This window comes from Paraburkholderia yinzeri (assembly GCF_046581065.1).
GTDB lineage: Bacteria > Pseudomonadota > Gammaproteobacteria > Burkholderiales > Burkholderiaceae > Paraburkholderia.
On record NZ_JBFOCJ010000001.1, the window covers coordinates 3,414,823 to 3,609,413 of the forward strand.

Consider the following 194,591-nt stretch of genomic DNA (forward strand, 5'->3'; position numbering starts at 1 on the left):
TTCACCACGCTCACCGCGTAGTCGAGGTACGCGCGCTCCGCGTAGTGGCCGAGCGTGAGCGTGTCGCCTTCGGCGCCGCCGGTCACTTCAGCAAAAAGATCGTCCATGTTCAATCAATCCGTATTCTTATCGGGGGGCGTCAGATGTCCGCTTCGACTTCGTTGCCCTTCTCTTCGAGCCACGAGCGACGCGACGCCGCTTCGCCCTTGCCCATCAGCATCGTCATGCGCGCGACGGTGGCCTCGTAGTCGAGGTCGCCGAGCGCAACGGGCGAGAGGCGTCGCGTGTCCGGGTTCATGGTCGTGTCCCAGAGCTGCTCGGCGCTCATTTCGCCCAAGCCCTTGAAGCGGCTGATCGACCATTGCGTCTCGCGCACGCCGTCCTTGCGCAGCTTGTCGAGGATCGCTTCGAGTTCGCCTTCGTCGAGCGCGTAGAGCTTCTGCGCAGGCTTCTTGCCGCGCGCGGGCGCATCCACACGGAACAGCGGCGGGCGCGCCACGCACACGTGGCCGCGCTCGATCAGCTGCGGGAAGTGCTTGAAGAAGAGCGTGAGCAGCAACACCTGGATATGCGAACCATCCACGTCTGCGTCCGAGAGAATGCAGATCTTGCCGTAACGCAGATTCGCGAGATCGACGGTCTCGTCGGGGCTGTGCGGATCGACGCCGATCGCCACCGAAATGTCGTGCACTTCGTTGTTGGCGAAGAGACGGTCGCGCTCGGTTTCCCACGTGTTCAGCACCTTGCCGCGCAACGGCAGGATGGCCTGATATTCCTTGTCGCGGCCCATCTTCGCGGAACCGCCCGCCGAATCGCCCTCCACGAGGAAGAGTTCGTTGCGCGCGATATCGGTCGATTCGCAGTCGGTAAGCTTGCCGGGCAGCACGGCCACGCCCGAACTCTTGCGCTTTTCCACCTTCTGGCCCGCGCGCGTGCGCGCCTGGGCCTGCTTGATGACGAGGTCGGCGAGCTTCTTGCCGTGCTCGACGTGCTGGTTGAGCCACAACTCCAGCGCGGGACGCGAGAACGACGAAACGAGCTTCACGGCGTCGCGGCTGTTCAGGCGCTCCTTGATCTGCCCCTGGAACTGCGGATCGAGCACCTTCGCGGAGAGCACGAACGAGACGCGCGCAAACACGTCTTCGGGCAGCAGCTTCACGCCTTTGGGCTGAAGATTGTGCAGTTCGACGAAGCTTTTCACAGCCTGAAACAAACCGTCGCGCAAGCCGCTTTCGTGCGTGCCGCCCGCCGGCGTGGGAATGAGGTTCACATACGACTCGCGCGTGAGCGGCCCTTCCTCGGTCCATGCGACGACCCAGGTAGCGCCCTCGCCTTCGGCGAAGGTGTCGTCGGCCGTGCGTGCGTCGGCGTACCGTTCGCCTTCGAAGAGCGGGATCAGCAGTTCGCTGCCGCCCATGCCTTCGAGCAGATAGCCGCGCAGGCCGTCTTCGTACTTCCAGCTCTGGCGCTCGCCCGTCTTCTCGTTGACGAGCTCGACCTCGACGCCGGGCAGCAGCACGGCCTTCGAGCGCAAGAGGCGCTGCAGTTCGCCGAACGGCAGATTGGGCGAGTCGAAGTACTTCGGATCGGGCGAGGCGGTGACGCGCGTGCCGGTCTTCTTCTCGTCGCGCGCGGCATTGCGCACGGCGAGCGGCCTGACGACGTCGCCGTTGGCGAAGCCGATCTCGGCGACCTTGCCGTCACGCCACACGGTCACGTCGAGGCGTGTGGAAAGCGCATTCGTGACCGAGACGCCCACGCCGTGCAGACCGCCCGAGAACGTGTAGGCGCCGCCGGCGGCCTTGTCGAACTTGCCGCCCGCATGCAGGCGGGTATAGACGATTTCGACGACCGGCACCTTCTCTTCGGGGTGCAGGCCGAACGGGATGCCGCGGCCGTCGTCTTCGACGGAGACGGACTGGTCCGCGTGCAGCGTCACCGTGATGCGGCGGCCGAAGCCGCCGAGGGCTTCGTCCGAGGCGTTGTCGATGACTTCCTGGATGATGTGCAGCGGATTTTCGGTGCGGGTGTACATGCCCGGCCGCTGCCGGACCGGCTCGAGGCCCTTGAGCACCTTGATCGACGCTTCGCTATAGGTAGCGTTTGACTTCTTCGTAGACATGGTGGTCCGTCGGGTTGCCGCGCGGTTGTCCACAGGTCCTGTGGACATCTGCGTGGACAACGCGTTGAGTTTTCAAAAAAAGCGAAACGAAACAACGGGATGAACTGGCATGCTCGCCGCGCGGGCAGCGGCGCGGCAAACGGGATTCGCGAGGTATTGTACTGATTTGGGGCGGCGCGGCAATTTGCACAGGGGTCGACCGTTCGGCCGAGGGGTTGGCGGACGCGGGACTCGCGTAGAATCGGTTGCTCGTGAAACGGGGCCAACCGCCGCCCGGGAAACGTGGAGCCACCATGAAACCGTCCGAAGCCTTGCGCGCGCATCGCGCCGAAATCCGGGAGATCGTCGCGAGCCATCACGCGACGAACGTGCGCGTGTTCGGCTCGTCGGCGCGTGACGAAGATGAGGAAGGCAGCGATCTCGATCTGCTCGTCGATCCCACGCCGGAGACTTCCCTGTTCGACCTCGCGCGCATCCAGTTGCGGCTGGAAGCGCTGCTGGGCGTGCCTGTCGATGTGCTCACGCCGAAGGGGCTGCCCGAAAAGATCCGCGCGCGCGCCATCGCAAAGGCAAAGCCGGTATGAAGAAACACGACCTGCGCACGCCGGATTACCTCGGGCACATCCTGGAAGCAATCAGGCGCATTCGCAGCTACACGGAAGGCCACTCGGCACAATCGCTCCAGGACACGCCGATGGCCCTCGACGCCGTCGTCCGTAATCTCAAAATTATCGGAGAAGCCGCTCACAACGTCGAACAAGGCGATCCCGCTTTTGCCGCAAGCCACCCCGAAATCCGATGGCGCACCCTGCACGCCATGCGCAATCAGATCTCACACGGCTATTTCGCGGTGGACGTCGAGATAATCTGGAGCACGCTGAAACAGCATCTCCCGGTACTCGAACGCGATCTGATACGGCTTATCGGCGAATGACCGAAGCGGCCCTCATCAGGCCGCCCTCTCTCGCATCACCTCACTTCCGCTTGCTCTCCAGCTCCTCCCACCGCTCCAGCGCCATGAGCAATTCCTCGTCGATCTGCCCATAGCGTTCGGTGAGCCGCATCCCCTCCTGCGCGTCCTTCGCGAAAATCGAGCCTTCCTCGATCTGCGCGCCGATGGCCTTTTGTTCCGTCTCCAGCGCCTCGATCCGCTTCGGCAACTCTTCCAGCTCGCGCTGCTCCTTGAACGAGAGCTTGACCGTGCGTTGCGCGTTGCGCCCCGCCGCGCTGTCCTTCGGCGCGGCGGCAACCGGCGCAGGCGCAGAAGGCGCGCGCGCCTCGGCCAGCTCCTGCGCACGCGCACTCTGCGTCTGCCAGTCCGTGAAGCCGCCCACGTACTCGCGCCACCGGCCGTTGCCCTCGGCCGCGATCACGGAAGTCACCACGTTGTCGAGAAACGCCCGGTCGTGGCTCACGAGCAGCACGGTGCCGTCGTAGTCGTCGAGCAGTTCTTCGAGCAGTTCGAGCGTCGGGATATCGAGGTCGTTGGTTGGCTCGTCGAGCACCAGCACGTTCGCGGGCCGCGCGAACAGACGCGCGAGCAGCAGGCGGTTGCGCTCGCCGCCCGAGAGCGACTTCACGGGCGAACGCGCACGTTCGGGCGCGAACAGAAAGTCGCCCAGATAGCTCATCACGTGCTTCTTCGCGCCGTTGATCTCGACCCAGTCGCTGCCGGGGCTGATCGTATCGGCAAGACTTTTCTCCAGGTCGAGCTGCGCGCGCATCTGGTCGAAGTACGCGACCTGGAGATTCGTGCCCACGCGCACCGTGCCCTCGTCCGGCTTCAGCTCGCCGAGAATGAGCTTGAGCAGCGTGGTCTTGCCCGCGCCGTTCGGACCCACGAAACCGATCTTGTCGCCGCGCATGACCGTGGCCGAAAAGCAGTCGACGATCGTGCGATCGCCATAGCGCTTCGTCACGTCCGTGAGTTCGGCGACGATCTTGCCGGACTTCTCGCCCTGCGCCACGTCGAGCTTCACGTTGCCCTGCACATTGCGGCGCTCGGCGCGTTCGCCGCGCATCTGCACGAGCCGCGCGATGCGGCCGACGCTGCGGGTGCGGCGTGCTTCGACGCCCTTGCGGATCCACACCTCTTCCTGCGCGAGCAGCTTGTCGAACTTCTCGTTCTCCACGCGCTCCACTTCCAGTTGCTGCGCCTTGCGCTCCTGGTAGTGCGAGAAGTTGCCCGGGTACGAGAGCAGCTTGCCGCGGTCGAGCTCGACGATGCGCGTGGCCACGCGGTCGAGGAACGCACGGTCGTGCGTGATGAAGAGCAGGCTCGAGCGTTGCGCGACGAGCAGTTCCTCGAGCCAGCGGATGCCGTCGAAGTCGAGGTGGTTGGTCGGTTCGTCGAGCAGCAGCACGTCGGGCTGCACGACGAGCGCGCGCGCCAGCGCCACGCGCTTTTGCATGCCGCCCGAAAGCGCGCCCACGCGCGCCTCGCCGTCCAGGCCGATCTGCGCGAGCGTGGTCGACACGCGCGTGCGCCAGTTCCAGGCATCGGCGGTATCGAGCGAGGACTGCAGCGTGTTCATGCGCGCGAGCAGCGCATCGTGTCCGGCGCCTTCGGGCGTGTCCGCCAGCTTGTGCGCGACGGTATCGTATTCGTCGAGCAGCGCGCGCACGCCTTCGAGCCCGGAGGCGACCGCGTCGAACACCGAAAGCTCCGCGTCGAACTCGGGCTCCTGCGGCACGTAGACGGTCGAGAGATGCTGCTGGCGCGTGATGAGACCGTCGTCGGGCTTCGCCAGTTCGGCAACGATCTTCAAGAGCGACGACTTGCCCGCGCCGTTGCGGCCGATCAGCCCGACGCGTTCGCCGGGTTCGAGCGAGAAGTCCGCATGATCGAGCAGCGCGACGTGGCCGAACGCGAGTTGCGCGCCGGTGAGGGTGTAAAGCGACATGACGGGGAAACGATGCCTGCGTTGGACCTGAAGCGCGCATTGTACCGGTCCGGCGCGGCGGCGCTTTCGGCGTCACCGCGCGCGGTAACGCCGGCCTTACTTCACGTGAACCGTAATGGTCTGGCTCCACTCGGGACCGTACGAATGGTGCGCGCCGTCCGCGAACTGCGCGGTGAGCGTGTGATCGCCGGGCGGCAGCGTGATATCCGTTTCGGTCTGCCCTTTGCCGTAATGGATCGATTTATCGCTGACCGGCACGACCTGGCCTTGCGGCAGCGGACCGCTGTCGATCAGCAGGTGGTGGTGGCCGGTGCCCGGCGTCATCGTGCCGGCGGGCGCGACCGTCATGCCGTCGGTGCCGAACACCACGTGCACCGGATTGGTGACCGTCGCACCGTCCTTCGGTTCGACGAAATAAACGCCTTCGGCACGCGCGACGCCCGTCACCGCCAGCAGGGCCGTGAGCGCCACGGCCGTGAGCAAGGTGTTTCTGACCATCGTTGTTCTCCTCGGGAATGGAAAATCCAGCCCGGCATGCCGCACGCCATGCCGCCTCCGCAGACGGCCGCAGAACGCCGGAGGCCCAGCATACAACGCATCCGTGAAGGCACACGATCTGCGCGTCGCTGCGTTCATCGCCGTTCGGTAAGCCTCCTGCGGCAAAGGCACTCGGCGGAAGCGGCGCAATTTTCCGGTAACATCGCGGATTGCCCGCCGCCCCAAAATGGGGCTGGAAAGCAGGCGACGCGTGGAACGGATGAAAGGTGTTGTGGTGAGCGAAGTGATCGAATACAAGAGCTGGGTCTGCCTGATCTGCGGCTGGATCTATAACGAGGAAGAGGGGCTGCCCGACGAAGGCATCGCGGCAGGCACGCGTTTCGCGGATATTCCCGCAGACTGGCGCTGCCCGCTGTGCGACGTGGGCAAGGCGGAATTCACGGTCGTCGAATTCTGAGTTCCGGACCGGGTCGGCGTTGCGCGCTACGCCCGCGCGGCGAAGGTCACGGCAGAGTCACGGCGGGTTCCCGCGTGGTCATTTTCGCGCCGGAAGGCGTTTGCTATACTCCACGTCCTGCATCGCGATTCGCCTCGAGTGCGAAATCCGCGAATCGCTTCGCGCCATGACGGGTGACTTGGGAAACATGGCGATCACGCGAAGCCCGCAGGCCTGCGTGCCGCATGCCTCCCTGTAGTTCAATGGATAGAACAAGTGCCTCCTAAGCGCTAGATGCAGGTTCGATTCCTGCCAGGGGGACCAGCCACCCAACTCCGGCGCGGGACATCCCGCGGCCCGCGCGCGATCCCAGGCCCCGATAGTTCCGGCTTGCGCCAAAGCGCGAGCGCCGCACGCCCAACCCTCCCAGGCAGAACATCCCCATGGACATCAACAAGCAGGTCGCCGCCCTCACCGCTTCCGAACTCCAGACGGCCGGCGCGAGCCAGGCCACCGCCATTGCATTGAGCGTGGTGCTGCGCCACCTGAATTCACCGGAACTCGCGAAGCTGCTCACCTCGGCTTTCGAGAACCATCAAGCCGTCATGCTGCAAACGCCCTGGCCCGAACAGATGCTGCAATCGTTCGAAGCCACGCGCCGGTTCCTCGAAGGCGCGGCGCAGCCTCCGGCCGGCGCCGCGCCGCAAGCCGAGTGAGCCGACGAGGGGACGCGGCATCGCCGCTCCCCGCTTGTCAATTGTTAACTTTCACGACGACGTCCATCGCCTACGATTCGATCTGTCAGAGCGGAGGGTGGACGGCATGACCTCTTCATACGTTTTTGCACTCATGGGTTTCCTCGCGACGGTCGTTTTCTCGTCGCTGGCGATGCTGGTCCTGCACTAGACGACGGGCACGCACCGCGGCCAGGGTCCGCATCGCGCCGCCGATCCGGGTAAACCGGGAGACGCGCAACCCTAAAGCCGCGGCTTCCCGTGCCGTTAAGTCCTTCATGGACTCCACTCGTCCCATCCCCGCCGGCTACCTCATGTCGAATCTCATCGACCAGGATATCGCGCACATTCGCCGCGTGATGCCCTTGTCGCTCTCGGGCGACCTGGCCGGCCCGATCCTGCCCACGCCCTACTGGCGCAAGCGCCTGCATCACCTGCTCGATACCGGCCACGTCAACAAGGGCCAACTGGGCGAGATCGATAGCCTCCTGCATCTGCTCGACGCACACGACACGCGCAGCAGCGCGGACACGTCGGCTCATCGTCGCAGCGCCGCCGGGTCCGTGCACCGCTAAAACACGCGGGCCGCCGCACCGGGCCACTCCGGGTTCACCGTCTCATCCCCCGTCCGCGCGACCGCGCCGGCAGGGCCCCACCTCGTCCCGCGCTACGGAAATCCTGGCGCCGCACCTGGCCTGTCGGTCATAATGTCCGCCAAAATACCCAGAGAGGACTCCGTGCCCACGGCTCATCCGCGAGACCTGCTCCAGCAGGCACGTCAGCGTTACACCCAGCAGCAGATCGCCGCCCATGTCGGCAAGGACGTCAAAACCGTGCGCCGCTGGGAAAAAGGCGAAACGCCCTGCCCGGCCACGCTCGAAACCGCCCTGCGCGAACTCCTGCTCGGCACCACCGATACCCCGGCGGCCGGCGCGCGGTTTCGCTTCGTCGATCTGTTCGCGGGCATCGGCGGCATTCGCATGGGCTTCGAGGCGCACGGCGGCGAATGCGTGTTCACGAGCGAGTGGAACCCGTTTTCGAAGAAAACCTATCTGGAGAACTACCCGCAGGACCAGGACGGGCATCACGCCTTCGTCGGCGACATCACGACCTGCGACGCCGCGGCCGTCCCCGATCACGACGTCCTGCTCGCCGGTTTTCCGTGCCAGCCGTTCTCGATCGCGGGCGTGAGCAAGAAGAATGCGCTCGGCCGGCCGCATGGCTTCGAGTGCACGACCCAGGGCACACTCTTCTTCGACGTCGCGCGCATTATCGCCGCCAGGCGCCCCGCCGCCTTCCTGCTCGAAAACGTCAAGAACCTGCTTTCGCACGACCGCGGCCGCACGTTCGACGTGATCCTCCAGGTGCTGCGCGACGAACTCGGCTACGACGTGCATTACCGCGTCGTCGACGGCCGCCATTTCACGCCGCAGCACCGCGAACGCATCATCATCGCGGGCTTTCGGGAGCCGGCGCCGTTTTCGTGGGACGCGCTCGCGCTGCCCGAAGAGGGGCCGCGCCTCGCTTCGATCCTGCATCGCACGGACGGCAGCGAACCCGTCCTGCCATGGGACGGCGAACGCTTCTTCGACCACGGCGCGCGCCGCGTGCAACCCCGATACACGCTCACGCCCGGACTCTGGCAATACCTCCAGCAATACGCGGAGAAGCACCGCGCCGCCGGCAACGGCTTCGGCTACGGCCTCGCATTTCCGGAAAGCGTGACGCGCACGCTCTCGGCGCGCTATCACAAGGACGGCAGCGAGATCCTCGTCCACCAGGGCGAAGGATTGCGTCCGCGCCGCCTCACGCCGCGCGAGTGCGCGCGGCTGATGGGCTTTCCCGACACCTTCCGCATTCCCGTGAGCGACACGCAGGCCTATCGCCAGTTCGGCAACAGCGTGGTGATGCCGGTGATGCGCGAAGTGGCGCGCACGATGATGCCGCATCTCGACGCACTGCTGGCCGGCTCCGGCGCCCAAGCGCTCGCGCAAGCCCCCGCCGCGCGCAGCCGAACGGCCAGGCCGGTGCGCACGCAACCGGCGGCCGAGGCGGCCTGACGGCGCGAGCGTAGACCCCCGACACGATAGCGGACGGCAACCATGGTCGATGTCGTCGATCCCGCCACCCGCAGCCGGATGATGTCCGGCATCCGCGGGCGCAACACCCGGCCCGAGCGCGTGATCCGCAGCCTGCTGCACCGGCGCGGCTTCCGCTTCCGGCTGGACGTGCGCGAACTGCCGGGGCGCCCGGACATCGTGCTGCCGCGCTATCGCGCCGCCGTGTTCGTGCACGGCTGCTTCTGGCACGGCCACGGCTGTGCGCTCTTCAAGTGGCCGCAGACGCGCCCCGAGTTCTGGCGCGAGAAGATCGCGCGCAACCGCACCAACGACGCGAAGGCGCTCGCCGCGCTTGCTGCGCAAGGCTGGCGCGTCGCGGTGATCTGGGAATGTGCGCTGCGCGGCGCCGACCACGACCCGCAGGCCGTGGTCGAGCGCCTCGACGCCTGGCTCCGGGACCCCGCCTCGACGTGGTTCGAAGCGCGCGCGTAACAGCTGCACGCGAGCTGCGCGCGGGCTATGCGCGGGTCGCGCCTGCGCGCGCGCAGCGGCGTGCCCGACAGCCCATGCACGGGCGCCGCGCGGTGATAAACTCGATCGGCAAGCCGTGCGCGGCCCCATGCGAGGCGCGCGCCGGCCAGAACGCACGAGAAGGAGACAACCCATGGCTGAATTCCGACTCTGGTCCGACGACTTCCCGAACAACGGCTTCATGCCGAAAGCACAGGAATTCGACGAACGGGCCTTCGGCGTGGACGGCGACAACGTTTCTCCCGCGCTGCAATGGGATGCGCCGCCCGACGACACACAGAGCTTCGCGCTGACCCTCTACGATCCCGACGCCCCTACGGGCAGCGGGTTCTGGCACTGGGTCGTCGTCAACATTCCCGTCGACGTGCGCGCGCTCGCCCGCAATGCCGGCAAGGCCGACGGCAGCCTGCTGCCGGGCGGGGCCTTGCAGTTGCGCAACGACTACGGCACGGTCGGCTTCGGCGGCGCCGCGCCGCCGCGCGGTGACAAGCCGCATCGCTACATCTTCCGCGTGCATGCACTGAAGGTGCCGGAACTCCCGGTCACGTCCGACACGACCAACGCGGTGGCGCGCTTCATGACGCACCTGAACGAAATCGATTCGACGACCTACGTCGGGCTCTACGAACTGAAATAACCGCGCACGCTCGAGCGTCGCCGGCAGCACACACGGCGCGGGCCACGCCTGCGCCGCCGGGCGCGATGCGTGCGCATCCGCGAGCCATGCCGACCGCCGTTGCGCGCGCCCGCCAATCGATGCCCACCACCACGTCCACGCTGTCCCAGCCGAACGCCGATCCCGCCGCCGAGGCGGAAGCCGGCCTGCCTTTCCCGCAGCGCTATCACGCCATCGTCGTGGTGGCGCTCGGCATCACGCTCGCGGTGCTCGACAGCGCGATCGCCAACGTCGCGCTGCCGACGATCGCGCGCCATCTCCAGGCGAGCGAAGCGAGCTCGATCTGGATCGTCAACGCCTACCAGCTCGCGGTGACGATGTCGCTGCTGCCGCTCGCCTCGCTCGGCGACCGCATCGGCTACCGGCGCGTTTATCTGTGGGGGCTCGGGCTCTTCACCGTCGCGTCGCTCGGTTGCGCGCTCGCCCCCTCGTTGCCCGTGCTCGCGGCCGCGCGCATGGTGCAGGGCCTGGGCGGCGCCGGCATCATGAGCGTCAACACCGCGCTCGTGCGCATGATTTACCCGCGCAACCAGCTCGGCCGCGGCGTTTCGATCAACGCGATGGTGGTGGCGATCGCCTCGGCGGTGGGACCGACCATCGCGTCGGGCGTGCTCGCGGTCGCCTCGTGGCCCTGGCTTTTCGCGATCAACGTGCCGATCGGCATCGCCGCGTACGCGCTCGGCCTGCGCGCGCTGCCCGTCAACCGGCCGCATCCGGCACCCTACGACTACGGGAGCGCCGTGCTCAACGCGCTCGTGTTCGGTCTCCTGATCTTCGCCGTCGACGGCCTCGGCCACGGCGAGCGCCGCGCGTGGATCGGCACCGAATTCGCCGCGGCGCTCGTGATCGGCTGGTTCTTCGTGCGCCGCCAGCTAACCCAGCCCGCGCCGCTCCTGCCCGTCGATCTGCTGAGCATTCCCGTGTTCGCGCTTTCGGTCGGCACCTCGATCTGCTCGTTCTGCGCACAGATGCTCGCGTTCGTCGCGCTGCCCTTTCTGCTGCAGGACGCCTTCGGCTTCACCCAGGTCGCGACCGGCCTGCTCATGACGCCCTGGCCGCTCGTGATCGTCGGCGCCGCGCCGCTCGCCGGCTGGCTCTCCGACCGCTACGCCGCGGGCATGCTCGGCGGCATCGGGCTCGCGCTGTTCGCGCTCGGGCTCCTGCTGCTCGCCACGCTCGGCGCGCACCCTTCGGCGTTCGACATCGGCTGGCGCATGGCGCTGTGCGGCGCGGGCTTCGGCACGTTCCAGTCGCCGAACAACCGGCAAATGCTTGCGTCGGCTCCGCGCGAACGCTCGGGCGGCGCGAGCGGCATGCTGGGCACGGCGCGCCTCACGGGCCAGACCCTCGGCGCGGCGCTCGTCGCGCTGATCTTCGGCGTGGCGCCGCAGCACGGGCCCACGATCGCGCTCTATGTGGCGACGGGGTTCGCCGCCGTCGCCGCCGTGGTCAGCATGCTGCGGCTCGTGCCGGGCAACGCGGCGCAAACGCCCGGATAAATTTCCTCGCGCAGTCCCACATTCTGCGCACACCTGACTACACTCAATACACGCCTCGCCGCACTCCGCCGCGCGGCCACCGTCCAGTCTCCTGGCGGCGCCGCGCCCAGCGCGCCTCGCCGGCCGCGCCTGATCCGCTGCACCGAGCAGCCTCATTTGAGCCGCCTCCCGGTTCGCGCACGCTCCGCGCCCTGCCGCGTCTTCCGTCCCTTCACGGCGCCTCGCGCGAGGTCAAAGGGGGATTTCCATGTCACTGATCGTCGCTGGACGGTTCACCACCTTCCCCGCCGCCGAGGCCGTCGCCGAAAAGCTGTTCGCGCGCGGCTTCGTCGAGGAAGACGTCAACCTTTTCTTCGTCAATCCGCGCGGGCAGCACGCCCGTCACGCGGCGCACGCCGCGGCGCCCCACGCTGCGCTTCCCATGTCGCCGCATCTCGCGCGCAACCTCACTGCCGGCGCGGTCGCCGGTGCCGTGGTCGGCGTCGTGATCTTCGGCGGGATGTCGGCGTCGTTTCCGATCGTCGTGATCGCGGCGGGCGTGGGCGCGTGGGTCGGCTCGCGCATCGGCATGAGCGCGAGCCGACCGCACGTCGACGCGCATCACGAACGCGTGCTGCGCGAAACGCGCAACTCGGGCGTGCTGCTCGCCGTGCACGTATGCGCCGAAAACCAGGCGATCGCCGCCGAGGTGCTCGGCGAAGCGGGCGCGTCCGATATCGAGCGCGCCTCCGGCCACTGGCAAGGCGGCCATTGGGCGGACTTCGATCCGACCCGCTCACCCGAGCCGTACGGCGAGGCGGGCGAGCAGCGGGCCTAGTCCGAGGGTCGCGCGGGGGACGCTGCAATGCAACGCGGCGGCTCGAAGGCCGCCGCGCAGGGGAATCGTGCGCGCCCGGCAAGACGCGCGGGAAGCGTCAGCTCGCCTTCGCCTTCTCGGGCGTCGGCGCCGGTGCCGCACCGCGCGCCTTCGCCGTCACGGAGGCGGCGGTCGCCACGCTGCGCAGGTCGGCGAGGAACGCGTCGCGCCACACCGAGAGATTGTTCAGGCGCAGCCCGGCCATCATGTCCTCGTAGCGCGAACGCCGTTCGGCGAGCGGCATCGAGAGCGCGCGTTCGAGCGCTTCCGCGGTCTGGTTCAGATCGTACGGATTCACGACGAGCGCGCCCGGCATCTGCTCGGCCGCGCCCGCGAACTGCGAGAGCACGAGCACGCCGGGGTCGTCCGGGTTCTGCGACGCTACGTACTCCTTCGCAACGAGATTCATGCCGTCGCGCAACGGCGCCACGAAGCCCACGTGCGCGAGCCGGAACAGCCCCATCAGCAGATTGCGCTCGTATTTGCGATTCAGGTACTGGATCGGCGTCCAGTCGAGTTGCGCGAAGCGGCCGTTGATGCGGCCCGCCTCGCCTTCGAGGTTGCGGCGGATCGTCTGATAGGTCTGCACGTCGGAGCGCGTCGGCGGCGCGATCTGCAGCAGCGAAACGCGGCCGTGCCAGCCCGGCCCGTTCTGCAGCAGGCGTTCGAAGGCCTGGAAACGCTCGGCGAGTCCCTTCGAATAGTCGAGCCGGTCCACGCTCATGATCAGCTTGCGGCCGCGCATGGCGTCGCGCAGGCTGCGCACGGACTTGCGGTCGGTGAACTGCCCGGCGGCCTCGGCAATCGCGTCGGGATAGATGCCGATCGGATAGGCGCCCACTTTCAGGAAGCGCGCCCACGCGTGCACCATGCCGTCCTCGCTCGCGCTGCCGTGGCCGCCGCGCTCGATGTAGTCGAGGAAGGCCTGGCGGTCCGCGTCGGTCTGGAAGCCCACCACGTCGTAGTGGCACATGAACTTCATCAGTTCTTCGTGCGGCGGCACCGAGCGCATCACCTCGGGCACCGGCAGCGGAATGTGCAGGAAGAAGCCGATCGGGTTCTTCACGCCGAGATCGCGCAGGCAGCGCGCGAACGGGATCAGGTGATAATCGTGGATCCAGATGATGTCGTCGGGTTCGATCATCGGCTGAAGCTGGCGCGCGAGCGTCACGTTCACGCGCAGATAGCCGGCGTACTCCTGGCGCTCGTAGCGCGCAAGGTCGTTGCGGTAGTGGAAGGTGGGCCAGAGCGTCGTGTTCGAGAAACCCTTGTAGTACTGGTCATAATCGCGCCGGGTGAGGCCGACCGTCGCGTAGGTGACGCTGCCCTGCTGTTCGATGACGGGAGACGACGGCTCCGCAACGGTCTCGCCGCTCCAGCCGAACCATACGCCGCCCGTTTCCTTGAGCGCATCCAGCACGCCCACGGCAAGGCCTCCTGCTGCGGGTCGTCCTTCCTGTGTCGGCGCGACGCGGTTCGATACCACGATCAGTCTGCCCATTGCGGCAATCCTCCTGTTTCGTTGATTCAGAGACTCTATATTTCAAACGTATGCAAATTTCGTGCCGCATAGGCGGCAACACCTGTTCGGCAAGACCCGACAAGGCGCGGCCCGGCGTACGGACGAGCCCGTTCCGCGCGATATTCGCGCCCGGCGAAACGTTCGATAGCGTGCGATGGAACTTGCTGCGGCAGGGGTGTTCAGGCGTCCTGTTCCGAGCCGAGATCGCGCTGGTACTCGAGACCCTCGGCGCGCGAACCGCCCTGATTGTGCTCACCGTCCGGCGGAATGCCGGGCGCGGGGCGGTTCTGGCCGGCCGGGTCGGGCGCGACCATCGGCGGCGGATTGCTGCCCTTCTGTTCTCCGTCCCGCGGGCCACGCTTGCCCGAGTAACGCGCGGAGCGACGCAATGCAGGGTGTCTCATCTCGAAGCCTCCAGCGGAAGGCCGCCATGTGGCGGTAGCGCTCTTACAGTCTAGGGGTCGTCGCGTGAAAATGCCGGTAAAAATGGTGCAGCGCTTGTAAGTCGTACATAAACGTCCGGGTGTGCCGCCGTGCAGCGGCTTGGTGGCGCCGCTCAGCCCGCGCGGGCGATCCAGCAGGCCCAGCGGGCCCAGCGCATCGAGGCCGCGCGGCCGGGCCAGACCAGCGGCGCCAGCCACCGGCCGGCCGAGCGCGGCGCTTCGTCGGGCTCCGGCGGCGGATCGCCGATGGGCGGCACGTCGGGACTGTCGGGCTCCCTCGGCGGAGGATCTTCGGGTTGCGGCGTGTGAGCCAGCGAAGGCTCGACACGAAAAGGACCGGCGGCTCGGCAAAACGGCATGGCTGACTCCTCGGAGGCACTGTCCCTGGCGTTTGCAAGAGACATACCGCGCACAGCACACCCGGCCGCCTGGCCCGGCTGCGAAGGCCGCCGCCTCAGACGCCCGCGCCGCCCGCCGCGCGCGCACGCGGCTCCGTTTCCACGCCGCCCTTGCCGGCCGGCTCGTTGCCGTACTCGACGAGGCGGTTATAGAGCGTCTTCAGGCTGATGCCCAGAATCTCGGCGGCGCGCGTCTTCACCCCGCCGCATTGCTCGAGCGTGGCGAGAATCAGTTGACGGTCGGCGTCGGCGAGCGACGTGCCGAACGGAATTGTCACCGCCGTGCCGGCCATCGGCTTCGACAGCGAGATCTGCAGCGGCACGGCGGCCGTCAGTTCGCCATCCGCGCCGGACATGATATGCGCGCGCTGCACATAGTTTTTGAGCTCGCGCACATTGCCCGGCCACGGGTAGGTCGCGAGCGTTTCGCGCACCGCCGGCGGAAACTGCTTCTTCGTGCCGTGCCGCTCGTTGAGTTCGTCGAGAAAGGACTGGGCGAGCAGCTCCACGTCCTTGCCGCGCTCCCGCAGCGGCGGCAGGCTGATCGGGAATACATTGAGCCGGTGATAGAGATCGAGCCGCAGCTTGCCTTCGGCCACGGCCTGCTCGGGATCGCGGTTCGTCGCGGCGATCAGGCGCACGTCGGTCTCGATCTCCTTCGTCGTGCCCACGCGCATGAACATGCCCGTCTCCAGCACGCGCAGCAGCTTCACCTGAAGCTCGATCGGCATTTCGGTGATTTCGTCGAGAAACAGCGTGCCGCCGTTCGCGCGCTCGAAGTAGCCCTTGTGCTGGCGATCCGCGCCCGTGAACGAGCCGCGCTCGTGGCCGAACATCTCCGACTCGATCAGGTTGGGCGAGATCGCGCCGCAGTTCACAGCGAGGAATTCGTGCTTGCGCCGCAGGCTTAGCTGATGAATGGTCTGCGCGGCGACCTCCTTGCCGGTGCCCGACTCGCCCACGAGCATCACCGAGGCGGGCGTAGGCGCGACGCGGCCGATCTGGTCGTAGACGTCCTGCATGACCGCCGAATTGCCGAGCATGAGGCCGAAGCGGCCCATGCGGCGCAGCTCGCCGCGCAAGGTGCCGATCTCGGCCTTGAGGTCGCCCGCGCGCGGCAGGCGGTTCAGGATCGCCTTCACGCGCTGCAGGTTGATCGGCTTGACGAGATAGTCGATCGCGCCCGCCTTGAGCGCGTCGACGGCGGTCTCGACCGTCGCGTGGCCCGTGATGACGACGAGCTCCACGCCCGAACGCGGATCGAGATCCTGAAAGAGGTCCGTGCCGCTGCCGTCGGGCAGCTTGAGGTCGGTGAAAACGACATCCGGCATCTGGCGCACGAGCTGGATACGGGCTTCGCGCAGATCGCCGGCCTGCGCCGTGGTCAGTCCGTCCGCCCCCACGACGACGGCGAGCGCCTCGCGGGTTTCTGCATCGTCGTCGACAATCAATACATGTGGCATCGCGTCTCGTCAGCCCTGAAAGGTGAATGGCCCCACTCGAGCTCCGCGGCCTACCCTCGGCCAGCACCCGGCACGCCGGGCGACGGCAACCGGCGCCTGACGGCGCCTACGGCAGTGCTGCACAGTGGAGTACGAAGCGGCGGAATACGCGCCGAAGAGGCCGCAGGCGCGATTTAGCCGCGTTGACGCAACAATCTCGCCGTCAATCGGCGATCCGGGAATCGATTGTTGTAGATATGACTATTATAGACATATTCGAGACAGGGGCGCACGTGGGGGTTCCAACGCGAGCACCCACGTGTCCTTCTGGTCCGGCGGTATGCCCCGTCAGGTGTTGCCGTGAGGGAACGGCCAGGGCGTACCCGCGGCGCCGTTCGCCGACGGTGCCGAAGCAGGGCCCGGGCTCGCTGCATCCGTCGACGCGCCGGTCTCGACCGTACCGCTCACAGCCGACGCAAGCGAACCGCCTTCGCCCTCCCAGCGATTCAGCTCGCGGTGATAGGTCAAACGCTGCGCGCGATGGCGCTGCGACCAGCGCCAGGCCAGCATTCCCGCCGTCGCGCCGATCGCCCCGACGGCAATCAGCGCGCTGGCCAGATTCGTCCTGTTCCTCGACATCTTGCGTCCTCCCAGTCTGGTCGGTCCAATTTCTTTGCACGGGATGCGCCGCCGCGGTTCGCGCCTCGCGCCAACGCAACAGCCCTCTCTAACGTTCTCGATTCTCGCGGACGCCACGAGTTCCGCAGCAGGATTCATGCCGTTTCGGCGGCGGCCGCCTGGCCGCTCCATTGCCGTGCAACATGCGACAGTGGTTAAATGTTTACGAGATAGAAACAAAGCGGCCGTCGGCGCGGCAGCGCACCGACCGAAACCCTTTGCAGGACGATTACCCTATGGCATCAATCGAACCGGGCTCACCCGCCACGAGGCGTGACACCCCCGGCGACAAGTCCGGCAACAGCGCCGGCAAAAACACCGGCAGCGAAACCGGAAGTGTCGGCGCGCGCGTCGCGGGACTGCAGTCCTACGGTCTGCTCTATGGATCGTCGGAGGTGATGCAGGATCTCTATGCGCAGATCGAACGCGTGGCCGTCACCGACGCCACGGCGCTGATCGTCGGCGAATCGGGCACCGGCAAGGAGCTCGTGGCGCGCACCATACACGAGCGCGGCGCGCGGCGCGATGGCCCGTTCATCGCCGTCAACTGCGGCGCGATCCCCGACGAGCTGATCGAAGCCGAACTCTTCGGCCACGAGAAAGGCAGCTTCACGGGCGCCGTGCAGGCACGCGACGGCCACTTCGAGCACGCGCGCGGCGGCACGCTGTTCCTCGACGAAATCACCGAGATGTCGCTCCTGCATCAGGTGAAGCTCCTGCGCGCGCTCGAAACCGGCGAATATCTTCCGGTGGGCGGCAGCGGCGCCATCCGCGGCGACGTGCGCATCATCGCGGCGACCAACCGCGACCCCATCGTCGCCGTGAAGGAAGGCTGCCTGCGCGAGGACCTGATGTATCGTCTCGCCGTGTTTCCGCTGCGCACGCCGCCGTTGCGCGAACGCGAGCGCGACCGCGAACTGCTCGCGCAGCATTTCCTCGCGGAACTCAACGAACAGGAACGCACGCAAAAGACCTTCAGCAAGCGCGCGCTCGACGCGGTGCGCAACTGGTCGTGGCCCGGTAACGTGCGCGAGCTGAAGAACGCGGTCTATCGCGCGTTCATCCTTGCGGAGAAGGTGGTGGAGATCACGCATCCGCAACTCGTGCCGCGCGTGAAGAAGCCCGTCACGCTGGGCGACGCAATGAGCGTGTGGATCGGCACGCCGCTCGCCGACGCGCAGAAACAGATCATCCTCGGCACGCTCAAATACTGCGGCGGAGACAAGCGGCTCGCCGCGCGCACGCTGGGCGTGAGCCTCAAGACGCTCTACAACCGGCTCGGCAGCTACGGCGCCGAAGACAGCAACGAAGGCGACGACACGAGCGAGCGCGAGCCCGGGTAAGCCGCGGAATCAAGCAGATCCTGGCTCGTGTCGCAGCATATTTTGCAAACTTTTGCACTTTCCCTATCCCCTTCCCCGGTAGCGTCCTGCACAATTCGCGACAGCACAAAAGCGCGCCGCATGCCGTCCGCAGGCCGTCCTGCAGGCCGCTGGCGCAAGGCAGGGATAGAACATGCAAGAACGACGTACCGCGCAACGGCTCACCTCCGCAGTTGAATCCGCTTCCCCCCCTTCTCGCCGCGACGCGCGGCCTCGCTCGCCCTGCTCGCCGCGTTGAGCCTTGCCTGCTCGGCGTGCAGTTCGCTCTATTCCGAAGGGGCGCAGACGGGGGCCGGTATCGGCGGCGCGGCAATCGCCTCGAAGGTCACGAACAACGCCGCAGTCGCAACGGGTATCGGCCTCGGCTTCGTGGCCGCCGCGAAGGCCGGCGTGCAGTACTCCGAACGGGTCGTCCACCGCAATACCCAGGACAGCATCGCGAAGGTCGCCGGGCCGCTCGACGTGGGCGGCGTCGCGCCGTGGTCCATCACGCACTCGTTCCCGATCGAGGACGACGAGCATGGCCGCGTCACCGTGAGCCGCGTGATCAGCAGCGGCGCGCTCGACTGCAAGGAGATCGTGTTCTCGGTCGATCACGACGCAACGAAGGACGCCGCCGCCACGAGCGCGTTCTACGTGGCCGCCGTCTGCCGCGACGGCGACGCATGGAAGTGGGCCTCCGCCGAGCCCGCTACCGACCGCTGGGGCGCGCTGCAATGACCACGCCCACCGCCGCATTCGCGCCCGGCGCGCCGCACGCGCGTCCGCCGGGGTCTCCGCTTGCGCGCCCGCTCGTGCGCTTTCTCGCGCTCGCCGCACTGTGCGCCGGCGCGGCGCTCGCCGCGAGCGGCTGCGCGTCGATCGGCGCCGCGAGCGGCGCGGCCGCGGCCGCCGCAACGGGCATCGTCACGGCCAACCCGGCCGTCGGCGTCGGCGTGGGCATCGCCGTGCAGGCCGCCACCGACGAGGCGGTGAACCGCTTCATGAAGAACATGCACGCCGACCAGCAGGACATGATTGCCCAGACCGCCGGCCGGCTGCCCGTGGGCGGCATGGACATCTGGCGCATCAAGCACCAGTTGCCGGTCGAGAACGGCCACGGGCAGGTGCGCGTGACGCGCGCCTTCTCGTCGGCGCTCGCGTTGTGCAAGGAGTTCGTGTTCTCGGTACAGGACGGCGAAGCCGCCGACGCCCCCGAGCAGTGGTACACCGCGAGCACCTGCCGCGACGCCGGCGGCTGGAAATGGGCGTCGGCCGAACCGGCGGTCGAGCGCTGGGGCACGCTCCAATAAGCGCAACGAAAAAAAACGGTCGCCCGAGGCGACCGTTTTTGCTGGTGCATCCGATCCGGCGGGATCCCGCCGGATGCCGCCAACACTCAGGACTCGACGTCTTCGAGGCTGAAGATTTCCGACTGGTCGTTGTACGAGAAGATCTCGCCGTAACGGCCCCAGTCGATCACCGTGTCGAGTGTCTCTTCGGCCGCGCCGTCGGAGAGGAAATCCTCCAGCTCCTGCTCGAAGCGCACGCGCGGCGCGCGGTGTCCCGGACGCTCGTTGAGCACCTTCTTGATCCGCGCCGCGAGCGGCACGTGACGCAGCAGGTGCTCCGCGAACATCATCTTGCGCTCCTGCGTACCGAACTCCGCGAACACGCGCCCCGGCGGCGTGAGCAGCACGTCGCCCTCGCGCACGTCGGCAAAGCCGAGGTTCTGCAGCATTTCGGCGATCGGGAACAGGTCGTCCACTTCCAGATGCAGCGTACGCGCGATTTCCGGCATGTCGGCGCGGCCGTGGTACGGCGCCATCGCCAGCGTCTCGATCAGACCCGCCATCAGGTTAGTGGACACGCGCGGCAGCCAGCTACCGAGATCCAGCCCCTTCTTCGTCGTCTCGCCGATCTGGCGCGCAGTCATCTTCGCGTAAATGTCGTCCACGAGCTTGCGGAACGCCGGGTCGAGACGGTTGCGCGGGTGCTTGAACGGCACTTCGATCTCGGCCACGACGCGGCCCGGGTTCGACGAGAGCACGAGAATGCGGTCGCACATGAACACCGCTTCCTCGATGTTGTGCGTGACGATCAGCACCGACTTGATCGGCAGGCGACCCTGGGTCCACAGGTCGAGCAGATCGGTACGCAGCGTTTCGGCGGTCAGCACGTCGAGCGCGGAGAACGGCTCGTCCATCAGCATCAGCATCGGGTCGACGACGAGCGCGCGCGCGAAGCCCACGCGCTGGCGCATGCCGCCCGAAAGCTCGCGCGGGTAGGCGTTCTCGAAGCCGTCCAGACCGATCAGGTCGATGGCGGCCAGCGCGCGCTCGCGGCGCTCCTGCGCGCCCACACCCTGCGCCTCGAGACCCGCTTCCACATTCTGCAGGACGGTCAGCCACGGGAACAGCGCGAAGGTCTGGAACACCATCGCAACACCTTCGGCCGGACCGTCGAGCGGCTTGCCGCGCCAGGTGACTTCACCGGAAGTCGGCGAGATCAGGCCGGCGATGATGCGCAGGAGCGTGGACTTGCCCGAGCCCGAACGGCCCAGCAGCCCGACAATTTCGCCTTCGCGCAGCGAGAGGTTCGCGTCGTCGAGCACGAGCAGCTCGCCCTGGGCCTTGCTGAAGCCCCGGCACACGTCCTGCACGCGCAGAATTTCCTCGCCGAGCCGCGGCGGAGCCGGCGTTTCGACATCGCTGTTTGCGGCACTCATAGTCTTGGGATTTTGCATCGCGTTTGCCTTCAGTTCTCAATCAGTCTCAGTCCAGCCGCAGCCTGGCTTCGGCGTGAGCGTACAACGGGCGCCAGAGCAGGCGGTTGAACAGCGTAACGAACAGGGACATCACGGCAATGCCCAGGATGATCTTCGGAAAGTCGCCGGCGGCCGTGGTCTGCGCGATATAGGCGCCCAGACCGTGCGCCTGCACCTTCGTGTCGCCCCACTGGACGAACTCCGAAACGATGCTCGCGTTCCAGGCGCCGCCCGACGCCGTGATCGCACCGGTGATGTAGTACGGGAAGATGCCCGGCAGCATGACCTTGCGCCACCACTGCCAGCCGCGGATGCGGAAGTTCGTCGCGGCTTCGCGATAGTCGTTCGGATAGGCGCTCGCGCCGGCAATCACGTTGAAAAGGATATACCACTGCGTGCCGAGCACGATCAGCGGCGAAAGCCAGATATCCGGGTTCAGGTGGAACTTCACGATCACGATCACGAACACCGGGAACAGCAGGTTCGCCGGGAAGGCGGCCAGAAACTGCGCGAGCGGCTGAACCTTCTCGGCTAGCGCCGGACGCAGGCCGATCAGCACGCCGATGGGCACCCAGATCACCGAGGCGATCACGATCAGCAGCAGGACGCGCACAAGCGTAATGAGACCGAGCACGAGCACATGGCCCACGTCGTCGAGCGTCACGCCGGTGCGCACGTAGGCCACCACGCGCCACACCACGTACACCGTGAGCGCGAGCACGAAGATCGCCCACACCGCGTCGCCGATGCGCGAACGCATCGAACCCGTGCCCGGCGCCGCCGGCGCGGCGCGCTCGATCACGGGGAACGACGGCATCCTGAGCGGCACGCGCGCGGCCGTCGTGAAGAACCAGCCCACCGGCATGAGCATCTGCTGGATCAGATGGGTACGGCGCCCGAGGTCGAGCAGCCAGGATTCCGGCGCGTCGCCCGAGCTCGTCGTTTCCATGCGGAACTTGTCGGCCCAGGAAACGAGCGGGCGGAACAGCAACTGGTCGTAGGCGACGATCACGACCGTCATCGCGAGAATCACCCAGCCCACCGCCCCCAGGTTCTTGTCCGAAATGGCCTGGGCCAGATACGCGCCGATGCCCGGCAGCGTGATCGTGTTGTTGCCCACCGTGATCGCTTCCGAAGCCACCACGAAGAACCAGCCACCCGACATCGACATCATCATGTTCCAGATGAGGCCCGGCATCGAGAACGGCACGTCGAGCTTCCAGAAGCGCTGCCAGCTCGTGAGGTGGAAACCCTTCGACACTTCGTCCAGATCGCGCGGCACCGTGCGCAACGACTGGTAGAAGCTGAACGTCATGTTCCACGCCTGGCTCGTCCAGATCGCGAAGATCGCGGCCAGCTCGGCGCCCAGCACGCGGCCCGGGAACAGCGAGAGGAAGAACGTCACCGTAAACGAGATGTAGCCGAGCACCGGCACCGACTGCAGGATGTCGAGAATCGGCACCAGCACCTGGCCCGCGCGGCGGCTCTTGGCGGCGAGCGTGCCGTAGATCAGCGTGAAGACCAGCGAGGCCACCATGGCCGCGAGCATGCGCAGGGTGGTACGCATGGCGTACTCGGGCAGCATGCGCGGGTCGGTCGAGATCACCTGGGTCTTGAGCGTCGACATCGGCGCAAGCGTCTGATGAAAGCCGATGGCCGCCATCGCGATCAGGCAGATGATGAGCGGAAAGGCGACGAAGTCCCAGCGATTGGGCAGCACGCGCCACGCCGAAGCGTTGGCCGTGCGGTTCAGGTTGAAGCCGAAGTCCATTCAGGCGTCTCCCTGGCGGAGCGTAGTGCAATTCGCATCGATACCGGGCTCACGGCCCGGCTGTGACAAATCGAGGAAGGCAAGGCGCATGGGCACAAATACTCGTTGGCGTTGATCAAGCGTGCGGCGTGGGCGCCGCCGCACACACTGTGCGCAGCTACCGGCGTCCCCCGGCACCTGCGCCCTGGCAGCAACCTTTGCAGGCTTGCCCTGATTTGAAGGGAACGACACTACACAACCTTTGTGACAGATACAACCTCGCCTTTCGTGAACAGCGACGCTTTGGCCGCCCTGCCTCGAACCGGCCGGCAAGCCGCCCGCCGTCCCGCGCCCGGGCTCGGGTCCGTCCCGCCGTCGCGTACGCGCCACAAGCGCACGGAGCCGGCTCGCGCGAAGTCCCGAGCGCAGACAGACCGCGGCACAACTACCGCAAAAGTGCAGCCGAAGTGCGGTCAGGCCCGCTCAACGAGGGGTCGCGGGCCCGATTCGAGCGGTAAAATCGCGGCGTGACGGCGGATGCGAGGCGACGGCAAAAAGCGACTGCAACCGCGCTGAAACCCGCCGCATCCGCTGGCCGCGCCGCCTGTCGCCGCCCCACGCCCATCCACGATTCCCAAGGCCGATGAACCGGAGACTCTTGCGTCAGACAGCCGGCCCCCTCGGGGTCATGGCAGTGGCGATTCTCTGCTGGATCGTGGCGAGTCTGCTTGCCGACCGCATGGTCCGCCAGGAGCTCGATACGGCGCTCGCCATGCAACGGCAGGTGTCGCGCTCGGTCGTGGACAGCATGGCCGAAGTGATCGCGAGCGACCTTTCGATGACGCGCGCGATTCCGGCCACGATGGCGCAGACGCAGGTGGTCGAGAAGGCGCTGGCCGAGTCTGCGCGCTACGCCGCGATGCCCCAGTCGACGGAACTCGCGCGGCGCACCGAACTGCAGAGCACGCCCGCGCTTCTCTCCGTGGACCGCTTTCTGCACGAAGCCCAGGGTTTCTCCGGCCTCGACGCCATCTGGCTCGTCAATGCCAACGGCATCTGCATCGCATCGAGCAATGCGCTCGACAAGCTCTCCTACGTGGGCGTGGACATGCACGCCCGCGCGTACCTGAGCGATACCCTGCTCGGCGCCTTCACGGAAACCTATGGCGTCGGCATGTCGAGCGGCGAGCCCGGCATCTTCGTCGCCGCGCCCGCTTACGACGATGGCTTGCTGGTCGGCGCCGTGGTGGCCAAGGTCAGCATCTCGCGGCTACGGCACTGGGTCACGCGTCCGGGCACGTTCGTTTCGGACAACAACGGCGTCGTCATCATGGCTCACGACAGCGCGCTGGAGGGCCTCGTGCTGCCAGGCTCCCACGTCGAGGAAATGAACGCCGTCGACCGGGTGAACACCTATCTGCGCGAGCGCTTCTCCGAGGTCGCGCTGCGCTCGGCCGAGCAGGACGTGCTCGGCGAGGCGCCCTGGATGCCGCGCGCCCAGGCCGCCGAGATGGTCGAGCTGCCCGGCCGGCCGGCGCCCGCCCTCTACGAATGGCGCGGCGGCCTCAATTCCGGGCTCTCGGCGCATCTCGTCGATCCGCTGAACGCCTGGCCCGAACTGCTCGCGAACCGCCGTCGCGACCAGATCCTGATCTTCCTGACGCTCGCGGGCACGGCGGCGCTCGCGGCCGTGATCTCGGTGTCGTGGGTGCGCGAGCGGCGGCTGCACCGCGCGAGCCGCGACCTCGCCGAGCAGTTGCAGTCGGCCAATGCGATGCTCGCGGCCGAGGCGCGCGTGGATGCGCTCACGGGTGCGCTTTCGCGCCGCTACTTCCTCGATCTGCTGCGCCGCGAAATCGAGCGCGCCTACGCGAGCGGCACGACCCTGTGCATGGCGATCGCCGACCTCGACTACTTCAAGCAGATCAACGACCGCTTCGGCCACCCGGCCGGCGACCGCGCGCTCAAGCATTTCGTGGAAACCTGCCGGACCGGACTGCGCTCCGACGACGCCGTGGGTCGCCTCGGCGGCGAAGAGTTCGGCATTCTGCTGCCCGCGACCTCGCTCTCGACCGGCCGCGAGGTGATCGAGCGGCTGCGCCAGAAGGTGAAGACAAGCGCCTGCCCGGAGCTGCCGGCCGATTCGAACCTGAGCGTGAGCATCGGCATCACGGAACTGGCGGTGACCCAGGATCTGCCGGAGCGGCTGATGAGCCGCGCCGACCTCGCGCTCTATATGGCGAAAGCGGGCGGCCGCGACCGCTGCGAGGCCATGCCCGCCGACGGCGCCACGCCGCCGCGCGCCACTGCCGAGACCTGGTAGCCGCCACTTCGAACCGGGCCTCGCTGCGGGGTCCGCCCGGGGGAAGGGAAACAACGCGGTATCATCGAATGAACGCCCGCGCCGCACCCGGCGGCGCGCCATGCGAGCCTGTTCGCCCCCCACGGCAGGCTCTGGCTCAGGAGCGCGCACAGCACCGCGCCGTTCCGCTCAATCTGGAGGTATCGCATGAAGGGAAATCTGGTCATCGTCTGCCGCGATCAGGATGCTCACGCATTCGACCAGTTAATGGTCGAGTACGGCGCGTTCCAGACGCGCCTGTCCTCGACCGCCTGGTATCTGAAACTCGACGCCGCGCCCGAGCTGATTCAGGAAGAAATACTCGCGCGCCTCGGAAGGTACACGACGCACTACATCTTCGAGGCTGGCACCGTCACCTACAACACCGTCGACAGCGAAGCGGCAGCGGCACTCGACACGCTCTTCTCCGCGTAATTTTCGCCAGCGCGCTTCACCGCAGCGCTTCACCGCAGCGCCTCGCCGCAGGCCGCCGCACCGGGCCGCGACACGTTCACCAGGCGTGCGCTGCCTCGGCAACGGTGCGCTGCACCACTTCCTCCGGAAACGTCATGCGCACGGCAAGGCCGCCGCCTTCGCCGTTGCCGATCTGCAATTCGCCGCCCGCGCGCCGCACGAGGCGCTCGACGATCGCAAGACCCAGGCCGCTATGCCCGTTGCCGCCCCGCGCGGGGTCGAGCCGCACGAACGGCCGGCTCGCGCGCGTCAGATCCGGGGCCGCGATGCCATTGCCGTGGTCGCGCACCGTCAGCGTATAGCCGTCCGGTCCGAACGAGGTTTCGATCACGACCGGCGGCGCGCCGTAGGCATGCCCGTTATCGAGCAGATTCGACACCACCCGGTCGAGCGTCGCGGCAGGCAGGCGGAAGTCGCTGCCGGCGGCAAGCCGCATCTGGATGGACGCGCTCTCGCCCGTCCCCGTCGTCCGGTAATTGCGCACGATGCGCTCGCACTGCGCGTCCACCTCGACCGGCTCGCTGCGGTCCGCGCCGTCGTGCGCGAACACCAGGAACTGGTCGACGATATGCGCCATCGACTCCACGTCGCGCACCACGCCGTCGCGCGCCTTGGCTTCGTCCATCATCTCGGCGCGCAGGCGCAGACGCGCGAGCGGCGTCTTCAGATCGTGCGCCACGCCGGCCAGCATCACGGCGCGGTCGTGCTCGGTGCGCTCCACCTCCTTCACCATCTGGTTGAAGCCGTGCGTGAGCAGGCGCAGTTCGCGCGGGCCCCGCTCGCGCAGCGGCGGCACCGGCTCGCCGCGCCCGAAGCGCGCCACGGCCTGCGCCAGCAGGCGCAACGGCTTTTGCAACGTCCAGGCCGCCACCAGCGCCGCGATCACGGCTGCCGAGAAAATAATGACCAGCCACGGAATCATGCGGTCGATCGCGGGCCGCATGATCCGCAGCGGCTGGACCGGCACGACGATCCAGCGCGCGTCCTGCGGGCCGCGCACCCAAAGCGTGGGCGGATGCCCCGGTGGACCGACGCGCACGTCGGTGCCCGACGGCATGCGGTCGCGCACTTCGTCGACGAAACGGCGCAGCGGTTCGGGAATATTGGCGTTGTCCGGCGGCACCACGGCGCTCGCCGGATCGACGAGCTGCACGCGCGAAGGCAGCGGCTGGTCAGGCTCGCGCGCGACGTGCTGGCGCACGGCATCCACGAGAAAAGCGGCCTCTTCCACGGCGTAACGCGTCTGCATCTGGTTGCGGTCGAGCCGCATCAGCGCGAACCACGCTACGTGAGAGAGCAGGAGAACGCCGACGAAAAGCAGCGCGAGCCGCCCGAACAGCGAATCAACCGGGCGTCGCATGGCTCGCCTGCTCGCCGTCCGGCACGAACACGTAACCGCGGCCGCGCACCGTCTGGATGAAGCGCGGCGTGGAAGGATCGGTTTCGAGAATACGCCGCAGGCGCCACACCTGAACGTCGATACCGCGGTCGGTGCCGTCGTATTCGGGACCGTGCAGCAGTTCGAGCAGGCGCTCGCGCGTGAGCGTGCGCATGGGGTGATTCACGAAAATCTTCAGGAGCGCGAATTCGCTGCCCGACAGCATGATGGGCTTGCCTTCCTGCTGCAGCGTGCGCGACTGGAAATCGAGCGTGAAGCGGCCGAACGTGAACGGTTCGCGCTGCTCCGGCGCCGCCGCCGACGGCACCGTGCGGCGCCGGCGCAGCACGGCCTGCACGCGCGCGAGCAGTTCGCGCGGATTGAACGGCTTGCCGAGATAGTCGTCGGCACCGAGTTCGAGGCCGACGATGCGGTCCACGTCGTCGGCGCGCGCCGTGAGCATGATGACCGGGATGTCGTCGCCCGACGCGCGCAGCTTGCGCAGCGCGGTCAGCCCGTCCACGCCCGGCATCATGAGGTCGAGCACGATCAGGTCGGGACGCTCGCGCTCGAGGCGCCGCTCCAGCGAGCCGGCGTCGTGCAGCACCGACACTTCCATTCCCTGGCGCGCCAGATAGTCGCGCAGCAGGTCGCGTAGTTCGAGGTCGTCGTCGACGACAAGGATTTGAGTAGCCATGGGATGAAGTTTAACGCGCACGCAGATGCCCTTTTCTTACGGCAGGGCACTTTGGGTTACGGGGTGTTACGGCGAAAGGCTCAAGTAATGTTGCGTAATGACATGGGGCCGCCAAGTAACACGCGAGGCAGAGGCGCCCGATACGCTAGGGTCACCGGATGCGGCAATAGCACTTTGCAGGGAGCGCCGCGCCTCACCGGATAAAACCCTTCACGGATTTGTCAGGAGCATCACCATGTACAAGAAGACCTCGCGCTTTCTCGCGATCGCCGCCGCTTCGCTCGCCCTCACCATGGGCGTCGCTCAGGCCCAGACGCCGCCCCCGGGCGGCCCCGATGGCCCCGGCATGCATCACATGCATGACGGCGGCTTCATGATGGGCCTCAAGAAGCTGCACGACAAGCTGAACCTGAACGCCGATCAGGAAAAGCAGTGGCAAGCCGCGCTCGACACGATGAAGCAGAACCACGAGCAGATGCGCAAGATTCACGAGCAGCTCAAGCAGCAGTTTGAGTCGATGAAGAATCAGCCGATCCTCGACATGAACGCGCTGCACGCCGCGCATCAGCAGGCCGAGCAGCAAAGCGCGCAACTGCGCGGACAGGGCGCCCAGGCCTGGCTCGCGTTCTATAACGGCCTGAACGACCAGCAGAAGACCACCGTCAGCACGGCACTCAAGGAGCACTTCGCGAAGATGGAGCAGTTCCGCGAGAAGATGCGCCAGCACTGGCAGCAGCACCACGGCGCAGCATCGGCGCCGGCTGGGCAGTAAGCGCCTGCGCCCGGGCGGCGGTTATGCCGCCCGGGGTCGATTTTGGGGTCGATCCGGTGTCGAAAGCCGGTCCGGAACCGGCTCCCGAGCGACCACCGGCCAGAACGCCAAAAAGCGAAGCGCCGCGGAGCCGATCCGCGGCGCTTTTTCTTTGCCTGTCAGGCGTGCGGCCGATACGGCCGGCGCACGCACCGCCCTATCAGGCCAGGTCGAACAGCAGGACTTCGGCCTTCTCGCCATTCGCGAGCGTCACGGCCTCCTCGGCCTCGATCATGGCCGCGTCGCCCGCGCCGAGACGCTCGCCGTTCACCTCCAGCGCGCCGCGTGCAACATGCACGTACACGCGCCGTCCGGCAGGCACGGCGTACTGCGCGCGCTCGGCGCCATCGATCAACCCCGCGTAGATCGAGGCGTCCGACTGCACCGTCACCGAGCCGTCGCGCCCGTCGGGAGACGCCACCACACGCAGGCGGCCGCGCTTGTCGTCGTCGGAGAAGCGCTTCTCCTCGTAGCCCGGCGCCCCGCCGCGCTCGCGGGGCAGCAGCCAGATCTGCAGCAGATGGACCTCGTCCTCGCGCGAGCCGTTGAACTCGCTGTGCATCACGCCGGTGCCCGTGCTCATGCGCTGCACGTCGCCCGGCCGGATCGTCGAGCCGTTGCCCATGCTGTCGCGGTGCGCGAGCGCGCCTTCGAGCACGTAGGTGACGATTTCCATGTCGCGGTGGCCGTGCGCGCCGAACCCCTGGCCGCCCGCGATGCGGTCGTCGTTGAGCACCCGGAGCGCGCCGTAGTGGACATGCTCCTCGTCATGGTAGTCCGCAAACGAAAAGCTGTGGAACGAGTCGAGCCAGCCGTGGTTGGCGTGGCCGCGTTCGTCGGCATGGCGGATAGTCAGCATGAAAATCTCCGTGTGGCGTTTCGATACCCAAATGTAAGGGTGACCCTCGCGCACGACAATCCACACCCGCGCACCGGATCGTTTCGCCGGCAACATCAATGGGACGCCGCGCTCGGCCTGACTCCCGCAGCCGGCCACCATCCCGCCTGTCTAGCCGGGTTTGACCGGTTTGGCTGACAGCCCCCCGGCTTCGGGTAAAATATCGCGCTTTTCGGCCGGTGCGTCGTCCGCCCAGCGGCCCACGCCGCACGGGCAGCCCGGTCGGCTTGCCCCGGGCGTCCCGCGCCACCCGCCCGACCCCGCATTTTTGGCCGCCTGAAATGGCGGCAACCGGCCACGAGCCGGCCGGCCGCGCGTCGGCGGCGCCTTGCAGGTCCACCCCGAGGTACAACCCCGAGAGGTCCGCCCCAAGGCACGCCCGCATCGTCCGTATCAGGAGAGAGATGAAGAAGTTCGCAGTGTGCGTCGCACTCGCACTCGTGGCGGGCAGCGCCGCCGCCAGGGATTGGAAGACCGTGCGCATCGGCGTGGACGCCAGTTACCCGCCGTTCGAGTCGAAGGCGCCCAACGGCCGGATCGTCGGCTTCGACGTGGACCTGACCCAGGCGCTGTGCGCGCGCATGAACGTCAAGTGCGTCTGGGTCGAAAACGATCTCGACAGCATCATCCCCGCGCTGAAGGCCCGCAAGTTCGACGCGATCGTGTCGTCGCTGAGCGTCACCGACCAGCGCCGCCAGCAGATCGACTACTCCGGCAAGATGTTCGACGCCCCCGCGCGCATGCTCGCGAAGGCCGGCTCGCCGCTCCTGCCCACGCCGGAATCGCTCAAGGGCAAGACCGTCGGCGTCGAGCAAGGCTCGACTCAGGAAGCCTATGCGAAAGCCCACTGGGCCGCCAAAGGCGTAAACGTGGTGTCGTACCAGAACCAGGACGAGGTCTATCAGGACCTGATATCAGGCCGCCTCGACGCGACGCTGCAAGACGAAGTCCAGGCGGACTTCGGGTTCCTGAAGACGCCGCGCGGCAAGGGTTACGCCTGGGCCGGGCCGGCAGTGGAAGACCCGAAAACGATAGGCGACGGCACCGCGATCGGCCTGCGCAAGGAAGACGCCGACCTGAAGGCGAAATTCAACGCGGCGCTGGCGTCGATCCACCAGGACGGCACGTTCGACCGGATTGCGAAGCAGTACTTCGATTTCGATATCTACCAAGGCAAGTAAGCACCAAACGCCGTTGAACGGCAGTGCCCGGGGCGGGACCCGATGGACCGGTTCCGGGCTTCGTATACAGTGACAGCCTTCGTGACGAGCCTCGTCAAGGACCCTTCTATGTTGCTTCAAGGCTACGGCCCGCTGATCCTCGCCGGCACCTGGCAGACCGTCAAACTCTCGGTGCTGTCGCTCGTGCTGTCGTTCCTGCTCGGGCTCCTCGGTGCGGCGGCGAAACTCTCGAAGAACCGCGTCGCCAGCGGCGCGGGCACCGTCTACACCACGCTGATCCGCGGCGTGCCCGATCTCGTGCTGATGCTGCTGCTCTTCTACAGCCTGCAGATCTGGCTGAACGACCTCACCGACGCGCTCGGCTGGGACCAGATCGACATCGATCCGTTCGTCGCCGGCGTGATCGTGCTGGGCTTCATCTACGGCGCGTACTTCACGGAGACTTTCCGCGGCGCCTTCCTCGCCGTGCCGCGCGGCCAGCTCGAAGCCGGCCACGCCTACGGCATGACGAACTGGCAGGTGTTCCGCCGCATCATGTTCCCGCAGATGATGCGCTTCGCGCTGCCGGGCATCGGCAACAACTGGCAGGTGCTCGTAAAGTCGACGGCGCTCGTTTCGATCATCGGTCTTGCCGACGTCGTCAAGGCGAGCCAGGACGCCGGTAAGGGCACCCTGCGCTTTTTCTTCTTCACGCTGCTCGCGGGCGCGATCTATCTCGTCATCACGACCGTCTCGAACTTCGTGCTGATGTATCTGGACCGCCGCTACTCCACGGGCGTGCGCAAGGCAGACCTCTGAGCGGATCCGGAACAACAAGGCCAAGAACATGCAAGACCTGATCCAGTTGATCCAGCAGTACTGGCGCAACTATCTCTATACCGACGGCTATCACTTCACGGGCGTCGCCATCACGCTGTGGCTGCTCGTGGTGTCGATCGGCCTCGGCTTCTGTCTTTCGGTGCCGCTCGCGGTCGCGCGCGTCTCGAAGAGGAAGTGGCTCTCGGGGCTCGTGTGGCTCTACACGTACATCTTCCGCGGCACGCCGCTCTACGTGCAGTTGCTGCTCTGCTACACCGGCCTCTACAGCCTCGACATCGTCCGTAACCACACACTCACGGCCGAATTCTTCCGTAGCGGCATGAACTGCACGCTGCTCGCGTTCACGCTCAACACCTGCGCGTACACCACCGAGATCTTCGCCGGTGCGATCAAGGCGACGCCCTATGGCGAGATCGAGGCCGCCCGCGCCTACGGCATGTCGCAGTTCACGCTGTACCGCCGCGTGATCCTGCCTTCGGCCCTGCGCCGCGCACTGCCCTATTACAGCAATGAAGTCATCCTGATGCTGCACGCGACCACCGTGGCGTTCACGGCCACGGTGCCGGACATCCTGAAGATCGCGCGCGACGTCAATTCGGCCACCTACCAGACGTTCACCGCGTTCGGCATCGCCGCCCTGCTGTACCTGACCATTTCGTTCACGCTCGTGTGGCTGTTCCGCCAGGCCGAGCGCCGCTGGCTCGCGTACCTGCGACCTCAAGGCAAGTGAGCCCGCATCGAGGATTTTGATGAATTCCCAGAAGCAAAAGCTGTTCGTCGATGCCCTGCACAAGCAGTACGGCGACCATGAAGTGCTCAAAGGCGTTTCGCTGCAGGCCAACGCCGGCGACGTGATCAGCGTGATCGGCTCGTCCGGCTCCGGCAAGAGCACGATGCTGCGCTGCATTAATTTTCTGGAGCAGCCCAATGCGGGCCGCATCGTCGTCGACGGCGAAGAAGTCCTCACACGCCAGAACGGGCGGACGGGCGCGCTGCAGGCGGCCGACCCGAAGCAGTTGCAGCGCGTGCGCACGAAGCTCGCAATGGTGTTCCAGCACTTCAATCTGTGGGCCCACATGACGGTGCTGGAAAACGTCGTGGAAGCGCCCGTGCACGTGCTGGGCATGCCGCGCCGCGAGGCCGAAGAGCGCGCGCGCGAATACCTCGAAAAAGTGGGTCTCGCGCCGCGCGTGGAAAAGCAGTATCCGTCGCATCTTTCGGGCGGCCAGCAGCAGCGCGTGGCGATTGCGCGCGCGCTCGCCATGCACCCGGACGTCATGCTGTTCGACGAGCCCACCTCGGCGCTCGATCCGGAGCTCGTGGGCGAAGTGCTGAAGGTGATGCAGAAGCTCGCCGAGGAGGGCCGCACGATGATCGTCGTCACGCACGAGATGGGTTTCGCGCGCAACGTCTCGAATCACGTGATGTTCCTGCACCAGGGGCGTGTCGAGGAAGAGGGCCACCCGTCCGAAGTGTTCGGCAATCCGAAAAGCGAACGCCTGCGGCAGTTCATTTCGGGCAGCCTCAAGTAGGCCGGAACCCGATGTAGTCAAACCCGTACTTCAAGGCGCTTTCGGCGCCTTTTCTTTTGCCCTTCCGCCGCGCCCGACGTCCCACATTTTCGACGTCTCAAGAACCGCTCCGCCGCTGTTTCGTCCTACTACCGGCGACGCGACGCGTCAATAGTGGCAATCCTGAGCGCCGCTTCGCGCGCGCCGCAAATCCCTTGTCTGACAAGGCACTACGCGTCGTTACCCCGGCGTTTCGCGTGCCGGGCACAATGACGCCGATAATTTCGGTCGCCACGGTCGTTCTTTTTTGCTAAATTAGTAACCAAAGTAGCAAAACAACACAGCTAAAAAGTAGTTTCACTTCAAAGAAGAACCAGCAACATCAGTCAGGAGACCAGCAAGACGCTTCGTTCAGATGCCTGGAGAATGCCCGGCAGCCGCCCGGCAAGCATCTGGATCCCCCTTGAGCGCCCTCTTTCCGCGAGTGCGACCTTTGCCCGCTGCGATCACGCGCGGACACTTTTCGCAGTGCTTAGGTAGAACGTTCGGGGGTGGACAACGGAAGGAATGGATAACGGCACGCGTTCCGATCGAACGGGTGCGCAAAGAACAGCGACATCAACGTTTTCACGCTGCTGCGAGAGGCGCGTATTGGTGCGGTATCCGAAAGGATCCGCACCATTTTTTTTGTGCCGGCGTATTTTGTACCAGCGTGTACCCGCGCCTGTCCTCGCGCGCGGCACACAAGAGCGCACGGGCCGCACAGGCGGCCCGGCGAGCCGAAGCTCAGACAGCCGCTTCGTTCTCTTCGCCCGTGCGGATGCGGATCACGCGCTCGACGTCGGTGACGAAGATCTTGCCGTCGCCGATCTTGCCCGTGCGCGCCGCGCCGATGATCGCGTCGATCACCTGGTCGGCCTGGTCGTTCGCGACCACCACTTCGATCTTCACCTTCGGCAGGAAATCGACCACGTATTCGGCACCGCGATACAGCTCGGTGTGGCCCTTCTGGCGGCCGAAGCCCTTGACCTCGGTGACGGTCAGGCCCGTCAGGCCGACTTCGGCGAGTGCCTCGCGCACTTCGTCGAGCTTGAACGGTTTGATGACGGCAGTAATGCGTTTCATGGCGGACCTCGTCTCGTATCGGGTTGTCGTGTCGGTAGAAAAATCGTAAGCGATGCCGGGAATTCTACGCTGCGCGCGCGGCACTCACGGCGCCGCCGCCGTGTCGGGCACGCGCTCGAGATCCGCCAGCCAGACCGCGGACTCGGAATCGCTCGGCGCGCGCCAGTCGCCGCGCGGCGAAAGCGAACCGCCCGACCCCACTTTCGGCGCGTTCGGGATGCAACTGCGCTTGAACTGGCTCTGGCGGAAGAAGCGGTCGAGGAAAATACGCAGATTGCGCTTGATAGCCGCCAGATCGTACTGATTGCGTACGACCTTCGCGTTCTCGGGCCACGCGCCCTGCTCTCGGTCGCCCCACGCGTGCTGCGCCAGAAACGCGACCTTCGCGGGCGTAAAGCCGAAGCGCAGCGTGTAGTAAAGATTGAAGTCCTGCAGCTCGTACGGCCCGATCACGCTCTCGGTTTTCTGCTCGGGCGCGCCGTTGGCCTTGCCGGGAATCAGCTCGGGGCTGATGTCGGTGTCGAGAATCGCTTCGAGCACGTCCGAGCCGCTTTCGCCTATCTGCCCGGTCTCCGCCACCCAGCGCACGAGGTGCGTGATCAGCGTCTTGGGTACGCTCGCGTTCACGTTGTAGTGCGACATATGATCGCCCACGCCATACGTGCACCAGCCGAGCGCCAGTTCGGACAGATCGCCCGTCCCGATCACGATGGCGTGATTGAAGTTCGCGAGCCGGAATAGATGATTCGTGCGCTCGCCGGCCTGCACGTTCTCGAAGGTGATGTCGTAGCTTTCCTTGCCTTCGGAATATGGATGGCCAAGGTCTTCGAGCATCTGCATGCAGCTCTTGCGGATGTCGATCTCCGCGGCGGTGGCACCCACCAGCTCCATCAGCTGGCGCGCCTGGCGCAGCGTGCGCTCGCTCGTCGCGAAGCCGGGCATCGTATACGCGAGGATGTTCGCGCGCGGCAGGCCGAGCCGGTCCATCGCCTTGGCGCAGACGAGCAGCGCGTGCGTCGAGTCGAGCCCGCCCGACACGCCGATCACCACCTTCTTGATGCCGCTCTGCGAAAGCCGCTGCACGAGCGCCTGCACCTGGATGTTGTAGACCTCGTTGCAACGTTCGTCGCGGCGCTTCGGGTCGGCCGGCACATACGGGAAGCGTTCGACGCGGCGCACGAGCGGCAGCGCCGGCGCCTCCCACGCGCCTTGTTGCGGCACCTCGCAGCGGATCACGCGAAACTTTCCGATCTCGTCGTAATGACGGCGAATCGAGTCGCCGAACGTGGTCTGGCGCATACGTTCCTGCGTAAGCCGTTCGAGATCGACATCGGCAACGATGAGGTGAGAATCGTCGAGAAAACGTTCCGACTGGGCGAGCAGCTCGCCGTTCTCGTAGACGAGCGCCTGGCCATCCCAGGCCATATCGGTCGTGGACTCGCCCTTGCCCGCCGAGGTGTAGAGATACGCGGCGAGGCAGCGGGCCGACTGCTGCGCAACGAGCTGATGCCGGTAGCCGGCCTTGCCGACCACCACGTTCGACGCCGAAAGATTCACGAGCACCGAGGCGCCGGCAAGCGCCGCGAACGACGACGGCGGGATCGGCACCCACACGTCCTCGCAGATCTCGACATGAAAGCGCAGGCCCGGCACGGCCGGCACGTCGAACAGCAGCGACGCGCCGAACGGCACGTCCTCGCCGGCGAGCCGCACCGTATCGGTGCGCGCGCAATCGGCGGCGCTGAACTGGCGCGGCTCGTAGAACTCGCCGTAGTTCGGCAGATAACTCTTCGGCACCACGCCCGCAACGCGGCCGCCGGCCACCACCACGGCGCAGTTGAAGAGCGTCTGGCCCGCGCGCACCGGCATGCCGACGATCATCGCGAGCGGCAGCGCGGCCGATGCCTCGACGAGCGTTTCGAGCGCGCGCTCGCACGCATCGAGCAGCGCCTTCTGGTGAAAGAGGTCGTCGCAGGTGTAAGCGGAAATACCCAGTTCGGGAAACGCCACGAGCGCGGCGCCCCTTTCGGCGGCCTCGCGCGCGAGCGCGAGCGTTTCGCCCGCGTTGAACGCCGGATCGGCCACGCGGCAGCGCGGCACGCCCACGGCCACGCGCGCGAAACCGTGCGTGTAGAGATTGAAGAAGCGCTCTTTCATTTCGATAACCCTGGAGGCACGCGCGGGCGGCCTGTGTCGATTGCGGGCCCGAGCGCCGACGCCAGCGCGACGGCCCTCACCCGTTCGGGACGTTTGCTTTACCATGACCGTTTGCCGCAGCGGCGCCTCTGGAGTCCCAGTGGAAGTCCTGGCGCCGCGCAAGCCTTATCGGACAGGCACGCACGTTGAACAAGGAACATCTCAATTATCGCACGGGCATCCTCGGCTCACCGGCCGAGGTGGATGCGGGCGAATGGAACGCGCTGCTCGCGCGCCAGGCGCAGCCAACGCCCTTTTTGCGCCACGAATTCCTCACGGCCCTGCACGCCACGCGCTGCGCGACGCCCGAGGCCGGCTGGGCGCCGCAGTTCGTCACGCTGACCGACGAGCGCACGGGCCGCCTCGCGGCGGCCGCACCCGTTTATCTGAAAGGTCACTCGTACGGCGAATACGTGTTCGACTGGGCCTGGGCCGACGCCTACAAGCGCAACGGGATCGAGTACTACCCGAAGCTGCTCTGCGCGGTGCCGTTCACGCCGGTACAAGGCACGCGCCTGATCGCCGCCGACGAAACCGCGCGCCGCCACCTCGCCGCGACGCTGCTGGCCTTTGCCGAGCAGGCGGACGTCTCGTCGTTGCACGTGCTCTTTCCCACCACGGAGGATGCCAATGCGCTGACCGATCTCGGCATGATGCAGCGCGAAGGCGTGCAGTTTCACTGGCTCAACCCGGGCTATCGCGACTTCGACGAATTCCTCGCGACGCTCGAACAAAAGAAGCGCAAGAACATTCGCGCGGAGCGGCGCAAGGTGCGCGACGCCGGCGTGACCCTGAGGCGCGTGCGCGGCGAAGACATCCGCGACGAGGACTGGCGCTTCTTCAGCCGGTGCTACCGGCAGACTTACCGCGAGCATTTCTCGACACCCTATCTGAACCTCGACTTCTTCCGCATGATCGGCGCGTCGATGCCGGAGAACCTCCTGCTCGTGATCGCCGAATACGACGGCAAGCCGATCGCAAGTTCGCTGGTGGTCTATCAGCGCGGAGAGAATGGCGACGGCGGCACCCTGTACGGCCGCTACTGGGGCGCGCTCGAACACGTGCCCTGCCTGCACTTCGAGACGGCCTACTATCAGCCGCTGGAATTCTGCATCGAGGAAGGGCTGGCGGTGTTCGAAGGCGGTGCGCAGGGCGAACACAAGATGGCGCGCGGATTCATGCCCACCGTCACGCGCTCCGCGCACTGGCTCGCGCATCCCGCCTTTGCCGACGCGGTCGCGCGCTTTCTGGCGAGCGAGACGAACCACATTCATGCTTACGTGCACGAGTTGAACGAGCACAATCCGTTTCGCTCATGACCCGCTCTCTCGCGACAACACGCTCAGCGCCGTGGTTCCTCTATCTGCTCGAATGCGCCGATGGCAGCGTCTACACCGGCATCGCCACCGATGTCGCCGCGCGGTTCGCGCAGCACGCGAGCGGCACGGGCGCGCGCTACACGCGCTCGCGCAAGCCGGTGCGGGTGCTGGCTTCGTTCGAGCTGGCCGGCCGCGCCGAGGCGTCGAGCGCCGAATACTGGGTGAAGCGGCTCACGCCGCGCGAGAAGCGCGCGCTCGCGGCGGGTGAGCGCACGCTTGAGTCGGTGTTGCCGGTGGCGGCGGAGCCTGCGGAAGACGAGGCCAAAACAGAGTCAGCCGTCAAATAATGGCCTGCAGCCCCTTGTCGGCAATGACGTTGAGCAGCTTGAGCGCCGGGCCGGCGGGCCGGGTTTCGCCTTGCTCCCACTTGCGCACGGTCGAAGCCGTGGTGTGCAGGTGGAGCGCGAACACCGGCTGACTAAACTTCAAGCCTTCGCGCAGACGCTTGATATCGGCGGCACTGAACTCCCGTACGGGTGGCGGGCAAATCGCGTCGAACTCGCGCATCGTTACCTTGCCGACCAAGCCTGCTTCATGGAGCTCGGCCAGGTCGCCACGCAGCGAATCAACAATCTTGCTCACATTGCACCTCCAATAACACGCCTGCCTGCAACGCCTTCTTCTCGTCCTGCGTGATGTTCGCGATTTCGCTTTTCGGGAACCCGTGCAGAAACACATAGCGACTGCCTATCCGGGCCGACAGCAAAGTCCGGTAGCCGGCCCGCTTGCCACCGCCGCCGGGGCGCGCCACCCGTTTCTTGTAGAGGAAGCCACCCAGGTTCGCGTCGACAAAACCGCATTCCATTTCCTTGACCGCCTTGCACAAGGCGGTATCGGACAGTTTCTCCTTCGCGTGCCACCGCGCAAAAACCCTCCGTTTGAGAAAGCGCGCCATATTCGTCCTCCGAAACTATACCCGTTACGGGCATAGTTTTCCGGTCCATGTTCAGCATTTCCCAGGGCACACCTTTAACTGACGAGTGCTGTTTCACTGCTCGTTCAGCGGTGTGCTCACCGGGTCGTGTGCGGTAGAAAGTAGCGGATGAACATCTCCGCGGACTTGTGCAGAGTCAACGCAATGAAAAAAGCCGCACTGCCTGAATGGCTAGTGCGGCTTTTCCTCAGCCCCACGCCCAGGCGCGAGGCGAACAAACAGGCTGCTTACTTCTTGAAGTTCGCGACGCCTTCGGTAATTTCCTTGTGCGCGGCGTCGATGCCGGCCCAGCCTTCCACCTTGACCCACTTGCCCTTCTCGAGCGACTTGTATTGCTCGAAGAAGTGCTTGATCTGGTCCATCAGGTATTGCGGCACGTCGTCGATCGACTTGATGTTGGCCGTCATCGGGCAGACCTTGTCGTGCGGCACGGCGATCAGCTTGGCGTCGACGCCCGACTCGTCGGTCATCTGCAGCATGCCGAGCGCGCGCGAGCGCACCACCGAACCCGCGAGCAGCGGGAACGGCGTGATCACGAGCACGTCGACGGGGTCGCCGTCGCCGGAAAGCGTTTGCGGAATGAAGCCGTAGTTCACCGGGTAGCGCATGCCCGTGCCGACAAAACGGTCGACGACGAGCAGGCCCAGATCCTTGTCGGCTTCGTACTTCACCGGGTCGCTTTGCGCGGGGATCTCGATGATCACGTTGAAGTCTTGCGGCAGATCCTTGCCGGCGGGGACGTTTGCGAAGCTCATGGGCACTCTCGGTTCAGAGGGAAAACCGGCGACTCCGCGCGCAAACTGGCTCGTGCGCGCCGTGCTGGCAAGGCGCGCCGGCGCGGAAACCGGACGTTAGAGGATGGCGTCATTATAGCCAATCGAGGGCGGCGGCCCCCTCAACGCCCCCGCGGCGCCCCCCGGCAAGGCCATGGACAAGGCGACGAGGAATACTATGAAGCGCGCTGCGAATAGCGCGATAATGGTCCGGCTGGCGCCGCCTGCGCTCCGACAGCTCAGCGACCGGGCCCAGCGACGTTTCCCGTTTTGCGTTTTCCTTTTCAGCGAGGCGCAGGCATGGACGAAGCGAAGCATTTCATCGACGGCGCGTGGCGCGCGCCGGCAGGCGGCGAAACGATCGCCGTGATCGATCCCTCCGACGGCGAGACGTTCGCGCGAATCGCGCGCGGCAATGCGGCCGACGTCGACACCGCCGTGAGCGCCGCCCGCCGCGCATTCGAAGGCGCATGGGGCGCCCTGAGCGCCGCCGAACGCGGCCGCGCGCTCGGCCGCCTCTCGGCGCTCGTCGCACAACATCAGGAGACGCTCGCGCAACTCGAATCGCGCGACACCGGCAAGCCGCTCAAGCAGGCGCGTGCCGACGCCGCCGCGCTCGCCCGCTATTTCGAGTTCTACGCGGGCGCCGCGGACAAGCTGCACGGCGAAACGCTGCCGTACCAGGCAGGCTACACGGTGCTGACCCTGCGCGAGCCGCACGGCGTAACGGGCCACATCGTCCCGTGGAACTACCCGATGCAGATCTTCGGCCGCAGCGTGGGTGCCGCGCTCGCGACCGGCAACGCGTGCGTCGTGAAGCCCGCCGAAGACGCTTGCCTCTCGGTCCTGCGCGTCGCCGCCCTCGCGCACGAGGCGGGCCTGCCGCCGGGCGCGCTCAACATCGTGACGGGCTACGGCCACGAAGCGGGCGCGGCGCTCGCGGCACATCCGGGCATCGACCACGTCTCGTTCACGGGCTCGCCGCAAACGGGCAAGCTCGTCGCGCAGATGGCGAACGAGAACCACGTGCCCGCCACGCTCGAACTGGGCGGCAAATCCCCGCAAATCGTTTTCGCCGACGCCGACTTCAATACGGCGCTGCCTTTTCTTGTCGGCGCGATCGTGCAAAACGCCGGGCAAACCTGCTCGGCAGGCAGCCGCGTGCTGATCGAGCGCGCGGCCTACGAGCCGCTGCTCGCGCGGCTCGCCTCGGCATTCGAAGCGCTGCGCGTGGGGCCCGCCTCGGCCGATCTTGAGTGCGGGCCGCTCATCAGCGAAAAGCAGCGCCGCCGCGTGCGCGCTTTCCTCGACGAAGCGGCGCACGAAGGCATCGCCACGGCGGCGCGCGGGCGCATCGTCGCCGAAGCGCCCGCGCAAGGCTTCTACGAAGCCCCCGCCCTGCTGCGCGACGTGCCGCCGCAAAGCCGGCTCGCCCAGGAAGAGGTCTTCGGCCCGGTCCTCGCCGCCATGCCGTTCGACGACGAAGCCCAGGCCATCGCGCTGGCCAACGGCACGCCCTACGGACTCGTGGCCGGCATCTGGACGCGCGACGGCGCGCGCCAGTTGCGCATCGCGCGCCGCGTGCGCGCGGGACAGGTGTTCGTCAACAACTACGGCGCGGGCGGCGGCGTGGAGTTGCCGTTCGGCGGCAGCGGGCAGTCGGGCCACGGCCGCGAAAAAGGCTTCGAGGCGCTCTACGGCTTCACGGTGCTCAAGACCATTGCCATCCGCCACGGCTGAACCCAAGCAGAACAGCGCTGCAAATCGATATCCATCGACAACAACACGGAGACACCATGCGACTCAAAGGCAAGACGGCCGTCGTCACGGGCGCCGGCTCGGGCTTCGGCGAAGGCATCGCGAAGACCTATGCGCGCGAAGGCGCGAACGTCGTCGTCAACGACCTGAATGCCGACGCGGCGCAGCGGGTGGCGAGCGAGATCGCCATCGCGGGCGGCAAGGCGATCGCCGTGGCGGGCGACGTGACGCGCGAAGCCGACTGGCGCGCCCTGCACGACGCGGCGCTGGAGGACTTCGGCAGCGTGCAGGTGGTCGTCAACAACGCCGGCACGACCCATCGCAACAAGCCCGTGCTCGAAGTGACCGAAGCCGAATTCGACCGTGTCTATGCCGTCAACGTGAAGGGGCTCTACTGGAGCGTACGCGCCTTCGTGCCGCACTTTCGCGCGCATGGCGCAGGCGTGTTCGTCAATATCGCGTCGACGGCCGGCGTGCGGCCGCGCCCCGGGCTCGTCTGGTACAACGGCAGCAAGGGCGCGATGATCGTCGCGAGCAAGGCGCTCGCAGCCGAGCTCGGCCCGGACGGAATCCGCGTGAACTGCGTGAATCCCGTGATCGGCAATACGGGCCTCACCGCCGAGTTCATGGGCGTCGCGGACACGCCGGAGAACCGCCAGCGCTTCATCACCAGCATTCCGCTCGGACGCTTCTCGACACCGCAGGACGTGGCGAACGCCTGCCTCTACCTCGCCTCCGACGAAGCCGCGTTCATCACCGGCACCTGTATCGAAGTGGACGGCGGCCGCTGCGTCTAGGCGAGGAGCGATCATGACCACTCCAGCGAATCACCTGCCGCAGGCGGGCGCCAGCGTGCCGCCCTCCGCTTTCGAGGAGGCCACCTACCGCAAGGTCGCGTGGCGCCTCATCCCGCTCCTGATGCTCTGCTACGTGGTCGCGTATCTGGACCGCGTGAACGTCGGCTTCGCCAAGCTGCAAATGAGCTCGGCGCTGAACCTCTCCGATGCAGTCTACGGCTTCGGCGCGGGCATCTTCTTCATCGGCTATTTTTTGTTCGAAGTGCCAAGCAACGTAATCTTGCATCGCGTGGGCGCGCGCGTCTGGATCGCGCGGATCATGATCACGTGGGGCATCGTCTCGATCCTGACCATGTTCATCACCACGCCGGCGATGTTCTACGTGATGCGCTTTCTGCTGGGCCTGTGCGAGGCGGGTTTCTTCCCGGGCATCATCCTGTACCTCACCTACTGGTATCCGGCGCAGCGGCGCGGCCGCATGACGACGTGGTTCATGACGGCCATCGCGATCTCGGGCGTGGTGGGCGGCCCGGTCTCAGGGTGGATACTCCGCTCCTTCGACGGACTGAACGGCTGGCAGGGCTGGCAATGGCTGTTCCTCCTCGAAGGAATACCGTCGATCCTCGTGGGCGTGCTGGTGTTTTTCGTGCTCGACGACCGCATCGGCAACGCAGCGTGGCTCACCGACGAAGAGCGCGCCCTGCTCGAACGCAATATCGCGGCCGAGGAGGCCACCAAGGAAGACCTGCCCCTCTCGACCGTGCTCACGAATCCGCGCGTGCTCGTGATGAGCCTCACCTACTTCTCGTTCGTGATGGGCCTCTACGGCGTGAGCTTCTGGCTGCCCACCCTCATCAAGGCGACGGGCGTCAAGGACGCGTTTGCCATCGGCCTCCTTTCCGCCATTCCGTTCGCGGCGGCCGTGGTCGGCATGGTGCTGGTGGCAAGGAGTGCCGACCGCACACGCGAGCGCCGCTGGCACATCGCGATTCCGGCGGCCGCGGGCGCGCTCGGCCTCGTGCTTTCGGTGACGTGGGCGCACGACACCACGCTCGCCATGGCCGCGCTCACGCTCGCGACGATCGGCATCCTCACCACGCTGCCGCTGTTCTGGAGCCTGCCCACGGCGTGGCTCGCGGGCACCGGCGCGGCGGCGGGCATCGCGCTCATCAACTCGATCGGCAATCTCGCGGGCTTCCTGAGCCCGTATGCCGTGGGCTGGCTGAAACAGGCCACCGCCGCCAACGACTCGGGCATGGTTATGCTCGCCGCCTTCATGATCCTCGGCGGCCTGCTCGCGCTCGCCGCGCCGGCGAAACTCGTGAACCGCTGATAGGCGGATTCCCCGCATGGTGCGCTTTCCGCCCGCCAAACAGAAATGGCCGCTATTGGCGGCCATTTCTGCTACGTGAATCCCGCAAGAAGCGCGCTTAGACGATATTCATCGACAGCGCACTCTCGCGATAGTGGCTCGCGGCCTTGCCGCTATCCCCAAGCTGCTCGTGCAAACGCGCGAGTGCGCGATGCGAGCGGATCTTGAGCGGCTCGTTGTCGGTGGCGTCGGCCGACTTGAGCGCCGCTTCGAGGAACGACTGCGCCTTGCCCCAAAGCTGCTGCTTCAGGCACAGGCGGCCGAGCGCGAACAGCAGGTCGCCGTCTTCGGGACGATCCTTGCGCCAGCCCTCCGCCTTCTGGATCAGCGGCAGCGCATCGGCGCCCGACGTGTCCGGATAACGGCGCAAGAGGCGCGCGTCCCAGTTCTGCGCGAGCGCCTCCTCGACGATCTTGCGCGCATCGTTCTGGCGATCCAGCGCGATCAGCAGTTCGGCCGCGCAGTCGGCAAGACGCGGCGAATGACGCTCGACGGGCGAGAGCGACTGCCACAGCTCGAGCAGCGCGTCGGCGTTGTGACGGCGATCGCGCAGCAGGTTCTCCGCCGCAAGCTGCCGCAGCCGCACGGCCACGGCCGGATGCAGCGCCTCGCGCTTTTCCAGCGTCTTCACGAGCTTGAGCACTTCGCTCCAGTTCTTCAACTGCTGCTGCGCGCGCAGCGCGATCTGCTGCGCGTGGATGCGGCGGCCGCCCTGCGAGCGCATTTCGGTCAACGCGGCGAGCGCGCCGTCGGCGTCGCGGCCGTCGGCGCGCATGTCGGCCGTCGCCATGAGGCGCGCTTCCTGCAGGTCGGCATCGTCGACCTGCGCGAGCCATTCGTCGCGGCGCGCGTATTCATGCAGCCGATGCGCGGCGAGCGCGGCAATAAGGCCGGCGGCGCCCTTGTTCTTCTCCTCGGAAAGCGAGTCGCGCGCGGCCTTCTCGGCGCGCGAGAAGCGGCCCGCATAGAGATTGCCGACGGCGTCGCGCAGCGCCGAATTCGCCTTCTCCGTGCGCATGCGCGCGCGATAGGCGGCAACGCGCCGCGGCATCGTCACGATGTTGCGCGCGAAGCGCAGGATCGCATAGAGCAGCAGGAAAGCCACGATCACGCCGACGATGAAGAGATTCAGCGAGACGTCCACGCGATACGGCGGATAGACGAACAGCACCTGCCCGGCGTCGAAGCGCCCCACCGTCGCGAGCGCGACGGCGATCACGAACAGGACGGCGAGCCAGAGGAGTCCACGGATGCCCATGCTTACCCCCGGCTCCGGTACTGCTCGACCGCCTGCAGGCTCGTGTCGATGTTCGGCACCGCCACCGCGGCCGAGCCCACGCTCACCGCCTTCACAAGATCGCGCACGGCCTGGGTCTCTTTCGACCCGCTGTCGAAGTAGCGCCCGAGCGCCGCGTCGGCGGCGGCGAGGTCGGACTTGAGCGTCGCCTCGTTGCGCGAGAGCAGCGAGAGGCGTGCCGAGAGCAGGCGCAGTTTCACGTTCTCGCGCACGAAGTAGCCCTGGTCGGGCGACACCAGCATGGCGTCGGCATTGTCGATGCGGCGCACCTGCACGAGACTCGCGATCTGCTGGCCGATGCCCGCGCCGAACGTCTGGAGCCACGCCTTCCAGCGCGGCTCGTTGTTGGCGGCGGCGGTCTGCGCGATATCGGCGGGCGCGGCGGCCTCCGGCTTCGTGTGCGCGACGATCGCCTCGCCCGCGAGCGGCAGCGTGTCGATCTGGGCGAGCGCCGTGTCGAGCTTGATCGCCAGCCCCGCGAGGTCGGTGGACGGCGCGGCCTTCAGCTTGTCGATGTCCTGCGCGATGGCCTTGCGCACCGCGAGCGCCTGCGGGCTGTCGGACGCGGCGAGGCGCGTGTCGGCGCTCTGCAGCGCGAAGAGCGCGAGCTGCGTGTTGCCGGTGAGCTGGAGCTGCTCGCTCGCGCTCGAGAGCATCTGGCCGACTTCGGCAAACGTCCAGTCGTCGCGGTTCTTCGCGAGGTCCGCATACTGCTGCGCGAGCGCCTGCTGCGAAGTCTGCGCGTCGGCGATCTTGCCTTCGAGCTGCGCGATCTGCTTGTCGAGCTGCTGCGCGCCCGCGATCGCCGCGTTGGCCTGCGCGCGCAGCGCGGCGGTCTGCTGATCGGCGGCCTGCTGGCGCTGCACGAGTTGCTGATCGACGCGGTCGAGCTTGCGGTTCAGCGCGTAGCCGCCCGCGCCCGCCCCGCCCGCCACCAGCACGAGGACGAGCCACAGCAGCGCGGAGCTGCCGCCGCGCCGCCCGCCGCTCGCCGCAACCGGTGCGGCGGACCAGACGGGCCGCGTGGGCGCGGATGACGCGCCCGCGGACGCGCTGTTCTGATGGGTCACGTTGCTGGAATCGTTCGAATCAGTCATGCGTGGTTGTGCCGGCGCCTGGGCCGGATTGTTCTGAACCGGTTGTACAACGGAAGAAGCGAGGCCTAGCAGCGTCTCGACGATGCGGTCGTCACCGGCGCCGGACACCGTAATCCTATCAAAACCCATTCCGCGGGCCGTGTCAGCGATGCGCGGATGCGGCGCGACGAGCGGCGCGTGGTACAGCTCGACGATCTCGCCCGCCGTGAGATGCTCGCGCGCGAGCTCGGCGAGGTTGCGCGCGCCCTCGGAACTCGTCACGAGCCAGGCATGCGGCACGCCCGCCAGCAGCGCGTGCACCTGCGCCCAGGCGGCGATGGACGGCTCGGGCACGACGCGCCGGTAGGCCGCGACAGCCTCCACCTCGGCGCCCGCTTCGCGCAGGCGCTCGGCCAGCCACTCGCGGCCGCCGTCGCCGCGCACGATCAGCACACGCCGGCCGGCGAGCGCGTCGGCGCCCAACTGCGCTTCGAGCGCCGCGTAGAGCGATTCGGAGTCGAAGCGCGCGGGCTCTTCGTCGCCGGTGCCCGTGGGGCTGATCACGCGATGCCCGGGCGCCGCGACGCCATGGCGCGCCAGCGCCGCGACGCTGGCCGGGCCGACCACGGCCACCGGCAAGGCATGCGGCCAGATCGACGAGATCGAGGCGTAGGCGGCGAACGCGCAATCGACGGCGTTCGGCGAGACGAACACGACGAGCGCGTAGCGGTCGAGGGCCGCGAGCGCCTCGCGCAGCGGGGCGTCGTCGCGGACCGGCTCGATCGAGATCAGCGGAAATTCGAGCGTGCGGAGGCCGCGTGCGACGAGTCGCGCCGCAAGCGCGGCGGACTGACCGGCCGGACGGGTAATGACGGCCGTGAACGACGCGAGTGGCGTGGACGGCGTGGGCGCGCCGCGATCGCTCGGGCTGCCCCATTCGTCGGGTTGGCGCGGGCGGCCGGCGCCGGGGTTCGCGGCGCCGGTCATTGCGGGTCTGCCGGGCCGGCGCCCGGCGGCGTGTTCGGGGCATCGGCCTGAGCCGCATCGGCGAGCGCGCGCACGATATCGAGCGCGCCCTGCGCGATCAGCGCATCGGCAACGTCGCGGCCCAGCGCGACGGCTTCGTCCACGCTCGCGGCCCGCGAGGCGCCCTCGGCGGCCAGCACGCGGCTCGCGTCGGGCGTGGCGATGGTGCCGCGCAACTGCAACGCGCCGTCGTGCCATTGCGCGTAGGCCGCGAGCGGCACCGAGCAACTGCCGCCCAGTGCGCGCGACACCATGCGCTCGGCCTCGACGGCCTTCGCAGTCGCCTCGTCGTGCAGCGGCGCGAGCCACGCGGCAATGTCGGCGCGATCGGCGCGGATCTCGATGCCGAGCGCCCCCTGGCCCGCCGCCGGCAGGCTGCTCTCGGGCTCGATGAGGGCGCGGATGCGCGCGCCGAGGCCAAGTCGCTTGAGGCCCGCCGCCGCGAGGATGATGGCCGCATAGTCGCCACGGTCGAGCTTGGCGAGACGCGTATCGAGGTTGCCGCGTAGCGGCTTCACGTCCAGATGCGGGTAATGCGCGCGGATCATCGCTTCGCGGCGCAGGCTTGACGTGCCCACCACGCTGCCGGGCGGCAGCTCGGCGAGGGAACCATGGTCGTTCGAAACGAACGCGTCGCGCGGATCCTCGCGCTCCATGACGGCCGTGAGCACGAAGCCTTCGGGCAGCTCCATCGGCACGTCCTTGAGCGAGTGCACGGCAAGATCGGCACGCCCTTCGGCCAGGGCCTGCTCGAGCTCCTTCACGAAGAGCCCCTTGCCGCCCACCTTCGAGAGCGTGCGGTCGAGAATTTGATCGCCGCGTGTCGTCATTCCAACGATTTTCACGTCGCAGGATGGATATAATTTGTGCAGCGCAGCTTGCACATGCTCGGCCTGCCACATCGCGAGGCGGCTCTCCCGCGAAGCGATCACCAGCGTGCGCGGTGTGGCCGACATGGGCGCGGATAAGATCTCGGAGTTCATGGCAAGGACATCGAATGACGGGATCGAAGAACAGAATCGGATAACAGGCAATGTTAGCACGCGCCCCTTTTCCGGCTGGCCCCATGGGGCTTTGCTGGCGTGGCGCCGGGTTATACCCACCCCCCGTTCCAGGTTGCACCCGCAGTAGCGAGCCCGGCGAGGCGCCGCGGCTCATGTATCAGGTAGTCTTTGGATCAACCGACTCATCCCCTGGCAAGCCTTAAGGAACCCATCGTGAAGTCTTCCGGATCGGCGCGAGCAGAGCGCCGCAACAACGCATCGCAGAACGCTTCTTCACCGGCCTCGAACACGACGGCCACGCAAACCGCCAGGCCGGCCAAAACCTCGAAAACCGCAAAGGCTGCGAAAGCGGCAACGGCCGGCACGGCGAGCACGACGAAGAAAGCGGTGAACGCGAAAGCGGCAGCGAAGACTCCGAAGACCCCGGCCCCGAAGACCGCCGGCGCCGGCGCGGCGAAGACTCCGGCGCGCAGCGCGCGCACGCGCGACGACAAGGACCAGCCGCTCTTCGACGACATCCGCTTCCTCGGCCGCCTGCTCGGCGGCGTGCTGCGCGAGCAGGAAGGCGACGCCGTGTTCGATGTCGTGGAAACGATCCGCCAGACCGCCGTGCGCTTTCGCCGCGAGGACGACAACGCGGCGGCGCTCGCGCTCGAAAAGCAGTTGCGCGCGCTCTCGCCCGAGCAGACCGTGAGCGTCGTGCGCGCGTTCAGTTATTTCTCGCATCTCGCGAACATCGCCGAAGACCGTCACCGCAACCGCCGCCACCGCATCCACGACCTCGCCGGCTCGGTGCCGCAGGCCGGCACCATCTCGCACTCGCTCGAACGCCTCGCGCAAGCCGGCGCGGCGGCAACGCCCGTGCTCCAGCAGTTCTTCAACGAGGCGCTGATCGTGCCGGTGCTCACGGCCCACCCCACCGAAGTGCAGCGCAAGAGCATTCTCGACGCGCAGCACGACATCGCGCGCCTGCTCGCCGAGCGCGACCAGCCGCTCACGCAGCGCGAGCGCGCGCAGAACGAAGCGCTGCTGGCCGCGCGCGTGACCTCGCTCTGGCAGACCCGCATGCTGCGCGACTCGCGCCTCACGGTCGCCGACGAAATCGAGAACGCGCTTTCGTACTACCACACGACCTTCCTCAGCGAGATCCCCGCGCTCTACGGCGAGATCGAAACGGTGCTCAAGGAGCACGGTCTCGCGGCGCGCCTGCCCGCGTTCCTGCAGATGGGCAGCTGGATCGGCGGCGACCGCGACGGCAACCCGAACGTCACCGCGGAAACGCTCGAAGCCGCGATCGAGCGCCAGGCCATCGTGATCTTCGAGCACTACCTCGAAGAAGTGCATAAGCTCGGCGCGGAGCTTTCGGTGTCGAACCTGCTCTCGGGCGGCAGCGAGGAGCTGAGGGCGCTGGCCGAGGCGTCGCCCGACACCTCGCCGCACCGCGTGGACGAGCCGTATCGCCGCGCGCTGATCGGCGTGTACACGCGCCTTGCCGCGAGCGCGCGCGTGCGTCTGGGCGAAGGCGTCGTCACCGTGCGCCGCGCGGGCCGCGCCGACCGCGGCGCGGCGCCGGTGCGTGCGCAGCCCTATGACGACGCCGCCGAATTCTCGCGCGACCTGCACGTCCTCATGGACTCGCTCGCCGAGCATCACGGCGCCTCGCTCGCCACGCCGCGCCTCGCGCCGCTCCTGCGCGCCGTGGAAGTGTTCGGCTTCCACCTCGCGAGCATCGACTTGCGCCAGAGCTCGGACATCCACGAGGCGGTGATCGCCGAACTGCTCGCGCGCGCGGGCGTCGAGGCCGATTACGCCGCGCTCTCCGAGGAAGACAAGCAGATCGTCCTGCTCGCCCAGCTCGCGGACCCGCGCATGCTGCGCACGCCGTATCTGGAGTACTCCGACCTCGTGAAGAGCGAGCTCGGCGTGCTGGAAATGGCGCGCGTGACGCGCGAAAAATTCGGCGCACGCTCGGTGCGCAACTACATCATCTCGCACACCGAAACGGTTTCCGACCTGCTCGAAGTGATGCTGCTGCAGAAGGAGACGGGACTCTTCAAGGGCCGCCTCGGCCACGCGGACGACCCGGCGAAGGCCGGCCTCATGGTGATCCCGCTCTTCGAGACGATCCCCGACCTGCGCAACGCGCCGAACATCATGCGCGACCTGCTCGCGCTGCCGGGCATCGACGGTATCGTCGAACACCAGGGCAACGAGCAGGAGATCATGCTCGGCTACTCGGACAGCAACAAGGACGGCGGCTTCCTCACCTCGAACTGGGAACTCTATCGCGCCGAGCTTGCGCTCGTGGCGCTGTGCCGCGAGCGCGGCATCACGCTGCGCCTCTTCCACGGCCGCGGCGGCACGGTGGGCCGCGGCGGCGGCCCGACCTACAACGCCATCCTCTCGCAGCCGCCCGGCACCGTGGAAGGACAGATCCGCCTCACCGAGCAGGGCGAGGTGATTGCGAGCAAGTTCGGCAACCCGGAGATCGGCCGGCGCAACCTGGAAACCGTGATCGCCGCGACGCTCGAAGCCACGCTCCTGCCGCAGGACCACGCGGGCAACTCGCCGCAGCAGTTGGCCGCCTACGAAGAGACGATGCAGGAGCTCTCGGACGCGGCGATGGCCGCGTACCGCTCGCTCGTCTACGAGACGCCGGGCTTCACCGACTACTTCTTCGCCTCGACGCCGATCACCGAGATCGCCGAGCTGAACATCGGCAGCCGCCCGGCCTCGCGCAAGCTGCAGGACCCGAAGAACCGCAAGATCGACGATCTGCGCGCGATTCCCTGGGGCTTCTCGTGGGGCCAGTGCCGCCTGCTGCTCACGGGCTGGTACGGCTTCGGCAGCGCGGTGGCCGCGTACCTCGACGAAGCGGGCAGCGAGGCCGAGCGCGCGCGGCGCCTCGCCCTCTTCAGGAAGATGTACAAGAGCTGGCCGTTCTTCTCGAACCTGCTCTCGAACATGGACATGACGCTCGCGAAGACCGACCTCGCAGTGGCCTCGCGCTACGCGCAGCTCGTCGCGGACAAGAAGCTGCGCAAGCACGTATTCGAGCGCATCGTGGCGGAATGGGAGCGCACGACGAAGGTGCTGGGCGAGATCACGGGCTCGGGCGAACGTCTCGCCGACAACCCGCTGCTCGCGCGTTCGATCAAGAACCGCTTCCCGTATCTCGATCCGCTCAATCACTTGCAGGTCGAGCTGATCAAGCGCTATCGCGCCGGCGACCCGAGCCCGCGCGTGCGGCGCGGTATTCATCTGACCATCAACGGGATTGCGGCGGGGTTGCGCAATACGGGTTGAGGCGGCGCGCTTCGCGCCATCTCGCTAAACACCAACGGCGTTGTGCTCTCAGGGGCACGACGCCGTTTTTTCATGGGGCTCAGCCGCGCCGCTTCGCCTCAATCATCAGCGCATCGAGCTTGAACGAGCCATCGCTCTGCACATCGAAATATTGCCGGACCTCGTCCGGCGCGCTCTCCCACATCGAACGGATGGCCGTGATTCGCCCGGCCGGCGTGCGCATGCGCGCCACCCACGAATCGAAGTCGATGCCGATGCGCCAGCGCTCGCTCACCTGCGCATCGAAGCCGGCGGCGTCGAGCATCGCGATCCATTCGTCGGCGCGATAGTCGCGGATATGCGAGGCATCGCGCAAAATTTCGATGGCCTGAATATGCGTGTCGTAAAGCGGATCGTCGATGCCCGCGATGTCGATGAACTTCAGGCGGCCGCCCGGCTTGAGCACGCGATGCACCTCGGCGAGCGCCTTCGGCACGTCGCGCCAATGGTGCGCGCTCATGCGGCTCACGGCCCAGTCGAACGAGCCGTCGGAAAACGGCAGCGTCTCGGCCGCGCCCTGCTGCGTGCGGATCGTGGTCAGGCCGCGCTCTTTCGCGGCGGCTTCGACCGTGGCGAGCATGGGCGGGGCAATGTCGTACGCCACCACCTCGCGCACATGCGGCGCCACTGCGAAGCTCGCATGCCCCGCGCCGCAGCCCATGTCCAGCACCGTCGCGTGGCCGCCGGTGGCCGCGAGCGTCGCAGCAAGGCTTTCCAGATCCGCCCCGCTCGCATGGACCTGGCTCGTGAGGTAGGCGGCGGCTGTCGAGCCGAAAGCGTCGGCCACCTGGTCGTGATGCTTCATCGAATGCTCCTTTTCCGGTTCGTCCTGCCGCTACAATAGAGCCCGTTTGGTACCAGTACAAGTTAAGCAGATATTCTGGTATCGCCAGCACCCGTCCCACGCCCATGAAGCCAGATACCCCCGCCGGCACGCCCGACTCCGGCGCCGCCCGCGTTCTCGACACCACGCCCGCGCAGGCGCTGGGCGATTTCATCCGCGCCCATCGCGAGCGGCTTTCCCCGCAGGCCGTGGGCCTGCCGCCCGGCCCGCGCCGCCGCACGCCCGGCTTGCGGCGCGAGGAAGTGGCCCAGCTCTGCGGCGTGAGCCCGACCTGGTACACGTGGATCGAGCAGGGGCGGCCCGTCTCGGCCTCGGCGGACGCGCTCGCGCGCATCGCCGTCGCGCTGCAGCTCTCGCGCGCCGAACGCGCCTATCTGTTCGAACTGGCCGCCCAGCGCGACCCTGCCGAGCCCGACGTGGCAGGCGCCGCCGACGCGCCCTCCACGCTGCTGCAAACGGTGCAGCTCGTGGATGCGCCCGCCTACGTGCTCGACCGCCAGTGGACGGCGCTCGCCTGGAACGCGCGCGCGACGGACCTGTTCACGGGCTGGCTGGACGGCGCGCACGACCGCAACCTGCTGCGCTTCACGTTCACGGAGCCGCTTGGGCGCGAGCTGATCGTCGACTGGGAAACGCGCGCGCGGCGCCTCGCCGCCGAGTTCCGCGCCGACTCGATCCGCCACCTGAACGACGCGCCGACCCGCGCGCTGATCGACTCGCTGATGGCGTCGAGCGACGCGTTCGCGCGCTTCTGGGCCTCGCAGGACGTGTTCGAGCGCGAGGGCGGCCGGCGCGAGTTCAATCACCCGCGGCACGGCCGCATCGCCTACGACCAGATCACGTTCAAACCCGCGCACCGCGAAGACTTGAAGCTGGTGGTGCTGGTGCGGCTCTGAGCAGCCCTGCGGCAGGGGCCGCGGTGTCCGTCGATGGTAAAATCGGGCTCTTTCGCGCCGCGCGCCGCCTTTACGCGAAGCGGCCACCGCGCGGGCAGCCTTCCCACCTCCTTCTCACGTCGTTTGCGCCCATCACCATGACGTCCCAACTGCACAAAAAAGGCGAAGCCTGGTCGGCTCGCTTCTCCGAACCCATGTCGGAGCTGGTCAAACGCTACACGTCGTCGGTCTTCTTCGACAAGCGCCTCGCGCTCGTGGACATCGAGGGCTCGCTCGCGCACGCGTCGATGCTGGCCGCGCAGAAGATCATCTCCGCCGACGACCTCGCCGCCATCCAGAAGGGCATGGCGCAGATCAAGGGCGAGATCGAGCGCGGCGAGTTCGAGTGGCTGCTCGATCTCGAAGACGTGCACCTGAACATCGAGGCGCGCCTGACCGCCCTGATCGGCGACGCCGGCAAGCGCCTGCACACGGGCCGCTCGCGCAACGACCAGGTCGCCACCGACATCCGCCTGTGGCTGCGCGGCGAAATCGACCGCATCGGCGGCCTGCTCGGCGACCTGCGCCGCGCGCTGCTCGACCTCGCGGACCAGCACGCCGGCACAATCATGCCGGGCTTCACCCACCTGCAGGTGGCGCAGCCCGTCACGTTCGGCCATCACCTGCTCGCCTACGTGGAAATGTTCACGCGCGACGCCGAGCGCATGGTGGACTGCCGCAAGCGCGTGAACCGCCTGCCGCTGGGCGCGGCAGCGCTCGCGGGCACGAGCTATCCGATCGACCGCCACGCCGTGGCGAAGACGCTCGGCTTCGACGGCATCTGCGCGAACTCGCTCGACGCCGTTTCCGACCGCGACTTCGCGATCGAATTCACGGCCGCCTCGGCGCTCGTCATGACGCACGTTTCGCGCTTCTCGGAAGAGCTCGTGCTGTGGATGAGCCCGCGCGTGGGCTTCATCGATCTGGCCGACCGCTTCTGCACGGGCTCGTCGATCATGCCGCAGAAGAAGAACCCGGACGTGCCCGAACTGGCGCGCGGCAAGACCGGCCGCGTGAACGGCCATCTGATGGGCCTCCTCACGCTGATGAAGGGCCAGCCGCTCGCCTATAACAAGGACAACCAGGAAGACAAGGAGCCGCTGTTCGACACGGTCGATACCGTCGCCGACACGCTGCGCATCTTCGCGGAGATGGTCGCGGGCATCACGGTCAAGGCCGAGGCGATGCGCGCGGCGGCGCTGCAAGGCTTCTCGACAGCCACCGACCTCGCCGACTACCTCGTGAAGAAGGGTCTGCCGTTCCGCGACGCGCACGAAGCCGTGGCGCACGCCGTGCGCATCTGCGTGGACCGCAACTGCGACCTCGCCGACCTCACGCTCGACGAAATGCGCCGGGATCTGCCGGCGGTCTCGCACCTGCTGGGCGAAGACGTGTTCGAGGTGCTGACGCTCGACGGCTCGGTTGCCTCGCGCAACCATCCAGGCGGCACCGCGCCCGAACAGGTGCGCGCAGCCATTGCGGCAGCACGCGCAGCGATCCAGTAACTCAAACCACGTTTCGGGGCGCGCCCGACCGCGCCCCGCCTCTCGTTCGCCGATGATCGTCCGCCCTCGCCTCAACTGGTTCTGGATGCTGCTCGCGTGGCGCGGCTCCGTACTGCCGCAACTGCTGCCGCGGCTCTTTATCGTGCTATGCCTGTCGATCATCGCCGTGGCGTCGCACGATCACATCCTCAAGGTCACCGTCAATCTGAGCACGGTGCCGTTCTCGCTGATCGGCATTGCGCTCGCGGTGTTCCTCGGCTTTCGCAACAACGCGAGCTACGACCGCTACTGGGAAGGACGTAAGCTCTGGGGGCAGTTGCTCAACGAAACGCGTTCGCTTACGCGCGAAGCGCTGACCCTGCCGAGCGGCAACGAAAGCGGCAACGGCGGCGCCGCGCGCGCACGCGAGCTTGTCGGCATCCTTTGTGCGCTGCCGCACGCGCTGCGCCACCAGTTGCGCCACACCGACCCGCAAGCCGACCTCGCGCAGCGGCTCTCGCCCGCGCTGCTCGAACGCGTGCTGGCCTCGCGCTTCAGGCCGATGACGCTGCTCCTCTGCGCTTCGGAGTGGGTGCGCAACGAGGCGCGCGAAGGCCGCCTCGACGGCTTCGCGGTGCTCGCGTTCGAGCACAATCTGAACGGGATTTCGGATGTGATAGGCGGCTGCGAACGCATCGCCTCGACGCCGCTGCCGTTCGCCTACACGGTGATGATCCACCGCACGGTCTACTTCTTCTGCGCGCTGCTGCCGTTCGGCCTCGTCGACAGCATCGGGGCGCTCACGCCGGTCTTCGCGGTGTTCGTCGCGTACACGTTCATGGCGCACGAGGCCATCGCCTCGCAAATCGAAGACCCGTTCGGCACCGAGGACAACGACCTCGCGCTCACGGCAATGTCCGTCTATATCGAGGCCGCGCTGCGCGACCTGCTCGGCGAGCCGACGACGCTGCCCACGCGCCTGCCCGAAGATTTCATCGTCGACTGACGCGCGCCGCGGCCGTCGTGGCGCGGCGCATGCCGCGTTCGGGCGTCAGCGGTTGCCCACCGTCTCCGAGAGCCGCTTGAGCGTGGCAAGACGCGCACCCAGCAGATCGAGCCGCGCGTGCTCGTCGACGAGCGGCAGGGTGGCGTCGCGGTACGCGCGCCATGCGGCCTGCGCGCGCGTAAGGACGGGCCGCGAATGCGCCGGCATGCGCGCATAGAGCTTGCGGTAATAGCGATTGAGGTCGTAGCTGACGTGCTCGCAGCTCGCATCCGCCGAACACACCCACGCGCCCGGCGCATCCTGCGGCCCGGCGGCCGCGGCCTGGCGCCGCAGCGAGAGCGCGCGGTCGCGCACGGGCTGCAGGCGCATGTCCGCGTCGTAGAGCTGATAGGACGAGCCGCTCGTGGTCGCGAACGCGGCCGCGAGCATCGTGTCCTCGGCGTCGCGCCACGCCGCCCAGCGCTGCTGGCTTAGTTGCCAGCCCTTTTGCTGCGCGGGCGGCACCTTCGCGATCAAGGCGTTGAGCGCGTTGTCGGCCGCGCTGCGCCAGGCGGTGCGCGCGTCGTCCATGCACTGCACCTGCCCGGCCGTCGACGACCGGTCCGCGCGCGCAAGACACGCGCGCATTCCCGCGTCGATCGGATCGGCCGCCGCCACTTCCGCATGCGCCGGCCCCGCCAGCAGCAGCCACGCCGCCAGCAGCGACGCGACGCCCGATTTCCGGCATGGCCAACGTGGCCAGGTGCGCATCGTGTTACCGCTCTTCATCGGACTCAGTCGCGCACGCAATCGACGAAGTACTCGATGCGCCCATTGATCATCTCGCCCACCAGACCGTGGATATCCGTATGGAAGCCCGGGAAACGCTCGTTGAATTCGCGCGCGAACTTCAGGTAGTTCACGATCGTCTTGTTGAAGCGCTCGCCCGGAATCAACAGCGGAATGCCCGGCGGGTACGGCGTGAGCAGGATCGACGTGACGCGGCCTTCGAGCTCGTCGATGGCCACGCGGTCCACCTCGCGGTGCGCGAGCTTCGCGAACGCGTCGGAAGGCTTCATGGCCGGCTCCATGTCCGAGAGGTACATCTCGGTCGTGAGGCGCGCGATGTCGTTGGCACGGTAGACGCTGTGGATCTGCTGGCACAGATCGCGCAGGCCCACGCGCTCGTACATCGGGTGCTGCGCCACGAACTCGGGCAGCACGCGCCAGAGCGGCTGGTTGTTGTCGTAGTCGTCCTTGAACTGCTGGAGTTCGGTGACCATCGAGTTCCAGCGGCCCTTCGTGATGCCGATGGTGAACATGATGAAGAACGAGTAGAGCCCCGTCTTCTCGACGATGATGCCGTGCTCGGCCAGGTACTTCGTCACGATGGCGGCCGGAATGCCGGCGTCGCCGAAGTCGCCGTCCACGTCCAGACCCGGCGTGACGATGGTCGCCTTGATCGGGTCGAGCATGTTGAAGCCTTCCGCCAGCGCGCCGAAGCCGTGCCAGTGGTCGTTCGGGCGCAGCATCCAGTCTTCGCGCGAGCCGATGCCTTCTTCCGCGAGCTCATCCGGGCCCCAGACCTGGAAGAACCAGTCGTCGCCGTATTCGGCGTCCACCTTGCGCATGGCGCGGCGGAAATCGAGCGCTTCCGCGATCGACTCTTCCACGAGCGCGGTGCCGCCCGGCGCCTCCATCATCGCGGCGGCCACGTCGCACGACGCGATGATCGCGTACTGCGGGCTCGTGGACGTGTGCATCAGATAGGCTTCATTGAAGCGATGGCGGTCGAACGTGCTGTTCTCCGAATCCTGCACGACGATCTGCGAAGCCTGCGAGATACCGGCGAGCAGCTTGTGCGTAGAGTGCGTGGCGAACACCAGCGCGCCCGTGCGCGGACGGCCCGCGCCGATCGCGTGCATGTCCTGGTAGAACTCGTGGAACTCGGCGTGCGGCAGCCACGCTTCGTCGAAGTGCAGCGTGTCGAGCAGGTCGCCCAGCAGATCCTTGATCATCTCGACGTTGTAGATCACGCCGTCGTAGGTGCTCTGCGTGATCGTGAGAATGCGCGGCTTCGCGTTCGGGTTCTTCGCGAGCGCTTCGCGTGCGAACGGGTTGGCCTCGATCTTCTTGCGGATGTTCTCCAGCTTGAACTCGTCGCGCGGAATCGGGCCGATGATGCCGAAGTTGTTGCGCGTCGGCGTGAGGAACACCGGAATCGCACCCGTCATCATGATCGAATGCAGGATCGACTTGTGACAGTTGCGGTCCACCAGCACGATGTCGCCCGGCGCCACGGTGGCGTGCCAGACGATCTTGTTCGAGGTCGACGTGCCGTTGGTCACGAAGAACACGTGGTCCGCGCTGAAGATGCGCGCCGCATTGCGCTCCGAGGCCGCGACCGGGCCCGTGTGATCCAGAAGCTGGCCGAGTTCTTCGACCGCATTGCAGACGTCGGCGCGCAGCATGTTCTCGCCGAAGAACTGGTGGAACATCTGGCCAAGCGGGTTCTTCAGGAACGCCACGCCGCCCGAGTGTCCCGGACAGTGCCACGAGTACGAGCCTTCGTCCGCGTACTTCACCAGTTCCTTGAAGAACGGCGGCGCGAGCGCGTCGAGGTACACCCGCGCTTCGCGAATGACGTGGCGCGCCACGAATTCCGGCGTGTCCTCGAACATGTGAATGAAGCCGTGCAGCTCGCGCAGGATGTCGTTGGGCAGATGGCGCGAGGTGCGCGTTTCGCCGTACAGGAAGATCGGGATGTCGGCGTTGCGCTTGCGCACCGCTTCCATGAACGCGCGCAGCGCGATGATCGCCGGTGCATGCTCGGGCGCCTCTTCGTCGCCGCCTTCGACATACGTGAGCAGTTCGTCGTCGTCGATCGAGAGAATGAAGCACGCGGCGCGGCTCGACTGCTGCGCGAACGACGTGAGGTCGCCGTAGCTCGTCAGCCCGAGGACTTCCGCCCCCTCCTTCTCGATGGCTTCGGCGAGCGCACGGATGCCGGAACCGGAGATGTTCTCGGAGCGAAAGTCTTCGTCGATGATGACGACGGGAAAGCGAAACTTCATGGGCGAATCTCCAAAAGAAACGACCGCTGCATGTGTTGCGCAGCGGTCCCCGCATATCGTTTGGGCGGTGAGCCTCGGTGAGTCTTATGGGCCCGCGCCGCCGGGAAGCCGGATCAGGTCTTCGGCAGCGTGACGCCGTGCTGCCCCTGGTACTTGCCGCCGCGGTCCGCGTAAGACACTTCGCAGACCTCGTCGCTTTCGAAGAAGAGCACCTGCGCGACGCCCTCGTTCGCGTAGATTTTCGCAGGCAAAGGTGTCGTATTTGAGAATTCGAGCGTCACGTAGCCCTCCCATTCCGGCTCGAACGGCGTGACGTTCACGATGATCCCGCAACGCGCATAAGTGGACTTGCCGAGGCACACGGTCAGCACGTTGCGCGGAATGCGGAAATACTCCACCGTGCGGGCGAGCGCGAACGAGTTCGGCGGGATGATGCAGACGTCGCCCTTGAAGTCCACGAACGACTTTTCGTCGAAGTTTTTCGGGTCGACGATGGTCGAGTTGATGTTCGTGAAGATCTTGAATTCGTCGGCGCACCGGATGTCGTAGCCGTAGCTCGAAGTGCCGTAGCTCACGATCTTGCGCCCGTCCTCCGACGTGCGGACCTGATCGCGCACGAACGGCTCGATCATCTTGTGCTCTTCGGCCATGCGCCGGATCCACTTGTCGGATTTGATTGCCATATAAGTCGCTGCGTGCCAGGTGTATGACGAAAAGGCGGGAAATACGCCCGGGCGCAGGCCGTGCCCGCGGGTGCCGAGTGCCGCCACGTACGAAAGGCGCTTATTTTACGCGATGTGGATCGACGTGCTGGAAAGCGCGTGCGAGACGCCTGGGGGACATCCGCGAGACGTATGTCGGGCGATGTGACGGGTGCAACCGGCAGGGTACGGCGCCGCGCATCATGAAAGCGATATGCAAGAAATTCGCAGAAACGCACGGGAAAACGCGTGCGCGCTTCGTCACTGGGAGTGGATCACGCCGCACGCGAGCGCCGGGCCGGTGCCGCGCTGCAGGTAGGCATAGGGGTCGATGGCGTCGCGGTGGAGCAGCACGGCGCGCTGGACCACCGATCGCACGCCGTCGAGCGACACGTCAGGCGCGACGATGAAGCCGGTGGCGACGCCGTTCGAATCGGCGTGGATGTTGCCGAGATCGCCTTCCACGCGTGCGCCGGCCTTGAGCCGGTCGGCGGCGGGCGCGAAGACGACGCCGGCGCTCGAGGCATCGGTGGCGTTGCAGTCGCCGCGCTCGTGAACCTGCAATGCATGATCGCTATCGGGTGGCAGACCCATGAGGTTGTAGGACACCTGGACGCCGTCCGCACGCTCGACGAACGACACGGAGCCGCGCACCTGATTGCCCATCGTGGGCAGCAACTGCGCAACCGCGCGCTTGTCCTGCTGCCCCATGAAACCCGTGCAGCCGCCGAGCAGCATGCACCCGGCAACTGCCAGTACGACGTAGCCATACGCTGCTTGCGTCTCGTTTCCTTTACCCATGCGATCCTCTAGGGCCGCGTGCTGCCCCTGCAGCCATCGAACCGGACCCGACCAAGCCCACATCATACCGCGCACCCATGCGTCTGCGCGCGTGCGGGGCCGCACCATGCGGACCGCGCCGCAGGGGCCCGGTCCCGGGCAAATTCATGCCGGCCGTTCAGGTGTTTTGCACGACGATGCTGGGAAACTTCGAGGTCATGTCGCGCGCACGTTCGGCGATCTGGATCGCAACGCGCCGGGCAATCGCACGGTACGCCTGTGCCACCTGGCCCGAGGGATCGGCGACCACGGTGGGGCGGCCCGAATCGGCCTGCTCGCGGATCGCGATGTCGAGCGGCAGGCTGCCGAGCACTTCCACGCCGTACTCCTGCGCCATGCGCTCGCCGCCGCCCGCGCCGAAAATGTGCTCGGCATGGCCGCAGTGCGAGCAGACGTGCACGGCCATGTTCTCGACGATGCCGAGGATCGGAATGCCCACCTTCTCGAACATCTTGAGGCCCTTCTTCGCGTCGATGAGCGCGATGTCCTGCGGCGTCGTGACGATCACGGCGCCCGTCACCGGCACGCGCTGCGCGAGCGTGAGCTGAATGTCGCCGGTGCCGGGCGGCATGTCGACCACGAGATAGTCGAGCTCGCGCCAGTTCGTCTGCCGCAGCAACTGCTCGAGCGCAGACGTGGCCATCGGGCCGCGCCAGACCATCGGATTGTCCTGCTCGACGAGAAAGCCGATCGAATTTGCCTGCAGGCCGTGGCCTTCGAGCGGATTCATCGACTGGCCGTCGGGCGACTCGGGCCGGCCCTGGATGCCGAGCATCATCGGCAGCGAGGGGCCGTAGATATCCGCGTCGAGCACGCCCACCGCGGCGCCTTCGGCGGCGAGCGCGAGCGCGAGGTTCACGGCCGTCGTGCTCTTGCCGACGCCGCCCTTGCCCGAAGCGACGGCGACGATGTTCTTCACGTTCGGCAGCAGCTTCACGCCGCGCTGGACGGTATGGGAAACGATCTCGCTCTTCACCGCGACACGGCCGGTACGCACGCCCGGCACCGCGGCGAGCGCCGCTTCGACCTGGGCGCGGACCGCGTCGAACTGGCTCTTCGCCGGATAGCCGAGCACGATCTCGACGCTCACCGCATCGCCCTCGACCGCCACGTTGCGCACGCCCTTGCCTGTCGCATACGGCCGGCCCGTATTCGGATCCGTGAGGGCCGCGAGCGCGGCGTCGACCAAAGCCCGATCTATGCTCATTGATACTCCGTGGGGAAACACCGGCGCCGGGCGCGAATCCGCTGATCGCTCTGGCGCCGGAAAAAGAAAGAAATTGTTAAGCTGGATTGCGAATTTCACGGCGGCGAGGCACGCTTCGCGGCAACAGGTATTGTTAGCGTTCGTGGGTCTCGCCCATTCAGCGGACCAAGCTCGCGATACCCGCCTTCAAGCCGTCATTGTAGTAGCTGACGCCATGGGCCGCCCGAAGACCCTGACCGCTGTCGGGGGCTGCGAGCGGCCCGCGGCAGCCATCCTGTTCCATTCCAACGAGGAAAGAAAATGAACACAAGAATCATGACCCGCCTGTCCGTCTTCGCCATTGCCGGCGCGCTCGTCGCCGGCTGCGCCACGCAGCAGGGCACCAACACGGCCGTCGGCACCGGTGTGGGCGCGGGCACGGGCGCGGCGATCGGCGCGATCTTCGGCGGCGGCAAGGGTGCGGCGATCGGCGCCGGCGCGGGCGCGCTGGTGGGCGGCGTGGTGGGCTACAACTGGACCAACATCCACAACAAGCTTTCGGGCGCGACCAAGGGCACGGGCACGCAGATCACCGAGCAGCCGGACGGCTCGCTCAAGCTCAACATTCCGAGCAACGTGACCTTCGACACGAACAGCTACGCGATCAAGCCGTCGTTCGCGCCGGTGCTCGACCAGGTCGCGCAGACGCTGCAGCAGAATCCGGAAGTGGTGGCCCAGGTGGTGGGTCACACGGACAACACGGGCCAGCCCGCGTATAACCAGACCCTCTCGGTCAACCGCGCGCAGAGCGTGGTCAACTACCTGGCGTCGCGCGGCATCCAGATGCAGCGCCTCTCGGCGGAAGGCCGCGGCGACACCCAGCCGATCGCGGACAACAGCACGGAAGCCGGCCGCGCCGCGAACCGCCGCGTGGAAATCTTCCTGCGCGCGACGGCGCAACATCAGGGCCAGTAAGGGGAAACGGGGGACCGGCGGGGCAGGCCGAAGCTTGCGGGGCGGCCGCGGGCGCACCTTTCAGGGCACCCATTAAAGTTTCGAAAATTTTTTCGAACTCTGCCCGAACCCCGCTGTCTCTCTTTACGGTACGCGACTGGCGTTGCCGCCGCGTCACCATTCTCCTCTTGTCGTTGTTGCTCCGGGGCCATTCTGCCCCGGTTTTTTTTGTCTGCGGATTGTGCGTCGCAACATAAACAAGCCGGGCCAGCGCGCCGCGCGCAGCCGGGGGCGTGATCGCTGCCCGGTCTGCAGCCCGCAGGCTGCACCGCCTCTGCGTGCCGCTTCCCGCCCCGACCGCGTACGCGGCCCGCCCTGCTAAAATCGCGGTTTCCCCCTCCCGCAACACCGGAACCTCCCCAATATGTCAGCACCCGCCACCGACCTCAGTGCCGCCGGCGCGCCTGCCACACCCAGCGGCCGCCGCCAGATTCTCGTCACGTCTGCCCTGCCCTATGCCAACGGGCAAATCCACATCGGCCATCTGGTCGAGTACATCCAGACGGACATCTGGGTTCGCACGCTGCGAATGCACGGCCACGAGATCTATTACGTCGGTGCCGACGACACGCACGGCACGCCGGTCATGCTGCGCGCCGAGGCGGAAGGCCTCACGCCGCAGCAGTTGATCGCGCGCGTCTGGCAGGAGCACAAGCGCGATTTCGACAGCTTCGGCGTCTCGTTCGACAACTACTACTCGACGGACTCCGAAGAGAACCGTGTGCTCTCCGAGTCGGTCTATCTCGCGCTCAAGGAAGCGGGCTTCATCGAAACGCGCGACATCGAGCAGGCCTACGACCCGGTCAAGAACATGTTCCTGCCGGACCGTTTCATCAAGGGCGAATGCCCGAAGTGCGGCGCGAAGGACCAGTACGGCGACAGTTGCGAAGTGTGCGGCTCGACCTATGCGCCGACCGACCTGAAGAATCCGTACTCGGTCGTCTCGGGCGCGACGCCCGTGCGCAAGACCTCGACGCACTACTTCTTCCGCCTCTCGGATCCGCGCTGCGAAGACTTCCTGCGCGGCTGGGTGAGCGGCCTCGCGCAGCCGGAAGCCACGAACAAGATGCGCGAATGGCTGGGCGAAGCGGGCGAGTCAAAGCTCGCGGACTGGGACATCTCGCGCGACGCGCCGTACTTCGGCTTCGAAATTCCAGGCGCGCCCGGCAAGTACTTCTACGTGTGGCTCGACGCGCCAGTAGGCTATTACGCGAGCTTCAAGAACCTTTGCGAGAAGCGCGGCATCGACTTCGGCGCGTGGGTGGCGCCCGGTTCGAAGACCGAGCAGTACCACTTCATCGGCAAGGACATCCTGTACTTCCACACGCTGTTCTGGCCGGCCATGCTGCAGTTCTCGGGCCATCGCACGCCGACCAACGTGTTCGCGCACGGCTTCCTGACCGTGGACGGCGCGAAGATGTCGAAGTCGCGCGGCACCTTCATCACGGCGGAGAGCTATATCACCACGGGCCTGAACCCCGAGTGGCTGCGCTACTACTTCGCCGCGAAGCTCAACAGCACGATGGAAGACCTCGACCTGAACCTCGAGGACTTCCAGGCGCGCGTGAACAGCGACCTCGTCGGCAAGTACATCAACATCGCCAGCCGCGCGGCGGGTTTCCTCATCAAGCGTTTCGACGGCCGCGTGCAGGACAGCGCGATGCAGCATCCGCTCCTCGTGCAGCTGCGCGAAGCGATCCCGCAGATCGCCGCGAACTACGAGGCGCGCGAATACGGCCGTGCGCTGCGCCACACGATGGAACTGGCCGACGCCGTGAACGGCTATGTCGATACGGCCAAGCCGTGGGAGCAGGCCAAGGACCCGGCCAACGCCGTGGCGCTGCATGAAACCTGCAGCGTGAGCCTCGAAGCGTTCCGCCTGCTGTCGCTCGCGCTCAAGCCCGTGCTGCCGACGCTCGCCGAAAACGTGGAAAGCTTCCTCTCGATCGCGCCGCTCACGTGGGCCGATGCGACGAAGGCGCTCACGTCGGCTCAGCCGATCAACGCGTACCAGCACCTGATGACGCGCGTCGATCCGAAGCAGATCGAAGCGCTGCTCGCGGCCAACCGCGATTCGCTGCAGGCCGCCGGAGCCCCTGCCGCTTCGGCCGATGCCGGCAAGAAGGCCAAGGAAGCGAAGAAGGCATCCACGGAAAGCGAAACGCCGGACGTCATCTCGATCGACGACTTCGCGAAGATCGACCTGCGCGTGGCGCTGATCGTCGACTGCAACGTCGTGGAGGGCTCGGACAAGCTGCTGCAGCTCACGCTCGACGTGGGCGAAGGCAAGACGCGCAACGTGTTCTCGGGTATCCGCTCGGCGTACCGGCCGGAAGACCTCAAGGGCAAGCTCACGGTGATGGTCGCGAACCTCGCGCCGCGCAAGATGAAGTTCGGGCTTTCGGAAGGCATGGTGCTCGCGGCCTCGTCCGCCGACGAGAAGGCCGAGCCGGGGCTTTACATCCTCGAACCGCATAGCGGCGCGAAGCCCGGCATGCGCGTGCGATAAAGGTCTCGCGGTTCCGCGCAACAGCAGATCGAACGCCCCAGGCACCTTTGCCCGGGGCGTTTTGCTTTGCGCCGCGCCGGCCTGACACTTGACCTACCACTTGACCCGGTCGAAGCGCCGCGTATAGAGCACGTCGGCGCCATAGAAGGTCCCGCCATACGCGGCCACCGACCAGTAGCGCGAGAAGTTGACGGTCGCCTTGATCGCGTTCGAGGCCGACTGCAGCCCCTGCTCGTAGCCGATCACGAGCCATGTGTTGAGGGCTTTGGCGATCTTTACCACTTCGGGGTCGGTAAGGCCCACGTCGCTGCGCCCGATCGTGAATTCGTCGAGCCCCACCGACTCCGCAATCCGCTTGCCGCTCGCGCTGCCCAGCAGCGCGAGCGCCGTCGTCATCGAATTCTGCTGGCCGAGGTCGTTGCCCTGGTCGGTGCCGTGGCCGAACAGCAGCCAGGACAGCTTCTCGTTGTCGGGCACGTTGGGCTCGGAGACGAGCTTCGCCACCGGCGCCTCCACCGTGCCCGTGACCTGCACGCCCGCCTCGACCTCCTGGTTGCGGCGCATCGCGAGAATGTTGATGCCGGGATTCGCCACCGGCCCGTTGAACGTGAAGAAGCCGTTCTCGATGTTGAGCTTGGTCCCGAAGGCCGTGTAGCTGGACCCTTCCGTCACGCGCACGTTGCCCACGGCGCGCAGCGGCACGGCCGGCGCGCTCACCACCGTGATCGCACCGGCGAGCCCGAGGTCCGCGCCCTGCCCCTTGAAACGGAAGTTGCGGCCCAGATCGATCTCGATGTTCGCGCGCGGCGAGAAGCGCGGCGCCGGCTTGCTCGCCGCCTGCTGGGCCTGCTCCTCGGGCGGGGGCGTGCCGCCGCGCGTCGTGCCGTCCGGACGCACGATCACGACGTCGTCGCCAAGTTCGGGCGCCGCCGACTCGGGCATGTCGAAGAGTGCGTGATCGACCGTGAACTTGCCGTTGATCTGCATCGCGCCCAGGTGCCCGCCGTTCGCGATGTCCGCGCTGCCCGACAGCGAAAGCTGCCGGTCCGGCGAGGCGAATAGTTCGAGCTTGTCGGCGACGATGCTGGCCTTGAGATCGGGCTCCGCATTGTCGAGCCCCACTCGGCCCGTCGCGCGCAGCGTGCCGCTCGCGCCGTGGAACTCCACCTGCTGGAAGTCCACGAGGTTTTGCGACAGCATCACGCGGACCACGCCGTCCTTGAGCTGAATGCCCTGATCGACGAGCGTGGCGGAAAGCTCGTCGCCGGTCAGCGAGCCCGACACGTTCGGCCGCGCGACCGTCCCCGCCAGCGCGAGCTGCAAGGCGAGGCGGCCGTCGAGCACGTAGTTCGGGCCGAAGAGTCCGCCCGTCGTCTTCAGCGACGGCACGTTCGCCTTGATCGTGCCGCTCAGCACGGACTCGTCGTCGAGCGTGAGAACGCCGTCGCGCGGCGCGAGCGTGGCGTGCGCATCGACGTCGAGCGCGCCGATGCGGCTTGCCTGGGCATGCGCCGTCAGGTCGAGCCGGCTGCCGCCGGAAAACCCGGCACGCGCATCGAGGTCGCCGACGCCGAGCGAGGCGACGCCGCGCCCGATCTCCACCGTGACGTCGCCCGAACGGCGCTTGATCTGAACGTAGCCTGTCGCCGTCGGGCCGACCGAGAAGTCCCAGTCGCCGTCGAAGATCAGGTCGGTCTTGAGGTTGGACGCCGTGCCGGTGATCTTCTGCTGGATCTGCAGCACGCGCGCGAGCGAGACACCCGTGAGCGAGCCCGCCGAGCGGATGCGGCCGTGGTCGAGATCGAACGACTTGAGGTCGAGCAGCGCGCCTTCCATCGCAAGACGCGTCGAGCCGAGCGTCACCTTGCCCGCCCCCGCGCTGATCGTGAGCGGCCTTTCGAGATTGAGGTCGGGCAAGCCGCGGTTCTGCAACTGCGTGACGGTGCCGTCCCAGCGCGTGCCGTCGCGCGTATCGGAGAGCTTGCCGTTGGCCGCCATTTGCACGTCGAGCGGCTGGCCCTGCAGCTTGCCCTTCGCGCTCGCCGTGAGCGTGTGCTGCGCGCGCGTGCCGGCAAGATGGGCCGAAAGCGTGGCGATTTCGACACCCGCGGCGGCGATATCGCTCGCGTCGGTGCTGAATGCGAGCGCGCCGTTCGCGCCGTCGCGCACGTCGGCATGGCCCTGCGCATGGCCGACCCGGTTCTCGCCGAACGCGACGCCGTCGGCCTTGTAGTCGAGCGCGACATTGGGATGCGCAAAGGTGCCCGTGAGGTCGCCGCTTGCCGCGACCTGTCCCGCCACGCCGAAGCCAAGGCGATCGAGCTGCGGCGCGTCCACCGTGAAGCGCAGGCGGTCGCCGGCCGCGCCGAAGCTGCCCTGCAGCGCCACATCGTTGCCCGCCACCGAAAGCGTCGCGCGGCTCGGCAGGATGCGCGAGCCCGCCAGTTGGACGACGCCCTCGCCCGTGAGCGGCAGGTCGTCGTAGACGCTTTGGCCCAGCTTGAACTCGGCCTTCGTCGTGAACGCGGGCGCGAGCGCGCCGCTCGCGTTGAGCGTGCCGTTCACGCGCGCCTCGATGCGGCGCGCGGGCGGCGCCTTGCTCTTGCCGCGCGGCGCACCCGCCTCGGCCTTCGCCGGGGCATGGGAGGACGGGGCCTGCGAGGTGAGCGAGAGCGGATCGAAGTTGGAGAGCGCGGCCTTGAGCGCATAGCTCGAATGCGCGTCGTGCTTGATTTCGCCCGAGAGGTCGAGATGCCCCGCGCCCGAACTCACGCGCACGTCGCTCAACGACAGGTGCGCCGGGTCGAACGTCACCTTGCCTTGGGCACGCAACGCGGCTTTCGGGTCGGCGAGGTCGAGCGTGACGCTTTGCACGTCGTCGGCGAGGCGCACCGTGATCGGGCCGACGAGCCGCGTCGGCCGCACGCTCGCTTCGATCGCATTCAGGTCGAGGGCGGCCACCTTGAGGTCGAAATGCCCGTTGCGCCCGCTGAGCGTGCCGCCGCCCGTCACCGTCGCGTCTTTCACGAGCCGCACGGCGAGGTTCGAGAGGCGCTGCGTGCGGGCGTCGAGGACGACGTCGGTATGGGCATCCACGAGCGGCAGCAGATGCGCGTCGATCGAACCCGGCTTCGCGTTGACGATCGATACGCTGCCCGCGACGGTGAAACCCGCGGCGCCGGACTTCGCTTGCGGATGGGCCTCGGAAGCACCCGAAGCGACCGGGGCAATCACCCCGGCAGCGACGGCGCCCGCGACCGGCTGCAGGTCGGCGCGCAGCGCGAGATCGGCGAACGGCGCGCCGGGTGCGAATGCCTGCGGGTTCACATGGTCGAACGCGAGCGTCGCGCGCTTGAGCGGCACGGGGGCGAACGGCATCGCCTCGACGTGCGCGCGCCCGGCGAGCTTCATGCCGCTCGCATCGAGGTCGGCGGCGAGCAACTCGAGCGAGCCGCCCACGCGGCCGCTCACCTGCACCGCCTCGTCGTTCACCTTGCCCGAATAGCCGAAGTCGCCCGAGAGCGCGAACGGCCGTACGCCGTCGAGCCTGGCCTCGGCGCTCACCGCGCCGTAGGGCGTGTCGAGCTGCTCGACGGCGGCCTCGTGATGACGCCCGTCGCTGCGCGCATGGAACACGAAATGCGAAAACTCCGTGGTCGTCGCGCCTTCGTGCAGGGTGAGCTTCGCCACGCGCAGGTCGTCGATCTCCAGCGCGAGCGGCAACCGCAGGTCCTTCGGCAGCGTCATCGGCGAAGCAGGCTCCGTGGAAGGCACGATGCGCAGATCCACGTCGCCGATGTGCAGATAGCTCAGGACGAAGTGCCATGGCTTGCCGGAAAGGGTCCACTGGCCGCCGGCCCGGTCGACGGAGAGCGTCGTGCCGTCGGCGCCGTGCCAGCTCACGTCGCGCAGGCGCAAGCCCGTCGCGATCGTGCCGCCTTCGAGCGTTCCCCCTAGCTGGCCGCCCAGCAGCTTCACGGCCGCGCGCCAGACATAAGCCGTGCCGCGCTCGGTCGTCGCCGCGCCGTAGAGCAATCCCGCCGCCAGCGAAACGATCAGCACCGGCACCACGATCGCCCACGCCAAGGCCCTCCACAGGTGGCGTTTACGTCGCGGCGGCGGCGCGGGCGGCTCGGCGCCGCCGCCGGCCGCGCCGCTTGCGCCGGAGGGATCGCCCGGTTCCCTGGGGCCGCCTGGCGGCGGTCCTTCGGGTGGCCCTTCAGGCGGCACCCCGCCGCCCACGGCGAGCGCGTGGTGCGCCGCAGCCGTTGGCGCCAGCCAGCGTGCGAGCAGGCGCGCGCTCATGTGGCAGCCTTCCCCGCGCCCGGCAGCGGCGGCAAAACGGAGCGGAGCGTGGCGGGCGTCATCATCAGAAAGCGATCCCGAGCGTCAGGTAAGGCCGCACGCTGCGGGTGCGGAACCCGTAGGCAACGTCGAGGTTGACCGGGCCCACCGGGCTGCGCCAGCGCGCGCCCACGCCGGCACCCGGAAAGAAGACCTTCTCGCCCCAGGTGTCCGTGGCGGTGCCGATGTCGAAGAACGCCGCGGCGCCCCAGTCGCGGGTGAACCAGTGCTGGTACTCCGACGACGCCGTCACGAGGTACTTGGTCGGCAGGATCGAGCCGTCGACGTTGTTGCCGAGGCTGTCGAAGGCATAGCCACGCACCGAATTCGAGCCGCCCGCGCGGAACAGCAGCGAGGCCGGCACGTCGGTCGAGCTCGCGCCCGTGAACACCCCGCCCAGCTCGGCGCGGAACAGCACGAGATCGGTGCGGCCGATGGGCAGGTATTGCTGGCCGCGCATGTAGGCGCGCCCGAAAGTGGCGTCGGAAAGCACGTCCTTTACCGCAAAGCCAGCCTCGACGCGAATCACGTTGCCCGAGCGCGGAAACAACGGGTCGTCGACGTCGCGACGCGTCCACGACCACTGCGGCATGAGCGCCCGGGCGATGGTGGGGGCGGCCGCGTTCTGGTCGAGCCGGTCCTGGACGTAGAACAGCGAATAGGCGAAGTCGATGTTCTGCGAGGTGCGCGTGCGCTGCAGGCCGGCGCGCAGGCTGTAGATGCGCGTATCGGACACGTCGGTCGTCGTGTAGGACGCGAGCGCGCTATTGGTCCACGCCCGGTAGCCGGGCGGCATCGAAAGCTGGATCTGGCCGTACTGCTGGATCTGGTCGATCCGCCCCTGGAGCTGAAGGGGCCACGCCGCGCCGAAGGTGTCGAGGTAGGTGTACGAACCCTGCACGTGCGCGCCGGTGTCGGTCGAGTAGCCCACCCCGCCGCGAAAGCTGTTGTACGGATACTCGCTCACCTTCACGTGCACGGGCGTATCGAGCGGCTTCTGGGTGTTGTCGTCCACGTCGATCGCAACGCTCGCGTAGTAGGGCGTGTTCTGCAGTTGCCGCTGCAGTTCCGTGATGCGGTTCACGTCGTAGATCTCTCCAGGCGCGATCGGATTGACGTTGCCGATGATGTACGCCGGATAGCGGCTCGGCCCCGAGACGTCGAGCTGCCCCATCGTGAAGGTGGGCCCGCTGTCGAACAGGACGGCGAGCTTCGCGTCGTGCGTGAGCGGATCGATACGCGCCTCGGAATGCACGATCTTCGCGCCGATGTAGCGCTTCGACTGCAGGGCCTTGAGCGCGGCGTTCTTCGCGTCGTTCCAGCCCGACTGCGTGAACGGGTCGCCGTCGTGCAGCGAGAACGCGAAGCGCGCGGCGTTTTCCTGGCGCTTGTCCTCGGTCAGCACCGGGCCTCGGAATGTCAGCTCGACCGACGAGATCGTCGTGCGCGGCCCCGGATCCACGCTCACGAGCACCGTCCGCTTGCCGTTCACGGTGCGCACGTCCGTGCGGACGACGGGCGAAAAGTAGCCGTCGGTAGAGGCGAGATCGCGCACCTGCTGGGGCGTCGCGGTAACGAGAAAGCCGAACTGGTCGTCGCTCACGTCCTTGCGGGTCGAAAATCGCGCGATGTCGAGATGCGCTTCGAGCAGCTTGCGCAGCTCGCGCGGCGACGCGTCGATCTTGACGTCGTAGACGGTGGGTTTGTGCGACCAGGGCAGCAGGTCGGTCAGCGCGGCTTGCGCGGATTCGGCCGGGAACAGAACGGCGGCGATCAGGCCGGCAACGAGCCACGCATGGGAGCGCAAGGACGGACAGACGAGGCAGCGCACCGGGAAACGTCCGGCGGCGGCGTGCGTGCGCCGCGCCTCCACCGGGAGACGCCGCCATGCGCGCCACGCTTCGATCATCCATCCCGCCAAACGAGACCTCCGGCCTTTTGTAGAACAGACTGCCACGCCTCGTAGCCACGCTTGAGTTGCTGCGCCTCTGCTTGCGCCTGCGCTTATACCTGACCACGCCTGGTCAGGCCGGGCCGCCAGCCCGATTGCGGCATCACGCGGGGCGCAAACGCGTTATTTGAACACATCGGCACGGGATTACCCCAGCGCGCGGCGCGGTGAGTTTGTTCTGGCACCTCCATGCCGCCGACGCACGGCCCGCCCGGATGTTCCGCGCCGTGCGCTTGCGGTAAAATTGCGGCCGACACGAACAACGGCGGCCCCGCACCGATGCGGCCCGCCTTTTTTGACGGACGTCGACCATGTATCAGTCGGACATCACGCAGTTCCTGACCCAGCTCAAGCAGCAGAAGCCGCAGCTCGAGGACCAGCAGCGCAAGGGCCGTGCGCTCCTGTGGGACAAACAACCGGTCGATCTCGACGAACGCGAGCGCCAGCAGGCCTCGCGCGTCAAGCAGACGTCGTACGTCTACTACCAGAACTTCTGATGGCCGAGGCCGACGGGGCCGGCGCACCCGAGCCGCACCACGGCGCCGGCGCCGCGCCCACCAGCGGACCCACCGGCGCGGCTAGCGACGCGCTGACCGCCCCCGCAACCGACTCGACGCCCGACACGGTCGACGGCGTCGCATTCGCGCGCCTGTACGGCGAGCCGCTCTTCAAGCTGCCGCAGGACCTGTACATCCCGCCGGATGCCCTCGAAGTTTTCCTCGAAACCTTCGAAGGACCGCTGGACCTGCTGCTCTACCTGATCCGCAAGCAGAACTTCAACGTTCTGGACATCCCGATGGCCGAGGTCACGACGCAGTATCTCGGCTACGTCGAGCAGTTGCGCAAGACCAATCTGGAACTGGCGTCCGAGTATCTGCTGATGGCCGCCATGCTCATCGAGATCAAGTCGCGCATGCTGCTGCCGGTCAAGAAGGCCGATACCGGCGAGGAAGCCGAGGACCCGCGCGCCGAACTCGTGCGCCGGCTGCTGGAGTACGAGCAGATGAAGCTCGCCGCCCAGCGCATCGACCGGCTGCCGCAGCTCGGGCGCGACTTCATGCGCGCCGAGGTCTACATCGAGCAGAGCATCACGCCGCGCTTTCCCGACGTGGACAGCAACGACCTGCGCGCCGCGTGGGCCGACGTCATCAAGCGCGCGAAGCTCGTGCAGCACCACAAGATCTCGCGCGAGGAACTGTCCGTGCGCGAGCACATGAGCGTGATCCTGCGCAAGCTGCAGAACGCGCGCTTCATGGAATTCTCGGAGCTGTTCGACGTCGCGCGCGGCGTGCCGGTCGTGGTCGTGAACTTCATCGCCATGCTCGAACTCGCGCGCGAGTCGCTGATCGAGATCACCCAGGCCGAACCGTTCGCGCCGATCTACGTGCGCCTCGCCTACCTGCCGGCCTGAGCCCGGCTTTTCTTTTACCCGACCCCAATTTACTGGCCGTCAACTCGCGGCGTTCTGCGGGAAAGCCCCCCCTTCCAGGGCGGCTGCGCTGCGGGCACAAATCCTCTACAATCGCCCGCGCCTGCCCTGCCCCCTTTCGGCCGGGCACACGCTGCCGCATCGACGGCTCTCCGTAACCGGCCCGCCGCCACCGGCTGCCGGTGGCTGCAACCCCGTCTTGCCCCGTGCGAGGCACAACGCATCCGACCATGAAAGTCATCAGCTCGATTCAGGAACTGCGCGACCAGTTGCGCGGCCAAAACCGCACCGCCTTCGTGCCGACCATGGGCAATCTTCACGAAGGCCATCTGTCGCTGATGCGGCTTGCGCGCCAGCACGGCGATCCGGTCGTGGCGAGCATCTTCGTCAACCGCCTGCAGTTCGGTCCGAACGAGGACTTCGACAAATACCCGCGCACGCTCCAGGACGACATCGAGAAGCTGCAGAAAGAGAACGTGTATGTGCTGTTCGCGCCGACCGAGGTGGACATGTACCCGCAGCCGCAGGAGTACCGCGTCCACCCGCCGCACAACCTCGGGGACATCCTCGAAGGCGAGTTCCGCCCGGGCTTCTTCGAAGGCGTCTGCACGGTCGTGATGAAGCTGATGTCGTGCGTGCAGCCGCGCGTGGCCGTGTTCGGCAAGAAGGACTACCAGCAGTTGATGATCGTGCGCGCGATGTGCCGCCAGTTCGCGCTGCCGACCGAGATCATCGCCGCCGAAACCATCCGCGACACCGACGGCCTCGCGCTCAGCTCGCGCAACCGCTACCTCACGCCGACCGAGCGCGCCGAGGCGCCACAGCTCGCGAGCGTTCTGCGCGCGATCCGCGAATCGGTGCTGTCGGGGCGCCGCGACTTCCAGCAGCTCGAACTCGACGCCATGGCGACGCTCGCCGCGCGTGGCTGGAAGCCCGATTACATCGCGATCCGCAAGCGCATCGACCTGCTGCCGCCCACGGCGCAGGACGCGCAGGACGTTAATGCGGCGCCGCTCGTCGTGCTCGCCGCCGCGAAGCTCGGCGCCACGCGCCTGATCGACAACCTCGAAATCTGATCCCGGGCTCCGCCCACGTTCCACGCGGCGGCCGCGCAGCCGGCCGCCCCAGCCTGACCTGCGACGGGCCGCGCCCGCTCGCATGAGGAGACGCACCATGCAACGCCATATGCTCAAGTCGAAGATCCACCGCGCCGCCGTCACGCACTGCGAGCTGCACTACGAAGGATCGTGCGCCATCGACGAAAATCTGCTCGAAGCCGCGAACATCGTCGAAAACGAACGTATCGATATCTGGAACATCAACAACGGCGAGCGCTTTTCGACCTATGCGATCAAGGGCGAGCGCGGCAGCGGCATGATTTCGCTGAACGGCTCGGCGGCGCGGCGCGCGCAGTTGGGCGACCTCGTGATCATCGCAGCCTTCGCGAACGTGGAAGAGGAAGAACTGAAGGCGGGCTGGAAGCCGGACCTCGTGTTCGTGGACGAGAACAACCGCATCAAGGGCAGCCGCGACCACGTGCCGACGCAGAACTGGACCTGAGGTCCCCTTCACCTGCGGCACGCAGCCGTGCCGCAGGGCAATCCCCGCTCCAAAGTTAGTGATCGCTCACTTTCTGCCCGTTTTTCTTGTTCACCCAGGCAAGAATCGACTGCCACTGCTCCAGATCCTTTTCCACCCGGCTTTTCGCGACATCCCACAGCGTGAGGCCGTGCGCGGCAAGCTGCACGTAGTTCTGCGTGTCGCGCAGATAGCCGAGGACCGGCAGCTTCAACCCCTCCACGAAACGCTGTAGCTGATCCGCCGAGCGCGTGCGCGCGTCCACGCGCATGCCCACCACGCCCACCTCGATCGAGCCCTTGCGCACGGACTTTTCCTTCGCGAGGCGGTCGAGGAAGTCCTGGGTGGCGAGGATGTCGAACATCGAGGGCTGCAACGGCACGATCACCTTGTCCGCCAGCGCCACGATCGCCGCGAGCCGGTTGCCGTGCAGGCCGGCCGGGGTGTCGATGATCGCGCGCTCCAGGCCCTTCGGCGGCTTCTGCGGATCGTCCAGATCGACGTTCCAGCTCTCGATGGGCGGCAGCGTCGCGGGCCGCAGGTCGAGCCAGGCATGGGCGGACTGCTGCCGGTCGAGGTCGGCGAGCGCCACCCACTCGCCCTGCGCGGCAAAATAGCCGGCCAGATTGGTGGACAGCGTGCTCTTGCCGACGCCGCCCTTGGGATTCGCCACCACGATTACCGTCATGAATACTCCCGTCAGGATGGCTGGCACGCGGGCCAGCCGGATTGCCGATGTGTTCCTATGCGTCTTTGGTTCGCGCAACCGTCCGATAATATCGGCAAATCCGCCGGCGCCGAAGTCCCGGGCGTACGGCCGCGATCATAGTCCCTCGTTATTGATCTCCTGTGAGAGGAAACGTTTCCCATGAGCACGCTGCGTCCCGACATCACCCCCGAAGCCCTGCATGAACGCCAGCGCGGCCGCCTGCCCGAACTGCTCGGCTTTCGCGCCGTGGCCATCGGGCAGGGCCTGCTGCGCGCCGAACTCGACGTGCGCAGCAATCTGCTCGCGCCCAATGGCTTCCTGCATGCCGCCACGGTGATCGGCCTCGCGGACACGGCCTGCGGTTATGCCTGCTTCGCCCACCTGCCGCCCACGGCGAAGAACTTCACGACCATCGAGCTCAAGAGCAACTTCCTCGGCACCGCGCGCGAAGGCACGCTCACGGCCGTGGCGACGGGAGTCCATCTGGGCCGCAGCACCCAGGTCTGGGACGCGACGGTGAGCGGCCCGGACGGCAAGACCATCGCCCTCTTCCGCTGCACGCAGATGGTGCTGTACTGACGCCGTACTGACTTAGCCGATCGCCGCGAACACGCGTTCCAGATCGAGACTGCCGGCCAGCGTATCGGCAAGACGCTCCAGCGACGCCTCGCGCAGCGCCGGATAGTCCACCGTGCGCGCCGTCGCCAGCCCGGCCCAGCGCAGCAGCGCGGCGCAGGCTTCGGGCGCGTCGAAGAGGCCGTGCACGTAAGTGGCGAGAATCTGGCCGTCCGCCGACTGCGCGCCGTCGGGCCGCGTGCGCCCGTCGGCATCGAGCCGCAGCGTGGGCAGATCGAGCGCCGGGCCGCGCGTCTCGCCCATGTGGATCTCGTAGCCCTTCACGGCAGCCGCCGCACCGTCCAGCACGAGCGCGCCCGTCACGTTCTTCAGCGTCTTCTCGCGTGTGAGTTCCGTTTCGTAGTCGAGCCAGCCGAAGCCCGCCACCGCGCCGGGCTCGCCCTCCACGCCGTGCGGATCGGCAATCGCGCGGCCCAGCATCTGCATGCCGCCGCAGATGCCGATCACGCGCCCGCCGTAACGCAGATGCCTCGCGAGCGCCGCTTCCCAGCCCTGCTCGCGCAGCCAGGCCAGGTCGTCGCGGACGTTCTTCGAGCCCGGCAGGATCACGAGATCGGCCGGCGGCGGCGCGCTGCCCGTACGCACGTAGCTGAATTCGACCTGGGGATGCGCGCGCAGCGCATCGAAGTCGGTGTGATTGCTGATGTGCGGCAGCGCCGGGACCACCACGCGCAGCGTCGCGCCCGGGGCGTCGGCGTGGCTATGCGGGGCGGTCGGCAGCATGTCCTCCGCGTCGAGCGTGAGGCCGTGCAGATACGGCACGACGCCCAGCACGGGCTTGCCCGTCTGCGCTTCGAGCCATTCGAGGCCCGGCGCGAGCAACGCGGGATCGCCGCGAAAGCGGTTGATGACGAAACCCTTCACGCGCGTTCGTTCGCTCTCCGAAAGACACGCGAGCGTGCCGATCAGATGCGCGAACACGCCGCCGCGGTCGATGTCCGCGACGAGCAGCACCGGACAGTCCACGGCCTCGGCAAAGCCCATATTCGCGATGTCGTTGGCGCGCAGGTTCACCTCCGCGGGACTGCCCGCCCCTTCCACGAACACCGTGTCGTAGCGCTCGCGCAGCCGTGCATACGATTCGAGCACGGCCTCGCGCGCGAGCGGCTTGTAGTCCTGGTAAGCGCGCGCGTTGAGGTTCATGCGCGCCTTGCCGTGGATGATGACCTGCGAGCCGAGGTCGCTGTTCGGCTTGAGCAGCACGGGGTTGAGATCCGTGTGGGCGTCGATGCCCGCGGCGAGCGCCTGCAGCGCCTGCGCGCGCCCGATTTCCCCGCCGTCGACGGTCACCGCGCTGTTGAGCGCCATGTTCTGCGGCTTGAACGGCGCCACGCGCGCGCCCGCGCGCCGCGCGAGCCGGCACAGCCCCGCGACGAGCGTGCTCTTGCCGGCGTCGGAGGTCGTGCCCTGGATCATCAGCGTGCCGCGCGGCACGGCGGGAATCGGTGCGGTCATCGTTCGAAAAAAACTCTCTGGCGGGCGAGCGCGCATTATCCCATCGCGCGCGCCCAGGCAGCACGGCAACGAAGCGGCGAGGCACCCGGGCAGTGAGTGAGGCAGGAACAAGCCGGTACAATCACGCGATGATTTCGCGCGACCTCACCTTCATCGTCGGCGGTGCACGCTCGGGCAAGAGCGCGTATGCCGAGCGCCTCGCCCGCGAGAGCGGCTTGCCCGTCACCTATATCGCCACCGCGCGCGTGGGGGACAGCGAGTTCGCGCAGCGCGTCGAGCATCATCGCGCGCGCCGGCCCGCTCAGTGGGGGCTCGTCGAGGCGCCGCTCGATCTCGCCGGCGCGCTCGAAGCCGCCGCGGCGCCCGGCCAGTGCGTGCTGATCGACTGCCTCACGCTCTGGCTCGCCAATCTGCTCTGCCCGCCGGATGCGCAAGCACCGCGCGACGACTGGGCCGCGCGCATCGACGCCTTCGCCGCCGCCTGCGAACGCGCGCGGGGCACCGTGCTCGTCGTGAGCAACGAGATCGGCATGGGGGTGGTGCCGCTCGGCGCGGCCACGCGACTGTTCGTCGACGAACTCGGGCGGCTGAACCAGCGCATCGCCGCGCTCGCCGACCGCGCCACGCTCGTCGCCGCCGGCCTGCCGCTCGCGCTCAAGACACCGTGAAGACCGCTTGAAGACATCCTGATGCCGCTTTCATGCTGACCCTGCCCGTCACCGCCGCGCTCGCCGTTGCAGGCGTCGTCGTCGACCACTGGCTCGGCGAGCCGCGCCGCGCCCATCCGCTCATTGCGTTCGGCAAGCTGGCGAATCGCCTCGAAGAACGTCTGAACACCGGACGGCGCGGCCGCCCGCTCGGTCTCGTCGCCTGGCTCGCCGCCGTGGCGCCGCCCGTCCTCGCCGCCGCGTTCCTCGTCGCCATCCTGCCGTGGCCGCTCGCCGCGGCGCTGCATGTCGCGCTGCTGTGGTTCGCGCTGGGCGCACGCAGTCTCGCCGATCACATCGCGCCCATCGGCGCCGCGCTCGCGCAACGCGACCTCGCGCGCGCCCGCGAGCTCACGTCGCGCATCGTCTCGCGCGACACCGCCCAGGCCGACGCCACCGCCCTCTCGCGCGCCGCCGTCGAATCGGCGCTGGAGAACGGCAACGATGCCATCTTCGGCGCGCTGTTCTGGTTCGCCGTCGCGGGCGGCCCGGGGGCGCTCGCGTTTCGTCTCGCCAATACGCTCGATGCGATGTGGGGCTATCGCACGCCACGTTATCTGCGCTTCGGCTGGGCGGCGGCGCGCATCGACGACGTGCTCAACTGGATTCCCGCGCGCCTCACGGCCACGAGCTATGCGCTGCTCGGCGACACGCGCGTGGCGCTGCGCTGCTGGCGCGAGCAGGCGCGCCGCTGGGACAGTCCGAATGCCGGCCCGGTGATGGCCGCGGGCGCGGGCGCGCTGAACGTGCTGCTGGGCGGCGCGGCCGTCTATCACGGTGCGATCGAGCAACGGCCGACGCTCGGCGCGGGCACGCCGCCGCGCGCGCAGGATGTGGACGCCGCGCTGCGTCTCGTCGAACGCGCGACGATCCTGTGGCTCGCCGTGTTGATCGCCCTGGCTTTCGTGAGCGTGGCGAGCCATGTCTAAGCGCGTCGACGCGCTGCCGCGCCCTGTCGCGCACGGCGGCAACCTGCACGAGGCCGCGCGCCGTTACGGTATCGCGTGGGAGGCGTGGATCGATCTGTCCACCGGCATCAACCCGCACGGCTATCCAGTGCCGCCGGTCCCGGCCAGTGCCTGGCGCCGCCTGCCCGAGGACGGCGACGGCTTTGCCGCCTGCGCCGCCCGCTATTACGGCGCCCCGGACGAGCGACACGTATTGCCCGTGGCGGGCAGCCAGGCCGCGATCCGCGCGCTGCCTGCGCTGCTGCCGCGCGCGCACGTGGCAATTGCGCCGCTCACGTACGGCGAATACGCGCCCGCGTTCGTCCAGGCGGGGCATGAAACGGTCACGCTCGACGTCGCGCACGATACGCTGCCCGAGAACGTCACGCATGCGGTCGTCGTGAATCCGAACAATCCGACGGCGGGGCATCTCGACACAGTCACACTGCTGCGCTGGTATGCGCAACTGGCCATGCGCGGGGGCACGCTGATCGTGGACGAAGCGTTCGCCGATGCCTTCGCGCCGGCCCGCACCGCTTCGCTCGCGGGTGAAGTCGCGCGCGAAGGACTCGTCGTGCTCCGTTCTCCCGGCAAGTTCTTCGGGCTGGCAGGCGCGCGCTGCGGTTTCGCGCTCGCACAGCCGCCGCTGCTGGAGGCACTGCGCGCGAGCCTCGGCGCGTGGACGGTGAGCGGCCCGGCGCGGCACGCCGTCGCGCACGCCTTTGGCGACACGGCATGGCAGACCGCCATGCGCGCGCAGCTTGCACACGAAAGCGAGCGCCTCGACGCGCTCTTGCGCGCGCATGGCTTCACACCACACACGACGCCGCTCTTCGCCTGGATAGCCGACACCCGCGCCCACGCGCTCCAGGATGCGCTCGCGCGGCGCGCCGTCTGGACACGCCGCTTCGAAGCGCCGGCCAGCCTGCGCATCGGCCTGCCCGCATCGGAAGGCGAATGGCAACGCTTCGAAACCGCGCTGCGCGAAGCCGTGCGCGAGATCGGCGGACAAAACGGCGGCGCCTCATGAACGCACGCACACTCGCTGCCTTCGTGCTCTGCGCACAAGCATTGCTTTGCGCGCCTACGGCACACGCCACCGTGAGCGCCGTGGACGACGCCGGCAACACCGTCACGCTGGCCGCACCGGCGCAGCGCGTCATCAGCCTCTCGCCGCACATCACCGAACTGATCTACGCTGCGGGCGGCGGTGACAAGCTCGTGGGCACCGTGAGCTACAGCGATTACCCACCGGCCGCACAGCACGTCCCGCGCGTGGGCGACAACCGCGCGCTCGACCTCGAACGCATCGTCGCGCTCAAGCCCGACCTGATCGTCGTCTGGCGGCACGGCAATGCCCAGCAGCAGCTCGACCGGCTGCGCGAACTGCACATCCCGCTTTTCTTCAGCGAACCACATCACCTCGACGATGTCGCGACCTCGCTCACGCGCCTCGGCGTGCTGCTCGATACGTCGAGCGTCGCGCAACGCGCCGCCAGCGCGTATCGCCACGACATCGCGCAACTGCGCGAGCGCTACGCGGGGCGCACGCCGGTCAGCGTGTTCTTCCAGGTCTGGGATCAACCGCTGATGACGCTCAACGGCGAGCACATGATCAGCGACGTGATCGCGTTATGCGGCGGGCGCAACGTGTTCGCGGCGCTGCAGCCGCTCGTGCCGACCGTCTCCACGGAAGCCGTCCTCGCCGCGAATCCCGACGCGATCGTCACGTCGTCGCAAGGCGCGACGGCGCCGGACAAGCCGCTCCCCGGGCTCGACCGCTGGCGCGCGTGGCCCTCGTTGACGGCGGTGGCGCACGACAACCTCTTCGCCATCGACGGCGACCTGCTCACGCGGCCCGCCCCGCGCATCGCGCAAGGCGCCGCGGAGCTTTGCAAGGATCTGGATCTCGCCCGTACGCGCGACGCCGCCCCGGCCCGTTGATTCGTTATCCGAATCAGGCGCTCAGGCGTTCCAGCGGACCAATAACCATGGACCGCCGCGCGCTTCTCTTCGTAGCCAAACGAGCGCGCCGTACTCCAGCCGCCAGCGCACGCAGCGCGACAGCGACAGCCCGAGCGCACACGCCGTCATGGCGCGGATCACCCCCGCATGCGTCACGACCCAGGCCACGTCTTCCAATGGCAGCGGTCTGCCGGGCGCCGCCACGCTAGCGCCCTCATCGAACCACGCGCGCACGCGCGCCTCGAACTGCGCGACACTCTCGCCGCCATGCGGCCGCGCATGGTCGAAATCGGCGGCCCAGGCGTCGATCTGCTCGCGCCCGATCGCATCCCAGCGCTGCAATTCCCATGCGCCGAAATCCATCTCCGCGAGCCGCGCGTCGATCCTGGGCACAACGCCATGCGTCGTCCCCAGCGCGTTTGCAACGTGCGCGCAACGTGTCAGCGGACTCGATTCGATACGGGCAGGCGCGCGTGCGCCGAGCGTGTCGAGCCGGCCTGCCAGTGCGGAGGCTTCCTGCGCGGCGTCGCCCGCGAGCGCCACGTCGCTTGCGCCGTAACACACGCCCGCTTCCACGGCCACGGCGGGATGCCGGATCAGAACGAGATCCACGCAAGCCCCATCAGATAGATCGCCAGCTCGAACACCTGCTGGGCGAAGCCCAGACAATCGCCGGTATAGCCGCCGATGCGCTTCACGAAATAGCGCCCAAGCCCATAACGCAATACCGCCAGGACGACGAGTGTCGCAAGTCCCGCGCGCCAGTCGGGCCAGAAGAGCCACGGCAAACCCGACACGCAGGCGCACAGCAGCGCGGCCGCGCTCATGCGCTGCGCGACGGGTTTGGCCTTGCCTTCGTCACGCACGTAGTCGAGCGTGACGAGGTAGCTGATCGCGCAGGCTCGGCTTGCGGCGTGCGCGGCGATCATGAGCGTCGCCGCGCGCATCGGCGGCAAGGCGGCGAGCGTCTGCCACTTCAGCGCGAGCGCCACGACGAGCGCGATGGCGCCGAACGCGCCGATGCGCGAGTCGTGCATGATGCGCAGCACGTCCTCGCGCTGGTATCCGCCGCCGAACGCATCGCAACAATCGGCCAGCCCATCCTCGTGAAACGCACCGGTGGCAAGAAGCGTCGCGGCCATCGAAAGCAGCACGGCCACACCGGGCGGGAACACCCGCAGCGCAACGAGATAGACAAGCGCCGCAAGCGCGCCCACGAGCACGCCGACGAGCGGGAAGTAACGCGCCGCCGCGTTGAGCCAGGCGGGTTCGAAGCCGACCCAGCGCGGCACCGGCACGCGCGTGAAGTAGCCGAGCGCCGTAAAAAAATAGCGCAGTTCGGCGAGCGGATTCATCGGACGACCCTGGCCAGACACGCGCCCGGCGCGAACGTCACGCTGCGCCGGCGCATCACGCGCCGCGCTCGCCGCGGTTGGCGACGCCGGCCGACTCGAAGCTCGCCATCTCGTTCAGAAACGCGCAGGCCGCGCGCAGGAGCGGCACCGCGAGCGCCGCGCCCGTGCCCTCGCCTAGCCGCAGATCGAGCGCAAGCAGCTCGCGTGCGCCGAAGTGATCGAGCATGCGGCGATGCCCTGCCTCGTTCGAGGCATGCGCGAAGACGCAGTAGCCGCGCACTTCGGGCGCGAGCGCATCGGCCACGAGCAGCGCCGAAGTCGCGATGAAGCCGTCCACGAGTATCGCCATGCGCGAGCGCGCCGCTTCGAGGCAGGCGCCCGCCATCATCGCGATCTCGAAGCCGCCGAAGGTCGCCAGCACGTCGAGCGGTTCGCGTGCGTTCGGATGCCGCGCGAGCGCTGCAGCCAGCACGTTGCGCTTTCTCGCGAGGCCCGCGTTGTCGAGGCCCGTGCCGCGCCCCACGCATTCGTCGACCGGCACGTTGCACAGACGGCTCATCAGGCACGCGGCCGAGGACGTGTTCGCGATGCCCATCTCGCCGAAGCCGATCACGTTCGTGCCGAGCGCCGCGTGATGACGCACGCGCGCCGCGCCCGCTTCGAGCGCGGCGATGGCCTCGTCGCGCGTCATCGCCGGTTCGTGCGCGAAGTTGCGCGTGCCGCGCGCGATGGGCACCGACACGAGCGAGGACGAAGACGGCAGCGGCATGGCGACGCCCGCGTCGACGACTTCCAGTTCGAGGCCCGCCACGCCGCTGAACGCGTTGATGGCGGCGCCGCCCGCAAGGAAGTTCGCCACCATCTGCGCGGTCACGGCCTGCGGATACGGGCTCACGCCTTCGTTCGCAATACCGTGGTCGCCGGCGAAGACGATCATCGCGGGCCGCTCGACCGTGGGCCGCGTGGTGCGCTGGATCATGCCGAGCTGGCGCGCCAGCGCTTCGAGGCGCCCGAGGCTGCCGGGCGGCTTGGTCCGGGTATCGATGAGGTGCTGCAGCGCGTCGCGCAGCGAAAGGTCCAGCGGTTCGATGGCGAGCAGATCGGATAGAGGCGACTTCATCTTCGGTTCATTCAGAGAGTTCGGGATCGGGCAATGCCCAGTCAGACATCATTGTCGGGCAGCGACGCCTTTTTGCCCGCTAGTGGAGACACCAGCGCGGGCACCAACGCTTCGTGCTGGCCATCGCGTATCAGCACGAGCGGATGGCCGAACGCCGCGCTCGCGCGTTCGGGTGTCAGCACCTCGCGCACCGGCCCCGCATGAAAGCCGCCGCGCCCGTCGAGCAGCAGCGCATGCGTCGCATAGCGGCGCGCCAGGTTGAGATCGTGACAGGAAAACACGATCGTGCGCGGCGCCGCGTCCACCCAGTGCGCCAGTGCGTCGAGGCACGCGATCTGATGATGCAGGTCCAGATGCGCGAGCGGCTCGTCGAGCAACAGCAGCGGCGCCGCCTGGCACAGCACCGCGGCGATGCCTACGCGCTGCCGCTCGCCACCCGAAAGCGAAAGCACGTCGCGCGCAGCGAGCGATTCGAGGCCGAGCATCGCGAGCGCCGCCTGCGCGGCCGCGCGATCCTCGTCGCGGTCCCAGCCCCAGCCCGCGAGATGCGGATAGCGGTTGAGCAGCACGATGTCGAGCACGCTCGCGCTGAAGGCGTCGCGCGTGTCCTGCGGCATCAGTGCGCGGCGCCGCGCGAGCTGCGCGGCCGGCCAGGCGGCAAGCGCGCGCCCTTCGACCTCGACATGCCCTGCCGCGCCCGCATGGAGACCTGCCAGTGCGCCGATCAGCGTGGTCTTGCCCGCGCCGTTCGCGCCCGCGATGCACCAGATCTCGCCCGCGCCGAAGTCCTGCGTAAGCGACTCGACGAGCGTACGCGCACCCGCGCGCAACGTGAGCGCATGGGCCGCAACGAGCGGGGTCGGGCGCAACGCATCGCTCATCGCGCCCGCCGCAGCAGCAGCATCCAGAGGAACACGGGCACACCCGCGAGCGCGGTCACGACACCCACCGGCAATTGCGTGGGCGCGGCCAGCGTGCGCGCCGCGAGGTCGGCGGCCATCACCGCGAGGCCGCCCGCAAGCGCGGCAGCCGGCATCAGCATACGCTGATCGTTGCCGAACCCGAGACGCAGCATATGCGGCACGACGAGCCCGACGAAGCCGATCGTGCCGCCTGTCGTGACCGCGGCCGCGGCGGCGACGGAGGCGGCGAGATAGACGGCAAGACGCAGGCGCAGCACCGGCACGCCGAGCGCCTGAGCGGCGGCGTCGCCGCGCAGCAGCACGTTCAGTTGCGGCGCCATGGGCACCATGACGGCAAGCACCCCGGCCAGCGCGACAAGCGCGGCCCACGGCATGCCTGCGCCGTTCAGATCGCCGGTGAGCCAGAAAAGCATGCCGCGCAGCCGCGTGTCGGGCGCGAGCGTGAGCAGCAGCGTAATTAGCGCGCCCCAGCCCGCCGCCGTCACCGCGCCGGTCAGCAGCAGACGGGGCGAACTATCCTGCGGCTCGCCGCGCCATAGCGCGCCGCGCGCGAGTCCCAGCACGAGCAGGATCGAGACAAACGCACCGGCGCACGCGCTCGCCTGCACGGCCCACCAGGCCGCGCCGACGATCATTGCGACGAGCGCGAACGCAGCCGCGCCCCCGGACACGCCGAGCACGTACGGTTCGGCGAGCGGGTTGCGCAGCAGCACCTGAAGCAGCGCCCCGGCGAGCGCGAGCAGCGCGCCGCACGCAAAGCCGCTCAGCGCGCGCGGCAGGCGCAGCGTGCGGACGATCTCCGTCGTCATATCGGCAGCGCCCATATGCGCGGGGGACAGCGCGGCCAGCGCCTCGCGAAACGTCACGGTCACGCTGCCGGTCGCGAGCGACGCCGCGAACACCACGAGCGTCGCGAGCGTCAGCGCGCCCCAGATCGCGCACGCACGGCGAGCGCTCATCGACGGGCGCAGCGGCGCGGCATGGTGCGTCATGCGGGCAGGCGAATTCATGGGTCGGGTCGTTGTGGTCGTGTGCCGGCGGCGCGCTGGATAGCGCAGGTTCGCGGCGGGAGGTCGCGCCCTGTTTACCCGGGTTTTCCCTCTGGTTTCGCGGTCGGGCAGCACACGGTGCCAGAGTGCCGCAAGTGTAGGAGGCACCTGAGGGAGCGTCAAGAAATGGCCCGGTCAAGCCGGTCCATGCGAGACCGGCACGAGACCAGCGCGAGACCAATGCATGACCCGGCGCCAGGTCCAGCGCATGGCCCGCCTCGCACAGGCAAAACGTATTCCTGCCGGGCGCGCTCGCTACCGTTACCGGCAAGAAGCGGTGCTGTTACGTCTGGAAACGACACAATTGTCGGAATAGCCGTTAATCCGCGCTAGAATGCCTGTCTTTAGAGGACGCAGCACATGCTCAACGAACTCGAAACACTCTCACAGAATATCGGGCGGCTGATCGAGATCAATCAGCGCCACCATGAAGCACGCCTCGCGCTCGAAGAGCAACTTGTGCAGACACGCGCGCAGTGCGAAGCGACACAGGCCGAACTCGATCAGGTCCGCGAAGAGCGCAATGCGCTGCAAGCGGAGCGCGATGCCCTCTCCGCGAAGATCGACGATGCCCAGGTGCGTCTGAACGCGATCCTCGAAAAACTGCCCCGCGCGCGCGCGCATGCCGAGCCCGACAACCAGCTCGATCTGCTCGAACCGTCTTCCCCCGCCAGCGACGATAGCAACGCGACCCGCCACGGAGAAAATGCATGACGACCAAACAGATCGAAGCGACGATCCTCGGCCAGACCTATCGCCTCGCCTGTTCGCCGGAAACCGAAGCGGCCCTGCTCGAAGCCGTGGCGCGCGTCGATTCGGAAATGTTGAAGATCCGCACGCACAGCAACGTGCGCGGCACCGATCGCATCGCCGTGATGGCCGCGCTCTCGATCACCTCGGAACTGCTGCGCCTGCAGAGCAGCGTGCGGCACGGCGAAGCATTCCCAGCGGAAGAAATCCGTCGTACAATGCGCCAAATGAATGAACAGCTCGGCGCCGTGATTCAGCAGCACAACGTGCAATAACGTTTGTTGGTTAGTTATCGGCTCCCTGCAGCAGTACGGTTTTAAAAGCAACATGTTTTAAAAGGTTTAATCAGCTTCCCTGCCTGGTTCGCCAAGGTCATATATTCCTTGAACCAATGCCATGTGCACGGTTGCGGAAATTTGTAGCACGGGCGTGCGCGTCACTCTGTCTGATGTACCCGAAGTGCTGCTAACTGCGACCAATTCTGAACCCCCGGTTCAGGATGCCGGCCTAGCGGCTATGGCGGGGACCTATTCGAACGGCATCGGACACCAGTCCGGTGCCGTTTTTCTTTGCGGCTCCCCTTCTCTTTCTTCGTGATCTCCGACTCATGCGCTACTGGCTGATGAAGTCCGAACCCGACGAAGCAAGCATCGACGATCTCGCTCACGCCGCGCATCGCACGCTGCCGTGGACCGGCGTGCGCAACTATCAGGCGCGCAATTTCATGCGCGACACGATGCAGATTGGCGACGGCGTGCTCTTCTATCATTCGAGCTGCCCCGAGCCCGGTATCGCGGGGCTTGCCGAAGTCTCCTCGACGGCCTATCCCGACCCCACGCAGTTCGACGCGAAGAGCCCCTACTACGACGCGAAATCGACGCAGGAGAATCCGCGCTGGATGCTCGTCGACGTCGTGTTCAAAAAGAAGTGCCCGCTGATTCCGCTCGCCGCGCTACGCGAGTACGAAGCGCTTGCCGACATGCGCGTGCTGGCGAAAGGCAATCGTCTTTCGATCACGCCCGTCACGCTGGCCGAATGGAACTTCATCACGAAGCGTCTGATGTAATCGCGACGATTGCATCGGCGAGCCGCCGGCGTTAAAGATTTAAAAATCCTTACACCCGAAGGGAACCCGCGCACTGCGAAGCCCGACTAATGGGCACGCAAACCACGCGCGCGGCGCACGTGCCGCACAATCCTGCGCAAAGCGCAGCATGACCGCATGAATTCGCGCGCGCCGGTTGCGAACCCGTTCTGCAAGGAGAGCCAACAATGAAGAGAAAAGCTGTCGTGACACTCGCCGCCGCACTCGCCGTGGCCGCGCCCATCGCGCTCACGCTTGCGCCCGGCGCCGCGTTCGCGCAGAGCGACGCGCGCTACCAGCCGGCCGGCGTGCTGTCGCTGTCCGCGCAGGCCAGTGACGAAGTCCCGCAGGACGTCGTCACGATCACGCTGTTCTACGAGCAGGAAGCCAGCGACCCCGCCTCGCTGACCACGACCCTCAACCAGCGCGCCGACGCCGCATTGCAGAAGGCCAAGGGCGTGGCAGGCGTGAGCGCGCGCTCGGGCCAGTTCTCGATCTTTCCGTCCACCGACCGCGACGGCCGCATCTCCGCATGGCGCGGGCGTACCGAGGTCGTGATCGAATCGCATGACTTCGCGGCCGCCTCGAAGCTCGCGGGCGACATCTCGTCGATCATGCAGGTGGGCAACGTGCAGTTCTCGCTTTCGCCCGAAGCGCAGCGCGCCGCCGAACAGAAGCTCTCGGGCGAGGCCATTGCCTCGTTCCGCGAGCAGGCCACGGCGGCCGCGCGCGCGTTCGGCTACGGCAGCTATACGATCCGCGAGGTCAACGTGGGCCATGCGGGCGTACCGCCGCGTCCGATGATGATGATGGCCGCGCGTGCGATGTCGGCCGATGCGAAGGCCGCGCCGCCGGTGCCGCTGGAGGGCGGCACGTCGACCGTGACCGTCACCGTGTCAGGGTCGGTGCAGATGAAGTGACTGCGGAAGTGACTGTGAAGTCACCGTGAAGCGCACCGCAATACCCGATGCGCACGCAACGAAAAAGCCCCGCTCGAAGCGGGGCTTTTTCATAGGGGCGAGGAGGATCGCTCAGCTTTTCGCGTTGGCGGTCTGCGTGCCCTTGCGGCCCGCCGCGCGGCGGTAGGCCCAGATCATCATGATCACGCCCGCGATGATCATCGGCAGCGAAAGCCACTGCCCCATCGAAAGACCGAGCGCGAGCAGGCCGAGGAAGTCGTCGGGCTCGCGCGCGAATTCCACGGTGAAGCGCGCAAGACCATAGCCGATCAGGAACATCGCCGAGATCGCCCCCACCGGACGCTCCTTGCGCGAGAAGACGATCAGCACGAAGAAGAGCGCGATGCCTTCGAGCGCGATCTCATAGAGCTCCGAAGGATGACGCGGCAGCATGTGGTACTGCGCGAAGACTTCGTTGAGATGCCATGCGGCGGCCTGCTGCGGATGCGCTGCGAGCCATCCCGCGTCCTCGCTGGATGCGCTCGGGAACATCATGGCCCAGGGCGCGTCGGGCGACGTCACGCGGCCCCACAGTTCGCCGTTGATGAAGTTGCCAAGACGCCCCGCGGCGAGCCCCGTGGGCACCATCGGCGCGACGAAGTCGGTGACCTGCAGCCACGTGCGGCCGCGCTGCCACGCGAACAGGACCATCGCGAAGGTCACGCCGAGAAAGCCGCCGTGAAACGACATGCCGCCTTCCCACACCTTGAAGATGTCGAGCGGATGCGCGAAGTACCAGTCCGCCTTGTAGAACAGCACGTAGCCGAGACGGCCGCCCAGGATCGTGCCCAGCACGCCGTAGAACAGCATGTCGTCGATGTCTTTCGCGGTCCAGCCCTGCGCGGCCACGTACGGCAGGCGCAGGCGCAGACGGCCAATCACGATCGCGAGAATGAAGCCGACGAGGTACATGAGGCCGTACCAGCGCACGGCGAGCGGCCCCAGGTGAATGGCGACGGGGTCGAGGTTCGGGTGGATGAGCATCGTGAGATCAGTTCTTCCGTTTCAGCGATAAAAAGATATCCGGTGGGCGGGAGCGGCCACGCGGGCTGCGCGTGCATTGGACGCCTGCGGGCCGGCGGGGTTCGCGGCGCAACATTATCGCCGACGCGGGCGCCGCGACGCGCATTCTGGCACGCGAACATGAACGAGACGGTCGGGACACGCCGCCGCGCAGCGGCGGCTCAGGCGTGGGGAGGCGCCTCCACGTTCGCCGCGTGGGCGCGCACGATGTCGATGAAGGCCGCCAGCACCGGGCTCACGTCCCCCGAGCGCCACACGAGTCCCGTTTCGATGCTGCGCACGTCTCCGGCCAGGGGCCGGTAAACCACGCCCGTGCGCCGCAGATGCCGCAGCGAGCGCGGCACGAGCGCGATGCCCATGCCCGCCGAAACGAGACTCACGATGGTCTGCATCTGGATCGCCTCCTGGCCCACGCGCGGCACCAGCGCGGCCGCGCCGTAGCAGTCCATGATCGCGTCGTAGAAGCCTGGCGCCAGCTGGCGCGGAAACACGACGAGCGGCACCTCGGCGAGATCGCGCAGGCTCACGGGTGCGTCGCTCCAGCCGTCCACGGCGGGACCGCCCGTGCGCGCCGACAAGGCGCCCGGCATGGCGGCCACGAGCGGCTCACGTGCCACCGGCAGGTAGGCGAGCTGTGCCGCATGGCGCGGCGGCAGGGGCCCGATCACGAGGCCCGCGTCGATGCGCCCCGCCACCAGTTCCTCCACCTGCACGTCGCTCGTCGCCTCGGCCAGTTGCAGGCGCACGCGCGGATAGCGTGCGCCGAAATCGCGCAGCAGAAGCGGCAGGAGGCCATAGTCGGCCGTCGAGACGAACGAGAGCGCCAGCGTGCCTGCCTCGCCGCGCGCGAGGCTCTGTGCGAGCGGGCGCAGCGCCTCGGCGGCCGCGAGGAGGCGCCGTACCTCGGGCAGCAGATCGGCACCCACTGCCGTCAACTCGACCGAACGGCGCGTGCGCGCGAAAAGCTCGACGCCCAGCACGTCCTCCAGCGCCCGGATTGCCTGCGAAAGCGGCGGCTGCGTCATCGAAAGGCGCGCCGCCGCGCGGCCGAAGTGCTGCTCCTCGGCAACGGCCACGAAATAGCGCAACTGGCGCAGATCGGGAAGATTCGGGCTGGTCATTGATACTTTTTTCGACTCAATCAGGCTTGAATAATATATTGGACATTCGGCTCGCGAAACTGCAATCTGCAGCAGACATGCCGGCGCGTCCTCGCCAGGACACCAGAAACCCACCGCACAGGCCGGCATTCGAGACACTGTCCCCAGGAGGTCCCCATGCCCTACAACCGTCGTTCGAAGCACATCACGCAAGGCGTCGCCCGCTCGCCGAACCGTTCGATGTATTACGCGCTCGGCTACGAGAAGGCCGACTTCGACAAGCCGATGATCGGCATCGCCAACGGCCACTCCACCATCACGCCCTGCAATGCGGGGCTGCAGCGCCTCGCCGACGCGGCCGTCGCCGCCGTCAAGGGCGCGGACGCGAATCCGCAGACCTTCGGCACGCCGACGATCTCGGACGGCATGTCGATGGGCACCGAGGGCATGAAGTACTCGCTCGTCTCGCGCGAAGTGATCGCCGACTGCATCGAAACCTGCGTGGAAGGCCAGTGGATGGACGGCGTAGTGGTGATCGGCGGCTGCGACAAGAACATGCCGGGCGGCATGATGGCGCTCGCGCGCATGAACGTGCCGGGCATTTATGTGTACGGCGGCACGATCCGCCCGGGCCGCTGGAAGGGCAAGGACCTCACCATCGTTTCCGCGTTCGAGGCCGTCGGCGAATTCACGGCCGGGCGCCTGTCCGAAGAGGACTTCGAAGGGGTCGAGAAGAACGCGTGCCCGTCCACGGGATCGTGCGGCGGCATGTACACGGCGAATACGATGAGCTCGTCCTTCGAGGCGCTCGGCATGTCGCTCCTGTATTCGTCGACGATGGCCAACCCCGATCAGGAAAAGGTCGACTCGGCGGCGGAGTCGGCGCGCGTGCTCGTCGATGCGGTCAAGCAGGACCTCAAGCCGCGCGACATCATCACGAAGCGGTCGATCGAGAATGCCGTGGCGCTCATCATGGCGACGGGCGGCTCGACCAATGCCGTGCTGCACTATCTCGCCATCGCGCACGCCGCCGAGATCGACTGGACCATCGACGATTTCGAGCGCATGCGCAAGAAAGTGCCCGTGATCTGCGACCTGAAGCCCTCGGGCCAGTATGTCGCGACCGACCTGCACCAGGCCGGCGGCATTCCCCAAGTGCTAAGGATCCTGCTCGACGCGGGCCTGTTACACGGCGACTGCGTGACGATCACAGGCAAGACGATCGCGGAAGAGCTGAAGGACGTGCCCTCGAAGCCGCGCGCGGACCAGAAGGTGATCTTCCCCATCGAGCAGGCGCTGTACAAGGAGGGCCACCTCGCGATCCTCAAGGGCAATCTCGCGACCCAGGGCGCCGTCGCCAAGATCACGGGCCTGAAGAATCCCGTCATCACCGGCCCCGCCCGCGTGTTCGACGACGAGCAGAGCGCGATGGAGGCGATCCTCGCGGACAAGATCCAGGCCGGCGACGTGGTCGTGCTGCGCTACCTCGGCCCGAAGGGCGGGCCGGGCATGCCGGAGATGCTCGCGCCGACCTCGGCCATCATCGGCAAGGGACTCGGGGAATCGGTCGGCCTCATCACCGACGGCCGTTTCTCGGGCGGCACCTGGGGCATGGTGGTGGGGCACGTCGCGCCGGAGGCGTTCGAAGGCGGCCTCATCGCGCTCGTGCAGGAAAGCGATTCGATCACCATCGACGCTCACAAGCTGCTCCTGCAACTGAACGTGGACGAAGCCGAACTCGCGCGCCGCCGCGCGGCGTGGCGGCAACCCGCACCGCGTTACACGCGCGGCGTGATGGCCAAGTACGCGGCCCTCGCGCGGCCGGCGAACGAGGGGGCGGTGACCGGCTGACGGCTAACCGTTCTTGCGGCATGCTTACAGCCGGTCCCGGCCGATTACGGCGGTAATCCTAATCGGCGATGTGATTCAGGGCGCACAGAAAATCGTGCGCCCTTTGCTTTTATAATGCGACCACACTACAGCAGCCGGCGCTCACGCTGGCGGAGACCAGCATGAACCAGAAGTCGCAAGCGAGAAAGATAACAGCGACGCTCGCCGCCGCACTTCCCCTGGCGCTTGCCGCGGGGATGGCCTGCGCCCAGAACGAACCGGCGGGGCAATCGGAGCCGGCGGCCCAGCTCGCCCAGACGGCACCGCAAACGGCACAAGGCGCACAAGAAGCACAAGCGGCCCCGCCCGCGCCAACGGGCCTCGCACTCGCCCAGCAGCAGAACTGCATGAGCTGCCATTCGGTGAACCGCGCGTTCATGGGGCCTGCGTTGCGCGATGTGGCGTCGAAATACGCGTCGAAGCCCGACGCGCAGACCTATCTCTCGCACAAGATCATGGAAGGCAGCAACGGGGTATGGGGCACCGTGCCCATGCCCGCGAACACGCAGCTCAGCCCCGGTCAGGCGGCGACGCTCGCGCACTGGGTCCTCACGCTGAAGTAAAAACCTGCGGCGCTACGCCCGCGTTGCCCCCGGAGGCGGCGGATCAGTTTCCGCCCGGCTCGGGCGGAACCCCCGAGCGCGCAGCCAGTTCCTCGCGCACGGCAGCCCGCACCCAGCCCTTGAGCTCCGTTTCGAGTGCGAGGCCGATCTCGCGCGATACATGGCCCACGAGCCAATGCGTGTGTTCCTGCAAGGCGGCGTTGCAGCGCGCCTCGATCACATTGCGGCCTTCGCCGGTGAGCCAGGTCAGGCAGCGTCCGCGCAGGCGCTCGACGAGCGCGTCGGCGTCGTGCGCGAACAGGCCGTCTTCCGCTGCCGGCATCGTGGCGGTCGCTAGGGCCGCCGTTGCGAGGGTCTGCGCCGGCGGCACAGCGGCACGCAGCGGATTGCCGGGCACGAGGGTATCCGTCAAAAGCGGAATCGAGGCGTCGTTGATGTCATGAACGTCCGACATGAGAACCTCCGGCGATCGGGAAAGCCCGCGCGGCCTTAGCCGCCGGGCTTGTAGTTGTTCAGCGCGTAGCCGCGATCGCGGTAGTAGCGATAGCGCTCGCGGCCAGACGCCAGTTCGTCCGGCGCATCGCCGACCACTTCCAGCAAACGCTCGAAGCGCGCGAATTGCGGCGGCACCGCCGCGCCGAGATTGAGCAGCACGCGGTGATGCGGAGCCCGTTCGAGGTCCGCCGTCAGCACGACAGGCGTACCCGCGGCGAGCGGGCTCTCGGCCATGCAGTGCGGCACGAAGTCGAGCGCCGAAAAGGTCCACAGCATCGCGTCGAAAGCGCGCAGGCGCGCCGGCTCGGCCAGCACGACCGCCTGCTCGCCGGCCTGGTACGCCTTGCGCACGAGCCGGCACGCGTACGCCAGCGAATCGCCGACGTTCGTGTGAAAGTCGATGCGCGTCATCGCCTGCTCCGCGCTTGCGCCAGAACCGTGCCCGCTGCCGCTCGCGTCATTGGCCCGCGCGACCGTCCGCGGCCCGATCGATCAGGAACTGCGACAGGAGCGGCACGGGGCGGCCCGTCGCGCCCTTCGCCGCGCCGCTCTTCCAGGCGGTGCCCGCGATGTCGAGGTGGGCCCACGGATAGCTTTCCGTGAAGCGCGACAGGAAGCACGCCGCCGTCACGCTGCCCGCCGGACGCCCGCCGATATTGGCGAGGTCGGCGAAATTCGACTTCAATTGCTCCTGGTACTCTTCGTCGAGCGGCAGGCGCCAGGCCGGGTCGTTCGCCTCGCGCGAGGCGTCGAGCAGCTCGCCCGCCAGCGCGTCGTCCGTCGAGAAGAGACCGCTGTTGTGGTGACCGAGCGCGATGATGCACGCGCCCGTGAGCGTCGCGATGTCGACCACGGCGGCCGGCTTGAAGCGTTCGGCGTAGGTGAGCGCGTCGCACAGGATCAGGCGCCCTTCGGCGTCGGTGTTGAGCACCTCCACGGTCAGGCCCGCCATCGTCGTGACGATGTCGCCCGGCTTGGTCGCGTTGCCGGCGGGCATGTTCTCGCAGGTCGGGATGATACCGATCACGTTGAGCTTCAGGCCCATTTCGGCGACAGCACGCAGCGTGCCCAGCACCGAGCCCGCGCCGCACATGTCGTACTTCATTTCGTCCATGCCCTCGCCGGGCTTGAGCGAGATGCCGCCCGTGTCGAAGGTGATGCCCTTGCCCACCAGCACGACAGGCGCGGCCTTGGCGGGCGCGCCCTGATAGTGCAGCACGATGAACTGCGGAGGCTCGACCGAGCCCTTCGTCACCGAAAGGAACGAGCCCATCTTGAGCGCCTCGATCTGGCGCTGGCCCAGCACCTCGACCTTCAGCTTCCAGTCGCGCGCGAGCTTCTTCGCGGTGGCGGCAAGGTAGGTAGGCGTGCAGACGTTGCCGGGCAGGTTGCCGAGGTCGCGCGTGAGGTCCATGCCGTTGGCGATCGCGGTGGCCTGCCTGGCGGCGAGCTTGGCCGCCTTCTCGTCGCCGGCGTCGACGCTAAAGACGGTGCGTTTGAGCGCGCGCGCCGTGGTGTCCGGCTTGCTCTTCATCTGCGTGAAGCGGTAGACCTCGCCGCGCAGCGCCAGAATGGCGGCGCGCACGGCCCAGTCGCTCGAACGCTCCTTGATGGGCAGTTGCGCGAGCGTGAACGTGATCTGGGCGATTTTCGTGCCGAGGATCGCGCGCCAGGCGGCCTTGACGGCCTCGCCGTAGGCCTTCTGGCCGAAGGCGTCCTGCTTGCCGAGGCCGACCAGCAGCACGCGCGAGGCGCCGATACCCGTCACCTCCGGCAAAAACAGCGTCGAACCGGCCTTGCCGTCGATGTCGCCGGCCTTGACGACACGCGCGATCGTGCCGCCGATAGCGTTGTCGATCGCGAACGCCGCGCCAGACAAGGTCTGGGCCTCGAACACGCCGACCACGATGCAATCCGACTTGCCGGTCAGGAACGAGCCGTCCCCGCCTTTGCTCCAGTCACAGGCTTTTATGCTAAAGTCCATCGCGCTTGTCCTCGGATAAAATCTGGGCTTAGGATGAAAGCCGCAATTATCCGCTATTTTTCCCGCGGCGGCTCCTGGTCGGATGCGCGAGCTACGCGGCGTCCGGTACGGGCCACCCGCCCCACTCATCAAGAATGATCTTCGAACGTTCCCTGCAGCGCGAACTCGCGTACACGGCCGGCGCCGTGTTCATGGTTCTGCTCACGATCATGCTGACGACGATGATGATCCGCATCGTCGGTTTTGCCGCGTCGGGCCAGGTCGACCCGCGGGACGTGCTCGTCCTGATCGGGCTGACCGTGATCGGCTATATGGCCGTGATGCTCATCGTCACCCTGTTCGTGTCGATCCTGTTCGTGCTCACGCGCTGGTACAAGGATTCGGAAATGGTGGTCTGGCTCGCCTCCGGGGTGAGCCTCACGCGCCTCATCAAGCCGATCGCCCTCTTCACGGCGCCGATCTTCGCGCTGATCGTGTTCTTCGCGTTCATCGGCTGGCCGTGGTCGAATGCGCAGAGCAAGCTGATCCGCGCGCGCTTCCAGCAGCGCGATGAAGTGTCGCTGCTCGCGCCCGGCCAGTTCCGCGAGTCGCCCACCACGCACCGCGTGTTCTTCATCCAGAACATGACGCCCGACCAGTCGCACGTGGAGAACGTGTTCGTCACGAGCACGGACAACGGCAAGGTCAGCGTGATCGTCTCGAAGACGGGCCACACCGAAACCATGAAGGGCGGCGACCGCTTCGTCGTACTGGAGAACGGCCGCCGCTACGACGGGCAGCCGGGCCAGCCGGACTTCCGCATCATGGAATTCCAGCGCTACGGCGTGAAGATCCAGAGCCAGCCCGTGGTCTCGGTGCCCACGGCCAGCACCACGTCCACGCTGGGCCTGCTGCGCCATCCGACCAACGACAATCTCGGCGAGTTCGCCTGGCGCTGCGGCCTGCCGCTCATCGCCCTCAACCTGATGCTGCTCGCCATTCCGCTCGCCTATCAAAATCCGCGGCGCGGGCGCACCATCAACCTCGTCATGGCCGTGCTGATCTACCTCACCTATTCGAACCTGCTGAACGTCGTGCAGTCGCAGATCGAGCAGGCCAAGATGTCGTTCGGCGTCGGCCTCGTCGGCCTGCATATCGTCGTGCTCGCGCTCGTCGTGTTCATCTTCTGGCTGCGCGTGCGCAACCGGCCGCTCTTCAGCCGCGCCATGTTCCAGCGCGCGTCGCAGGGGTGACCCATGCGCATCTACGAAAAGTATTTCGCACGCCAGGTCTACGTGACCTTCGTCTTCATCCTGTTCGCGTTCTCGGGCCTGTTCTTCTTCTTCGACCTGATCAACGAGCTGAACTCGGTGGGCCACGGCAACTACAAGTTCAGCTATGCCGTGCTGCGCGTCGCGCTGCAAACGCCTTCGCGCTTCTACGAAATCATCCCGGTCGCGGCGCTCATCAGCTCGATCTACGTGTTCGCGCAGATGGCCGCCAATTCCGAGTACACGATCTTCCGCGTCTCGGGCCTCGCGACGCGCGAGGCGCTGTGGTCGCTGCTCAAGATCGGCGTGCCGCTCGTGCTCGTGACCTACGTGATCGGCGAAGTGATCGGCCCGTACACGGACCAGCTCTCGGAGCGCGTGCGTCTCGAAGCGCTCGGCTCCGCGGTGTCCAGCGACTTCCAGTCGGGCGTCTGGGTGAAGGACACGCTCACCCAGCGCGCGGACGGCGAGCAGGTCACGCGCTTCGTGAACGTCGGCAAGCTGCAGCCCGATGCGACCATCACCGACGTGCGCATCTACGAATTCGACTCGCTGTTCCGGCTCACGAACGTGCGGCTCGCGCAGTCGGGCCGCTATCAGTCGCCGGGCCACTGGCTGCTCAAGGACGTCACCGACACCGAGCTCGTCGGCGTGCCGCCGCCGCAAAACCAGCCCGCGGACGCGCTCAACCCGGTCTATCGCGCCGTGCAGACCACGACGCCCGAATATTCGCTGCGCTCCGAGCTCACGCCGCAGATCCTTTCGGTTCTGCTCGTGTCGCCGGACAATATGTCGATGTTCAACCTGTTCCGCTATATCCAGCATCTGAACGAAAACCATCAGGACGCGCAGCGCTACAACATCGCGCTCTGGCGCAAGCTGCTCTACCCGTTCGCGGTGTTCGTGATGCTCGTGCTCTCGCTGCCGTTCGCGTATCTGCATACGCGCGCGGGCGTGGTGGGCGTGAAGGTGTTCGGCGGGATCATGCTCGGCATGAGTTTCCAGCTGCTGAACACGCTGTTCTCGCACATGGGGACGCTGAACACCTGGCCCGCGCCGCTCACGGCGGCCACACCCGGCCTCATCTATCTCGCGCTCGGGTTGGTGGGCCTCAAATGGGTCGACCGGCACTAGCGGGGAGAGGGCAATGAGTGGCAAGCACGGCGTGATTCTCTTCGGCCACGGCGCACGCGACGCGCGCTGGCAGGAACCGTTCACGCGGCTCGCCGCGAAGCTCGCCGCGGTGCGCGGCGATGCGGGCCCGGTCAGCCTCGCCTTCCTCGAACTCATGGCGCCTGACCTGCCGGCCGCGGTGGCGGAGCAGGCCGCCGCGGGCTGCGCAACGATCACGGTCGTGCCGGTGTTTTTCGGTCAGGGCGGGCATGTGCGCCGCGACCTGCCGGAAATCGTCGCGCGCTGCCAGGCCGCGCATCCCGGCGTGCGCTTGCGCTGCGCCGGCGCGGTCGGCGAGGACGATGGCGTGCTCGACGCGGTGGTGCAGTACTGTCTGGGCGTGGTGCGCGACTGAGTGGCTGGACTGCCAGGCGCGAAGCGAAGGAAAAGCGCCAATGGCGCTCAAATGAAGGGGGCGACAGGGGGATACCAGCGGGCGCCCCTTTTTCGTTCTTTTGCGTTTCAGGCAGCAGCGCGCCGACCGGCCACCTGTGCCTCATCCGGCCCGGCATCCGCCGAGCGGTGCTGACCGGCCCGCGCGGCAAACGCTTCGCCGATCATCAGCAGGCTCGGCTGCGTCGCGTCAAGCCAATCCTGTGCACGGCCTGCTGCCAGTTCCGCGAGCGTCAGCGTGAGCGTGCGCTCGCGCGCCGTGCTGCATGCCTCGACGATCGCCACCGGCGTCGTGCCCGCGCGCCCCGCTTCGATCAGCTCGCGCCCGATTTCGGGCGCGCTGTCGCGACCCATGTAGAACACGAGCGAATCCGCCTTCACCTGCTCGCGGATTTCGGCGGAGTCGGCCGCGCGCGAATGCGTCGCGAGCGCGACGCTGCGCGCCACGCCGCGCAGCGTGAGCGAGCGGTGCAGCGTCGCCGCGCCCGCGAGCGCCGCCGTGATGCCCGGCACGATCTCGTAGTCGATGCCCGCGGCTTCCAGCGCGCGCATCTCTTCGTCGGCGCGGCCAAACAGCATCGGGTCGCCGCCCTTCAGGCGCACGACCACGGCGTGCTCGCGCGCCGCATCGACAAGCTGCTTGTTGATGAAATGCTGCGCCGTCGAGCGTTGCCCGCAGCGCTTGCCGACCGCGATGAACTTCGCGTGCTTCGGCGCATAGTCGAGCATGGCCGGCTCGACGAGCGCGTCGTGCAGCACCACGTCCGCCTCGCCAAGCAGGCGCGCGCCGCGCACCGTGATGAGGTCCGCAGCGCCGGGTCCCGCGCCGATCAGATATACCTTGCCCATATGCTTTCCCGAATCCTGTTGCCGCTCGCGCCCCGCTGCCCGGGCGGCGCGGCACGGGGCTCCACTCAGGCGGAGAACGCGCGGATCATGCCCGCCGCCACCGTGTGGTGCGTGGCTTCGTCGATCAGGACAAACGCGCCGGTGCCGGGATGCGAATCATACAGGTCGCAGACGAGCGGCTTTTGCAGCGTGAGCGCCACGCGGCCGATGTCGTTCATCGCGAGGTCGTGCCGGTCGGTGGCGTGCGAGAGCGTATGCACGTCGAGCACCTGCTTGACCGCGCCGATCTTCGCGAACACCGTGTTCGTGGTCTGCTTGAGTAGATACTTGCGCTGCGGCGAAAGCGGCTCTTCGTCGAACCAGCAGAGGTCCGCTTCGAGCTTCTTCGCGGGCTGCGCGGCATCCGTGGCCGGCACGAAAGTGTCGCCGCGCGAGACGTCCACGTCTTCCGCGAAACGGATCGTGACGGTCTGGCCCGCGAACGCGCGATTCACCTGCGCCGTGCCGCCCGGCACCGGCGCGATGATTTCGGCAACCGTCGCGCTGCGGCCAGCCGGCAGCACCGTGATGGCGTCGCCAACCTTCACTTCGCCCGCCTCGACGCGGCCCATGTAGCCGCGGAAGTCGTCGGCGCTCGAACCGTCCTGGCGCGCGACCCATTGCACCGGGAAGCGCAGGGCGTCGCCGCCGGCTTGCTCGACCGGCAGCGCCTCGAGCACGTCGAGCAGCGGCGCATCCGCGTACCACGGCATGCGCTCGCTCGCGGAAACGATGTTGTCGCCCTTGAGCGCCGAAACCGGCACGAAGCGCACGTCTTCGAGGCCGAGCTGGCGCGCGAGTTCGACATAGGCCTCGCGAATCTGGTTGAAGACCGCTTCGCTGTAGTCGACGAGGTCCATCTTGTTGATCGCGACGATCACGTGCTGCAGGCCGAGCAGCTTGACGATCGCGCTATGGCGCTTGGTCTGCGGCAGCAGTTGCGTGACGCCGTTCTCGACCGTCACGCGCGTGGGGTCGATCAGGATGATCGCGGCGTGCGCCGTGGAGGCGCCCGTGACCATGTTGCGCGTGTACTGCTCGTGGCCCGGCGTGTCGGCGATGATGAACTTGCGCTTGGCCGTGGCGAAGTAGCGGTACGCCACGTCGATCGTGATGCCCTGCTCGCGCTCGGCTTCGAGGCCGTCGGTCAAGAGCGAGAGGTCGATCTCGTCGCCCACCGTGCGCTTGTTCTTCGCACGCGAAAGCGCCGAGAGCTGGTCGCTCAACACCGCCTTGCTGTCGTACAGCAGGCGGCCAATCAGCGTGCTCTTGCCGTCGTCCACGCTGCCCGCCGTGATGAAGCGCAGCACGCCGAGGTCTTCAGGTTGATACGTAGTACTCATGAATCGATCCTCTTCCTCTGCGTGCTCTTAGAAATAACCTTGCTTCTTGCGCTGTTCCATCGCGGCTTCGGACGTCTGATCGTCCATGCGCGTCGCGCCGCGCTCCGTGATTTCGGTCACCGCCGTTTCGGCGATGATCTTCTCGACGGTGTCGGCATCGCTTTCCACGGGGCACGTGCAGCTGATGTCGCCCACCGTGCGGAAGCGCACGAGCGCCGATTCGCTCGTTTCGCCTTCCTTCATCGGCGTGAGCGGCGTGACCGGCACGAGCAGGCCATTGCGGCGCACGATCTCGCGCTGGTGCGCGTAGTAGATCGACGGCAGTTCGAGCTTTTCGCGCTCGATGTATTGCCACACGTCGAGTTCGGTCCAGTTCGAGATCGGGAACACGCGCAGGTGCTCGCCCTTGTGCAGGCGCGCGTTGTACAGGCTCCAGAGTTCGGGGCGCTGCGCCTTCGGGTCCCACTGGCCGAATTCGTCGCGGAACGAGAAGATGCGCTCCTTCGCGCGGGCCTTCTCTTCGTCGCGGCGCGCGCCGCCGATCATCGCCGTATAGCCGTATTGCTCGATGGTTTCGAGCAGCGTGACGGCCTGCGCGGCATTGCGCGAATCCGTTTCGCGGCGCAGGCGCACGGTGCCGCGCTTGATCGAGTCTTCGACGTGGCCGACCACGAGCTCGGCGCCGATTTCGGCCGCGCGGCGGTCGCGGAAGTCGATCACTTCGTCGTAGTTGTGGCCCGTGTCGATGTGCACGAGCGGGAACGGCAACGAGGTCTTGCGGTTGGCGCCCAGGCCGAACGCTTTCAGTGCGAGCGCGAGCACGACCACCGAATCCTTGCCGCCCGAGAACAGCAGCGCAGGCTTGCTGCACTCGGCAACCAGTTCGCGCAGGATGTGAATCGACTCGGCTTCGAGCCAGTCGAGGTGGTCCATGCGGTTCGCGGTCACTTGAAGCGGTGCATTCACGGTCGGTTCGAGCGTCGTGCTCATGTTGAGATCCTTCGTTGATTCACACCGCCGCCGAAAATCGCGAAGGCAGTGCGACTTGCTTGCTCTACGACAGCGCGCCTGCAGGAACCAGCCCTGCGGCGCGCCAGCTTTCAATTTTAACTCGCGTGCCCTGTGGCTTGCACTTCGACCACCGGAATCGCCGAAATCGGGCTGATATGCAGGCCGCACTCCTTCGTGTCGCGCGACTCCCACCACCAGCGGCCTGCCCGGCTATCCTCGCCGGGGCGCACGGCGCGCGTGCAGGGCTCGCAGCCGATACTCGGGTAGCCGCGTGCGTGCAGCGGGTTCACGGGCACGTCGAAGGCGCGCAGATAGGCCCACACTTCCGCTTCGGTCCAGTCCGCGATCGGATTGAACTTGGCGATGTCGCGCGCGCCGTCGTGCTCTTCCTCATGCAGCTCCGCACGCGTGACGGACTGCTCGCGGCGCTGGCCGGTCACCCAGGCCGAAACGTTCGAGAGCGCGCGGTTCAGCGGCTCGACCTTGCGGATCTCGCAGCAGCGCTTGCGCAGATCGACGCTTTCGTAGAAGGCGTTCAAACCATGCTGGGCGACGTACTCGTCCACGGCGTCCTGTTGCGGGTGGAATTGCTCGATCTCGTAACCGTAGCGCTCGCGCACGCGGTCGATCATGCCGAGCGTTTCCGCATGCAGGCGACCCGTGTTCAGCGAGAAGATGCCGATCTTCACCCCGCGCGAGAGGATCGCGTGCGTGAGCAGCATGTCCTCGGCCGCGAGGCTGCTCGCCAGCTTCACGTCGGCGTGGCGTGCGGCGATCGAATCGAGCAGCGCGTCGAGGCGCCCGATCTTCGCCTGCAACTCGGCCGTGATCGTGCTTTCGACGGTGCTCATGCTGCGGCACCTTGCTGCGCCAGACGGCGGCGGAACAGCGGCGAAGGCTCGTCGAACGCGCCCTGATACTGCACCGTGAACTCCGTGAACGCCTTGAGCGCGTCGTGGAGGTCCTTGTCGGCGCGCAGCGCATACGCATCGAAGCCGCAGCGCTCGTAGAAGCGCAACTGGTCGCGCAGCACATCGCCAATCGCGCGCAGCTCGCCCTGGTAGCCATAGCGTTCGCGCAGCAGACGCGCCGTCGAATAACCGCGGCCGTCACGGAACACCGGGAAATCCACTGCGATCAGAGCCACCTCGTCGAAATCGCCCGCGATATCGGCCGGTTCGCTCTCCGGCGCAAGCCACACGCCGAGCTCGTCCCGGCTGCGCGAGGCCACCAGCGCGTCGCGCTGCGCCTGCCACAGCGCGAGCGGCACGATGATCTGGCCCGCAGGCAGCGCCGCCACTTCGGGCAGTGCGCCGTCTTCGGCCGCGCGCACGACCTGCCAGCCGTCTTCAACGATCTCGCGATTCCTGATGATCAAAGCCATTTGCTTAACTCTCGTCTCTCGTTGCGTGCGGGTTCAGGCGTGCGCCGGCTGGCGCGAGGCGTACACGCGTTCCTTGAACGGTGCGATGCCGATGCGGTCGTACGTGTCGATAAAGCGCTCGCCTTCGAGCCGGTGCTCGACGAACGTATCGATCACCTTCTGCACAACGTCCGGCATCTCTTCGGCCGAAAACGACGGCCCGATCACACGGCCCAGGCGCGCGCCATTGGCGCCATTGCCCTGCTCGCCGCCCAGCGACACCTGATACCACTCCGCACCGTCCTTGTCCACGCCCAGCACGCCGATGTTGCCGACGTGATGGTGCCCGCACGAGTTCATGCAGCCCGAGATATTGAACGACAGGTCGCCCAGGTCGTGGACGAAGTCGAGATTATCGAAACGCGCCTGGATCGCCAGCGCAATGGGGATCGACTTCGCGTTCGCGAGCGAGCAGAAGTCGCCGCCCGGGCACGCGATGATGTCGGTCAGAAGGCCGATGTTCGCCGTCGCGAAGCCCTGCGCCTTCGCCTTTTCCCACAGCGCATAGAGGTCGCGCTTCTTCACGTCCGCGAGAATCAGGTTCTGCTCGTGCGAGACGCGGATCTGGCCGAACGAATACGCGTCGGCCCAGTCGGCCACGGCTTCCATCTGTGCGTCGGTGGCATCGCCCGGCGCGATGTCGCGCGGCTTGAGCGAGAGCGTCACCGAGGCATAGCCCGGCACGCGGTGCGGACGCACGTTGCGCTCCACCCAGCGCGCGAACGCGCGGGTTTCGAGCAGATGCTTTTCGTACGACGTATCGGTATCGGGCAGCTTTTCGTAGGCGGGCGGCACGAAGTGCTGCGACACGCGCTCCACTTCGGCCTGCGTGAGCGTCGAGGGGCCGTCCTTCAGGTGCTGCCACTCCTCTTCCACCTGCTCGGCGAATTTCGCCGGCGAGAGCGCCTTCACGAGAATCTTGATGCGCGCCTTGTAGAGGTTGTCGCGGCGGCCGTAGCGGTTGTACACGCGCAGCACGGCTTCGCAGTAGGTCAGCAGGTGCTGCCACGGCAGGTCGCGCTTGATGATCGCACCGACGATGGGCGTGCGGCCGAGGCCGCCGCCCGCGAGGATGCTCGCGACAATTTCGCCGTCGACGTTACGCTCCAGGTAGACGCCCAGGTCGTGGATCTGCACGGCCGCGCGGTCTTCCTTCGAGCCCGAGACGGCGATCTTGAACTTGCGCGGCAGCCAGGCGAATTCGGGGTGGAACGTCGACCACTGGCGCAGGATCTCGGCCCAGGGGCGCGGATCGACGACCTCGTCGGGCGCCACGCCCGCGAACTGGTCGGCGGTGATGTTACGGATGCAGTTGCCCGAGGTCTGGATGCCGTGCATCTGCACCGAAGCGAGTTTGGCGAGGATTTCGGGCGTCTCCTCGAGCTGGATCCAGTTGTACTGGATGTTCGAGCGCGTCGAGAAATGGCCGTAGCCGCGGTCGTGCTCGCGCGCGATGCGGCCGAGCATGCGCAACTGGTCGCTGCGCAGATTGCCGTACGGAATCGCGATGCGGTGCATGTAGGCGTGGCGCTGCATGTACAGGCCGTTCTGCAGGCGCAGCGGGCGGAACTCTTCTTCGCTCAATTCGCCCGAGAGGCGCCGGCGAACCTGGTCGCGGTACTGCGCGACGCGTTCGTCGACGATGGTCTGGTCGTACTGATCGTATTGGTACATTCGGGGACCCCAGGGTTGGTTCAATCGCGGCGTTCCGGTTACGCCGCGCTCTCCGACTTCGACTTCGCTCCGTTTTGACCTCGCTCATGGCCGGTAGCCTTACAGCCACCCGTCATTTGCTAATGACCAAAACAGATATCCATATTTGGAAAGTTGGGGGAATGGTAATAAACTCGCTTTATATTTCAAACGACTCAAAAATCAGGTCGATATGCAAACAGGTTATAAGGGTTATCTATGAACCTGCACCAGTTCCGGTTCGTCCGCGAGGCCGTGCGGCAAAATTTCAATCTCACGGAAGCCGCCAAGGCGCTGTATACCAGTCAGCCGGGCGTTTCGAAGGCGATCATCGAGCTGGAAGACGAGCTGGGGGTCGAGATCTTCACCCGCCACGGCAAGCGCGTGCGCTCGCTGACCGAGCCCGGGCGCATCATTCTGGCGTCGGTCGAACGCATCTTGCAGGAGGTCGAGAGCCTCAAGCGGGTGGGGAAGGACTACGCGGCGCAGGATCAGGGCAATCTGACCATCGCGGCCACGCACACCCAGGCGCGCTACTCGCTGCCGGCCGCCATCGCCGAGTTCAAGCGCCGCTTCCCGAAGGTGCACCTCTCCATCCTGCAGGGCAGCCCGACCCAGGTCGCGGAAATGGTGCTCCACGACCAGGCCGACCTCTGCATCGCCACCGAGGCCATCTCGGGCTACAAGGATCTGGTGTCGCTGCCCTGCTTCACCTGGCACCACGTCGCGGTCATGCTGCCCGACCACCCGCTGCTGGAGCGCAAGCCGCTCGCGCTCGACGATCTGGCCCAGTTTCCGCTCATCACCTACGACAACGCCTTCGCGGGCCGCACCAAGATCAACGAGGCGTTTCGCCTGCGCGGCCTCTCTCCCGATATCGTGCTGGAGGCCATCGACGCGGACGTCATCAAGACCTATGTCGAGCTCGGCATGGGCGTGGGCATCATGGCCGACATCGCCTTCAACGCCGAGCGTGACCGCCACCTGCGCGCGGTGCCGGTCGGGCATCTGTTCGGCAGCAACGTCACCCGCGTCGCGCTCAAGCAGGGCGCGTATCTGCGCAGCTACGTCTACACGATGGTCGAGCTGCTCTCGCCCAGCCTGAATCGCAAGCTGATCGAACAGGCGCTCAAGGGGGAGCACGAGTCTTACGAGTTGTGAAATGACGCATTCCGGCGCCCCGCCGGTGCGCCGGTCCGACTGAACTTACAGGTGGCGCTCGACGTCCATCCTCTGATGCAGGATCCGGATCACGTCCAACGTCCGGTCCGTTTCGCGGTAGAACACGACGTGCGAGCCGACTGCGTACCGCCAGTACCCGTCGCGCACCGCGCAGGCACGTCCGATCTTGTCGCCGTGCGCCAGCGCCTCCATTGTCGCGACCAGGTCGCGGTGATAGCGGTTGGCCTGCCCGGACGACCACTGCGTGAACGTATACCGCCAGATGTCCTCGAGGTCGGCCACAGCCAGCGGCGTGAGCTGCAGTTGCCGGCCCCTAGCCCCCATGCGTGGCCCGCATGCGCGCGAGGAAGGCTTCGCTGTCAAACGGTGCGGGCGCGCCCGACGCCTCGCCGGCCTTCAGTGCTTCCTGCAGGGCCCGCACCTGCGCTTCATGCGATTCGAGCAGGCGCAGGCCAGCCCGTACGACGTCGCTGACCGATCCATACCGGCCGGACTGCACTTGCGCGTCGACGAACCCGGCGAAATGGTCGCCGAGGGAAACGGACGTGTTGCGTGACATGGTCTGACTCCTGTTCAACGCAACGATCATATACCAATCTTTGGTATTTCAGCCGGTCCCGGCGACGCATTGCCAGCGGGAAAGGAACTGTCTTAGTATTCGGGCGACGTCGGGACCGATATGTCCCTACACCCTCAAGGAGACCTGTTGAATGACTGCTCGCCGATTTGTCCGGCACATGCTGCCGCGAGCGCTCTGTGCCAGTGCGCTCGCCATGGCGGGTGTCGCCGCGCACGCCGACCTCAAAATCGGCATCGACCTTTCGAGCACCGGCCCGGCGGCCGCCATCGGCATCAGCAGCAAGAACGCCGTGCTGATGTGGCCCGACACGATCGCGGGCCAGAAGGCCGACTACATCGTGCTCGACGACGGCTCCGATCCGGGCGCGGCCGTGCGCAATGTCCACAAGCTCATCAACGAGGACCATGTCGACGTGATCGTCGGGCCGAACGTCACGCCGGCCGCGCTCGCGGCGCTCGATCCCGTCGCGGAGGGCAAGACGCCGATGATCACGCTGGTCGGCTCGGCGTCCGTGGTCGAGCCGCAGGCGGGGCCGCGCGTGTGGGCGTTCAAGATGGCGCAGACCGACGCCGCCATGGCCGACGTCATGACGCGCTACATGGCGGCGCACAACGTAAAGACGGTGGGCTTCATCGGCTTTGCCGACAGCTACGGCGACAGCTGGCTCAAGGAATTCACGAAGTTCGCGGGCGAGCGGCACATCCAGATCGTGGCGACCGAGCGCTTCAACCGCACGGACGCGAGCGTCACGGGCCAGGCGCTCAGGCTCATAGCGGCGAAGCCCGATGCGGTGCTGGTGGCCGGCGCGGGCACGCCGGCCGTGCTGCCGCAGCGCACGCTCGTCGAGCGCGGCTTCAAGGGGCCGATCTACCAGACGCACGGCATCGCCACGCCCGAGTTCATCAAGCTGGGCGGCAAGGACGTGGAAGGCACGCTGTTCCCGACGCAGCCGGTTGTCGTGGCGCGCACGCTGCCCGCCGGCGAGCCGGCGCAGAAGGCGGCGCTGGCATTCGTCGATGCCTACGAGGCGAAATACGGCCCGGGCTCGGTCACGCAGTTCGCGGGCGATGCGGCCGGGGTGTATCCGCGCCTTTCGGACGCCGTCGCGCGCGCGCTCAAGACGGCCCAGCCAGGCACCGAGGCGTTTCGCGTCGCGCTGCGCCACGAACTGGAGCAGGCGCACGAGGTGGTCGTGCCGAACGGCTTCGTCACCACGAGCCCGACCGATCACGTGGGCCTTGATCAGCGCGCGAGCGTGATGGGCACGATACGCGGCGGCAAGTTCGTGTATCTCGCGCAGTAAGGCGCGGTCGCCCCTAACGCGCGATCGTCTGCCACGCGCCGTCCGCCGCGCTGCTCGCCAGCACGGCGGCAATGAAGCGCAAGCCTTCTACGCCGTCGTCGACGGTGGTCAGCATGCGGCTCTCGGGCGGCGCGGGCACGCCCGCCTCGCTTGCCGCGATCTGCGCTGCGGCGTCGCGATAGAGCTGCGCGAATGCCTCCAGATAGCCTTCCGGGTGCCCAGGCGGCACGCGCGTCGCATGGCGCGCCGCCGCGCCCGCTACGCGTCCGCGCGTGAGCCGCTCGGCTTCGCCGCCTTGCGGCGTGAACCAGAGGATATTCGGCTCTTCCTGATCGAACGCGAGGCCGCCCTTCGTCCCGTAGACGCGCAGCCGCAACGCATTCTCCGCGCCGCTTGCCACCTGGCTCGCCCACAGCATGCCCCGCGCGCCGTTCGCGTAGCGCAGCATCGCCTGCACGTGGTCGTCCACGCGCCGGCCCGGTACGAACGTATGGACCTCCGCCGCGAGCGCCTCGGGCACGAGGCCGCTCACGAACGCCGCCAGTTGATATGCGTGGGTGCCGATGTCGCCCAGACACCCCGCCGGCCCCGCCAGCGCCGGGTCGGTACGCCAGTTCGCCTGGCGGTTCGCGCCGTCGCGCTCGACGGGCGTCGCGAGCCAGTCCTGCGCGTACTCCACCTGCACGATGCGCACCTCGCCGATCTCGCCCGCCGCCACCATCTCGCGCGCGTGGCGCACGAGCGGATAGCCCGAATACGTGTGCGTGAGCGCGAACACCAGGCCGGCCTCGCGCGCGTGCTGCGCGAGCGCCGCGCCTTCGGCCAGCGACACGGCGAGCGGCTTGTCGCAGATCACGTGGATGCCCGCGTCCATGAAGGCGTGCGCCACCGGCGCATGCAGATGGTTGGGCGTGACGATGGCGACGGCGTCGATGCCGTCGTCGAGCGTCCCCTCCACCCGCGCCATGTCGCGCCAGTCGGCGTAGCTGCGCGTGAGGCCCAGCGCCTCGGCGCTCAACTGCGCACGCACCGGATCGGATGAAAGCGCGCCCGCCACCAGTTCGAAGGCATCGTCGAGGCGCGCCGCGATACGATGCACCGCGCCGATAAACGCACCCTCGCCGCCGCCCACCATGCCGAGCCTGAGTCTTCGTGCCATTGCCTTGCCCCTTCGCTAACCTTGGGTGACCGCGTTCATTCAGATGCCCAGCAGCCCCTTCAACTGAGCCGCATCCACGCCGCTGCCGGCGAAGTCGTCGAAGGCATGCTCCGCCACGCGGATGAGGTGGCGCCGGATGAACTCGACGCCCTCGCGCGCCCCGTCGTGCGGATGCTTGAGCGCGCACTCCCATTCGAGCACGGCCCAGCCCGGGTAATCGTACTGCGTGAGCTTCGAGAAGATCGCGCCGAAATCGACCTGGCCGTCGCCCAGCGACCGGAAGCGCCCGGCGCGCTCGACCCAGCCGCTGTAACCGCCGTAGACGCCCTGCTTGCCGGTGGGCCGAAATTCGGCATCCTTGACGTGGAAGGCCTTGATGCGCGCGTGATAAAGATCGATGAACGCGAGGTAATCGAGCTGCTGCAGCACGAAGTGGCTCGGATCGTAGAGGATATTCGCGCGCGGATGATCGTCCACGGCCGCGAGGAAGCGCTCGAACGTCACGCCGTCGTGCAGGTCCTCGCCCGGATGCAGTTCGTAGCAGACGTCCACGCCCGCCGAATCGAACGCGTCGAGGATGGGCCGCCAGCGCCGTGCGAGTTCGTCGAAGGCCGCCTCGACGAGCCCTGCCGGCCGCTGCGGCCACGGGTACAGATAAGGCCACGCGAGCGCGCCCGAAAACGTAACGTGCGCCTTGAGGCCAAGGTTTTTCGAAGCGCGCGCCGCCAGCATCAACTGGTCGATGGCCCAGGCCGTGCGCGCCTCGCGGTTTCCCCGCACATGCGGCGCCGCAAAGCCGTCGAAGAGCGCGTCGTAAGCGGGATGCACGGCCACGAGCTGGCCCTGCAGATGCGTCGAGAACTCGGTGATCGCGATGCCCGCGTCGTCGGCGATGCGGCGCAGGTCGTCGCAGTAGGCCGGGCTCGCGGCGGCCTGCGCGAGATCGATGAGGCGCGGGTCCGTGGGCACCTGGATGCCCTTGTACCCCAGATGCGCGGCCCAGCCGGCCATATGCTCGAAGCTGTCGAACGGGGCGTCGTCGCCGAGAAACTGCGCCAGAAAAATCGCGGGGCCCTGAATGGTCTTCATCGGCCTCTATCCTCCGTGGTCCGCCGCGCGCCCGGATGCCGGGATGGCACGAAGGCAGGCGCGCGGCAACGGTTGATCATCGCTAGCCCGCCTCAAATCAGAACGGCGAGTCGGGGAAGTAGAAGTCCTTCGCGTTCTCCTTCGTGATGAGCACCGAAGGGATGATCGTCTTCTGCGGCAGCGCCTTGCCCGCGAGCCGCGCTTCGGCCGTCATCTTGATCGCGTCGTAGATGAATTTCGGCGAGTACGAAACGTCGGCGCGGATCAGCGGGTCGCCGTCCATCACGCGCTTGACCATGTCCTTCGAGCCCGCGCCGCCGAACACGATCTTGATGTCGGTGCGCTTCGCCTGGTCGATCGCCTTGAGCACGCCCACGGCCATGTCGTCGTCGGCGGCCCAGACGGCGTCGATGTGCGGGAAGCGCGTGAGGTAGTCCTGCATCGTGCGGAACGCGTCGTCGCGGTTCCAGTTGGCGTACTTCGCGTCCAGGATCTTCATGTTCGGGTAGTTCTTCAGCACCGAGGTGAACGCGGTCCAGCGCTCGTTGTCGAGCGTGGTGGGGATGCCGCGCAGCGCCACGATGTCGCCCTTGCCGTCGAGCTGCTTCGCGAGGTACTCGGCGGGAATGCGGCCGAACGCCGTGTTGTCGCCGGCCACGTAAGCGTCCTGCGCGCTCGTGTCGGTCAGGCCGCGATCCACCACGGTCACGTACACGCCCTGTTTCTTCACCTGCGCCACGGGCTGCGTGAGCGACGCCGATTCGAATGGGAAGATCACGAGCGCGTTGATCTTGTTGACGGTCACGAGGTCCTGCAGTTGGTTCGCCTGATCGGGCGCGTTCGCCGCCGTCTTCACGATGATCTTCAGGTCGGGATGCGCCTTCTCCAGGTCGCTCTTCGCCTTGTTAGCCCACCACACGATGCCGCCCGTGAAGCCGTGGTCGGCGGTGGGAATCGCGACGCCCAGCGTCACCTTATCGTCGGCGCACGCGGTCCCCGCGCCTAGCGTCGCCGCGAGGCCGAACGCGAGTGCGCTCGCGCCGATTGCCCGAATCATCTTCTTCATGGTGCTGTCTCCTAAGGTGCGCTCGCGCGCGAGCGTCTCGGTAAATTGACGTCTGCCTCCTTCGACTGCCGGCCTGCAATGCTGCGTATTGCCTGCTGCGCCTGCTTCATGTTTCGTACTGCGTATCGCGTCTTGCCGTTCCGTGCCCTGCCTACCTGCGCCCGCGCTGCAGGAAAGCCACGGCGATGATCGCCACGCCCTGCACGGCCGCGTTCAGATACACGCTGATGATGCTCGTGAGATTGAGGATGTTCGCGATCACCGAAAGCAGCACGGCGCCGACCACGGTCCCCGCCACGCGTCCTTCGCCGCCCTTGAGCGCGGTGCCGCCCACGACCACGGCCGCGATCGCTTCGAGCTCCCAAAGCAGGCCCGTGGTGGGCGTGGCCGACCCGAGCCTCGGCACGTAGAGCACGGTCGCGACGCCCACGCACACGCCGAGCAGCACATAGGTCGCGCACTTCACGCGATCCACGCGGATCGCCGCATAGCGCGCGACCTGCTCGTTCGAGCCGATTGCCTGGACATGCCGGCCGAACGCGGTGCGGTTGAGGATCAGCGCGCCGCCCAGCGCGACGATCGCGAAGACCCAGACCGGCACCGGTATGCCGAAGAGGCTCGCGTAATAGACCGGCCCGTAGAAGTCGACGAGATTGTTCGGCAGCGTGAGCGCGCCGCCGTCCGCGAGCCACGTCAGCACCGAGCGGAAGATGCCGAGCGTGCCGAGCGTCACGATGAACGGCTCGATGCGTCCGCGCGTGATGAGGAGGCCGTGCGCGAGCCCGAACAGCGCGCCGAGCACGAGCGCGAGCGCAATGCCGATCAGCACGATCGCGAGCGGCGCGAACGTATGCGCGCCCACCCCGGCCGCGAGCGCGTTCATGGTCCAGATCATCACGCCGGCGATCAGCGCGGCCATCGAGCCCACCGAAAGATCGATGCCGCCCGAAATGATCACGAAGGTCATGCCGACGGAGATGATGCCGATGAACGAGGTCCGCGTGAGCACGTTGAGCAGATTGCCGGGCGTGGCGAAATCGCGGTTCAGCGCGGTGCCGAGCACGCAGAGCGCAATCAGCCCGATAAGCGGCCCCACGCCCGCAAGCCGGTGTACGAACGCGGCGAGCTTGCGCACGCGGCCGTGTGCCGCGGCGGTTTCAGTGGGTGCCGGTTGCATGGGCGATCAACTCCTCTTCGTTCAGATGGTCGCTCCCGAGCGTGGCGACGAGGCGGCCCGCGCGCATCACGGCGACCCGATGCGCGAGGCCGATCAGCTCGACGAGTTCGGACGAAATCACGATCACCGCGCGCCCCGAAGCCGCGAGCCGCTGGATCAGGAAATAGATGTCGCGCTTCGCGCCCACGTCCACGCCGCGCGTGGGCTCGTCGAGCACGATCACGCGCGGATCGGGCTGCAGGAACTTGGCGAGCGCGAGCTTCTGCTGGTTGCCGCCCGAGAGCATGCGCGCGCGGCTCGCGAGGTCGCCGGTGCGGATGCCGAACTCGCGCACGGCGGTTTCGAGCGCGCGGCGCCCCGCCTTGAGATCAATGAAGGGCTTGCCGTAGCGCTCGAGGGTCATCAGCGTGAGGTTGTCCTGCAGGCTCAGGTTCAGGTGCAGACCCTTGCCCTTGCGGTCCTCGCTCAGATAGGTGATCCCATTGCGCACGGCGTCGCGCGGATGCCGCAGCGAAACGGGTTGCCCATCGATCTCGACGACGCCCGCGCTGCGCTCGCGCAAGCCCACGATCGCCTCGAAGGCTTCGGTGCGCCCCGCGCCGACGAGCCCCGCGAAGCCGAGGATCTCGCCCGCACGCACCTCGAAGCTCAGGTCCTCGACCCAGCCCGGCACGGCAAGGCCGGTCACGCGCAGCGCCACCGGCGCGCCGGCGCTTGCTTCGGTCCTGGCCGGAAACATGTCGGAAACGTCGCGGCCCACCATCAGGTTCGCCATCTGCTGACGCGCGAGTCCCGCCGTCGCGCTCGCCGCCACGAAGCGGCCGTCGCGCATCACGATCACGTCGTCGGTGATGCGCTCCACCTCGTCGAGCTTGTGCGAGATGTAGACGATCGTCGTGCCGTCCTCGCGCAGTTTCTCCATCAATGCAAAAAGACGAGCCGTTTCGGACGGCGTGAGCGTGGCAGTGGGCTCGTCCATGATGAGGAGGCGCGCATGCCGCGAGAGCGCCTTCGCGATCTCCACGAGCTGCTTCTCCGCGACGATCAGGTCGCGCACCTTCGTGTCGGGATCGCGCGCGAGGCCCACCTGCGCGAGCACGTCCCGCGCCTCGCGGCGCATCGCGGTGTCGTCGACGAAAAGGCCGCGCCGCTTCTCGTGGCCAAGAAAGATGTTCTGCGCGATCGTCAGATGCTCGGCGAGATTGAACTCCTGGTGAATCAGCACGATGCCCGCCTGCTCGGCCTCGCGCGAGCCTTCGAAGCGGCGCGCCTCGCCGTCGACGACGATCTCGCCCGCCGTGGGCGATTCGTAGCCGGCCAGGATCTTCATGAGCGTCGACTTGCCCGCGCCGTTCTCGCCGAGCAGGCCATGAATGCGGCCCGGCGCAAGCTCGAAGCTCACGCCGTGCAGCACGCGCACGGGACCGAAGTCCTTGCGGATCTCGTGGAACTTCACGGCGACGCTCATGAGCGGCCGCGCCTCCTCTCGATAAGGATGTCGTACGCACGGAGTCGCGGGCGGCCTGCGCCGCCCGCCCCGCTCCGCTGGTCCCCTCTGCTTGTACCGCTGCCCCGCTGCTACTCCTGACGCTACTCCTTGCGCTACACCTTGCCGGCCACGCGCGGACGCACGCCGCCGACCTGTCTCATCCGCTTTGCCGCACCACCAGCCGATGCGGCAGCAGCACGCCCGGCACGTTCGCATCCGGCACGGCGAGGCGCTGCAGCAACAGCCGCGCGGCCGTCTCGCCGAGTTCGCGCATCGGCTGCGCGACGGTCGTGAGCGGCGGGTCGACCTGCGCCGCGAGCGCGATATCGTCGAAGCCCACCACCGCCACGTCGTCCGGCACGCGCCGGCCGGCGCCGCGCAGGCCGTTGATCACGCCGACTGCGAGCGTGTCCGAGACCGCGAAAATCGCGTCCGGCGCCTCCGCTTGCCGCATGAGCGCCGCGGCGGCCTCGGCGCCCGCGCCGTAGTCGAGGCAGTTCACGTTCACGCGCCAGGCGTCGCGCGCCTCGAGCCCCGCCTGCGCGAGCGCGTCGAGGTAACCGTCGCGCCGCTGCTGCGCGTAGAGGTAATGCTCGTCCGAGTTGATGAGCGCGATGCGCCGCCGGCCGCGCGCGATCAAATGCCGCACGGCGTCGCGGGCGGCAAGGAAATTGTCGATGCCGACATACGGCACGCCCACGCCCGGATCGAACTCGCAGCACGCCACCCACGGCAGCGCCGTCGCCTCGGCCGCCGCCTGGTTGGCGTGCTGGACCGTCGCCGGGTCGAGGCAAATCGCGCCGTCCGCGCGATGGCGGCGCAGCAGGTCGAAGTAGCCGCGCTCGCGGCCCGCGTCGGCGCCCGTGTCGCACAACAGCGTGAAATAGCCGTGCTGGCGCGCAACGCCATCGATGCCGCGCACGATCTCCGCGTAAAACGGGTTGCCGAAGTCCGGCACCATCGTCAGCAGCAAGCGGCTCTCCGCCGTGCGCAGGTTGCGCGCGAGCTCGTTCACGCGGTAGCCGCTCGTCTCGATTTCGGCGAGCACGCGCTCGCGCGTGGCGGGCCGCACGTTCGCGTGGCCGTTGAGCACGCGCGAAACCGTCGCCACCGATACGCCCACGCGCGCCGCCACTTCCGCAATGGAGCCGCCGCGCTGCGCCCCTGCGTCGGGTTGCGCCGGGTCGGCGGGGTTGCGTCGGAGCTGGGCGGGCATGAGGTCGCGGGCGTCGGGCCGGCAAAAATGTAATCGATTACATTCTTGGTTCGAAACCCGCCAAACTTCAAGCTTCCCGAAGCCAGGATAAATACCGATGCGCGCCTGCGGCCCCGTCTGCGGTCCGCGAGGCGGCACGGCAAGGGGGTTTGATACAATCTCGCGAGCCGCCGGACGCCTTGCGTGGCGGGGTCCAAGCCGCGATCCGAACCGAATCCGAACCCGAATCGAACCACATAACGCCGAGTCACCATGAACATCGAACAAGCGCGTTTCAACATGATCGAACAGCAGATCCGTCCCTGGGAGGTGCTCGACCAGGACGTGCTCAACCTGCTTTCGATCGTCAAGCGTGAGCATTTCGTCCCCGCGGCCTACGTGGATCTCGCGTTCGTCGACTTCGAAGTTCCGCTGCCCAACGGTCAGCACATGCTGGCGCCGCGCGTCGAAGCGCGCGTGCTGCAGGAGCTTGCCGTGAAGAAGCACGAGAGCGTGCTGGAGATCGGCGCCGGCTCGGGCTATATGGCGGCGCTGCTCGCGTACCGCGCGCAGAAGGTGCTGACGGTGGAAATCGACCCGGAACTCGCCGAATTCGCGCGCGCGAACTTCGTCAAGAACAGCGTGCTCAACGCCGAGGTCGCGCTGGGCGACGGCGCGCGCGGCTGGGCTGCCAACGCGCCCTACGACGTGATCTGCGTCTCGGGCGGCCTGCCGGTCGTGCCGCAGGATCTGCTGGAGCAGCTGAAGGTGGGCGGCCGTCTGGCGGCCTTCGTCGGCACCGCGCCGGTGATGGAAGCGCAGATCATCACCCGCATCGACGAGAAGCAATACCGCATCGCCAGTGTGTTCGAGACCTACGTCGAGCCGCTGCAGAACGCCGTTCAACCGCCGCGCTTCAAGTTCTGAAGCCGCAGCCGTTCAGCCGGGCGGCTTCATTCAGTATCCGAAGCGCGGCCCGGCATTTCCACGATATCGAGTTTTCCATGCAGAACCTGACCGCTCCCGCTCTCGCCGAATGGCTCGCCGACACCTCGCGCGCCGCCCCTGTCCTGCTCGACGTGCGCGAGCCGTGGGAGATCGAAACGGCGAAGATCGCCGGCAGCACGTCGATCCCGATGCGCGAGATCCCCGCGCGCAGCGAGGAGCTCGACGACGAGGCGCAGATCGTCTGCGTGTGCCACCACGGCGCGCGCAGCGCCCAGGTGGCGATGTTCCTCGAATCGCGCGGCTACACCAAGGTGTTCAACCTGCAGGGCGGCATTGACGCATGGTCGCGCCAGGTCGACCCGACAGTCCCGACTTACTGATCCGCCTCACTCCTCCTGGCGCAGCACGAGCGCGGCCGTCGAGAAGATCTCCGCGATCTGCGCCTCGTCCGTGATCGGCGGCGGCGAGAACGCCGGAATGTCGCCCGTGCAGCGCGCGAGCACGCTCTTCGCGAGCACGTCCCTCTCGTAGCCGCGCAGAAACACCTCCCAGGCGCGCGCCCGGCGCGCCCTCGCGCGACTCCAGCCCCACACCGCCCACCGGGATACCGCCCACGCCCCCGCCGCGATAACCGCGCTCGCGCTGGATGAGTGCCCCGGGACGGGTGGCGCGCGTTCGCCGCATTCTGATCCGGCTCCCGCGTCCACGCTCATGCGAAACACCGGTGCTGCGCACCATGCCTGCGCAGCGGCGCACCCCTCTCGCGAACGACGCCCCCGCGTCTATGCACGAAGACTCAAGAACGCACTGCGAGGAGGCAAAGCGCCCGAACATGCGCTCTCGTGCACCACATTCGCCCCTTCCCAAACGGCTCACGCGCAACGGCATCGCGCCGCGCGCCTTGATGACTCGGCGCAATGCCGGTTCGATGCATCGGCCATGCGCTGGCACAAGGTTTGCAGAAGCCATCGCGCAAGACAACAGGCCACTCGACACCCGGCGCGTAACCAGATGCGCCGGCTTTCGCGACCTGACCCATCTCAACGCCAAGGGGAAAAGAATGAACCGTCGTAGTCTGTTGAAATTCGGAACCATGTCGGGCGCACTCGCCGCCGCGGGACGCATACCGCTCGCGCACGCGGACACCGACAGCGGCCCGATCAAGGTCGGCGTGCTGCACTCGCTGTCGGGCACGATGGCGATCTCCGAGACTTCGCTGAAAGACACGGCGCTGATGACCTTCGCCGAAATCAACGCTTCGGGCGGTGTGATGGGGCGCCAGATCGAGCCGGTCGTCGTCGATCCGGCCTCGAACTGGCCGCTCTTCGCGGAGAAGGCGCGCCAGTTGATCACGCAGGACAAGGTGGCGTGCGTGTTCGGCTGCTGGACCTCGGTGTCGCGCAAGTCGGTGCTGCCCGTTTTCGAGGAACTCAACGGGCTGCTGTTCTATCCCGTGCAGTACGAAGGCGAGGAAATGTCGCGCAACGTGTTCTACACGGGCGCGGCGCCCAACCAGCAGGCGATTCCCGCTACCGAATACCTGATGAGCAGCGAAGGCGGCGGCGCGAAGCGCTTCTTCCTGCTAGGCACCGACTACGTCTACCCGCGCACGACCAACAAGATCCTGCGCGCGTTCCTGCACTCGAAGGGCGTGCAGGATGCCGACATTCAGGAGGTCTACACACCGTTCGGCCACAGCGACTATCAAACGATCGTCGCCAACATCAAGACCTTCTCGCAGGGCGGCAAGACCTGCGTGATCTCGACCATCAACGGCGATTCGAACGTGCCGTTCTACAAGGAGCTCGGCAACCAGGGCCTCAAGGCCACCGACGTGCCCGTGGTGGCGTTTTCCGTGGGCGAGGAAGAGCTGCGCGGCATCGACACGAAGCCGCTCGTGGGCAATCTCGCGGCATGGAACTACTTCATGTCGCTGCGCAATCCCGAGAACGCGAAGTTCAAGGCGATGTTCGCCGACTGGGTGAAGAAGAACAATCTGCCCGGCGGCAGCAAGCGCGTAACCAACGACCCGATGGAAGCGACCTACGTCGGCATCCATATGTGGAAGCAGGCGGTCGAAAAGGCGAAGAGCACCGATGTCGACAAGGTGCGCGTGGCGATGATCGGCCAGCAGTTCAACGCGCCTTCGGGCTTCGTGCTGGAGATGGACGGCAACCACCATCTGCATAAGCCCGTGATGATCGGCGAAGTGCGCGCGGACGGCCAGTTCAACGTGGTATGGCGCACGAAAACGGCGATTCGCGCACAGCCGTGGAGCCCGTACATTGCGGGCAATCAGGGCAAGCCCGACGTGGTCAGCTCGATTCCCGGCTTCCTGAGCCGTCGCCGCGTGGCCTGATCTTGTCCGCGACTTTGCCTTCGGATCTGCCCGCTTCCTTCTGGAAGGACACGGCATGCGTGCCGTGTCCGCCGGCATCCGCCGGCCGTTCTCCCTGGTCCTGCCCATGAATCTTCGACCTTACCTGCGCGCGGCGGTCGTGACGGCGTCGCTCGTGTGCGCCTGCCCGGCCGCCTTTGCACTCGATGCGGCCGACGTCGCGCCGCTCGCCGGCGACGATTTCGATGCGAAGTCCGCCGCCATCGACAAGCTCATCGCGACGCACGACGCCGCCTCGCTCACGCTGCTGCAGGCGCTGGGCAGCGACGGTGTGCTCGCCACCGATGCCGGCGAGGTCCTGCTTCAGGACGAAAGCGGCAACGCTCGCGACGCCGTTACCGGCAAACCCGTCGAGGCTGGCGTGGCCCAGGCGGCCCAGCCCGTCACGCTCAACAACACGCTGCGCTCGAAGGTGGCCGGCGCGATCTCGGGCCTGCAGCTCGCCTCGCCCGATCTCGAAACGCGGCGCGCCGCCATCGCGGAACTGCTGAAGAATCCCGACCCGGCGATGAAGCCGATGATCGACGCCGCGCGCGCGAAGGAAACCGACCCGGCGCTCAGGAAACGCCTCGACGTGCTCTGGGCCATGACGGCCCTGCACAATCCCGACCCGGCCACGCGCCTCGAAGCGGCGAAGCTCGTGGCCGCGCGCCACGATCTCGACATGTACGAACTGCTGCGCCCGCTCGTCGCGAAGACCGCGACGGGCGCATGGGCCGAACCCGACGTCCAGGTCCGCGCCGCGGCGCAGTCGGGCATCGACGCGCTCGACTCGATCCAGCGCCGCAGCGAGATCTTCGGCACGCTGTTCGCCGGGCTCTCGCTCGGCAGCGTGCTGCTGCTCGCCGCGCTGGGCCTCGCGATCACCTACGGCCTGATCGGCGTCATCAACATGGCGCACGGCGAGTTCCTCATGATCGGCGCCTACGCCACCTATGTCGTGCAAACGCTCGTGCAGCGCTATGCGCCCGGCGCGTTCGACTGGTACCCGCTCTTCGCGATTCCCGTCTCGTTCGTCGCCGCCGCGCTCGTGGGCGCCGTGATCGAGCGGCTCGTGATCCGCCATCTCTACGGACGCCCGCTCGAAACGCTGCTCACCACCTTCGGCATCAGCCTGATCCTCATCCAAGCTACGCGCACGATCTTCGGCGCGCAGAACGTGGAGGTTTCGAATCCCTCGTGGATGAGCGGCGGTGTAACCGTCATGCAGAACCTCATCCTCCCGTACAACCGCCTCGCGATTCTCGCGTTTTCGCTGATCGTCGTGGGCATGGCGTGGACCGTGCTCACGAAGACGCGCCTCGGCCTCTTCGTGCGCGCCGTCACGCAGAACCGCCGCATGGCCGCGTGCGTGGGCGTGAGGACCGCGCGCGTCGATGCCTGGGCCTTCGCGTTCGGCGCGGGCATTGCGGGGCTTGGCGGCTGCGCGCTCTCGCAGATCGGCAACGTCGGTCCCGATCTCGGCCAGAACTACATCATCGACTCGTTCATGGCCGTGGTGCTGGGCGGCGTGGGCCAGATCGCGGGCACGGTGGTGGGCGGCTTCGGCCTCGGGCTCGTCAGCAAGGCCATCGAACCGTTCTGGGGCGCGGTGCTCGCGAAGATCGCGGTGCTCGTGCTGATCGTGCTCTTCATCCAGAAGCGACCGCAGGGCCTCTTCGCCCTGAAGGGCCGCAGCGCGGAGGCATCATGAAACGACCCCCGCGTTCCCTGCGGTCACTCTCGCGGGCGGCCCAGCGAGTACCCACATGACGACAGCCACCTCCACCACCCACGCCCCCTACGGCGCACCCACGCCGCAACGCGGCGACGGCGCCGAGACCTTCGCGCTCGGCCTGCCCGCGCGTCCGCCGCTGCTCTCGCGCGGCGCGTGGCTCGCGCTCATTGCGCTCGTCATCGCCATCGGCGTGGGCGTGCCGCTGTGTGCGCTCGTGCTGCCGCAGTCGAGCGCGTTCCATCTCTCCGACTATGCGATGACGCTCGCCGGCAAGCTCATGTGCTACGCGATCGCCGCGCTCGCGCTCGATCTCGTGTGGGGCTACTGCGGCATCCTCAGTCTTGGCCACGGCCTCTTCTTCGCGCTCGGCGGCTACGCCATCGGCATGTACCTGATGCGCGAGATCGGCCACGACGGCAAGTACGGCAGCGACCTGCCCGACTTCATGGTGTTTCTCGACTGGCACCAGTTGCCGTGGTACTGGCAAGGCACGCAGCACCTCTGGTACGCACTCCTGCTCGTCGTGCTTGCGCCCGCCGTGCTCGCCTGGGTATTCGGCTTCTTCACGTTCCGCTCGCGCGTGAAGGGCGTCTACCTCTCGATCATCACGCAGGCCATGACGTTCGCGGCCATGCTGTTCTTCTACCGCAACGAAACGGGCTTCGGCGGCAACAACGGCTTCACCGACTTCAAGCGCATCGCGGGTTTCCCCATCACGCATCCGGGCACGCGCACGGTGCTCTTCCTCATGACCTTCGCCACGCTCGTGCTCGCGTTCCTCGGAGCGCGCGCGATCGTCACCTCGAAGCTCGGCCGTGTCGTGACCGCCGTGCGCGACGGCGAAACGCGCCTCATGTTCCTCGGCTACAGCCCGCTCGGCTACAAGCTCTTCATCTGGACGCTTTCGGCCGCGCTGTGCGGCATCGCCGGCGCGCTCTACGTGCCGCAGGTGGGCATCATCAACCCGAGCGAGATGTCGCCGGGCAACTCCATCGAAATGGCGATCTGGGTGGCCGTGGGCGGACGCGGCACGCTCATCGGCCCGATCATCGGCGCCTTTGCCGTGAATGGCGCGAAGAGCTTCTTCACCGCCTATTTCGCGGAGTACTGGCTGTTCTTCCTCGGCCTCATCTTCGTGCTCGTGCCGCTCCTGTTGCCGAACGGCATCATGGGCCTCGCTGAACGCCTGACCGAGCGCCTGACCGAACGCCTGACGAAGGGCAACGACACGCCCGGGAGCGGCGCATGAACGGCCACGCCATCCTCAACGATCCGCTCGGCCACAACCCGTTCGACGCCGCCGAAGATCACGACCGGCCCACGCTCTCGGGCGTGGCCGAACTGGGTCACGTGGTCGAGCCGGGCACGATCGACACTTCGCACGGCACGATCCTCTATCTGGAGGACGTGACCGTGAGCTTCGACGGCTTTCGCGCGCTCAACAGGCTCACGCTCTCGATCGACGTGGGCGAGCTGCGCTGCGTGATCGGCCCGAACGGCGCGGGCAAGACGACGATGATGGACGTCATCACGGGCAAGACCGAACCCGACGCGGGCAAGGTGTTCCTCGGCCAGACGCTCGACCTCACGCGCATGAACGAGCCGGCGATCGCGCGCGCGGGCATCGGCCGCAAGTTCCAGAAGCCCACGGTGTTCGAGCAGCACCCGGTGTGGGAAAACCTCGAACTCGCGATGAAGGCCGACAAGGGCTGGTTCGCCTCGCTGCGCGCGCGGCTGGGGCGCGAAGCGCAGGCAAAGATCGAGGAAACGCTGGAGGTGATCCGCCTGGAAGGCGACGCGCGGCGGCTCGCGGGCGAGCTCTCACATGGGCAGAAACAGCGCCTCGAGATCGGCATGCTGCTCATGCAGCGCCCCGCCTTGCTGCTGCTCGACGAACCGGCCGCCGGCATGACCGACGACGAGACGATGGAACTCGCCGCGCTCCTGAACCGCCTGCGCGGCAGCTGCTCGATGATGGTGGTCGAGCACGACATGGAGTTCGTCGCGGCGCTCGCGGGCGCAACCGGGCGCGTGACCGTGATGGCCGAAGGCAGCGTGCTGGCCGAGGGTACGCTCGAAAGCGTCAAGCGCGACGAGACGGTGATCGAATCGTATCTGGGCCGCTAGCGCGGCATAAGGCGTAGAACAAGCCGTGGAATAAGCGGTGGAACAAGCACGACAGGCATCGACATGCTGACTATCGAATCGTTGAACCAGTATTACGGCGGCAGCCACATCCTTCGCAACGTCTCGATGACGGTGCCGGAAGGCAAGCTCACGGTGCTGCTCGGGCGTAACGGCGTAGGCAAGACGACGCTTCTGCGCTGCCTGATGGGCGTTGTGCACGCAAAAAGCGGCGCGATCGCCTGGAACGGCCAGGCACTCACGAAACTGCCCACGTGGGCGCGCGTGGCGAACGGGCTCGCCTATGTGCCGCAGGGGCGCGATATTTTCCCGAGGCTCACGGTGGAGGAAAACCTGCTCGTGGGTGCCGCCAGCAAGAAGCGCGCGCCGTCGAAGGTGCCCGAGCACATCTACCGGCTTTTTCCGGTGCTCGAAGACATGAAGGCGCGCCGCGGCGGCGACCTCTCGGGAGGCCAGCAGCAGCAGCTCGCGATCGGCCGCGCGCTGATGAGCGAGCCGCAACTGCTGATCCTCGACGAGCCCACCGAAGGCATCCAGCCTTCGATCATCCAGGACATCGGGCGCACGCTGCGCCAGCTCGTCGAGGAGATGCAGATGACCGTGCTGCTCGTCGAGCAGTACTACGATTTCGCGCGGGCCATCGCCGACCGTTATTGGGTGATGAGCCGCGGCGAGATCGTGACGGGGGGCGAAGGCGCGGACATGGACGCGGATGGGGTGCGGACGCTGATTACGGTTTGAAGGACTGAGGGGCCTGAGGGGCGGGCTGAAGACGGGCCTGCTCATGCAGCGGGCCATGCTATCCTCGACGCCACCTGATCCCACCCCGGCCCGCTCGCGCCGGCCTCCAGCATGTCGCTCCACGAAGACCACTCGACGCTCGCCCCCCGCACCTCCACGCCTCAAGAATGGCTCGCCCGCCTCGAACTCGGCTTCGCGCGCCAGGGGGCCCGCACGACGCTCGCGCATCGGCGACATACCGGACCGCTGCGCGTGCAGCGTCCGCTCTATCCCGAAGGCGACGCGATCTGCCACGCGGTGATCGTGCATCCGCCGGCGGGCATTGCGGGCGGCGACCGACTCGACATCGACGTGAACGTCGGCGCGCAGACCCATGCGGTACTGACCACGCCGGGCGCGACGAAGTGGTACAAGTCGAACGGCCGCGTGGCGCGCCAGCGTATCGCGATTCATGTTCACGACGAAGCGAAGCTCGACTGGCTGCCGCAGAACAACCTGATCTTCGACCACGCTCACGCCGAACTCGACTTCTCGCTCACGCTCGGCGCGAACGCCACGGCGATCGGCTGGGACGCCGTGCAACTGGGCCGGCAAGCGGCGGGCGAGCGCTGGTCGGCGGGCATGCTGCGCTCGATTGCGCGCATCGCGCGGGCCGCGCCCGATGACGCGAACGGCAACGACGCCAGCGACCTGCTCTGGTTCGAACGCGCCCTCGTCGATGCCGCCGATTCCCTGCGCGACGCGCCGCAGGGGCTGGCCGGCTATCCGGCATTCGGCGTGCTGTGGGCCGTGAGCCCCGCCTGCGACGACGCGCTCGCGCAGCAGCTCGCGGCCACCCTGCCGTTTGACGCCGCCGTGCGCGGCGGCGCAAGCTGCGTTTGCCCGGGCGTGCTCGTGGTGCGGGTGCTCGCCCGCTCGATGGAGCCGCTGCAACAGCAGCTCACGCGCTGCTGGACGACCCTGCGGCCGCTCGTGCATGGCGTCGAGGCGGCGCCGCTGAGGCTCTGGACGACCTGATCCTCATGCATCGTTGTAGCGCAGCCGCGCACCACGTTGCAGCGCGATAACGCCGTGAGGGTGCGCGAAAGCCTCGCAAATGGTGCGTCCCCTTCATTGGCACGCACCTTGCTGTGCCGTTGTGCTGCCCCCTCGTTGCCCCTTTCGTTGCCCTTTTGTCCCGGGCCAGTTCGTTGCAATGCTTCCGTAAATGGCTTCCGGTATGCTCGCGCGAGAATGATCCGAGGCAAACCCGCGGCCCGGCGGCGCGCCGGACGCCCAACCGACCTGGAACGATGAAGCTCACGCCACGCGAGAAAGACAAGCTCCTGATCTTCACCGCCGCGCTGCTCGCCGAAAGGCGTCGCGCGCGCGGCCTCAAGCTCAACTACCCCGAGGCGGTGGCGTTCATCAGCGCCGCGCTCATGGAAGCCGCCCGCGACGGCAAGACCGTCGCCGAGGTCATGCACTACGGCACGACGCTGCTCACGCGCGACGAAGTGATGGAAGGCGTGCCGGAAATGATCCCCGACATCCAGGTGGAAGCGACGTTTCCCGACGGCACGAAGCTCGTGACCGTCCATCACCCGATTCCGTGAGGAAGACGCCCATGATCCCAGGCGAGATGCTGATCGACGACGGCGAAATCGAACTGAACGCCGGACGCGAGACCCTCACCGTGACGGTGGCCAACACCGGCGACCGGCCCGTGCAGATCGGCTCGCATTTCCACTTCTACGAAGTCAACGACGCGCTCTCGTTCGACCGCGAGGCCGCGCGCGGCTTTCGCCTGAACATCGCCGCGGGCACAGCCGTGCGCTTCGAACCGGGCCAGGAGCGCACCGTCGAACTCGTGGCGCTGGCCGGCGAGCGCGCCGTCTACGGCTTCAACGGCAAGGTGATGGGCCCGCTCTGAGCGCATCGCGCCCGCGTCCCGAATCCATCAGGAATCCGATATGACATTGAAAATCGGCCGCCGCGCCTATGCGGAGATGTTCGGCCCCACCACCGGCGACCGCGTGCGCCTCGCCGACACCGAGCTCATCATCGAAGTCGAGCGCGACTACACGGTCTATGGCGACGAAGTGAAATTCGGCGGCGGCAAGGTGATTCGCGACGGCATGGGCCAGTCGCAGCGCCTCGCAGCCGAGGTGGCGGACACGGTCATCACGAACGCCGTGATCGTCGATCACTGGGGCATCGTGAAGGCCGACATCGGCATCAAGGACGGACGCATCTGGAAGATCGGCAAGGCCGGTAACCCCGACGTGCAGCCTGCCGTGACGATCCCCATCGGCGCTTCGACCGAAGTGATCGCGGGCGAAGGGCAGATCGTGACGGCGGGCGGCATCGACACGCACATCCACTTCATCAGCCCGCAGCAGATCGACGAGGCGCTCGCCTCGGGCGTGACGACGATGCTCGGCGGCGGCACGGGCCCCGCCACCGGCACCAACGCCACCACCTGCACGCCGGGCCCGTGGCACATGGAGCGCATGCTGCAGGCGGCAGACGGCTGGCCAATCAACCTCGGCTTCCTCGGCAAGGGCAACGTGAGCCTGCCCAGGCCCGCCGAAGAGCAGATCGCGGCGGGTGCGATCGGCCTGAAGCTGCACGAGGACTGGGGCTCGACGCCGGCCGCCATCGACAACTGCCTGACGGTGGCCGACGCCACCGACACGCAGGTCGCCATCCACACCGACACGCTCAACGAATCGGGCTTCGTAGAAGCGACCGTCGCGGCCTTCAAGGGCCGCACGATCCACACGTATCACACGGAAGGCGCGGGCGGCGGCCACGCCCCCGACATCATCAAGGTGTGCGGCGAGGCGAACGTACTGCCCTCCTCGACCAACCCCACGCGCCCGTACACGGTCAACACGCTCGACGAACACCTCGACATGCTGATGGTCTGCCATCACCTCGATCCGTCGATTGCCGAGGACATCGCGTTCGCCGAGTCGCGCATCCGCCGCGAGACGATCGCCGCCGAAGACATCCTGCATGACCTCGGGGCGCTTTCGATGCTTTCGTCGGACTCCCAGGCGATGGGCCGCGTGGGCGAGGTCATCATCCGCACGTGGCAAACCGCGCACAAAATGAAGGTGCAGCGCGGCGCACTGCCCGGCGACAGCGCCCGCCACGACAACTTCCGCGTGAAGCGCTACGTCGCGAAGTACACGATCAACCCGGCCATCACGCACGGCATCGCGCACGAAGTGGGCTCGATCGAACCCGGCAAATGGGCCGACCTCGTGTTCTGGGAGCCTGCGTTCTTCGGCATCAAGCCTTCGCTGATCCTCAAGGGCGGCATGATCGCCCTCGCCCAGATGGGCGATCCGAACGCCTCGATCCCCACACCGCAGCCGGTCCATTACCGCGAGATGTTCGCCACGCGTGGCCAGGCACTCGCCCGGACCTCGCTCACGTTCGTCTCCCAGCTCGCGCTCGATCAGGGCGTGGCGGAGCGATATGGCCTGCAAAAGCGCGTGGTGGCCGTGCGCGGCTGCCGCAACGTGACGAAGGCCGACATGATCCACAACGCGTGGCAGCCGGCGATCACCGTCGACCCCGAGACTTATCAGGTCGTCGCGGACGGCCAGTTGCTCACCTGCGAACCTGCCACGGTGCTGCCGATGGCACAGCGTTATTTCCTCTTCTAGCATGCGAACGATAGACAAACGACTCACCGCGAAGCTCGCACCGGTTCTCGTGCGGCGCGCGCCCACGCTCACGCTGCCCTATGACGCGCGCTGCAAGAGCCGCCTCGCCGCCACGCTCGACACGGGCGAGGAAGTGGGCGTCGTGCTGCCGCGCGGCACGGTGCTGCGGGACGGCGACGTGCTCGTTGCCGACGACGGCGGCCTCGTGCGCGTGATCGCCGCGGCCGAAAGCGTGCTGCTCGTGCGCGCGCCGGATCGCCTCACGCTCACGCGCGCCGCGTATCACCTCGGCAACCGTCACACGCCGGTCGAAGTGGGCACGGACGAACTGAAGCTCGAAGCGGACCCCGTGCTCGAAGACATGCTCAAGCGCCTCGGCGCGCAGGTCGAGCGCGCGACGCTGCCGTTCCAGCCCGAAGCCGGCGCTTATGGCGGCGGCCACCGGCATGGCCACGACGAAACCTTCGCGGACGACTATGCGCTCGCCCAGCGCGTGTACGACGAGCATCATGGCCACGGGCATTCGCACGATCACGGGCACGACCACGTCCACGGCCCCGACTGCGGGCACGACCACGGCCACGAGCACCACGGCCATGCGCATCGCTGAACTCACCGCGCTGCTGCACCTTGCATCACCCGCACTGCCGATCGGCGCCTTCAGCTACTCGCAGGGGCTGGAGACGGCTATCGACGCGCATCTCGTCGAAAACGCCGACGACGCCGCGCGCTGGATCGAGAGCGGACTCGCAAATGTCCTGGCGCCGGGCGAGCTGCCGTTCGTCGCGCATCAGCTCGAACGCTGGCGCACGCACGATGCAGCCGCGCTGATCGAAGCGAATACGGAATTCGTCGCGAGCCGCGAGTCGGCGGAACTGCGCCGCGAGACCTCGCAGATGGGCTGGTCGTTGCGACAGCTTTGCGCGCAACTCGAATGGGGCGACGCCGAGCGCCTTGCCACGCTCGAACGCATGGCGCCGGTGGCGCAGCCCAGCGCGTGGGCCTATGCCGCATGGGCGCACGGCGCCGCGCCCGACGCGGCGCTCGCGGCCTATGCTTTCAGTTGGGCCGAGAACCAGACGGCGGCCGCGCTCAAGGCCGTGCCGCTCGGCCAGGTCGCGGGACAGCGCATCCTCGTCGCACTGCGCCCCGTCATCGAGGCGGCCGTCGCCCGCGCGCTCGCCACGCCGCCCGACGCGATCAACACGTTCGCGCCGCAGCTCGGCATCCTCAGTGCACGACACGAATCGCAATACTCGCGGCTTTTCCGCTCTTAGCTTCGGACTACGGAAAAAACAGGAAATAAACAGGAACACCCGGATGAACATCAAGCGCACAAAGAAACTGCCGCCGCTACGCGTTGGCGTAGGTGGTCCGGTAGGATCCGGCAAAACCACGCTGCTCGAAATGCTCTGCAAGGCCATGCGCGAGCGCTACGACCTCGTCGCCATCACCAACGACATCTACACGAAGGAGGATCAGCGCCTCCTGACCGTCGCAGGCGCGCTGCCCGCCGAGCGCATCATGGGCGTCGAGACCGGCGGCTGCCCGCACACGGCGATCCGCGAAGACGCCTCGATCAACCTCGAGGCCGTGGACCAGATGCTCGCGCGCTTTCCCGACGCGGACATCGTGTTCATCGAGTCGGGCGGCGACAACCTCGCGGCCACCTTCAGCCCCGAGCTTTCCGACCTCACGATCTACGTGATCGACGTGGCGGGCGGCGAGAAGATACCGCGCAAGGGCGGCCCCGGCATCACGAAGTCGGACCTGCTCTTGATCAACAAGACCGATCTGGCGCCGCTCGTGGGCGCGAACCTCGACGTAATGGCCTCGGATGCGAAGAAGATGCGCGGCGAGCGCCCGTTCGTGATGTGCAACCTGAAAGCGCTGGAGGGGCTCGATCAGGTGGTCGCGTTCATCGAGAAGAAGGGGTTGCTTGCGGCGTGAATCCGGTGGCCTGAGGTTCGCGGCCTCAGGCCCAGTGCTCAGACGTCGAGCGAAGCCCCCGATGAAGAGGATGACGAAGCAGACGAAGAAGCGGACTCCGGCAACAGCGTCATGAGCACGTCCACCGTGCGCGCCGTCGCCCCGCGATGGCGCGCCGCAAAGGCAGCGGCCGCCCCCCCCATCGCCACGCGCCGCGGCTTGTCTTCGAAGAGCGCACGCAACGTCCGCGCGAGATCCGCGGGATCCTGCACCTGCAGCGCCGCACCGGCCGCGACGGCGTCGGCAGTGGCCTGCGTGAAGTTGAACACGTGCGGGCCGATCAGCACGGGCACGCCCACGGCGCAAGCCTCGATCAGGTTCTGGCCGCCGAGCGGCAACAAGCTGCCGCCGATGAACGCCAGATCCGCGGCAGCGTAGTACGCGCCCATCTCCCCCATCGAGTCGCCCAGCAGCACCTTCACGTCCGGCGGCAGCGCACGCGGGCTCTCGTGCGACGGCGCCGCCGCAGCCGCGGCGCTCGCGGCCCACTGCGAGCGCCGCGCGAGCTCGAGGTCCTTGCGCACGATCAGCGCGGCCACTTCGTCGAAACGCTGCGGATGCCGCGGCACGAGAATCAGCAAGGCGTCGTCGAGCCCGAGCGCCGCGAACGCCTGCAGCACGAGTTCCTCTTCGCCCTCGCGCGTGCTGGCCGCAACCCAGACGGGCCGCGCGCCGATCGCGCGGCGCCACTCATGGCCGCGTGCGACGAGTTCCGGCGGGCTCGCCATGTCGAACTTCAGATTGCCGAGCACGGCGACGTTGCGCGCGCCCAGGGCGCTCAGCCGTTCGGCGTCCGATGGGCTTTGCGCAAGCACACGGGTAAAGCCGCCGAACACCTCTTTCGCCGCCGCGCCGAACTTCGCCGCCCGCTTGTACGAACGCGCCGACATGCGCGCGTTGGTCAGCACGAGCGGCACGTCGGCGCGCCGGCATTCGTCGATGAGCGTAGGCCAGACCTCGGTCTCCATCACGAGCCCGAGCGAGGGCCGCCACGCGCGCAGAAAGCGGCGCACCGCCTGCGGCGTGTCGTAAGGCAGATAGCAGCGCAGCACGCGGTTGCCGAACAGTTGCTCTCCCGCGGCGCGGCCGCCGGGCGTCATGTGCGTGAGCAGCACGCGCGCATCGGGCCGTGCCGCGATCAGCGCATCGACGAGCGGCTGCGCCGCCCGCGTCTCGCCCACCGAAACCGCATGCACCCAGATGAGCGGCGCGCCGTCCTCCGGCAGGCGCCCCGCCGAGTAGCCGAACCGTTCGCCGATATGCTCGCGATAACCATGCTCGCGCCGCGACCGGATGAAAAGCCGCAGCACGGCGAGCGGCGCGACGAGCCACCAGGCCGCACGATAGACGGCCCTCAGCATCGGGCCTCCACCGCCATGGCGCAAAGCATGGGGTGCATGAGGATACGCGCGCTCAAACGAGTTCCTTGCCCTTGAGGCGTTCGAGAATGCCGAGCGGCGCCCAGTCTGGGTGCACCATGCCCTTCACCGGCAGGAAGAAGGTCTGCTCCATCATGAACTGGCCGGACATCACCGCATGCGAGGTGTGATCGGAGAAGCACACCCAGACGCTGCCCGGCGGAAAGCCGATGGTCTCCTGCGGGCTCGACTTCTGGTAGTCGAGGTCGGCCTTCATGCCGTCGTGCAGATGCAGCATCAGATGGTCGTACTCGCTGCGCGGCGACTTCGTGATGTGCAGCAGATGCTGCAGCCACGCCGAGCCCGGCATCTGCGCCTTGATCTGCGGAAGAAAGCGCTTCGCCATGTCCTCGAAGGGTTCGCCCACGCGCCACACGCGCGGCGCGCCATTCGGGTTCACGTTCGTGAAGACGCGCAGGATGCGCTCGCCGTAGTTGGGGCGCGACGGAAACGCGTCCACGTGCAGGCGCGAATCGTCCTTGCGCCACGAGGTCTGACGCGTTTCCACCTGATGCAGGCGCAGGCTGGTCGGCGCGACGCGCAGCTTGCCGTCGTACTCGGGAAAAAGGCCGTCGACGAGCGTGCGCGCGCAGGTCTGGTAGCGCGCGATGAGCGCGCGCACGGCCGACTGCGTAACCGCGTCGCCCAGTACGCCATGCAGCGCGCCGCCGTTCGGGTCGAGGCTGATGTTCTTGCGCTTGGGGTCGGCAATGGCCGGGTCGAGCAGCGCGCGCTCGCCGCCTTCCACCGGAAACGTCAGGTTCGGAAAGTACAGCACCTTGCCCTGCTCGACGGCATCGAGCAGCGTCTCGCGCGGCCGCGAAAGCTGCTGGCCGTGCCAGTCGCCGGACGTGATTTCGATGATCTGGGATTCGTTCATGGTCGCCCCTGGAAGCGGTGGATCGGGTGACGATCGGGTGACTACAGCAGCCCAAAGCCGGCCAGCGCGGTCTTGACCTGCGCGAGCGTCGGCGGCTGGCCGGCGGTGCCCAGGTTGGTGATGTTCGGCGACCAGTAGCCGCCCGTCCGCCAAGCGGTCGCGAAATTGTACAACTCGACGGTCGGCCGCTTGAGCGCCGCCGCGATGTGGACGAGACCTGTGTCAACCCCCACGGTCGCCGCTGCGCCGTCGATCAGGCCCACCACGGCGGGCAACGAGAGCTTCGGCGGCACGATGGCCGCCTCGCCGAACTCGCGCGCAAGGCGCTCGCTCGTGGCGCGCTCCGCGTCGTTGCCCCAGGGCAGCACGAGCGAGGCGCCGCGCCGCACGAGCGCCTGGCCCAGCTCGATCCAGCTGGCGTCGGGCCATTGCTTGTCGGCACGGGACGTGGCGTGCACGAATACGACGTAGGGGACCGGCAGGTTCAGGCCGACGCCCGCCAGCGTCTGGGCCGCGCGCGCGGTGTCGAGGCCGAAGTCGATGTCGTCGGCAGGCTGGGGCGGCGGCTCGTTCAGCGCCGCCGCGACCAGTTGCCGGGTGCGCTCGACCACATGAGTACGCGGCTCGATGCGGATCGACCGGTCGTAGAAGAAGCGCACGGGCCATTCGTAGCCCGCGCCTTCCGTCCGGTTGCCGAGGCCTACGAGCGGGCCACGGGCCCAGCTTGCCACCCAGGCCGTCTTGATGAGGCCCTGGCAGTCGATCACGAGGTCGTACTTCTCGGCCGCGAGCGCGCGGCGAAACGCGCCGATCTCGCGCCAGTTGGCGGCTGAAAAAAGGCCCTTGCGCCAGCGGCGCAGCGAAAATGGAATCGCGCGACGCACGCCCTGCACGAGTTCGACGAGCGACGCGAAGCTTTCCTCGACGAGCCAGTCGATCTGCGCGTCGGGATGCCGCCGCCGGATGTCGGCGATCGCGGGCATGTTGTGGACGACGTCGCCCAGCGACGATACGCGCACGATGAGGATTTTTTGCACGCTCAAGAGAGAAATACCGGCGAACTGCGCCGAAAGATGCGTTAAAGGTTCGTGATTCTAGCGCGAGCGGGCGCGCCGTCGGGCAAAAGCAACGGGGGCGCCGCGCGCGGCTCGCGGAGCGTGTCCTCGTGCGGCAGAGGCCAGCGCGACGCCGCTTCCGCCACCGGGCCCTGCCCGTCGCCGGCCGTGCCATCGTGCCCATGTACAATTACGGTGCCCAGGTGGCCAAACCCACGGCCCAGGCCCACGGGGCCGAAACCCAGGCGGCCAAACCCGAAACGAACACCAGGTATGCGCCAATGAAGTCCTTTATTTTCTGCACGAGCTACATCAAAGACCGGGATGCCTGGACACACCGGTACCAGAGATGGCTGCATTACTACGACAAAATGCCCATCGTTGCAGAAAAGAAAATCATGATCGATGACGGGTCTCCGTTTTCCCCGCCACGCGAGGAAATCGAGGTCGTTCATCACTCGGACGATATCGCGCAGAGCAGTGCCCGCAATCTGCTGGTTCGCTTCGACGATAATCTCGGACGACAAAGCCTTTCGGCCTACCCTGGCTGGTGGCGCAGCTTTCTGCACTCGCTCGAGATCGCCAAAAATCTGGGCGCGGACAAAATAATCCACATCGAATCCGACGCCTATATTTTGAGCCGGCGGCTCGTGGACTTCATCAATAACGTCGACTCCGGGTGGCATGTGCTCTGGGCGCAGCGATACGCCTTGCCGGAAACGGCGATTCAGGTGATATGCCGCGATCAGTTTCCGGCATTCGAACGGTTCAAAAACGAATCAGACGAATTGATCCAGCAGGACATTGCGGAAAGACTGCTGCCGTTCACATCGGTCGGCAAGCAGTTCAAGGGGGATCGTTACAGCGAATTCAAGCGAAACCGGGGGATTTTTCGTTCGCAGAAATTCAACCGCATCCCGCTCTTTCAGCATGATTTTTTCTGGGAGCCGATCCCGGACGATGCGGATTTTGCGACCCAGGTGGTAGGCCGGCAAAAAGTCGAGTTTCGTTCGCAAGCGGCCTAGTCGTCCCATGTCCCGCCCCCTCATCAACCTGAACGAAACCTTCCAGCGGGCGCAGGCCCTGCTGCGGCAGGGGCAGCACGCAGACGCCGAGGCCTGCCTGCAGCAGATCCTGCAGGCCGATCCCGCGCATGCCGACGCGTTGCATGCAAACGCGCTGTTGCGTCGCGCCGGCGGGGACCCTGCCGGCGCGGCGCAACTGCTCGAACGCGCGATCGCCGTTCAGCCCGAACGGGCGATCTTCCACGCTGATCTGGGCCTCGCCCTGCAGGCGATGCACCGGCCGCAGGACGCGCTTGCGGCACTTTCCAGGGCACTCGCCCTGGCGCCCGCGTCCGCCGATATCCTGATCGCCCGCGCGAACCTGCTGCGCGATCTCGGCCGGCCGGCCGAAGCGCTGGACGGCTACGCTGCCGCGCAACGGCTGCAGCCGCAGCGCCCCGACGCGTGGGCGGGCCGCGGCGACGCGCTGCACCTTCTCGGCCGTCGTGCCGAAGCGCTCGCGAGCTACGACCGGGCCCTCGCGCTGCAGCCCGGTCAGGCCGCCGTCTGGTACAACCGCGGGACGTTGCTGCGCGGCCTCGATCGCCACGACGAAGCGCTGACCAGCTTGAACCGCACGCTGGAACTGGAGCCGGATTTCGTCGAGGCGCTAAACAACCGGGGCAACCTGTTGCGGCACTTCAACCGTCATGCCGAAGCGTTGGCGGACTACGACCGCGCGCTCGCGCTGCGCCCCGCGTATGCGGCCGCGCACGGCAACCGGGGCAACGCGCTACGCGAACTGAATCGTCTCGACGACGCGCGAAGCGCCTATCAGCATGCAATCGACGCAGCGCCCGGCGAGGTCATGCATTACCGCAATCTCGCCTCGGTCACGCGCCTGACGCGCGACGACCCCTGTTTTACGGCGCTCGCGCGCTTCGCGCAGCGCGAGGCGGAGCTCGGGCCGCAAGACCGTATCTATCTGCATTTCGCGCTCGGCGACGCGTTGATGGAATCAGGCGAACGCGACGCGGCGTTCGATCATTACCTGAGCGGCAATGCGCTGCAGCGTGCACGCCTGCGGTACGACGAAGCACAGACGCTCGCGGCTTTCGAGCGACTGCGGCACACGTTCACGCCGGCCCATCTGGAAGCGGTACGCGGCGGGGGCGATCCGTGCGACTCGCCGGTGTTCGTCGTCGGCATGCCGCGTTCCGGCTCGACGCTGATCGAGCAGGTGCTGTCGAGCCATCCGCATGTCTACGGCGCGGGCGAATGCGGGTTCTTTGGCGATGCGCTCCACGCGCACCTGCGGCATGGATCCCGCGCCACGCCTGGTCACGAGATCCCGTTCGGCGAACTGGACGCGAACGATTTCACCGCGCTCGGCGCCGATTACCTGTGCCGCATCCGGTTGCTGGGTGGCATCGACGCCGGTTATCGACGCGTCGTCGACAAATCGCTGCCCAACTTCATGAACCTGGGCCTGATTCACCTTGCGCTGCCGAACGCCCGGATCATCCACGCACGGCGGGATGCCGTCGACTGCTGCCTCTCGTCGTTTTCCCGATTGCTGACCATGATGCCGTTCAGCTTCGAGCTGGGCGAGCTCGGGCGCTACTACGCGGCGTACGAGCGGCTGATGGACCATTGGCGCGCGGTCTTGCCGCCCGGCGTCATGCTGGAGGTGCGATACGAAGACATGGTCGGCGACCTGCCGCGCGAAGCACGGCGGATGCTCGACCATTGCGGGCTCGAATGGGATCCGGCCTGTCTCGACTTTCACCGCACCGACCGCGCGGTCGCGACGGCAAGTTCGCTGCAGGTGCGCCAGCCGATCTACGCAAGCTCGGTGCGCCGCTGGCGGCCCGCGCCGGCACAGCTTGCACCATTGATCGAGGGGCTTGGTCTGTCGTCGGCGGACGGCGCGCCGTAGACGGCCGGCTTTTCGGGGCCACCCGCATCGCTGGATGCAGATGGCCCCCTGAGGTCAGAACGGCAGCTTCGCGTCCGGCTTCGCGGCGAGAATCACGCGCTTGAAGTCAGCCTGGATGCGGGCCAGCGCCGCGTCGTTGTCGGCCTCGAAGCGCATCACCACCACGGGCGTCGTGTTCGACGAACGCGCGAGGCCAAAGCCGTCCGGATATTCCACGCGCAGGCCGTCGATCGTGATGATCTCGTCCTCGCCCGTGAACTTCGCTTCCTTCTGCAGCTTCGCGATCAGCGCGAAGTTCTCGCCCTCCTCGAGCTTCAGTTGCAGTTCGGGCGTGGCGTGCGAGTTCGGCAGGCTGTTGAGCAGCTTGCTCGGGTCGGCCACGCGCGAGAGGATCTCGAGCAGGCGCGCGCCCGTGTACAGGCCGTCGTCGAAGCCGTACCAGCGGTCCTTGAAGAACACGTGGCCGCTCATTTCGCCCGCGAGCGGCGCGCCCGTCTCGCGCAGCTTCGCCTTCACGAGCGAATGGCCCGTTTTCCACATGAGCGGCACGCCGCCCTTCTCCTTCACCCACTTCGCGAGATTGCGCGTGCACTTCACGTCGTAGATGATTTCCTTGCCCGGGTTGCGCGAAAGCACTTCCTCGGCGAACAGCATGAGCTGACGGTCCGGGTAAATGATCTGGCCGTCCTTCGTCACCACGCCCAGACGGTCGCCGTCGCCGTCGAACGCGAAGCCGATCTCGGCATCGGTTTCCTTGAGCGCGCGGATCACGTCCTGCAGGTTCTCAGGATGCGCCGGGTCCGGGTGGTGATTCGGGAAGTTGCCGTCCACTTCCGTGAACAGCTCGACCAGTTCGCAGCCCATGGCCTTGAAGAGACGCGGCGCGAGCTCGCCCGCCACGCCGTTGCCGGTGTCGACGACGATCTTCAGCGGACGCGCGAGCTTCACGTCGCTCACGATGCGCGCCACATATTCGTCGGCGATGTCGTACTTCGTGTAGCTGCCCTCGCCCGCGTCGAAGCGGCTATCGACGATGCGCTGGTAGAGCGCCTGGATCTGGTCGCCATAGATCGCCTTGCCGCGCAGCACCATCTTGAAACCGTTGTAGTCGGGCGGGTTGTGGCTGCCCGTCACGACGATGCACGAATCCACCTGGCGCTCGCCTTCCGGCAGCTTCAGCGGCACGCTCGCGGCAAAGTAGCCCACCGGCGTGGGCACCATGCCCACGTCCACCACGTCGACACCCGCCTCGCACAGGCCGTCGGCCAGCGCGCGGATCAGGTCCGGCCCCGAAAGCCGGCCGTCGCGCGCGATCACGACGGCATCGCCGCCCTGCGCGCGCACTTCGCTGCCGAACGCCCGGCCAATGGCGCGGGCGGTATCCGTGTCGAGCGTCTTGCCGATCACGCCGCGAATGTCATAGGCCTTGAAAATCGATTGAGAGATCATGATGAGGCTCGCTTTCCATTGAAGTACGCGCTATTCGTAACACAGCCGGCCCGCGGTCTTCTGCAGGCGGTTACGAAAAGTCGAATCCGTTACAAACTATAATTGCCGTCTTTCGGCCGTCCGGCCGGACGTTGCACTCGACTTTGCACTGCCTGGCACTGTTTGGCCCTGTTAACCACCTATTTTAATGCCCCGCCGTTTCTCCCCGACGACAAAATTAATGTCGCAAAAAATCCTGCTGCCCGAGGGGCGCCCCCTGAGCACGCGGCGTGCCCGGCCGGGTAAGCCATGCTGAGCGTGAAACGCTACGCCAACCCCGACGTCGCCCGGGCCTTGAGCAATATCGTATGGCTCGGCCTCGAACGGGTCACGCAGATCGCAGTCGCCATCGTCATCAGCGGCGTGCTGGCGCGCGACTTCGGCCCGGACGTGTTCGGCAAATGGCAGTACGCGAACACCCTGCTGCTCGTGCTCGCGCCCATTACCTGGGTGTGCGGCGCGGAAATCCTCGTGCCGACCATCGTCAACCGGCCGCCGCAGGAGTTGGGCACGGTGCTCGGCAGCGCGTTCGCCTTGCGCATCGGCGTTTCGGCCGCCGCGCTCGTCGTCACCTGGATCGGCATCGCGGCGGGCGCGACCGATCCGCTCGTCGGGGCTATGCTCGCCGGGCTTGCCGTGACGATGCTGTTTCGCGAGCCCTTCGTCGGCGTCATCAACGCCTGGCTCCAGAGCATGACGTACAGCAAGCCGCAACTGCTGGCGAGCATGACGACCGCCGTGATCAAGGCGCTGCTCGTGGTCCTGCTTGCGCGGGCGGCGTTCCGGCCTGCCGGCTTCGGCTGGTTGTGGGCGCTCGAATCGGCCGCCATTGGCGCGGCGCTCGTGCTCTACTACCGGCGCCGCCACGGCGGCAAGCTCGGCTGGCACGTGGACCGCACGCTGTTCCGGCATTTCGCCACGGCCGGCACCGTGTTCTGGCTCGGGCTCATCTGCATGTATCTGTTCCTGAAACTCGACCGGCTCATGCTCGAACGCACGATCTCGTTCGCGGATCTGGGCCGCTACTCGGCCGCCCAGCAGCTCAACGAAAACTGGATCACGCTCGCGCTGATGCTCGCCCAGACCATCGCTCCCGCCTTCGTCTACCGCGTGCAGGAAACGGCCCGGCTCAAACGCAATCTGCTGCGGATCTTCGCGATGACGGCCGTACTGATGATCGCCGGCGCCCTCGTGCTCGACGCGCTGGCCGGCTTCATCATCGGCCGCGTGTTCGGGCCGGCCTATGCGGGCGCAACGGATATCTTCCGCTGGGCCGTGTGGCTCTCCGTGCCCGCGGGTATCGAGGCGATCGGCAATCTCGTCGTGCTCAAATACCAGGCCAGGTTCGTGCTGCTCGCGAAATGGCTGCTCGCACTCGCGGTAGCCTTTGCCGTGAACCTCGTGGCCATCGCACGCCTTGGCGCCTATGGCGCCCTCGTGGGACTCGCCGCCGGCTATGTTGCGGCCGCCTGCGTGAACTTCTATTACATCCGCCTCAAGCTCGCCTCATGACGAACACCCCCGGGACCCTGCGCGAGGGCGCGCTCGCCGACGTCGCTGTGCTGATGCCCGCGTATAACGGCCAGGCCGATGTCGAGCGCACGCTCGCGTCGTTCCGGGAAGAGGCGCCGATTTACGCGCTCGTCGTGGATGACGGGAGCACGCCCCCCATCGTCGCGCCCGAGGTGCCGGGCATGCGGGTCGAGATTCTGCGCATGCCGAAAAACGGCGGCATCGAGCGCGCACTGGAGGCCGGTATCGACGCGCTCGCCGCGCGCGGCTTTCGCTATGCGGCGCGTATCGACGCGGGCGACCTGGCCGTACCGCAGCGGCTCGCGAAGCAGCGCGCGCGCATGGAGGCATCGCCAAGGCTGGCCGCGCTGGGTATGTGGACGCAGGTGGTGAACCGCGCGGGGGAGCCGCTTTTCATGCTACGGCCGCCCGCCGATGCGCGGACGCTCAGGCGCACGCGTTTTCTTCGCTCACCGCTCGTCCATCCTTCGGTCATGCTGCGCGTGGAGGCGGTTCGGGCGGTGGGCAACTATCGCGTGAAATATCCGGCGGCCGAGGACCTCGACCTGTTTCTGCGGCTGATGGAGCGTTACGACTGCGAGAATCTGGCCGAGCAAGGGCTCTTCTACGAACTCAATGAAGGCGGGATCAGCGCCACGAAGCGGCGGCGTCAGATTGTTTCGACACTGCGGCTGCAACTCGCGCATCTGAATGTGCTGAACTGGCGCGACTGGGCCGGGGTTGCGAAGAGCCTGATGCACTTCGTGACGCCCTATGGGATGCTCCAGCGCGTCAAGCGAAGGATATTCGCGGCGCACCGGCGATGACCTCATCTGCTGCAGGCATTCTGGACAGAGATGAGTGTTAGTGTTTCACGGCAATTTTCCCCATGAGGCGGGAGGTTGGCGATGAAACGCAAAATCAGACGGTGGCCAGCATTAGACGCGCGGGCGCCGCGCCGATGTGTAATCCGTCGGTGCGGTTCGCCAGATAACGCCGGTTCAGTTCGTCCGGGGTCCAGCTGTTGCAGTGGCTGAAGCCCAGCGTGTTCAGCACCGCGGTCAACGCAGCGGGTTCAAAGAAGCTCTTCCACGGCTCGCCACGTTCGGCAAATTGTGCCGTCAACTGCTCCATGGCGATACGCATCATCGGGGGCAAGCTGGGCAGCGGTATCGCGTATTCGAATAACACTGCGCTACCTTTGGCGCAACCAGCGATGAAACGCAAGGTCTCGATGACCGCGGCCTCGTCGAGGTACATGGTCACGCCGAGCCAGCTAAACATGGCCGGCGCATTGGCATCGAAGCCGGCACGCGCCAGGCCCTCGGCAAGGCTGACGCTCTCAAAGTCGACCGGCACGAAATTCAGCGACGGCGGCACGGCGATTCCGGTCTCTTGCAGGCGCGCCTGCTTCCATCGCTGCATGGCCGGCAGATCGACCTCGAAGATACGACCCGGCGCGTCGGGCTGCCGGTACGCACTGGTATCAAGGCCTGCACCAAGGACGACATACTGGCGTATTCCGCGCTCGACGGCCTCGGCCCACACGTCGTCGGCGAGTCGGCTGCGCACGACCACCGAACTGCGCATCCCCAACGACATCGGATGGCGGAACCTGTCGAGGTTGTCACAAAGCGCTTGTGCCTCCGCCGCGCCGAGGATGGTCAACGCGACCGGATCGTCGAACACCAGCGGCCGATCCAGCAGTTGATGCGCAGCCCGCTGAGTTGCGACCATCAGCGCACTGGGCTTGGGTCCGGCGTTTTCCGGCGTCATGTCGTAGCCGGCAGCGTGCGCCTTGTGCAGATAGGCCAGCAACGTATCGTCGAAGCCGACTCCCAGTTGCAGATCCGGTTCGCGCGTCACGGCATCGCGCACACGCGCCTCCAGGACCGCGTCTTCGCCACAGAAGCTGTCGCGAAACAGTTGCTGCCAGCGCCTGACGATCGCCTGCACGGGCGCGGCGCCGGCTTCGACACCTGCCTCCATGTGCGCCCTCAGTTCCATCACCAGCGCCGGCCATGCTTGCATGCAAGTGTTATCGAGCTGGCGCCGCCGCACCTCGTTAGCCTGCGCCGGAGTCAGATACCTGGCGAACAGCGTGCAGCGCGCGTGCGTGAACGCTTCGTCGATCCATGCCAGCATCGCAGCCGTGACGCCAACGATGTGCTGGGCGCGTGGCTCGCCAATCTGCATCTTCATCAGCTTGGTGGCGAGCGTCGGGTCGTTGCGGGTCAGGCGTATCACGAGCCGGGTCCAGCGCCACGCCAGCGCCTCGGCCGCGTCGCTGTCAGCGGGCAGCGCTTGCTGCATGGCATGACGAACTTCATCGATCAGCTCGATCCATGACGGATCCGTCGGAGTGACCGTATCCGGCCCCGAGGCAAACAGCGTGTCGAGTTCTTCGTCGTTGAGGTGCCTTTGATACATATTCATCAGCTCCAGAGTGTTCAACCAGTCAGTCGCCGGAGTCTCGCTGCCGCTGGCGACCATGTCGACGAGGTGTTGCAGATGGCGACTCAGGCGCTGCGCGCGCAACGCCTGTGCGTCGAGCTCCGCGATCTGGCGTCGCAGAATCTGTAGCGGCGTGCCGACCAGTTGGCCATCCAGGCTGGCCTTGATGTCGGGAAGCGAATATCCGAAACGTTTCAGCGCCTCTATGCGATGCAGGCGGATCAGGTCATCACGCCCGTAGAGCCGCGCGCCGCCATCCGTCCGCTGCGAGGGTGACAGCAACCCGATTGCATCGTAGTGATGCAGCGCCCGAACACTCAATCCCGCCTTCTTCGCCAGTTCTCCGATCTTGAGTCGCATGGTTCATCCAGTCGTCGGGAGCCAACTATAGGACGTGACGTAACGTCAGGTGCAAATGAAATTGGCACATTCACGGGCACTTGCCCTGTGGGTCAGGAACGCGAGCCGGTTCAGATTGCGTATGCTGCCCGTCGCCCCCTGGCCGCATCCAATGCGCCGCGTTGACCCACTCTTGCGGCGACCGCTCAGAAGCCGGTTCTGGCAATTGATTTTTTCAAATCGCGCATAAATTACAGCGTTTAATGGTTCGTAAGAGTTCGTTATCGAGCCATGCACTGCTTCGGATAGACTTCCTCGTTCTACCTCATCAGATGGGTGGAAAAAACCCGCACTGGTCAAGTGACGCGTACTCGCGTCTCTTTTGTGAGGTAGGGGCAAGGTGGCTACACTTTTATCGGCGGAAAGCGACAACCAGCAGGACTTCCTTGAATCTGTCATTGCGGCACCAGCGGCTACCGCCGATACCGGCACGCTGATCGTCGTTCTCGGCATGCATCGCGGTGGCACGAGCGCCATCAACCGCGCGATGGTCACCATGGGCGCCGATCTCGGCGACCATCTGGGCACGCCCAAAGCGGGCGAGAACGACAAGGGCTTTTTCGAGGATCTCGATATCGTCGAGATCAACGAGCAGATTCTCGCAGCCACCCATAGCAAGTGGCACACGCTGGCGCCCGTGGATTTCAGCCGTATCGATCCGGCAAAACTGGCTGCCCTGCGAATGCGGGCCGCCTCGGTCCTGCGCGAGAAGTGCCGCAACAGGACATTCGCACTCAAAGACCCCCGACTTTCACGCCTGCTGGCTTTCTGGCAGCCCGTGTTCGATCAGGCTCAACTGCGCGTCGCCTACGTCATTGCCGTCCGCAATCCGGTCAGTGTCGGCCTGTCGCTGCAAAAGAGAAACGGCTTCGCACCAGAAAGATCGTACGCGCTGTGGCTGGGCCACATGGTGCCCGCGCTTCAGGCCACGCACAACAAGCTACGCACGGTCGTCGATTACGACGGTCTGCTGGACTCGCCCCTCGACGAATTGACGAGAATGGCCGGGCAGCTTGGTTTCGCGCTCAACGATGAGCGAGTGCGGACATTCGAGAGCGAATTCCTGGACCGAAATCTCCAGCACTGGCGGTGTGCAACGCACGACCTCGCGGGCATGCGCGCGGTCCCTCAAGAGGTGCGCGAGCTGTTCACGGCGCTTGTCGCAGTCAGCCGTATCGATCGGTGCGCGAATGTATGCGACCTCCCGATCAAGAACCCGTAAAAATTCCGGACTCTTATGCCAGAACTGCCGTATATGCAAATTCATTACCCGAGCGAACAGGGGGTAACTCTGACGAATATCGTCGATTCTCAACATTGGCCCAATGCACTCAACGTCATTGAATGTATTGAGCATTGCCAGGTAGATTTCAATGGCATCCGCACCTACGCTAGCGAGTTCCACGTCACAGTCAGTAACTATATATGCATTGGGTTCGCGAACTGCAAAAACAGCAGAAATCGTTTCATCAACGAGATTCAACTCATCCGCATGAGTAATAGGTGGGCGCCTGAAAACCTGTAACCCGTCTCGCTCCAGGTCATCAAGAATCTCAAGTGTTTGCCGGTCATCACTGCCATTGTCATGCACAAAAATTTCCAATGGAATTGATTGCCGGCGATAAGAGGCAATAGCGCGACATAGCATATCCCCTCTATTGTATGAAATTATAATAAGTGGCAACGGCTTGAAACTCTTCTCACCAGGAAGAGATTCTCGCCTCTCGTACCGTATAACTTTGTATTGCCTTCTTTCGCCAATTCCGTGTTGAAGATAGTGCGTAGCAGCGTCAACACCTGCCGCACGCACATCGGGATTCAGGCGCAGATACTCCTCAGGAGAAAAGTCGGATGGAAGTTGGTCCATAGGTACTCCAAAAAAATGAAAAATCATGATCTGCGGAGCAAAACCAATCACAATAAGATTAATCAGTCCGCGTGGAGCAGGCGCGATGAAAATAGATTAAATCTTAACGATACGCTCAAAAACAGACCAATATCCACCAATTTTCCGCAACATGCAGACAAAAGATGCCGCACTGACCAGAAAATAAGAATTTGCTTACTGGTTAAGTTAGCGCAGCGCCCCCCGCATGACCCATCAGGAGATCGATTCTTCATGTACGCGCCGATCTGGGCAAAGTAATCGATATTATGCCGGACACCAACTGAACACGTCGAAATCACTACTGCGTCGTTGGGGCATACGCCCGGGCCGCCAGCCGGGCGATGGATCCCGTCGTTGCCTTATTCCGCAGATATTCCGACCACGACGACGAAAAATCGCACCAGCCCGACTGGAGCCCTTGCCGATCTCCAGTCGGCATAAAATGTACCCCGCACTTCTCACGGGAGCCGACGCCACACCTCCCGCGCGGTCCCGAACCAAACCTTACGCCGTCACTCGAGTGAACCTTTCTGTCGATCCCGTTACCCGATCCCCCTCGCCACTGCACATTGCTCTCGTCTGCAACACCGCATGGGCGATCTATACCTATCGGCCGGGACTGCTACGCGCACTGACGGAGGCCGGCGCACGAGTCACCGTCATTGCCCCACGCGATCGTACGTTCGCACCACTCACCGCAATGGGGTGTCGCTGCATCGACCTGCCAGTCGCATCGAAGGGCACAAATCCCCTGAGCGATCTCGGCACACTGCGTGCACTCTACCGCCACTATCGCGCGCTTAGGCCCGACGTCGTTTTTCATTACACGATCAAGCCAAATATTTACGGATCGATAGCCGCGTGGCTCGCACGCTTACCCTCGGTGGCAGTGACAACCGGGCTCGGCTATGTATTCATTCAGAAGAGCCGCGCCGCGCGGATCGCCAAGCGGCTCTATCGCTTCGCTTTCCGCTTCCCACGCGAAGTGTGGTTTCTCAACCGCGATGACGAAGCGGCTTTCAAGGATCAGAACCTGCTCGTTCACCCCGAGCGCGCTCGCCTCCTGCACGGCGAAGGCGTGGACCTCGACGAGTTCGCCTTCACGCCGCTGCCCACGGGCGACACCTTCTCGTTCGTGCTGATCGGCCGGCTGCTATGGGACAAGGGCGTGGGCGAGTACGTCGAAGCCGCGCGTGCCTTGCGCGCGCGCTACCCGCATGCGCGTTTCCAGTTGCTCGGGCCGGTGGGCGTCGACAACCCGAGCGCGATTTCGCGCGAGGAGGTAACCGCGTGGGAACGCGAAGGAGTAATCGAATACCTCGGTGAAACCGCCGACGTGCGCCCTTTCATCGCCCGCGCGGACTGCGTCGTGCTGCCGTCCTACCGCGAAGGCGTGCCGCGCACGCTGATGGAAGCGAGCGCGATGGGCCGCCCGATCGTCGCCACCGACGTGCCCGGCTGCCGCGAAGTGGTCGAAAATGGCGTCAACGGGCTGCTTTGCGAGGCACGCGATGCGGCGTCGCTTACGGCGCAGCTGGCGGCCATGCTGGATCTCCCCCAGGCCGAGCGACAAAAAATGGCGGAACTCGGCCGAAAAAAAATCGAGAAAGAATTCGACGAACGTGCTGTGGTACAACGTTACCGCGAACTGGTTCGTCAGATCACCGGCATGACGTTCTGAGCGAACCGGACCTCATTCAAAATTCGGGAATTCAGCATGGCAACGACGACCTCCAAAGGCGCTATCCTCGTGACCGGCGGCGCAGGCTTTATCGGCTCGCATACCTGCGTGGAACTGCTCAACGGCGGCTACGAAGTGATCGCCGTGGACAGCCTCGTGAACAGCCATCGCGAGTCGCTCGCGCGCGTCGAGCGGATTACCGGCAAGGCGGTGACGTTTTACGAAGCCGACGTTTGCGACGAAGCCGCCCTGAACCCGATTTTTGAACAGCATGCCATTGCCGGCGTAATCCACTTCGCGGCGCTCAAAGCGGTGGGGGAATCGGTCGCCAAGCCGATCGAGTATTACCGCAACAACCTCGACGGCTTGCTGGTCGTGCTCGACGTGATGCGCAAGCACGACGTGAAGCAGTTCGTGTTCAGCTCGTCGGCAACGGTGTATGGCGTGCCCGAGCGCTCGCCTATCGACGAGACGTTTCCGCTCTCCGCGACGAACCCGTATGGCCAGTCCAAGCTTATCGCCGAGCAGATCCTGCGCGACGTAGTGGTCGCGGATCCGTCGTGGCGTATCGCGGTGCTGCGTTATTTCAATCCGGTTGGCGCTCACGAAAGCGGGCTCATTGGTGAAGATCCGGCAGGGATTCCCAACAATCTCATGCCTTATGTCGCGCAGGTGGCGGTGGGCAAGCTCGAAAGGCTGCGCGTGTTCGGGGACGATTATCCGACGCCCGATGGCACGGGCGTGCGGGACTATATCCACGTGGTCGATCTGGCGCGGGGGCATTTGTCCGCACTCGACGCGCTCGCGGCGCTCGATGCCGGATTCGTGGTGAATCTTGGCACCGGGCGTGGCTATAGCGTGCTCGAAGTCGTGAAAGCGTTCGAGCAGGCAAGCGGACGACCGGTTCCTTACGAAATCGTTGCGCGCCGGCCCGGCGATATCGCCGAGTGCTATGCGAATCCGGCAACGGCCGAGCGGCTTCTGGGATGGAAAGCGGAGTTCGGGATCGAGCGGATGTGCCAGGATCATTGGCGGTGGCAAGAGAAGAATCCGCAGGGGTTCAAATAACGGCCTCTCCACGAGAGTGCCCACTAACGTCGTGACCGGCACCAAACGATGCAACCGGCTTTACGAGCCGGCATCGAATGTTGCAGATTATTACATCGACGTTACAGGGATTAAATTCCCGCTACAATTTAACGGTTAGGCATCGTCGAATTGGAGCGGGTGCGGTGGAAACAACAACCCCAAAGGGAGTCGTAGTCTGGCTTACGGGCATGTCGGGTGCCGGCAAGTCGACCATTGCGCAGGCGCTGGTCAAGCGACTGCAAACGTTTGCTCTTCGCGCCACCGTGCTCGACGGTGATGCCCTGCGCACAGGTCTCAATTCGGACCTCGGATTTAGCGAAGCGGAGCGTACGGAAAACTTGCGGCGCGTCGCTCATGTGGCGGCGCTGTTCTGCGATGAAGGGTTTGTCGCCATTACTGCGACGATCTCGCCTGAATCGAAGCATCGCGACAACGCGCGACGGATCGTTGGGGATGCGGCGTTTGTCGAGGTCTTCATCGATACGCCGCTCGACGTGTGTGAGAAGCGGGATCCCAAGGGTCTCTACAAGCGCGCTCGCCGCGGCGAAATCAATCAGTTCACGGGTCTGAGCGCCCCATACGAACCGCCTCTCAATCCCGACGTAATCGTTCATACACAGAGTGCCGACGTTACCCAATGCGTCGATCGGATCATTGATTACCTGGTCCGTACGCACCGTATCCAACCAAAACTCAATCAATGGAAAGTGTCTTCCCAGCACCCGCACCTCAGCGCCCCACACTGATTGTCGTTCTGGGCATGCATCGAAGTGGCACCAGCGTAACGACGCGTGCCATGGAAACGATGGGTGCGAGTTTTGGCGACAACCTCATGCCGCCTGCGGCAGGCAACAACCCAAAAGGCTTCTTTGAAGACATGGACGTTGCCGGCCTGGACATCGAATTGATGAACGCGGTTGGCGTGGACTGGCACGCGCTACCCGATCCGGACTTCAACCGTCTTACAAGCGGACAATTCTATGACTTCAGGGCACGCGCGTTGGCGCTTCTGCGCGAAAAATGCCAGAGCGGTATTTTTGCGCTCAAAGACCCTCGAGTTGCACGCCTGCTCCCGTTCTGGCAACCCATATTCGACGAACTCGGCGCCCGCGTGCTTTACGTAGTAGCGTTCAGACATCCGCTCAGCGTCGCCCGCTCGCTCGAAGCACGCGATTCACTTACGGCCGAAAAGTCATATCTACTGTGGCTCGCTCATGTCGTTCCCGCTCTCAGGTACTCCAGCCGGGCGACCCGCGCGTTCGTCAACTACGACACAATGATGGAGGCCCCGCGCGACACGCTTGAGCGCCTAAGCGCGGAACTGAACCTTCCGCTGGATACGGATCGGCTCGAAGCTTTCGAACGCGATTTTCTGGAGAAAGGTTTGCGGCATACGTGCTTCGGCCCCGCAGACCTCGAGCAAGACGGTAACGCACCCTCGATCGTAAAATTGCTGTTTGGTGCACTCAAAGCGTTCGCCGAGGCTCCCTCGTCCGCGAACGCGCAATGCCTCGATGAAATGCTGAGTCGAGCAGAAGCTTTCCTCGCCGACACGGCACCTCTTCTGGCACGCGACTGGCAACGCGAACTGGATCTGCACACTACGCATCAGCACGTTGACGAGTTGGAGCACGCGGTAAGTACGCAGACGGTGCGCACAGCGGACATCGAGCGTGAGCTTGTCCGAGCCAACGGCTGCGTCACAGGCTTGGAACAAGAGCGGCAAACTGCACATGCGCGCATCGAAGTGCTCGAGCAGGATTCGCGATTGGCACATACGCGCATCGAAACGCTCGAACAAGATTCGCAGTTGGCGCATGCGCGCATCGAAGTACTCGAGCAGGATTTGCAGATGGCACACACACGTATCGAAACACTCGAAGAAAACGGTCGTACCCTGGAAACGGTAACAACGGCCCAGCAACGCGAACTAAATCAAGCCCTAACTACGCTGAGCGAGGTGCTCGGATCGACATCATGGCGTGTTACCGCACCACTTCGCGCCGTACGCAGGTGCTTTTCTCATTAAGCAGCATGGGGAATGGTGACGAATCGTCACCATTCCCCATTCTCTAGCGAGCTGCCCGCCCCCCTTGCACATTGACGCTCTGCAGATTTGGAGCAGTCGCCGGCTCATACTCGGGTACCCAACGACGCAGATCGCGTCGTACTTCGTCGTCGCCCGGTACACGGTGCTGCATAAGCCAAGGCAGCAACTCGTCCAGTAGATTAGACGGCACCTCGCGTGCTTTAGCTGTTCGCAGCTTTGGGTGAGGCGTACGGGTGGTCGTCTCATCGTCAGCGAGCAATTCTTCGTAGAGCTTTTCGCCAGGACGAAGCCCAGTGAATACGACGCGAATCTGCTCTTCCGAGAAGCCGTAGAGACGAATCAGGTCGCGCGCAAGATCGACTATCTTCACCGGCTTGCCCATGTCGAGAATGAATATTTCACCGCCGAGCCCCATACTTGACGCCTGCAGTACAAGTTGCGATGCCTCGGGAATCGTCATGAAAAAACGCGTAATTTCCGGGTGCGTAACCGTAATCGGGCCACCCTTCGCGATTTGTTGCTGAAACTTTGGAATCACGCTGCCAGCACTACCCAGCACGTTGCCGAAGCGCACTGTCTCAAACTGGGTGCGCTCGCTCGTCTGCTGCAGGGCTTGGCAAACCATCTCGGCAAGGCGCTTGCTCGCCCCCATGACATTAGTCGGATTCACCGCCTTGTCAGTCGAAATCAACACGAAATGTCGAACTTGATGCTTGATCGCCGCACGCGCCACCCGATATGTTCCCAGTACGTTATTGCGCAGGGCTTGCCACGCGTTGAACTCCTCCATCAGCGGCACATGCTTGTACGCGGCGGCATGAAACACGATATGCGGGGTATAGCGTGACATCACTTGATCGAGCAGCAGGAAATCTTTCGCATCACCGATGATCGGAATAATCGCCTGATCGGGAAAACGCTCACGGATTTCTTCGGTGAGCCGGTAGATCGCGTACTCGGACACGTCGAATGCGATAAGTTGCGCAGGCCTGAACTTCAGAATCTGGCGGCAAAGCTCAGAACCGATCGACCCTCCCGCACCTGTAACCATCGTGACGCGATCGCGCAATAACGCCTCAACGTGCGGCGTGTCGATCGAGACCGCATCGCGACCGAGTAAATCCTCCAGATCGATCTGGCGGATCTGGGAAAGGAAGCCTTGGCCAGGCATCAGCGCCGTGAGCGACGGTATGACCATTGCCTTAATGCCGGAGCGCACGCAGAGGGTAGCCAGGCGCCGCTGGGTTTCCACCGAAGCGGAAGGAATCGCGATAATTGCGTGCTCAACCTTGAGTGCTTCGCTCCAATGCGCCATCTCGTCGATTGGACCGAGCACCTTATAACCATAGACCTCGCGGCCCTGCTTTGCGGCGTCGTCGTCCAGAAGACCGACTAGACGCCATTCGCCCGAGCGGGACAACTCGCGAGCGAGGCTCGCACCCGCCCCTCCCGCGCCAAGCACGATTACCGGCTTACCCTGGCCGACGAGGCCGCCATACATATAGAACTCTTTGGCAGCACGATAAACAGCACGGGCACCGCCCATCGCAAGGAACAGCAGCATCGGCGAAAGCAGCAGCACGGAACGCGGAATAATCGGGCTCGGCTGGAGCATCACCGCGCCGATCATCGCCATGATGCCGCCGGCGGCGACCGCTTTCACTATACGAACGAGATCGGGAAGGCTCGCGAATACCCATAGGCCCCGGTACAACCCGAAGGCCCGAAACATCAGCGCATAAGTCGGCAGCACCCAGACGAGCGTCGTCCACGCCCCTCCGAAAAATTCAGCCGGAATGCGACCATTGAACCGAACGAGGTACGCGACAAGCCAGGCGGCAACAACGGCCACCAAGTCGAAAAGAAATGCACTGAACGACAACCACGTTGCCTTGGATCGAAACATCGGCGGCAAACCCTCGAAATTATTCTTTGTCAGCACTATGAAAGAGGAGCCAACGCCGATCGATGACAGCTCCCAAACATGCCAACACTCCGTACCATGCCGCAAGAATCGCCCATTGCTGCCATACAGGTCGCCTTAGCGCCCATAGGGCAACAATTATGCCCGCCAGCATAACGACGTACCAGTAGATCGCGGTGCGCGCGTGGCCGACGCCCGAGCGCACCATCCTTTGATAGTAATGCTCCCGGTGGGCCTGCCAGAATTTCTCACCACGTAACAAACGTTTCAATAATGTTACAGATGCGTCTGCAATAAAAGGGGAAAAAACAATTGCCGGAAACCAAAGCGGCCAAGTGCCCTCGCGCCATCCCCAGTAGCCGAGTGCTCCGGCCAGGAAACCCAGTGGGATCGAACCGGCATCACCCAGAAACAGCTTGGCCGGATGGAAATTGAACAGGAGGAACCCCAGTGCGGCGCCAGCAACGGCGGCACCGGATATCTCAAGCGCTGGGGACGATTGCGCGCTAATCGATGCGGCAGTCGCGTAGGCACCAAAGCCGAAGAGCGCCATCCCGCCAGCCAGGCCATCGGCGCCGTCCATGAAGTTGTACAGATTGATGAGCCAAAGCATCACAAAGCCGACGCCTGCCACCAGCCACCAACCGTAAGCGGTGGGGTAAAGGGCCAGGAGCACGACCACCGCCGCGAGATGGGCCGTAAAACGTACGCGGGCTGACAGACCTCGTCGATCGTCGATCTGCGACATCAACGCAAGTCCCACCGCCGCGAGCGCAATCAACCAGAGCGACGGCGCACACCAGAGAAGCGCGACCACGCAAACAGGCACAATGCCCCAGCCGCCAATGCGCGGCGTTGGGCGGGTATGCAGCGAGCGATGATTGGGTACGTCAGTGGCAAGGCGCCACGCAAGACCCGTGGCGAGCAGCAACCACAGGATCAGCGCGCACGCGGTAGCCGTGGCCACCGTCGTCCATCCCGCTGCGCTCCATAAACGAATTACAAATTGCATGACGAGATTACTCTCGAGAGTGACGAGCGCGATACCAGGCCCCGGTCGCGGCGAGCCCTTCGCGGGTCGAGCAAGGCGGCCGCCAGCCCAAGACTTCGCACAGCCTCGTCGTATCGAGTTGCAGGCCGCCGGTAAGGCGGCTGATCTGCGCAGTACGGCCGGTCAGCCACCCGGCTGCCCGTAGCACGGACACTGGCACGGGAATGAGGGACGCAGGCCGGTCAAGGGCCTCCGCTACCATGCGCAACAGTTCGGACACCGACGGCGCATCGTCGTCGGCAACGTGAAAGCAACCGTGTGCTGCCCGTGGATCCAGCGCGCAGCATAGCAATGCGTCAGCCAGATTTTCGACGTAGAGCACGCTGCGGCGCGCGGAAACCGTGCCAAACGGAAGCGGCAGCTGCCGCCAGACCGCATCCATCATTCGCAGGAAGTTCGCTCGCACGCCCGGTCCATAGACGAGCGGCGGACGAACGATGACTACATCAAGACCCGTCGACACAGCAAGCTCGATGAGCGCGCGTTCCGCTTTCAGCTTCGAGCGGCCATAGGGATCATCCGGACGAGGCGTGGCGTCCTCCGCAAGCGGTGCACCAGCGTCGAGTTCGGCGATCGCCTTGACACTGCTCACAAACACGAAACGCGACACCCCATGCTTGCGAGCCGCCTCAGCCACGCGAAGCGACCCTGCGACGTTGGTCGCATCGAATGCCGCTTGCGGATCCGCAGCCTCCTCGCGCATCACATGCACGCGAGCGGCGAGATGTACGACGCAGTCCGCTTCGAGGCCGGCCGGCCACGCAGAGGTCAGACCATCGAAGTCCGGCCTGTCATACACCCATTCCCGCACGCCATCGACACATCCCCCCGGCCGACGCACCAAGCCTGTGACGGCGTGGCCTCGCGCAAGCGCGAGCGTGCATAGCACACGTCCGACGAACCCGTTCGCGCCGGTTACGACGAGGCGACTCAACACACCCTCCATCCGAAGCGGTTGAAAAACTTGAATGCCGATGTGACAAACATGCGGATATGCGCACTCCCCTTGCGGGCTGCCCCCCCTCCGTAGTGAACGACGCGGACCGACGGCACATAGACAATCTGCGCAACCTCATGGGTACGTAGACTGAGATCGTAATCCTCGAAATACAGGAAGTAGCGCGGATCGAAGCCGCCGAGCCGCTTCAGCACATTCGTGCGAAACAGCATAAAGCAGCCGCTGACGATAGGTGGATCCCAGAATACGTCGAGGGCGTTGATCCTGTCCCGCAGCTCATATCGAGCAAGGCGCCGAGCAAAGCGCCGACGGATGCTGGCCGGCATGAAACCACGTATGAACAGGTCGGCAAGCGACGGATACCGTCGGCAAAGGTACTGTTGTTCCCCATCCGTATCGCCAATCCAGGGCGTCAGAAGCCCTGCTTCTGAATGACTCTCAAAGAAGTCGCATGCGTTCACGAGCGCCGACGGGTCGAGGTCGATATCAGGATTCAACACCAGATGCAATGCACTCGCCGCACGCTCAATAGCAAGGTTATGGCCTGGACCAAAGCCGACGTTGCCATGTCCCGACAGAATCTCACAGGCCATGCGCTTTGCGCGGAGTGCCGCGAAGGCATCCGGTTCCGGACCTAGTCCCCCGTTATCGATCAAGTAGAGCGTGGCGTGCAGATCGGGGCGTGCAGCGCGTAGCCTTTCGCACGCAGTCCCAAGGCTCATGAGCGTGCGCTTGAGTTGCGCGCGGTCCGGCCGATAGACGACGATCGAGACAGACAGGCCGTCGGCTCGGGGGGATCGCGCGCTTTCAATATTCATTGACAATTTGGCTGCGTGCCTGTTCAGGGCGATGCTCTCGCTGGAGGTTTCTGTTGCGACGCGCAAGTTTAGTTATATTTTACTGCAGGACCGACCTGGCCCCCGGGTCTCCCCTGGGCACTCTTTTGCTCGTGCGTTAGCCGATGTCTCAGGAGGCTATCCGAAACCTTTCATGAAGCTGGCCGATCAAGAGAGCCTGTTACTCAAAACGTACCGTCGGGTGGCAGTTGTAGCTGACATGGCGAACGAAAACGCAGAGATCCTGACGGTCGCCAACCGCTACTACTTGATGTTGTCTGCCAACCGCTTGTCGAGGGCCAGAGCCGCTTTGTGCAAGCTATTGAAGCGGCCGCCAGACTGGCAGGGCTGCTGCCCACTTTGGCATCCTGCCCTCTGCCCTGGAAACCGACTTTGGCTAAATCGAGGCAGGCAGAACCCTGGATAGCAGCAAACGTGTGCTGCGCTTCGCCGAGAAACACAACTTGGAGAAAGCCCCCAAATATCTCCTGGGTCGCCGTTCGCGAACTGTCCACATCCGATGCCGACGAGATGGGCTGAAGCGCGTGGGCGGGGCTTGCTGTCCCGGGCTTGTACCGCGAATTGGGCATCGGCACAGCGATGTCTTATAAATAGCGTTCGCAATACGGCGGTAGGGACGTCCCGCTGATGACACAGATACCGGAGCGGAGTGCCCAACACTTTCACCTTTCAATCGTAGCCGATATCAGCGGCGCGGGATGCTTCTGCGATTGCTTGGATAGACATGGTGTTCCTCTCTTCAGTTTCCACAAATGAAGCTGCGCCTGCCGACCGAGCTGAAGGACTGGCTGACTGCGCTGGCGAACAAGAACGGCCGCCCCCTGAATGCACGGATCGTGAGACGCTTGGAAGAGAGCTTGGAGCGGGAGAAGAGGCGCGCAAAGCGGCAATTTTGATTCGTGGCGTGCCGCCGCATTTCCATTGTCCGGTTTTTGATCCACCTAGAAGCTCTTTCGGGCCAACGCCGGCATTTTGGACATTGATCAACGTTGATACAAGCATAGCGACGAAACAGACTCTGCTACGGTTTTGTTTCCCTGTGTAAAAATTGGTCATATCCTGAAATAAACGTACCGGATGACCTGACTTTCGATTTCGACGCAAAGTACTACAAGAGCCATTACGACGATCTGGCCCATATATCGGATCAAGGTGTGTTCCAGCATTACATCGGTCATAGGCACTGGGAGGCTCGTGCGCCAAGCGGCGTTGCAACGCGCGAAGATTTGCTCTTGCAGATTCCTCAAGATGTGCCTGTCCTTGAGTTAGGTCCCTTCAGTGGTGATCCGCACCACCACGATGGGTCTATGTAGCTTGCGCTTCGTGCTTATCGACATCTGTTAGCCATGGCAAACGCACACGAGGAGGGAAGTTTGGGCGGAAATCACCCCCGCTAACGGTCAAATTCGGATTGTAGAAGGGATCGTGCTTGATCATGTCGGCCCAGATTCGCCGAAAATTGTCGCACTCCTGGAGGAACTGGCGGCGTCGCCCCTCGTTCGTCGGTAGCCCTAGACTTGCCGATTCGTGATGGTAAAGAAGCGCTCCAGGTGTCCAAACGTTCGCGTATCCAGTCTTACCGAGCCGGAGGCCAAGATCAACATCGTTGAAAGCAACTGCGAAGTTAACGTCGTCAAAACCACCAACTTCAAGAAACACCTCACGCCGCATCAGCATACAAGCCGCCGTCACCGCAGAGTATCGCTGCGTGCATGCAGCCCTGCCAAAATACCCGAACGTGTCGCCACGCTCACCGACATGTGGATGTCCTGCAAGACCGCCAATGCCAACAACTACACCGCTGTGCTGGATTGTCCCATTCGGATAGAGCAGTTTGGCCCCAACTGATCCGACTTCCGGACGCAATGCGTGCCCAACCATTTCACCGAGCCAATTTGCCTCGATCACCTCGATGTCGTTATTCACGAATGCGAGCAGGGGAGCGTCGGTTTGCGTAACCGCCCAGTTATTCAGAGCTGCAAAGCTGTATGGTTTCTTATAGTTGATTAACCGTACGCTAGCCTCCCGCACAATCTGCTCAAAATACGCCATCGTATCGTGTTCAACGCTATTGTTATTCACGATCACGATTTCATAGTTCTTGTATGTGGTTTTTTCGATAATGGAGGTTACCGCGACACGGAGCAAATCAACCTTATCCTTCGTCGGAATGATTATTGCAACCTTCGGCTCTGGCTGAGCGACAGGCCATGTCACCTGGTAGTAACCGAGATGCTCTTGCCTCGCGATCGTCGCATTGCGGCCTGTGCGAAAAAGATGATCGCGAATAGCTCGCTCCGCAGCCTCGTATGGATAAAGCTTCTCCGTCGTGGCCAAAGCGACCGATCCGCTGATGGCCCGCCAGTGATAAAGTATAAATGGGATATGCCTGATACGCTCAGGCGTAGTCTGCTCGCTGAATCGCAGCGTTACGTCGTAATCCTGGCTGCCATTGAATTCGCTCCGAAATCCGCCAATCTCGCGGAGAATCGATATTCGATAGACAGCCAGATGGACAACTGCGTTTTGAGACAGCATCAAATCATAGTTCCAGTCCGATTTGAACCAAGGTTCATAACGCTTGCCCTGCTCATCAATCTTATCCTCGTCTGAGAACAGGAAATCGAGCTCCGGCTGCGCATTCAATTCCGCCGCCACCATATAGAGAGCATGAGGTGCGAGTTCATCGTCGTGATCGAGCAGTGCAGCAAATTGCCCTGTGGCTAATTCGAGCGCCGAATTAGTGGCCTCCGCTATATGTCCGTTGACTTCCCGTCGGACGTAGCGGATCCTCGCATCTTTTCGTGCATATTGCTCGCAAACGTTCCGCACGTGCGGCTGCGGTGACGCATCGTCCACCAGGCAAAGCTCCCAATGTTCGTAGATTTGCTCTCGCACTGAATCGATACAGCGACGCAGAAATACTTCTGGCGTGTTGTAAAGAGGGACCAGCACTGAGATGAGCGGTCGATTCGTAAAACTTCCGATATGCGCTGAGATTTTTGCGACGTCATCCAACGACAGCGTATCGTATAGCGCAATCCAATCGCCATAGTCGTTGGCCTGCGAACTCGTCTGCACACCTTCGCCCGTACGATCTCGAAGTGCGTGCCGCAGTGCCCCGACCACGCCACGCCGCTTGACGAGGCCCGCTGCATGAACTGCATATGGCCAGATGAGCTTCGGATGCTTGCGGAGTATGTCAAGCAACGGCTTGGCCCGACGACGTGCCAAAGAGAAACGAGAAACTGGTTTAATGGAAAAGCGCCTGATTTTGAAACGCCCCAAACCGCTCATGGGATCCAGCCGAATTGAACGAATATTTGTAGGTATGGGAAGTATTGCACCGTCCGAGTCGAGCAGACGCATCGGAAGATCCCGTGTAAGGTCCTGGGAAAAACCGGTGCCCACGTCGAAATAGAGGGTCGGGCCCAGGCTTCCGCTCTCCACCTCGACGTCGAGACGAACTTGATTCCACCCTGTCGGAATGGGTGACGTGCCAAATTCCAGCAGGAAGTATGGGTCCGCGCCGGTGGAGACCCACCACCCGTCCTCCCGAGTCAAATCGTTCGCTGGTTTGAGAGTCGGTTCAATCATGACGTGCAATTCCGGAGTCACTGGTTATGCGATTCGATAGCTGCGCGAGGTAGCTCGGCAACCAGACTACGCACCGTCTCGACGAAGCGTTGTGGTGAACAATCTGTCGCTACTCGCGCAAGCGCGTTGCTTCTCACTGACTCCCAAAGCGCTTGATCTGTGTACAGACGCACACACGCATCTGCAAAGGCTTCTGGCTCATCCTCCGCGAGCAGATCCACGCCCGGCTCCCAGTCCAATTGCTCCGCAATAAGCCCTGTGGCCACAACCGGAACTCCATGCGCAGCAGCCACGTGCACTTTCAACGGAATGCCTGCCGCAATCCGGGTGGGTGCAATCACAACACGTGCGTCGTCATACCAAGGTGTCAAGTCATCCACTTTGCCGACCAGACGTACCGTACTATCCCTCAACGCCAGCACGGCGGAAGCGCGGTTATGGCCTACGATTTGAAGCTTGATCTCTGGGCCGAGCCTTTCTACCACGCGCGGCCAAATCTGCTTCACAAACCAGCGAAGTGAGTCTGCGTTTGGAGATTTGTCGTCGTGAATCCCACCGACAAACAGAAAATCAGAACGCTGAGCAAAAGGTCGCTTCGTCGGAACGGGTTCAGCTGAATGACCCAAGACGTATACCGGCCCGACACCACGCATCTCGAATTGCCGCTTTTCCGCTTCGGATACGGAAATAATTGCTTTCGCAGGCTCTGTCAGCGCAATCTCGTCGGCAATCAGCTTCCTTGCTTCGCCCTCCGAAACCACATCACCCTGCAATTTCCTCTCGAGAAGCAAACGTGCGGAAAATAGCGATTCGGCATCGTAGACGACGGCCGCGTTACCCACCCATTTGGCGCTGGCGCCATTGGATGCCTTGAGAAAAGCTTCCATGTTATGCGGCCGACAAACGACAACCGCATCATAGTAGCCCGCCCTCCCCAACAAGAACTGTGATAGATCCTGCGCTGAATGACCACGCATCACCTCGATGGAAGCAGGCACGGTCCGCCGAATGGCCGCCCAGGTCTCATCATGGTGAAACATCGGAAACAGCGTCAGCTCCGCACCAGTTTGTTCAAGCGCGCAAAGAAGTTCGCGCGATCGCGGATACCCGGAGCCCAGATTTTCATGCGGAACCCGGTCTTCGATGAAGAGTACCCGCCGCTTCTCATTACGAGCGCGCCTCACCCAGAGCATCTTTTCCAGCGCGACATCCTGCTGTTTTGCGAGCCAGTCGACATGACGCTCGCAAAATATTGCATGATTACGCTGCTGCAATTGAAGGGCCTGCGCGGAGCTCGAAGAACTGCCAAACTCATAGTGCAGAATGACGACATCTGGATCGAACACGACGCGATATCCCGATTCCCACAACCTCAGACAGTAGTCGGTCTCTTCATAATACGCGGGTGCATACCGCTCATCGAACGCATTCAATTCCTCGAACAAGGCACGAGGGGTAAGCAGAAAAGCACCGGAGCAATAGTCGACGTCCCGACGGAACATGAACTCAGGGGCATCCGGTGCCGCTCCACGCCCGTAGCCAGTGCACGCGCCATTACGCCACACAACGGAACCCGCCTCCTGAAGCAATCCATCTGGCAAGATGATGCGACCGCCCACAGCACCAATGTCGCTGTTTGCTTCGCAAAGTGACACAGCGGCCTCGAGCGCCCCAGGCAGCAGAAGAGCGTCATTGTTCAGGAAAAGCAGATATTTTCCACGCGCGTCCTTTGAAGCACGGTTCGCACCCCTCAGAAAGTGCAGATTTTCTCTGCTGCGAATGATCGTCGCGCCCTCGATTCGATCGAGCAATTTTGACGTTGCGTCACTCGAACCGTTGTCCAATATGATCACTTCCGCCCGGACGGTGCTATCGTTCAGCACCTCAGCCACCGAAGCGAGGCAAGCGTAACTCAGTTCGGCGCTGTTATAAAAGACCAGCAGAATACTGATATCGGGAGACGGTTCACGCTTGAAGCGCAGCATTCCGCTGGAAGTCAAAAAAGCATCCAACCGCACCTTGAATCCCGCTCGCATCGCCGATTTTGCGTTTCCATTGCCAAGCGCGTCCAGCGCAACTCCTTCCGCTATCGAAGACTCCACGGCACCCGTTGTCCCGGCAGCCAAAGTTGCGCGCGGCCTCGGCATTCTCAACCCTCGGAGCCGACTGATCGTCGCCCGCATTGGCGCCGTAACCCGCCACGACGTCGAGTTCCGAAAGGACTCAACGATCCGATTTCGCTCGCGTAATTCGTCCTCGATCAGGCTATGAATTTCGCCTTCATGCACATTGCGCTGAGATGCAAGTTCCGCCTCAAACTCTTTGCGCCGCGACGCAAGCTCCTCATCATATTTCTTGCGCTGCGACGCAAGCTCCTCATCAAATTTCCCGCGCTGCGACGCAAGTTGCGCCTCCAGATTCTTCAAGCTAGTTGCCAACTGATCGGCTTGCTCAACTTGAGAAGCCAGTGCTGACTGCTCGTCCCTTGCACGAGCCAAGTCTGAGGTCAGGGCTTCGATGCGTTGGTTCAACTCGCCGCGAAGCGCCTCATTGCTTTGCGTCGCTTGCACACGGTTGTCCAATTCACCCCGGGTCGCCAGGACTTCCTGCGACAAGCGCGCAATCTCACCCGAGAGGTTGTTTACGTGTCTGTTGAGGTCGATCACCTGAGCTTGACGTCTAAACGCTTCGCCGCGCGCCGTGAACAATGTGCGAATCTTCGAAGCCGCCTCAGAAATTGCGCCGAGTTCCACAAGCTTGGTAATGTGCGGTGCGCACTCCTTTCCCACACAAAGAACCCCAAGACCCTCGGAATTATCGAATTCGAAGGCTGGATATTTCGTTGACAATTCCTGCCAGAGCTTCCAAACACCAAAATTACGCTCGCGGACGTTAATGTCGTGAAAAAGAACAACTGCTCGGTCTGAAAGCGCGTCGAGCCAGGTTTCGAAATCGTGCTTAACTGCCTCATACGTGTGCAAGCCGTCGATATGCAGAAGATCGATCTCACCATGTGGCTGACTGGGGAAGTATCCTCGAGCCTCGTCAAAGGTCATGCGAAGCAGTTTCGAAAAGCCAGCATAATGAAGCTCATTGAATTTTGAAATATCTCGAAAGACATCCTCTTCGTACTCCCCAGCATGCTCATCCCCCTCCCAGGTATCGACGGCAAAGCAGCGCGTCGACAGGCCAATCTGGGACACTGATTGACAGAAGGCAGAGTAGGAGTTCCCACTATGTGTTCCTAGTTCGACCAGGATACGTGGACGTATCGCCTTCACGAGCCAGAATGCAGTCGCGATATGACCTGTCCACGCCCCAGGGGAGACAAGTCGGCGGGGATCCCAAAACAGTTCTCCTTCGATCCCTAATGCCGTAATGATTTCAGGAAGCGAATATTGATCGACTAAATTTTGCACTGGACACCTTTCTGATCAGACCAGGATCCCATCGCCCTCTCAGCGAACGCGACTAGCTTTCCTGTCGATTTGCTCGACCCTCCCCCGGAGGGAGGAAATGCTCACGATATTTTGACATCGCGGCCGTAATTGTCCTCGAAGCGAACAATATCGTCTTCGCTAAGGTAAGAACCCGACTGCACCTCAATCAACTCAAGAGGAATTCTTCCGGGGTTCTGAAGACGATGCTTCGCACCAAGCGGGATGTATGTGGACTGGTTTTCAGTAAGCAACAATTCCCGCCCCTCGTTGAAAACACGCGCGGTACCCCGCACGACAATCCAGTGTTCTGCGCGATGGTGATGCATCTGAAGACTGAGCGAAGATCCGGGATTGACGATGATGCGTTTGACCTGGAAGCGCTCCCCCCGATCGATGCCTTCGTATGATCCCCAGGGACGGATTACCTTGCGGTGAGTAACCGACTCGTGACGCCCCAATGCGCTGAGGCGCTCGACGATCCGCTTGACTCGCTCCGACTGATCACGGTGAGCAACCAGCAGAGCATCGGCCGTCTCTATGATCACCAGATCCTTGACGCCGATGGCTGCAACCATCCGGTGTTCGGCGCGAATGTAGCTGTCAGTTACATCGTCGATCAACACGTCGCCGAATATTGAGTTGCGGTCGGCATCCTTCAAGGATATCTCCGCGAGCGCCGCCCACGAACCAATGTCGCTCCAGTTAAGGCCGCGCGCCGCAACCATGACTGCATTTGTGGTTCTCTCCATGACCGCATAGTCGATCGAGATATTCGGGCTTGCCTGGAACGCCTGCGGATCGAGCCGAATGAAATCGTCATCTCGCTTTGCAGCGTCCATGGACTTCCGAACCTGCTCGAGAACGGTCGGCTCGAAGCGTGCGAGTTCGTCCAGATAGACCGAAGCCTTAACCATGAACATGCCACTGTTCCAGTAGTGCCCACCGTTCGCCAGAAATCGTTCAGCGGTCGCCGTATCAGGCTTCTCGGTAAACGCATCGACGTGCCACGCACAGTCACTTCCGGGCAAAGCTTCGCCACAGCGTATGTAGCCGTAGCCCGTGTGAGGTTTCGTCGGTTCGATGCCGAAAGTGACCAGATTGCCGTGTGCGGCGATGTCCCGCGCAGTACCAGCGAGCTTTGCAAAAACAGTCTCTTCGAGAATGACGTGATCCGAAGGCAAGATCAGCAGCAGCGCATCGGGATCCAATTCCATCGCGAGAAGTGCAGCAGCAGTCACGGCTGGGGCAGTATTCCGCCCCACCGGCTCGAGCACAATCGCCGAAGGTTGCACGTCGATACTTCGCAACTGGTCCGCTACCAGAAAGCGCTGCTCCGTATTCGTGATGACGATCGGTGCCGCAACATTCTCCAAACCGTGTAGACGCCGTACCGTCTGCTGCACCAGCGTGTCGCTCCCCGTGAGTTTCAGATATTGCTTCGGATATCCGCCGCGCGACATGGGCCAAAGGCGCGTACCGCTGCCACCGCACAAGACAACAGGGAATACGTTCACGTCAACTCCATAAAAGGGCAATGCTTAAAACAGTTGGTGCGTTTCCGATGTTGGCACCAACGGCTTCACCCTGGGAGGCCAAGCCAGATCAAAATCGTCACGATCCAATGTGAGATTAGGACTATAGAAGGGATCGTCCCGCAAACGCTCCTTCCAGCGCTCATGCATATAGCTAGCCTCTCGCTCCAGGCGCGCCCGCCGCACTGGATCAGCGTCCTCGCCGCGTGTGGCGGATTCATGGTGGTACAGTTCTGCAAACGGGCTCCATACATTGCGGTAACCCGCCTCCCCAAGGCGCAGACAAAAATCGACGTCGTTATAGGCAACGGCCAGATCCTTTTCGTTCAGCCCGCCCACTTCCTCATAGACTTCCTTGCGCACAACGAAGCATGCTGCTGTCACAGCAGAAAAGGCGCCTGTCAGCGCCGCGCGCCCGAAATAGCCGCGCGCCGCACGAGGAAAATGCTTACCCACATTGCCGGCCACTCCAGCTATCCCAAGCACAAGACCGGCATGCTGAACCGTGTCGTCCGCGTAAAGTAACTTTGCGCCCACCGCCCCAATGTCCGTCTGCATCGCCAGACTGACCATCTCGGTCAGCCAGTCCGGAGAAATGACCTCGATATCATTGTTCACGAGGGCAACCAGAGTCCCGGCCGCCAGCGCCACTGCTGCATTGTTTAACGCAGAATAGTTGAACGGCCCATCGTCGCGCACCACCCGGATGCGAGGATTCTCCGCGATAGCCTCAAGATAGCGTAACGTTTGATCATCATCGGACCCGTTGTCCACCACGACCACTTCGAAGTTCCGATAAGTCGTTTTCCGCAAAATGCTGTCGATGCAGCGACGCAATAGATGAAGCCCATTACGCGTTGGCACGATCACGCTCACGAGTGGAGCCTCCACTGGGAGGGCCTTTCGCACACGATATCCGTACCCTAAATACTCAACGTGCCAGTCCAAACCCCTCCGCGCAAAGTGCTCATTGAGCGCCCGCTCGCCGGCTACGGCAGCATAGGGCTTTGCCTCCGTTGTAGAGGCGGTGCTAAGCGCATGCACACGCCAGTGATATAGCACTCGCGGAATATGCCGAATCGCCGTGGCGTCCACGCGCTCGATGCAGCGTAATGCGAGATCGTAATCCTGCGAACCTTCGTAGCCCACCCGGAAGCCACTAATCTCCTCCAGCAATGCTTTATGGTAAACCCCGAGGTGGCTGAACATATTCTGCGAATAAAACAGCTCAGGATTCCACGCGCATTTGAAATACGGGTCACGCCGCACGCCAGACGCATCGATCTTGTCTTCGTCCGAGTAAAACATCCGTGCCGACGGGTTCTGCGCAATTGCCTCAGCCACGCAATACAGCGCATGCTCGGGCAACAGATCATCGTGGTCAAGTAACGCCACCCACTCGCCGCTCGCCAATTCAAGCGCGCTGTTCGACGCCGCTGAAATATGGCCATTGGTGTTTCGAAACACTACCTTGATACGCTCGTCCTCACGGACATAGCGCTCAATTAGAGGACGAATGGCCGGATTTGTAGAGACATCATCCGCAATACATAGCTCCCAGTGCGGATAGAGTTGAGCAAGCACCGATTCGATGGCTTCAGCGAGCCATTCTGGCTTAGGGTTGTAGACCGGCATGATCACCGAGATTTTCGGTGCGCGGTCTAGATTAGTGACACGGGTGCGAATAGCATTACGCGTCGCATCGTCAGTCTGGTCGTATAGTCGCACCCACTTTGCATAATCATTTTGACTGATACCTCCCGGCGCGCCCGCCCTCAGCCAGACCAACTTGTCCCTCACCCCGGCGAAACCCTCACGACGATATACGCCATACGCCTTGCGCATAACTGCGCCGATGCTCCCTCCACCGGTAACCCGACTCACGATCGAACGTACATCCGATAGCTTCAATTTACTTCGTACCCTGTCGAGGCATGATAAAGACCACATATGAGTCCCATCACGAGCCGTTGAGCCGTTATATGCGAGCCGCCGGCTATTCATTCGTCGCTCGTACCGCTAGCACAATCGCAAACATATCCGCAGCTGGTGCGCTACGTAGAAACAATCACGCCATCGCCACCTCGTATTGCGAAACGACGTCCTCCACTGGTCCGAACGCGCGAATACGCCCGCGCTCCATCCACAGCACCTTGTTGCAGACCTTGCGGATCTGGTTGTTCGAATGCATGGCCAGCACGACGATCTCAGCCCGGCTATGGAGATCCGCGAGCCGCGCTTCCGCCTTGTGCATGAACGAAACGTCGCCCACACCCATCACTTCGTCGAGCAGCAGGATTTCGGCATCCACCGCGGTCGAGACAGCGAACGCAAGGCGGACTCGCATCCCGCTCGAATAGGTACGAATCGGCAGATCGAGATAGTCGCCGAGTTCGCTAAACTGAGCGATCTCGCCCTGCTTTTCGCGAATCTCCGCTTCGGTCATGCCAAGCAGCAAACCGCGCAGCCGGATGTTCTGCATGCCCGTCGAGTTCTCGTCCATGCCAAGGCTGATATCGAGCAGCGGAACGGCCCTGCCTTCGCACGTCACGGTTCCACCAGTCGGCGGATAGATGCCGGCCATTACGCGCAACAGCGTGGACTTGCCTGCGCCGTTGTGGCCGATTAAGCCGATGCGGTCACCGCGCTCGAAGCGTAGCGTCACGTCGTCAAGCGCACGCACGACAATGACACCGTCATTATCTTCCGCGATTCGATTACGGCGTCCCATGCGCAGCACCTGCTTTTTCAACGAGCGGCCCTGGACGTCGTAGATCGGCAAATCGAGGGTCACGTTCTTCAGTTCTACATAAGCCATAACGTGTCCTCAAATCCAGTATGGAATACGCTTTACATATCGACCGGTGAGCCATAGCGAAAAGGTCCAGCCGATCACCGCCATGCCGCCCGCCACACCCCACGTCAATGCGCTTGGCGCCTGGCCGATCAGCGGGCCGCGCACAAGATCAAGCAGATACGCTAGCGGATTCCACTCGACGATGAACTGAAAGCGGCTCAGCGCGTTGGGCCGGAAAATAATCGGCGTAACATAGAATGCCACCTGAAGCAGCGCGCCAATGATCTGCGGCAGATCGCGAAAGCGCGCCGACAACAGGCCTGCCAACATCGCAATCCACAGGATGTTGAGGATGTAGAGCAGCAAGCCCGGAATGAAAAGGGGCAACGTTGTCCAGTCCTTCACGCCGAAGATCACCAGTAGTGCGATAATGATTACGGCGTTGTGCGTCATCACGATCAGGTTGCGCCACATGACCTGGAGCATGTAGATAAGCTTCGGCGTAGCCATCTGCCGAATGTAAGAGCCGCTATTGATATACGCGACGCTACCGTCCTGGACCGTTTGTGAGAAAAGCGCCCACATCACAAGGCTTGCTGCAAGAAACGGCAGGTAGTCGTGCATGTTCTGGCCGAACAGTGTCCCATAGACGACACCGAGCGAGCCGATCATTACGCCCATGCTGATGGTCAGCCAGAATGGACCGACGCGCGAACGCGCATAGCGTTGTCGAATTTCCAGCCAACCGAGCAGCGTCCACAACCGCCATGAAACGACGCTTTGTTTGAGGTCAGCGAGTGCGAGAGTCAGCATGCGAGCCTTCAAGAATTACAGATAACAAAAGAAAATTCGCAGCGAACGCTGCGTCAAAGGGCACCGCTGCGGCCGGTCAGTCCATGCCAGATTCCGAGCAGCGCCATTTTCAGATGCTCCGCGCGCTGCGACATGAACAACCCATAAATCACAAGGCGCCCCGGTAATTTCACCAACTCCGTGGACTTCCAGCTCCATGGCATGTAGCCGCGCTTCATCAGCGCAACAGCGTTGCGAAACTGATAATAATGCCGCAATGCGCTATGACCCGGATAGGCGCGGCCGAGCACCCGTACGGGCTCACCGCCCAGCGAATGCGCGAGCCTCAGCGCGGGCGCGCCCAGCACCGAATAACCCCTCTTGCGCGCACGCGCGCACCATTCGAGATCAACAAAATCGATGAACAATGCGTCGTCCATCGGACCAATAGTCGGCCACACGGCGAGATTAATGCACGACCCCGACGTGATCAGGAAATCGACCTCAAGCGGACGGACCCCGACGGGAGCGATCCGCTGGAGCCGCCACATTCCGAATCGCACGAACGGTGCAATGCCGCCCAGCCTGCCGTCCTCGTAAGCTGGGCCGACGAGCGCCACCTTCGCACCGCGCGCAAGCTCATTCTCCATGGTTTGCGGCAACGCGCGCAGCAACTCGTCCGAAGGCTCGCTATCCTGATCGAAAAGGATCGCGTGCCTGCAACCGCATGCGATCAATGCCTCGACGCCCTGGTTGATCGCGGTCGCAACGCCGAGATTGGCACCGTTCGCAAGATACTGAACGCGTGGGTCTAGCCCGAGTGCGGCGGCGTCGCACACCTGCTCGGTGTTATCGACCGCCACGCAAGGGCCGAAACTGGCTAGCCGGTTCGCCCGCGCAACACATCCGGCGTCGGGACGGTAGAAAACGATGACCGTGCCGGTCCCGGCATCGTCAACCACACTTGCATCCATCAATCAATCTTCGAGGCAAAGACGCAGCGCCTCATCCCACATCGGCAGTCGCAGTCCGAAAGCTTGCGCAAGCTTGTCGCCCGCGAGCCGCGAATTCGCCGGCCGCTTCGCCGGCACCGGGTATTCCGAGGCAGGGATCGGCAGCACCTTGGGAGCCTTGTCGCCCATCACCATGTCAAGAATGGCCTGCGTAAAGCCGTGCCACGACGTCGCGCCGCCGGCCGTCAGGTTGTAGATGCCCGAGCGCTCGTGCCACCACTGCGCATTGCCGCTGCGCCGCGCCACCAGGCCTTGCGCGACAATATGCGCGGTCGCCGTCGCGATCGTACGCGACCAGGTCGGCGCACCAATCTGGTCGGCCACCACGCGCAACTCGGGACGCTCCGCACCAAGCTTGAGCATCGTCAGCAGGAAGTTCTTTCCGCGACGGCCATAAACCCAGCTCGTGCGCAGCACGAGGTACGCGCAACCGCTCGCCGCGATCTCCTGCTCGCCTTCGAGCTTGGTGCGGCCATAGACGTTCTGCGGGTTCGTGACGTCGTCTTCCGCATACGACGCGTTTTTCGTACCGTCGAATACGTAGTCGGTCGAATAGTGGATCAGCGTGGCGCCGCACTTCGCAGCCTCTTCGGCAAGCACGCGCGGCGTTTCGGCATTGAGCCGCCGCGCCATAGCCTCGTCCGACTCGGCCTTATCCACGGCGGTATAAGCCGCAGGATTCACGATGATCGACGGCTTCGTTGCACGCACTACTTCGCGCACTCGATCAAGATCCGCGAGATCGAGCGCCGAGCGATCAAGACCGATCACGCGCCCCAATCCCTGCAAGCTGCGCAGTAACTCGAACCCGACCTGACCGTTGATGCCCGTGACGAGAATCGTCGGCTGCTTGTCCATCACACCCTCACGCATAGACTTCAGCTTCCGCCAACCGCTTGCCCGCTGCATCCTTCGCCGCGAGCAACGGCTCGAAGTCGATCGGCCACTCGATACCGATCTCCGGATCGTTCCACACGATGCTGCGCTCGAACTCCGGGAACCAGTAATCGGTCGTCTTGTAGAGGAACTGCGCCGACTCCGAAAGCACGACGAAGCCGTGCGCGAAACCGGGCGGCACCCATAGCTGACGATGATTGTCGACGGACAGCGTCACACCCACCCACTTGCCGAAATTCGGCGAACTGCGCCGGACATCGACCGCAACGTCGAACACCTCGCCCTCGACCACACGCACGAGCTTGCCCTGCGCGTGCTCGATCTGATAGTGCAGCCCGCGCAGCACGCCCCTCGCCGAACGCGAATGGTTGTCCTGAACGAATTCGACGCCAGGTTCGACCAGCTCGGCGAATTCGCGCCCATTGAAGCTTTCGAAGAAAAATCCTCGCGTATCGCCGAACACCTTCGGCTCGATGATCTTGACTTCGGGAAGCGCTGTAGCAGTTACCGTGATGGCCATGCAACCTGATCCGTGAGAATGTTCAACAAATACTTACCATAGCCGTTCTTCGCGAGCGGCGCCGCCAGCTTCTTTACCTGCTCCGCGCCGATCCACTGGCGGCGGTAGGCAATTTCCTCCGGGCAAGCGACCACGAGGCCCTGACGCTTTTGCAGCGTCGCAATGAACGTCGCCGCTTCGATCAATGAATCGTGCGTGCCTGTGTCGAGCCATGCGTAACCGCGGCCCATGATTTCGACGTTCAACGCACCGTCTTCCAGATAGCGCGAGTTGACGTCGGTGATCTCCAGTTCGCCGCGCGGCGACGGCTTGATGTCGGCCGCGATGTCGCAAACGCGGTTATCGTAGAAGTAAAGCCCCGTCACCGCATAGTTCGACCGTGGCTTCACGGGTTTCTCTTCGATCGAAATCGCGCGAAAACCCTGATCGAACTCCACCACGCCGTAACGCTCTGGATCATGCACGTGATACGCGAACACCGTGGCGCCAGCCTGCTGGGCATCTGCGCGTTCCAACTGCTTAGCCAGATCGTGTCCGTAGAAGATGTTGTCGCCCAGAATCAACGCCGAAGGATCGCTACCCACGAAATCCCGGCCGATGACGAACGCCTGCGCAAGCCCGTCCGGCGACGGCTGCACCGCATACTGGATGTTCATGCCCCACTGGCTGCCGTCGCCGAGCATCCCTTCGAAACGCGGCGTATCCTGCGGCGTCGAAATGATCAGCACGTCGCGAATGCCCGCGATCATGAGCGTCGAAAGCGGGTAGTAGATCATCGGCTTGTCGTACACCGGCAGCAGCTGTTTCGACACCGCATGGGTGATCGGATAGAGCCGCGTGCCGGAACCGCCAGCCAGGATGATGCCTTTGCGTGCCATCGCTCCCGCCTTTACGCGCGCTGCGCGTAGTTCGTTTCCACCCACTTGCGATAGTCGCCCGAGGCGACTTCGTCGACCCATTGCTGGTTGTCGAGATACCAGCGCACCGTCTTCGCAAGACCCGTTTCAAACGTTTCCGCCGGCTTCCAGCCGAGCTCGCGCTCGAGCTTGCGCGCGTCGATCGCATAGCGCCGGTCGTGACCGGGACGATCCTTCACGTAGGTGATCTGGTCGCGGTACGAACCCGCGGCCTTCGGACGCTGTTCGTCAAGCAGGTCGCACAGCGTATGCACGACCTCGAGATTCTTCTTCTCGTTCCAGCCGCCCACGTTGTACGTTTCACCGAGCTTGCCGCGCGCGAGCACCTCGCGAATCGCGCTGCAATGATCGCCCACGTACAGCCAGTCGCGCACGTTCTGGCCATCGCCGTACACGGGCAGCGGCTTGCCGGCCAATGCATTGGCGATCATCAGAGGAATGAGCTTTTCCGGGAACTGATACGGGCCGTAGTTGTTCGAGCAGTTCGTGGTGAGCACCGGCATGCCATAAGTGTGATGCCAGGCGCGCACGAGGTGATCCGAACCCGCCTTGCTCGCCGAGTACGGGCTGTTCGGCGCATACGGCGTGGTTTCCGAGAACTGCGGATCGGTGGCCGATAGCGAACCGAAAACTTCGTCCGTGGAAACGTGCAGGAAGCGGAACGCAGCCTTGTCGGCGTCGTTCAGGCTGCTCCAGTGCTGGCGCGCGGCTTCAAGCAACGTGAAAGTTCCGATCACATTGGTCTGAACAAAATCAGCCGGGCCGTGGATCGAGCGGTCGACGTGGCTTTCCGCCGCAAAGTGCAGGACCGCGCGCGGCCGATGCTCGGCGAACAGGGCATCGAGCGCCTCGCGATCGCAGATATCCACGCGGGCAAACACGTGCTTCGGATTGCCTTGCAGCGACTTCAACGTTCCCAGGTTGCCGGCGTAGGTCAGCTTGTCGACGTTGAGGATGGCCTCGTCGGACTGACGGAACCAGTCAAGCACAAAGTTGGCGCCGATAAAGCCGGCACCGCCCGTCACCAGAATCATGGAACTCCCTTGCAAGCGTTGAAGCAGGTCTACTACGCTGCCGCACAATCTGCAGCCAGCCATTTGAAAGTCTGCTGTAAAAAACCTGGCCCTGGCCAGCCGATCAGTCGAAACTTATGCGGTCAGCATGTCGAGACCCGATTTTCGAAGCAGTAATTATAAGGCGAGCCCGAACGAAAGCCATACCACTAACATCTTGAAACAGCTTGACAAATTACCGATTCAGCACGTTGCATACCTGGTTCGGCGGCTACGGATAGCCGCTTGCAGTCAGCGGGAGCGACACGGCTTTCATTTTCCTGTGTTACCGTCTGCGCTGATCAACGCAACAGACGCCACCGGTTTCCGCTTCGATGACCCAGCCTCAGCCGCACCCGGCCCCACTCGCTTTCGGCGACCTCCAGGGGTGCCGCGACTCGTTCCGCGAACTCCTTGCCAAAGCCGCTCCTTCACCCAGCACACCTCTGTGGTTTGCGGGCGACCTGATCAACCGCGGCCCCGATTCGCTCGCCACCCTGCGCGACGTCATCGCTCAAGGTGAACGCGCCACCGCCGTGCTCGGCAATCACGATCTGCACCTGCTCTCGGTATCGGCTGGCATTCGTAAATCGAAGAAAGGCGACACGATCGACGACATCCTGAACGCGCCGGACGCCGCCGATCTGCTCCACTGGGTACGCCACCGCCCGATCGCGCACTACGAGCACGGGATGCTGATGGTGCACGCGGGCGTACTGCCGCAATGGGACGTCGATCTCACGCTGGAGCTCGCCCACGATCTGGAGAAGGCACTGCAACGCGACAACTGGCAAGAGACGCTCGCTGGCCTCTACGGCAACGAGCCGAATCGCTGGTCGAAGGATCTGAAGGGCATCGACCGGCTGCGCATCACGTGCAGCGCGCTCACCCGCATGCGTTTCTGCAACGACGATGGCGCGATGGATTTCAGCGCGAGCGGCGGGATCGACTCCGCGCCAGCCGGCTATATGCCGTGGTTCGACGTGCCGGGGCGCAAGACGAGCAACGCCACCGTCGTGTTCGGTCACTGGGCCGCGCTCGGCCTCACGTTGCGCGACAACCTGATCGGACTCGACTCCGGCTGTGTCTGGGGCAACCAGCTTTCGGCAGTCCGCCTCGAAGCCGATCCCGCGCGCCGCACGCTCACCCAGGTCGAGTGCCCGGGCTGCCGTACCATCGACTCGTAACGCGCCCCTACGACACCCACTCCACCCCCTGCCGTCCGCCAGCGTCCGCCCGCCCCCGCAACTTCTCCAGCGCGGCCTCCACCGCCGCCTGCGCCTGCGCCGCCAGCTTGCGGCGGTCGCCTTCAGGCCGAATCGGCTCACCCACAAAAACGTGCGCGGTTAGCGGCGCAGCCTTCAGCATCGCGTCCAGCGCCTGCTTGAGCGACACGTCGTCGATATACGCCGGCGCCACCGACTGCTGCCCCCGCGCGTCCTCGTAGAGGATACAGATCGGCTGCACCGGCTGCCCGGCTTCCACCGCCGCCTGGAACAGGTTCGTGTGGAACGGCTTGACCGCGCGGCCATCCGTGGTCGTGCCCTCGGGAAACACGCACATCAGCTCGCCGCGCGTGAGGCGCTCGGCAAGCTCGTGCATGATGCGCTTCGCGTCGCTGCGCTTCTCGCGCTCGACGAACACGGTGTCGAGGTTCTTCGCGAACCAGCCGATCAGCGGCCAGTTGCGGACCTCGGCCTTGGAGACGAACGGCGTCGGTCGCCAGGCGTTGATCACGTAGATATCGATCCACGAAATGTGATTGCTGACGACGAGCGCGCCCGCGTCGAGCCGCGCCGCGTCGTTGTGCACGACGAGTTTCATGCCGCACAACGCGAGCATCTTGAGCGACCATGCGCGGTTCAAGGCATGACGCTCGTCGGCGCTGGCGCGCGGAAAGCGCAGCGCGACGGTCCACGCACCGTGCGCCAGGTGGGCCAGCAGTCGGGTCTTGCGTACGAGAAGACTCATGGTCAACAGACGAATACGATATCGATTGGTCTCAGCAGGTACCGTCGGGTACCTGCGTGCCGCGTGCGGCGGGCGCGCAGGCCTCAGTGGCGCTCGAAGCCGATGCGCCCCGCGACTATCGTCGCGCGCACCACGGCAGGCAGTTCGTAGCCAAGGAACGGCGTGTTGTGGCCCTGGCTCTTGAGCGCCCGCGGCTCGACACGCCAGTGCGCGCGCGCGTCGAACACACAGAGGTCCGCATTGTCGCCCACCGCGAGGCGTCCCGCGTCCACCTTCATCACGGCAGCCGGTGCCGACGTGACGCGCGCAAGCGCCTGCACGAGCGGCACGCCCGCCTCCTGCGCCCACTTCACGGTAAGCGAAAGCAGCAATTCGAGACCCGTCGCGCCCGGCGTCGCCTCGGCGAAGGGCAGCAGCTTTTCGTCGTCGTCCACGGGTGTGTGGACGGAGCAGATCGCGTCGATCGTGCCGTCCGCGAGGCCCGCACGGATCGCTTCGCGGTCGCGCTGCTGGCGCAGCGGCGGGTCGAGCCGGAACTGCGCGTCAAAATAGCCGATGTCCATGTCGATCAGATGCAGGTGGTTGGCGCCCACGTCGCACGTCACCGGCAAGCCTTCAGCCTTGGCGGCGCGCACGAGCTCGACGCCCGCCGCCGACGAGAGGTGCATCACGTGCACGCGCGCGCCCGTCACGCGCATCAACTCGAACAGCGTGAAGAGCGCGATGGTCTCGGCGCTCACCGGCACGCCCGAAAGACCGAGCCGCGACGCCAGCGCACCGCTCGCGGCCACGCCGCCCTTCGAAAGCCAGGCATCCTGCGGACGCAGCCAGACTGCGTAGCCGTACGTGCTCGCATACTGGAGCGCGCGCAGCAATGCCTGCGTGTCGGCGATCGGCCGGTCGGCCTGCGTGAAGCCGATGCAGCCGGCCTCGGACAACGAGACCATTTCGGTGATCACCTCGCCCTTCAAGCCCACTGTCAGCGCGCCGAGCGGATAGACGCGGGAGCGCTCGAGCTTGCCGACGCGGAAATTGAGCATCTCGATCAAGCCCGCTTCGTCGAGCACGGGATCGGTATCCGGCGGGCAAACGAGGCTCGTCACGCCGCCTGCCAGCGCCGCGGCCATTTCCGATTCGAGCGTCGCCTTGTGCTCGTAGCCCGGTTCGCGCAGCCGCGCGCACAAATCGACGAGGCCGGGAGCGATGTGCAGTCCGCGCGCGTCGAGGGTTCTTTCGGCCTGGAAGCCGGCGGGCGCCGCGCCCAATGCGGCGATCTTCCCCGCCGCGATATAGACGTCCTGCTGCTGTTCGGTGCCGGAGGCGGGATCGATCAGCGTGCCGCCTTGAATGTGGATCTTCATGCGCTGCCCTTGTTGTTCTCGCCGTCTTACTCGTTGTTGCCTGCCACGATGCCCATCACGGCCATGCGGACCGCAATGCCGAAGCTCACCTGATCGAGGATCACTGACTGCGGGCCGTCCGCCACCGGCGAGTCGATCTCGACGCCGCGGTTCATCGGCCCCGGGTGCATCACGATCGCATCGGGGGCGGCAAGCGCGAGGCGCTCGGGCGTGAGCCCCCAGCTCTTGAAGTACTCCTGCGCAGAGGGCAGCAGCGCACCGCTCATGCGCTCGTTCTGCAGGCGCAGCATGATGATGACGTCGACGTCCTTCAGCCCTTCGTCCAGGTTATGGAACACGCGCGCGCCCATCTGCTCGAGGCCGCCCGGCAGCAGCGTGCGCGGCCCGATGGCGCGCACTTCGGGCACGCCGAGCGTCGTGAGCGCGTGGATGTCCGAGCGCGCGACGCGTGAATGCAGGATGTCGCCGACAATCGCCACGCGCAGATTCGTGAAGTCGCGCTTGTAGTGGCGGATCGTGTACATGTCGAGGAGGCCCTGCGTCGGGTGCGCGTGGCGTCCGTCGCCGGCGTTGATGACGTGCACGTGCGGCGCGCAGTGTTCGGCGATCAGATACGGCGCGCCGCTCGAAGCATGGCGCACGACGAACATGTCGGCATGCATGGCCGAGAGGTTGCCGATCGTGTCGAGCAGCGACTCGCCCTTGCTCGTCGACGAGGCGGCGATGTTCAGGTTCAGCACGTCGGCCGAGAGCCGCTTCGCCGCGATTTCGAAGGTCGTGCGCGTGCGCGTGGAGTTCTCGAAGAACAGGTTGAACACGGACTTGCCGCGCAGGAGCGGCACCTTCTTCACCTCTCGGTCGGTGACGCTCACGAACTGCGCGGCCGTGTCGAGAATATGCGTGACGATCGAGCGCGGCAGGCCTTCGATCGACAGCAGGTGCTTGAGCTCGCCGTTCTTCGTGAGCTGCGGATTGCCCTTCAGGAAGCCGTAACGAAAGCGTCCGCTTTCGGCGGCATCGGCGCGGGCGGCCTGGTCCGGGGTGGGCTGGGTGTTCATCGTAGGGGTCCTCTGGATGCAGGGCCGGGTTCGGACGAAAGATGCGCTTAGGGTGCCTTCGCGAGGCCGCCTGAAACGCTAAAAAAATCAGGCGACGCCTTGCGGCTCGATGGAAAAGGCGAAACGGCCATCGTCGCCGCGTTCGAGCACAAGGGTCGAGCCGGCAGGCAGGTCCGCGCTGCCGCCCGCGAAGCGCGCGGCCACCGGCAACTCGCGGCCGCCGCGATCGGCAAGCACGGCGAGTTCCACCGAGGCGGGACGGCCGTAGTCGTACAGTTCGTTGAGCGCCGCGCGGACGGTGCGGCCCGTATGCAGCACGTCGTCCACCAGCACGATGCGACGCCCTTCCACGTCGAACGGCAGCGAGGTTGGCTCTGCCTGGCTGTGCAAACCTTTTTTCGCGTAGTCGTCGCGATGCAGCGCGACGTTGACGACGCCCCAGCCGCTTGCGCCCAGGTCCTGTGCCAGCCGCCCGGCAATCCACGCGCCGCCGCTGTGGATGCCCGCGAGAGCAACGCCGTCGGGCCCACCGAAGGCATCCGGGGGATACGCGGCGCGGATCTGGTCGAGGACGGCGCGATATAGCGCCTCGGCGTCTAGCGTGTCGCGGGTAGTCATGGCGTGGAGGCGGAACGTTCGTCGAGGTATTGCTGGAGGATCACGCAGGCGGCTTCGGCATCGAGCTCGTCAAGGCCGTCACCGCGTTCGCGCAGGCGCGCCTCGGCATCGACCGAGGAGTAGCGCTCGTCCACCCACACAACGGGCAGGTTGAAGCGGCCATTGAGCTGGTTGCCGAAGCGTTTGGCCTGCTGCGTCATGGCGTGCGGCGCACCGTCCGGATGCGACGGCAAGCCGACCACGAGCAGATCGGGTTGCCACTCGCGCAGGAGCGCGCCTACGGCTTCGAAACGGTAGTCGCGGTTGCGGTTCTGGATCACGGTAAGCGGGCGGGCGCTCTGCGTGAGCGCGTTGCCGAGCGCCACACCGATGCGCTTTTCGCCGTAGTCGAACGCAAGCAGGGTCGCCTCCGCGGCACCCCGCCCGGCGGCCACGCTCATGCGTGACCCGCCTCGCCCGAGAGCATTGTCGACGAAATGCCGAGCAGCGCGAGGGCCGCTTCGAAACGCTCTTCGGCAGGCACGTCGAAGACGATCTTCGGATCGGCCTCGACGGTGAGCCAGCCGTTCCGCGAGATTTCGTCTTCGAGCTGGCCCGCGCCCCAGCCGGCGTGGCCGAGCGTGAGCAGGAAACGTTCGGGACCCTTGCCGTTCGCGACGGCTTCGAGCACGTCCTTGGACGTGGTCATTTCGAGGCCGCCCGGCACCGACATCGACGACGTGTAGTTCGTGCCCTCTTCGGGCGCGTGCAGCACGAAACCGCGCTCGGTCTGCACGGGGCCGCCGAAATAGACGGGCACGTGCAGCAGCGGTTCGATTTCGAGCTTGAGGTCGATGCGCGAGAAAAGCGCCTGCAGATCGATGTCGGTAGGACGATTGATAACGAGGCCAAGCGCGCCGCGCTCGGAATGATCGCAAAGGTAGACCACCGTTCCTGAAAACGTGGGATCCGCCATGTTGGGCATGGCGATCAGGAACTGGTTGGTCAGATTGATGCGATCGTTACTCTTGGACATGGTTTGAATTCTAGCAAAGACGATGCGAAATGGCGGACAGCCGCCGGCGCACTCAAAGTGGCTTGGCGCGGCCCTGCGCGCCGTGGCGCCAGGTGGCCACGCCCCTTTTTTTGTTGCAGCGCGTTTCGCTCACTCTAACATGCGGACCTCTTGCGTCCGCCCCGGCGATAGCCGAATCCGCACCGGGTGGCACCGGGTGGCATCAGGCAGCGATCGGGTCCGATATCCCGTCCAGGACAGCTAGTGCGGAAGAGGATCGGCCTCGCCCGCGGTGCCTGCCTGGCGTGACGGCGCAGCCGCAATCGCCTCGCCCAGCGCGCGCACCGCGCTCGTCGCGTCGGGCTGCGGCACCCCCGCTGCGATCTTGTGCAGCATAGCGCGCAGCGCTTCGCTCGCATGCTCGATGGCAGCGGCGTCCGGCGCCGCGACAGGACTCGCGGCTCGCTCGGCCTCACCCGCCTCTTGCGGCACCGCGTGCGCGGTGCGCCGCCACGCGAGGCCCAGCGCGTCCGCGAGCAAACCCACATGACCCAGCCCGAGCGCCCACGCTGCCGCGCCGAGGCGGTAGGCCGCCTCGGCCGCGAGCAGCGCCTGCGCGGCATCGCGCGGCGCACGCCTTGCGTGCGTACGCGCGTGCCCCTCCAGCTCGACCATCGAGGCATCGGCGGTCTGCAGGAAATCGTCGTACGCATTGGCGTTCACCGCGAGCGCGCCCAGCTGACGCGTGGGGGCAACGTGCGATGCCACGGCGTCGGCCTGCGCCGCCCCCACCTCCCAGAGCGCCTCGGAAGCCTGCGTGCCCGCCACGTGCCAATCCACTGTCACGCCGTAGTCATGCAGCAGTTCCACGTCGGCGGTATCTTCCGCGGCTGCGCCGAAGAGCGCGTAGTCGCGCCATAACAGCGCGAGCGTCGCCCGCACGAGCGATTGCGGCGCAACGCGCAGACCATGCGCGTGATCGCCCAGCAGCAGATTGCAGCGGGCGTAGAAACGCCGTGCCTCGTCGTCGCCCCAGACGGACGCGCCGCGGCGCAGCGCATGGGCACAGGCCAGCGCGAGGCGCCAGTAGTCGTAGGGGTCGGAGCTTGCGAGCTCGGCGAAACAGGTATTCATTTCGTCGAAGGCCGCACTCGCCCACGCGGCCGCGGCACGGTTGCCGCTGGCAAGCCGCGTCTTGAGCGCGGGCAATAGCGCCGCCTCGTAGCGGGCGCGCAGTTGGGCCAGCTTGTGGGCCGGTTGCGCGCGCAGCGTGGCAGCCGCAACCGGCCGGCCGAACAGCGCCACGTCCTCGTAATGCAGCGAGACGCCGGGCGTATGCTCGGCAAGCACGCCGAAGAGCGCATGTTGCTGCGCATACAGCGCGGGCGAGCAGCTCAACTCGCGCAGGTTGTGGCGTTCGAGCGCCGCCAGCAGATTCGCGGCCGCGTCCCGGAAGAGCAGGTGCACACCGGCGTCGGTATCGTCGTCGGGTGCGGGGCGTGGCAGTTGGCCGGGCGGGGTCACCACGCGCGCCGGCGCCACCATCGCGAGCGGCGAAGCGAGCAGCAAGGTATCGGCGAAGCGTGCCGCCGCGAGCCAGCCCGCGTCGCGCAGCGTACGCGCGGCGCGGCGCAGCGGCGTGGCCACGTCGCCGTGCGCGTCGAGCGCGGCGAGCACTTCGGCAAGCGCCGTCTGGGCGAGCGGCACCCGGCCGCCACGAGGATTGGGCAGCGCTTCGAAATGAGCGACGAACGTTGAACGAAGACTCATGAGCGAACGCCGAAATCGGTTGTGAACCTCGCGGTCGTAAACCTCGCGATTGCGAACCTGGCCCACGACCGTCGTGGGCGGGCGGACTGGGCACGAAACATGCCGCAGCCGCCCCCGACGCGCGGAAAGCGCGTCAGATCTGGACCATCTCGAAGTCTTCCTTGCGCGCGCCGCACTCGGGACAGGTCCAGTTGATCGGGACGTCCTCCCAGCGCGTGCCGGGGGCAATGCCCTCGTCCGGCAAACCGGCTTCTTCGTCGTAGATCCAGCCGCAGATCAGGCACATCCAGCTTCTATATTCCATTCTTATGCCGCGTCGAAAGGTCGAAAAATCGGTCAGAAAACAAGAGCCATGATGGTACCGTGTTGCCGATTGTGTGCCTAGCAACCGTGCCTCGGAATCGTCGTGTGTCAGGGGCGCGCTTTACGATGAGGCGTCGGAGCGGCGTGCCGCTACGCAAAAATCCCCGCTCCGCCCATGCCATCCGTCCCCAGACGTGCGGATAAGCCGCATAATTGGAGCGTCGGCGCGACTCGCGCCACGTGTAACTGCACACTCGCCACCTCCATGCCCAGCGACACCCCTCCCATCGTCCTTACTTTCGGCCTTTCCGATCCGACCGGCGGCGGCGGCCTGCAAGCCGACCTGCTCACGCTCGCCAGCATGGGCTGCCACGGCGTCAGCGTGCTCACCGGCTACACGGTACGCGACTCGGCGGGCTGCGACGAGGTGACCGGCCTCGACCCCGAAGTCGTCGCGACCCAGGCGCGCATGCTGCTGGAAGACATGCCGGTGGCCGCCTTCAAGGTAGGCGCGGCAACGCGCGCCGAAGTCGTGAGCGCGATCGCCGAAGTCGTGGCCGACTACGACGACATCCCGCTCATCCTCACGCCCGACTTCACGCTCGACGACGAGCACGTGCTGGCCGCCGACGAACTGCGCGAGACGATTGCCGATCTGCTCGCGCCGCAAACCACGCTCCTGATCGCCGACGCCGCGACGCTGCTTGCGCTGGCCCAGCCCGACAGCGACGCGGAAGCGCCCAGCCTCGACGCCGCGATCGCCCACCTGCTCTCGACCGGATGCGAGTACATCCTTGCGATGGAGACCGGCACGCATCGCCTCGTCAACACGCTCTACTGCGAGGACGGCCAGTTGCGCCAGGATCTGTGGGACCGCCCCGCGCAACCGCTGATGGGCCTTAACGATACGCTTGGCGCCGCCATCGCGGCGCTGCTCGCCAACGGCCAGGAACCGCCCGAAGCGGTGCGCGAGGCGCAGGAGTATCTCTATCAGGCCGCGCAGAGCGCGTTCAGGCCCGGGATGGGCGCGTGGATTCCGGACCGGTTCTTCTGGGCGCGGAGCAACGACAGCGAAGACGGCGAGAAGCCGTCGGGCGATGTGGGAGAGGCGCCACCGCCGGCTGGCGAGGCTCAGCACTGATTGGAACGTTGCGCCGCCGGTCCGCGGTCGGTAGCGCAAAATTCAGGCGTAAAAAAACCCGCATCTCTGCGGGTTTTTTGTCTGGGCAGGAAACACGCCTCGCAGCGTGTTTCCCTGCACTTCGATGTAATCGCGGCGCGAGCCGTTCTTACATGTCCATGCCCATGCCGCCCATGCCGCCGGGCATGCCGCCAGGCATCGGAGCATCTTCCTTCGGCACTTCTGCGACAGCGGCGTCCGTCGTCAGGAGCAGGCCTGCGACCGAAGCTGCGTTTTGCAGCGCGGTGCGCGTGACCTTCGTCGGGTCGACCACGCCGGCTTCCACCAGGTCGCCGTACTCGCCGGTCGCTGCGTTGTAGCCGTAGTTGCCGCTGCCAGCCGCAACCGCTGCCACGACGACCGAAGCTTCTTCGCCGCCGTTCGTGACGATCTGGCGCAGCGGCTCTTCCATGGCGCGCAGGACGATCTTGATACCGGCATCCTGGTCTGCGTTGGCGCCCTTCACGCTGGCGATTGCCGTGCGTGCGCGGATCAGCGCAACGCCGCCGCCGGGGACGATGCCTTCTTCAACGGCAGCGCGGGTGGCGTGCAGCGCGTCTTCCACGCGTGCCTTCTTTTCCTTCATTTCGACTTCGGTCGCAGCGCCAACCTTGATCACTGCCACGCCGCCTGCCAGCTTGGCAACGCGCTCTTGCAGCTTTTCACGGTCGTAGTCCGACGTCGCTTCTTCGATCTGCGTGCGGATTTGCTTGACGCGCGCTTCGATGTTCGCGGCCACGCCTGCGCCGTCGATGATCGTCGTGTTTTCCTTGCCCACTTCGATGCGCTTCGCTTGACCGAGTTCGTTCAGCGTTGCCTTTTCGAGCGTCAGGCCAGTTTCTTCAGCGATGACCTGGCCGCCGGTCAGGATCGCGATGTCTTCCAGCATGGCCTTGCGACGGTCGCCGAAGCCCGGAGCCTTGACGGCGACGGTCTTCAGGATGCCACGGATGTTGTTGACGACCAGCGTTGCCAGAGCTTCGCCTTCGACGTCTTCGGCGATGATCAGCAGCGGACGGCCAGCCTTCGCGACTTGTTCCAGAACCGGCAGCAGATCGCGGATGTTCGAGATCTTCTTGTCGAACAGCAGGACGAACGGGCTTTCCAGCACGGCGACTTGCTTGTCCGGGTTGTTGATGAAGTACGGCGAGAGGTAGCCGCGGTCGAACTGCATACCTTCGACCACTTCCAGCTCGTCTTGCAGCGACTTGCCGTCTTCGACGGTGATGACGCCTTCCTTGCCGACCTTGTCCATCGCTTCAGCGATACGGTCGCCGATCGACGAATCGCTATTCGCCGAGATCGAGCCGACTTGCGCGATTTCCTTGTTGGTCGTGCAGGGCTTGCTGATCTTGCGCAGTTCTTCGATTGCTGCGGCGACGGCCTTGTCGATGCCGCGCTTCAGGTCCATCGGGTTCATGCCCGATGCGACGTACTTCATGCCTTCGCGGACGATCGACTGGGCCAGAACCGTAGCCGTCGTCGTGCCGTCGCCGGCGTTGTCGCTGGTCTTGGAAGCCACTTCCTTGACCATTTGCGCGCCCATGTTCTGGAGCTTGTCCTTGAGCTCGATTTCCTTCGCGACCGAGACACCGTCCTTGGTGACCGTCGGGCCGCCGAACGAGCGCTCGAGGACCACGTTGCGGCCCTTCGGACCCAGCGTGACCTTCACAGCGTTGGCGAGAATGTTCACGCCTTCAACCATCTTGGAACGGGCGGAATCGCCGAACACGACGTCTTTAGCTGCCATCTTTTAACTCCTTGAATTCTGGGAAATTTCTCGGCGCGGCGATGAACTTACTTGTTCACCACGGCCATGATGTCTTCTTCGCGCATCACCAGCAGTTCGTTGCCGTCGACCTTGACGGTCTGGCCAGCGTACTTGCCGAACAGGACGCGATCGCCAACCTTCACGTCGAGCGCGATCAGGGCGCCCTTGTCGTCGCGCTTGCCCGGGCCGATGGCCAGGACTTCACCTTGATCCGGCTTTTCTGCCGCTGCGTCCGGGATCACGATGCCCGAAGCGGTCTTGGTTTCTTGATCCAGGCGCTTGACGATCACGCGATCATGCAAAGGACGAAGGTTCATGGATGGATCCTCTCTTGATTAGGACTTGAAGACAGTCAAGAACACCTGACTGGCGAGCGGGCCAGCCAGAGAATTGTTAGCACTCTCGTGCAGTGAGTGCTAATTATATGGACGAGGAGTGACAAATTCAAGAACGGGGGCGGATGGTCTTGGTATTGTCGAGATTCACTCAACCTGGAACTTTGTTCACTTAAGCTGGAACTCAACACCAAGAGGCAGCCCACGCAGAACTCCATTTCCCCCGAAAAAACAATGCCTTAACCCCCACACTTGCTATGGTGGGCGGTCAGCGTCCAAGAGGACGCACGTCGTTTTCCCAATGGACAAGACCGCCATGCACGCCAGGTAAGGCGGACGTCCCTGGGGGAAATCCCGATCTCTACCCAGAAAGTCCGACCCAAATATCTAGGAGGGAGGACTGGAGCCCAGCTTCCGCCTCTGGCATGGCAGAGATGCCCCAACGGCCGGCCGCGTACCGGCGCAGCAACGAACAGGCCACCCTGACCTCCGCATCCGCGCGCGGAAGGCCGTCACGGAGTAGCAGTCGGCAGGCGTGCTTCCGCGTACTTTTTGTTCCGCCGCACCGTAAGCAGGTTGTTTTCTGTCGCGATGGAGGCAATTTGCTCCAGATATGAATCCTGCGCCGAACAACCTTCGTGGAAGCCCCCAATCCCGTCCGTACAACCCCGAACAGCGTCGCTCCCGGCCTATGGTAAAGTCGATTCATACCATTCCGGTATCGATTCTCAAAACTAGCTGCAATCGTGACCAAACCTAGCTTCCAGCCCGTCGGCGGTGCACATGCCATTGAAATGATGGCGATCGGAATTGAGTGGGCAACTCCGCTCACTGAGACGCAACTCGGAGATCTGCAGAAGGTCTACGACAGCGCGCCCGAGATTCGCGACTTTCTTCCTAGTCATGCCCCGCTCCAAGGTTTTTCAATACAGCATGTCGCACAGTTCGATGCTGCGAAGCAACAGCCCCAGATAATTTCGCCGCCGCAGTTTGTGACACAAATTTCCGGCTTCGATATGAGTCAACTTGACTCGGCTGGAAAGGTTTCGTGGGTGACGTCGGTTCGCCCCCCGGTCTTATCCTGCACCTGCAGCGTCTACGACCGTTGGAAGAACGTCAAACCGAAGTCCCTCTCTATCCTGCAGCCGTTTATCGACGTGGTACTGAGCGCCGGTGTAAAAATCCGCGCCATTGGCTTGCAATATCAGGATGCTTTCCGTCTGCCAGATGGAATCTCTCAAGAGGTCTCCAAGGAACTTTTCCGTCAGGACGGACTTTGGCTTCCACGCCACGTATTTAACGAACCATCGTATTGGCACTGCCATCAGGGCTGGTTCTCAAAGGGTCCAACCGAACGTCGGATTCTGAACAACGTAACGACTGACATTTCTGACGTAAATGGCGCTTGCTTCGCCCGTCTCGGCGGCCAACATCGCGTCTTCTCTACGTCGTTTGACGCGAAAGACCCAATCGATATACAGGGATCTGACATTGACGAAATGCTTGACTTTCTGCATGAGCAAAACAAGCAGGTAATCAATGGCATCCTGAGTGATGTTGCACTTGAATCCATCGGTTGTTCTGTGGGGGACGCATGAGTGTCAATTTCGATCTACCAGACCCTGCCGGCTATTTCTACGGGACGCCGACAACTAGCTTGCTCCGTAGCGATCAAACGTCGACGAGCCAAACATCCGTTTTAGTTGTGAGCGAATATTTCGTCTCGCGCCTGCAGCCGACCGCAGAGTCATATGTCAACTATTTTCAGTCGCCACTTCAAGAGATCCAGATTCGACTGAATCAATGGCTCGCTGACTTAGGAAGCCAGACTCAACTGCAGTGCGAAGATTCAGCACTCTATGTCGCACCTGTAGCCAGGATTTCGCCTGAATTCTTCGACGGGTACAAGCCTTTCTTCAGGGCCATCGTTTTGTATCGCGCACATTTAGCAAATTCGGATGACGAAGATACGACGCCACCATCGGAGGCACAGATGAGCGCTGCCTACTTGGGGCTCGCAAACCTCATGCTTGCACTTGTGCCTGCGCCGTCCCCGATGCTGTTGGAGAACGGAACAATTGGAGGCTACTGGCGCCGCGGCAGGAGCTACGCAAGCATTGACTTCGAAGTTGATGGAGAGCACACCTGGGTCGAAACCGATGGGGAAGAACTAAGGTCTGGCACGTGGAAATCGCCAGAGGGGCCAATGCCATTAGCGTTGTTCAATGAATTAATCGCACTTGCGTCGTGAGTCTGCCGATGAGTTTTTACGATCTCGACACGTCGCCAGACACGACACGCGCAGAAAAATTAGTTGCCAAAGATGCGGATGGAAGCAAGCAGCACGAAAAAGTGTCTGAGCATGCCCCTAGTCACGTTGACGATGCAGAGCTTCTAGCACGGAGTCTAGAGTTCCCGTCTAAGTTTCTTGATGGAGGGGGATTGAATGACTCCCTATTCCAAGATGCGTACACTCATGGCGCGTCAGCGCAACGCCTACCAGAAGGTTGGGTAACGCACGAGGTATGCGTTCATAAACGGTTCGAGAACCGAGCGATAGCGCGCCGCGCGGGATCAGACGGAAAGCGGGCGAAACCCGATTTCACCTACATCGGGTCATTCCATATGACCGCAAGGGAATTGCGTGACACCCAATTGCCCGCTGAGCAGGTGAAACGAGTGCGAGTATATGATGCCGGTACTGATCCTGCGGATCCACTTCACGCCGAGATTATTGCGGACGCCACTGGTCTAGAAAAACTGCAGCGACACGAATTGCGGGTTCAACTGATGAATTTGGCGCAAAAGCGTGGCTTATACGTCTCTCCGTTTCTTAATGAAGAAGGGATGCGCAGGGCTACAAGCAGTCAGTGTGCGCTAGTGCAACCTTCAGAGCAAACTTTGACGACCGATGAGCAGGCAATAGTGAACGTTGCAAAAGCAAGTTCAGCTACCGCCTTACCCTCTTCTGGCGACATTGCCGCTTGATCCAAGTATGAAGTTCTAGCGCGGTAAAAGGAGGCGCGGGCGCTGCCTCGTCACTTGCGGAGGCTACCGACACGCCGACCGCCGTGCTCGCACTGTCCGATTGCTTATTCGCTGCGCTCAGCCCTCGGCTTGCCTGCGAACCTTCACATTCCGACGACGGCAGAATGACTAGGCTGCCGCGCTTGCCGGCGCGTCGGCAAACTAATACCAGAACGCAATCGCCGCACGCCCAAAGTGCATAACACCTTGTAACGCGCCTCACAGAATTAAACGACCTAACCAAATCGCAAATTTGCAATTTGCAAAGAAAATCCTCATTTTGATCTCAGCACAAGAATCAAAGAGAAATACATCTTGATAGGAAGAAAATATTTACCTACTCTACCAGCAGATTTCTGCACCCGAGCGAATAAACGATATGACACCGTTCTCGGTCGTACTCCGGACTCTGCGGGCTCGATTTGAACTTGGACAGGGACAGTTTGCAGAACGCCTTGGTTATCGCCAAGCGTACATATCGGCGCTCGAATGTGGCACAAAGCTACCAAAGGATCAGTCGCTAGTGCCAAAGATAGCGAGGTTACTAAATCTGGCACCTGATGAAGAAGCTAACCTTCAGCATGCCTTTGCTATCTCTCGCCGCTTTGACTTCCCACCTGCCGGAGCTCCGGTAGATTCCTACGCACTATGTGCCCAGCTATTCGAGATGCTTCCCATACTATCGCATGGGGACATCCGCTTCATCCGCGGTGTGCTTGACGGTGTTCGACAAGGAAAGGCACACAATTCTGCGTCAAAGCTGAATCGCGGCCCGGCAACCGCACAGGAGATGCCGATGTAGAAATAAAAACGCCGCCTAGCCCCTGAGGACGAGACGGCGTCGCGCGCATCTACAGATACACGCCCTAGCAAGCTCAGTATCGGTGCCGTTCGCGACCATGTCAAGTCCTCTTCAAGCTCTTCCCACGTCGGAAGCGGATATCTTTCGCTTGGAGAAAGACCATGCCTGGTGTCAGAAAGGTGGTCACGCGCTCGCCCTATCGACGCGTCGGCCTCGTCGCATGTCCCTGGTTTCAACCCACCGCCATCGAGTACGAGAGCCTGCTCGAGCGAGATTTCCTTCGTCTGGCCGTCCTCGATCTAGAAAATTCCGCCATATCCGCGCAGCCGTTTACCATGGACCTCGGAGAATTCGGCAACTACACGCCGGATTTCCTGCTAGACCAAAAGCACGGCAAAACCGTCGTCGAGGTAAAGCCGAGCGTACACGCAGCTAATCCCAAACACAGCGCGCGCCTCGAATACGCGGGTCTCGTCCTTGCTGACAAGGGCTATCGATTCCTGGTGGCGACGGAACAATACATCCACGCCGATAAACGTCACGAACGAGCTGGAATCCTGCTCCGCCACGCCCGCAGCCGCCTGCCTACTGGAATAACCATCGGCGTACTGGCAATTGCATTTCGCCATCGCAAAGGTATCGCGATCGACGAGTTATCTCGCGCTGCGGAAGTCCCCATATCAACGGTTCTTCACCTCATAGGCCGGCGGCAACTACGCGTAAGCCCATCGCTACATTTTGATGATGCCCAATTTGTATATCCGATCGGGGGCGATGATGGCTGTCTACATACTTGAACGAGGGCTCGTCCTGCGGTGCGGCAACGCTCAATGGCGGGTGCAGCGAGTCGTGGATGATCGGCATGTTCAACTCGAGCACGCCGAAACCGGCAAGATCCGCACCGAGACAATCGCGCGCCTTACCGCCGACATTACAGTCGGCAAATTCGAAGTCATACGCGACGCTGACGCACTCGGTGGTAAGGGCACGCTGGCCACCGAGCGCAACCTTGTCTGCGTGGCGTCGATCCCTGAACGCTATCAGCACGCGTATGCACGCGCAAATGACTACCTGCGTTATATGCGCCGCCGTGGAATCTCAAAGGGCCAGCGCTCGCGCATCACCGAAGCGATTGAGCACTTCGCCACGTCGATCCGGGACAATCAACCGCCCAGCACATCAACGGTCATGCGTTGGATGCGCTTGTTTGAGAGTAACGCCGGCAACCCGAGCTGCCTTGTCTCTGGGCACGTGCGCCGCAGACGACGGGAACGCATACCTCCCGCAGTTCGAAATGTAATCGAGAAGGTGCTTGCCCGATATTACTTTAGAAAAAGTGGATCGTCTCTGCGCCAAGTACACGATCGCGTCATTCAAGCGCTCAACGAGGAAGCCAAGGCAGGCCGAATGCCCCTCGGGGTTGCCAATGTAAGCTCATCGACCGTGCGTCGCATCGCGTACGAAGTGCCTCCATTTGATCGAGATCGCCTACGCCTCGGAACAGCCGAGGCTCGACATAAATGGCGATCGTCGAAGCCTGGGATCTACGCGACGCGCCCGCTCGAGCGCGTCGAAATGGACCACACGCTGCTCGACATCTGGGTGATCGATGATCGCTGGGGTATTCCCTTGGGACGGCCAACAATCACGTTTCTGGTTTGCGGCTACAGCAGCTATATCCTGGGCTTCTACATTTCGTTCGAAGGCGAAACGCTCGCCCGGATCTTGCAGAGCATAAAAATAGCAGTCCAGCCGAAAGATGCGATCACCACCGCTGCAAAGCTATCGAATCGATGGCACGCGATGGGGCTGTGGGAAACACTCGTTGTCGACAACGCCCTGTCGGTCCATTCAGACCGACTACGCCTCATCATGAACGAGTTGTGTTCCGATCTCGAGTATTGCCCCGTTCGTATGCCGTGGTTCAAACCGACGGTCGAGCGCAGCTTGGGAGAATTGACACGCCAGCTACCTGCGCACGGGCGGCCGCAAAAACCCGGGCGCCAGCCGGATCCGATTGATCCCGGCGTGACAGCGTGCATCACGTTTTCTGATCTGTGTCACGGCATATTGCAATGGGTGGTTGACGTCCATCCCTTCGAAATCAATCAGCGGAAGATGAGTCGTCCGGTTGATCTTTTTCTGGAGGGCCTGAATGCTTGCCCGGCGCCCGCTTTCGTCGACAACTATTCGAGCCTCGATGTCCTGGCAGGCCCGCGTAAAACGGTTGCCGTTCGGCATGACGGCATCGTCCACGAATGGCTGACCTATACCGGCGACGAGCTCGCGCAGATGCGGCGCGAAATGGGCACAAATTTTCGAGCGACAATGACCTACAACCCTTACGACCTCGGCTCGATCTTCGTACAACATCCCCACACTGGGGCATGGGTATCGGTGCAGGCAAAAGACCAGGAATATGCGACCGGCCTTTCCTCGACACAGCATCGACTAATTCGCGCCGCAGCGAAGCAGAGGCTGACGCTTGCAAATGCACCCGACCTGCTGCGCAAAGCCAGGCTCGAATTGCAAGATGGCTGGCTAGCAGCGTTTGCTTCGGGCAAGCGCATCAAGCGTGCACCCCGCGATTTCTCCCTGTTTCAGCAGGTCAGTGCCGTGTCGATCGCACCGGCATCGTCACCACATCGACGGCCTCCGCCACCTGAGAAGTTCGCCTCCGACGAGGAAACCATCGAACTGAAAAGACCCATTCCTTCGTTCGAAACGTTTTTGGAGGATGCGAAATGATCTACAGTGAACAAGCACTTGTGGTCGGCTCTCGCATTGCCGGTATTCGCGTCCATCACACGAGATTTAAGGAGGCTCTGGAGGGCATCGGTCGCGTTGTGCAGTTAGGCAACCACTTTCGTCATCCGGTCGGAGTCAGCATCATTGCACCCGCGGGCTCCGGCAAGACTCTTTTGATCGATTCCGTGCGAAGTAACATCTGCGAATGGACATTTCTGACACCCAACAGCGTGATCGTTGCTTCGCTTAAGGAGGCCCCAACTGTCAGCCAGATCCAGGAGGATCTGTTAGCAAATTTCAACTACGCCATACCGCCACGATCAAGGCCGAGGACCAATGCCGCATTGTTCAATGTCCTTGTCGACGCGATCGAACAGCACAATATCCGGCTGATCGCTCTAGACGAATTCCAGCACGTGTTTCTCGCCCGTAAGGTAGAGGTTCATGCAGCAATCATTGACTGGACCAAGCGGCTGATGTCTCGAACGGGGTGCCCGATTTTGCTATCGGGAACCGAAACGCTGAGATCGATAGAAAGGGCAGACCCACAACTCTCCACTCGAATACCGACAGTCATCACCCTCCCTGCCTTCGACAATGACGAGGACTGGCGAGGCATCCTCCAGGCGTTCGCATCCGCGGTGCCGGACATCGATCTATCGTCGCTGCGCACCGATTACGCCACCGCCATCTTCAAAGCCACCAAAGGCACCATGCGCTTGCTGAAATCCCTCATTATCGAGTCCTCGATGATCGCGATTGACAAGAGCGAGCGGGAGGTGACCCGGAGCCACTTGAGCTTGGCATTCCGTCGCGTGTTCGGCACTGACACTAGTTCGGCGAACCCGTTCGAGTAATGTGATGTTCGTCGAGGCAACCGTTCCATACCCGCGGCAAGACGAAATTGATGCCGATGAGGACGGCGTCGGCTTCGCTTTGCGGATGGCGACGCTCAATGGAATTACGTTCAACGAGCTCGCCCGGCGGCTGGCCTCGCCGGGCCATTTATACCTTCCCGCCAATTCCTCCGGCGCCATTGCGCTCATGTTCGGCTGCACGCCAGTGCGACTTCGCAGTGCCTTTGTCACTCGATACTTTCGCGGCGAGGCGCATGGAGCCCGCTTCCTTGGGCACGACTTTCTTCGCCCATACCATCTCCGGCAAACCCGGCCTCAGTTGTGCCCTGCTTGTATCCGGCAGCATGCGCGAACCCTTGCCGCATGGTCGGTCTGTCTCGTTACGGCATGCCCGACACACAAGTTGCGTCTGCTAGATCGGTGCATTTGCGGGCGCCCCGTTAGCTGGAGGCGTCCTTCGATCGACATCTGCGAGTGCGGCCGCCTTCTGACCGATGCGGATCAACCCGTCCAGCGCGGCGACCCGCGAGAACTAGCGGTCAGCAGTCAGATCATGTACCTCCTCGGCGTGGCTCATTTTCGCCTGCATCCGTTGGACGAAGCACTCAGCATGTTCGATGGCCTGTCGGTCGATACATTTGCGCGGCTACTTTGGATATTCGGTGCGGTCGACAGCAATGTGGGCCCTCGCGAATCACATGCAGCGAATCGATTGTTGTCTACGAATGAAGCCTCTGCACTTTGCTGTCGTGCTTACGACCAACTAATTCGAGTCATCGAGTCAAAAAGACACGCGACTGGTGCTGCCATACATCGCGCCGCGCTGGAAGCGCTCCGACTTGATTGCGGATCTCTTGCGGACGTTCAACTCGTCGAATCCATATGCTCTCGGCTGATTGGCAAACGCGTCTGCGACCGTAACCGCTCGCCGCGTCGCAACGAACGGCAGTTACTTCTATTCGACGAGTAAGATGAGTAAGAGGCCACCCAGCATCCTGCTCGCGCCCCTGCCATTCGACGACGAGTCCCCCGCTTCATGGATAATCCGCACCTGTCAGATGCACGCGGTCACATATCACGAGTTGCTCGGATACCTCGGGATACCCCGGCGCCGCGATCCCGATGTTCAGTTGCCAATCGATCATCTTTGCCGTATTGGAAGCAACACGCGCGTTGCTGAGAAACGCCTGCGTTCGCTTGGGAGCGTATTCAAGAGCGTCCGCGATTTTCCACGCGTGAAGACGCTCCTGAACTTTGACATCCACGGCGAGCCGAGCTATCGAGTATGCGCGTTATGCCTAGCGGACGATGAGGTCCCATATCTACGAATTCAATGGCGATTCAAGGACTGGAAGTATTGCCCCGTCCATCGCAATGCGCTCATGGAGCGCTGTCCGGAATGTGGCGTTTCTATCATCAGCACCAAGGTCAGTCTCGGCCACTCTCCCAACGGAGACCTATTGGACATATCACACTGCTACCTTTGCGGACACTCAAGAGCTCATAGTGGTGCAGCCTGCCCTTGTGCAACCATTGATGATCGAGAACTGGCAGTCCAGAATTTCCTGGTATCTGCAGTGTTGCACGGGCACTTCTTCATCGAAGGGTTCGCCAAGCGGTTCGACCTCGACTTCCTCCTATGGCTACGAGGAAATTATCAGTGGGATGGCCCGCGGGTTGCGCCGACAAACTCTGCAACGGCAGATGCCCGTGCGATATAGATCGCCGGTTGCTTTGCATCAGTAATGCAGAGTATATGACTGAGCATGGTCAGCCATCCGGAGAACCGACCGTTGCAGCCAGCCGCCTCCCCCTCAAGCCGCATGTATGCGACTGGCTCGAATAGCCGTTGCTGGACAGCCAGGACCGGCACTTCGCGACCCTTAGCCGCCGCTCGCACTTGTCCGACTGCAACGGCCGTTTCTGGAGTGCTGCCGCCACATCCGCACTTCGCCGAGCACTTACTTCCACAGTGCGCTCGAAGACCACACTCTGACCCAGCGTGTGGCTGACATCGGTTTCGACAGCGAATTCACCGACGCTTAACCGATGGTCGGCGGCGCTTGACGCAAAGGCCGATATTCGTGGTTGGGCGAGGCGTAGTCGATGTACTGATCAGCCGCGTTCGTCATCCGTAGCAATAGGCGCTGGAACAGCCCCCTCAGCAGCTTCATGTCCCGGATCGCAGCCACCTCCTGACCCTGCGGGATCGGCGTGCCATGGGCGGCTTTGTTCCGTCGGCGCCACGCGGCGTCCTCGTCATCGCCCAGCTCAAGGTTCAAGGCGGCCATCACGTCTTTCAGCCGCTGACGCTGATCAATGCCATTGAAGGTAGGCAGCTTATTCTTCAAGGCCATCTTCGCCTCAAGGCAGATGTTGCCGCCGTCGATGACGTCGCTGAGTGCAGTCTTGAGGATCTTCCATTCGTCTCGGGTGGCCCAGCCCTCTCGCACCTTTCCGGGGTTGGCTTTGGTGTAGGCACTCTGCAAGCCCTCGATCGCCGCGCCGAAGTGAGCGGGCGCGATGTGCGGAGTGGCGGCGCAGGCATGCCAGAAGGCCCAGTGCAGGTTCGCAAGATCTAGGGAGTCGAACGCCGTCACAAATGCCTGGATCGCCTGTGTCAGTTGTGGGGCGCCAAGCTCATTCAGGAAGCGGTCGCCGAGCGGCGCGAGCTGGAGAGTTTCAATGTCGAAGGCATGGCGGCGCAGGCTGTAGGCGCTCCGTGCGAGCGTGGACACGACGTTCCATTCGGCATCGTAGTGGGTTGTGCCGAGATCGACCAAGTACACGCCCATCGCGAAAGAAAGGCCTGTGCGGACCTTCTTTCGAAACTCGTCGTCTGGGGCGCCATCGTAGACGATGCACCCCGGCTTGATGGCGCCGGGGCGGTCTTCTCTGTCGAGCGCGCAAACGTAGAAGGTCGCGCCATCCACCGTCACCTTGGCAGAGTTCCACGAGGTGCTGGAACGGTCGGTATCGCTCGCGATAGTGATGCCGTCGTTCAGAGAAATTCTTCGAGTGGTGATGGTTCTGGTAACCACGCCGGAAGCCGCTGGCCAAACGTATGGGCTCGTGGGCAGGTTTTCGAGCCAGTCGATGACGTATGCCGCGGGCGCCCCGGACGGGTTGTTTGTCTTGGCGACATCGACCCGAGCCAGCTCCTTGAGGGGCTGCTCGGTCACACCGAGGGTCTGGCGATTCTGACTGTAGGGCATCAGCCCAAAGAATTCCCCTTCGAGACCACCCACGCTCCGGAGGAGCGCCCGCTCGTTCGTCAAACGAACCGTGCCTGGCGGCAGATTGATCGCCGCCGACGTCGCATTGGGGGCGGCCTCAGTCTCCAAGATAAGGTTCAGCTTTTCGTCCCGGCGGATCGAAAAGCTACGAATTGGCTGATGGAGTGGGCCGGGATCGGTGATCTCGAATAAGCCCTTGTTCAGGATTCGAAGGCATTCCTCGGTCAGGTCGCGCATCATCAGAAGAGCCGCCAGATATCAGTTATCGGCCGAAATAGCTTCATGGGCTGATCGGGCAATGCGAGGAGACTCTCCCGCTCATAGAAGCGACGAGCGCCCTCATCTTTCGCGTCGACGATAACAGCGAACGACGCAATTTCACTCCGTGCGGCGCGGTGGAGCGCATCCGGTGGCAAGAACCGGCCATATACTTCCAATTTAAACTTGGCTCAATTCATGAACACCGCCCCATATCGTCGTATCAACGTCGTCGGTGCTCCTGGATCAGGGTCCACGACACTGGGTCGTGCGCTATCGGTCCAGCTTGGCTTCGGCTTTGCGGATGCTGACAGCTTTTATTGGAAGCCGACCGTTCCACCGTTCAAAGAGAAATACGATCCCGAGGTGCGGCTGAAGATGCTTCTAGCCGAACTCACCTCATCGCATGCATCCATAGTCTCTGGCTCAGTGTGCGGCTGGGGCAGCTGTTACGGCTCGGGCTATTTGAGTTTGGGCGGGGGGTATTTGTCTCGCGTTCGTCCAGGGCGATTTCCTGAATTTCAGCGTGAGCATCGTGCGATGCGGTGGACATGAGATAGGCCGGTACTCCTCTGTTATCGTGAGACGGCTCTCACACCAGCCCACGAACGCAGAACAGCCCGGCCTATGCTTCGGATCGTACATTCCTTTCTCACGCTCGAACAGCATCTTCGCTCCATCGTCACCACGCCCCAGTCCTATCATCCCGGCCGCTGCCCGCACTGCGGCCGCACGTGCCTGTGGGCGCACGGCTTCTATGAACGCAAGGCCGACCGAAGCGTCACCGGCGCGCTCAATCCGGTGCCCGTGCCACGCTATTGCTGTGCCGCCTGCCGACGTACCTGTTCGCGCCTGCCGCTGTGCATCTGCCCGCTGCGCTGGTACGGCTGGGCGTTGCAGCAACTCGTGCTCTGCCTGATCCTCTCTGGCCTGTCGCTGCGCCGCATCGCAGCCCTGGTCGGCATCGATCGCCACACCGTGCGCCGCTGGTGGCGATGGCTCATGCGCTGCAGTGAGGACTTTGCCTTCGCCCTGCGAAGCCGCTTGCCCGAACTGGGCCGCGCAGCCGACACGGCGACCTTCTGGCGCCCCTGCTTCGCGCTCATGTCGCTGTCGCGTGCGATGGCCTGGCTTGATCTGGATGGCCTCGATGTCCCGTGATCGGCTGAACGCAATTCCACACGAGACGCACTGCCGGACGCGGTAACGGGCAACCCACAGGGTCTGCCCACTGCCGCCTGCACGGCATCAGGCGTTTCATGAGGTCTCTTCCACTTCAACGGAGACTTCATGAACGACATCGACCCCGTGGCGCTGTTCCGGCTGTCCGTGCTCGGCCCCATCGTGAGCCGCGAGCGACTCGAACGCGGCGAGCTGCTACAGCTGTTGCGTCAGCTCGCCCTCAAGGAGTACGCGATCCCGGGCTCGCGCCGGCGTCACATCAGCGAGCGCACGTTGCAGACGTGGTACTACGCCTGGCGACGCGAAGGCATCGCAGGGCTCGCCATCCGGCCGCGCACCGACACGGGTCGCTCGAAGCTGCCCGAGGTCGTGCAGGCTGCGGTGCTCGCCGCCAAACGCGAGAACCCCAGCCGCTCGGTGCGCCAGATCCGGCTGTTGCTGGAGGCCACCGGCATCGTGGCGCGCGGCACACTCTCACGCTGCGCCGTGCACCGCCTGCTCAAGTCTCACGACCTCTCGCGTATCGCCAGCCCTACAGTCGTTGCCCAGGAGAAGCGCAGCTTCGTGGCCGAGTACGCTGGCTCCATCTGGTACGGTGACGTCATGCACGGCCCGACGTTCTCGTTTGGCGGGGCGCGCCGCAAGACCTATCTCGTCTCGCTCATGGACGATGCCTCGCGCCTCGTTGCACACAGCGCCTTCTGTCTGTCCGAGACGGCCCTCGAGATCGAGGGCGTGCTCAAGCAGGCGCTCTTGCGTCGCGGAATTCCAAAGATGCTCGTCGTCGATAACGGCGCGGCCTATCGCGCCGCGAGCCTGCAGACCATCTGCGCAGACCTGGGCGTGCGTCTCGTGCATTGCCAGCCTTACCAGCCCACAAGCAAGGGCAAGCTCGAACGCTGGCACCGTACCGTACGCGAGCAGTTCCTCTCCGAACTGGACACCACACACATCCGCGAGCTGACTGACCTGAACGCGCGGCTGTGGGCGTGGCTCGAACAGGTCTACCACTGCGAGCCACACAGCGCGCTGGGCGAGAACGTGACGCCGCTCTCGCGCTACCGGCAGGACCTGCCGCGCATCCGCGCGCTCGGCTCGCTTGCCCCCAGGCTCGATGAGCTGTTCCTGCACCGCGTCGAGCGACGCGTGCGCCGCGACGGCACCGTCTCGTACGAAGGCGCCGTCTTCGAGGTGCCCTATGAACTCAGCGGCCACTACGTCGTGCTCGTCGTCGATCCGCACGCCGGTACGGTCGTGCGTGTCCAGAGCAGGCAGGGCGCTCCACTGGGCGCGGCCACCGCGCTTGATGCGCTGGCCAACAGCCGGCGCCGGCGCAGCAGGACGCCCGCCGTTGCCGCGACTGCAGCGCCCGCTGCCACAGCCAACCTCATCGAACTCGTCCATCAACATCATTACCGTCGCGAGGACTGACACATGTACCGCCAACACTTCGGCCTGCGTTGCGCGCCGCTGGACACCGACGGCACCGATCTGTGGGACGATGGCGCGCTCGCGCGCCTGTCCGAACGCTTCCAGTGGCTGCTCGACAGCCCCGGCATCGGCCTGCTCACCGGGGAGCCCGGCGTGGGCAAGACCGCCATGCTGCGCCACCTCACGCGCAACCTCAATCCGCACCGCTACCAGACCATCTATCTGTCCGAGACCGAGTTCGGGCGCATCGACCTGTACCGCTCGCTGGCCCGCGAACTCGGGCTCGAACCCAGCTACCGGCGCGCGGACCTGTGGCGCGACATCAAGCAGCGCATCACCGAGCTGGCCAACGGCAAGCAGGTCCTGCCGGTGTGGATCATCGATGAGGCGCAGAACCTGCCGCCGGAGTTCTTCCGCGACTTCCCCTCGTTCCTGAACTTCGCCTTCGACGCCCGCAGTCTCATCACCGTGTGGCTTGCCGGCCATCCGGAGCTGGCCCCGATGCTCGAGCGCAACGCTTACGCCGCGCTCTACAGCCGCATCCAGACCCGCGTGCAACTGCAGCCCGTCACCGAGCACGCCCGCTTCGCACAGCTCATCGCCCACGCGCTCAAGGCCGCCGGCTGCAACCACACGCTGATCTCCGAAACCGGGCTCGAACTGCTGCGCCAGGCTTCGCGCGGATTGCCGCGCAATGCCGGGCGTATCCTGCGCACCGCCATGCAGCTGGCTGTGCCCAAAGGGCTGAACCATCTGCCCGACGAGCTGTTGCAGCAGGCGATTGGGGAAATGCGATGAGCCGCCGCCCTCAGCAGCCAGGTCAGTCACGCACACCGTCCACGCGTATCGGGCCACGACCGCCGCCGCTACCCGCGCTCACCGACGAGGCGGCGGCCCAGATCCAGCAACTGTTGTGCGACTGGCTGCTGTGGTTCAGCAGCGCATACGCAGAGCAGATCCAGCGCAGCAGGCAACCATGGTCCGCCCCGGTGCGGCATCACATCGACGATCCGTTCTGAGCGACGGCCCCGGGCGAGCATCCCGGGGCCGTTGCTCTTGCAGCGCGCGACAACATTGCGCCGGGTGTCGATCTACGTCTCGCGTTCGACTGCGGTTCATTCATTCTCGCTGAGCGCGAGACATCCGCCACTGTCTCAACGCCAAATATCTCGCACTACAGAATACCGTTTAGATCGCGACGGAACAGGCAGCGAACTGGAGGATGCTTTCGATCTGGTTATCTTCCTCTCACTGCCAACAGATCTACGACTCCAGAGGATAGAGGCGCGGGAGATATCCTTGTTCGGCTGCGCCGATCCAGCATTCATGGCTTGGTCCGCTCAGTATGAACAGGGACAATTACCAGGCCGCAGCCGGGCGCGGCACGAAGCGTGGCTGAAAAGTCGTCGGTGCCGTGTCTTGCGATTCGAGCAAGATCAGGCCATCGAAGATCGGGTGCAGGAAATCATCGAGTTGATTTCACCCGCCGTCTGATTTTCCGCTATTGTCAACGATTCGTGGTGCAGCGTCGAATGGCCGAAAGTGGCCGAACTCGGTCCGATGCGCCCACTACGCAGGCTGGCTGAGAGGGGCATTCAGAAAGTTCAAAGTTGAGTGAACGAACGCCCAGATAGTTCAAACTTAAGCGAAACACCGGTTCAAAGTTTGCCTGAGCAGCACGACCGGAAAGCCTTATCCTAGCTACATGAACAGTTCCAGGTTAAGTGAATCTCGACAGGTATCGCGTGACGGGCGCGCCTGGCGCTGGGCGTTGTCCCCCTCCCGGCTGCCGTACGATGGCGGCAATCACCATTATTTTTCAATTAAAACAACGATTTATAGAAAATAACCGCAACTTCGAGCATTTGGATGATGAAAGCTTCACGCTATCGCCCGACGCAAAACCGGCCCAGCGCATTGCGACACCGGGAACCCAGGGAAATCCCCGATCGCTGGGTAAGTATCTGGCAGATCGGCAAGCTAGATCTGCCGCGCCATTCCCGGCCTCTTGCAGCCACA

The 194,591-nt window shown here is 65.1% G+C and carries 181 protein-coding genes, 1 tRNA gene, 1 other RNA gene and 2 pseudogenes (1 of these 185 running past the window's edge); 95 read left to right on the forward strand and 90 right to left on the reverse strand.

Annotation, left to right across the window (positions count from 1 at the left end):
* Nucleotides 1–107: the start of a DNA topoisomerase IV subunit A gene (gene parC, locus WJ542_RS16245; RefSeq protein WP_411190263.1), read on the reverse strand. It extends 2,209 nt beyond the left edge of the window; the window shows 107 of its 2,316 coding nt (coding positions 1–107); it begins with the start codon at nt 105–107; the stop codon falls past the left edge of the window.
* A gap of 32 nt (nt 108–139) precedes the next feature.
* Nucleotides 140–2,122 (reverse strand): DNA topoisomerase IV subunit B, encoded by a 1,983-nt coding sequence (locus WJ542_RS16250; protein WP_411190264.1) that lies wholly within the window; start codon nt 2,120–2,122, stop codon nt 140–142.
* A gap of 293 nt (nt 2,123–2,415) precedes the next feature.
* On the opposite strand from WJ542_RS16250, the gene WJ542_RS16255 reads away from it, so the two are divergent.
* Both WJ542_RS16255 and WJ542_RS16260 read left to right on the forward strand, forming a co-directional pair.
* Entirely contained in the window at nt 2,416–2,706 is a 291-nt protein-coding gene (locus WJ542_RS16255; protein WP_411190266.1) for a nucleotidyltransferase family protein, read from the forward strand.
* A complete protein-coding gene (locus WJ542_RS16260; protein WP_411190268.1) occupies nt 2,703–3,056 on the forward strand; it encodes a HepT-like ribonuclease domain-containing protein in 354 nt (117 codons plus the stop codon). Before WJ542_RS16255 ends, WJ542_RS16260 begins: the two co-directional genes overlap by 4 nt.
* Before the next feature lie 40 nt (nt 3,057–3,096).
* On the opposite strand, the gene WJ542_RS16265 is transcribed toward WJ542_RS16260, so the two are convergent.
* On the reverse strand, nt 3,097–5,025 hold the full coding sequence (locus WJ542_RS16265) for an ATP-binding cassette domain-containing protein (protein ID WP_411190270.1): 1,929 nt from the start codon (nt 5,023–5,025) through the stop codon (nt 3,097–3,099).
* Between the two features lie 96 nt (nt 5,026–5,121).
* Complete coding sequence (locus WJ542_RS16270; protein ID WP_411190272.1) at nt 5,122–5,523, reverse strand: DUF4399 domain-containing protein; 402 nt, start codon at nt 5,521–5,523, stop codon at nt 5,122–5,124.
* Nucleotides 5,524–5,797: 274 nt separating this feature from the next.
* Between WJ542_RS16270 and WJ542_RS16275 the strand changes: the two genes are divergently transcribed.
* The 3 genes from WJ542_RS16275 (at nt 5,798) to WJ542_RS16285 (ending at nt 6,675) form a co-directional block, all read left to right on the forward strand.
* Nucleotides 5,798–5,980, forward strand: a complete 183-nt coding sequence (locus tag WJ542_RS16275) for a rubredoxin (protein ID WP_411190588.1) — start codon at nt 5,798–5,800, stop codon at nt 5,978–5,980.
* A 228-nt stretch (nt 5,981–6,208) separates the two neighbouring features.
* Nucleotides 6,209–6,283 (forward strand) — tRNA-Arg (locus WJ542_RS16280).
* Between the two features lie 119 nt (nt 6,284–6,402).
* Nucleotides 6,403–6,675, forward strand: coding sequence for a hypothetical protein (locus WJ542_RS16285; protein ID WP_411190273.1), 273 nt, complete (start codon nt 6,403–6,405; stop codon nt 6,673–6,675).
* Nucleotides 6,676–6,790: 115 nt separating this feature from the next.
* Here WJ542_RS16285 and WJ542_RS16290 read toward each other — a convergent pair whose 3' ends face one another.
* Complete coding sequence (locus WJ542_RS16290) at nt 6,791–6,973, reverse strand: hypothetical protein (protein ID WP_411190274.1); 183 nt, start codon at nt 6,971–6,973, stop codon at nt 6,791–6,793.
* Here WJ542_RS16290 and WJ542_RS16295 point away from each other — a divergent pair.
* From WJ542_RS16295 to WJ542_RS16320, 6 genes are all read left to right on the forward strand, one after another.
* Nucleotides 6,972–7,268, forward strand: a complete 297-nt coding sequence (locus tag WJ542_RS16295; protein WP_411190275.1) for a hypothetical protein — start codon at nt 6,972–6,974, stop codon at nt 7,266–7,268. The two genes, WJ542_RS16290 and WJ542_RS16295, sit on opposite strands and share 2 nt — an antisense overlap.
* A 132-nt stretch (nt 7,269–7,400) precedes the next feature.
* Complete coding sequence (dcm, locus tag WJ542_RS16300; RefSeq protein WP_411190276.1) at nt 7,401–8,753, forward strand: DNA (cytosine-5-)-methyltransferase; 1,353 nt, start codon at nt 7,401–7,403, stop codon at nt 8,751–8,753.
* A 42-nt stretch (nt 8,754–8,795) separates the two neighbouring features.
* Nucleotides 8,796–9,245, forward strand: coding sequence for a very short patch repair endonuclease (locus WJ542_RS16305; protein ID WP_411190277.1), 450 nt, complete (start codon nt 8,796–8,798; stop codon nt 9,243–9,245).
* A gap of 172 nt (nt 9,246–9,417) precedes the next feature.
* Complete coding sequence (locus WJ542_RS16310; protein WP_411190278.1) at nt 9,418–9,921, forward strand: YbhB/YbcL family Raf kinase inhibitor-like protein; 504 nt, start codon at nt 9,418–9,420, stop codon at nt 9,919–9,921.
* A gap of 119 nt (nt 9,922–10,040) precedes the next feature.
* Nucleotides 10,041–11,459 (forward strand): MFS transporter, encoded by a 1,419-nt coding sequence (locus WJ542_RS16315; RefSeq protein ID WP_411190589.1) that lies wholly within the window; start codon nt 10,041–10,043, stop codon nt 11,457–11,459.
* A 247-nt stretch (nt 11,460–11,706) separates the two neighbouring features.
* Complete coding sequence (locus tag WJ542_RS16320) at nt 11,707–12,276, forward strand: hypothetical protein (protein WP_411190279.1); 570 nt, start codon at nt 11,707–11,709, stop codon at nt 12,274–12,276.
* A gap of 97 nt (nt 12,277–12,373) precedes the next feature.
* Here the strand turns inward: WJ542_RS16320 and otsA are convergent, their stop codons facing one another.
* The 5 genes from otsA to WJ542_RS16345 all read right to left on the reverse strand — a co-directional run bounded on the left by otsA (nt 12,374) and on the right by WJ542_RS16345 (nt 16,759).
* Nucleotides 12,374–13,816, reverse strand: a complete 1,443-nt coding sequence (gene otsA / locus WJ542_RS16325) for an alpha,alpha-trehalose-phosphate synthase (UDP-forming) (protein WP_411190280.1) — start codon at nt 13,814–13,816, stop codon at nt 12,374–12,376.
* A gap of 200 nt (nt 13,817–14,016) precedes the next feature.
* Nucleotides 14,017–14,241 carry a hypothetical protein gene (locus WJ542_RS16330; RefSeq protein ID WP_411190281.1) on the reverse strand — a complete coding sequence of 75 codons (225 nt, stop codon included), beginning with the start codon at nt 14,239–14,241 and terminating at the stop codon, nt 14,017–14,019.
* A gap of 152 nt (nt 14,242–14,393) precedes the next feature.
* Entirely contained in the window at nt 14,394–14,639 is a 246-nt protein-coding gene (locus WJ542_RS16335) for a hypothetical protein (RefSeq protein WP_411190282.1), read from the reverse strand.
* A gap of 95 nt (nt 14,640–14,734) precedes the next feature.
* A complete protein-coding gene (locus WJ542_RS16340; protein WP_411190283.1) occupies nt 14,735–16,141 on the reverse strand; it encodes a sigma-54-dependent transcriptional regulator in 1,407 nt (468 codons plus the stop codon).
* Between the two features lie 327 nt (nt 16,142–16,468).
* Entirely contained in the window at nt 16,469–16,759 is a 291-nt protein-coding gene (locus tag WJ542_RS16345; protein WP_411190284.1) for a hypothetical protein, read from the reverse strand.
* 275 nt (nt 16,760–17,034) lie between these two features.
* Here WJ542_RS16345 and WJ542_RS16350 point away from each other — a divergent pair, with 275 nt between their 5' ends.
* From WJ542_RS16350 to WJ542_RS16360, 3 genes are all read left to right on the forward strand, one after another.
* Nucleotides 17,035–18,141 (forward strand): sigma-54 interaction domain-containing protein, encoded by a 1,107-nt coding sequence (locus tag WJ542_RS16350; protein WP_411190285.1) that lies wholly within the window; start codon nt 17,035–17,037, stop codon nt 18,139–18,141.
* A 216-nt stretch (nt 18,142–18,357) separates the two neighbouring features.
* On the forward strand, nt 18,358–18,900 hold the full coding sequence (locus tag WJ542_RS16355; protein ID WP_411190590.1) for a hypothetical protein: 543 nt from the start codon (nt 18,358–18,360) through the stop codon (nt 18,898–18,900).
* Nucleotides 18,897–19,472: a hypothetical protein gene (locus tag WJ542_RS16360; RefSeq protein WP_411190286.1), complete on the forward strand. Its 576-nt coding sequence runs from the start codon at nt 18,897–18,899 to the stop codon at nt 19,470–19,472. The genes WJ542_RS16355 and WJ542_RS16360 overlap by 4 nt, the downstream gene beginning before the upstream one ends.
* 86 nt (nt 19,473–19,558) lie before the next feature.
* On the opposite strand, the gene WJ542_RS16365 is transcribed toward WJ542_RS16360, so the two are convergent.
* Together WJ542_RS16365 and WJ542_RS16370 are read right to left on the reverse strand one after the other, a co-directional pair.
* Nucleotides 19,559–20,905 carry an ABC transporter ATP-binding protein gene (locus tag WJ542_RS16365; RefSeq protein ID WP_411190287.1) on the reverse strand — a complete coding sequence of 449 codons (1,347 nt, stop codon included), beginning with the start codon at nt 20,903–20,905 and terminating at the stop codon, nt 19,559–19,561.
* 28 nt (nt 20,906–20,933) lie between these two features.
* Nucleotides 20,934–22,697: an ABC transporter permease gene (locus tag WJ542_RS16370; protein WP_411190288.1), complete on the reverse strand. Its 1,764-nt coding sequence runs from the start codon at nt 22,695–22,697 to the stop codon at nt 20,934–20,936.
* 622 nt (nt 22,698–23,319) lie between these two features.
* Between WJ542_RS16370 and WJ542_RS16375 the strand changes: the two genes are divergently transcribed.
* Nucleotides 23,320–24,999 carry a sensor domain-containing diguanylate cyclase gene (locus WJ542_RS16375; RefSeq protein ID WP_411190289.1) on the forward strand — a complete coding sequence of 560 codons (1,680 nt, stop codon included), beginning with the start codon at nt 23,320–23,322 and terminating at the stop codon, nt 24,997–24,999.
* Nucleotides 25,000–25,185: 186 nt separating this feature from the next.
* A complete protein-coding gene (locus WJ542_RS16380) occupies nt 25,186–25,452 on the forward strand; it encodes a double-stranded DNA-specific endonuclease (RefSeq protein ID WP_027795589.1) in 267 nt (88 codons plus the stop codon).
* Nucleotides 25,453–25,528: 76 nt separating this feature from the next.
* Here WJ542_RS16380 and WJ542_RS16385 read toward each other — a convergent pair whose 3' ends face one another.
* Both WJ542_RS16385 and WJ542_RS16390 read right to left on the reverse strand, forming a co-directional pair.
* Nucleotides 25,529–26,851 (reverse strand): ATP-binding protein, encoded by a 1,323-nt coding sequence (locus WJ542_RS16385; protein WP_411190290.1) that lies wholly within the window; start codon nt 26,849–26,851, stop codon nt 25,529–25,531.
* A complete protein-coding gene (locus WJ542_RS16390) occupies nt 26,835–27,566 on the reverse strand; it encodes a response regulator (RefSeq protein WP_027795591.1) in 732 nt (243 codons plus the stop codon). Before WJ542_RS16390 ends, WJ542_RS16385 begins: the two co-directional genes overlap by 17 nt.
* Before the next feature lie 235 nt (nt 27,567–27,801).
* On the opposite strand from WJ542_RS16390, the gene WJ542_RS16395 reads away from it, so the two are divergent.
* Nucleotides 27,802–28,338, forward strand: a complete 537-nt coding sequence (locus WJ542_RS16395; protein ID WP_411190291.1) for a Spy/CpxP family protein refolding chaperone — start codon at nt 27,802–27,804, stop codon at nt 28,336–28,338.
* Between the two features lie 199 nt (nt 28,339–28,537).
* Here the strand turns inward: WJ542_RS16395 and WJ542_RS16400 are convergent, their stop codons facing one another.
* A complete protein-coding gene (locus WJ542_RS16400; protein ID WP_411190292.1) occupies nt 28,538–29,236 on the reverse strand; it encodes a pirin family protein in 699 nt (232 codons plus the stop codon).
* Nucleotides 29,237–29,679: 443 nt separating this feature from the next.
* Here WJ542_RS16400 and WJ542_RS16405 point away from each other — a divergent pair, with 443 nt between their 5' ends.
* The 4 genes from WJ542_RS16405 (at nt 29,680) to WJ542_RS16420 (ending at nt 32,807) form a co-directional block, all read left to right on the forward strand.
* Nucleotides 29,680–30,456 carry an ABC transporter substrate-binding protein gene (locus tag WJ542_RS16405; protein WP_411190293.1) on the forward strand — a complete coding sequence of 259 codons (777 nt, stop codon included), beginning with the start codon at nt 29,680–29,682 and terminating at the stop codon, nt 30,454–30,456.
* A 108-nt stretch (nt 30,457–30,564) separates the two neighbouring features.
* Entirely contained in the window at nt 30,565–31,254 is a 690-nt protein-coding gene (locus tag WJ542_RS16410; RefSeq protein ID WP_411190294.1) for an ABC transporter permease, read from the forward strand.
* Nucleotides 31,255–31,291: 37 nt separating this feature from the next.
* Nucleotides 31,292–32,005: an ABC transporter permease gene (locus tag WJ542_RS16415; protein WP_411190591.1), complete on the forward strand. Its 714-nt coding sequence runs from the start codon at nt 31,292–31,294 to the stop codon at nt 32,003–32,005.
* A gap of 19 nt (nt 32,006–32,024) precedes the next feature.
* Nucleotides 32,025–32,807, forward strand: a complete 783-nt coding sequence (locus tag WJ542_RS16420) for an ABC transporter ATP-binding protein (RefSeq protein ID WP_411190295.1) — start codon at nt 32,025–32,027, stop codon at nt 32,805–32,807.
* 765 nt (nt 32,808–33,572) lie between these two features.
* Here WJ542_RS16420 and WJ542_RS16425 read toward each other — a convergent pair.
* Nucleotides 33,573–33,911, reverse strand: coding sequence for a P-II family nitrogen regulator (locus WJ542_RS16425; protein WP_027795598.1), 339 nt, complete (start codon nt 33,909–33,911; stop codon nt 33,573–33,575).
* A gap of 84 nt (nt 33,912–33,995) precedes the next feature.
* Nucleotides 33,996–36,068 carry an NAD(+) synthase gene (locus tag WJ542_RS16430; protein ID WP_411190296.1) on the reverse strand — a complete coding sequence of 691 codons (2,073 nt, stop codon included), beginning with the start codon at nt 36,066–36,068 and terminating at the stop codon, nt 33,996–33,998.
* Between the two features lie 185 nt (nt 36,069–36,253).
* Between WJ542_RS16430 and WJ542_RS16435 the strand changes: the two genes are divergently transcribed.
* Together WJ542_RS16435 and WJ542_RS16440 are read left to right on the forward strand one after the other, a co-directional pair.
* Nucleotides 36,254–37,426 carry a GNAT family N-acetyltransferase gene (locus WJ542_RS16435; RefSeq protein WP_411190297.1) on the forward strand — a complete coding sequence of 391 codons (1,173 nt, stop codon included), beginning with the start codon at nt 36,254–36,256 and terminating at the stop codon, nt 37,424–37,426.
* Nucleotides 37,423–37,773 carry a GIY-YIG nuclease family protein gene (locus WJ542_RS16440; RefSeq protein WP_411190298.1) on the forward strand — a complete coding sequence of 117 codons (351 nt, stop codon included), beginning with the start codon at nt 37,423–37,425 and terminating at the stop codon, nt 37,771–37,773. Before WJ542_RS16435 ends, WJ542_RS16440 begins: the two co-directional genes overlap by 4 nt.
* Here WJ542_RS16440 and WJ542_RS16445 read toward each other — a convergent pair.
* The 3 genes from WJ542_RS16445 to ppa form a co-directional block, all read right to left on the reverse strand.
* Nucleotides 37,766–38,068, reverse strand: coding sequence for a helix-turn-helix domain-containing protein (locus WJ542_RS16445; RefSeq protein ID WP_411190299.1), 303 nt, complete (start codon nt 38,066–38,068; stop codon nt 37,766–37,768). The two genes, WJ542_RS16440 and WJ542_RS16445, sit on opposite strands and share 8 nt — an antisense overlap.
* Entirely contained in the window at nt 38,052–38,381 is a 330-nt protein-coding gene (locus tag WJ542_RS16450; RefSeq protein ID WP_411190300.1) for a type II toxin-antitoxin system RelE/ParE family toxin, read from the reverse strand. Before WJ542_RS16450 ends, WJ542_RS16445 begins: the two co-directional genes overlap by 17 nt.
* 266 nt (nt 38,382–38,647) lie before the next feature.
* The gene (gene ppa / locus WJ542_RS16455; protein WP_411190301.1) at nt 38,648–39,175 is read right to left on the reverse strand and encodes an inorganic diphosphatase; all 528 of its coding nucleotides are present in this window, start codon (nt 39,173–39,175) and stop codon (nt 38,648–38,650) included.
* A 318-nt stretch (nt 39,176–39,493) separates the two neighbouring features.
* Here ppa and WJ542_RS16460 point away from each other — a divergent pair, with 318 nt between their 5' ends.
* The 3 genes from WJ542_RS16460 to WJ542_RS16470 are packed head-to-tail and all read left to right on the forward strand — an operon-like array spanning nt 39,494 to nt 43,081.
* Entirely contained in the window at nt 39,494–40,933 is a 1,440-nt protein-coding gene (locus WJ542_RS16460; protein ID WP_411190302.1) for an aldehyde dehydrogenase family protein, read from the forward strand.
* A gap of 56 nt (nt 40,934–40,989) precedes the next feature.
* Complete coding sequence (locus WJ542_RS16465) at nt 40,990–41,748, forward strand: SDR family oxidoreductase (RefSeq protein WP_411190303.1); 759 nt, start codon at nt 40,990–40,992, stop codon at nt 41,746–41,748.
* A gap of 13 nt (nt 41,749–41,761) precedes the next feature.
* Nucleotides 41,762–43,081, forward strand: coding sequence for an MFS transporter (locus WJ542_RS16470; protein WP_411190304.1), 1,320 nt, complete (start codon nt 41,762–41,764; stop codon nt 43,079–43,081).
* A gap of 97 nt (nt 43,082–43,178) precedes the next feature.
* Here the strand turns inward: WJ542_RS16470 and WJ542_RS16475 are convergent, their stop codons facing one another.
* The 3 genes from WJ542_RS16475 to hemC are packed head-to-tail and all read right to left on the reverse strand — an operon-like array spanning nt 43,179 to nt 47,502.
* On the reverse strand, nt 43,179–44,378 hold the full coding sequence (locus WJ542_RS16475; protein WP_411190306.1) for a heme biosynthesis protein HemY: 1,200 nt from the start codon (nt 44,376–44,378) through the stop codon (nt 43,179–43,181).
* Nucleotides 44,379–44,380: 2 nt separating this feature from the next.
* Nucleotides 44,381–46,480 (reverse strand): fused uroporphyrinogen-III synthase HemD/membrane protein HemX, encoded by a 2,100-nt coding sequence (gene hemDX, locus WJ542_RS16480; protein WP_411190307.1) that lies wholly within the window; start codon nt 46,478–46,480, stop codon nt 44,381–44,383.
* Nucleotides 46,477–47,502 carry a hydroxymethylbilane synthase gene (gene hemC, locus WJ542_RS16485; protein WP_411190308.1) on the reverse strand — a complete coding sequence of 342 codons (1,026 nt, stop codon included), beginning with the start codon at nt 47,500–47,502 and terminating at the stop codon, nt 46,477–46,479. Before hemC ends, hemDX begins: the two co-directional genes overlap by 4 nt.
* A gap of 234 nt (nt 47,503–47,736) precedes the next feature.
* Between hemC and ppc the strand changes: the two genes are divergently transcribed.
* The gene (gene ppc / locus WJ542_RS16490; protein WP_411190309.1) at nt 47,737–50,829 is read left to right on the forward strand and encodes a phosphoenolpyruvate carboxylase; all 3,093 of its coding nucleotides are present in this window, start codon (nt 47,737–47,739) and stop codon (nt 50,827–50,829) included.
* 79 nt (nt 50,830–50,908) lie between these two features.
* Here ppc and WJ542_RS16495 read toward each other — a convergent pair whose 3' ends face one another.
* On the reverse strand, nt 50,909–51,673 hold the full coding sequence (locus WJ542_RS16495) for a class I SAM-dependent methyltransferase (protein ID WP_411190310.1): 765 nt from the start codon (nt 51,671–51,673) through the stop codon (nt 50,909–50,911).
* Between the two features lie 104 nt (nt 51,674–51,777).
* On the opposite strand from WJ542_RS16495, the gene WJ542_RS16500 reads away from it, so the two are divergent.
* The 3 genes from WJ542_RS16500 to WJ542_RS16510 all read left to right on the forward strand — a co-directional run bounded on the left by WJ542_RS16500 (nt 51,778) and on the right by WJ542_RS16510 (nt 55,137).
* Nucleotides 51,778–52,608: a helix-turn-helix transcriptional regulator gene (locus tag WJ542_RS16500; RefSeq protein WP_411190311.1), complete on the forward strand. Its 831-nt coding sequence runs from the start codon at nt 51,778–51,780 to the stop codon at nt 52,606–52,608.
* Nucleotides 52,609–52,745: 137 nt separating this feature from the next.
* On the forward strand, nt 52,746–54,152 hold the full coding sequence (gene argH / locus WJ542_RS16505; protein WP_411190312.1) for an argininosuccinate lyase: 1,407 nt from the start codon (nt 52,746–52,748) through the stop codon (nt 54,150–54,152).
* A gap of 52 nt (nt 54,153–54,204) precedes the next feature.
* On the forward strand, nt 54,205–55,137 hold the full coding sequence (locus tag WJ542_RS16510; protein ID WP_411190313.1) for a bestrophin family protein: 933 nt from the start codon (nt 54,205–54,207) through the stop codon (nt 55,135–55,137).
* Nucleotides 55,138–55,182: 45 nt separating this feature from the next.
* On the opposite strand, the gene WJ542_RS16515 is transcribed toward WJ542_RS16510, so the two are convergent.
* The 5 genes from WJ542_RS16515 to apbC form a co-directional block, all read right to left on the reverse strand.
* The gene (locus WJ542_RS16515) at nt 55,183–55,905 is read right to left on the reverse strand and encodes a lysozyme inhibitor LprI family protein (protein ID WP_411190314.1); all 723 of its coding nucleotides are present in this window, start codon (nt 55,903–55,905) and stop codon (nt 55,183–55,185) included.
* A gap of 5 nt (nt 55,906–55,910) precedes the next feature.
* The gene (locus WJ542_RS16520; RefSeq protein ID WP_411190315.1) at nt 55,911–58,190 is read right to left on the reverse strand and encodes an Orn/Lys/Arg family decarboxylase; all 2,280 of its coding nucleotides are present in this window, start codon (nt 58,188–58,190) and stop codon (nt 55,911–55,913) included.
* Nucleotides 58,191–58,303: 113 nt separating this feature from the next.
* Nucleotides 58,304–58,873 carry a dCTP deaminase gene (dcd, locus tag WJ542_RS16525; RefSeq protein WP_325621399.1) on the reverse strand — a complete coding sequence of 190 codons (570 nt, stop codon included), beginning with the start codon at nt 58,871–58,873 and terminating at the stop codon, nt 58,304–58,306.
* 279 nt (nt 58,874–59,152) lie between these two features.
* Nucleotides 59,153–59,692: a superoxide dismutase family protein gene (locus WJ542_RS16530; RefSeq protein WP_411190316.1), complete on the reverse strand. Its 540-nt coding sequence runs from the start codon at nt 59,690–59,692 to the stop codon at nt 59,153–59,155.
* A 157-nt stretch (nt 59,693–59,849) separates the two neighbouring features.
* A complete protein-coding gene (apbC, locus tag WJ542_RS16535; RefSeq protein ID WP_411190317.1) occupies nt 59,850–60,938 on the reverse strand; it encodes an iron-sulfur cluster carrier protein ApbC in 1,089 nt (362 codons plus the stop codon).
* 300 nt (nt 60,939–61,238) lie between these two features.
* Here apbC and WJ542_RS16540 point away from each other — a divergent pair, with 300 nt between their 5' ends.
* Both WJ542_RS16540 and metG read left to right on the forward strand, forming a co-directional pair.
* Nucleotides 61,239–61,892, forward strand: coding sequence for a YiaD family glycine zipper/OmpA-like lipoprotein (locus tag WJ542_RS16540; RefSeq protein WP_411190318.1), 654 nt, complete (start codon nt 61,239–61,241; stop codon nt 61,890–61,892).
* Nucleotides 61,893–62,295: 403 nt separating this feature from the next.
* Nucleotides 62,296–64,440: a methionine--tRNA ligase gene (gene metG, locus WJ542_RS16545; protein ID WP_411190319.1), complete on the forward strand. Its 2,145-nt coding sequence runs from the start codon at nt 62,296–62,298 to the stop codon at nt 64,438–64,440.
* Nucleotides 64,441–64,533: 93 nt separating this feature from the next.
* Here the strand turns inward: metG and WJ542_RS16550 are convergent, their stop codons facing one another.
* Both WJ542_RS16550 and WJ542_RS16555 read right to left on the reverse strand, forming a co-directional pair.
* Nucleotides 64,534–68,745 carry a translocation/assembly module TamB domain-containing protein gene (locus WJ542_RS16550; RefSeq protein WP_411190320.1) on the reverse strand — a complete coding sequence of 1,404 codons (4,212 nt, stop codon included), beginning with the start codon at nt 68,743–68,745 and terminating at the stop codon, nt 64,534–64,536.
* A 64-nt stretch (nt 68,746–68,809) separates the two neighbouring features.
* The gene (locus tag WJ542_RS16555; protein WP_411190321.1) at nt 68,810–70,693 is read right to left on the reverse strand and encodes an autotransporter assembly complex protein TamA; all 1,884 of its coding nucleotides are present in this window, start codon (nt 70,691–70,693) and stop codon (nt 68,810–68,812) included.
* A gap of 353 nt (nt 70,694–71,046) precedes the next feature.
* Between WJ542_RS16555 and WJ542_RS16560 the strand changes: the two genes are divergently transcribed.
* The 4 genes from WJ542_RS16560 to panD all read left to right on the forward strand — a co-directional run bounded on the left by WJ542_RS16560 (nt 71,047) and on the right by panD (nt 73,724).
* Nucleotides 71,047–71,232 (forward strand): DUF3460 family protein, encoded by a 186-nt coding sequence (locus WJ542_RS16560; RefSeq protein ID WP_027795624.1) that lies wholly within the window; start codon nt 71,047–71,049, stop codon nt 71,230–71,232.
* Nucleotides 71,232–72,146, forward strand: coding sequence for a segregation and condensation protein A (locus tag WJ542_RS16565; protein ID WP_411190322.1), 915 nt, complete (start codon nt 71,232–71,234; stop codon nt 72,144–72,146). Before WJ542_RS16560 ends, WJ542_RS16565 begins: the two co-directional genes overlap by 1 nt.
* A 248-nt stretch (nt 72,147–72,394) precedes the next feature.
* On the forward strand, nt 72,395–73,240 hold the full coding sequence (panC, locus tag WJ542_RS16570) for a pantoate--beta-alanine ligase (RefSeq protein ID WP_411190323.1): 846 nt from the start codon (nt 72,395–72,397) through the stop codon (nt 73,238–73,240).
* Nucleotides 73,241–73,337: 97 nt separating this feature from the next.
* The gene (gene panD, locus WJ542_RS16575; RefSeq protein ID WP_411190324.1) at nt 73,338–73,724 is read left to right on the forward strand and encodes an aspartate 1-decarboxylase; all 387 of its coding nucleotides are present in this window, start codon (nt 73,338–73,340) and stop codon (nt 73,722–73,724) included.
* 55 nt (nt 73,725–73,779) lie between these two features.
* Here the strand turns inward: panD and WJ542_RS16580 are convergent, their stop codons facing one another.
* Nucleotides 73,780–74,430 (reverse strand): ParA family protein, encoded by a 651-nt coding sequence (locus WJ542_RS16580; protein WP_411190325.1) that lies wholly within the window; start codon nt 74,428–74,430, stop codon nt 73,780–73,782.
* 180 nt (nt 74,431–74,610) lie between these two features.
* On the opposite strand from WJ542_RS16580, the gene WJ542_RS16585 reads away from it, so the two are divergent.
* Entirely contained in the window at nt 74,611–75,030 is a 420-nt protein-coding gene (locus WJ542_RS16585; RefSeq protein ID WP_411190326.1) for a PaaI family thioesterase, read from the forward strand.
* A 12-nt stretch (nt 75,031–75,042) separates the two neighbouring features.
* On the opposite strand, the gene WJ542_RS16590 is transcribed toward WJ542_RS16585, so the two are convergent.
* Nucleotides 75,043–76,542 (reverse strand): cobyric acid synthase, encoded by a 1,500-nt coding sequence (locus tag WJ542_RS16590; protein ID WP_411190327.1) that lies wholly within the window; start codon nt 76,540–76,542, stop codon nt 75,043–75,045.
* A 128-nt stretch (nt 76,543–76,670) separates the two neighbouring features.
* Between WJ542_RS16590 and cobU the strand changes: the two genes are divergently transcribed.
* From cobU to WJ542_RS16610, 4 genes are read left to right on the forward strand one after another with little or no spacing between them, the layout of a single operon-like run.
* A complete protein-coding gene (gene cobU, locus WJ542_RS16595; RefSeq protein WP_411190328.1) occupies nt 76,671–77,210 on the forward strand; it encodes a bifunctional adenosylcobinamide kinase/adenosylcobinamide-phosphate guanylyltransferase in 540 nt (179 codons plus the stop codon).
* Nucleotides 77,211–77,242: 32 nt separating this feature from the next.
* Nucleotides 77,243–78,178, forward strand: coding sequence for an adenosylcobinamide-phosphate synthase CbiB (gene cbiB / locus WJ542_RS16600; protein ID WP_411190329.1), 936 nt, complete (start codon nt 77,243–77,245; stop codon nt 78,176–78,178).
* Nucleotides 78,171–79,226 carry a threonine-phosphate decarboxylase CobD gene (gene cobD, locus WJ542_RS16605; protein WP_411190330.1) on the forward strand — a complete coding sequence of 352 codons (1,056 nt, stop codon included), beginning with the start codon at nt 78,171–78,173 and terminating at the stop codon, nt 79,224–79,226. Before cbiB ends, cobD begins: the two co-directional genes overlap by 8 nt.
* Complete coding sequence (locus WJ542_RS16610; protein ID WP_411190331.1) at nt 79,223–80,140, forward strand: cobalamin-binding protein; 918 nt, start codon at nt 79,223–79,225, stop codon at nt 80,138–80,140. Before cobD ends, WJ542_RS16610 begins: the two co-directional genes overlap by 4 nt.
* 21 nt (nt 80,141–80,161) lie before the next feature.
* On the opposite strand, the gene cobC is transcribed toward WJ542_RS16610, so the two are convergent.
* The 5 genes from cobC to WJ542_RS16635 are packed head-to-tail and all read right to left on the reverse strand — an operon-like array spanning nt 80,162 to nt 84,569.
* Nucleotides 80,162–80,773, reverse strand: a complete 612-nt coding sequence (gene cobC / locus WJ542_RS16615; RefSeq protein ID WP_411190332.1) for an alpha-ribazole phosphatase — start codon at nt 80,771–80,773, stop codon at nt 80,162–80,164.
* Complete coding sequence (locus WJ542_RS16620; RefSeq protein WP_411190333.1) at nt 80,758–81,516, reverse strand: adenosylcobinamide-GDP ribazoletransferase; 759 nt, start codon at nt 81,514–81,516, stop codon at nt 80,758–80,760. The genes cobC and WJ542_RS16620 overlap by 16 nt, the downstream gene beginning before the upstream one ends.
* 55 nt (nt 81,517–81,571) lie before the next feature.
* Nucleotides 81,572–82,636: a nicotinate-nucleotide--dimethylbenzimidazole phosphoribosyltransferase gene (cobT, locus tag WJ542_RS16625; RefSeq protein ID WP_411190334.1), complete on the reverse strand. Its 1,065-nt coding sequence runs from the start codon at nt 82,634–82,636 to the stop codon at nt 81,572–81,574.
* 41 nt (nt 82,637–82,677) lie between these two features.
* Nucleotides 82,678–83,517: an ABC transporter ATP-binding protein gene (locus tag WJ542_RS16630; RefSeq protein WP_411190335.1), complete on the reverse strand. Its 840-nt coding sequence runs from the start codon at nt 83,515–83,517 to the stop codon at nt 82,678–82,680.
* On the reverse strand, nt 83,514–84,569 hold the full coding sequence (locus WJ542_RS16635; RefSeq protein WP_411190336.1) for a FecCD family ABC transporter permease: 1,056 nt from the start codon (nt 84,567–84,569) through the stop codon (nt 83,514–83,516). The genes WJ542_RS16630 and WJ542_RS16635 overlap by 4 nt, the downstream gene beginning before the upstream one ends.
* A 399-nt stretch (nt 84,570–84,968) precedes the next feature.
* On the opposite strand from WJ542_RS16635, the gene WJ542_RS16640 reads away from it, so the two are divergent.
* The 5 genes from WJ542_RS16640 (at nt 84,969) to WJ542_RS16660 (ending at nt 87,362) form a co-directional block, all read left to right on the forward strand.
* On the forward strand, nt 84,969–85,322 hold the full coding sequence (locus tag WJ542_RS16640; protein WP_411190337.1) for an ATPase: 354 nt from the start codon (nt 84,969–84,971) through the stop codon (nt 85,320–85,322).
* Nucleotides 85,319–85,633 (forward strand): cell division protein ZapA, encoded by a 315-nt coding sequence (locus WJ542_RS16645; RefSeq protein ID WP_411190338.1) that lies wholly within the window; start codon nt 85,319–85,321, stop codon nt 85,631–85,633. Before WJ542_RS16640 ends, WJ542_RS16645 begins: the two co-directional genes overlap by 4 nt.
* 73 nt (nt 85,634–85,706) lie before the next feature.
* Nucleotides 85,707–85,888, forward strand: a non-coding RNA gene (ssrS, locus tag WJ542_RS16650) — 6S RNA.
* Between the two features lie 77 nt (nt 85,889–85,965).
* A complete protein-coding gene (locus WJ542_RS16655) occupies nt 85,966–86,424 on the forward strand; it encodes an EVE domain-containing protein (protein ID WP_411190339.1) in 459 nt (152 codons plus the stop codon).
* A 206-nt stretch (nt 86,425–86,630) separates the two neighbouring features.
* The gene (locus WJ542_RS16660; RefSeq protein WP_027795642.1) at nt 86,631–87,362 is read left to right on the forward strand and encodes an SIMPL domain-containing protein; all 732 of its coding nucleotides are present in this window, start codon (nt 86,631–86,633) and stop codon (nt 87,360–87,362) included.
* Nucleotides 87,363–87,473: 111 nt separating this feature from the next.
* Here the strand turns inward: WJ542_RS16660 and lgt are convergent, their stop codons facing one another.
* Both lgt and WJ542_RS16670 read right to left on the reverse strand, forming a co-directional pair.
* Nucleotides 87,474–88,385, reverse strand: a complete 912-nt coding sequence (gene lgt, locus WJ542_RS16665; protein WP_411190340.1) for a prolipoprotein diacylglyceryl transferase — start codon at nt 88,383–88,385, stop codon at nt 87,474–87,476.
* A gap of 200 nt (nt 88,386–88,585) precedes the next feature.
* Complete coding sequence (locus tag WJ542_RS16670; protein ID WP_411190341.1) at nt 88,586–89,545, reverse strand: LysR family transcriptional regulator; 960 nt, start codon at nt 89,543–89,545, stop codon at nt 88,586–88,588.
* A 156-nt stretch (nt 89,546–89,701) separates the two neighbouring features.
* Between WJ542_RS16670 and ilvD the strand changes: the two genes are divergently transcribed.
* Nucleotides 89,702–91,375: a dihydroxy-acid dehydratase gene (gene ilvD / locus WJ542_RS16675; RefSeq protein WP_411190342.1), complete on the forward strand. Its 1,674-nt coding sequence runs from the start codon at nt 89,702–89,704 to the stop codon at nt 91,373–91,375.
* A 236-nt stretch (nt 91,376–91,611) separates the two neighbouring features.
* Nucleotides 91,612–91,977 carry a c-type cytochrome gene (locus WJ542_RS16680; RefSeq protein WP_411190593.1) on the forward strand — a complete coding sequence of 122 codons (366 nt, stop codon included), beginning with the start codon at nt 91,612–91,614 and terminating at the stop codon, nt 91,975–91,977.
* Nucleotides 91,978–92,020: 43 nt separating this feature from the next.
* Here WJ542_RS16680 and WJ542_RS16685 read toward each other — a convergent pair whose 3' ends face one another.
* The 3 genes from WJ542_RS16685 to WJ542_RS16695 are packed head-to-tail and all read right to left on the reverse strand — an operon-like array spanning nt 92,021 to nt 94,456.
* Nucleotides 92,021–92,431, reverse strand: coding sequence for a DUF2486 family protein (locus tag WJ542_RS16685; RefSeq protein ID WP_411190343.1), 411 nt, complete (start codon nt 92,429–92,431; stop codon nt 92,021–92,023).
* Between the two features lie 35 nt (nt 92,432–92,466).
* Complete coding sequence (locus WJ542_RS16690; protein ID WP_411190344.1) at nt 92,467–92,883, reverse strand: DNA polymerase III subunit chi; 417 nt, start codon at nt 92,881–92,883, stop codon at nt 92,467–92,469.
* A gap of 46 nt (nt 92,884–92,929) precedes the next feature.
* Complete coding sequence (locus tag WJ542_RS16695) at nt 92,930–94,456, reverse strand: leucyl aminopeptidase (RefSeq protein ID WP_411190345.1); 1,527 nt, start codon at nt 94,454–94,456, stop codon at nt 92,930–92,932.
* Nucleotides 94,457–94,590: 134 nt separating this feature from the next.
* On the opposite strand from WJ542_RS16695, the gene lptF reads away from it, so the two are divergent.
* The 3 genes from lptF to WJ542_RS16710 are packed head-to-tail and all read left to right on the forward strand — an operon-like array spanning nt 94,591 to nt 97,234.
* The gene (gene lptF / locus WJ542_RS16700) at nt 94,591–95,688 is read left to right on the forward strand and encodes an LPS export ABC transporter permease LptF (RefSeq protein WP_411190346.1); all 1,098 of its coding nucleotides are present in this window, start codon (nt 94,591–94,593) and stop codon (nt 95,686–95,688) included.
* A 3-nt stretch (nt 95,689–95,691) separates the two neighbouring features.
* On the forward strand, nt 95,692–96,840 hold the full coding sequence (gene lptG / locus WJ542_RS16705) for an LPS export ABC transporter permease LptG (RefSeq protein ID WP_411190347.1): 1,149 nt from the start codon (nt 95,692–95,694) through the stop codon (nt 96,838–96,840).
* Between the two features lie 13 nt (nt 96,841–96,853).
* Entirely contained in the window at nt 96,854–97,234 is a 381-nt protein-coding gene (locus WJ542_RS16710; protein ID WP_411190348.1) for a sirohydrochlorin chelatase, read from the forward strand.
* 107 nt (nt 97,235–97,341) lie between these two features.
* Here WJ542_RS16710 and cobA read toward each other — a convergent pair whose 3' ends face one another.
* The 6 genes from cobA to WJ542_RS16740 form a co-directional block, all read right to left on the reverse strand.
* A complete protein-coding gene (gene cobA / locus WJ542_RS16715; protein ID WP_411190349.1) occupies nt 97,342–98,121 on the reverse strand; it encodes a uroporphyrinogen-III C-methyltransferase in 780 nt (259 codons plus the stop codon).
* Between the two features lie 65 nt (nt 98,122–98,186).
* Nucleotides 98,187–99,503: a sulfate adenylyltransferase subunit 1 gene (locus WJ542_RS16720; protein WP_411190350.1), complete on the reverse strand. Its 1,317-nt coding sequence runs from the start codon at nt 99,501–99,503 to the stop codon at nt 98,187–98,189.
* Between the two features lie 27 nt (nt 99,504–99,530).
* Complete coding sequence (gene cysD, locus WJ542_RS16725; protein WP_411190351.1) at nt 99,531–100,493, reverse strand: sulfate adenylyltransferase subunit CysD; 963 nt, start codon at nt 100,491–100,493, stop codon at nt 99,531–99,533.
* A gap of 116 nt (nt 100,494–100,609) precedes the next feature.
* Nucleotides 100,610–101,365: a phosphoadenylyl-sulfate reductase gene (locus tag WJ542_RS16730; protein ID WP_411190352.1), complete on the reverse strand. Its 756-nt coding sequence runs from the start codon at nt 101,363–101,365 to the stop codon at nt 100,610–100,612.
* Complete coding sequence (locus WJ542_RS16735) at nt 101,362–101,898, reverse strand: DUF934 domain-containing protein (RefSeq protein ID WP_411190353.1); 537 nt, start codon at nt 101,896–101,898, stop codon at nt 101,362–101,364. The genes WJ542_RS16730 and WJ542_RS16735 overlap by 4 nt, the downstream gene beginning before the upstream one ends.
* 33 nt (nt 101,899–101,931) lie before the next feature.
* Nucleotides 101,932–103,611, reverse strand: a complete 1,680-nt coding sequence (locus WJ542_RS16740; RefSeq protein ID WP_411189559.1) for a nitrite/sulfite reductase — start codon at nt 103,609–103,611, stop codon at nt 101,932–101,934.
* Nucleotides 103,612–103,848: 237 nt separating this feature from the next.
* Between WJ542_RS16740 and WJ542_RS16745 the strand changes: the two genes are divergently transcribed.
* Nucleotides 103,849–104,790, forward strand: a complete 942-nt coding sequence (locus tag WJ542_RS16745) for a CysB family HTH-type transcriptional regulator (RefSeq protein WP_411190354.1) — start codon at nt 103,849–103,851, stop codon at nt 104,788–104,790.
* A gap of 45 nt (nt 104,791–104,835) precedes the next feature.
* Here WJ542_RS16745 and WJ542_RS16750 read toward each other — a convergent pair whose 3' ends face one another.
* The gene (locus WJ542_RS16750) at nt 104,836–105,135 is read right to left on the reverse strand and encodes a type II toxin-antitoxin system RelE/ParE family toxin (RefSeq protein WP_411190355.1); all 300 of its coding nucleotides are present in this window, start codon (nt 105,133–105,135) and stop codon (nt 104,836–104,838) included.
* Nucleotides 105,125–105,370, reverse strand: coding sequence for a type II toxin-antitoxin system ParD family antitoxin (locus WJ542_RS16755; protein ID WP_411190356.1), 246 nt, complete (start codon nt 105,368–105,370; stop codon nt 105,125–105,127). Before WJ542_RS16755 ends, WJ542_RS16750 begins: the two co-directional genes overlap by 11 nt.
* Nucleotides 105,371–105,521: 151 nt before the next feature.
* Here WJ542_RS16755 and WJ542_RS16760 point away from each other — a divergent pair, with 151 nt between their 5' ends.
* On the forward strand, nt 105,522–106,694 hold the full coding sequence (locus tag WJ542_RS16760) for an ABC transporter substrate-binding protein (RefSeq protein ID WP_411190357.1): 1,173 nt from the start codon (nt 105,522–105,524) through the stop codon (nt 106,692–106,694).
* 13 nt (nt 106,695–106,707) lie between these two features.
* Here WJ542_RS16760 and WJ542_RS16765 read toward each other — a convergent pair whose 3' ends face one another.
* The 6 genes from WJ542_RS16765 to WJ542_RS16790 form a co-directional block, all read right to left on the reverse strand.
* Nucleotides 106,708–107,853 carry a Gfo/Idh/MocA family protein gene (locus tag WJ542_RS16765; protein ID WP_411190358.1) on the reverse strand — a complete coding sequence of 382 codons (1,146 nt, stop codon included), beginning with the start codon at nt 107,851–107,853 and terminating at the stop codon, nt 106,708–106,710.
* 39 nt (nt 107,854–107,892) lie between these two features.
* Complete coding sequence (locus WJ542_RS16770) at nt 107,893–108,942, reverse strand: sugar phosphate isomerase/epimerase family protein (protein ID WP_411190359.1); 1,050 nt, start codon at nt 108,940–108,942, stop codon at nt 107,893–107,895.
* A 97-nt stretch (nt 108,943–109,039) separates the two neighbouring features.
* The gene (locus WJ542_RS16775; RefSeq protein WP_411190360.1) at nt 109,040–110,008 is read right to left on the reverse strand and encodes a substrate-binding domain-containing protein; all 969 of its coding nucleotides are present in this window, start codon (nt 110,006–110,008) and stop codon (nt 109,040–109,042) included.
* A gap of 151 nt (nt 110,009–110,159) precedes the next feature.
* Entirely contained in the window at nt 110,160–111,185 is a 1,026-nt protein-coding gene (locus WJ542_RS16780) for an ABC transporter permease (RefSeq protein ID WP_411190362.1), read from the reverse strand.
* On the reverse strand, nt 111,166–112,653 hold the full coding sequence (locus WJ542_RS16785; RefSeq protein ID WP_411190363.1) for a sugar ABC transporter ATP-binding protein: 1,488 nt from the start codon (nt 112,651–112,653) through the stop codon (nt 111,166–111,168). The genes WJ542_RS16780 and WJ542_RS16785 overlap by 20 nt, the downstream gene beginning before the upstream one ends.
* A 178-nt stretch (nt 112,654–112,831) precedes the next feature.
* Nucleotides 112,832–113,890, reverse strand: coding sequence for a LacI family DNA-binding transcriptional regulator (locus WJ542_RS16790; protein ID WP_411190364.1), 1,059 nt, complete (start codon nt 113,888–113,890; stop codon nt 112,832–112,834).
* Nucleotides 113,891–114,142: 252 nt separating this feature from the next.
* Between WJ542_RS16790 and WJ542_RS16795 the strand changes: the two genes are divergently transcribed.
* Together WJ542_RS16795 and WJ542_RS16800 are read left to right on the forward strand one after the other, a co-directional pair.
* Nucleotides 114,143–114,796: a protein-L-isoaspartate O-methyltransferase family protein gene (locus WJ542_RS16795; protein ID WP_411190365.1), complete on the forward strand. Its 654-nt coding sequence runs from the start codon at nt 114,143–114,145 to the stop codon at nt 114,794–114,796.
* 77 nt (nt 114,797–114,873) lie between these two features.
* The gene (locus WJ542_RS16800; RefSeq protein ID WP_411190366.1) at nt 114,874–115,197 is read left to right on the forward strand and encodes a rhodanese-like domain-containing protein; all 324 of its coding nucleotides are present in this window, start codon (nt 114,874–114,876) and stop codon (nt 115,195–115,197) included.
* Nucleotides 115,198–115,203: 6 nt separating this feature from the next.
* Here WJ542_RS16800 and WJ542_RS16805 read toward each other — a convergent pair whose 3' ends face one another.
* Nucleotides 115,204–115,335 carry a hypothetical protein gene (locus WJ542_RS16805; protein ID WP_411190367.1) on the reverse strand — a complete coding sequence of 44 codons (132 nt, stop codon included), beginning with the start codon at nt 115,333–115,335 and terminating at the stop codon, nt 115,204–115,206.
* A gap of 542 nt (nt 115,336–115,877) precedes the next feature.
* Between WJ542_RS16805 and urtA the strand changes: the two genes are divergently transcribed.
* From urtA to ureG, 12 genes are all read left to right on the forward strand, one after another.
* The gene (gene urtA / locus WJ542_RS16810) at nt 115,878–117,176 is read left to right on the forward strand and encodes an urea ABC transporter substrate-binding protein (RefSeq protein ID WP_411190368.1); all 1,299 of its coding nucleotides are present in this window, start codon (nt 115,878–115,880) and stop codon (nt 117,174–117,176) included.
* Between the two features lie 106 nt (nt 117,177–117,282).
* Entirely contained in the window at nt 117,283–118,908 is a 1,626-nt protein-coding gene (urtB, locus tag WJ542_RS16815; protein ID WP_411190594.1) for an urea ABC transporter permease subunit UrtB, read from the forward strand.
* Nucleotides 118,909–118,963: 55 nt separating this feature from the next.
* On the forward strand, nt 118,964–120,181 hold the full coding sequence (urtC, locus tag WJ542_RS16820) for an urea ABC transporter permease subunit UrtC (RefSeq protein WP_411190369.1): 1,218 nt from the start codon (nt 118,964–118,966) through the stop codon (nt 120,179–120,181).
* On the forward strand, nt 120,178–121,059 hold the full coding sequence (gene urtD, locus WJ542_RS16825; RefSeq protein ID WP_411190370.1) for an urea ABC transporter ATP-binding protein UrtD: 882 nt from the start codon (nt 120,178–120,180) through the stop codon (nt 121,057–121,059). Before urtC ends, urtD begins: the two co-directional genes overlap by 4 nt.
* A gap of 63 nt (nt 121,060–121,122) precedes the next feature.
* Nucleotides 121,123–121,818, forward strand: coding sequence for an urea ABC transporter ATP-binding subunit UrtE (gene urtE / locus WJ542_RS16830; RefSeq protein ID WP_411190371.1), 696 nt, complete (start codon nt 121,123–121,125; stop codon nt 121,816–121,818).
* 111 nt (nt 121,819–121,929) lie between these two features.
* Complete coding sequence (locus tag WJ542_RS16835) at nt 121,930–122,835, forward strand: urease accessory protein UreD (RefSeq protein ID WP_411190372.1); 906 nt, start codon at nt 121,930–121,932, stop codon at nt 122,833–122,835.
* Nucleotides 122,836–123,110: 275 nt separating this feature from the next.
* Nucleotides 123,111–123,413, forward strand: coding sequence for an urease subunit gamma (gene ureA / locus WJ542_RS16840; RefSeq protein WP_411190373.1), 303 nt, complete (start codon nt 123,111–123,113; stop codon nt 123,411–123,413).
* An 11-nt stretch (nt 123,414–123,424) separates the two neighbouring features.
* Entirely contained in the window at nt 123,425–123,730 is a 306-nt protein-coding gene (locus WJ542_RS16845) for an urease subunit beta (RefSeq protein ID WP_027796588.1), read from the forward strand.
* Between the two features lie 40 nt (nt 123,731–123,770).
* Nucleotides 123,771–125,477 carry an urease subunit alpha gene (ureC, locus tag WJ542_RS16850; RefSeq protein WP_411190374.1) on the forward strand — a complete coding sequence of 569 codons (1,707 nt, stop codon included), beginning with the start codon at nt 123,771–123,773 and terminating at the stop codon, nt 125,475–125,477.
* A 1-nt stretch (nt 125,478) separates the two neighbouring features.
* Complete coding sequence (gene ureE / locus WJ542_RS16855) at nt 125,479–126,087, forward strand: urease accessory protein UreE (protein ID WP_411190375.1); 609 nt, start codon at nt 125,479–125,481, stop codon at nt 126,085–126,087.
* Nucleotides 126,074–126,754: an urease accessory protein UreF gene (locus WJ542_RS16860; protein ID WP_411190595.1), complete on the forward strand. Its 681-nt coding sequence runs from the start codon at nt 126,074–126,076 to the stop codon at nt 126,752–126,754. Before ureE ends, WJ542_RS16860 begins: the two co-directional genes overlap by 14 nt.
* Before the next feature lie 43 nt (nt 126,755–126,797).
* Entirely contained in the window at nt 126,798–127,427 is a 630-nt protein-coding gene (gene ureG, locus WJ542_RS16865) for an urease accessory protein UreG (protein ID WP_411190376.1), read from the forward strand.
* A gap of 38 nt (nt 127,428–127,465) precedes the next feature.
* On the opposite strand, the gene waaA is transcribed toward ureG, so the two are convergent.
* Genes waaA through waaC form a run of 3 tightly spaced genes read right to left on the reverse strand, consistent with a single transcriptional unit; the run spans nt 127,466 to nt 130,807 of the window.
* Nucleotides 127,466–128,827: a lipid IV(A) 3-deoxy-D-manno-octulosonic acid transferase gene (gene waaA, locus WJ542_RS16870; RefSeq protein WP_411190377.1), complete on the reverse strand. Its 1,362-nt coding sequence runs from the start codon at nt 128,825–128,827 to the stop codon at nt 127,466–127,468.
* Nucleotides 128,828–128,879: 52 nt separating this feature from the next.
* Nucleotides 128,880–129,764, reverse strand: a complete 885-nt coding sequence (kdoO, locus tag WJ542_RS16875) for a Kdo hydroxylase KdoO (protein ID WP_411190378.1) — start codon at nt 129,762–129,764, stop codon at nt 128,880–128,882.
* Nucleotides 129,765–129,805: 41 nt separating this feature from the next.
* Nucleotides 129,806–130,807, reverse strand: a complete 1,002-nt coding sequence (gene waaC / locus WJ542_RS16880) for a lipopolysaccharide heptosyltransferase I (protein ID WP_411190379.1) — start codon at nt 130,805–130,807, stop codon at nt 129,806–129,808.
* A gap of 122 nt (nt 130,808–130,929) precedes the next feature.
* Here waaC and WJ542_RS16885 point away from each other — a divergent pair, with 122 nt between their 5' ends.
* Entirely contained in the window at nt 130,930–131,844 is a 915-nt protein-coding gene (locus WJ542_RS16885) for a hypothetical protein (RefSeq protein ID WP_411190380.1), read from the forward strand.
* Between the two features lie 7 nt (nt 131,845–131,851).
* Entirely contained in the window at nt 131,852–133,762 is a 1,911-nt protein-coding gene (locus WJ542_RS16890) for a tetratricopeptide repeat-containing sulfotransferase family protein (RefSeq protein WP_411190381.1), read from the forward strand.
* A gap of 54 nt (nt 133,763–133,816) precedes the next feature.
* On the opposite strand, the gene WJ542_RS16895 is transcribed toward WJ542_RS16890, so the two are convergent.
* Nucleotides 133,817–135,211: a phosphomannomutase/phosphoglucomutase gene (locus tag WJ542_RS16895; protein ID WP_411190382.1), complete on the reverse strand. Its 1,395-nt coding sequence runs from the start codon at nt 135,209–135,211 to the stop codon at nt 133,817–133,819.
* A gap of 288 nt (nt 135,212–135,499) precedes the next feature.
* Here WJ542_RS16895 and WJ542_RS16900 point away from each other — a divergent pair, with 288 nt between their 5' ends.
* Complete coding sequence (locus WJ542_RS16900) at nt 135,500–136,762, forward strand: oligosaccharide flippase family protein (RefSeq protein ID WP_411190383.1); 1,263 nt, start codon at nt 135,500–135,502, stop codon at nt 136,760–136,762.
* Entirely contained in the window at nt 136,759–137,589 is an 831-nt protein-coding gene (locus tag WJ542_RS16905; RefSeq protein WP_411190384.1) for a glycosyltransferase, read from the forward strand. The genes WJ542_RS16900 and WJ542_RS16905 overlap by 4 nt, the downstream gene beginning before the upstream one ends.
* A 94-nt stretch (nt 137,590–137,683) precedes the next feature.
* Here WJ542_RS16905 and WJ542_RS16910 read toward each other — a convergent pair whose 3' ends face one another.
* Nucleotides 137,684–139,576: an SAM-dependent methyltransferase gene (locus tag WJ542_RS16910; protein ID WP_411190385.1), complete on the reverse strand. Its 1,893-nt coding sequence runs from the start codon at nt 139,574–139,576 to the stop codon at nt 137,684–137,686.
* A 379-nt stretch (nt 139,577–139,955) separates the two neighbouring features.
* Between WJ542_RS16910 and WJ542_RS16915 the strand changes: the two genes are divergently transcribed.
* Nucleotides 139,956–140,837, forward strand: coding sequence for a sulfotransferase family protein (locus tag WJ542_RS16915; RefSeq protein WP_411190603.1), 882 nt, complete (start codon nt 139,956–139,958; stop codon nt 140,835–140,837).
* A gap of 294 nt (nt 140,838–141,131) precedes the next feature.
* Here the strand turns inward: WJ542_RS16915 and WJ542_RS16920 are convergent.
* Nucleotides 141,132–141,509 (reverse strand): annotated as a pseudogene (locus tag WJ542_RS16920) (glycosyltransferase family 2 protein); the annotation flags it as partial.
* A gap of 436 nt (nt 141,510–141,945) precedes the next feature.
* Between WJ542_RS16920 and WJ542_RS16925 the strand changes: the two are divergent.
* The 4 genes from WJ542_RS16925 to WJ542_RS16940 all read left to right on the forward strand — a co-directional run bounded on the left by WJ542_RS16925 (nt 141,946) and on the right by WJ542_RS16940 (nt 146,302).
* Nucleotides 141,946–143,184 (forward strand): glycosyltransferase family 4 protein, encoded by a 1,239-nt coding sequence (locus tag WJ542_RS16925; RefSeq protein ID WP_411190386.1) that lies wholly within the window; start codon nt 141,946–141,948, stop codon nt 143,182–143,184.
* Between the two features lie 36 nt (nt 143,185–143,220).
* A complete protein-coding gene (gene galE, locus WJ542_RS16930; protein ID WP_411190387.1) occupies nt 143,221–144,252 on the forward strand; it encodes a UDP-glucose 4-epimerase GalE in 1,032 nt (343 codons plus the stop codon).
* 77 nt (nt 144,253–144,329) lie between these two features.
* The gene (cysC, locus tag WJ542_RS16935) at nt 144,330–145,019 is read left to right on the forward strand and encodes an adenylyl-sulfate kinase (RefSeq protein ID WP_411190389.1); all 690 of its coding nucleotides are present in this window, start codon (nt 144,330–144,332) and stop codon (nt 145,017–145,019) included.
* Nucleotides 145,020–145,069: 50 nt separating this feature from the next.
* On the forward strand, nt 145,070–146,302 hold the full coding sequence (locus tag WJ542_RS16940) for a sulfotransferase family protein (protein WP_411190390.1): 1,233 nt from the start codon (nt 145,070–145,072) through the stop codon (nt 146,300–146,302).
* A gap of 43 nt (nt 146,303–146,345) precedes the next feature.
* On the opposite strand, the gene WJ542_RS16945 is transcribed toward WJ542_RS16940, so the two are convergent.
* The 4 genes from WJ542_RS16945 to WJ542_RS16960 are packed head-to-tail and all read right to left on the reverse strand — an operon-like array spanning nt 146,346 to nt 151,074.
* On the reverse strand, nt 146,346–148,229 hold the full coding sequence (locus WJ542_RS16945; protein ID WP_411190391.1) for a polysaccharide biosynthesis protein: 1,884 nt from the start codon (nt 148,227–148,229) through the stop codon (nt 146,346–146,348).
* A gap of 19 nt (nt 148,230–148,248) precedes the next feature.
* Entirely contained in the window at nt 148,249–149,259 is a 1,011-nt protein-coding gene (locus WJ542_RS16950; protein ID WP_411190392.1) for an MraY family glycosyltransferase, read from the reverse strand.
* Nucleotides 149,260–149,266: 7 nt separating this feature from the next.
* The gene (locus WJ542_RS16955) at nt 149,267–150,232 is read right to left on the reverse strand and encodes a UDP-glucose 4-epimerase family protein (RefSeq protein WP_411190393.1); all 966 of its coding nucleotides are present in this window, start codon (nt 150,230–150,232) and stop codon (nt 149,267–149,269) included.
* Nucleotides 150,229–151,074, reverse strand: coding sequence for a glycosyltransferase family 2 protein (locus WJ542_RS16960; protein ID WP_411190394.1), 846 nt, complete (start codon nt 151,072–151,074; stop codon nt 150,229–150,231). The genes WJ542_RS16955 and WJ542_RS16960 overlap by 4 nt, the downstream gene beginning before the upstream one ends.
* A 791-nt stretch (nt 151,075–151,865) precedes the next feature.
* On the opposite strand from WJ542_RS16960, the gene WJ542_RS16965 reads away from it, so the two are divergent.
* Nucleotides 151,866–152,009, forward strand: coding sequence for an Arc family DNA-binding protein (locus WJ542_RS16965; RefSeq protein WP_411190395.1), 144 nt, complete (start codon nt 151,866–151,868; stop codon nt 152,007–152,009).
* Nucleotides 152,010–152,418: 409 nt separating this feature from the next.
* Here the strand turns inward: WJ542_RS16965 and WJ542_RS16970 are convergent, their stop codons facing one another.
* From WJ542_RS16970 to rfbB, 11 genes are all read right to left on the reverse strand, one after another.
* The gene (locus WJ542_RS16970; RefSeq protein ID WP_411190396.1) at nt 152,419–154,710 is read right to left on the reverse strand and encodes a glycosyltransferase family 2 protein; all 2,292 of its coding nucleotides are present in this window, start codon (nt 154,708–154,710) and stop codon (nt 152,419–152,421) included.
* Nucleotides 154,711–154,727: 17 nt separating this feature from the next.
* Entirely contained in the window at nt 154,728–158,129 is a 3,402-nt protein-coding gene (locus tag WJ542_RS16975; protein ID WP_411190397.1) for a class I SAM-dependent methyltransferase, read from the reverse strand.
* Nucleotides 158,130–158,230: 101 nt separating this feature from the next.
* A complete protein-coding gene (locus WJ542_RS16980) occupies nt 158,231–159,664 on the reverse strand; it encodes a mannose-1-phosphate guanylyltransferase/mannose-6-phosphate isomerase (protein WP_411190398.1) in 1,434 nt (477 codons plus the stop codon).
* Nucleotides 159,665–159,688: 24 nt separating this feature from the next.
* Complete coding sequence (locus tag WJ542_RS16985; RefSeq protein WP_411190399.1) at nt 159,689–161,527, reverse strand: glycosyltransferase family 2 protein; 1,839 nt, start codon at nt 161,525–161,527, stop codon at nt 159,689–159,691.
* Between the two features lie 223 nt (nt 161,528–161,750).
* Entirely contained in the window at nt 161,751–162,500 is a 750-nt protein-coding gene (locus WJ542_RS16990; protein WP_411190400.1) for an ABC transporter ATP-binding protein, read from the reverse strand.
* 9 nt (nt 162,501–162,509) lie between these two features.
* Nucleotides 162,510–163,292, reverse strand: a complete 783-nt coding sequence (locus WJ542_RS16995; protein ID WP_411190401.1) for an ABC transporter permease — start codon at nt 163,290–163,292, stop codon at nt 162,510–162,512.
* 53 nt (nt 163,293–163,345) lie between these two features.
* Nucleotides 163,346–164,245 (reverse strand): glycosyltransferase family 2 protein, encoded by a 900-nt coding sequence (locus tag WJ542_RS17000; protein ID WP_411190402.1) that lies wholly within the window; start codon nt 164,243–164,245, stop codon nt 163,346–163,348.
* Nucleotides 164,246–164,248: 3 nt separating this feature from the next.
* Nucleotides 164,249–165,157 (reverse strand): dTDP-4-dehydrorhamnose reductase, encoded by a 909-nt coding sequence (rfbD, locus tag WJ542_RS17005; RefSeq protein WP_411190403.1) that lies wholly within the window; start codon nt 165,155–165,157, stop codon nt 164,249–164,251.
* The gene (gene rfbC / locus WJ542_RS17010; protein ID WP_411190404.1) at nt 165,150–165,701 is read right to left on the reverse strand and encodes a dTDP-4-dehydrorhamnose 3,5-epimerase; all 552 of its coding nucleotides are present in this window, start codon (nt 165,699–165,701) and stop codon (nt 165,150–165,152) included. The genes rfbD and rfbC overlap by 8 nt, the downstream gene beginning before the upstream one ends.
* The gene (gene rfbA / locus WJ542_RS17015) at nt 165,686–166,579 is read right to left on the reverse strand and encodes a glucose-1-phosphate thymidylyltransferase RfbA (RefSeq protein WP_411190405.1); all 894 of its coding nucleotides are present in this window, start codon (nt 166,577–166,579) and stop codon (nt 165,686–165,688) included. Before rfbA ends, rfbC begins: the two co-directional genes overlap by 16 nt.
* Before the next feature lie 11 nt (nt 166,580–166,590).
* A complete protein-coding gene (gene rfbB / locus WJ542_RS17020; RefSeq protein WP_411190406.1) occupies nt 166,591–167,652 on the reverse strand; it encodes a dTDP-glucose 4,6-dehydratase in 1,062 nt (353 codons plus the stop codon).
* Between the two features lie 353 nt (nt 167,653–168,005).
* Here rfbB and WJ542_RS17025 point away from each other — a divergent pair, with 353 nt between their 5' ends.
* Nucleotides 168,006–168,857 (forward strand): symmetrical bis(5'-nucleosyl)-tetraphosphatase, encoded by an 852-nt coding sequence (locus WJ542_RS17025; RefSeq protein ID WP_411190407.1) that lies wholly within the window; start codon nt 168,006–168,008, stop codon nt 168,855–168,857.
* A 7-nt stretch (nt 168,858–168,864) separates the two neighbouring features.
* Here WJ542_RS17025 and WJ542_RS17030 read toward each other — a convergent pair whose 3' ends face one another.
* The 8 genes from WJ542_RS17030 to WJ542_RS17065 form a co-directional block, all read right to left on the reverse strand.
* Nucleotides 168,865–169,641, reverse strand: a complete 777-nt coding sequence (locus tag WJ542_RS17030) for a lysophospholipid acyltransferase family protein (RefSeq protein ID WP_411190408.1) — start codon at nt 169,639–169,641, stop codon at nt 168,865–168,867.
* A gap of 83 nt (nt 169,642–169,724) precedes the next feature.
* A complete protein-coding gene (locus tag WJ542_RS17035; RefSeq protein ID WP_411190409.1) occupies nt 169,725–171,002 on the reverse strand; it encodes a dihydroorotase in 1,278 nt (425 codons plus the stop codon).
* A 26-nt stretch (nt 171,003–171,028) separates the two neighbouring features.
* A complete protein-coding gene (locus WJ542_RS17040; RefSeq protein ID WP_411190410.1) occupies nt 171,029–172,060 on the reverse strand; it encodes an aspartate carbamoyltransferase catalytic subunit in 1,032 nt (343 codons plus the stop codon).
* Between the two features lie 87 nt (nt 172,061–172,147).
* Nucleotides 172,148–172,678, reverse strand: coding sequence for a bifunctional pyr operon transcriptional regulator/uracil phosphoribosyltransferase PyrR (pyrR, locus tag WJ542_RS17045; protein ID WP_411190411.1), 531 nt, complete (start codon nt 172,676–172,678; stop codon nt 172,148–172,150).
* Nucleotides 172,675–173,118, reverse strand: coding sequence for a Holliday junction resolvase RuvX (gene ruvX, locus WJ542_RS17050; protein WP_411190412.1), 444 nt, complete (start codon nt 173,116–173,118; stop codon nt 172,675–172,677). Before ruvX ends, pyrR begins: the two co-directional genes overlap by 4 nt.
* On the reverse strand, nt 173,115–173,693 hold the full coding sequence (locus tag WJ542_RS17055) for a YqgE/AlgH family protein (protein ID WP_411190413.1): 579 nt from the start codon (nt 173,691–173,693) through the stop codon (nt 173,115–173,117). The genes ruvX and WJ542_RS17055 overlap by 4 nt, the downstream gene beginning before the upstream one ends.
* Before the next feature lie 240 nt (nt 173,694–173,933).
* Nucleotides 173,934–175,442: a hypothetical protein gene (locus WJ542_RS17060; RefSeq protein WP_411190414.1), complete on the reverse strand. Its 1,509-nt coding sequence runs from the start codon at nt 175,440–175,442 to the stop codon at nt 173,934–173,936.
* Between the two features lie 133 nt (nt 175,443–175,575).
* Entirely contained in the window at nt 175,576–175,746 is a 171-nt protein-coding gene (locus tag WJ542_RS17065) for a rubredoxin (RefSeq protein ID WP_008342674.1), read from the reverse strand.
* Nucleotides 175,747–176,010: 264 nt separating this feature from the next.
* Here WJ542_RS17065 and WJ542_RS17070 point away from each other — a divergent pair, with 264 nt between their 5' ends.
* Nucleotides 176,011–176,886, forward strand: coding sequence for a hydroxymethylpyrimidine/phosphomethylpyrimidine kinase (locus WJ542_RS17070; RefSeq protein ID WP_411190415.1), 876 nt, complete (start codon nt 176,011–176,013; stop codon nt 176,884–176,886).
* Between the two features lie 148 nt (nt 176,887–177,034).
* Here WJ542_RS17070 and groL read toward each other — a convergent pair whose 3' ends face one another.
* Together groL and groES are read right to left on the reverse strand one after the other, a co-directional pair.
* Nucleotides 177,035–178,675 carry a chaperonin GroEL gene (gene groL / locus WJ542_RS17075; protein ID WP_411190416.1) on the reverse strand — a complete coding sequence of 547 codons (1,641 nt, stop codon included), beginning with the start codon at nt 178,673–178,675 and terminating at the stop codon, nt 177,035–177,037.
* Between the two features lie 47 nt (nt 178,676–178,722).
* Nucleotides 178,723–179,013 (reverse strand): co-chaperone GroES, encoded by a 291-nt coding sequence (gene groES / locus WJ542_RS17080; protein WP_028202123.1) that lies wholly within the window; start codon nt 179,011–179,013, stop codon nt 178,723–178,725.
* Nucleotides 179,014–179,777: 764 nt separating this feature from the next.
* Here groES and WJ542_RS17085 point away from each other — a divergent pair.
* The 10 genes and pseudogenes from WJ542_RS17085 to WJ542_RS17130 all read left to right on the forward strand — a co-directional run bounded on the left by WJ542_RS17085 (nt 179,778) and on the right by WJ542_RS17130 (nt 188,186).
* Nucleotides 179,778–180,629, forward strand: coding sequence for a TIGR04255 family protein (locus WJ542_RS17085; RefSeq protein ID WP_411190418.1), 852 nt, complete (start codon nt 179,778–179,780; stop codon nt 180,627–180,629).
* A complete protein-coding gene (locus WJ542_RS17090) occupies nt 180,626–181,282 on the forward strand; it encodes a hypothetical protein (RefSeq protein ID WP_411190419.1) in 657 nt (218 codons plus the stop codon). The genes WJ542_RS17085 and WJ542_RS17090 overlap by 4 nt, the downstream gene beginning before the upstream one ends.
* Nucleotides 181,283–181,290: 8 nt before the next feature.
* Nucleotides 181,291–182,019, forward strand: coding sequence for a hypothetical protein (locus WJ542_RS17095; protein WP_411190420.1), 729 nt, complete (start codon nt 181,291–181,293; stop codon nt 182,017–182,019).
* Between the two features lie 418 nt (nt 182,020–182,437).
* Nucleotides 182,438–182,860, forward strand: coding sequence for a helix-turn-helix domain-containing protein (locus WJ542_RS17100; RefSeq protein WP_411190421.1), 423 nt, complete (start codon nt 182,438–182,440; stop codon nt 182,858–182,860).
* A 161-nt stretch (nt 182,861–183,021) separates the two neighbouring features.
* Complete coding sequence (locus WJ542_RS17105; protein ID WP_411190422.1) at nt 183,022–183,657, forward strand: TnsA endonuclease N-terminal domain-containing protein; 636 nt, start codon at nt 183,022–183,024, stop codon at nt 183,655–183,657.
* A complete protein-coding gene (locus tag WJ542_RS17110; protein WP_411190423.1) occupies nt 183,635–185,608 on the forward strand; it encodes a Mu transposase C-terminal domain-containing protein in 1,974 nt (657 codons plus the stop codon). Before WJ542_RS17105 ends, WJ542_RS17110 begins: the two co-directional genes overlap by 23 nt.
* The gene (locus tag WJ542_RS17115; RefSeq protein WP_411190424.1) at nt 185,605–186,465 is read left to right on the forward strand and encodes a TniB family NTP-binding protein; all 861 of its coding nucleotides are present in this window, start codon (nt 185,605–185,607) and stop codon (nt 186,463–186,465) included. The genes WJ542_RS17110 and WJ542_RS17115 overlap by 4 nt, the downstream gene beginning before the upstream one ends.
* Nucleotides 186,466–186,469: 4 nt before the next feature.
* Nucleotides 186,470–186,865 (forward strand): annotated as a pseudogene (locus WJ542_RS17120) (TniQ family protein); the annotation flags it as partial.
* A gap of 153 nt (nt 186,866–187,018) precedes the next feature.
* Nucleotides 187,019–187,435 carry a hypothetical protein gene (locus WJ542_RS17125; RefSeq protein WP_411190604.1) on the forward strand — a complete coding sequence of 139 codons (417 nt, stop codon included), beginning with the start codon at nt 187,019–187,021 and terminating at the stop codon, nt 187,433–187,435.
* A gap of 88 nt (nt 187,436–187,523) precedes the next feature.
* Nucleotides 187,524–188,186, forward strand: a complete 663-nt coding sequence (locus WJ542_RS17130) for a TniQ family protein (RefSeq protein WP_411190596.1) — start codon at nt 187,524–187,526, stop codon at nt 188,184–188,186.
* Nucleotides 188,187–188,507: 321 nt separating this feature from the next.
* On the opposite strand, the gene WJ542_RS17135 is transcribed toward WJ542_RS17130, so the two are convergent.
* Nucleotides 188,508–189,941, reverse strand: a complete 1,434-nt coding sequence (locus WJ542_RS17135) for a hypothetical protein (RefSeq protein ID WP_411190425.1) — start codon at nt 189,939–189,941, stop codon at nt 188,508–188,510.
* 645 nt (nt 189,942–190,586) lie between these two features.
* Between WJ542_RS17135 and WJ542_RS17140 the strand changes: the two genes are divergently transcribed.
* From WJ542_RS17140 to WJ542_RS17165, 6 genes are all read left to right on the forward strand, one after another.
* Nucleotides 190,587–191,120 (forward strand): DUF6431 domain-containing protein, encoded by a 534-nt coding sequence (locus WJ542_RS17140; RefSeq protein WP_411188275.1) that lies wholly within the window; start codon nt 190,587–190,589, stop codon nt 191,118–191,120.
* Between the two features lie 129 nt (nt 191,121–191,249).
* Nucleotides 191,250–192,572: a DDE-type integrase/transposase/recombinase gene (locus tag WJ542_RS17145; protein ID WP_411188276.1), complete on the forward strand. Its 1,323-nt coding sequence runs from the start codon at nt 191,250–191,252 to the stop codon at nt 192,570–192,572.
* A 3-nt stretch (nt 192,573–192,575) separates the two neighbouring features.
* Entirely contained in the window at nt 192,576–193,370 is a 795-nt protein-coding gene (locus tag WJ542_RS17150) for an ExeA family protein (protein WP_411188277.1), read from the forward strand.
* Nucleotides 193,367–193,591, forward strand: a complete 225-nt coding sequence (locus WJ542_RS17155; RefSeq protein ID WP_411188278.1) for a hypothetical protein — start codon at nt 193,367–193,369, stop codon at nt 193,589–193,591. The genes WJ542_RS17150 and WJ542_RS17155 overlap by 4 nt, the downstream gene beginning before the upstream one ends.
* 64 nt (nt 193,592–193,655) lie before the next feature.
* Complete coding sequence (locus tag WJ542_RS17160) at nt 193,656–194,066, forward strand: P-loop NTPase family protein (protein ID WP_411190426.1); 411 nt, start codon at nt 193,656–193,658, stop codon at nt 194,064–194,066.
* 302 nt (nt 194,067–194,368) lie between these two features.
* A partial coding sequence (locus tag WJ542_RS17165; protein ID WP_411190427.1) for a hypothetical protein occupies nt 194,369–194,591 on the forward strand: 223 nt, incomplete at its 3' end.

Coding starts and splice junctions, on each gene's coding strand:
- WJ542_RS16250 (WP_411190264.1), bottom strand. CDS start 2,122: ATGTCTACGAAGAAGTCAAACGCTACCTATAGCGAAGCGTCGATCAAG.
- WJ542_RS16255 (WP_411190266.1), top strand. CDS start 2,416: ATGAAACCGTCCGAAGCCTTGCGCGCGCATCGCGCCGAAATCCGGGAG.
- WJ542_RS16260 (WP_411190268.1), top strand. CDS start 2,703: ATGAAGAAACACGACCTGCGCACGCCGGATTACCTCGGGCACATCCTG.
- WJ542_RS16265 (WP_411190270.1), bottom strand. CDS start 5,025: ATGTCGCTTTACACCCTCACCGGCGCGCAACTCGCGTTCGGCCACGTC.
- WJ542_RS16270 (WP_411190272.1), bottom strand. CDS start 5,523: ATGGTCAGAAACACCTTGCTCACGGCCGTGGCGCTCACGGCCCTGCTG.
- WJ542_RS16285 (WP_411190273.1), top strand. CDS start 6,403: ATGGACATCAACAAGCAGGTCGCCGCCCTCACCGCTTCCGAACTCCAG.
- WJ542_RS16295 (WP_411190275.1), top strand. CDS start 6,972: ATGGACTCCACTCGTCCCATCCCCGCCGGCTACCTCATGTCGAATCTC.
- WJ542_RS16290 (WP_411190274.1), bottom strand. CDS start 6,973: ATGAAGGACTTAACGGCACGGGAAGCCGCGGCTTTAGGGTTGCGCGTC.
- dcm (WP_411190276.1), top strand. CDS start 7,401: ATGTCCGCCAAAATACCCAGAGAGGACTCCGTGCCCACGGCTCATCCG.
- WJ542_RS16305 (WP_411190277.1), top strand. CDS start 8,796: ATGGTCGATGTCGTCGATCCCGCCACCCGCAGCCGGATGATGTCCGGC.
- WJ542_RS16310 (WP_411190278.1), top strand. CDS start 9,418: ATGGCTGAATTCCGACTCTGGTCCGACGACTTCCCGAACAACGGCTTC.
- WJ542_RS16315 (WP_411190589.1), top strand. CDS start 10,041: ATGCCCACCACCACGTCCACGCTGTCCCAGCCGAACGCCGATCCCGCC.
- WJ542_RS16320 (WP_411190279.1), top strand. CDS start 11,707: ATGTCACTGATCGTCGCTGGACGGTTCACCACCTTCCCCGCCGCCGAG.
- otsA (WP_411190280.1), bottom strand. CDS start 13,816: ATGGGCAGACTGATCGTGGTATCGAACCGCGTCGCGCCGACACAGGAA.
- WJ542_RS16330 (WP_411190281.1), bottom strand. CDS start 14,241: ATGAGACACCCTGCATTGCGTCGCTCCGCGCGTTACTCGGGCAAGCGT.
- WJ542_RS16335 (WP_411190282.1), bottom strand. CDS start 14,639: ATGCCGTTTTGCCGAGCCGCCGGTCCTTTTCGTGTCGAGCCTTCGCTG.
- WJ542_RS16340 (WP_411190283.1), bottom strand. CDS start 16,141: ATGCCACATGTATTGATTGTCGACGACGATGCAGAAACCCGCGAGGCG.
- WJ542_RS16345 (WP_411190284.1), bottom strand. CDS start 16,759: ATGTCGAGGAACAGGACGAATCTGGCCAGCGCGCTGATTGCCGTCGGG.
- WJ542_RS16350 (WP_411190285.1), top strand. CDS start 17,035: ATGGCATCAATCGAACCGGGCTCACCCGCCACGAGGCGTGACACCCCC.
- WJ542_RS16360 (WP_411190286.1), top strand. CDS start 18,897: ATGACCACGCCCACCGCCGCATTCGCGCCCGGCGCGCCGCACGCGCGT.
- WJ542_RS16365 (WP_411190287.1), bottom strand. CDS start 20,905: ATGCAAAATCCCAAGACTATGAGTGCCGCAAACAGCGATGTCGAAACG.
- WJ542_RS16370 (WP_411190288.1), bottom strand. CDS start 22,697: ATGGACTTCGGCTTCAACCTGAACCGCACGGCCAACGCTTCGGCGTGG.
- WJ542_RS16375 (WP_411190289.1), top strand. CDS start 23,320: ATGAACCGGAGACTCTTGCGTCAGACAGCCGGCCCCCTCGGGGTCATG.
- WJ542_RS16380 (WP_027795589.1), top strand. CDS start 25,186: ATGAAGGGAAATCTGGTCATCGTCTGCCGCGATCAGGATGCTCACGCA.
- WJ542_RS16385 (WP_411190290.1), bottom strand. CDS start 26,851: ATGCGACGCCCGGTTGATTCGCTGTTCGGGCGGCTCGCGCTGCTTTTC.
- WJ542_RS16390 (WP_027795591.1), bottom strand. CDS start 27,566: ATGGCTACTCAAATCCTTGTCGTCGACGACGACCTCGAACTACGCGAC.
- WJ542_RS16395 (WP_411190291.1), top strand. CDS start 27,802: ATGTACAAGAAGACCTCGCGCTTTCTCGCGATCGCCGCCGCTTCGCTC.
- WJ542_RS16400 (WP_411190292.1), bottom strand. CDS start 29,236: ATGCTGACTATCCGCCATGCCGACGAACGCGGCCACGCCAACCACGGC.
- WJ542_RS16405 (WP_411190293.1), top strand. CDS start 29,680: ATGAAGAAGTTCGCAGTGTGCGTCGCACTCGCACTCGTGGCGGGCAGC.
- WJ542_RS16410 (WP_411190294.1), top strand. CDS start 30,565: ATGTTGCTTCAAGGCTACGGCCCGCTGATCCTCGCCGGCACCTGGCAG.
- WJ542_RS16420 (WP_411190295.1), top strand. CDS start 32,025: ATGAATTCCCAGAAGCAAAAGCTGTTCGTCGATGCCCTGCACAAGCAG.
- WJ542_RS16425 (WP_027795598.1), bottom strand. CDS start 33,911: ATGAAACGCATTACTGCCGTCATCAAACCGTTCAAGCTCGACGAAGTG.
- WJ542_RS16430 (WP_411190296.1), bottom strand. CDS start 36,068: ATGAAAGAGCGCTTCTTCAATCTCTACACGCACGGTTTCGCGCGCGTG.
- WJ542_RS16440 (WP_411190298.1), top strand. CDS start 37,423: ATGACCCGCTCTCTCGCGACAACACGCTCAGCGCCGTGGTTCCTCTAT.
- WJ542_RS16450 (WP_411190300.1), bottom strand. CDS start 38,381: ATGGCGCGCTTTCTCAAACGGAGGGTTTTTGCGCGGTGGCACGCGAAG.
- ppa (WP_411190301.1), bottom strand. CDS start 39,175: ATGAGCTTCGCAAACGTCCCCGCCGGCAAGGATCTGCCGCAAGACTTC.
- WJ542_RS16460 (WP_411190302.1), top strand. CDS start 39,494: ATGGACGAAGCGAAGCATTTCATCGACGGCGCGTGGCGCGCGCCGGCA.
- WJ542_RS16465 (WP_411190303.1), top strand. CDS start 40,990: ATGCGACTCAAAGGCAAGACGGCCGTCGTCACGGGCGCCGGCTCGGGC.
- WJ542_RS16470 (WP_411190304.1), top strand. CDS start 41,762: ATGACCACTCCAGCGAATCACCTGCCGCAGGCGGGCGCCAGCGTGCCG.
- WJ542_RS16475 (WP_411190306.1), bottom strand. CDS start 44,378: ATGGGCATCCGTGGACTCCTCTGGCTCGCCGTCCTGTTCGTGATCGCC.
- hemDX (WP_411190307.1), bottom strand. CDS start 46,480: ATGACCGGCGCCGCGAACCCCGGCGCCGGCCGCCCGCGCCAACCCGAC.
- hemC (WP_411190308.1), bottom strand. CDS start 47,502: ATGAACTCCGAGATCTTATCCGCGCCCATGTCGGCCACACCGCGCACG.
- WJ542_RS16495 (WP_411190310.1), bottom strand. CDS start 51,673: ATGAAGCATCACGACCAGGTGGCCGACGCTTTCGGCTCGACAGCCGCC.
- WJ542_RS16500 (WP_411190311.1), top strand. CDS start 51,778: ATGAAGCCAGATACCCCCGCCGGCACGCCCGACTCCGGCGCCGCCCGC.
- argH (WP_411190312.1), top strand. CDS start 52,746: ATGACGTCCCAACTGCACAAAAAAGGCGAAGCCTGGTCGGCTCGCTTC.
- WJ542_RS16510 (WP_411190313.1), top strand. CDS start 54,205: ATGATCGTCCGCCCTCGCCTCAACTGGTTCTGGATGCTGCTCGCGTGG.
- WJ542_RS16515 (WP_411190314.1), bottom strand. CDS start 55,905: ATGAAGAGCGGTAACACGATGCGCACCTGGCCACGTTGGCCATGCCGG.
- WJ542_RS16520 (WP_411190315.1), bottom strand. CDS start 58,190: ATGAAGTTTCGCTTTCCCGTCGTCATCATCGACGAAGACTTTCGCTCC.
- dcd (WP_325621399.1), bottom strand. CDS start 58,873: ATGGCAATCAAATCCGACAAGTGGATCCGGCGCATGGCCGAAGAGCAC.
- WJ542_RS16530 (WP_411190316.1), bottom strand. CDS start 59,692: ATGGGTAAAGGAAACGAGACGCAAGCAGCGTATGGCTACGTCGTACTG.
- apbC (WP_411190317.1), bottom strand. CDS start 60,938: ATGAGCATAGATCGGGCTTTGGTCGACGCCGCGCTCGCGGCCCTCACG.
- WJ542_RS16540 (WP_411190318.1), top strand. CDS start 61,239: ATGAACACAAGAATCATGACCCGCCTGTCCGTCTTCGCCATTGCCGGC.
- metG (WP_411190319.1), top strand. CDS start 62,296: ATGTCAGCACCCGCCACCGACCTCAGTGCCGCCGGCGCGCCTGCCACA.
- WJ542_RS16550 (WP_411190320.1), bottom strand. CDS start 68,745: ATGAGCGCGCGCCTGCTCGCACGCTGGCTGGCGCCAACGGCTGCGGCG.
- WJ542_RS16555 (WP_411190321.1), bottom strand. CDS start 70,693: ATGATCGAAGCGTGGCGCGCATGGCGGCGTCTCCCGGTGGAGGCGCGG.
- WJ542_RS16560 (WP_027795624.1), top strand. CDS start 71,047: ATGTATCAGTCGGACATCACGCAGTTCCTGACCCAGCTCAAGCAGCAG.
- WJ542_RS16565 (WP_411190322.1), top strand. CDS start 71,232: ATGGCCGAGGCCGACGGGGCCGGCGCACCCGAGCCGCACCACGGCGCC.
- panC (WP_411190323.1), top strand. CDS start 72,395: ATGAAAGTCATCAGCTCGATTCAGGAACTGCGCGACCAGTTGCGCGGC.
- panD (WP_411190324.1), top strand. CDS start 73,338: ATGCAACGCCATATGCTCAAGTCGAAGATCCACCGCGCCGCCGTCACG.
- WJ542_RS16580 (WP_411190325.1), bottom strand. CDS start 74,430: ATGACGGTAATCGTGGTGGCGAATCCCAAGGGCGGCGTCGGCAAGAGC.
- WJ542_RS16585 (WP_411190326.1), top strand. CDS start 74,611: ATGAGCACGCTGCGTCCCGACATCACCCCCGAAGCCCTGCATGAACGC.
- WJ542_RS16590 (WP_411190327.1), bottom strand. CDS start 76,542: ATGACCGCACCGATTCCCGCCGTGCCGCGCGGCACGCTGATGATCCAG.
- cobU (WP_411190328.1), top strand. CDS start 76,671: ATGATTTCGCGCGACCTCACCTTCATCGTCGGCGGTGCACGCTCGGGC.
- cbiB (WP_411190329.1), top strand. CDS start 77,243: ATGCTGACCCTGCCCGTCACCGCCGCGCTCGCCGTTGCAGGCGTCGTC.
- cobD (WP_411190330.1), top strand. CDS start 78,171: ATGTCTAAGCGCGTCGACGCGCTGCCGCGCCCTGTCGCGCACGGCGGC.
- WJ542_RS16610 (WP_411190331.1), top strand. CDS start 79,223: ATGAACGCACGCACACTCGCTGCCTTCGTGCTCTGCGCACAAGCATTG.
- WJ542_RS16620 (WP_411190333.1), bottom strand. CDS start 81,516: ATGAATCCGCTCGCCGAACTGCGCTATTTTTTTACGGCGCTCGGCTAC.
- cobT (WP_411190334.1), bottom strand. CDS start 82,636: ATGAAGTCGCCTCTATCCGATCTGCTCGCCATCGAACCGCTGGACCTT.
- WJ542_RS16630 (WP_411190335.1), bottom strand. CDS start 83,517: ATGAGCGATGCGTTGCGCCCGACCCCGCTCGTTGCGGCCCATGCGCTC.
- WJ542_RS16635 (WP_411190336.1), bottom strand. CDS start 84,569: ATGAATTCGCCTGCCCGCATGACGCACCATGCCGCGCCGCTGCGCCCG.
- WJ542_RS16640 (WP_411190337.1), top strand. CDS start 84,969: ATGCTCAACGAACTCGAAACACTCTCACAGAATATCGGGCGGCTGATC.
- WJ542_RS16645 (WP_411190338.1), top strand. CDS start 85,319: ATGACGACCAAACAGATCGAAGCGACGATCCTCGGCCAGACCTATCGC.
- WJ542_RS16655 (WP_411190339.1), top strand. CDS start 85,966: ATGCGCTACTGGCTGATGAAGTCCGAACCCGACGAAGCAAGCATCGAC.
- WJ542_RS16660 (WP_027795642.1), top strand. CDS start 86,631: ATGAAGAGAAAAGCTGTCGTGACACTCGCCGCCGCACTCGCCGTGGCC.
- lgt (WP_411190340.1), bottom strand. CDS start 88,385: ATGCTCATCCACCCGAACCTCGACCCCGTCGCCATTCACCTGGGGCCG.
- WJ542_RS16670 (WP_411190341.1), bottom strand. CDS start 89,545: ATGACCAGCCCGAATCTTCCCGATCTGCGCCAGTTGCGCTATTTCGTG.
- ilvD (WP_411190342.1), top strand. CDS start 89,702: ATGCCCTACAACCGTCGTTCGAAGCACATCACGCAAGGCGTCGCCCGC.
- WJ542_RS16680 (WP_411190593.1), top strand. CDS start 91,612: ATGGCCTGCGCCCAGAACGAACCGGCGGGGCAATCGGAGCCGGCGGCC.
- WJ542_RS16685 (WP_411190343.1), bottom strand. CDS start 92,431: ATGTCGGACGTTCATGACATCAACGACGCCTCGATTCCGCTTTTGACG.
- WJ542_RS16690 (WP_411190344.1), bottom strand. CDS start 92,883: ATGACGCGCATCGACTTTCACACGAACGTCGGCGATTCGCTGGCGTAC.
- WJ542_RS16695 (WP_411190345.1), bottom strand. CDS start 94,456: ATGGACTTTAGCATAAAAGCCTGTGACTGGAGCAAAGGCGGGGACGGC.
- lptF (WP_411190346.1), top strand. CDS start 94,591: ATGATCTTCGAACGTTCCCTGCAGCGCGAACTCGCGTACACGGCCGGC.
- lptG (WP_411190347.1), top strand. CDS start 95,692: ATGCGCATCTACGAAAAGTATTTCGCACGCCAGGTCTACGTGACCTTC.
- WJ542_RS16710 (WP_411190348.1), top strand. CDS start 96,854: ATGAGTGGCAAGCACGGCGTGATTCTCTTCGGCCACGGCGCACGCGAC.
- cobA (WP_411190349.1), bottom strand. CDS start 98,121: ATGGGCAAGGTATATCTGATCGGCGCGGGACCCGGCGCTGCGGACCTC.
- WJ542_RS16720 (WP_411190350.1), bottom strand. CDS start 99,503: ATGAGTACTACGTATCAACCTGAAGACCTCGGCGTGCTGCGCTTCATC.
- cysD (WP_411190351.1), bottom strand. CDS start 100,493: ATGAGCACGACGCTCGAACCGACCGTGAATGCACCGCTTCAAGTGACC.
- WJ542_RS16730 (WP_411190352.1), bottom strand. CDS start 101,365: ATGAGCACCGTCGAAAGCACGATCACGGCCGAGTTGCAGGCGAAGATC.
- WJ542_RS16735 (WP_411190353.1), bottom strand. CDS start 101,898: ATGGCTTTGATCATCAGGAATCGCGAGATCGTTGAAGACGGCTGGCAG.
- WJ542_RS16740 (WP_411189559.1), bottom strand. CDS start 103,611: ATGTACCAATACGATCAGTACGACCAGACCATCGTCGACGAACGCGTC.
- WJ542_RS16745 (WP_411190354.1), top strand. CDS start 103,849: ATGAACCTGCACCAGTTCCGGTTCGTCCGCGAGGCCGTGCGGCAAAAT.
- WJ542_RS16750 (WP_411190355.1), bottom strand. CDS start 105,135: ATGGGGGCTAGGGGCCGGCAACTGCAGCTCACGCCGCTGGCTGTGGCC.
- WJ542_RS16755 (WP_411190356.1), bottom strand. CDS start 105,370: ATGTCACGCAACACGTCCGTTTCCCTCGGCGACCATTTCGCCGGGTTC.
- WJ542_RS16760 (WP_411190357.1), top strand. CDS start 105,522: ATGACTGCTCGCCGATTTGTCCGGCACATGCTGCCGCGAGCGCTCTGT.
- WJ542_RS16765 (WP_411190358.1), bottom strand. CDS start 107,853: ATGGCACGAAGACTCAGGCTCGGCATGGTGGGCGGCGGCGAGGGTGCG.
- WJ542_RS16770 (WP_411190359.1), bottom strand. CDS start 108,942: ATGAAGACCATTCAGGGCCCCGCGATTTTTCTGGCGCAGTTTCTCGGC.
- WJ542_RS16775 (WP_411190360.1), bottom strand. CDS start 110,008: ATGAAGAAGATGATTCGGGCAATCGGCGCGAGCGCACTCGCGTTCGGC.
- WJ542_RS16780 (WP_411190362.1), bottom strand. CDS start 111,185: ATGCAACCGGCACCCACTGAAACCGCCGCGGCACACGGCCGCGTGCGC.
- WJ542_RS16785 (WP_411190363.1), bottom strand. CDS start 112,653: ATGAGCGTCGCCGTGAAGTTCCACGAGATCCGCAAGGACTTCGGTCCC.
- WJ542_RS16790 (WP_411190364.1), bottom strand. CDS start 113,890: ATGCCCGCCCAGCTCCGACGCAACCCCGCCGACCCGGCGCAACCCGAC.
- WJ542_RS16795 (WP_411190365.1), top strand. CDS start 114,143: ATGAACATCGAACAAGCGCGTTTCAACATGATCGAACAGCAGATCCGT.
- WJ542_RS16800 (WP_411190366.1), top strand. CDS start 114,874: ATGCAGAACCTGACCGCTCCCGCTCTCGCCGAATGGCTCGCCGACACC.
- urtA (WP_411190368.1), top strand. CDS start 115,878: ATGAACCGTCGTAGTCTGTTGAAATTCGGAACCATGTCGGGCGCACTC.
- urtB (WP_411190594.1), top strand. CDS start 117,283: ATGAATCTTCGACCTTACCTGCGCGCGGCGGTCGTGACGGCGTCGCTC.
- urtC (WP_411190369.1), top strand. CDS start 118,964: ATGACGACAGCCACCTCCACCACCCACGCCCCCTACGGCGCACCCACG.
- urtD (WP_411190370.1), top strand. CDS start 120,178: ATGAACGGCCACGCCATCCTCAACGATCCGCTCGGCCACAACCCGTTC.
- urtE (WP_411190371.1), top strand. CDS start 121,123: ATGCTGACTATCGAATCGTTGAACCAGTATTACGGCGGCAGCCACATC.
- WJ542_RS16835 (WP_411190372.1), top strand. CDS start 121,930: ATGTCGCTCCACGAAGACCACTCGACGCTCGCCCCCCGCACCTCCACG.
- ureA (WP_411190373.1), top strand. CDS start 123,111: ATGAAGCTCACGCCACGCGAGAAAGACAAGCTCCTGATCTTCACCGCC.
- WJ542_RS16845 (WP_027796588.1), top strand. CDS start 123,425: ATGATCCCAGGCGAGATGCTGATCGACGACGGCGAAATCGAACTGAAC.
- ureC (WP_411190374.1), top strand. CDS start 123,771: ATGACATTGAAAATCGGCCGCCGCGCCTATGCGGAGATGTTCGGCCCC.
- ureE (WP_411190375.1), top strand. CDS start 125,479: ATGCGAACGATAGACAAACGACTCACCGCGAAGCTCGCACCGGTTCTC.
- WJ542_RS16860 (WP_411190595.1), top strand. CDS start 126,074: ATGCGCATCGCTGAACTCACCGCGCTGCTGCACCTTGCATCACCCGCA.
- ureG (WP_411190376.1), top strand. CDS start 126,798: ATGAACATCAAGCGCACAAAGAAACTGCCGCCGCTACGCGTTGGCGTA.
- waaA (WP_411190377.1), bottom strand. CDS start 128,827: ATGCTGAGGGCCGTCTATCGTGCGGCCTGGTGGCTCGTCGCGCCGCTC.
- kdoO (WP_411190378.1), bottom strand. CDS start 129,764: ATGAACGAATCCCAGATCATCGAAATCACGTCCGGCGACTGGCACGGC.
- WJ542_RS16890 (WP_411190381.1), top strand. CDS start 131,852: ATGTCCCGCCCCCTCATCAACCTGAACGAAACCTTCCAGCGGGCGCAG.
- WJ542_RS16895 (WP_411190382.1), bottom strand. CDS start 135,211: ATGATCTCTCAATCGATTTTCAAGGCCTATGACATTCGCGGCGTGATC.
- WJ542_RS16900 (WP_411190383.1), top strand. CDS start 135,500: ATGCTGAGCGTGAAACGCTACGCCAACCCCGACGTCGCCCGGGCCTTG.
- WJ542_RS16905 (WP_411190384.1), top strand. CDS start 136,759: ATGACGAACACCCCCGGGACCCTGCGCGAGGGCGCGCTCGCCGACGTC.
- WJ542_RS16910 (WP_411190385.1), bottom strand. CDS start 139,576: ATGCGACTCAAGATCGGAGAACTGGCGAAGAAGGCGGGATTGAGTGTT.
- WJ542_RS16925 (WP_411190386.1), top strand. CDS start 141,946: ATGTACCCCGCACTTCTCACGGGAGCCGACGCCACACCTCCCGCGCGG.
- galE (WP_411190387.1), top strand. CDS start 143,221: ATGGCAACGACGACCTCCAAAGGCGCTATCCTCGTGACCGGCGGCGCA.
- cysC (WP_411190389.1), top strand. CDS start 144,330: ATGTTGCAGATTATTACATCGACGTTACAGGGATTAAATTCCCGCTAC.
- WJ542_RS16940 (WP_411190390.1), top strand. CDS start 145,070: ATGGAAACGATGGGTGCGAGTTTTGGCGACAACCTCATGCCGCCTGCG.
- WJ542_RS16945 (WP_411190391.1), bottom strand. CDS start 148,229: ATGTTTCGATCCAAGGCAACGTGGTTGTCGTTCAGTGCATTTCTTTTC.
- WJ542_RS16950 (WP_411190392.1), bottom strand. CDS start 149,259: ATGCAATTTGTAATTCGTTTATGGAGCGCAGCGGGATGGACGACGGTG.
- WJ542_RS16960 (WP_411190394.1), bottom strand. CDS start 151,074: ATGAATATTGAAAGCGCGCGATCCCCCCGAGCCGACGGCCTGTCTGTC.
- WJ542_RS16965 (WP_411190395.1), top strand. CDS start 151,866: ATGAAGCTGCGCCTGCCGACCGAGCTGAAGGACTGGCTGACTGCGCTG.
- WJ542_RS16970 (WP_411190396.1), bottom strand. CDS start 154,710: ATGATTGAACCGACTCTCAAACCAGCGAACGATTTGACTCGGGAGGAC.
- WJ542_RS16985 (WP_411190399.1), bottom strand. CDS start 161,527: ATGCGCAAGGCGTATGGCGTATATCGTCGTGAGGGTTTCGCCGGGGTG.
- WJ542_RS16990 (WP_411190400.1), bottom strand. CDS start 162,500: ATGGCTTATGTAGAACTGAAGAACGTGACCCTCGATTTGCCGATCTAC.
- WJ542_RS16995 (WP_411190401.1), bottom strand. CDS start 163,292: ATGCTGACTCTCGCACTCGCTGACCTCAAACAAAGCGTCGTTTCATGG.
- WJ542_RS17000 (WP_411190402.1), bottom strand. CDS start 164,245: ATGGATGCAAGTGTGGTTGACGATGCCGGGACCGGCACGGTCATCGTT.
- rfbD (WP_411190403.1), bottom strand. CDS start 165,157: ATGCGTGAGGGTGTGATGGACAAGCAGCCGACGATTCTCGTCACGGGC.
- rfbC (WP_411190404.1), bottom strand. CDS start 165,701: ATGGCCATCACGGTAACTGCTACAGCGCTTCCCGAAGTCAAGATCATC.
- rfbA (WP_411190405.1), bottom strand. CDS start 166,579: ATGGCACGCAAAGGCATCATCCTGGCTGGCGGTTCCGGCACGCGGCTC.
- rfbB (WP_411190406.1), bottom strand. CDS start 167,652: ATGATTCTGGTGACGGGCGGTGCCGGCTTTATCGGCGCCAACTTTGTG.
- WJ542_RS17025 (WP_411190407.1), top strand. CDS start 168,006: ATGACCCAGCCTCAGCCGCACCCGGCCCCACTCGCTTTCGGCGACCTC.
- WJ542_RS17030 (WP_411190408.1), bottom strand. CDS start 169,641: ATGAGTCTTCTCGTACGCAAGACCCGACTGCTGGCCCACCTGGCGCAC.
- WJ542_RS17035 (WP_411190409.1), bottom strand. CDS start 171,002: ATGAAGATCCACATTCAAGGCGGCACGCTGATCGATCCCGCCTCCGGC.
- WJ542_RS17040 (WP_411190410.1), bottom strand. CDS start 172,060: ATGAACACCCAGCCCACCCCGGACCAGGCCGCCCGCGCCGATGCCGCC.
- pyrR (WP_411190411.1), bottom strand. CDS start 172,678: ATGACTACCCGCGACACGCTAGACGCCGAGGCGCTATATCGCGCCGTC.
- ruvX (WP_411190412.1), bottom strand. CDS start 173,118: ATGAGCGTGGCCGCCGGGCGGGGTGCCGCGGAGGCGACCCTGCTTGCG.
- WJ542_RS17055 (WP_411190413.1), bottom strand. CDS start 173,693: ATGTCCAAGAGTAACGATCGCATCAATCTGACCAACCAGTTCCTGATC.
- WJ542_RS17060 (WP_411190414.1), bottom strand. CDS start 175,442: ATGAGTCTTCGTTCAACGTTCGTCGCTCATTTCGAAGCGCTGCCCAAT.
- WJ542_RS17065 (WP_008342674.1), bottom strand. CDS start 175,746: ATGGAATATAGAAGCTGGATGTGCCTGATCTGCGGCTGGATCTACGAC.
- WJ542_RS17070 (WP_411190415.1), top strand. CDS start 176,011: ATGCCCAGCGACACCCCTCCCATCGTCCTTACTTTCGGCCTTTCCGAT.
- groL (WP_411190416.1), bottom strand. CDS start 178,675: ATGGCAGCTAAAGACGTCGTGTTCGGCGATTCCGCCCGTTCCAAGATG.
- groES (WP_028202123.1), bottom strand. CDS start 179,013: ATGAACCTTCGTCCTTTGCATGATCGCGTGATCGTCAAGCGCCTGGAT.
- WJ542_RS17090 (WP_411190419.1), top strand. CDS start 180,626: ATGAGTGTCAATTTCGATCTACCAGACCCTGCCGGCTATTTCTACGGG.
- WJ542_RS17095 (WP_411190420.1), top strand. CDS start 181,291: ATGAGTTTTTACGATCTCGACACGTCGCCAGACACGACACGCGCAGAA.
- WJ542_RS17100 (WP_411190421.1), top strand. CDS start 182,438: ATGACACCGTTCTCGGTCGTACTCCGGACTCTGCGGGCTCGATTTGAA.
- WJ542_RS17105 (WP_411190422.1), top strand. CDS start 183,022: ATGCCTGGTGTCAGAAAGGTGGTCACGCGCTCGCCCTATCGACGCGTC.
- WJ542_RS17110 (WP_411190423.1), top strand. CDS start 183,635: ATGATGGCTGTCTACATACTTGAACGAGGGCTCGTCCTGCGGTGCGGC.
- WJ542_RS17115 (WP_411190424.1), top strand. CDS start 185,605: ATGATCTACAGTGAACAAGCACTTGTGGTCGGCTCTCGCATTGCCGGT.
- WJ542_RS17125 (WP_411190604.1), top strand. CDS start 187,019: ATGTACCTCCTCGGCGTGGCTCATTTTCGCCTGCATCCGTTGGACGAA.
- WJ542_RS17130 (WP_411190596.1), top strand. CDS start 187,524: ATGCACGCGGTCACATATCACGAGTTGCTCGGATACCTCGGGATACCC.
- WJ542_RS17135 (WP_411190425.1), bottom strand. CDS start 189,941: ATGATGCGCGACCTGACCGAGGAATGCCTTCGAATCCTGAACAAGGGC.
- WJ542_RS17140 (WP_411188275.1), top strand. CDS start 190,587: ATGCTTCGGATCGTACATTCCTTTCTCACGCTCGAACAGCATCTTCGC.
- WJ542_RS17145 (WP_411188276.1), top strand. CDS start 191,250: ATGAACGACATCGACCCCGTGGCGCTGTTCCGGCTGTCCGTGCTCGGC.
- WJ542_RS17150 (WP_411188277.1), top strand. CDS start 192,576: ATGTACCGCCAACACTTCGGCCTGCGTTGCGCGCCGCTGGACACCGAC.
- WJ542_RS17155 (WP_411188278.1), top strand. CDS start 193,367: ATGAGCCGCCGCCCTCAGCAGCCAGGTCAGTCACGCACACCGTCCACG.